185 protein-coding genes, 2 pseudogenes and 1 riboswitch (1 of these 188 cut by a window edge) are annotated in these 230,686 nt (G+C 52.5%); of the genes and pseudogenes, 116 read left to right on the top strand and 71 right to left on the bottom strand.

The window, feature by feature from the left end:
• Window positions 1-566 carry the 5' portion of an ABC transporter permease gene (locus FHW71_RS17105; protein WP_179452443.1) on the bottom strand. 370 nt of this gene lie to the left of the window's left edge, so the window shows 566 of its 936 coding nt (coding positions 1-566); it begins with the start codon at window positions 564-566; the stop codon falls past the left edge of the window.
• A complete protein-coding gene (locus FHW71_RS17100) occupies window positions 566-2,083 on the bottom strand; it encodes an ABC transporter substrate-binding protein (RefSeq protein WP_286176306.1) in 1,518 nt (505 codons plus the stop codon). The genes FHW71_RS17105 and FHW71_RS17100 overlap by 1 nt, the downstream gene beginning before the upstream one ends.
• A 176-nt stretch (window positions 2,084-2,259) precedes the next feature.
• On the opposite strand from FHW71_RS17100, the gene FHW71_RS17095 reads away from it, so the two are divergent.
• A complete protein-coding gene (locus FHW71_RS17095) occupies window positions 2,260-2,445 on the top strand; it encodes a tautomerase family protein (protein ID WP_008109189.1) in 186 nt (61 codons plus the stop codon).
• A 108-nt stretch (window positions 2,446-2,553) separates the two neighbouring features.
• On the opposite strand, the gene FHW71_RS17090 is transcribed toward FHW71_RS17095, so the two are convergent.
• Window positions 2,554-3,660 (bottom strand): glycosyltransferase family 9 protein, encoded by a 1,107-nt coding sequence (locus FHW71_RS17090; RefSeq protein ID WP_179452445.1) that lies wholly within the window; start codon window positions 3,658-3,660, stop codon window positions 2,554-2,556.
• Between the two features lie 141 nt (window positions 3,661-3,801).
• Here FHW71_RS17090 and FHW71_RS17085 point away from each other — a divergent pair, with 141 nt between their 5' ends.
• Window positions 3,802-4,542 carry a GntR family transcriptional regulator gene (locus FHW71_RS17085; RefSeq protein ID WP_179452446.1) on the top strand — a complete coding sequence of 247 codons (741 nt, stop codon included), beginning with the start codon at window positions 3,802-3,804 and terminating at the stop codon, window positions 4,540-4,542.
• Here the strand turns inward: FHW71_RS17085 and FHW71_RS17080 are convergent.
• The 4 genes and pseudogenes from FHW71_RS17080 to FHW71_RS17065 form a co-directional block, all read right to left on the bottom strand.
• Window positions 4,529-5,509, bottom strand: coding sequence for a PfkB family carbohydrate kinase (locus FHW71_RS17080; protein ID WP_179452447.1), 981 nt, complete (start codon window positions 5,507-5,509; stop codon window positions 4,529-4,531). The genes FHW71_RS17085 and FHW71_RS17080 overlap by 14 nt on opposite strands.
• Window positions 5,496-6,518, bottom strand: coding sequence for an ADP-ribosylglycohydrolase family protein (locus FHW71_RS17075; protein WP_179452591.1), 1,023 nt, complete (start codon window positions 6,516-6,518; stop codon window positions 5,496-5,498). The genes FHW71_RS17080 and FHW71_RS17075 overlap by 14 nt, the downstream gene beginning before the upstream one ends.
• Before the next feature lie 17 nt (window positions 6,519-6,535).
• Window positions 6,536-7,811 (bottom strand): annotated as a pseudogene (locus FHW71_RS17070) (nucleoside permease).
• 182 nt (window positions 7,812-7,993) lie between these two features.
• On the bottom strand, window positions 7,994-9,370 hold the full coding sequence (locus FHW71_RS17065) for an aldehyde dehydrogenase family protein (RefSeq protein WP_179452449.1): 1,377 nt from the start codon (window positions 9,368-9,370) through the stop codon (window positions 7,994-7,996).
• 481 nt (window positions 9,371-9,851) lie between these two features.
• Between FHW71_RS17065 and FHW71_RS17060 the strand changes: the two genes are divergently transcribed.
• From FHW71_RS17060 to FHW71_RS17050, 3 genes are all read left to right on the top strand, one after another.
• Window positions 9,852-10,781 (top strand): RepB family plasmid replication initiator protein, encoded by a 930-nt coding sequence (locus FHW71_RS17060; protein WP_007886110.1) that lies wholly within the window; start codon window positions 9,852-9,854, stop codon window positions 10,779-10,781.
• Between the two features lie 1,614 nt (window positions 10,782-12,395).
• On the top strand, window positions 12,396-13,595 hold the full coding sequence (locus FHW71_RS17055; protein WP_008109176.1) for an AAA family ATPase: 1,200 nt from the start codon (window positions 12,396-12,398) through the stop codon (window positions 13,593-13,595).
• Window positions 13,596-13,602: 7 nt separating this feature from the next.
• The gene (locus FHW71_RS17050; RefSeq protein WP_008109175.1) at window positions 13,603-14,574 is read left to right on the top strand and encodes a ParB family protein; all 972 of its coding nucleotides are present in this window, start codon (window positions 13,603-13,605) and stop codon (window positions 14,572-14,574) included.
• Between the two features lie 449 nt (window positions 14,575-15,023).
• Here the strand turns inward: FHW71_RS17050 and FHW71_RS17045 are convergent, their stop codons facing one another.
• Window positions 15,024-16,955, bottom strand: a complete 1,932-nt coding sequence (locus tag FHW71_RS17045; RefSeq protein ID WP_179452450.1) for a sigma-54-dependent Fis family transcriptional regulator — start codon at window positions 16,953-16,955, stop codon at window positions 15,024-15,026.
• 274 nt (window positions 16,956-17,229) lie between these two features.
• Between FHW71_RS17045 and ssuD the strand changes: the two genes are divergently transcribed.
• The 9 genes from ssuD to FHW71_RS17000 all read left to right on the top strand — a co-directional run bounded on the left by ssuD (window position 17,230) and on the right by FHW71_RS17000 (window position 27,221).
• Window positions 17,230-18,402: an FMNH2-dependent alkanesulfonate monooxygenase gene (gene ssuD / locus FHW71_RS17040; RefSeq protein ID WP_179452451.1), complete on the top strand. Its 1,173-nt coding sequence runs from the start codon at window positions 17,230-17,232 to the stop codon at window positions 18,400-18,402.
• A gap of 14 nt (window positions 18,403-18,416) precedes the next feature.
• Window positions 18,417-19,823: an FAD/NAD(P)-binding protein gene (locus FHW71_RS17035; protein WP_179452452.1), complete on the top strand. Its 1,407-nt coding sequence runs from the start codon at window positions 18,417-18,419 to the stop codon at window positions 19,821-19,823.
• 74 nt (window positions 19,824-19,897) lie between these two features.
• The gene (locus tag FHW71_RS17030; RefSeq protein ID WP_061718995.1) at window positions 19,898-21,292 is read left to right on the top strand and encodes an LLM class flavin-dependent oxidoreductase; all 1,395 of its coding nucleotides are present in this window, start codon (window positions 19,898-19,900) and stop codon (window positions 21,290-21,292) included.
• A complete protein-coding gene (locus FHW71_RS17025) occupies window positions 21,289-22,308 on the top strand; it encodes a methionine ABC transporter ATP-binding protein (RefSeq protein ID WP_179452453.1) in 1,020 nt (339 codons plus the stop codon). Before FHW71_RS17030 ends, FHW71_RS17025 begins: the two co-directional genes overlap by 4 nt.
• On the top strand, window positions 22,305-23,003 hold the full coding sequence (locus tag FHW71_RS17020; RefSeq protein ID WP_179452454.1) for a methionine ABC transporter permease: 699 nt from the start codon (window positions 22,305-22,307) through the stop codon (window positions 23,001-23,003). Before FHW71_RS17025 ends, FHW71_RS17020 begins: the two co-directional genes overlap by 4 nt.
• On the top strand, window positions 23,000-23,875 hold the full coding sequence (locus FHW71_RS17015) for a MetQ/NlpA family ABC transporter substrate-binding protein (protein ID WP_179452455.1): 876 nt from the start codon (window positions 23,000-23,002) through the stop codon (window positions 23,873-23,875). Before FHW71_RS17020 ends, FHW71_RS17015 begins: the two co-directional genes overlap by 4 nt.
• A gap of 177 nt (window positions 23,876-24,052) precedes the next feature.
• Window positions 24,053-25,492 (top strand): MFS transporter, encoded by a 1,440-nt coding sequence (locus tag FHW71_RS17010; RefSeq protein ID WP_179452456.1) that lies wholly within the window; start codon window positions 24,053-24,055, stop codon window positions 25,490-25,492.
• Window positions 25,489-26,703: an acyl-CoA dehydrogenase family protein gene (locus FHW71_RS17005; RefSeq protein ID WP_179452457.1), complete on the top strand. Its 1,215-nt coding sequence runs from the start codon at window positions 25,489-25,491 to the stop codon at window positions 26,701-26,703. The genes FHW71_RS17010 and FHW71_RS17005 overlap by 4 nt, the downstream gene beginning before the upstream one ends.
• 317 nt (window positions 26,704-27,020) lie before the next feature.
• Window positions 27,021-27,221: a hypothetical protein gene (locus FHW71_RS17000; RefSeq protein ID WP_286176304.1), complete on the top strand. Its 201-nt coding sequence runs from the start codon at window positions 27,021-27,023 to the stop codon at window positions 27,219-27,221.
• Between the two features lie 37 nt (window positions 27,222-27,258).
• Here FHW71_RS17000 and FHW71_RS16995 read toward each other — a convergent pair whose 3' ends face one another.
• Window positions 27,259-28,206 carry a sulfonate ABC transporter substrate-binding protein gene (locus FHW71_RS16995; protein ID WP_179452458.1) on the bottom strand — a complete coding sequence of 316 codons (948 nt, stop codon included), beginning with the start codon at window positions 28,204-28,206 and terminating at the stop codon, window positions 27,259-27,261.
• A gap of 255 nt (window positions 28,207-28,461) precedes the next feature.
• On the opposite strand from FHW71_RS16995, the gene FHW71_RS16990 reads away from it, so the two are divergent.
• On the top strand, window positions 28,462-30,519 hold the full coding sequence (locus FHW71_RS16990; RefSeq protein WP_179452459.1) for an FUSC family protein: 2,058 nt from the start codon (window positions 28,462-28,464) through the stop codon (window positions 30,517-30,519).
• Window positions 30,520-30,534: 15 nt separating this feature from the next.
• Entirely contained in the window at window positions 30,535-31,224 is a 690-nt protein-coding gene (locus FHW71_RS16985) for an aspartate/glutamate racemase family protein (RefSeq protein WP_179452460.1), read from the top strand.
• Between the two features lie 100 nt (window positions 31,225-31,324).
• On the opposite strand, the gene FHW71_RS16980 is transcribed toward FHW71_RS16985, so the two are convergent.
• The 6 genes and pseudogenes from FHW71_RS16980 to FHW71_RS16955 form a co-directional block, all read right to left on the bottom strand.
• Window positions 31,325-32,596, bottom strand: a complete 1,272-nt coding sequence (locus tag FHW71_RS16980; RefSeq protein ID WP_179452461.1) for an alanine racemase — start codon at window positions 32,594-32,596, stop codon at window positions 31,325-31,327.
• An 11-nt stretch (window positions 32,597-32,607) separates the two neighbouring features.
• A complete protein-coding gene (locus FHW71_RS16975; RefSeq protein WP_008109157.1) occupies window positions 32,608-33,345 on the bottom strand; it encodes an amino acid ABC transporter ATP-binding protein in 738 nt (245 codons plus the stop codon).
• A complete protein-coding gene (locus FHW71_RS16970; protein WP_008109156.1) occupies window positions 33,342-33,986 on the bottom strand; it encodes an amino acid ABC transporter permease in 645 nt (214 codons plus the stop codon). Before FHW71_RS16970 ends, FHW71_RS16975 begins: the two co-directional genes overlap by 4 nt.
• Before the next feature lie 101 nt (window positions 33,987-34,087).
• Window positions 34,088-34,720: pseudogene (locus tag FHW71_RS16965) on the bottom strand (amino acid ABC transporter permease); the annotation flags it as partial.
• 50 nt (window positions 34,721-34,770) lie between these two features.
• Window positions 34,771-35,607 (bottom strand): transporter substrate-binding domain-containing protein, encoded by an 837-nt coding sequence (locus tag FHW71_RS16960; RefSeq protein ID WP_008109152.1) that lies wholly within the window; start codon window positions 35,605-35,607, stop codon window positions 34,771-34,773.
• Between the two features lie 142 nt (window positions 35,608-35,749).
• Window positions 35,750-36,142 (bottom strand): RidA family protein, encoded by a 393-nt coding sequence (locus FHW71_RS16955; RefSeq protein ID WP_008109150.1) that lies wholly within the window; start codon window positions 36,140-36,142, stop codon window positions 35,750-35,752.
• A 391-nt stretch (window positions 36,143-36,533) separates the two neighbouring features.
• On the opposite strand from FHW71_RS16955, the gene FHW71_RS16950 reads away from it, so the two are divergent.
• The 3 genes from FHW71_RS16950 to zigA all read left to right on the top strand — a co-directional run bounded on the left by FHW71_RS16950 (window position 36,534) and on the right by zigA (window position 39,892).
• A complete protein-coding gene (locus tag FHW71_RS16950; protein ID WP_008109148.1) occupies window positions 36,534-37,286 on the top strand; it encodes an IclR family transcriptional regulator in 753 nt (250 codons plus the stop codon).
• A gap of 116 nt (window positions 37,287-37,402) precedes the next feature.
• Window positions 37,403-38,509: an ABC transporter substrate-binding protein gene (locus FHW71_RS16945; protein ID WP_061718983.1), complete on the top strand. Its 1,107-nt coding sequence runs from the start codon at window positions 37,403-37,405 to the stop codon at window positions 38,507-38,509.
• 162 nt (window positions 38,510-38,671) lie between these two features.
• Window positions 38,672-39,892: a zinc metallochaperone GTPase ZigA gene (zigA, locus tag FHW71_RS16940; protein ID WP_179452463.1), complete on the top strand. Its 1,221-nt coding sequence runs from the start codon at window positions 38,672-38,674 to the stop codon at window positions 39,890-39,892.
• Between the two features lie 34 nt (window positions 39,893-39,926).
• Here the strand turns inward: zigA and FHW71_RS16935 are convergent, their stop codons facing one another.
• Complete coding sequence (locus FHW71_RS16935) at window positions 39,927-40,595, bottom strand: O-methyltransferase (protein WP_179452464.1); 669 nt, start codon at window positions 40,593-40,595, stop codon at window positions 39,927-39,929.
• Window positions 40,596-40,686: 91 nt separating this feature from the next.
• Here FHW71_RS16935 and FHW71_RS16930 point away from each other — a divergent pair, with 91 nt between their 5' ends.
• The 6 genes from FHW71_RS16930 to FHW71_RS16905 all read left to right on the top strand — a co-directional run bounded on the left by FHW71_RS16930 (window position 40,687) and on the right by FHW71_RS16905 (window position 46,777).
• The gene (locus tag FHW71_RS16930) at window positions 40,687-41,325 is read left to right on the top strand and encodes a TetR family transcriptional regulator (protein ID WP_179452465.1); all 639 of its coding nucleotides are present in this window, start codon (window positions 40,687-40,689) and stop codon (window positions 41,323-41,325) included.
• A gap of 122 nt (window positions 41,326-41,447) precedes the next feature.
• Window positions 41,448-42,269, top strand: coding sequence for a Cof-type HAD-IIB family hydrolase (locus tag FHW71_RS16925; RefSeq protein WP_179452466.1), 822 nt, complete (start codon window positions 41,448-41,450; stop codon window positions 42,267-42,269).
• Window positions 42,270-42,851: 582 nt separating this feature from the next.
• A complete protein-coding gene (locus FHW71_RS16920) occupies window positions 42,852-43,799 on the top strand; it encodes an EamA family transporter (protein ID WP_179452467.1) in 948 nt (315 codons plus the stop codon).
• On the top strand, window positions 43,756-45,006 hold the full coding sequence (locus tag FHW71_RS16915; RefSeq protein ID WP_179452468.1) for an ATP-grasp domain-containing protein: 1,251 nt from the start codon (window positions 43,756-43,758) through the stop codon (window positions 45,004-45,006). Before FHW71_RS16920 ends, FHW71_RS16915 begins: the two co-directional genes overlap by 44 nt.
• 23 nt (window positions 45,007-45,029) lie before the next feature.
• Complete coding sequence (locus tag FHW71_RS16910; protein WP_008109138.1) at window positions 45,030-45,557, top strand: hypothetical protein; 528 nt, start codon at window positions 45,030-45,032, stop codon at window positions 45,555-45,557.
• 11 nt (window positions 45,558-45,568) lie between these two features.
• Window positions 45,569-46,777 (top strand): DUF6421 family protein, encoded by a 1,209-nt coding sequence (locus tag FHW71_RS16905; RefSeq protein WP_179452469.1) that lies wholly within the window; start codon window positions 45,569-45,571, stop codon window positions 46,775-46,777.
• 90 nt (window positions 46,778-46,867) lie between these two features.
• On the opposite strand, the gene FHW71_RS16900 is transcribed toward FHW71_RS16905, so the two are convergent.
• Complete coding sequence (locus tag FHW71_RS16900; RefSeq protein ID WP_179452470.1) at window positions 46,868-47,755, bottom strand: SDR family oxidoreductase; 888 nt, start codon at window positions 47,753-47,755, stop codon at window positions 46,868-46,870.
• A 103-nt stretch (window positions 47,756-47,858) separates the two neighbouring features.
• On the opposite strand from FHW71_RS16900, the gene FHW71_RS16895 reads away from it, so the two are divergent.
• On the top strand, window positions 47,859-48,683 hold the full coding sequence (locus FHW71_RS16895; protein ID WP_179452471.1) for a helix-turn-helix transcriptional regulator: 825 nt from the start codon (window positions 47,859-47,861) through the stop codon (window positions 48,681-48,683).
• Here FHW71_RS16895 and FHW71_RS16890 read toward each other — a convergent pair.
• Window positions 48,625-49,056 (bottom strand): helix-turn-helix domain-containing protein, encoded by a 432-nt coding sequence (locus tag FHW71_RS16890; RefSeq protein ID WP_179452472.1) that lies wholly within the window; start codon window positions 49,054-49,056, stop codon window positions 48,625-48,627. The genes FHW71_RS16895 and FHW71_RS16890 overlap by 59 nt on opposite strands.
• A gap of 111 nt (window positions 49,057-49,167) precedes the next feature.
• Between FHW71_RS16890 and FHW71_RS16885 the strand changes: the two genes are divergently transcribed.
• Window positions 49,168-50,217 carry an NAD(P)-dependent alcohol dehydrogenase gene (locus FHW71_RS16885; RefSeq protein WP_179452473.1) on the top strand — a complete coding sequence of 350 codons (1,050 nt, stop codon included), beginning with the start codon at window positions 49,168-49,170 and terminating at the stop codon, window positions 50,215-50,217.
• A 303-nt stretch (window positions 50,218-50,520) separates the two neighbouring features.
• Here FHW71_RS16885 and FHW71_RS16880 read toward each other — a convergent pair whose 3' ends face one another.
• Window positions 50,521-50,961, bottom strand: coding sequence for an ester cyclase (locus FHW71_RS16880; RefSeq protein ID WP_179452474.1), 441 nt, complete (start codon window positions 50,959-50,961; stop codon window positions 50,521-50,523).
• Window positions 50,962-51,071: 110 nt separating this feature from the next.
• Between FHW71_RS16880 and FHW71_RS16875 the strand changes: the two genes are divergently transcribed.
• The 3 genes from FHW71_RS16875 (at window position 51,072) to FHW71_RS16865 (ending at window position 55,220) form a co-directional block, all read left to right on the top strand.
• Window positions 51,072-51,989: a LysR family transcriptional regulator gene (locus tag FHW71_RS16875; protein ID WP_179452475.1), complete on the top strand. Its 918-nt coding sequence runs from the start codon at window positions 51,072-51,074 to the stop codon at window positions 51,987-51,989.
• 149 nt (window positions 51,990-52,138) lie between these two features.
• A complete protein-coding gene (locus FHW71_RS16870) occupies window positions 52,139-53,974 on the top strand; it encodes a methyl-accepting chemotaxis protein (RefSeq protein WP_179452476.1) in 1,836 nt (611 codons plus the stop codon).
• A gap of 169 nt (window positions 53,975-54,143) precedes the next feature.
• On the top strand, window positions 54,144-55,220 hold the full coding sequence (locus tag FHW71_RS16865; protein ID WP_061718971.1) for a diguanylate cyclase: 1,077 nt from the start codon (window positions 54,144-54,146) through the stop codon (window positions 55,218-55,220).
• A 1-nt stretch (window position 55,221) separates the two neighbouring features.
• Here the strand turns inward: FHW71_RS16865 and FHW71_RS16860 are convergent, their stop codons facing one another.
• Window positions 55,222-55,683 (bottom strand): OsmC family protein, encoded by a 462-nt coding sequence (locus FHW71_RS16860; protein ID WP_154156670.1) that lies wholly within the window; start codon window positions 55,681-55,683, stop codon window positions 55,222-55,224.
• 314 nt (window positions 55,684-55,997) lie between these two features.
• Between FHW71_RS16860 and FHW71_RS16855 the strand changes: the two genes are divergently transcribed.
• Window positions 55,998-56,534, top strand: coding sequence for a GNAT family N-acetyltransferase (locus FHW71_RS16855; protein ID WP_179452477.1), 537 nt, complete (start codon window positions 55,998-56,000; stop codon window positions 56,532-56,534).
• Window positions 56,535-56,587: 53 nt separating this feature from the next.
• Here the strand turns inward: FHW71_RS16855 and FHW71_RS16850 are convergent, their stop codons facing one another.
• The 6 genes from FHW71_RS16850 to FHW71_RS16825 form a co-directional block, all read right to left on the bottom strand.
• Window positions 56,588-60,358, bottom strand: coding sequence for an AIDA repeat-containing protein (locus FHW71_RS16850; protein ID WP_179452478.1), 3,771 nt, complete (start codon window positions 60,356-60,358; stop codon window positions 56,588-56,590).
• Window positions 60,359-60,432: 74 nt separating this feature from the next.
• Entirely contained in the window at window positions 60,433-61,665 is a 1,233-nt protein-coding gene (locus FHW71_RS16845; protein WP_179452479.1) for an autotransporter strand-loop-strand O-heptosyltransferase, read from the bottom strand.
• 259 nt (window positions 61,666-61,924) lie between these two features.
• Window positions 61,925-63,004, bottom strand: a complete 1,080-nt coding sequence (locus FHW71_RS16840) for a mechanosensitive ion channel family protein (protein ID WP_179452480.1) — start codon at window positions 63,002-63,004, stop codon at window positions 61,925-61,927.
• Between the two features lie 261 nt (window positions 63,005-63,265).
• Window positions 63,266-64,135, bottom strand: coding sequence for an ATP-grasp fold amidoligase family protein (locus tag FHW71_RS16835; RefSeq protein WP_081113248.1), 870 nt, complete (start codon window positions 64,133-64,135; stop codon window positions 63,266-63,268).
• A 5-nt stretch (window positions 64,136-64,140) separates the two neighbouring features.
• Entirely contained in the window at window positions 64,141-65,376 is a 1,236-nt protein-coding gene (locus FHW71_RS16830) for an oligosaccharide flippase family protein (RefSeq protein ID WP_179452481.1), read from the bottom strand.
• 366 nt (window positions 65,377-65,742) lie between these two features.
• Window positions 65,743-66,315 carry a TetR/AcrR family transcriptional regulator gene (locus FHW71_RS16825; RefSeq protein WP_179452482.1) on the bottom strand — a complete coding sequence of 191 codons (573 nt, stop codon included), beginning with the start codon at window positions 66,313-66,315 and terminating at the stop codon, window positions 65,743-65,745.
• A 94-nt stretch (window positions 66,316-66,409) separates the two neighbouring features.
• On the opposite strand from FHW71_RS16825, the gene FHW71_RS16820 reads away from it, so the two are divergent.
• Window positions 66,410-67,303: an ABC transporter six-transmembrane domain-containing protein gene (locus tag FHW71_RS16820; RefSeq protein WP_179452483.1), complete on the top strand. Its 894-nt coding sequence runs from the start codon at window positions 66,410-66,412 to the stop codon at window positions 67,301-67,303.
• 151 nt (window positions 67,304-67,454) lie between these two features.
• Here FHW71_RS16820 and FHW71_RS16815 read toward each other — a convergent pair whose 3' ends face one another.
• Window positions 67,455-68,201, bottom strand: a complete 747-nt coding sequence (locus FHW71_RS16815; RefSeq protein WP_179452484.1) for a FadR/GntR family transcriptional regulator — start codon at window positions 68,199-68,201, stop codon at window positions 67,455-67,457.
• A 195-nt stretch (window positions 68,202-68,396) separates the two neighbouring features.
• Here FHW71_RS16815 and FHW71_RS16810 point away from each other — a divergent pair, with 195 nt between their 5' ends.
• The 10 genes from FHW71_RS16810 (at window position 68,397) to FHW71_RS16765 (ending at window position 77,227) form a co-directional block, all read left to right on the top strand.
• The gene (locus FHW71_RS16810; RefSeq protein WP_179452485.1) at window positions 68,397-69,137 is read left to right on the top strand and encodes an SDR family oxidoreductase; all 741 of its coding nucleotides are present in this window, start codon (window positions 68,397-68,399) and stop codon (window positions 69,135-69,137) included.
• A 13-nt stretch (window positions 69,138-69,150) separates the two neighbouring features.
• Window positions 69,151-69,996 carry a fumarylacetoacetate hydrolase family protein gene (locus FHW71_RS16805; protein WP_179452486.1) on the top strand — a complete coding sequence of 282 codons (846 nt, stop codon included), beginning with the start codon at window positions 69,151-69,153 and terminating at the stop codon, window positions 69,994-69,996.
• Complete coding sequence (locus tag FHW71_RS16800; protein WP_061718960.1) at window positions 69,996-71,282, top strand: L-fuconate dehydratase; 1,287 nt, start codon at window positions 69,996-69,998, stop codon at window positions 71,280-71,282. Before FHW71_RS16805 ends, FHW71_RS16800 begins: the two co-directional genes overlap by 1 nt.
• 1 nt (window position 71,283) lies before the next feature.
• A complete protein-coding gene (locus FHW71_RS16795; RefSeq protein ID WP_179452487.1) occupies window positions 71,284-72,138 on the top strand; it encodes an amidohydrolase family protein in 855 nt (284 codons plus the stop codon).
• Complete coding sequence (locus tag FHW71_RS16790; RefSeq protein WP_179452488.1) at window positions 72,116-72,892, top strand: SDR family oxidoreductase; 777 nt, start codon at window positions 72,116-72,118, stop codon at window positions 72,890-72,892. Before FHW71_RS16795 ends, FHW71_RS16790 begins: the two co-directional genes overlap by 23 nt.
• Window positions 72,889-73,239: an L-rhamnose mutarotase gene (locus tag FHW71_RS16785; protein ID WP_154182695.1), complete on the top strand. Its 351-nt coding sequence runs from the start codon at window positions 72,889-72,891 to the stop codon at window positions 73,237-73,239. Before FHW71_RS16790 ends, FHW71_RS16785 begins: the two co-directional genes overlap by 4 nt.
• A 36-nt stretch (window positions 73,240-73,275) precedes the next feature.
• Entirely contained in the window at window positions 73,276-74,502 is a 1,227-nt protein-coding gene (fucP, locus tag FHW71_RS16780; protein WP_179452489.1) for an L-fucose:H+ symporter permease, read from the top strand.
• Window positions 74,503-74,593: 91 nt separating this feature from the next.
• Complete coding sequence (locus FHW71_RS16775) at window positions 74,594-74,782, top strand: YjfB family protein (RefSeq protein ID WP_008110591.1); 189 nt, start codon at window positions 74,594-74,596, stop codon at window positions 74,780-74,782.
• 327 nt (window positions 74,783-75,109) lie between these two features.
• On the top strand, window positions 75,110-76,405 hold the full coding sequence (locus FHW71_RS16770; RefSeq protein WP_179452490.1) for an MFS transporter: 1,296 nt from the start codon (window positions 75,110-75,112) through the stop codon (window positions 76,403-76,405).
• 15 nt (window positions 76,406-76,420) lie between these two features.
• Window positions 76,421-77,227, top strand: a complete 807-nt coding sequence (locus FHW71_RS16765) for a substrate-binding domain-containing protein (protein ID WP_179452491.1) — start codon at window positions 76,421-76,423, stop codon at window positions 77,225-77,227.
• Here the strand turns inward: FHW71_RS16765 and FHW71_RS16760 are convergent.
• Window positions 77,190-78,101 carry a LysR family transcriptional regulator gene (locus FHW71_RS16760; RefSeq protein WP_179452492.1) on the bottom strand — a complete coding sequence of 304 codons (912 nt, stop codon included), beginning with the start codon at window positions 78,099-78,101 and terminating at the stop codon, window positions 77,190-77,192. The two genes, FHW71_RS16765 and FHW71_RS16760, sit on opposite strands and share 38 nt — an antisense overlap.
• Before the next feature lie 388 nt (window positions 78,102-78,489).
• Here FHW71_RS16760 and FHW71_RS16755 point away from each other — a divergent pair, with 388 nt between their 5' ends.
• The 5 genes from FHW71_RS16755 to FHW71_RS16735 all read left to right on the top strand — a co-directional run bounded on the left by FHW71_RS16755 (window position 78,490) and on the right by FHW71_RS16735 (window position 84,644).
• Window positions 78,490-79,104 (top strand): TetR/AcrR family transcriptional regulator, encoded by a 615-nt coding sequence (locus tag FHW71_RS16755; protein WP_179452493.1) that lies wholly within the window; start codon window positions 78,490-78,492, stop codon window positions 79,102-79,104.
• 73 nt (window positions 79,105-79,177) lie between these two features.
• The gene (locus FHW71_RS16750) at window positions 79,178-80,278 is read left to right on the top strand and encodes an efflux RND transporter periplasmic adaptor subunit (protein ID WP_179452494.1); all 1,101 of its coding nucleotides are present in this window, start codon (window positions 79,178-79,180) and stop codon (window positions 80,276-80,278) included.
• The gene (locus FHW71_RS16745; RefSeq protein WP_179452495.1) at window positions 80,275-83,325 is read left to right on the top strand and encodes an efflux RND transporter permease subunit; all 3,051 of its coding nucleotides are present in this window, start codon (window positions 80,275-80,277) and stop codon (window positions 83,323-83,325) included. The genes FHW71_RS16750 and FHW71_RS16745 overlap by 4 nt, the downstream gene beginning before the upstream one ends.
• Window positions 83,326-84,045: 720 nt before the next feature.
• A complete protein-coding gene (locus FHW71_RS16740) occupies window positions 84,046-84,330 on the top strand; it encodes a hypothetical protein (RefSeq protein WP_179452496.1) in 285 nt (94 codons plus the stop codon).
• A 62-nt stretch (window positions 84,331-84,392) separates the two neighbouring features.
• On the top strand, window positions 84,393-84,644 hold the full coding sequence (locus FHW71_RS16735; RefSeq protein ID WP_179452497.1) for a biofilm development regulator YmgB/AriR family protein: 252 nt from the start codon (window positions 84,393-84,395) through the stop codon (window positions 84,642-84,644).
• Window positions 84,645-84,759: 115 nt separating this feature from the next.
• Here FHW71_RS16735 and FHW71_RS16730 read toward each other — a convergent pair whose 3' ends face one another.
• The 5 genes from FHW71_RS16730 to FHW71_RS16710 all read right to left on the bottom strand — a co-directional run bounded on the left by FHW71_RS16730 (window position 84,760) and on the right by FHW71_RS16710 (window position 88,224).
• A complete protein-coding gene (locus tag FHW71_RS16730) occupies window positions 84,760-85,044 on the bottom strand; it encodes a biofilm development regulator YmgB/AriR family protein (RefSeq protein WP_179452498.1) in 285 nt (94 codons plus the stop codon).
• Between the two features lie 251 nt (window positions 85,045-85,295).
• On the bottom strand, window positions 85,296-85,538 hold the full coding sequence (gene ycgZ, locus FHW71_RS16725) for a regulatory protein YcgZ (protein WP_179452499.1): 243 nt from the start codon (window positions 85,536-85,538) through the stop codon (window positions 85,296-85,298).
• A gap of 334 nt (window positions 85,539-85,872) precedes the next feature.
• Complete coding sequence (locus FHW71_RS16720; protein ID WP_286176302.1) at window positions 85,873-86,220, bottom strand: hypothetical protein; 348 nt, start codon at window positions 86,218-86,220, stop codon at window positions 85,873-85,875.
• Window positions 86,221-86,565: 345 nt separating this feature from the next.
• Window positions 86,566-86,826, bottom strand: coding sequence for a hypothetical protein (locus FHW71_RS16715; protein ID WP_179452500.1), 261 nt, complete (start codon window positions 86,824-86,826; stop codon window positions 86,566-86,568).
• A gap of 390 nt (window positions 86,827-87,216) precedes the next feature.
• Complete coding sequence (locus tag FHW71_RS16710) at window positions 87,217-88,224, bottom strand: NAD(P)-dependent alcohol dehydrogenase (protein WP_179452501.1); 1,008 nt, start codon at window positions 88,222-88,224, stop codon at window positions 87,217-87,219.
• A 94-nt stretch (window positions 88,225-88,318) separates the two neighbouring features.
• Between FHW71_RS16710 and FHW71_RS16705 the strand changes: the two genes are divergently transcribed.
• Window positions 88,319-89,221: a LysR family transcriptional regulator gene (locus FHW71_RS16705; RefSeq protein WP_179452502.1), complete on the top strand. Its 903-nt coding sequence runs from the start codon at window positions 88,319-88,321 to the stop codon at window positions 89,219-89,221.
• 66 nt (window positions 89,222-89,287) lie between these two features.
• Here the strand turns inward: FHW71_RS16705 and FHW71_RS16700 are convergent, their stop codons facing one another.
• From FHW71_RS16700 to FHW71_RS16690, 3 genes are all read right to left on the bottom strand, one after another.
• Window positions 89,288-89,896, bottom strand: a complete 609-nt coding sequence (locus FHW71_RS16700; protein ID WP_179452503.1) for a dTMP kinase — start codon at window positions 89,894-89,896, stop codon at window positions 89,288-89,290.
• Between the two features lie 191 nt (window positions 89,897-90,087).
• Entirely contained in the window at window positions 90,088-90,300 is a 213-nt protein-coding gene (gene cspA, locus FHW71_RS16695; RefSeq protein ID WP_007885867.1) for an RNA chaperone/antiterminator CspA, read from the bottom strand.
• Window positions 90,301-90,561: 261 nt separating this feature from the next.
• Entirely contained in the window at window positions 90,562-92,463 is a 1,902-nt protein-coding gene (locus FHW71_RS16690) for an acyltransferase family protein (protein WP_179452504.1), read from the bottom strand.
• Between the two features lie 652 nt (window positions 92,464-93,115).
• Between FHW71_RS16690 and pagP the strand changes: the two genes are divergently transcribed.
• Window positions 93,116-93,673: a lipid IV(A) palmitoyltransferase PagP gene (pagP, locus tag FHW71_RS16685; protein ID WP_179452505.1), complete on the top strand. Its 558-nt coding sequence runs from the start codon at window positions 93,116-93,118 to the stop codon at window positions 93,671-93,673.
• On the top strand, window positions 93,663-95,180 hold the full coding sequence (locus FHW71_RS16680; protein WP_179452506.1) for an alpha/beta hydrolase: 1,518 nt from the start codon (window positions 93,663-93,665) through the stop codon (window positions 95,178-95,180). The genes pagP and FHW71_RS16680 overlap by 11 nt, the downstream gene beginning before the upstream one ends.
• Here the strand turns inward: FHW71_RS16680 and FHW71_RS16675 are convergent.
• From FHW71_RS16675 to FHW71_RS16665, 3 genes are read right to left on the bottom strand one after another with little or no spacing between them, the layout of a single operon-like run.
• Window positions 95,167-96,132 (bottom strand): acyltransferase family protein, encoded by a 966-nt coding sequence (locus FHW71_RS16675; RefSeq protein ID WP_061720398.1) that lies wholly within the window; start codon window positions 96,130-96,132, stop codon window positions 95,167-95,169. The genes FHW71_RS16680 and FHW71_RS16675 overlap by 14 nt on opposite strands.
• Complete coding sequence (locus FHW71_RS16670; protein ID WP_179452507.1) at window positions 96,129-99,191, bottom strand: efflux RND transporter permease subunit; 3,063 nt, start codon at window positions 99,189-99,191, stop codon at window positions 96,129-96,131. The genes FHW71_RS16675 and FHW71_RS16670 overlap by 4 nt, the downstream gene beginning before the upstream one ends.
• Complete coding sequence (locus FHW71_RS16665) at window positions 99,191-100,276, bottom strand: efflux RND transporter periplasmic adaptor subunit (protein WP_179452508.1); 1,086 nt, start codon at window positions 100,274-100,276, stop codon at window positions 99,191-99,193. The genes FHW71_RS16670 and FHW71_RS16665 overlap by 1 nt, the downstream gene beginning before the upstream one ends.
• A gap of 761 nt (window positions 100,277-101,037) precedes the next feature.
• On the opposite strand from FHW71_RS16665, the gene FHW71_RS16660 reads away from it, so the two are divergent.
• Both FHW71_RS16660 and FHW71_RS16655 read left to right on the top strand, forming a co-directional pair.
• Window positions 101,038-103,725, top strand: a complete 2,688-nt coding sequence (locus FHW71_RS16660; RefSeq protein ID WP_061720401.1) for a cation-transporting P-type ATPase — start codon at window positions 101,038-101,040, stop codon at window positions 103,723-103,725.
• A gap of 125 nt (window positions 103,726-103,850) precedes the next feature.
• Window positions 103,851-104,891, top strand: coding sequence for an AI-2E family transporter (locus FHW71_RS16655; RefSeq protein ID WP_154191602.1), 1,041 nt, complete (start codon window positions 103,851-103,853; stop codon window positions 104,889-104,891).
• A 74-nt stretch (window positions 104,892-104,965) separates the two neighbouring features.
• Here FHW71_RS16655 and FHW71_RS16650 read toward each other — a convergent pair whose 3' ends face one another.
• A complete protein-coding gene (locus tag FHW71_RS16650; RefSeq protein ID WP_179452509.1) occupies window positions 104,966-108,010 on the bottom strand; it encodes an efflux RND transporter permease subunit in 3,045 nt (1,014 codons plus the stop codon).
• Window positions 108,010-109,098: an efflux RND transporter periplasmic adaptor subunit gene (locus FHW71_RS16645; protein ID WP_179452510.1), complete on the bottom strand. Its 1,089-nt coding sequence runs from the start codon at window positions 109,096-109,098 to the stop codon at window positions 108,010-108,012. Before FHW71_RS16645 ends, FHW71_RS16650 begins: the two co-directional genes overlap by 1 nt.
• Before the next feature lie 507 nt (window positions 109,099-109,605).
• Here FHW71_RS16645 and FHW71_RS16640 point away from each other — a divergent pair.
• A complete protein-coding gene (locus FHW71_RS16640) occupies window positions 109,606-112,305 on the top strand; it encodes a cation-transporting P-type ATPase (protein WP_179452511.1) in 2,700 nt (899 codons plus the stop codon).
• A 36-nt stretch (window positions 112,306-112,341) separates the two neighbouring features.
• On the opposite strand, the gene FHW71_RS16635 is transcribed toward FHW71_RS16640, so the two are convergent.
• The 4 genes from FHW71_RS16635 to FHW71_RS16620 form a co-directional block, all read right to left on the bottom strand.
• Window positions 112,342-115,407 (bottom strand): efflux RND transporter permease subunit, encoded by a 3,066-nt coding sequence (locus FHW71_RS16635; RefSeq protein ID WP_179452512.1) that lies wholly within the window; start codon window positions 115,405-115,407, stop codon window positions 112,342-112,344.
• Window positions 115,404-116,549: an efflux RND transporter periplasmic adaptor subunit gene (locus FHW71_RS16630; protein WP_179452513.1), complete on the bottom strand. Its 1,146-nt coding sequence runs from the start codon at window positions 116,547-116,549 to the stop codon at window positions 115,404-115,406. The genes FHW71_RS16635 and FHW71_RS16630 overlap by 4 nt, the downstream gene beginning before the upstream one ends.
• A 79-nt stretch (window positions 116,550-116,628) precedes the next feature.
• Entirely contained in the window at window positions 116,629-117,822 is a 1,194-nt protein-coding gene (locus FHW71_RS16625; RefSeq protein WP_179452514.1) for an ATP-binding protein, read from the bottom strand.
• On the bottom strand, window positions 117,819-118,514 hold the full coding sequence (locus FHW71_RS16620) for a response regulator transcription factor (protein WP_179452515.1): 696 nt from the start codon (window positions 118,512-118,514) through the stop codon (window positions 117,819-117,821). Before FHW71_RS16620 ends, FHW71_RS16625 begins: the two co-directional genes overlap by 4 nt.
• A gap of 124 nt (window positions 118,515-118,638) precedes the next feature.
• Between FHW71_RS16620 and FHW71_RS16615 the strand changes: the two genes are divergently transcribed.
• The 4 genes from FHW71_RS16615 to FHW71_RS16600 all read left to right on the top strand — a co-directional run bounded on the left by FHW71_RS16615 (window position 118,639) and on the right by FHW71_RS16600 (window position 123,163).
• Entirely contained in the window at window positions 118,639-119,424 is a 786-nt protein-coding gene (locus tag FHW71_RS16615) for a MipA/OmpV family protein (protein WP_179452516.1), read from the top strand.
• A 540-nt stretch (window positions 119,425-119,964) separates the two neighbouring features.
• Window positions 119,965-121,260, top strand: a complete 1,296-nt coding sequence (locus tag FHW71_RS16610) for an MFS transporter (protein WP_061720411.1) — start codon at window positions 119,965-119,967, stop codon at window positions 121,258-121,260.
• Between the two features lie 10 nt (window positions 121,261-121,270).
• Window positions 121,271-122,269 carry a 4-hydroxythreonine-4-phosphate dehydrogenase PdxA gene (locus tag FHW71_RS16605; protein ID WP_179452517.1) on the top strand — a complete coding sequence of 333 codons (999 nt, stop codon included), beginning with the start codon at window positions 121,271-121,273 and terminating at the stop codon, window positions 122,267-122,269.
• Between the two features lie 45 nt (window positions 122,270-122,314).
• Entirely contained in the window at window positions 122,315-123,163 is an 849-nt protein-coding gene (locus FHW71_RS16600) for a sugar phosphate isomerase/epimerase family protein (protein ID WP_061720413.1), read from the top strand.
• Between the two features lie 75 nt (window positions 123,164-123,238).
• Here the strand turns inward: FHW71_RS16600 and FHW71_RS16595 are convergent, their stop codons facing one another.
• The 3 genes from FHW71_RS16595 to FHW71_RS16585 all read right to left on the bottom strand — a co-directional run bounded on the left by FHW71_RS16595 (window position 123,239) and on the right by FHW71_RS16585 (window position 124,630).
• Window positions 123,239-123,469, bottom strand: a complete 231-nt coding sequence (locus FHW71_RS16595) for a YgdI/YgdR family lipoprotein (protein WP_179452518.1) — start codon at window positions 123,467-123,469, stop codon at window positions 123,239-123,241.
• Between the two features lie 27 nt (window positions 123,470-123,496).
• Window positions 123,497-123,730 carry a YgdI/YgdR family lipoprotein gene (locus tag FHW71_RS16590; RefSeq protein WP_091004292.1) on the bottom strand — a complete coding sequence of 78 codons (234 nt, stop codon included), beginning with the start codon at window positions 123,728-123,730 and terminating at the stop codon, window positions 123,497-123,499.
• A 129-nt stretch (window positions 123,731-123,859) separates the two neighbouring features.
• Window positions 123,860-124,630 (bottom strand): GntR family transcriptional regulator, encoded by a 771-nt coding sequence (locus FHW71_RS16585; RefSeq protein WP_179452519.1) that lies wholly within the window; start codon window positions 124,628-124,630, stop codon window positions 123,860-123,862.
• Window positions 124,631-124,709: 79 nt separating this feature from the next.
• Between FHW71_RS16585 and FHW71_RS16580 the strand changes: the two genes are divergently transcribed.
• The 8 genes from FHW71_RS16580 to ddpX all read left to right on the top strand — a co-directional run bounded on the left by FHW71_RS16580 (window position 124,710) and on the right by ddpX (window position 134,070).
• Window positions 124,710-125,990: a M20 family metallopeptidase gene (locus FHW71_RS16580; protein WP_179452520.1), complete on the top strand. Its 1,281-nt coding sequence runs from the start codon at window positions 124,710-124,712 to the stop codon at window positions 125,988-125,990.
• Between the two features lie 21 nt (window positions 125,991-126,011).
• A complete protein-coding gene (locus FHW71_RS16575; RefSeq protein ID WP_179452521.1) occupies window positions 126,012-127,610 on the top strand; it encodes an ABC transporter substrate-binding protein in 1,599 nt (532 codons plus the stop codon).
• Window positions 127,611-127,619: 9 nt separating this feature from the next.
• Window positions 127,620-128,567, top strand: a complete 948-nt coding sequence (locus tag FHW71_RS16570; protein WP_007885920.1) for an ABC transporter permease — start codon at window positions 127,620-127,622, stop codon at window positions 128,565-128,567.
• Window positions 128,560-129,387, top strand: coding sequence for an ABC transporter permease (locus FHW71_RS16565; RefSeq protein ID WP_179452522.1), 828 nt, complete (start codon window positions 128,560-128,562; stop codon window positions 129,385-129,387). The genes FHW71_RS16570 and FHW71_RS16565 overlap by 8 nt, the downstream gene beginning before the upstream one ends.
• Window positions 129,387-131,024 carry an ABC transporter ATP-binding protein gene (locus tag FHW71_RS16560; RefSeq protein WP_179452523.1) on the top strand — a complete coding sequence of 546 codons (1,638 nt, stop codon included), beginning with the start codon at window positions 129,387-129,389 and terminating at the stop codon, window positions 131,022-131,024. Before FHW71_RS16565 ends, FHW71_RS16560 begins: the two co-directional genes overlap by 1 nt.
• 10 nt (window positions 131,025-131,034) lie before the next feature.
• Window positions 131,035-132,261, top strand: coding sequence for a M20/M25/M40 family metallo-hydrolase (locus FHW71_RS16555; RefSeq protein WP_179452524.1), 1,227 nt, complete (start codon window positions 131,035-131,037; stop codon window positions 132,259-132,261).
• A complete protein-coding gene (locus tag FHW71_RS16550; protein WP_179452525.1) occupies window positions 132,261-133,373 on the top strand; it encodes a Xaa-Pro peptidase family protein in 1,113 nt (370 codons plus the stop codon). The genes FHW71_RS16555 and FHW71_RS16550 overlap by 1 nt, the downstream gene beginning before the upstream one ends.
• A 136-nt stretch (window positions 133,374-133,509) precedes the next feature.
• Entirely contained in the window at window positions 133,510-134,070 is a 561-nt protein-coding gene (ddpX, locus tag FHW71_RS16545; protein ID WP_179452526.1) for a D-alanyl-D-alanine dipeptidase, read from the top strand.
• Between the two features lie 158 nt (window positions 134,071-134,228).
• Here ddpX and FHW71_RS16540 read toward each other — a convergent pair whose 3' ends face one another.
• A complete protein-coding gene (locus FHW71_RS16540; protein ID WP_179452527.1) occupies window positions 134,229-134,495 on the bottom strand; it encodes a DksA/TraR family C4-type zinc finger protein in 267 nt (88 codons plus the stop codon).
• A 112-nt stretch (window positions 134,496-134,607) separates the two neighbouring features.
• Window positions 134,608-134,735, top strand: a riboswitch (TPP riboswitch).
• 99 nt (window positions 134,736-134,834) lie between these two features.
• On the opposite strand from FHW71_RS16540, the gene FHW71_RS16535 reads away from it, so the two are divergent.
• The 5 genes from FHW71_RS16535 to tssD all read left to right on the top strand — a co-directional run bounded on the left by FHW71_RS16535 (window position 134,835) and on the right by tssD (window position 140,150).
• Window positions 134,835-135,917: a long-chain fatty acid--CoA ligase gene (locus FHW71_RS16535; protein ID WP_179452528.1), complete on the top strand. Its 1,083-nt coding sequence runs from the start codon at window positions 134,835-134,837 to the stop codon at window positions 135,915-135,917.
• A complete protein-coding gene (locus tag FHW71_RS16530; protein ID WP_179452529.1) occupies window positions 135,914-137,362 on the top strand; it encodes an acyl-CoA reductase in 1,449 nt (482 codons plus the stop codon). Before FHW71_RS16535 ends, FHW71_RS16530 begins: the two co-directional genes overlap by 4 nt.
• A gap of 97 nt (window positions 137,363-137,459) precedes the next feature.
• Complete coding sequence (locus FHW71_RS16525; protein WP_179452530.1) at window positions 137,460-138,227, top strand: 3-oxoacyl-ACP reductase; 768 nt, start codon at window positions 137,460-137,462, stop codon at window positions 138,225-138,227.
• Between the two features lie 278 nt (window positions 138,228-138,505).
• Window positions 138,506-139,201 (top strand): hypothetical protein, encoded by a 696-nt coding sequence (locus FHW71_RS16520; protein WP_179452531.1) that lies wholly within the window; start codon window positions 138,506-138,508, stop codon window positions 139,199-139,201.
• A 469-nt stretch (window positions 139,202-139,670) separates the two neighbouring features.
• A complete protein-coding gene (gene tssD, locus FHW71_RS16515) occupies window positions 139,671-140,150 on the top strand; it encodes a type VI secretion system tube protein TssD (RefSeq protein WP_179452532.1) in 480 nt (159 codons plus the stop codon).
• An 823-nt stretch (window positions 140,151-140,973) separates the two neighbouring features.
• On the opposite strand, the gene malG is transcribed toward tssD, so the two are convergent.
• From malG to malE, 3 genes are read right to left on the bottom strand one after another with little or no spacing between them, the layout of a single operon-like run.
• Window positions 140,974-141,864 carry a maltose ABC transporter permease MalG gene (malG, locus tag FHW71_RS16510; RefSeq protein ID WP_179452533.1) on the bottom strand — a complete coding sequence of 297 codons (891 nt, stop codon included), beginning with the start codon at window positions 141,862-141,864 and terminating at the stop codon, window positions 140,974-140,976.
• 9 nt (window positions 141,865-141,873) lie between these two features.
• On the bottom strand, window positions 141,874-143,394 hold the full coding sequence (gene malF, locus FHW71_RS16505) for a maltose ABC transporter permease MalF (protein ID WP_179452534.1): 1,521 nt from the start codon (window positions 143,392-143,394) through the stop codon (window positions 141,874-141,876).
• A 60-nt stretch (window positions 143,395-143,454) separates the two neighbouring features.
• Window positions 143,455-144,645, bottom strand: coding sequence for a maltose/maltodextrin ABC transporter substrate-binding protein MalE (malE, locus tag FHW71_RS16500; protein WP_061719671.1), 1,191 nt, complete (start codon window positions 144,643-144,645; stop codon window positions 143,455-143,457).
• Between the two features lie 363 nt (window positions 144,646-145,008).
• On the opposite strand from malE, the gene malK reads away from it, so the two are divergent.
• From malK to malM, 3 genes are all read left to right on the top strand, one after another.
• Window positions 145,009-146,118: a maltose/maltodextrin ABC transporter ATP-binding protein MalK gene (malK, locus tag FHW71_RS16495; protein ID WP_061719670.1), complete on the top strand. Its 1,110-nt coding sequence runs from the start codon at window positions 145,009-145,011 to the stop codon at window positions 146,116-146,118.
• A 41-nt stretch (window positions 146,119-146,159) separates the two neighbouring features.
• Window positions 146,160-147,461 (top strand): maltoporin, encoded by a 1,302-nt coding sequence (locus FHW71_RS16490; protein WP_179452535.1) that lies wholly within the window; start codon window positions 146,160-146,162, stop codon window positions 147,459-147,461.
• A gap of 97 nt (window positions 147,462-147,558) precedes the next feature.
• Window positions 147,559-148,482, top strand: a complete 924-nt coding sequence (malM, locus tag FHW71_RS16485; protein ID WP_179452536.1) for a maltose operon protein MalM — start codon at window positions 147,559-147,561, stop codon at window positions 148,480-148,482.
• A gap of 134 nt (window positions 148,483-148,616) precedes the next feature.
• Here malM and malQ read toward each other — a convergent pair whose 3' ends face one another.
• Both malQ and malP read right to left on the bottom strand, forming a co-directional pair.
• The gene (gene malQ / locus FHW71_RS16480; protein WP_179452537.1) at window positions 148,617-150,659 is read right to left on the bottom strand and encodes a 4-alpha-glucanotransferase; all 2,043 of its coding nucleotides are present in this window, start codon (window positions 150,657-150,659) and stop codon (window positions 148,617-148,619) included.
• Entirely contained in the window at window positions 150,656-153,049 is a 2,394-nt protein-coding gene (gene malP / locus FHW71_RS16475; protein WP_179452538.1) for a maltodextrin phosphorylase, read from the bottom strand. The genes malQ and malP overlap by 4 nt, the downstream gene beginning before the upstream one ends.
• A gap of 274 nt (window positions 153,050-153,323) precedes the next feature.
• On the opposite strand from malP, the gene malT reads away from it, so the two are divergent.
• On the top strand, window positions 153,324-156,026 hold the full coding sequence (gene malT / locus FHW71_RS16470; protein WP_179452539.1) for an HTH-type transcriptional regulator MalT: 2,703 nt from the start codon (window positions 153,324-153,326) through the stop codon (window positions 156,024-156,026).
• Window positions 156,027-156,541: 515 nt separating this feature from the next.
• Here the strand turns inward: malT and FHW71_RS16465 are convergent.
• Both FHW71_RS16465 and FHW71_RS16460 read right to left on the bottom strand, forming a co-directional pair.
• A complete protein-coding gene (locus tag FHW71_RS16465) occupies window positions 156,542-157,075 on the bottom strand; it encodes a GNAT family N-acetyltransferase (protein ID WP_179452540.1) in 534 nt (177 codons plus the stop codon).
• 44 nt (window positions 157,076-157,119) lie between these two features.
• The gene (locus FHW71_RS16460) at window positions 157,120-157,629 is read right to left on the bottom strand and encodes a GNAT family N-acetyltransferase (protein ID WP_179452592.1); all 510 of its coding nucleotides are present in this window, start codon (window positions 157,627-157,629) and stop codon (window positions 157,120-157,122) included.
• A gap of 63 nt (window positions 157,630-157,692) precedes the next feature.
• Here FHW71_RS16460 and FHW71_RS16455 point away from each other — a divergent pair, with 63 nt between their 5' ends.
• A complete protein-coding gene (locus FHW71_RS16455; RefSeq protein ID WP_179452541.1) occupies window positions 157,693-158,265 on the top strand; it encodes an XRE family transcriptional regulator in 573 nt (190 codons plus the stop codon).
• 60 nt (window positions 158,266-158,325) lie between these two features.
• On the opposite strand, the gene eptB is transcribed toward FHW71_RS16455, so the two are convergent.
• On the bottom strand, window positions 158,326-159,978 hold the full coding sequence (eptB, locus tag FHW71_RS16450; protein ID WP_179452542.1) for a kdo(2)-lipid A phosphoethanolamine 7''-transferase: 1,653 nt from the start codon (window positions 159,976-159,978) through the stop codon (window positions 158,326-158,328).
• 453 nt (window positions 159,979-160,431) lie between these two features.
• Between eptB and FHW71_RS16445 the strand changes: the two genes are divergently transcribed.
• The 13 genes from FHW71_RS16445 (at window position 160,432) to FHW71_RS16385 (ending at window position 182,147) form a co-directional block, all read left to right on the top strand.
• Window positions 160,432-162,096 carry a ShlB/FhaC/HecB family hemolysin secretion/activation protein gene (locus FHW71_RS16445; protein ID WP_179452543.1) on the top strand — a complete coding sequence of 555 codons (1,665 nt, stop codon included), beginning with the start codon at window positions 160,432-160,434 and terminating at the stop codon, window positions 162,094-162,096.
• Between the two features lie 12 nt (window positions 162,097-162,108).
• Window positions 162,109-172,506, top strand: a complete 10,398-nt coding sequence (locus FHW71_RS16440) for a hemagglutinin repeat-containing protein (protein WP_179452544.1) — start codon at window positions 162,109-162,111, stop codon at window positions 172,504-172,506.
• On the top strand, window positions 172,496-173,122 hold the full coding sequence (locus FHW71_RS16435) for a hypothetical protein (RefSeq protein ID WP_179452545.1): 627 nt from the start codon (window positions 172,496-172,498) through the stop codon (window positions 173,120-173,122). Before FHW71_RS16440 ends, FHW71_RS16435 begins: the two co-directional genes overlap by 11 nt.
• A 323-nt stretch (window positions 173,123-173,445) precedes the next feature.
• Window positions 173,446-173,898: a GNAT family N-acetyltransferase gene (locus tag FHW71_RS16430; RefSeq protein WP_179452546.1), complete on the top strand. Its 453-nt coding sequence runs from the start codon at window positions 173,446-173,448 to the stop codon at window positions 173,896-173,898.
• A gap of 62 nt (window positions 173,899-173,960) precedes the next feature.
• Entirely contained in the window at window positions 173,961-174,272 is a 312-nt protein-coding gene (locus FHW71_RS24050; RefSeq protein ID WP_286176290.1) for an NAD(P)H-dependent oxidoreductase, read from the top strand.
• A gap of 433 nt (window positions 174,273-174,705) precedes the next feature.
• Complete coding sequence (locus tag FHW71_RS24160) at window positions 174,706-176,934, top strand: ribonuclease domain-containing protein (protein ID WP_353620996.1); 2,229 nt, start codon at window positions 174,706-174,708, stop codon at window positions 176,932-176,934.
• Window positions 176,931-177,227: a barstar family protein gene (locus tag FHW71_RS16410; RefSeq protein WP_179452547.1), complete on the top strand. Its 297-nt coding sequence runs from the start codon at window positions 176,931-176,933 to the stop codon at window positions 177,225-177,227. The genes FHW71_RS24160 and FHW71_RS16410 overlap by 4 nt, the downstream gene beginning before the upstream one ends.
• Before the next feature lie 130 nt (window positions 177,228-177,357).
• Window positions 177,358-179,964 (top strand): hemagglutinin repeat-containing protein, encoded by a 2,607-nt coding sequence (locus FHW71_RS16405; RefSeq protein WP_353620995.1) that lies wholly within the window; start codon window positions 177,358-177,360, stop codon window positions 179,962-179,964.
• On the top strand, window positions 179,879-180,193 hold the full coding sequence (locus FHW71_RS24035) for an EndoU domain-containing protein (RefSeq protein WP_353620994.1): 315 nt from the start codon (window positions 179,879-179,881) through the stop codon (window positions 180,191-180,193). The genes FHW71_RS16405 and FHW71_RS24035 overlap by 86 nt, the downstream gene beginning before the upstream one ends.
• Window positions 180,194-180,206: 13 nt before the next feature.
• Window positions 180,207-180,461, top strand: a complete 255-nt coding sequence (locus tag FHW71_RS16400) for a MafI family immunity protein (protein ID WP_179452548.1) — start codon at window positions 180,207-180,209, stop codon at window positions 180,459-180,461.
• A gap of 921 nt (window positions 180,462-181,382) precedes the next feature.
• The gene (locus FHW71_RS16395) at window positions 181,383-181,685 is read left to right on the top strand and encodes a hypothetical protein (protein WP_179452294.1); all 303 of its coding nucleotides are present in this window, start codon (window positions 181,383-181,385) and stop codon (window positions 181,683-181,685) included.
• Window positions 181,603-181,854, top strand: a complete 252-nt coding sequence (locus FHW71_RS24155) for an RNase A-like domain-containing protein (protein ID WP_353620998.1) — start codon at window positions 181,603-181,605, stop codon at window positions 181,852-181,854. The genes FHW71_RS16395 and FHW71_RS24155 overlap by 83 nt, the downstream gene beginning before the upstream one ends.
• Window positions 181,851-182,147, top strand: coding sequence for a contact-dependent growth inhibition system immunity protein (locus FHW71_RS16385; RefSeq protein ID WP_353620993.1), 297 nt, complete (start codon window positions 181,851-181,853; stop codon window positions 182,145-182,147). Before FHW71_RS24155 ends, FHW71_RS16385 begins: the two co-directional genes overlap by 4 nt.
• Before the next feature lie 27 nt (window positions 182,148-182,174).
• On the opposite strand, the gene FHW71_RS16380 is transcribed toward FHW71_RS16385, so the two are convergent.
• Complete coding sequence (locus FHW71_RS16380; RefSeq protein WP_179452550.1) at window positions 182,175-182,402, bottom strand: hypothetical protein; 228 nt, start codon at window positions 182,400-182,402, stop codon at window positions 182,175-182,177.
• Window positions 182,403-182,619: 217 nt separating this feature from the next.
• Between FHW71_RS16380 and FHW71_RS16375 the strand changes: the two genes are divergently transcribed.
• The 7 genes from FHW71_RS16375 (at window position 182,620) to FHW71_RS16345 (ending at window position 186,163) form a co-directional block, all read left to right on the top strand.
• Window positions 182,620-182,895: a type II toxin-antitoxin system ParD family antitoxin gene (locus tag FHW71_RS16375; protein ID WP_008105709.1), complete on the top strand. Its 276-nt coding sequence runs from the start codon at window positions 182,620-182,622 to the stop codon at window positions 182,893-182,895.
• Between the two features lie 2 nt (window positions 182,896-182,897).
• Complete coding sequence (locus tag FHW71_RS16370) at window positions 182,898-183,212, top strand: type II toxin-antitoxin system RelE/ParE family toxin (protein WP_179452551.1); 315 nt, start codon at window positions 182,898-182,900, stop codon at window positions 183,210-183,212.
• Between the two features lie 1,083 nt (window positions 183,213-184,295).
• Window positions 184,296-184,643, top strand: a complete 348-nt coding sequence (locus tag FHW71_RS16365) for an immunity 8 family protein (RefSeq protein WP_179452552.1) — start codon at window positions 184,296-184,298, stop codon at window positions 184,641-184,643.
• Between the two features lie 81 nt (window positions 184,644-184,724).
• Window positions 184,725-185,006, top strand: a complete 282-nt coding sequence (locus FHW71_RS16360) for a hypothetical protein (RefSeq protein WP_179452553.1) — start codon at window positions 184,725-184,727, stop codon at window positions 185,004-185,006.
• Between the two features lie 93 nt (window positions 185,007-185,099).
• Window positions 185,100-185,654, top strand: coding sequence for a VENN motif pre-toxin domain-containing protein (locus FHW71_RS16355; protein WP_179452554.1), 555 nt, complete (start codon window positions 185,100-185,102; stop codon window positions 185,652-185,654).
• 3 nt (window positions 185,655-185,657) lie between these two features.
• Window positions 185,658-185,861: a polymorphic toxin type 50 domain-containing protein gene (locus tag FHW71_RS24150; RefSeq protein ID WP_179452555.1), complete on the top strand. Its 204-nt coding sequence runs from the start codon at window positions 185,658-185,660 to the stop codon at window positions 185,859-185,861.
• Window positions 185,862-185,875: 14 nt separating this feature from the next.
• Window positions 185,876-186,163 carry a hypothetical protein gene (locus FHW71_RS16345; RefSeq protein WP_179452556.1) on the top strand — a complete coding sequence of 96 codons (288 nt, stop codon included), beginning with the start codon at window positions 185,876-185,878 and terminating at the stop codon, window positions 186,161-186,163.
• A 47-nt stretch (window positions 186,164-186,210) separates the two neighbouring features.
• On the opposite strand, the gene FHW71_RS24030 is transcribed toward FHW71_RS16345, so the two are convergent.
• Window positions 186,211-186,363: a SymE family type I addiction module toxin gene (locus FHW71_RS24030; RefSeq protein WP_353620997.1), complete on the bottom strand. Its 153-nt coding sequence runs from the start codon at window positions 186,361-186,363 to the stop codon at window positions 186,211-186,213.
• Between the two features lie 24 nt (window positions 186,364-186,387).
• Between FHW71_RS24030 and FHW71_RS16335 the strand changes: the two genes are divergently transcribed.
• From FHW71_RS16335 to FHW71_RS16305, 7 genes are all read left to right on the top strand, one after another.
• Window positions 186,388-186,918: a hypothetical protein gene (locus FHW71_RS16335; RefSeq protein ID WP_179452558.1), complete on the top strand. Its 531-nt coding sequence runs from the start codon at window positions 186,388-186,390 to the stop codon at window positions 186,916-186,918.
• 529 nt (window positions 186,919-187,447) lie between these two features.
• Window positions 187,448-187,705, top strand: a complete 258-nt coding sequence (locus FHW71_RS16330) for a hypothetical protein (protein WP_179452559.1) — start codon at window positions 187,448-187,450, stop codon at window positions 187,703-187,705.
• Between the two features lie 309 nt (window positions 187,706-188,014).
• On the top strand, window positions 188,015-188,416 hold the full coding sequence (locus tag FHW71_RS16325) for a VENN motif pre-toxin domain-containing protein (RefSeq protein ID WP_179452594.1): 402 nt from the start codon (window positions 188,015-188,017) through the stop codon (window positions 188,414-188,416).
• Window positions 188,417-188,718: 302 nt separating this feature from the next.
• The gene (locus FHW71_RS16320; RefSeq protein ID WP_179452560.1) at window positions 188,719-189,195 is read left to right on the top strand and encodes a hypothetical protein; all 477 of its coding nucleotides are present in this window, start codon (window positions 188,719-188,721) and stop codon (window positions 189,193-189,195) included.
• 12 nt (window positions 189,196-189,207) lie between these two features.
• Window positions 189,208-189,393, top strand: a complete 186-nt coding sequence (locus FHW71_RS16315) for a hypothetical protein (RefSeq protein WP_179452561.1) — start codon at window positions 189,208-189,210, stop codon at window positions 189,391-189,393.
• Between the two features lie 108 nt (window positions 189,394-189,501).
• The gene (locus FHW71_RS16310) at window positions 189,502-190,125 is read left to right on the top strand and encodes a hypothetical protein (protein WP_179452562.1); all 624 of its coding nucleotides are present in this window, start codon (window positions 189,502-189,504) and stop codon (window positions 190,123-190,125) included.
• Entirely contained in the window at window positions 190,122-190,619 is a 498-nt protein-coding gene (locus tag FHW71_RS16305) for a surface-adhesin E family protein (protein WP_286176287.1), read from the top strand. The genes FHW71_RS16310 and FHW71_RS16305 overlap by 4 nt, the downstream gene beginning before the upstream one ends.
• 15 nt (window positions 190,620-190,634) lie before the next feature.
• Here the strand turns inward: FHW71_RS16305 and FHW71_RS16300 are convergent, their stop codons facing one another.
• Window positions 190,635-191,555 (bottom strand): LysR family transcriptional regulator, encoded by a 921-nt coding sequence (locus FHW71_RS16300; protein WP_179452563.1) that lies wholly within the window; start codon window positions 191,553-191,555, stop codon window positions 190,635-190,637.
• Between the two features lie 111 nt (window positions 191,556-191,666).
• Between FHW71_RS16300 and FHW71_RS16295 the strand changes: the two genes are divergently transcribed.
• The 5 genes from FHW71_RS16295 (at window position 191,667) to FHW71_RS16275 (ending at window position 200,361) form a co-directional block, all read left to right on the top strand.
• Window positions 191,667-192,809, top strand: coding sequence for a M20 family metallopeptidase (locus tag FHW71_RS16295; protein ID WP_179452564.1), 1,143 nt, complete (start codon window positions 191,667-191,669; stop codon window positions 192,807-192,809).
• The gene (locus FHW71_RS16290) at window positions 192,796-194,196 is read left to right on the top strand and encodes a YfcC family protein (protein ID WP_179452565.1); all 1,401 of its coding nucleotides are present in this window, start codon (window positions 192,796-192,798) and stop codon (window positions 194,194-194,196) included. Before FHW71_RS16295 ends, FHW71_RS16290 begins: the two co-directional genes overlap by 14 nt.
• Window positions 194,197-194,498: 302 nt before the next feature.
• Complete coding sequence (locus FHW71_RS16285) at window positions 194,499-199,058, top strand: autotransporter outer membrane beta-barrel domain-containing protein (protein WP_286176284.1); 4,560 nt, start codon at window positions 194,499-194,501, stop codon at window positions 199,056-199,058.
• 134 nt (window positions 199,059-199,192) lie between these two features.
• Window positions 199,193-199,786 carry an NAD(P)H-dependent oxidoreductase gene (locus FHW71_RS16280; protein ID WP_179452566.1) on the top strand — a complete coding sequence of 198 codons (594 nt, stop codon included), beginning with the start codon at window positions 199,193-199,195 and terminating at the stop codon, window positions 199,784-199,786.
• The gene (locus FHW71_RS16275; RefSeq protein ID WP_179452567.1) at window positions 199,783-200,361 is read left to right on the top strand and encodes a TetR/AcrR family transcriptional regulator; all 579 of its coding nucleotides are present in this window, start codon (window positions 199,783-199,785) and stop codon (window positions 200,359-200,361) included. Before FHW71_RS16280 ends, FHW71_RS16275 begins: the two co-directional genes overlap by 4 nt.
• A gap of 47 nt (window positions 200,362-200,408) precedes the next feature.
• Here the strand turns inward: FHW71_RS16275 and FHW71_RS16270 are convergent, their stop codons facing one another.
• Complete coding sequence (locus FHW71_RS16270; protein ID WP_179452568.1) at window positions 200,409-201,806, bottom strand: hypothetical protein; 1,398 nt, start codon at window positions 201,804-201,806, stop codon at window positions 200,409-200,411.
• A 117-nt stretch (window positions 201,807-201,923) separates the two neighbouring features.
• On the opposite strand from FHW71_RS16270, the gene FHW71_RS16265 reads away from it, so the two are divergent.
• Window positions 201,924-202,484, top strand: a complete 561-nt coding sequence (locus tag FHW71_RS16265) for a pyridoxamine 5'-phosphate oxidase family protein (protein ID WP_061719647.1) — start codon at window positions 201,924-201,926, stop codon at window positions 202,482-202,484.
• Between the two features lies 1 nt (window position 202,485).
• On the opposite strand, the gene FHW71_RS16260 is transcribed toward FHW71_RS16265, so the two are convergent.
• The gene (locus FHW71_RS16260; RefSeq protein WP_179452569.1) at window positions 202,486-203,970 is read right to left on the bottom strand and encodes an MFS transporter; all 1,485 of its coding nucleotides are present in this window, start codon (window positions 203,968-203,970) and stop codon (window positions 202,486-202,488) included.
• 116 nt (window positions 203,971-204,086) lie between these two features.
• Between FHW71_RS16260 and ftrA the strand changes: the two genes are divergently transcribed.
• Window positions 204,087-205,091 carry a transcriptional regulator FtrA gene (gene ftrA / locus FHW71_RS16255; RefSeq protein WP_179452570.1) on the top strand — a complete coding sequence of 335 codons (1,005 nt, stop codon included), beginning with the start codon at window positions 204,087-204,089 and terminating at the stop codon, window positions 205,089-205,091.
• Window positions 205,092-205,160: 69 nt separating this feature from the next.
• Here the strand turns inward: ftrA and uraH are convergent, their stop codons facing one another.
• Window positions 205,161-205,583 carry a hydroxyisourate hydrolase gene (uraH, locus tag FHW71_RS16250; RefSeq protein WP_008105683.1) on the bottom strand — a complete coding sequence of 141 codons (423 nt, stop codon included), beginning with the start codon at window positions 205,581-205,583 and terminating at the stop codon, window positions 205,161-205,163.
• A gap of 765 nt (window positions 205,584-206,348) precedes the next feature.
• A complete protein-coding gene (locus FHW71_RS16245; RefSeq protein WP_008106297.1) occupies window positions 206,349-206,552 on the bottom strand; it encodes a general stress protein in 204 nt (67 codons plus the stop codon).
• A 909-nt stretch (window positions 206,553-207,461) separates the two neighbouring features.
• Between FHW71_RS16245 and FHW71_RS16240 the strand changes: the two genes are divergently transcribed.
• Complete coding sequence (locus tag FHW71_RS16240; protein WP_179452571.1) at window positions 207,462-209,027, top strand: methyl-accepting chemotaxis protein; 1,566 nt, start codon at window positions 207,462-207,464, stop codon at window positions 209,025-209,027.
• Window positions 209,028-209,071: 44 nt separating this feature from the next.
• On the opposite strand, the gene map is transcribed toward FHW71_RS16240, so the two are convergent.
• From map to FHW71_RS16225, 3 genes are all read right to left on the bottom strand, one after another.
• A complete protein-coding gene (map, locus tag FHW71_RS16235) occupies window positions 209,072-209,854 on the bottom strand; it encodes a type I methionyl aminopeptidase (protein WP_154183751.1) in 783 nt (260 codons plus the stop codon).
• On the bottom strand, window positions 209,854-210,096 hold the full coding sequence (locus tag FHW71_RS16230) for a ParD-like family protein (protein ID WP_008106304.1): 243 nt from the start codon (window positions 210,094-210,096) through the stop codon (window positions 209,854-209,856). The genes map and FHW71_RS16230 overlap by 1 nt, the downstream gene beginning before the upstream one ends.
• Window positions 210,097-210,653: 557 nt before the next feature.
• Entirely contained in the window at window positions 210,654-210,839 is a 186-nt protein-coding gene (locus FHW71_RS16225; protein ID WP_008106309.1) for a general stress protein, read from the bottom strand.
• A gap of 247 nt (window positions 210,840-211,086) precedes the next feature.
• Between FHW71_RS16225 and FHW71_RS16220 the strand changes: the two genes are divergently transcribed.
• From FHW71_RS16220 to FHW71_RS16205, 4 genes are all read left to right on the top strand, one after another.
• Window positions 211,087-212,535: a sugar porter family MFS transporter gene (locus FHW71_RS16220; RefSeq protein ID WP_179452572.1), complete on the top strand. Its 1,449-nt coding sequence runs from the start codon at window positions 211,087-211,089 to the stop codon at window positions 212,533-212,535.
• A 64-nt stretch (window positions 212,536-212,599) separates the two neighbouring features.
• Window positions 212,600-213,310: a YoaK family protein gene (locus FHW71_RS16215; protein WP_179452573.1), complete on the top strand. Its 711-nt coding sequence runs from the start codon at window positions 212,600-212,602 to the stop codon at window positions 213,308-213,310.
• Between the two features lie 176 nt (window positions 213,311-213,486).
• Window positions 213,487-214,122, top strand: a complete 636-nt coding sequence (locus tag FHW71_RS16210; protein ID WP_179452574.1) for a response regulator transcription factor — start codon at window positions 213,487-213,489, stop codon at window positions 214,120-214,122.
• Entirely contained in the window at window positions 214,115-217,390 is a 3,276-nt protein-coding gene (locus tag FHW71_RS16205; RefSeq protein WP_179452575.1) for a transporter substrate-binding domain-containing protein, read from the top strand. The genes FHW71_RS16210 and FHW71_RS16205 overlap by 8 nt, the downstream gene beginning before the upstream one ends.
• 101 nt (window positions 217,391-217,491) lie before the next feature.
• Here the strand turns inward: FHW71_RS16205 and FHW71_RS16200 are convergent, their stop codons facing one another.
• Both FHW71_RS16200 and FHW71_RS16195 read right to left on the bottom strand, forming a co-directional pair.
• A complete protein-coding gene (locus tag FHW71_RS16200) occupies window positions 217,492-218,112 on the bottom strand; it encodes a response regulator transcription factor (protein WP_179452576.1) in 621 nt (206 codons plus the stop codon).
• A gap of 100 nt (window positions 218,113-218,212) precedes the next feature.
• Window positions 218,213-221,758 (bottom strand): transporter substrate-binding domain-containing protein, encoded by a 3,546-nt coding sequence (locus tag FHW71_RS16195; protein WP_179452577.1) that lies wholly within the window; start codon window positions 221,756-221,758, stop codon window positions 218,213-218,215.
• Window positions 221,759-222,046: 288 nt separating this feature from the next.
• Between FHW71_RS16195 and FHW71_RS16190 the strand changes: the two genes are divergently transcribed.
• On the top strand, window positions 222,047-222,826 hold the full coding sequence (locus FHW71_RS16190) for a response regulator transcription factor (protein WP_286176282.1): 780 nt from the start codon (window positions 222,047-222,049) through the stop codon (window positions 222,824-222,826).
• Between the two features lie 45 nt (window positions 222,827-222,871).
• Here the strand turns inward: FHW71_RS16190 and FHW71_RS16185 are convergent, their stop codons facing one another.
• Complete coding sequence (locus tag FHW71_RS16185) at window positions 222,872-223,765, bottom strand: hypothetical protein (protein ID WP_179452578.1); 894 nt, start codon at window positions 223,763-223,765, stop codon at window positions 222,872-222,874.
• 169 nt (window positions 223,766-223,934) lie between these two features.
• Window positions 223,935-227,753, bottom strand: a complete 3,819-nt coding sequence (locus FHW71_RS16180; protein ID WP_179452579.1) for an Ig-like domain-containing protein — start codon at window positions 227,751-227,753, stop codon at window positions 223,935-223,937.
• 480 nt (window positions 227,754-228,233) lie between these two features.
• On the opposite strand from FHW71_RS16180, the gene FHW71_RS16175 reads away from it, so the two are divergent.
• On the top strand, window positions 228,234-230,686 hold a 2,453-nt coding region (locus tag FHW71_RS16175; RefSeq protein WP_286176281.1), incomplete at its 3' end, for an Ig-like domain-containing protein.

The raw sequence follows: 230,686 nt of genomic DNA, 5'->3' as shown, positions 1-230,686 counted from the left end.
AAAGGCAATGCCAGCGTTAACGATGGCAACAGAAAATGACGCAGCTCGCCGTGCCCGGCGCTGGGCAGCCAATCGAGCTGCAGCGCCAGTAAGACAATTAGCAGCATGCCAAGCGCAAAATGCGGCACCGATTTCAGCAGCGCGCTCAGCCATAACAACGCGCGGTCAAGTTTGCCATTGGCGTGACATCCCGCCCAAATGCCAAGCGGCAAGGTGAAGAGAATCGTCAGTAGCAGTGATGTTCCTGCCAGCGCCAGCGTTTGACTCAGCTGCCAGCGCAGTTCATCCATCACCGGTTCGCCGGAAACCAGTGAACGACCAAAGTTGAACTGCAGCAGATCAAATAGCCAGTGCAGCAACGCGCTGCCCTGCTGCAACGAGCCGCTCAGTTCCTGCTGTACCAGCGCCACCGCGTTGGCATCCACCCTATCGTAGCCATAACGACCGCTGGCAATGCGCCACGCCATATCGCCGGGCAAGGCCTGCACCAAAAACCAGGTGAGTAAACCGACCGCCAGCACCACGAAAGCCGCCTGTGCTAAGCGCCAGCCTAAAAGCTTGATCATCATTGCTCCCACTGCATCTGGCGCAGACCAAAGTGACGCTCGAACGGATCGAGCGTGACGTTTTTCAACTTGCTGTTGATCGCGGCAGATTGCTGATACCAGGCAATCGGAAGCACCGGCAAATCCTGCTGTAAGGAGGCGGTGATAAGGTTACGCGCCTGCGCACGTTCGGCCGCATCGTTGGATTGCGTTAAGGTGTGCAACGCTGCGCTGAAACCGGCTGGATGCCAGTTCATCGCGCCCCAGTCGCCGCCCTTTTCCGCATAATCCTGCAGTAACGTGCCGGTTGGGTCAGGCGTGAGCGCAAAATTACGAGAAAACAGCGCCAGTTGCAGTCGATTGCTGTGATGCTGCGCTGGAATTTCGCTGGCGTTGGTGGAGTTGATCTTCACCTCAATACCGACTTTACGCAGCTGCTGCTGGATAACCATCGCCATCAGCGGCAGTTCGGGACGATCGGGGAACGTCAGCAGCGTTACACTGAAGCGCTGGCCGTTGCGCGTTAACACGCCGTCCGCGCCTAATTTCCAGCCCGCCGCTTGCAGCTGTTGTGCCGCCAGTTGCGGATTGAACTGTAGCGGTTGCAGTGCGCTGTTGTGCCATTCGCCCATATTCGGCGGGAATAACTGACTGGCCGCGCCCGGATAACGTAGCACCGCCATCGCCAGCGCATTACGGTCAATCGCCATGCTGATGGCAGCACGCACCGGCTGTTCAGCTAACAGCGGATCGCCCGCATTGAGTTTTAACATTAGCGTACGCGGCACCGGAATAGCGGGCAGTTGCAGCGACGGCTTGCGCGCTAAACGCTGACGGCTGGCGGCATCCAGATTGAATACGTAATCCGCGTCGCCGCTTTCCGCCAGCAAGGCGCGGGTTTCGGCGCGTCCGGAAGAGAGATAGCTAGCGGCCGCAATTGCCGGCTTTTCGCCCCAGTAATCGTCAAACCGTTTAACCGCCAAAGATTGCGGCGGCTGGAACGACGTCAGCATAAACGGCCCGCTACCGATGATGCGGGTAATGTTGCCCTGCGCATCCCAACTGGCCAATGCCAGAATCTGGGAACGGCTTTCTGCTAACACCGAAAGTAGCGGCGTAAAAGGTTCGCGCAAGGTGATCGTGACGCGTTGCCCTTCCCCGCTGATAGCGGTGATCGGCGTTTTATCCAGCAAGCCCGCTTTACTGCGCGCGGTGTTAAGTGACTTCACCACCGCAGCCGCATCCAGTGGCGATCCATCATGGAAACGCACGTTGGGACGTAGCTGCAATTGCCATTGCAAACCATCATTAGAAACCTGCCAACTCTGCGCCAGCGCCGGAATGGGCTCGGCGCGTTCGTTCACTTCTACCAGCGTTTCCACTACATCCATACGCAACAGAATGTCGCCGGAGAGCGTTGGGTCGGTACCTTTGATTTCAAACGGCGCCGCAATGCGCACTGGTTTACCCTGATGTTCTGCCGCCATTGAGGCGTAAGAAGCCAGGCCTAACGCCGAAGCGATAAGCAAATTTTTCATTGATTTCATTATGATTTCCGACTGAAACCGCTACATATTAAAAGAGTTAATTACGTTATAACATAACAATACACATTTCAACACAGATTGCCGGTGAAGATGGGTGATTGACGCTGCACGCAGAGCTTTGGCTGCGGTATGCTGAAAACGAACGTTTACTTTAAGGAGCAGCAGAGATGCCAGAAATTGTTGTGTATGCGGCGGAAGGTCGCACGATTGAGCAGAAGAAGAAGTTGTTGAGAGCCGTGACCGCAGCGGTGGCCGATTCGTTTGAGATCGACGCTAATTCAGTGACGGTTTCCATCATCGAAACGCCAAAACATCACAAGTCAAAAGGCGGCGTGCCGTTTGATGAGCGTTAGAATAACGCTAAGTTAGGCGTTACGTTGAAAAGGAATAACAGGCATAGAGCGGAAAGCATTACTGAAAAAATTTGCGAATTTATAATGTTTACTCTATGCCTGATCCCTCTAATTTAGATTGAACTTATCAATAGCGTTTAAAACGTTATCGACCAGTGATACATCTTCCCCAACAACAAAAGTCGACGTGAATATTTGATGACCATTTTTGTAACCTGGCGACCATAATTTATTGTTATCAGGGATATCACGATAAATACCAATTAGCGGTTTGTCATACAAAGCTGCAACATGGACGACAGCCGTATCAGGTGATATAACCAGGTCGGATAAGTTTATCGCTGCCATAGCATGATATAGCGATGGCACATGATATACCTTTGCTCCAATGAAGAAGTCTTTCACGAAAGCTTTTTTATAATCCAGAACGACAATGTCTACATTTTTATTCTTTAATAGAATGCCACTAATTATTTCTTTAGTTTGTTGTGGTGTTAAATTTCTATCATCGTGACTTGCATACATATTGATGACGACTTTTTTATTATCTCCTATAAAAAAATCGATTGCTTTAACTTCGTCTGAAATGGATTGCTTATAATATACCTCATACCTTTGATTCAAAGCATCAGGGAAGCCAAGGTAATTCATAATCGCAGCATAAATCTCTTTAACATGAGATTCATAGTGATTAAATGCAATGTTGACGTCGTAATGCGATAGCCACTTTTGTTTATTGAAACCTAATGAAATTTTAGGTGAGATAGCTTGTATCATCTTCGGCATGTATAAGCCTGTATCCCAGATACCCGTATCAATCATCAAATCATAATTGTTGTTTTTCAATGTGATTATTAGATCATCGGGAATCGCATGGTTATACATATCCCGAGGATCCATTTCATCAGTTAGATAAAGATTTCTGATAAAAGGATTACCTGAGAAGATCATTTCATTTGCTTTTATCGCTAAAACATCAATGTTTATCCCAGCTTCATGCATCGCGCGTAATATGCATGTTGATACTATAGCATCACCAATCTTACCTTCGTTCCTGATCATCAGCGCTGTGCGAACTTTAGATGGTGCAATCTTTTCTGTTGGCATTCGACGCCATTTTTTTGTCGCTTTATATAAAGCAATTTTATACTTCATCTTTTTCTTTAAATAATTTCTTTTTCTATTTAATTCTCTAATTTTTTTTATAAATTTCATGTCAATAATTGGTCCGGGAATTTCAAGTATTGTACTATTTGTTAACTTTAAGATAAAGAGCCCAAAAATGGTTCGCTACCGCTAAAAAGTCAGTATCATAACGCTTTCATCCGCTTACCGGATTATGTGAACCCGACCACTATGACCGACCAAACTGCACTTTTTTCGCGGCTGACTTCTACCCTTGCCGATGACAGCCGCACGCCGCTGTACAAACGCTTTGCCACTGCAATTAAAGATGCGGTGCGCGATGGCGTGTTAGTGCATGAAGAGATCCTGCCGAGTGAGCGTGATTTCAGCCAGTCGCTGAGCATTTCGCGCATCACCGTGCGTAAAGCCATGGATGCGCTGGAAAAAGAGGGCGTGGTATTGCGTTCTCGTGGCTACGGCACGCAGATCTGCAGCCAGTTTGAGTATTCGCTTAAAGAACCGAAAGGCTTGTCGCAACAAGCGGTATTGCGCGGTAAAAAACCTGACACCGTGTGGATTAACAAAAGCAAAATCCATTGCGACGCAGAAATCGCCGAAAAGCTGGGATTGAGTAAAGGCAGCGAGGTGTATTTGCTGAAGCGTATTCGTTATGTCGATCAGCAAGCGGTGTCGGTGGAGGAATCCTGGGTGCCGGCGCGCTATATCGCCGATGCGGATGAGATTGGGATTTCACTGTACGACTATTTCCACCAGCAACAAATTCTGCCGGTGACGTCACAAAGCAGAGTGAGTGCTCGCATGCCTGATGAGGCGCTCCAGCAGCAGATCGCCCTACCCGACAACGTGCCTGTTTTGGTGATCAAGCAGCTGGCGTTAGATGCGCAGGGCAATCCGCTGGAGTACAGCATTAGCTACTGTCGTAGCGATATGTATGTGTTTATTGCGGAATAAGGCGCTGCTGCCAATAAGCCGTTAATGTGGCGCGATCCGGCGCGCAATCGCCGCCCCGTTGTGACACCACATAAGACGCCACCGCATTGCCCAGCGCAACGCTTTCACCCAGCGACCAACCCGACGCCAATCCCGCCAATAATCCTCCCGCGTGGCTGTCGCCTGCTCCGATGGTATCGACCACCGTTGTTGGCAGCGCCGGTATCCAACCTTGCGTATTCGCGTCCACGAAGCCGGCACCTTCGCTATCGAGTCGCACCACCATTGCGCCACCAAAACGCTGCTGCCAGCGCGTCATTAACAGTTGCGCATTAAAGGGTTCTTTTTGATTCAAACGCTCATGCCACAACAGTTCGGCTTCCTGTCTGTTCACTGTAATCAGTGGATGGCACGCCATTATGCGTTCGAACTGCGCATCACCGATATCCGCCAGACGCGGACCGAAATCCACCAGCATCTGATACGGCTGGCTTTGCTGTTCCAGCCAGTCGATCAGCACATCACCGCTTTTACTGGTGAGCTGATAGCCGGAAAGGTAGATCCAGCGATTAGCCAGTTGCGGCAGCGTGTCGAGCAGCGCCGCATCCCACTGATTTTCCACGCCGCTTACTGACAGAAAAGTGCGCTCGCCATCCGGTTCAACTAAGGCTAAACACCAGCCGTTATCGCCTTTCGCGGTTTCCAGCACGCTGTGAATGCCATATTCCGTCAGCTTCTGCCGCACAATGCTCGCCCATGTGCCGTTGCCAAGCGGCAGCGCGTTGATGGACGGGATGCCAAGGCGGTGCAGCGCAATCGCTACATTCAACGCGCAGCCGCCCACGTTGACACCCTGCTGGTGGAGCTCAATATCGCTGCCACGATGTGGTAACGAGTAAGCATCGGCAATCACATCAACCACCGCCGCGCCTATCACGCATACCGGCAGACGGCCTTCAAGTCTCTTCAGATCATCAGGCGTCAGCATAAGCGGCCTCGCGCTGCTGGCGGAAGCGCAGGAATGCGGCGCTGTAGCGGGTGAAATCAAGCGCATTTACCGCATCAAGCTCGGCTTTCAGGGCAACATCAATGCTGTCGATGCCGTGCAGCGCGCCGCAAATGGCTACCGCCATCGCGCCGATGGTATCGGTATCGCCGCCGAGGTTAGCGCAAAGGATCGCGCAGCGATTCGGATCGGTCTCGGCTAATTCAACCATCGCAATCGCCGCCGGTACCGATTCAATGGTGCTGGTGCCGGTGCCGACCAAATCGTAAATCTGCTGCATGGTGGATTCCACGCCCCTGCCCTGCGCGACAACGTTCATCGCCAGTTCAAGGCGTGCCGCCATTGATGCGCTAAAGGTGGTGACACGCTTTTCCTGCGCCGCGCGTGCAATCGCAGGCAGTTCAACGCGGATCGCAGCCCAGCTGGCTCCATCAATAGCGCGCGAAACCGCCCACGCAATTACTGTTGCGCCGGAAACCGCGACATCCGATTTATGCGTCGGGCTTGATGCCAGCGCGACGGCATCAATGAAAGCGGATAAGTCGCGTGCTGGCAGCAGACAACCGAGCGGTGACACACGCATCGCGGCACCGTTGGTCATGCCGTTATTTTCCAGCTGTGACACCGGCGTGCCGGCTTTCATCGCGTTGAGCGCGATTTTTGAAGTCGGTCCGAGCACATTCTTGTTGAAGGCATCAAACGACTCAGCCCAGCGCAAGATATTCGCGCCAATGGTTTCCGCGTTGATCTCGCCATCATGAGAGACGATCGCATCAGCCAATGCCAGCGCCATGGAAGTGTCATCGGTAAACGCCGCCCGGCCAAAGTAGCATGCGGCATTGTTTTCAGCCGGACCGGGCAGGAAGCGATCGATCCAGCCAAAGTGCTGCTTCACGCGCGTTCTTGGCCACAATTCCGATGGCATGCCCATCGCATCGCCCAGCGCCTGGCCGTAAAACGCGCCTAAAATCCGTTTTTCTTGCGTTGTCATCGTCATGGTGAAATCCCTTATTTATGGCTGTCAGCGGTTGCTGAATTATCGAAAGCGGTGAGTTCATCGCTGCGTTTTTTTGCCGTCACGGAACAGGACGATAAAGGCGATGGTGATCATTACGATCATCACGCTGCCAAACATCCACATTCCGGCCCAGTTGAAAGTCTGCCCGTTGCGGGGTTGGTCGTAGGCGAACATTTCCTGCATCAGGTAGCCACCAAGGCGGTAACCGAGCAGGCTGCCGATGCCCTGACAGGCCAGTGTGATCAGCCCTTGCGCGGCATTACGCATCGCCACTGGCGCTTTCTTATCAACGTAGATGTAAGCGGTGATGAAGTAGAAATCGTAGCTGACGCCATGCAGCAGAATGCCCATGAACAGCAAGCCATACGTCAGCATGTTTTGATCGCCGCCGAACACGAAGAACACGTAGCGCAACGCGGCAGTGGTTAATCCCAGCAGCAGCACTTTGCCGATGCCAAAGCGTTTAATGAAGAACGGCAGCGCCAGCAGGAAGAAGATTTCCGAAACCTGGCCAAGTGTCATCCAGCCGGTGGCATGCGGCAAGCCGACTTCCGTCAGGTAGCCTTCGGCAAAGATGTAATAAAACGCCAGCGGCATGCTGAACAGGAAGGAGCAGACGAAGAATACGAGGAAGCTGCGATCCTTTAGCAGATGCAGCGCATCCAGGCCAAGCGCGACGCGCAGGCTGAATTTACCGGTGCTTTTCGGCTCGGTCGCGGGTAACGTCAGGGCAAAAATGCCGAGTAATAGCGAGCTTGCCGCTGTGATCAATAACGGTACGTTGCTGGCAGAAATATCGCCATAGCCCAGCAGCGGCGGCAGGAAACCACAAACGATGCCGGACGCGATCCAGCCAAGTGTGCCCATGACGCGAATGCGCGGGTAATCACGCTCCACATCCGCGACGTGTGAAAACGCGATGCTATTGGTTAAGGCGATGGTTGGCATGTAAGTGAGCGCATACAGCAACAACAGCGGGAAGAAGCCGCCGAAGTGGGTTTGCTGGGCTGCGAAGAACATCAGAATGGATCCGACGATGGTGAGCAGCGACAACACTTTTTGCGCCTGGAAGAAGCGATCGGCCAGCGATCCGACAAGGATCGGCGACAGGATGGCGGCTATTGAAGTACAGGCGTAGCACCAGGCGATCTCAACCGGCGAGAAGCCGTTTTTGCTGAGAAATGCCCAGAGCGGTACAAACCATGCGCCCCAGATAAACCACTCAAGAAACATCATGAACGACAGTTTTGGGATTATTGTTTTCATTTAAAAGGACTCCCCGGTGTAGGTGGGGCCAATCTAACACCAGTAATAATACCTTTATAATACCATTGGTGGATTTTTTGAACTCGTCCACAACATTTTAACCGATGTGCAACGGTTTGAGGCGGGAGGTAACTGGATGCGGGAGATGTGGATGAGGGCGCGCCTAACGCGCCCGGTAATAATTAGCGGCGGTTTTTCCATACCGTCTGAATGTTGCAGAATTCGTGGACACCAAAGCTCGACAACTCACGACCATAGCCGCTCTTCTTAACGCCACCAATCGCGACACGCGGATCGGACGCGCCATTGCCGTTGATAAACACCGCGCCGGTTTCCAGTTTCTCCGCCAGTTCGTTGGCCAGTGCTTCATTGCCGCTCCACACTGTTGCACTGAGGCCGAATTCGCTGTCGTTAGCCAGCTCAAGGGCGTGTTGTGCATCACGAGCGACGGTGATTGCAGCAACTGGACCAAAGATTTCCTGCTGGAAAGCGGTCATGGCTGGTGTGACATCAGCGAGGATCGTTGGGGCGTAATAGTTGCCTGGGCCGTCGATCTTATGGCCGCCTAATACCAGACGTGCGCCTTCCTTGATGGTCTGCTGCACCTGATTATCCAGCTCATCACGCAGATCGTAACGTGCCATTGGGCCGATGTAAGTTTCTTCTGCCAAAGGATCGCCGATCTTCAATGCCTGCACCGCTGCGCTGAAACGCGCCTCAAACGCTTCTGCGACGCTTTCTTCAATGATGAAGCGCTTGGCTGCCATGCAGACCTGTCCGGTGTTCTGGTAGCGTCCTGTGACCGCTGAGGCCACTGCAGCATCAAGGTCTGCATCTGCCAGCACAATGAAAGGATCCGCGCCGCCCAGTTCCAGCACAGTTTTTTTCAATACAGCACCAGCTTGCGCTGCAATTGCACCGCCTGCACGCACGCTGCCGGTTACCGCTACAGCGGCAATACGCGGATCTTTGATTGCTGCCGAAACGCCATCGTTATCGACGTTGATCACGGTAAAGCCGCCTTTAGGCAGGTCTGTAGCATCAAACAGTGACGACATCAGGTTGGCGGATCCCATTACGCTTGGTGCATGTTTCAGTACATAGGTATTACCCGCCAGCAACATGCTGACTGCGCCGCGCAGAACCTGCCAGTAAGGGAAGTTCCATGGCATCACTGCAAGGATCACGCCGAGCGGTCGAAATGACTGCCACGCTTGCTGGTTTTCTACCAGCGTGGGTTTGTCGGCAAGGATCGCTGGGCCGTGTTCTGCATACCAGTCGCAGAGATTTGCGCATTTCAGTACTTCAGCACGTGCCTGAGCGATAGGCTTGCCCATTTCCAGCGTAGCCATAGTAGCCAGCTCATCCTGACGTTGGCGAATCTGTTCAGCCAGTTGACGCAGCACTTTGACCCGTTGCGGCATTGCCGTATAGCGCCACTCTGCGAAGGCATCAGAACTTTGCTGCAATGCGGCTTCCAGCTCAGTTGCGCTCTGTAGTGGATAGGTCGCGAGAATTTCGCCAGTAGTAGGGTTACGGGAAATAACGTTGTCAGTCATGAAAGATGTCCTCGTCATAAGTGATGTGATGTTCAATGGTGCTCACCTTACGCCGGGCAGAGGTTTCTTAAAAATGAATAATAATGAGGAAGTTGTTCATTTATGGAGAATTAGAAGGATCCTGGTCGCACAGAACTGATGATTTGGTGGGATCGAATAGGATGTTATCGCGATGCGGTTGTTTTAAACGTTTTGCGTGTCCAAAGCCGCTTCAGTCCTGGCGTTATTAAGTTATACAGTGAATAGATCTTAAAGAAAGATCATATAGAGATCTTAAAGAGATCCTAAGAGATCCCCGATCGTCGCAGGCCGCACCCCGCAAGGGCTTAGAAGGTGATCGCGTTCACTATAATGAGTAAAGTGTTCACTGGAGTCAGTAGTTTATTCACTATAGAGAGTAGAATGTTCACTATAAACAGTGTTAATGTTCACTGTAATCAGAAAACGACCCTTTTCATCCACAGAATGAAGATCTCAGGCTATGGCAGATAAAGAGAGTGAAAACAAGGCGTTACTCGAGCCTTTTCTGTCGGTGACAAAAAACAGCGGTGAAGTTATTCAACTCCACCCCAATAAAAATAACACCGTACAACCGGTCGCTTTAATGCGCCTGGGTCTGTTTGTTCCTACATTGAAATCCACCGCGCGCGGTAAATCAGGCGCGATGGCATCGACCGATGCTACGAAAGAGCTGAAGAACCTTTCTTTAGTAAAATCGGAAGGTTATGAAAAGATTACCATCACCGGCGCAAGGCTGGATATGGATAATGATTTCAAAACCTGGGCCGGTATTATTCAGTCTTTCTCGCGTTATCCCTCAAAGGGCGACACCGTGACGCTGCCGTTTATCGATTTCGTTAAGATGTGCGGGATCCCTTCGGCAAACTCCTCGGCCGCGTTGCGTAAGCGTTTAGATGCCTCTCTGCGACGCATTGCCACCAATACGTTGTCCTTTGAAGGTAATGGCAAAGCCTATCACACTCACCTTGTGCAATCGGCGTATTACGATCGTGAAAAGGATCTGGTGCGCATTCAGGCCGATCCTAAGTTGTTCGAGCTCTATAATTTCGACCACAAAGTGTTACTGCAGCTGCGGGCCATTTCTCGTTTGAAGCGTAAAGAATCAGCTCAGGCGTTGTATACCTATCTCGAAAGTTTGCCGACCAATCCGGCGCCAATTTCTCTGGCGCGTTTGCGTATGCGTTTAAACCTGGGCTCGAAAACCACCACGCAAAATCACGTGGTTCGACGTGCGATGGAGCAGCTTAAAGAGATCGGCTATCTCGACTATTCGGAAGTGAAACGTGGCCGCTCAGTGTTCTTCATCATCCACAGCAGGACGCCAAAACTCGATGGCATCAGCAACCTCGAAAGTATCGATTCGCTGGAAGATATCGAATTCGAAGAGTGATTTTACCCGTTCACTGTAGTCAGCAAATCCCCTCAAGCCGTGTCACTTTTTGAGCAAAAGTGACACATGCTCTTCTCATAGCATTCACTGTAATCAGACACCCTCAAGCCATTCACTGTAATCAGTAACGTTCACTATAATCAGAAACCTTCTGGCATTAGTATATCTTCTACTGCATCTTGCATGTCATTTTGTCCATTTTAAGCAATCCATCATGATAGTGAGTACTTACAAGGGCGGTTAAGTTGAACAAAAACGCCCTTTTCACTGCGATCCTACTGATCACAGTGAACGTTAGGTTTTTCGTTCTTTTTTACTGATTACAGTGAATGCTAATAGCAGAACGTGTGCTGACTACAGTGAATGATTGAGGTTAAGTTAATGATTTACATGCATTAATAAAGAAGTAGCGCAATGGATTCACTGTAATCAGCGGTTTAACTGTTAATACAGCCAGTAAAAGTGACAGGGTTGGTTACAGTGCTGATTATAGTGAACGCTTGGCCTCCTGTTCTCATTACAGTGAACGGTAGCGAGGAGCATTTGAATTGCCGCTCATATGTCGACTTAAGAGCACGTCACGCTGTCACTGATTACAGTGAACGCTGTCACCACTTCCCCTGCCCCACCGGTTTTGCAGCATGACAATCAATAGCGCAACGCGTCGCTTTTACTGAATACAGTGAACGTTGAGTGACCATGGTTTTGCTGATTACAGTGAACATCAGCATCACTCAGCTGTCATCAAGAAAGCCATTTAACGTGATGCATGTACTGATTACAGTGAATGTCGGAGGGGGCGTTCCGTTGATTTCGGTGAATCGCTTATGGCGATTTCAGCTACATCCATTTGACGGCAAAGTTCGGTTTACTGATTACAGTGAACGCTCGTATCAAAGTACTAAACAAGCTTTGCTGATTACAGTGAACGTTCTTCACCGGGTCATAACTTTTACTGATTACAGTGAATGTTCTGTCGAACTGGCCGATTTGACTTACTGATTACAGTGAACGTTTAATCGAAGCGCGATGAGCATCTACTGACTACAGTGAATCTTTGTCTATGATGAGCACAAGGCTTTCACTGATTACAGTGAATGTTAGGCGTTGAGAAAGAAAAGTCATCAAGTTTTACTGATTACAGTGAACATCCCAACAATGTGAACTTCGTCGTTGCTCGCTTGCCTGCTCCTTTCGTCCACATAGGCTCTACTGATTACAGTGAATCTTTGCCTGCCACTTGCTGATTACAGTGAACCTTTTACTGATTGCAGTGAACATTTGCCCTCTTCGGCTTGCTGACTACAGTGAACGTTCCAGCAATTTCAGCCACAACCACCCTTTTCCTTTCTCTATTTAAAAGCCTACCAAGGAGAAGCCAGCTACTGATTACAGTGAATCTTTGCCCCAATGAGCAAGAATACGGCGGTTCAATATTGTACGAATAATCATGAGGGCTAAATAACGATCACTGATTAAAGTGAATCTTTGCGTTAAACCGCTCTTAATCAAGGTGTTTCCATATAACTGATTCTTCCTGTGCAGAAGAGATATATTTGCCTCGTGTGCTGGATTTATGTATAAAGTCATAAATCCTACATGTGTGGAGCAAGTATGGCTAACGATGAGAAGCAAGTTCTGAAGGTTGCACAACGTTCAGAAAGAATGCTGATGAGCCTGACAGAACAGATTCAGGCGCAGAAAGAAGAGTTGCGGGAAAACACGTTCTATCAGGTTTACGCTAAAGCGGCGTTAGCCAAACTGCCTAAATTGACGCGTGCGAGCGTGGATTACGCTGTAAATGAGATGGAAGAGAACGGTTATCCGTTCGATAAGCGTGCAGCTGGCAGCTCAACCAAATATGCGATGTCGATTCAGAACATCATTGATATCTATCATCATCGCGGCGTGCCTAAATATCGCGATCGCCATCATGAAGCCTTCAGCATCTTTGTCGGCAACCTTAAAGGCGGCGTGTCGAAAACGGTCTCTACCGTTTCGCTGGCACACGCATTGCGCGCCCATCCGCATCTGCTGTTTGAAGATTTGCGTATTCTGGTCATCGATCTGGACCCGCAATCCTCTGCCACCATGTTCCTGAACCACCAACGTTCAGTAGGATTAGTGGAAGCTACCGCTGCGCAGGCGATGCTGCAGAATGTCAGCCGTGAAGAGTTGCTCAACGAATTTATCGTTTCATCGATTATCCCGGGCGTAGATGTGCTGCCGGCGTCAATTGACGACGCCTTTATTGCCTCGCGCTGGGAAGAGCTGTGTGCGGCTCACCTGCCCGATCAAAACATCCACGCGGTGCTGTATGACAATGTGGTGGCCAAGCTGAAGAAAGATTACGACTTTATCTTTATCGATAGCGGCCCGCATCTTGATGCCTTCCTGAAGAACGCCATTGCCGCTTCGGACTTGCTGATGACACCGGTACCTCCCGCGCAGGTGGATTTCCACTCCACGTTGAAGTACTTAACGCGTTTACCAGAGCTGATTGGCATCATTGAAGAATCAGGTGCAGCCTGCCGTTTGCAGGGCAACATTGGCTTTATGTCTAAACTGTCGAATAAAGCAGACCACAAGCTGTGTCACAGCCTGGCGAAAGAGATTTTTGGTGGCGATATGCTCGATGCTGCCTTACCACGCCTGGATGGCTTTGAGCGCTGCGGAGAGTCGTTTGACACGGTTATCTCGGCCAATCCATCAACCTATGTGGGCAGCACCGAAGCCTTAAAGAATGCGCGTTCAGCGGCGGAAGATTTCGCGAAAGCCGTATTTGACCGTATTGAATTCATTCGCCTGAACTGAGGTTACTATGAGCGCAAAAAGAATCACCATTGGCCGAACCTTCAGCCAGACACCATTGCAGACTGAGGAAAGCGCCGATGGCCATTCTCAGACCTTTATCCTGGCGACGGGCAAACGCGCCCTGTTCACGCTGGAACACATCCCTGCGAAAGAAATCGAAGAGAAAACTTTCGTTAAGATGGAAACCAATGGCCGCGATCAGTCCGGCCTGACACCAGAATCGCTGCGCGACATCATTCGTACTATTAAATTGCAGCAATTTTTCCCGGCGATTGGCGTAAAGCGTGACGACCGCATTGAGATTCTCGATGGTTCACGCCGTCGTGCTGCGGCTCTTCACTGCAAAACCGGGCTGGATGTGCTGGTCACTGAAGTGGCTATCTCTGCGGAAGAAGCGCGTCGTTTAGCGCAGGATATTCAGACCGCGCGCGAGCACAACCTGCGTGAAGTGGGCATGCGTTTGCTGGCACTTAAAGATGGCGGATTATCGCAAAAGGAAATTGCGCAAAGCGAAGGACTTTCTCAGGCCAAAGTAACGCGTGCATTGCAAGCCGCAAGCGTGCCGCTTGAGCTGGTGACGCTGTTCCCGAATCATTCTGAGCTGACTTATCCAGACTATAAATCGCTGCTGCAAGCTTACGAGAAGCTGCAGGAAACCGGACAAACGGTTGATGCACTGATCGATACCATCGGCATGGATGTTGATACCGTATGCGCACGCGATGGTTTAGCGGAAGATGAAGTGAAGAACGGCATTCTGCGTTTAGTGCGTAACGGCAGCCAGACGCTGATTCAGTCACCGGCGAAAGACAAAACCGTTGCGACGCCTTTATGGAGCTTCGCCGATAAAGATCGTTTTGCGCGTAAGAAAACGCGCGGACGCATGTTCAGCTACGAGTTTAATCGCCAGTCAAAAGAGTTGCAGGAAGAGCTGGATAGAGTGATTAACGAGACGCTCAACAAGTATCTAAATCAGTAAGCGTAATGCCGCCTTCGGGCGGTTTTTTTATGCCCTTCTCAATGTCTCGCCAGCGCAATTTCAGCGCTAACTGTATGAAATATTGATTGTCGCTGCGGAAATTTCAGGCTGAAATCGCCATCATTTCAACCAGCAGCTAAAAGGCATCCGGTTCTAACTCACCAATACCGATAAACTAACTGCAGCCAATTTAACCAGCTGCCCGCTAAACCGGCAATCGCCAGTGAAGGCATAAAAGCCGAGCAGCAACCGAATGAAATTTCATCCATTCGCCCAAGCGATTTCATCTCTATTACCATGAAAAATATAGCTTTTTAAATAAAATTTCAGGCTGAAATCGCCAAATAAGATTGTAATTTCAGCCATCAACTCAAGACCCTAAGCGAGATTAGCCAGATGATATTCAACGATTTATCCACAGAAAGCGTGGATAACTTTCAAGACTAACCTCACTCAATCAACGCCAGCGCTGATGAAAATTGCCAGACTGCATCGCGTACCCGCACCGGTTTATTAATCAGTCCCAACGCATAAAAGCGATCGGCGATTGTTTGTTGCTCTTTAATCACCTCGAAGGCCATCGCACGCGTTTTGTGGCTGCGGCGAGTCAGTGCGCGTTCTACTGACGCAACTTCCAATCCTAGCTCCTGAGCCAGTAACATTGACGCTTCGTGTCGATGGCTATCAATGAATAAGCCAGTTTGTTGCAAACTTTCCACCAGCTGTCTGAGGATGTCATCGTGTTGTTCAACGTAATCTCGTCGCGCCAGATAGAACTGATGATTGCGTACGCGCCCTTCACCATTAACCAAAACCCGCAACTCGGGATTGCTCTCAGCGGCGCTGAGCAACGGATCCCACATCATCCAGGCATCAACCGAGAGATAATCACTGGCGGTCAGCGGATACTTAGGCGGCGTATACACCACCTTGAGTTCATTTAGACCAATGCCCGCTTCCTCCAGTAACTGCAGCAGTAGCCAGTGAACGTTCGAGCCTTTATTAACCGATATGCGCTTACCGCGCAGATCGCTGATGGTGCGAATATCACTGTCATGCGGCACCACAATGCCAACGCTGCTCGGTGCTGGTGGCTCCCACGCGATATAAGTCACCGCATTGCCGCTTGCCTGGGCAAAGATTGGCGGCACTTCGCCGGTAGTACCAAAGTCGATTTCGTTGTTTTGCAGTGCATACAGCAGCTGTGGCCCAGCAGGAAACTCACTCCATAACACGCTAATGCCTTGCTGAGCGAAGCAGTGTTCGAGGCTTTGACGAGCTTTCAACACGCCGAGATTGCCGAACTTCTGATAGCCAATACGTAACTCACGCTCTTGAGTTCCATGCGCACTGAACGAGGATGGAGTAACAAGCACTTTTCGGCGTCCTTTAATCATTCCCTGATTTGCCAGATGTGTGCGTAAGGTGTGGCGGCTTATACCCAATAGCGCGGCGGCTTGGGTTTGATTCTGATCTGTCATCGATAGCGCATTGCTAATCAGGCTGCTGATAACGCGATCAAACAGCTGTAACGGCTGGCTGGTCAGCTGCTGCTGAAGAAAACTATCGAGCGTTGAATCGTTTGACTCGCTAAAACCATGTTCACTGTAACCAGCAAGTCGCAGCTGTGCGGGCGTCAGCGTCTCTTCGCGGCTCAACAACACGGCGTTGTGGAGCGTGTTTTCCAGTTCACGGATATTGCCCGGCCAGCTGTATTCACGCAGCGCCTCAAGCGCGTCAGGAGACAGACGACGTGCGGGGCGGCCTAAGCGTCGTGCGTAGAGAGCGAGGAAGTGTTGCGCCAGCAGAGGAATGTCTTCACGACGCTGACGCAGCGGCGGCAATGGAACAACCGCAATATTCAACCGATAAAACAGATCTTCGCGGAAGCGTCGTTCGCGAATCGCCTGCGCCAAATCCACATGCGTAGCTGCGATAACCCGCACATCCACCTTGATCGCTTTACGCGATCCCACTCGCGTAATCTCGCGCTCCTGCAACACACGCAACAATTTAACCTGCAGTGAAGGGCTGAGCTCACCAATCTCATCCAGCAGCAAGGTGCCGCCTTGCGCGGATTCAAACCAGCCGGGATGAGACTGCGTCGCGCCGGTAAAAGCCCCTTTCTCATGGCCAAACAACTCGGCTTCAGCCAGGCTTTCCGTTAGTGCGCCGCAGTTAACTGCCAGAAAAGGGCCGTGACGCCGCTGGCTGTGATGATGCAGATAGCGCGCCACCACTTCTTTCCCTGTGCCTGTTTCGCCGACAATCAGCACGGTAGCATCCGTAGGGGCGAATTTATCCAGCAGCGATTGAAACGCCAGAGAGGCGGGATCGACTAAGCTCGGAGAATCGGTGTGATTGTTAAAGGTGGTTAGCATGGCATTGAGTCCGGTAACGAGCATATCGCTACGCTAAATGCTCACGCTGACTATTAACACCATGTAAAAAGCATAAGCAGTTGCATATGCAGCAATAGCTGTTGCGTCAGAGTTGCAATTGCAACTCGATATGCCCTAATCAACAACGTTAACCCTCTGAAATACGGCACTTCACGCTAATCAACAACCTGGCACGCTTTCTGCTAACAGCTATATAACCAAATAAGCAGTTCAAAATGATCATTTTTTAATAAAGTTATATAGGAAAAGCATAATGGCCGATTCCGCGAACGATAAAATTAATGTCTTCTGGTTTTTACCGACACACGGTGATGGACGCTACCTCGGCACCACTGAAGGCGGACGCCCGGTGGATTTACCCTACTTACAGCAAGTGGCACTTGCAGCCGACAATCTTGGCTTCTACGGCGTATTAATTCCCACTGGCAAAAGCTGCGAAGATTCCTGGCTGGTTGCCTCGGCGTTAGCGCCTATCACCAAACGTCTGCGCTATTTAGTGGCGGTGCGCCCTGGCCTGCAGCCGCCAACGCTGGCAGCACGCATGGCGACCACGCTTGATCGTCTGTCCGAAGGACGCTTATTGATTAACGTGGTGACCGGTGGCGATCCCGTTGAGAACAAAGGCGACGGCATTTTCCTCAACCACAGTGAACGTTATGAAGTCACCAAAGAGTTTCTCGATGTTTACAGCCGCCTGATGCGCGGTGAGAAAGTGGATTACGAAGGCAAACATATCCACGTCGAAGGTGCGGAAGTGCTGTTCCCGCCGGTGCAGGAGAATGGTCCGCCGCTCTATTTTGGTGGTTCATCAGAGGCGGCGATTGATGTGGCTGCGGAACAGATCGATACCTATCTCACCTGGGGCGAGCCGCCAGCGCAGGTTGCCGAGAAGCTGGAAGTGGTGCGCGCGCGTGCGCAACAGCGCGGACGTAAACTGGAATACGGCATTCGTTTGCACGTGATTGTGCGCGAGACCGAAGAAGAAGCCAAAGCGGCGGCAGATAAGTTGATTGGTCATCTTGATGAAGAGACTATTGCGCAGGCGCAGAAAATCTTTGCGCGTATGGATTCCGCTGGTCAGGCGCGGATGAGCGCCTTGCACCAAGGTTCGCGCGACAATCTTTATATCTCGCCGAATCTGTGGGCTGGCGTTGGTCTGGTACGCGGTGGAGCGGGCACAGCGCTGGTCGGCAGCCCTGAGCAAGTGGCTGAACGTATCCGTGAATATCAGGCGTTGGGCGTCACCAATTTTATTCTGTCGGGTTATCCGCATCTGGAAGAAGCGCATCGCGTGGCCGAATTGTTGTTGCCGCTGCTCCCGCTGGCGAATGCGCAACAGCAGCGTGAACGCACCATCAATACCGGCCCGTTTGGTGAAACCATTGGTGGCGATAAGCGTCCTTCAAAACAGACGAGCGCCAGCTAATGCAGGAGAAGGCAATGGCAACGACACAGGTAATCATTGTTGGCGGTGGCTTTAGTGGCACAGCGCTGGCGATTCATCTCGCACGAACCTCATCGAGCAGATTACTGATTACAGTGGTCGAACCGCGCGCCAGCCTCGGCGGCGGCGTTGCCTATTCCACACAGGAGCCCGCGCATCGCATCAACGTGCCCGCTTCGCGCATGCAGTTAAACGGTGAAGAGCAGGGCGCGTTTGATCGCTGGTATCGCCAACAGCCGGAATGTTCACTGGATTCAGTAGCGCACTGCGATGACGGAGCGGTTTATCCGCAGCGCAGCCTGTTCGGACGCTATCTGGCAGAACAGTTTGCGGCAGCGGCTCAGGCGCATCCACACGTCACGTTGCGCCATGTGCAGGCTAGCGCCGTGGCCTGGGAAGGCAAGCAGCTGTTACTCAGCAACGGCGAAACGTTGCAGGGTGATGTGCTGGCGTTAGCGATCAGTCATCCGCCGCCTTCGCTGCCGCGTGCGCTGCAACCGTTCTCGGCGCATCCGGCGTTGATTGCTAATCCGTGGCAACACGGCGTACTGGACGCCATCGATCCAGAATCCTCAGTGGCGATTATCGGTACCGGCTTGAGTATGGCGGATGTGGTGGCTTCGCTGGGCACCAGACAGCATCGTGGCCCGTTAATCGCCTTCTCGCGCCGTGGGCAGCTCTCACGCGATAACCTAAGCGGTGAGTGGCCTGAATGGACGTTAGCCCCGCAGGATGCGTCCAGTGCGCGCCTGTGGCTGCGACATATCCGCGCTGAGGTCGCGCGTGCCGCTGAACAGGATTTGCCGTGGCAGCGCGTGCTCGATCAGGTGCGTGTGCAAGGTCAGGATATCTGGCAGTCGCTGCCGCTGCGCGAACAGCAGCGCTTTGTCCGTCATTTGCGCTCGTGGTGGGACGTGCATCGCTATCGTATAGCGCCGCAGGTATCAGCGGTGATCGGTGCACGTCGCCAACAGGGCAGTTTGAAGGTGCTGGCCGCGCGCCTTAGCGACATCTCTAAACTCGGCAATCAGCTGCAAATCACGCTACGCACGCGCGATGGTGCCAGCGAAACCCATCGCCTCGATCATCTGATTGTCACCACCGGTCCAGGCCATGAAGCCTTAACCGCCAGCCAGCCACTGCTGCAATCGCTCAGTCGGCAAGGTTTGATTCGTGCTGACCAGCTCGGTTTTGGTATTGATGTCGACAGCCAGTCGCGCACGCTCAATCTCAGCGGCCAACCCAACGCACGACTGTTTGTTGTCGGTCCCGCTGCGCGTGCGCGCTTCGGTGAACTGATGGGATTGCCGCAGGTTGCCGATCACGCCGCCGCCGTGGCGCAGCATATTTTACAAGAACTGCAAATCGCTCATGCCGAGCGATGTCCCCCTTCAGCGCTTTAATCTCTCAACATCCTAAAAATTAACTGACGAACGCCGGGTCGTAACACGATCACGGCCTCGCTATGGAGATTGCTATGCCATCGCAACGTGAAATTCGCTTGAACGCATTTGATATGAACTGTGTCGGACACCAGTCGCCGGGTTTGTGGGCGCATCCGCGTGACCGTTCCTGGCAATACAAAGATCTGGAGTATTGGGTCGATTTAGCGCGCCTGCTGGAACGCGGCAAATTTGACGGCTTATTTATCGCCGACGTGCTCGGCGTTTACGACGTACTGAACGGCAACGGCGATGCGGCGATCCGCCAGGCGACGCAGGTGCCGGTCAACGATCCGCTGGCGTTGATTACGCCCATGGCGCTGGTCACTGAACATCTCGGCTTTGGTCTCACCGCGTCGCTGTCGTTTGAACATCCCTATCCGTTTGCGCGCCGCTTATCGACGCTCGATCACCTGACCAAAGGCCGCATCGGCTGGAACATCGTTACCTCGTATCTGGAGAGCGGGGCGCGCAACATTGGGCATAAAACCCAGACCGATCACGACAGCCGCTACGATTACGCCGACGAGTATCTGCAAGTGGTGTACAAGCTGCTGGAAGGCAGCTGGGAGCAGGATGCGGTATTGCGTGACCGTGAACGCCGCATCTTCAGCGACCCGCGCAAAATCCATCCCATCAATCATCAGGGCACCTTCTTCAACGTGCCGGGCATTCACCTGTGTGAACCGTCACCACAGCGCACGCCGGTGCTGTATCAGGCAGGCGCATCGAGTCGGGGCAAACAGTTTGCGGCAGAACATGCCGAATGCGTGTTTGTTGCTGCGCCGTCAAAAGTGCTGCTGAAGAAAACCGTCGCCGATATTCGCCGCCGCGCGGCGGAAGCGGGACGCGATCCTTACAGCATCAAAATCTTCAATCTGCAAACCGTGATTGTCGGCGAAACCGATCTGGCGGCGCAGGCGAAGTGGAAAGAGTACACCGGTTGGGTCAGCTACGAAGGCGCGCTAGCGCTGGTGTCGGGCTGGACCGGCATCGACTTCGGCCAGTATCAGCCGGATCAGGTGCTGAAATATATTCACACCAACGCCATCCAATCGGCGGTTGAAACCTTCTCCACCGCCGATCCCGATCGTCAGTGGACGGTAAAAGCGCTGGCGGATTGGGTCGGCATCGGCGGCTTTGGTCCGCTGATTGTCGGCAGTGCGGAAACTGTCGCGGATGAGTTGCAAAGCTGGGTCGAAGAGACCGACGTCGATGGCTTCAACTTCGCCTACGCATTGACGCACGAAACCTTTGAAGATGTGGTGGAGCTGCTGATCCCGGAGCTGCAAAAACGCGGCGTCTACAAAAAAGAGTACGCGCAGGGCACGCTGCGCGAGAAGTTATTCGCCGCCGGTCCGCAGCTGCAGGCACCGCATCCGGGCGCGGGCTATCGCGTTAAATCCTCCACGCTGCAGGAGGTCTCATGATCGAAATAGATAACCTCAGCAAACACTATCGCGCGCCCGACGGCCGCATCACCGAGGTGCTGAAATCCATCAGCCTGCAGGTGCCGCAAGCCAACATTACGGCCGTTGTTGGGCCGAGCGGCGCGGGTAAATCGACTTTGGCGAAGTGCATCAGCCTGCTGGAGCAACCGAGCGCCGGCAGCAACCGCGTTAACGGCAGCGATCTCTCGCGGCTGGATGGCGAAGCGCTGCGTCAGGCGCGTCGTTCTATTGGCACCGTTTTTCAGTCTTCTGCGCTGCTGCAACGCAAAACCGCGTGGGAGAACATCGCCTTGCCGCTGCACTATCTCGGCGTGGTGGATCGCGATATCAACACGCGCGTGGGCGAATTGCTCGACAGTGTCGGCCTCAGCCACAAAGCCAAAGCCTATCCCGGCCAGCTTTCCGGTGGTCAGCGGCAGCGTATTGGCATCGCACGGGCGCTGGCGTTGCGCCCATCGGTGTTGCTGGCGGATGAAGCCACCTCAGGGCTCGATCCCGAAGCCACCGTCACCGTGCTCGACCTGCTGAAAAAACTGCGAGATGACTACAAGCTGGCGATAGTGCTGATCACCCATGAAATGGATGCGGTACGTCAGGCGGCCGACGCGGTAGCGGAAATTCGCGACGGCCAAATCGTGCAGTACGGCGTGGTGAAAGAGTTGCTGGCGCAGCCGGATTCGCTGTTGGGACAGCGCCTGTTCCCACTGGCGGCGCAGGCGGGCGATGCCGAGCTGGTGTTGCAGCTCAGCTATCGCACCGATGTGCCGGTCGCCAGCGACTGGATATCGCGCCTCAGCCAGCAGTTTGGTTTGCGTATTGATCTGCTCGGCGCACACGTTGAGCAGGTGAACGGTCTGCAGGCGGGCCGGCTAAAGGTGGGCATTCACTATCAGCAAGAGCGCGTGCCGCTGGCACGTTTGCTGTCGCAGCTTGAACAACTGGGCTTGGTTGCCAGCGTTTCCGGCAGCGTGTTGCCATTGCGGGAGGCGGTATGAGCGTATCAGTGATGAGTCAGGATACGCCGTGGCCAGAAATCCCGGCGTTGATGCTGCCCGCTCTGGGCGAAACCGCGTTGATGGTGGTGATCGTGATGCTGTTCGTGGTCACCTTCGGCGGCATAGTCGGTGTGGTGCTGTTTAACACCTCATCACGCGGTCTGTTTCCGCATCGCGGTATTAACCGGGTGCTGAGTTGGATTGTGAATATGGGTCGTTCGCTGCCGTTTCTGGTACTGATGGCGGCCATCATTCCGTTCACCTTCTGGCTTACCGGCACCACCATCGGCATTCCTGCCGCCGTTGTGCCGATGATAACCGCCGGCATTCCGTTCTTTGGCCGTCTGGTGGACAACGCGCTGCGTGAGCTGCCCGGCGAAGTCACGGCGGTAGGTTTGGTATGCGGCGGATCGCGCTGGCAGATCATCCGCTCGGCACAACTCAGCGAAGCGCTGCCAGCGATTGTTGCGGCAGTGACGCTCAACCTGATCTCAATGATTGAGTACTCCGCCATTGCCGGCACCATCGGCGCGGGCGGTATTGGCTATCTGGCGGTGGTGTACGGTTATCAGCGCTTCGACAACCACATCATGATCGCCACCATTGTGGTGCTAATCGCCCTCATTCAAACCATCCAATTTCTCGGCGACCGTTTGGTCACCGCATTACGCCATCCTCAGGGGACATCGTTATGACAACACAAGATTTCGAACTGCGTAAAACCCGCCGCTGGCCGTGGCTGCTACTGATTATAGTGGTCGTTGTACTTGCTGCAGGCGGCTGGTTCTGGCGCGGCCAACAGGCGCAGGCGGTGGTATTTGGTACCACGCTGAAGGTGCATTTTGAACCGGCGATGGCCGGTGAGCAGAAGCTGATTGAATACGTTGGTGAGCACATCGCGCCGGATTACGGCCTGAAGCTGGAAGCGGTGGGCGTGCAGGATCCGGTGCAAGCCGACCGCGCGGTAGCGGAAGGGCAGTATGCTGCGACGATATATCAGCACCAATGGTGGCTGAAGCAAGTGGTGGATGCCAACGGCTTTGCGCTGACCTCAACGCTGCCGCTGTTCCAGTGGGCGTTTGGCATTTACTCCGATCGCTACACGTCGGTGGCGGATTTACCGCAGGGCGCGACCATCGTGGTGCCGGATGACGGCGCCAATCAAGGCCAGGCATTATGGTTGCTGGCGCGTCAGGGTTTAATCACGCTCGATCCTAACGTCGAGCCGCGCACGGCCAAACTGAAGAACATTGTCGGCAATCCGCACGGCTTCGTGTTTAAAGAGCTCGATCTGCTGACTATGCCGCGTGCGCTCAATTCGGTGGATGCGGCGATTGGTTACGTCTCGCAATTTGACGCCGGTAAAGTGCCGCGCGAAAAAGGCATTCTCTTCCCGCCTGCGCCGCGAACTTTCGCCTCTAAGCTGGTGATTGGCACGCCTTATCTGGACCAGGAAAACATCGAGAAGCTGAAAAAAGCTTTCTCCGATCCGCGAGTACAACAGTGGTTGAAGACCACCGACGATCCGCTGGTAAAAGGCGTGTTGGTGCCGGTCTCAGCCGACTAATTTTTTGTTGATTGCACACCCGGACGCGTCAGGCGTGTCCGGGTTTTTGTGTTGGCGAAAATTCAATTATCTAATTGATTTTAATGTAAATTAATATCAAGAATTGTTGTTTTGGTACGGCTAAAAAAACGCTTATAACAACCTCACCTGCACTACAAAACAACAACGTGAGGCGTTATGAGTTCTCTTCCTTTAGAAAACACCATCCCGGTTTCCGAACCGGTACGTTCGGTCAGTGACGTGGCAAGACTGATCAACACTCGCACCAAAAATGACAACTACGCGCGCATGATTGTGTTCCTCGCGCTCGGCGGCGTGTTTCTCGACGCCTACGATCTCACCACGCTTTCGTACGGCATCGATGATGTGGTGCGTGAGTTTCAGCTCTCTCCGCTGCTCACCGGTTTAGTCACCTCCTCAATTATGGTTGGCACCATTGTTGGTAATCTGGTGGGCGGCTGGCTGACGGATAAATATGGCCGCTATTCGGTGTTTATGGCCGACATGCTGTTCTTCGTGGTTTCAGCGATTGCGGCGGGCTTAGCACCGAACGTCTGGGTGCTGATTGGCGCGCGCTTCCTGATGGGCGTTGGTGTCGGGATCGATCTACCGGTGGCGATGTCCTATCTGGCGGAGTTCTCCAGATTCGCCGGTAAAGGCAACAAAGCCGCCCGACTCGCGGCCTGGTGCCCGATGTGGTACGCCGCGTCAACGCTGTGCTTCCTGCTGATCTTCGCGCTCTACTTCCTGCTGCCGAAAGAGCATCTTGACTGGCTGTGGCGCGCGTCGCTGCTGTTCGGTGCGGTACCGGCGCTGCTGATCATCGCGGTGCGCAGCAAATTCATGAACGAATCGCCCCTTTGGGCGGCGAATCAGGGCGACCTGAAATCGGCAGTGCGCATCCTGCGTGATTCCTATGGCATTCACGCGCATGAAGCGGAACATGAAGCGCCACCAGCGGCTGCTGCGCCGAAAGTGAGTTTCCGCGTGCTGTTTGAGAAACCGTGGCGCGAACGCACCATCGTCGCGGGTGTGATGAACATCTGTATCTCATTTGAATACACCGCCATTGCTTTCTTCCTGCCATCGATTCTGGCGCAGTTCCTCGGCGCGGGCGTGTTTGAAACCATCTCGGCCTCACTGGGACTCAATGCGCTGTTCGCCTTTACCGGCGGCCTGCTCGGCATGCGGCTGGCGTGGAAATATCCGTCGCGCCACGTCGCCATCGCTGGCTTTGCCCTGCAATTCTTTGCGCTGATCGCGCTGGCGTTGATAGGTCATCCGGAAGCCATCGCCGGAATCGTCTTTGCGGTATTGATGCTCGGTTTGTGGCTGTTTGCTGAAGGCTTCGGCCCGGGCGCGCAGCTGATGGTTTATCCGGCGCTTTCCTATCCAACCTCGATTCGCGCGACCGGCGTGGGCTTTAGCCGCGCGCTTTCCGGCATTGGCAGTGCGTTAGCGCTGTTCATCCTGCCGATTCTGCAAGCTGCACTCGGCACCAACATGTTCTGGGTGGTTTCGCTGGCAGCGATCATCCCGATCTTCTTCCTGCTGGCGGTGCGCCACGAGCCCACGCTGCATGACATCGACGATCTTTCACATCAGGAGTCACCATGAGTTTACTGGCAACAGGTACCGATTATGAGGCGCTGGCAGCGCACTTCCGGCCGATCTTCACGCGCATCGCAGAAGGAACGGTAGCGCGCGAGCGGGAACGTATTTTGCCGCATCAGCCGATTAGCTGGTTGAAAGCGGCGGGATTCGGCACGGTGCGTATTCCAAAAGATAAGGGCGGTTGGGGCGCATCGCTGCCGCAGCTGTTCCAGCTGTTAACCGAACTGGCAGAAGCCGACTCGAATCTGCCGCAGGCGCTGCGCGCCCATTTCGCCTTTGTCGAAGACCGGCTGAACCAATCGGACAGCGCGGAACGCGATCGCTGGTTTGGCCGTTTTATCGATGGCGAGCTGGTGGGCAGCGGCTGGACGGAAATTGGCACGGTAAAACTCGGCGATGTTATTACGCGCGTCACGCCAGGCGAAAGCGGCTGGACGCTGAGCGGCGAGAAGTTTTACAGCACCGGCGCGCTATTCGCCGACTGGATTGACGTCTATGCGCGCCGCAACGATAACCAGGGCGATGTCATCGCTCTGGTAAACACTCAGCAACCCGGCGTGACGCGTGAAGACGACTGGGACGGATTTGGTCAGCGCTTAACCGGTAGCGGCACCACGCGTTTCGCTAATGCCCATGTCGAGCAGGAACACGTCTACGATTTCGCTACTCGGTTCCGTTATCAAACCGCCTTCTATCAGCATGTGTTACTGGCAACGCTGGCGGGAATTGGTCGTGCGGCGGCACGCGATGGCGCACAGGCGGTGGCGGCGCGAAATCGGGTTTACAGCCACGGCAACGGCGGCGTTGCGCGCCAGGATGCGCAGATTCTTCAGGTCATCGGGGAGATCACCAGCCTGGCCTTTGCGGTGGAAGCCACGGTGATCCGCGCGACACATTCACTGCAATCAGCATATGTTGCCCACGTCAGCAGCGATGAAGCGCAAGTTGCCGCAGCGAATGTGCTGGCCGAAGCCGAAGCGGGCCAGGCGCAGGTGATTGCCAGCGAGCTGGTAACGCGCGCCGCTACCGAGTTGTTTAACGCGCTGGGCGCATCCGATACGCGCGTCAGCAAAGCGCTGGATCGTCACTGGCGCAACGCGCGAACCGTATCGTCACATAACCCGGTGGTGTACAAAGCGCGAGATATCGGCGACTGGAAAGTGAATGGCACCCCCCCGACGGAGATTTGGCAGATTGGCAGAGGCGAGGGCTGATAAACCAGGTGCGCATGAATGCGCACCCTACAAAACCTTGAAATGCGCACCCTACGAATCCCTGAATTGTAGGGGCGCCATTTATGGCGACCATAACTCACAAACCTCTCAAATCATCACGTTACATCACAATGTGAATCAGAAACCAATTTAAAACTGTTCAGTTTTAAGCCAGAATTTATATTCTCGATTGCTGATTTATTAATTATGATTGGCCCTGATTTTTTTGAATGGATATCAATAATAGGGAGCAACAGAATGCAATCAGCGCGACGCCTTAGGTTAGGCGCGGACCGTGATTAAAAGGGGGCTGAGACATGACTGAACGCGATATTTTCAGTGAACTAATGACGGGTATGCAGGAGCTGAAAGATCATCAAGACGGAAAAATCACGCTCATGACCTACAAGGTCAGCAAGCGCGCGTCCGTCACCATCGCGGCACAGGAGCTGCGTGATGTAGGCGAAAAACTCAACCTGTCTCAGGCCGTTTTTGTGCGTATTACGAGTAAAAGATAAATCCGGGCCATTTATCAGGCCCGGATTAATTAATAATTTACTTCTTATCCAGCGACCAGGTCGCGCTGCGCACATCCACTTTCACTGGCAACAGACCCACGCGCGTAAAGGTGTCCGCTAACGCCTGCTGCTCATCAAACACCTGCGGTGACATGCGCGATGCGCCATAAGGCAGGCGTTTAATGGTGGTTTGCCAGATGGCTTTATCCAGGCCGGTCGATTTTGACAGAATCGCTGCCGCATCGTCCGGGTTCTTATTCGCCCAATCGCTGAGTTTGCTCAGTTCATCAACCACCTGTTTCGCGGTATCAGGATGCCCTTCCGCAAACGGACGGCTGGCGAGATAGAAGGTGTAATGCGGCACCAATCCTTCTGCGTTGCGAATTTCCCGCGCACCGGCGTTGGCTTCCACTTCTGCCAGGTACGGATCCCAAATCACCCACGCATCAATTGCGCCTTTCTGGAACGCAGCGCGCGCATCGGCAGGCGGCAGATACACCGGCGTCACGTCTTTGTAGTTAAGCCCCGTATCTTCCAGCGCTTTCACCAGCAGATAGTTAACGTCAGAGCCTTTGTTCAGGCCGACGCGTTTGCCTTTCAAATCGGCCACGCTGTTAATTGTGGAGTCTTTCGGCACCACGATGGCTTCCGTTTTTGGGTTAGCCGGGGAATGACCGAGATAGATCAAATCGGCTTTCGCGGCCTGCGCGAAGGCGGGCGGCGCATCGCCGGTAGCCGCCAAATCAATGCTGCCGACGTTTAAGCCCTCCAACATCTGCGGACCAGCTGGGAATTCCACCCAACGGATAGCAATGCCTTCCTTTTTAAAGGTTTCATCCAGCGTGCCGCGATATTTCAGCAAGGCAAAGATGTTGGCTTTCTGATAGCCGATGGTGACGGTTTCTGGGTTGGCGGCGAAGGCGTGTGTGGAGAGCAGGCCAACGCTGAGAGCTAAAGCGCTCAGGACAGGAAATTTTGCTTTCATGATGATTCTCGTGTGGTTTTTTTTGCCACCTTAGCAAAGCCCTTATATAACCAATAAATAACTAATTTCGATCGCTTATAACCGTTTTTTATGTGATCTGGATCATTCACTGTAATCAGCAAACAGGGTTTGGATTTCCATAGATGCCTATATAATTAGCACGGTAATAATTTGTATAACAAATCAAAATGCCATTGCTAAATGCTTCTGTCAGGATAAGCCATTCCGCTGCCTGCATAAGGTCTTAACCGTTCTATGAAGTGGTTTTCACGAAGCGCAGTGCTGTTTTCTGCCAAAACCTGTCTTGCTGCCTTTCTGGCTTTTTACATTGCTCTGGAACTCAATCTCGATAAACCGGCCTGGTCACTGACTACAGTGTACGTTGCCTCGCAGCTCTATTCGGGATCGACGGTATCGAAATCGGTTTTCCGTTTCTTCGGCACCCTGCTGGGCGGGCTGTTTACCTTGCTGATCTATCCCGCCACGGTGCAGGATCCGCTGCTGTTCAGCCTGTGCATCTCACTTTGGGTAGCGGTTTGCCTCTATCTTTCGCTGCACGACCGCACGCCGAAGAGCTACGTATTTATGCTGGCGGGCTACAGCGCAGCGATTATGGGTTTTCCCGATGTGGTGTCGCCCTCGGCCATTACCTACACGGTGATTTCCCGCGTTGAGGAGATCACCGTGGCGATTGTTTGCAGCAGCCTGGTGCATCGCCTGCTGTGGCCGGTCTCGATGCGCAATTTGTTAGAGCAGAGCGTTAACCAGTGGTATCAGAATGCGCGCAAGCTGTGCAGCGAGCTGGTCACGGCGATGCCCGCTGAGAAGTCGGTGGAGCGCGAAGATATCCTGATTCAGATGGCCAACTATCCGCTCAACGTCGAAACGCTCATCACGCATTGTGTGTATGAAGGCGATGCCGCGCGGCGTCTGGTGCGTTTAGTCAGCGTGCAGTATCAGCATCTCTCCTATTTCATCCCAACGCTGACGGCAATCGAATCGCGCCTCAATCTGCTGGCCCAGCAGCAAATCCGTTTTCCCGACTACATCGCTGAGGTCTTCCAGCAATTTTTGCTGTGGCTAAACGGTGAAGATCAGCTGCCGGTGCGCGACAAGCTCAGCCACGCGCAAGAGCAGCTGAAAGAGGCGTGGCAAGAGGGCAGGCTCAACAGTGAAGAGAGCATTCTGCTAATGGGATTGCTGGAACGCTTGCTCAATTTTGTGCGCATCGTTGATGCCTATCAAAGCGTTAGCGAACGCGTCAGTGAATGGACGCCCGCAGTTAAAGCCGGAAAGATGGCGCGTGCACATAAACACGTCGATAAAGGTTTGTTGCTGCTGTCGTCGTTCACCGCCTTTATCGCCACCTTCGTCACCTGCGTATTTTGGATTGGCAGCGGCTGGGTGGATGGTGCCACCGCGCCGATGATGGCGGCGGTGCTGTGCTCCTTCTTCGCCGGCATGGACAGCCCAATTGCGCCGATGAAGCTGTTCCTGAAAGGTGTGCTGATTTCCGTGGTGATCAGCCTGTTGTATATCACCTTGCTGATTCCGCAGGCGGTGACCTTCGAAGCGCTGGTGATCTGCCTTGCGCCAGGCTTGCTGGCGCTGGGATTGGTTATCGCTAATCCGTCGACCAACCTGATTGGCCTGATTGTCGCCACGCAGATTCCTGGCTTGATTGGCATGAGCCACAACTTCAAGCCCGATTTACAGCTTATAGTGAACGCTATCCTTTCGACGCTGGTGGGCATTACCTTCGCGGTGGTGATCACGGCGCTGATTCGCAACAAGCGTCCGTCGTGGACCGCCAAACGTGCGGTGCGCAAAGGTATCCGCGAGCTGCTGCATTTTATCGCCACGGTGCGGCTCAACAGCGTCACGCTGACCGCGCGGCAGCAGTTTGTCTCGCGCACGCTGGATAAGGTCAACATCATCCTGCCGCGTAAACGTGTCGATCCGGTGCCAGAGCTGGTCTCCGGCGGCAATCTGATCGCTGAAGCCTGGCTGGGCGCAAACTGCTACGACTACTACACGCGTCATCGTGAGCTGCTGCTGGCACATCACATCGAAAGCGCGGCGATGTTCCACGAGCTAAGCCAGTTCCTTAAGCGCCGCTTGAAGTCGCTGCAAACCACGCCGCAGCCGGAATTGCTGGCGGAACTGAACACGCTATTGCTGCGACTGGAAGCGGCGGCGCTGCAGGAGAACACGCTGTTTGCGCCCATGTTCCACCTGTTCAATATTCGTTTATCGCTGTTTCCTGCGGCGCGCTGGCCGGAAAACCATTACAGTGCTGAACAGCATGTTTAAAACGGAGTTAAGCAGATGAACATGATCGGTTTGATTGGCGGAATGAGCTGGGAATCCACCGCGCTCTATTACCGTATTATCAATGAGCAGGTGAAGCAGCAGCTAGGCGGTTTACACTCCGCGCGCAGCCTGATGTACAGCGTTGATTTCCATGAAATCGAAAAGCTGCAGGCCGCAGGCGAGTGGCAAAAAGCGGGTGAAATTCTGGCAGAAGCGGCTGTTAGCCTGGAGAAAGGTGGCGCAGATTTTATCGTGCTCTGTACCAATACCATGCACAAAGTCGCACAGCAGATCACCGATGCGGTCAGCATTCCGCTGCTGCATATCGCTGATGCCACCGCACAGCGCATTCGTCAGGCGGGCGTGAAAAAAGTCGGTCTGCTGGCGACGGCATTCACCATGGAGCAGGAGTTCTATAAAGGCCGGCTTAATCAGTCGGAGATTGAGGTGCTGGTGCCCGATGCAGCAGGCCGCAAATTGGTGCACGACATCATCTATCAGGAACTCTGTCTTGGCGTGATCCGCGATGAATCACGCGCGCAATACCGCAAGATTATTGCCGAGCTGGTGGAGCAGGGCGCAGAAGCAATCATTCTCGGCTGCACCGAAATCACCTTGCTGGTGAAAGCCGAAGACGCCAGCGTTCCGCTGTTTGATACCACCTTAATCCACGCAGAAGACGCCGTAAAACTCGCGCTTTTGTAGGGTCGCCATTTATGGCGACCATCCACATTTCATAAAGCACAAATCTATGCGCAATGGGTCGCCATAAATGGCGACCCTACATAAAAGGTACAAAAACTCATCAAAATGCTGTTTCCAGTGAATCTGTGACGCAATAATCATCATCCACCAGCGGCAGATAGCGCCATTTATCAAAGGCAGTACAAGGATGCGAAATACCGCAGCCAACCCAATCGCCCACCTGCAACGGCTCATCTTCCGGCAATAACAGATAAGCGTGCTGATCGTTCACATCACTGATACGCAGATGCGTTGCGGTGCGCGGGGTGCTGCCATCGGCGTGGCGGATCCACAGCGGATTCGGCAGATCCTGATCGAAGGGTACATCGCGGCGACCGAAATCCACAAACGCCAGGCCCGGCTCCGGGCGCGATAACACGCGGCCCCAAATCTCCAGCGCGGCAGCAAAATGATGTGTCGCACCCGGCTGAGCAAAGGGCGCGATGCGCGCATACAATCCGCTGTCGTGCGCCATATAAGCGCCGGAACGGATCAGCGGCGTCATTGGCAGCGGCAGTTTTGCTGCGGTGAAGCACGCTGTCACCACATCAAACCACGCACCGCCACCGGCGCTGAGGATGATGTGATCGCTGCCGAACAGCTGCTTTTCCGCCAGCAATTCAGCGGTTGCGACCATCATTTGGCAGTAATCTTTCACGCGCTGAATGCCGCTCTCATCACGGCCTGCGCCGAGCGCTCCTTCATATCCGGCTACGCCCACCAGCTTGAGCGCGGGGCAGGCGGCGATCGCTTCGGCAATCGCCACTGCGTCCTGCTGAGAACGACAGCCAGTGCGGCCGCCGCTTACTGACATCTCCAGCAGCACCGAAATCTGGCTGTCACCGAGGTTCTGCGCCAAAAGCTTTACGCCTTGCAGCGAATCGACGTAACACAGGAAGCCGTGATCGGGATGCTGCTGCTGCCACTGCGCAATCCAGCGAATGCCCGCCGGATCGACCAGTTGATTGGCGAGAAACACATTGCGGATGCCGAACTGGCGCAGCGCGCGAACCTGCGCAGGCGTAGCGGCACCCAAACCCCACGCGCCGCCTTCGGTAATCGCGCGGCGCAGAATGGCGGGCGACATCGAGGTTTTCCCGTGCGCGGCGAGCATCACGCCGTTTTCACGGCAGAAGTCCGCCAGCTGGCGCAGGTTATTCTCCAGCGCCGACTGCTTCATGATCATCAGCGGCGAGAACACCTGATCGCTGCTGAGTACTGCGGTGCCGATAGCCAGCGGCGCATCACCGGCACCCGCAACCGATTTAAAACGTGGCGCGGTTTGCTGCGCATCCAGTAATCCATCCGCCTGCAGCGGAAAGCGAATCGACATAGATCCTCCTGTTAGTGCTCAAGTACGCGTGATAAGAACTGCTGAGTGCGCGGGTTCTGCGGATTTACGAAGATCTGCTCGGGCGAACCTTGTTCGGCAATCACGCCCTGATCCATAAACACCACGCGGTCAGCGGTTTTACGCGCAAAGCCCATCTCGTGCGTCACCACCACCATGGTCATGCCTTCTCGCGCCAGGCTGCGCATCACTTCCATTACTTCGCCCACCAGTTCTGGATCCAGCGCTGAGGTGGCTTCATCGAAGAACATGATTTTCGGTTCAACCGCCAGCGCACGGGCAATCGCCACGCGCTGCTGCTGACCACCGGAAAGCTGCGCAGGATAGTGATGCGCGCGTTCGGCGAGTCCGACGCGCGTGAGCGCCGCCATGCCGCGTTTATTGGCTTCGGCTTCCGACAGCTTTTGTGCTTTGATCAGCGCCAGCGTGACGTTGCCGAGCGCGGTTTTATGCGGGAACAGGTTGAACTGCTGGAACACCATGCCAACGTGGCCGCAAATTTCACTGGCGCGCTTGCGTTGATGCAGCGGCACGTCGTTGACCCACACTTCACCGCCGTCGGCCACTTCCAGTCCGCTCATGATGCGCAACACGGTACTTTTGCCGGAGCCGGACGCGCCAATCAGCACCAGCACTTCACCCGGTGAAACATCAAGGCTGATCTCTTTCAGCACCTGAGTTGCGCCAAACGATTTTGTTATCCGGCTTAAGGTAATGGCGGATTTGCTCATGAAATTTGGCTCCTGGTTTGATGATGTTGAACCCAACGGGAAAGCGGGAAGCAGACAGCGAAGTAGAGCAGGGCGACCAAGCCGTAAACGATGACCGGCTGACCGATGCGATCGACAATCGCCTGGCCTTGATGCATCAGTTCGGACATGCCGATCATGCTGACGATCGAGGTATCTTTGATCAGGGAAAGATACTGGCCGGCCAGCGGCGGCAGTACGATGCCGCGCGTTTGCGGCAGGATCACGCTCATAAAGGTCTGGCGTTTGGATAGACCCAAAATCCATGACACTTCCCACTGACCTTTCGGCACCGCTTCGATACCGGCGCGGAACACCTCGGCGATATACGCGCCCTGATAGATGCTCAGGCCAAGAATACCGGCGGCAAACAGGTTGATGTCATAGCCGAAATAGGCCACGCCGAAGTAGATGAACATCAGCGTGATCAGCACCGGCGTGCCGCGAAACAGTTCGGTGTAGATCACCGCAATCTGCTTTAAGACCGGCAGACGGCTAGTGCGCAACACCGCCGCCAGCAAGCCCAGCAGCGTGCTGCCAATAATCGCAGCCACCGACAGCAGCAACGTGATACCGAGGCCTTTTAGCAGAATCGGTAACGAACTGATGATTAACTCGTTCATAGCGCGTTCTCCCGCTTCACTGGATTAGTCAGCCATTTTTTTGCCCACCACCAGGCGGACTTTTTTATCGGGGTCACCAGCGGCGGGTGGAACATGCGCCGTCCTGCAATCGTACCCAGCCAGGAGAACAGGTTGCTCAGCACCAGATAAACCAATGCCACTACGCTAAAGGTCTGGATATACAGCAGCGTACGCGCGTTGATCACCGTGGCGGTGCCGGTCAGTTCGGGCAGCGCAATCGCCGACAGCAGCGATGTGCCGAGCAGCAATTGAATCAGATTGTTGATAATGGCGGGCCACACCGCGCGCGCCGCTTGCGGTAGCACCACAGTGAGAAACACCTGACGACGCGTAATGCCCAGCACCCATGCGGCTTCAAGCTGGCCTTTCGGCACCGATTGAATCCCCGCGCGGAAGGTTTCGGAGAGATAGGCACCGACGTTAATCCCCAGCGCCAGCACGCCCGCAGTAAAGGCGTTCATGGTGATGCCGAGCGACGGCAGACCAAAGAAGATGATGAAGATCTGCAGCAGCACCGGCGTGTTGCGGATGAACTCAACGTAGCAGTGACTGATCCAGCGCAGCGGGGCCAGCGGCGCCGCTTTCGCCAGCGCCGAGAGCAAACCGAGCGCCACCGCCAGCGCAAACGCCAGCAACGTCACCTGCAAGGTGAGCCACGCGGCATCAAGAAAAGTGTCGGCGTAGCGCCACAGGGTTAGCCATTGATAACTCATGGTTCTGCTCCTTCGGGCGGCGCAGCATCAGCTGCCGCGCCGCGTGGGGATCAATATTGCGGATTCAGCGGGTAACGCGGTTTGTTGCCAAACCATTTCTGATACAGCTGGGCGTTTTCGCCGGAGGCGTTAATTTCAAACAGGAATTCATTGAGGTAGTTGGTCCAGACCTGATCGCCCTGTTTCACACCGAAGGCGTTGTATTCCAGCGGCACCAGCGCTTCGTTGGTCACGGTCAATGTTGGGTCGAGCTTGGCCTGATAGGCGAGGAAGTTGTTATCCTCGATCATCGCATCGGCCTGGCCCTGTTTCACCGCGAGGATGGCCGCTTGCGATGAGTCGTATTCCTGGATTTTTACGTCGATGCCCAGATTGCGCACTTCATCGCCGTTGGTTGAGCCTTTCACCGTCGCGATGGTTTTGCCGCCCATATCGTGTGCGGACTGAATGCCGCTATTTTTGCGCACCAGCATCGCTTCACTCGCCACCACATACGGATTGGTGAAGCCGATCTCTTTGGCGCGTTCCAGATTGCGGGTGAAGTTGCAGAACACCACATCCACTTTATTAGTTTGCAGGTTAGGAATGCGGTTGGCGCTGGTGGTGTTGACCATTTCCAGCTTCACGCCCATCTCTTTGGCCAGCGCTTTGGCGAGATCAACATCGTAGCCATCCGGGTTGCCGTCTTTATCGTAAAACCCAAACGGCGCAAAGCTCAGGCAGTCACCGACGCGCAGCGTGCCGCGTTGCAACACGGTTTGCAGCGCTGACTGCGGTGCGGCGCCCGCCTCTTTTTTCTCTTCGGTTGGCGTACAGCCCGCCAGCGTCAGTAATACCAGCGCGCCGGCTAGCGCGTTGAGACTCACTTTTAGCGATGTTGTCTTCATTGTTATGCTCTCTTTAGAAATTTTGACGAGACGGCGTAATACCGTTATTTCACAGCAAAATAGAAAGGCATCAATTAATAACAGGCTGTCCTGGTGTGGGCGGAGAAAGTAAACATTTGCCAGCCTGTTTTAACCGTAATATTTATTTACGATCGGCGCGGAAGCATTTCATATCGACTTCGACTTTGCAGTCGACTACTAAATCCTGCACGCTACAAATACGTGCTGGTGGATTTCCGCTGAATATCTCACTGAATACTTTATTAAATGAACTGAAATAACGCGCGTCGGTTAATACCGCCGTAACGTGCACCACATCTTCCACGCGATAACCGGCTTCGCGCATGATGGTGAGACAGTTTTCGAACGCCAGCTGCGTCTGTTCGATGATACCGCCTTCCACCACTTCGCCGTCGCGCATCGGCGTCTGGCCGGAGATGTAAAGCCAGCCATCGGCTTCCACCGCGCGGGCAAACGGCAGTTTCTGACCGCCGGTGCCGGTTCCGCCTTCGACGCCATAACGTTTAATCGTCATCCGTTCCTGCTCCTGTTGCAGCGAAAATCTGCTAACTATGTTGTCTGATATACCAGACTGCTATCTGCAATACTGGATAGGGCAAGATTTGCACAGGAATTTTTCTTTTGCAATATGTGCACCGCTATTTAATTTTTTGTGATGTCGTCCGGATCGCAAAATAAATTTAAGTCGAGTGTGTATTTAAATTGGAGTGTGATCGCTATCGTATTTTTTTAACGGTAAAGTGAGCGTGGTGCGCCATAACGAGGCACCAAAATTGATCGTGATAATAAATGGCGGGTGATTAATATTTATTTAATCCGGGATGGGTAAAAGTTGGTGCGCGGTGTATCATGCCTCTCTTTCATTGCCCATGCCTTTTATAGCCATGCCACCAAGGAGTGAGTTTATGCCGGATGAAAAAACCTCGCGGGCGCGCGGCGTTGACCGGGTTATTGATATCTTTCGGCAGTTGCACAGCGCACGCCAACCGATGTCGATGCGCGCGTTGATCGACGCAACCGGCGCACCGCGTTCCAGCATCTATGAATTAGTCAGCCTGTTGAGTGAAGCCGGTTTGGTGGAATTGGATGCCGAAGGCGCGGTGTTCTTTGGCCGTGAGATGCACTATTACGGTGCGGATTATATGGCGCACAACGATCTGATCCGTCGGGCGCATCAGCTGATGGTGGAGATTGTGGCGCGCCACGGCGAAACCGTGCAGCTCTGCATGCTGGAAGGCAATAAATACACCGTGGTGCTCTCTGAGAGTAATGCGCATCCGTTCAAAATCACCTCGGATATCGGCGTGCGTGTGCCAATTACCTGGACCGCGACCGGCCGCTTGCTGCTGAGTAACTGGTCGGATAGCGCGATTCTGGATCTGATCCCGGAAGAGGATTATCGCCTCGCCAGCGGCCAGATCCTCGATAAGCAGGCGTTTCTTGATGAAATTCATCATGCTGGAAAACTCGGTTATTGCATGACGGAAGGCTTGTCGGAAAGCTTTACCTGCTGCATGGCGGCGCCGATCCGTTCGCGTAGCGGCCAGGCTGTGGCGGCCATCTGCTTTATGGTCAGCCGCGATACGCCGCAGGAACGTCGTCAGATGCTGCTGCAGGAACTGATCACCTCAGGACAAAAACTGTCTGATTTCACCTGACAGCGCTCTCGTAAAACTCCGTTACACCTGATTGAAGTGGCGTTTATTCTCGCCACTTAAGGTTGTGTTAAGGTAATTGATAATAATAACTATTCTTTTTACCACGGAGTTATGGGATGAAAACGCGCCTGTTTTTGGCAATGGGATTACTGGCTTCAACGGCGGCTGCCGCCTCCACTTATCCGCTGACCGTCACCGATATGGACGGCAATACGCAAACTATCAGTAAAGAGCCGCAGCACATCATTCTGCAGGATGGCCGCGACATTTTGACGCTGGCGCTGCTGGATCGCGACGATCCGTTTAAGCGCGTGGTGGCATGGAATAATCTGCCGAAAAAGCAGGATACGCAAACCTGGGATGTGCTGAAAGGCCGCTGGCCGGAAGCGACGAAAATCGTCGATATGGGCTTTAGCGATCAGGGCCAGGTTAACCTTGAAAGCGTGTTGGCGCAGAAACCGGATCTGATGATTGCTCAACTGCGTGCCAAACCGGCGTTGCAGCAATCGGGTGTGCTCACGACCCTGAATAATCTACATATTCCGGTGGTGTTCGTGGATTACGAACTGCATCCGGCGCAGAACACCGCACCGAGCGTGACGCTGCTCGGTAAAGTGCTGAACCGCGAAACCCAGGCCAAGGCTTACACCGATTTTTATCAGCAGAAATTCGCGCGCATTACACAGGGCGTGGCAGAAGTGAAAAATAAGCCAACGGTGTTTATCGAACCGATCGCCGGGAATAGCGACAACTGCTGCTTTACGCACAGCCATAATGGTTGGGGCGGATTGGTGGAAGCGGTGGGCGGTAAAAATATCGGCTCTGAACTGCTGCCAGGCAACGCCGGATTTGTCGCGCTGGAGAAAATCATCGCTATGAAACCGGATGTTTACATCATGACCGGTTCAAAGCGTCCGAACGCTAATGTGCTGCCATTTGGTTATGGCGTGCAACCGCAGGAAGTTAAAGCCACTTTCCAGACGCTGCTGAAGCGCACAGGTTTGGCGCAGATTGAGCCGGTGAAACAGGGCCGAGTTTACGGTGTTTATCACCACTTCTATAACCATCCGTACAACATCATCGGCATGGAAATCCTGGCAAAAGATCTCTATCCGCAACAGTTTGCCGATCTGAAGCCGAACGCGGATTTTCGCACCATCATCAAAAAATTCACTACGTTGCCGGATAACGCCATCAATTTGAGTTACCCGAACAATCAGTAATCGCGGGTTTTTGTTACGCCGTAAGGTCGCCATTTATGGCGACCCATCTGTTCAATCAACATTCCTCGATGACAACGATAATTGTTATGTTATAACATAACTAAAACAGCACTGCGCGTATGCCTATACGCCTTGTGAACGTTGTCATTCAGAGGAGTTGCTATGTCAGCATTAACCCAAAACCAGCATGGTTTTAAAAAACTTCCCGTCACCGTGCTTTCTGGCTTTCTCGGCGCAGGTAAAACCACGCTGCTCAATCATATTCTTAATAACCGCGAAGGCCGTCGCGTTGCGGTGATCGTCAATGATATGTCGGAAGTGAATATCGATGCCGCGCTGGTGCGCGAGGGCGGGGCAGAGCTGTCGCGCACCGACGAAAAGCTGGTGGAAATGAGTAACGGCTGCATCTGCTGCACGCTGCGTGAAGATTTGCTGCTGGAGGTGAATCGGCTGGCAAAAGATGGGCGTTTCGATAACCTGGTGATCGAATCGACCGGTATTTCTGAACCGCTGCCGGTGGCGGAGACCTTCACTTTCGCCGATGAAGACGGGCAAAGTCTGTCTGAAGTCGCCGCGCTTGATACCATGGTGACGGTGGTTGATGGCTTTAACTTCCTACGTGACTATGAATCGAACGAAAGCATTCAGTCGCGCGGAGAATCGTTGGGCGCGGAGGATGAGCGCACGGTGGTGGACTTGCTGGTCGATCAAATTGAGTTCTGCGATGTGCTGATCCTCAACAAAACCGACCTGATTGATGAGACGGAAAAAGCGCGATTAATGGCGATCCTGACGTCGCTCAATCCGCGCGCCAACATCATTACTTCTGAATTCGGCAAAGTGGGGCTGGATCAGGTGCTCAACACCGGTTTGTTTAATTTTGATGCCGCCGCACAGGCGCCGGGTTGGCTGCAGGAGTTGCGCGGCGAACACACGCCAGAAACGGAAGAATATGGCATTCGTAACTTCGTGTTCCGCGCACGTCGCCCGTTCCATCCGATGCGTTTTTTCCAGTTGATTGAAAACGAGATGCGCGGCGTGGTGCGATCTAAAGGCTACTTCTGGCTTGCCAGCCGTCCGCGTCATGCCGGTTCATGGTCGCAGGCGGGCGGCGTGTCGCGTCAGGGTTTAGCCGGGATGTGGTGGGCCAGCGTGCCCAAAGATCGCTGGCCAGAAGATGCGGAAAACCTTGGCTACATTCTAGAGAATTGGGTTGACGGTACCGGCGATGCGCGTCAGGAACTGGTGTTTATCGGCATCGACATGGATGAAACAGCGCTGCGAAACAAACTGCAACAGGCGCTGCTAACCGATGAGGAAATGGCGCTCGGCCCCGATAATTGGGCAGAATTTCCCGATCCCTTCCAGCCATGGTTTAACTGATTGTAGGGTCGCCATTCATGGCGACCTTTTTTAATTACACCTTTCCCAACCACATCGAAACCTCAACCCCATCATTAAACGGCAGCGACATAAACCCTCTACTGCTATGCATCAGCCCCAGATATTCCGGGCTGAAATCGGCATCGTCGGCAACAATTAGCGCGCCAGGACGCAAAAACGGCTGCACCAGCGTCAAGATCTCCGGATAGATCGCTTTTGCGCCGTCCAGCACTAGCATATCGATGGTGGCCGGGAGATCGCAGCTCAATGTCTGCAACGCATCGCCCACGCGCACCTCAATCAAATCGCTGACGCCTGCATCGGCGAAATGGTTACGGGCTAACGCCACTTTCCCCGGCTCAAATTCGCAGGTGATGATGTTGCCGCCGCCATTATCGCGTACCGCCGCCGCCAGATGCAGCGTGGAAATGCCGAACGAAGTACCAAACTCAACGATGGTTTTCGCATGGCTGCTGCGCGCCAGCATATACAGCAACTTGCCGGTTTCACGCGAGACTGCCAGCGGGACTTCCTTCAGATGTCCGTAAAGTTCCAGGTAATCGGTTTTGCTGTGCAGCAGGCGATGTTGTTCGGCATCAGACATGGTTCTGAAAGCATCGTTGGTTGGATGCGCCATATTATCGGCCAGCTCAAACAGGTAATTGAGCAGCGGCGCCAGTGGCGCAGAAGTTAAGGTATTCATATTGTTCTCCGGGCATACAAAGTGGATTTTGCTGTGCCAACAGAATACGATGAATTATTCGCGTTTCACTATTCGTGTTCAGGGGATGATGATGGCTGAGCCACGTAACACTAAGATTTCAGAGCGAAAAAGACCCAAGCAGGCACGCTCCAGCGAGCTGGTTTCCGCCATTTTGCAAGCGGCTACTCAGGTTTTGGAACTGGAAGGGGCCGCGCGTTTCACCACGGCGCGGGTGGCGGAACGCGCGGGCGTGAGTATTGGATCGCTGTATCAATATTTTCCCAATAAGGCGGCTATTCTTTTCAGATTGCAAAGCGAGGAATGGCAGCGCACCGGCAATTTGTTAGGCGCGATTCTGCGAAATACCGCCAACACACCGCGTCAGCGACTCCACGATCTCACGCTGGCGTTTCTACATTCCGAATGCGAAGAAGCGGCGATGCGCACCGCGCTGAATGACGCCGCGCCTCTGTATCGTGATGCACCGGAAGTGCAGGAAGCGCGCGCGGCAGGTGAAAACGTCATCAGTGATTTTCTGCGTGAAGTATTACCGCAGTCAGAGGAGAGCGAACGGGCGCGCGCCGCAGATTTATTGAACAGTACGCTGGGCAATGTTGGGAAACACTTTTCCGAATCGCCGCGCACGCCATTAGAGATTCAGGCATACGCGCAAGAGATGGCGGAGATGTTTTGTGCCTGGATCAGGGAAAAAGGCGCCGATTTACAGTAAAAGATGGACTGGAAATCTCTGAAAGCGGTTAACAAACTCATTATTCACATTCTCAATAATCCACACCGCGAGTAAGCTTAACAAAACCTTTATTGAGCCGAATGAGCAAACGGGAGAGCAAAATGGCAGTGAAGATGATTGCGGTGGATATGGATGGCACTTTTCTCGATGACAACAAACAGTACAACGCGCAGCGCTTTGCGCGTCAGTATGCGTTGCTGAAAGAGAAGGGCATTCGTTTCGTGGTCGCCAGCGGCAATCAGTATTATCAGTTGCTGCGCTATTTTCCTGACATCAAAGATGAGATCGCTTTTGTCGCGGAAAACGGCGCCTGGGTTTCTGACAGCAATGAAGAGATCTTTTGCGGTGAACTGGCGCAGGAACGCGTGCATCAAATTCTCGATATTCTCGCCAAAGAGCCGGACATCAGCACCGTGGTTTGTGGCCGCAACGGCGCATACGTGCATACGTCAATGTCCGACGAAGTGATTGCCATGCTGGCGAATCACTACCATCGTCTGGAAAAGCGCGACAATCTGTACGATATCGACGACACCATCTTTAAGTTCTCGCTGAATCTGGCGCACGAAGGCGTTGATGCCTTGATGGAGCGGTTGCACGCTGAGCTGGGCGCAATTGAAAACATTATGCATCCGGTTTCCAGCGGTTTTGGTTTTGTTGATTTGATCATTCCCGGCTGCCACAAAGCGCACGGCATCGCGCTGCTGCAGGAAAAATGGGGCATCGATGATTGTGAAGTGGTGGCGGTAGGCGACAGCGCCAACGACATCGAAATGCTGCGTCAGGCGTGCTACAGCTTCTCAATGGCGAATGCCGCAACGCCAGTTAGCGCGGTGTCGCGTTACAGAACCGAAAGCAACAATGACGAAGGCGCACTTAACGTGATCGCCCGCATTCTGGCGCGCGAAGTGCCGTTTGGTTGATGTTATTGATGCGGAGCGTCATTGCAGGCAATGACGCTCACTCTGAATGTCAGCTGCTAACTCATATCTCTTACTAATACCCGTCACATAATAAATTGTGGAATTCTTATGACGACATTTGCGCCTAATTTTAAGAACGTGGGCAGCGTTAGAGTCTAATCATTTCTTTTAGTAAGACATATATGTATTTTTAACATTCACACTAAATTTCATTGGTGAAATAAAATCATTGTAATGCAATGGTTTGGACTATTTTTTAAATTCAGCCTATCTTGCAATAATTTCACGTGTCTTATATTGATGTGGGAAATTTCCTTTTCTTTAAATCATTACACTGCCTTTGGAATAAAAGGCAGCTGAAAATAACAAACTATATTTATAAGTCAATTTAATATTCGCTGCGGGATTGGTAATTCAAGTGTTTTTTCTTTTTATTAGTTAGTGATTGAATTATGGCTAGAGTTTTCATTATGCTCTGATAAGCTGGGCTTAAGGATTCGGTTGTCGCTAATAATTCAAGCATTAAAATAATGAGGTTTTAAATTTAACGCATTAATATCTAGCGCAGGGAGCGCTCAAATTATGTTATCCATTTTTAACTTTTTAACGAGAGTTCGCGTTTATTTGTTTTTTATAATACTTTGTTCTATTGGAGGCACTACGTGGGCATTACAAAAACTTGGATTAAATAACAGTCTTCCATTGTGGTCAGCCGGAATGCGGTTTTTTATTGCAAGTGTCATTATTATAATTTATTTGTTGATGAGGAAGAAGCTATGTATTAATTACTCTGTTTCCATTCTAGCTCTGGCGAACGGTCTGTTTTATTTCTCCATACCTTTTGGAACCGTTTACTGGGCATCAACATATATACCTAGTGGATTGGTGGCAGTTTTAGCTTCTGGTATTAGTGTATATGCACTGCTTCTAAACCATTTCTTACGCGTCAAGCCTGCAACTTGTAGGCAATTGATAGGCGTTGTATGCGCCATCATGGGTATCTGTGTGGTTTTTGGTGAAGGGATATCCTTACAAGGTAATGAAAAAAGTTTTATTGCTATGTTAGCAGTGTTAGGCGCTATGGGCAGTTCAGCCGCTATAACGCTAAAAGTACAAAAGCATATTAAAACGCTTCCTCTTCTTAGTTTTGTTGCACTCTCCATGCTTAGTGGCAGTTTTTTTCTCTTGATTACAAGCTTAATGATTGAAAGTGGTAACCGTTTTTTTAATGGGGAAAGTTTAGGTGCGCTTCTTTATTTAGCAGTAATAGGATCAGTGTTAGGTTTTACGCTTAATATAACTCTGCTTAAACATTGGCATATTTCTAAAGCAACATCGCATTTATTCATTTCTCCAGTTATTGCGTTGTATATGGGCTTCGTCATTCTTGATGAAGAAATTACGATAGCGGTAATTATAGGTACGGCAGTAGTTGTCCTCGGAGTAATGTTAATAATCTTACCACAACGTAAAAAGGAAACCCTCAATGTCAACTCAGAAGAAAAACCTGGCCATAATTTGTCAGAATAGAAAACTGCCATTTGTCTTTGATGAAGCTCAAGCGATGGGCGTTGAGATTACGTTTTTTTATAACGAAAATGAGCCGCCGCCGCCCGTGCTTCCCGCTGTAGTCAGAAGCATTGCTTTGCCATTGTTCGACGATGAAGAAGAGGCAATAAATAAAGTAATGCTAGCAAATAGAGAACATCCAATCGATGGTGTTTTAACACTGTTTGAACCGGCGTTAGACTTCGCAGCTAAAGTTGCTCACCAGTTAGGATTACCTTTCTTACCAGAATACGTGGTTGAGCAGTGTAGAAATAAAAACATGACGCGGCGCGTTCTGCATGATAACGGCCTAAATACACCATCCTATATCGAGCTAAAAGAAGGAGAATATCCAAATGTTGATCAAATTAAATTTCCGCTTGTCGTCAAGCCTACCAATGGCTTCTCCAGTCAGGGAGTTACCAGAGCTAATAACCATGATGAATTGAAAAGTGCTATAGATAAAGTATGGGAAATTAATAACACGCAATTGAAAGATTTTAACTACGACAAGGGGGGAGTTTTACTCGAGTCATTTATTGATGGACCAGAGTTCGCTATTGAAACATTTTCTCATTGTGGTGAAGTGATGGTGCTTTCAATCGGTGACAAAGGTAATAGCAAAGGTCCCTACTTTGAAGAGGGAGTTTATATTGCACCTGCTAATATTGATGAAAAACTGCGAGACGAAATTGCAGATGAAGTCAGACGTGCACTTAAGGCTTTGGGAATTAGTGAGGGACCCGCACATGTTGAACTGCGTATTGACCATAAGCAAAAGCCTTTTGTTATTGAAGTTGCACCACGCGTGGGTGGGTCCGGAATATCACATTATATTGTGAAAGCGAGCACAGATATAAACTTTCTCCAATTGGTTATTTGCCAGGCGTTTGGCATGGAGATTCCTATAAAATTGGAGTTAATGGCTAAGTCGATATTTACTGCCGGAAATTATATTATTCCTGTGCAAGGAAGTGGAATCTATATCGAGATTGATGGGTTAGCTAATCTCCGTGAAAAATCTGAGGTGCAATACGTTTTTGAATTTATGGATACTGGGCATAAAGTTCTTCCATACCCTCATTTTTCAGGTTATCCAGGATTTATTTTAACGCGTCACACGGAACATGCAGCTTGTGAAGCTTTTTATTATGATTTGAAAAAAAGTCTAAAAATTAAATATCTATAGATTCTGTGATTATGGAGGGCGGTATGAATCGTAAAATCAAAATTCACACTTTGGGGCCAAAAGGAACCAATTGTGAAAAAGCAGGTTATCTTTGGCTGGAAAGTAAGAAGGTCGATGGTGATGTTGAGCTTTATTCAACACTTGAGGATGCTCTGATTGAAGTCAGGAAGAATACACATGATCTATTATTAGGATGTGCCGTCTATCCAAACTTACATAAAATTGTATTTGAGAACTTGGACTTTTTAGAGATTCAGGATAGTTTTGTAATGCCAACGTGGAACATGGTATTGGCAAAAAATCATAGTAGTTCGTCAAATATGGAAGAACTCACAATTGCTTGCCATCCTGCGCCATCCCATCTTGCGTATACATACAGTCAGGATGTTCGTTTTGTATCAAGTAATGTACAGGCAGCGCTGGAGTGTATCAGTGGAAACGTTACCGCATGTATTACAACGTTAAAGGCTGCACAAGATAATAATTTAAAGATCATGCAAGACTTTGGTGAGATACCAATGTGTTTCACGATCCATGGTCATCGAGACTAAGGAGGATCATTATGGAATGGATTAGGAATAAAGTTATTACTGAATTGTGTCCTCGTATACATGAGTTCAATAAATTTCAAAATGCTACTGGCGCGATAGCACGTAGTTTAGATAAAGCTGAGTATTTGTTAGATGAAATCACTGCTTTGTCTGCTGAGATATTGGATGCTCTAAAACAATCCGATTATGCCGTACAATTGAATAAAGATCTTGGTGAATGGAAAAGAATTGGACTAAATAATGCACCCTGTTTTAAACGGTCATTAGAGAGTTATGTTCCTCCTGTAGATGGCGGCCAAACTTTTTACCTGGCTACAATCATTACGCCTAATAGTCATAAAGAAAAAGGTTATTGGCTGGAATGCTTTTTGGCGCAACGAAAAGAACCCGATGTTTTGTTACCGATTATGGCTGATTTACCACATCCACAAAATGTCAGCCAAACTATGCAACTCATTGCTTCGTCTTCAGGTTTTAGCGTAGGGCATTGTTTAGTTTTCTTTCCGGAAAATGTTAAAACAAGAAATAAGGTCGATAAACAACACTTTGCGATGTTCTTTTTCAATAAATTCCATGCTATCTACCAAAAAGACACATTGCGTAGAGTAGGATCTTTATTTGATTTTCAAGGGAAAACATCACAATTGTTAAGCGCTGAGAATTGCTACGCAGCGCGCACGGTATGGGGATACTTACACGACTATTATCATCACTGCGGACCTCGTCCGTTTAATAAAAACATTCAAGTCAAAATGAATTTTTGGGTTGGTGTTTTGGAAGAAATTAAAGTTGATTGTCTAACCATTCTCAGAGTGCAAAAGCATCATTATACATGGTGGCGAGAAGTAACTGAGTTCATTTTATTCGAAAGATTAGCTCGTTATCCTGCACAACACGATGCGACGAGTAACTTTGATGCTGCAACTGGTGTACTATTATTTTCCTGGCTTAAGCGTCGCGAGCATGGAATTAGCATTTCCAATCATACTGGAAATGTGCTGCTGAATTTGGAGAAGTGTTTGATTGGTTTGAATATTCTTGTACAAGAAATAGAGGAGCTTGAGAGTATTGAGGATAATGCAACGTATAAGCAAGCAGTTGAAATTTATGTGATGCAAGAACTTCAGCCCGGGAATGACAATGAGCGCTACAACATCCCTGATGATTATCTAATCCATAAAAAGAACATGAATGTTAGTGTCCCAGTTCTTTTCTTTTAACTCTATATCCCAATGTGTTATTTGAATCTGTATGCGATGAAAGTAGAAATAAGCGCACCAATCACGGTGCGCTGAAAATACTTATACATTTTATGCAAAATATCCGCTTTCACGCATATCCTGCAGTAATCCCGGCCCACGCGGCTGCCAGTTAAACGTCTCACGCGTCCACGCGCTGGAGGACGAATTATCGGTAGAGGCGAAGAACGCCATCCAGCCTAACCACGCTTTGGCTTCTTCCAGCGTCAGGCTTTTTACCGGCAGCGCTAATCCGGCGCCGATGGTTTCGGCAATCTGACGGAACGGCACTCCTTCCTCCTGCACCGCATGCAGAATTGCACCCGGCTCAGCCTTTTCGGCCGCCAGGCAAAACAGTTCAGCTGCATCATCACGATGTACCGCAGGCCAGCGATTCTCGCCGTCGCCGACATATACCGCCGCACCTTTCTCCTTCGCTATGTTGATGATCATCGGAATAAAACCATGATCGCCCGCGCCATGCACGGTTGGCGGCAAGCGCACCAGCGCCACGCGCACGCCGCTGTCGGCCAGCGCCAGCGCGGCGACGTTAGAATTGGAACGTGGATGCGCGCCCGCTGTCGGTCTGATTTGTTCGGTGGCGAGACGTCCCGGCGACACTAACGCAGTGCCGGTGGTGACAATCAGCGGACGATCTGAACCTGCCAATACTTCACCCATCGCCAGAATCGCGCGTTGATCGACGTCGGCAGCATGATCCATGCGGCTGAAATCGTGGATATATCCGGCGTGGATCACGCCGTCGCTCTGTTCAACTGCCTTGCGCAGACCGACGAGATCTTCAAGATCGCCGCGAATCACCTTAACACCTTGCTGCTGCAGTTTTTCGGCGGACGCCTCGCTACGCGCCAGACCTTGCACCTGATAACCACGTGCCTGCAGTTTTTTCACAATGGCGGAACCGATAAAGCCGCTCGCCCCGGTCACAAAAATTCGCATATTCGTGCTCCACTTTTTCAAAGTTGAAGCACTATCATAAAAGTCTGCGACGCGGCGAAAAGTCGTGAGCTTATACAGGTATACGCACTAACAGGATAAAGGCATGACTCAGCAAGATGACAACGTGCTCGGCAACTATCTGCGCGAACGCCGCCAGCGGCTGGATGCGGCGAAACTCGGTTACACCTTGCTACGCCGCCGCACGCCAGGCCTGCGCCGGGAAGAAGTGGCGGTGCGCGCGTGCGTTAGCACCACGTGGTATACGTGGCTGGAGCAGGGCAGAGGCGGCGCGCCTTCGGAAGAAGTGCTGGAACGTTTAGCTCGCGCATTGGAGCTGAGCGCCGCCGAGCGCGATCACCTGTTTTTGCTGGCGCAAAATCGTCTGCCGGGCGTGACATGGCAAGCGGGCGTGGATGTTTCGCCATCGCTACAGCGCGTACTCGACAGCATGGAGAACACGCCAGCGTTGGTGAAAACCGCAGAGTGGCAAGTGGTGGCGTGGAACCGTGCGGTGACGAAAGTATTTGTTGATTATGCCGAGCTGCCGCCTGCCCAGCGCAATATCCTGCTAATGATGTTCCGTAACGAGGAGATGAAAAAGCGTCTGCCGGACTGGCATAAAGTAACGCGCGGCATGGTGGCCAACTTCCGCGCGGACGTGGCGCGAACCGGCGCCAGCGAGCATGTGCGCGCGCTGGTAGAAGAGCTGTGCGAGATGAGCGACACCTTCCGCCAGCTGTGGCAATCGCAGGAAGTGAGTCAGCATGGCGAAGGCATCAAACAGCTGTGGCTGCCCGACGAAGGTGTGCTCGAGCTGGAATACAGCACCTTCGCGGTTGAAGGCAAACCGGGTTTAAGTCTGGTGGTGTTTAATCCGCGTCAGCAGCACGATCGGGAATGTGTAGCGCGGATGATGGCGCGTCCGTAGCGGCGCGATAGTAGGCTTCCATCTCATCCAGCGCCGCCTGATTCTCCAGCCCCCATTGATACATCTGCTCAATCGGTGCCGCGAACGTCATGCCGAGCGGCGTTAAGCGGTAATCGACTTTCGGCGGCACTACATCATAAACGTGACGTGCAATCAGCCCGCGCTGCTCCAGTTCTTTCAACGTCTGAAACAACATCTTCTTCGAAATTCCCTGCAGGCTGCGCTGCAACTCGCCGGTGCGTGCGCGATGGTTCGGCCAGTGATACAGCGCGTGCAAAACCATGCTGCTCCATTTCACCGAAAACAGATCCATCAGCCGGCGCGGCGGCGAATCCGCATAAAAAAACAGCTTACCGTCAACAATTGCGGGCATCGTTTGCGCCTCCTGTATGGTTACCAAATGGTAACTACTATCAATTTCGCACCATGTTCACTATAGTCTGCCGCCTTCAGCTAGCTAAAGCCAGTTCATTACGGAGGCACTATGAAAATCAATGCATTAGTCGCGCACGACGCGGCTAAACCGCTCTTTTCCAGCCAGATTGCACTGCGCCCGCTGCAGCTGCAGGATGTCAAAATTGAAATTTTGTACTGCGGCGTGTGCCATTCGGATCTGCATATGGCACGTAACGAATGGGCGGTCAGCCGCTATCCGCTGGTGCCAGGACATGAAATCGTCGGACGCGTGGTGGAAACCGGCGCGGACGTAACCAATTTCAAAGCGGGCGATGTGGTGGGCGTGGGCGTGATGGTCGATTCGTGCCGCGAATGCCATTTCTGCCAGCAGAAAGAAGAGCAATATTGTGAATCTGGCTTTGTTGCAACCTACAACGGCATCGATAAATACACTGGCGACAGCACGTGGGGCGGTTACGCACAGAATGTCGTGGTCGATCAGCACTTCGTGGTGTCCGTACCCCAAACCTTGCCATTAGCGGGCGTTGCGCCGCTGTTGTGTGCGGGCGTCACTGTGTGGTCGCCGCTTCGTCACTTTAACGTGAAAGCCGGTGATAAAGTTGGCGTGGTCGGCTTGGGCGGATTAGGTCATATGGCGGTTAAACTGGCGAGTGCAATGGGCGCGGAAGTCACGCTGTTCACCACTTCACCGGCCAAAGGTGAAGATGCGCTGCGTTTAGGCGCTGCGCGCGTAGTGGTTTCACGTGATGCGGAGCAGATGGCGGCGGCACAAACTTCACTCGATTTCATCGTGGATTGCGTCTCAGCGCCGCACGATCTCGATCCTTACCTTGCCACGCTGAAAACCAACGGTCGTTTAGTGCTGGTCGGCATTCCCGAGCAGCCGCACCAGTCTCCAAACGTCACGCCGATGGTGAATCGTCGTTTGAGCATCAGCGGCTCATCGATTGGCAGCATTCAGGAAACTCAGGAGATGTTGGATTTCTGCGGCCAGCACAATATCACTGCCGATATCGAACTGATAGCCGGTGAAGAGATCGAAACCGCTTTTGCACGCATGTTGAAGGGTGATGTGAAGTACCGCTTCGTTATCGATATGCAAGCGACGCGCTGGTAAATGTTATTCGCCTGCACATGGTTGCAGGCAATTTCACCCTGAAATCGCCAAAGCCTGGCGCGATAAGATGCTGATGACGCTGAACTTTACCCGTCATTGTGGATTGAAATTCGCCGCTGCCCCAATGTTACACGATATAGTTACAACATACTTTAATGATTTCCCCCGTAAATTCCGGCCCTGCTGCTGTGGTTTGGTTAATCAGGCAACTAAGTTGGCTATAGCGACCTGTAATCACAGTTAAAATTTTATATATAAACTGGGGCAGATTAGGGGCAAATTCCGTACGGAGAAGCCATAGTGTTAAGCCGGTGGAAACTGACCCAACTGCTGGAACATTGCGAGCCAATCTTCCATATGCCAGGTTGTGGTAACGCGTTCACCATCCAGCAGATGAAACTCATGAAGACGCACGCGAATCCCGCAACCGGTTGGTGCGATACCCATAAACTCGCCGTGATGCGTGCCGGTGATTTCGGCGCGCACCGCGATTTTCCCCGGCTCTTGCACTATATTGTGCACGGTGATGTTGATATCAGGAAACGCTTTAATAAAACCCGCCAGCAACGGTTTAAAGCCTTCGGGTCCCGGACCTTGTCCCGGGCCTAAAGGAATGTCATTCCAATCTTTAGTTACGGCTAAATCCAGTAAATCCGGGTTTTTATCACTAAAGGCGCGGTACAGCATTTCTACCGCTTCACGCTCTACTTTAAGGCGTTGGTTTAATTCGGTTGTGACATTCATAAGGGTTCCTTTGCATCAAGTTTAAGGGTGTGTCTAACCGGCTTGAGCAGTATTCCTGAATCTGTCACTATCAATCCAACAAATGGTTAATATACAGCATTATATAAAATATGAATTTTGATGGATTCGACCTCAACCTGCTGGTGGCGTTTAATGCGTTGATGCTGGAACGTAATGTCACTAAAGCCGCCGCCATTGCGGGCGTAAGCCAACCGGCGATGAGTGCAGCATTATCTCGCTTACGGCGCGTATTTAACGATCCGCTATTTATTCGTAGTTCCGAAGGCTTGCTGCCGACAGCCAAAGCACAAGAGATCGCCGTGCCGGTTGCTGAAGCGTTAGGGCAGGTGAGAAACCTGATGAATCCAACTCACATTTTCGATCCTGCCACAAAAGCGCGCAGCTTCACGTTGGGATTGACGGAATATCCACTCCACGTACTTTTGCCTTCTTTAACGCAGAAACTGGCTTTATTAGCGCCGAATTGCAGTATTCACGTGCGCTATTTTACCGATCGTGATGAAACGGTGCCCTTATTAGATGCCGGGAAAATTGATATAGCGATTGGCGTGCCACCGACTAAGGCTGAAAACCGGATACTTTCTCATCCGTTATTAACCGATGATTTTGTCACTATGATTGGACGCCACCATGACGTCGCAGAAAAAGGAATCGACCTGAAATCTTTTGTTGCGATGCGTCATATTCTGGTGTCGCCGGAAGGCAATCATTATGGATTGGTGGATCAAAAGTTGCGTGAACTCAACCTGGTACGCGATATCGGCCTGACGCTACCCACGATGTTTTCCGTTCCGGCGTTGTTACCTGGCACCGATTTTATCGCCACCGTGCTAAGTCGTGTGGCAACTCACACAGCAAATCAAACGCTTATCAACGTGTTCACGCCACCCATTGAACTGCCAACCATAACTTTTCATTTATTGTGGCATCGTCGCACTCAGGACAATCCGGCTCATCAATGGTTGCGACAAGTGATCAACGATGTTGCTGCTGCCTGCCAAACCTGACAATTTATTGTGCACATCACCACCACATTTCCGGCGACGCGTCACATCCTGCAATCACTTTTTGCACAATCCTGAATAAACATTTCCCGCACTGCTCCGATAACTCCCTTACAAACTTTACAAAAACAACAATCGCAGGAGCAGGGAACATGGGGCTGGTATCCCGATTACGTAATGTGCGCATCACGCGTAAACTGTCGGCAGGATTCGGCATCGTGCTGTTGTTAGTGGCACTGGCAACCGGATTGAGCGTGCAGCGCTTCAACGCTATCCATGACATCTATCAGAAAACTAATCTGATTTATGACATCAACATTGAAGTGTTCCAGGCCAAAATTAATCGCCTTAAATATCTGTATGGCGATGACAAATCCGGCCAGGTGATGGCGAACTACGTTACGCATGCGCAGCAGCTTACCAGCGATGCGAAACAGCTTTCATGGTCGGATGGCGCCAAAGCGCGGGTGGATGAACTGGCTACTCACCTCGCCAGTTTCCAGAACAGCATTGGCGCCATGACGCAAGCCACGCAGCAACTCAATAGCCTGCGCTCGCAGCTTGATGCCTTAAGCCAGCAAGACATGACCTCGCGCTACACCCAACTGATTCGCACTCCGGTTACTAATCCTGAACTCACCAACCAAATCTACGAACAGCTGTTCGCCATTAGCAATGTGCGTGAAGAAGCCTGGGCGCTGCGTTTTAACGTTAGTGATGCGCTGCGTAAAACACTGGAGAACCATTTCCAGCAGGCGGATCAGGGCATGAAAGCGCTGCTGGCGCAGTTGCCGCCGGAACAGCAGGGCGAGTTCACTGCGTTGTGGCAGGATACCGAGAAATTTAAAAGCCTCAGCCTGCAAGCAGCGGATGCCTACGGTCAGCTGCGCTCGGCGGAAGATACCGTCAAAGTGGCTGGCGATAAAAGCAGTGCGGCGATCAAACAGATCATCACCATCGTCAAAGCGCGTAATGATGAACTGGCCAACGGCTCGGCGGCGATCTCACTGCTGATTGGTGGTCTGGCGATTCTGTTCGGCGTGCTGGTGGCGTGGTACATCATTCGTCAAATCACGCGTCCGGTATTCCATAACCTGGAACTGGCGGAGCGCATCGCCAACGGCGATCTCAGCTCGCAATTTGCCACCGATCGCCATGATGAACTCGGCAAGCTGACGTCGGCGATGGGACGCATGAATGAACGGCTGCGCAGCATGATCGGCGATGTGCTGAGCAGCGTTAGCAGTGTGTCACAGGCGGCCAGTGCGATTAATCAGGGCAACCTCGATTTATCTTCGCGCACTGAACAACAAGCGGCGGCGGTGGTGGAAACCGCTGCCAGCATGGAGCAGCTTACTGCCACGGTGAAGAACAATGCCGCCAATGCGCGTCAGGCGAGTCAGATTGCGGCGGAAGCGTCACACAACGCCAACAAAGGCGGCATCGCGGTGCGTGATGTGGTGAACACCATGGGCGAAATTTCTGACAGCTCGAAAAAGATCGCCGATATCACCGCCGTAATTAACAGCATCGCCTTCCAGACTAATATCCTCGCGCTGAACGCGGCGGTGGAAGCGGCGCGTGCCGGTGAGCAGGGACGTGGTTTCGCCGTGGTCGCCAGTGAAGTGCGCAATCTGGCACAGCGCAGTGCCGGTGCGGCGAAAGACATCGAACGGTTGATCAGTGAATCGGTGGGACGCATCAGCAATGGTCACCAGCAGGTGGCGCGCGCCGGTGAAACCATGGATCAAATCCTCGGCAGCATTGCGCGCGTGAATGAAATCATGGAAGAGATTTCAGCAGCATCGGATGAACAGAGCCGCGGCATTGAGCAAATTGCTCGTGCGGTGGGCGAGCTGGATACCACCACGCAGCAGAACGCCACGCTGGTTAGCGCCTCTTCGCACTCAGCGAATTCGCTGGAAGAGCAGGCGCTGATGCTGGAACGATTGGTGGCGCAATTCCGCTTGCAGGGTGCTGTACGCTAAAATTACAGTGGAAGTCGGTCAGATTGACTTCCACTGTTTCTCTTTTGAGCTACACGCGACTTTTTTGTGCGGTTGCAGAAGTGCAAGGTAAATATTCTTAAAATATTCCGCTCCACTGATAACTTTTCCCGTTAAACTGCAATTCTTGTCGTCCTGATACTTCCCGTGCATGAACTACTACTCACCTGACGATAGTCACTTGAAGCGGCGTTCCCAACGCTTCGTCCGTCGCATGTTTATCATGCGTCAGCTCGGCACGATTTTATGTTTTTTCCCGATCCTTTCGGTACTGATGGAGATGGATCGTGGCCTGGCGTTTAGCGCCCTGTTATTTGTGAATGCGTTTCTCTGGCCGTGGCTGGCGTATCGCCGCGCGTTGCGGGCCGAAGATTCCACCACCACCGAGAGGCACAATTTAACTCTCGACGCCGCCTTTGGGGGTATTTGGGTGGCGCTAATGGCGCTGAGTCCGCTGCCTTCATTTGTCATCATGGCGGTGCTGGCCTCAGATCGTTATGCCGCCGGCGGTGCCGCGCAGTTGATCGCAGCGATGCAGGCATTTCTTTGCGGTTTTGTCATGGTATGGCTATTGGATGGCGCTGGCGTAAACCTTACGTTCAGCACACAAACCGTTTGGCTGACCTTGCCGCTCGCGACTTGCTACATGCTGGTGCTCAGCGTCACGTCCTACAATCTTACCTGGCAATTGCGTAAGCGTAACCGCGAGCTGGAGCGCATTGCGCTGATGGATCCCGGCCTGGAAATTCCCAATCGTCGCCTGTTTGAACGCCGTTTGGAGAGCGAATTTCTCAGCACACGCCGTGGAGACAGCGCCGGTTATTTGCTGCTGATGGATCTCGATTATTTTAAAACGGTAAACGATACCTGGGGCCATGAAGCGGGGGATTTCCTGCTGGCCGAAATCTCGGCTTTGCTGCGCAATCATGTGGGATTGCAGGATATTCCGGCGCGTTTTGGCGGCGATGAGCTGGGCGTGATTGTGCATCACGCCAGCGACGAATCGGTGGTGGCGCTGGCCCAACGTTTGCAGGAAAAGATCGCCCAGGTGCGCTTACCGGCGTCGGCAGAGTTTCGTTGTTCGGTGAGTATTGGTATTGCATCGGCAGCACATGCGGAGTCGATTCGTCACTGGCTGCGGCATGCCGATGAAGCGCTGTATGAGGTGAAACGCGCCGGACGCAACGGCGTGCGCTTGTGGCAACCGTCGCTGGCAGGCGCGGCCTAAGTCACACGAATTCGGGTTCGCAGTTCACCGGGAAGTTAAGCGAGTTAGCAATGAAACAGGCTTCATGAGCCTGATGATGTAATTCACGTGCGCGGTCCGCATCAGCCGGATCGCGTAGCGCAATACGCGGTTTCAACGTGATATTGGTAAACCGGCCGCGCGTGCCCTCAATCATTGTTCCTTCCGCTGCATCTTCGTAGGCTTCCACCACAATTCCGGCGTCAGAACAGAGGTGCAAATACCACAATTTGTGGCAAGCCGAGGCTGAAGCCAGCAGTAACTCTTCTGGATTCCAGCGCGCCGCATCACCGCGAAACGCCGGATCGGCGCTCAGCGCTACCGTCTCTTTGCCAGCGGCAATCAGCTCCGCGTTGCGGTCATAAGCGGTATAAGATGCGGTGCCTTTGCCACGGTTGCCGGTCCAGCGTACCGTGACCTGATAATGGTGTTCCTTTGCTGCCATGTTTAAGCTCCTTTTTAAATCGTAGGGCCGCCATTTATGGCGACCCTCTCAATGTACGCTCGAAACTGGAAAACGCCAGTCACGGTGATTTTTGGTCACCATAAATGGCGACCCTACGAAAATCCCGCCAAACCATTGTAGGGTCGCCATTCATGGCGACCAATTTAAGCATTAGATACAAGCATTACTCACTAATTGGCATCGTTGAAGTGTATGTGCTCCGAGTCATCAATTTCCATCAATGGATAGGATCTTTTCGAGACGCTATTAGGTAAACTAAGGGAATCGTTAGCGTTTGTCAGGGTGAGTTTTAAATGTTAGAGACAGACCGCCTGATCCTCAGACAATGGCAGGAAAAGGACTTACAACCCTTTGCCGAACTCAACGCCGATCCTGAGATAATGAACTACTTCCCGAAAGCGTTGAGTCGCCAGGAAAGCGACAACGTCGTTTCAAGATTCATAGAAATGATTGTTTCAAACCAAGGTTGGGGTTTCTGGGCCGTTGAGATGAAAGCCACCGGCGAATTTGTCGGTAGCGTGGGTTTAGCACATCAGCCAGAGCGCTTTGACTTTTCTCCCTGCACGGAAATTGGCTGGCGTATCAATAAAAAATTCTGGGGACAAGGGATTGCCAAAGAAGCAGCCGAAGCATCGCTGGTTTATGCCTTTGATGTTTTGCATCTTTGTGAGGTCGTTTCCTTTACCAGCATTCATAACACGCCATCTGAGAATTTAATGACGCGATTGGGGATGCAGAGACAAACAACATTTCTCCATCCCGCGTTACCTGCCGACCACCATCTTGCTGAGCACGTGCTGTACAAGATTTTCAACCAACAGCTAAGTTAAGAACCTTGTTTCACTTAATGCCGGGCAATAATGCCCGGCATGTGACGTTGCAATTACCGGAACGACACGCCCAGTCTGACCATACCGTAGTAACCCTCAGATTCTCCGCCATGCAGAGATTCAGACCAGCCGCCCTGTACGCCTAACGTGACGTTTTCACGGATGTTCGCATCCACGCCGCCGTTTAATCCTACGCCAGTACCCGACAGCTTGCTCCGGAACGACGCATCCGAGCCTGATACGCCTTCGACTGACGCTTTGACCTCACTGTGGCCGCCATATGTCTGTGTCACGGACGGCGTCACCCACCAGGAAAGTCTGGTTTTAGCGTCCTGGAACGCGCTCAGTTTTAAACCTGCGCGAACCGACTGGCGGTGGCTGTCAGACCAGTTGATCGAGGCTGCTTCATCCTGTCCATCATCCAGACTTAAGCCCTGCACTGTGTACTGCAACTGCGGTTCCAGAGCCAGGGTTGAATTTATACTGAAAGCCTGTCCGACTTCTGCAGAAGCCAACCAGCCGGTGCCGCTGGTCTTCAGCCGCGTACTATCATTAGACGCAACAGAGAGGCTGTGATGGCTCGCCTGCAGCAGGCCGTCAATGTGCAGACCTGCATTGCTGCGGCCCGACAGGTAAGCGCCGCCAGTGTAAACCGTGTCGCGATCGGTACCCGCCGCGCCGGTGCCGCCGTCACGCCAGACGTCACTGCGCACCAGGCCGATGCCGCCGTAGAGGCCCGCGCGCCAGTTGGCATTCACGCCATCCAGCTGCCAAAGATCGCCACCCAGCTGCAGGAAACTGTACTCGCCGCTGCTTTCCGGCACGCTGCCTGAGGTTAGGCTGCCGCGATCAGGATGACCGAGCTGTCCCGCTGCGAGGCGGCCCCAGACCCGGCTGTCAGGCGCATACTGGAATCGTGTGTCTGCCGTTCCTGCCATCAGGCGGTCATAGTCGAGTGACTGTGACGGAAGGGCCGCATAACTCCACATTCCATCGCGGTAGTTTACTGGACCGGTTGCCACTACGTCAGGCGTGCTGCTGTTATCCGTACTCGGTTGTTGCGTCTGCTGCGAAGTCAGATACCAGCTTTGATCCGCGTTACGGTAGAGGCTATAGGCGTAAGCACCCGCGACCAGTGGCTGATTCATGCTGAACGCGCCAGCTTCGGTCGTGGCACCGTTGATGGCCTGAATCACCGCAATGCCACTGCCGGTAGTCTGTGCGCCGAGTCCGCTGCGGTTTAGGATCCGTAGCCCAGTGCTGCCCGTGGCCTGTCCACCATCAACGATCACTTTATCAATCGGTGAACTGCTGTCGCCAGCCACGGTATTGAGTGTGATGGTGCCGCCGTTGCCTGCAAGGTTTGTCACGGTCAGCGTATGCGGCGTAAATGCCCCCTGCGACGGCACAAAAACAATGCTGCCTGCATTGGTCAGCGTATCAACCAGCGAATCGCCGGTGATATTCCAGCTACTGCTTTGGTCGATGTTGACGTCTGTCGGGTCAATGATACCCGTCAGGATTGTGCTGTTAGTCAGTGACAGGGACGTACCGGACAGCGCCACGATATTAGTGGTTGCCTGCAGGCCGTCCATAATCAGCGCACCAGCGTTAAGATTGACCTGCGACTGGCTGAAGGTGCCTCCCAACGTTAGCGTACCAGCACCGCTCTTGGTGAGTTGTCCGCTGCCGGATACGCTGGAGTATAAGGATGCATTAGTGCTGGTGTCATAAGTGGTGACACCATCGTTGATAAAGTTGCTGTTTGCCAGCGTTAAAACGCCGCCATCGGCAATGTTCAGCAAGCCGCCGGTTGCAACGGTGGTGTCAGTGGCAACGCCTCCGCTGGCGACTGACAAGAGGCCACCCTGATTGATGATCGATCTTGAGGCAATGCCGCCGTTGAAGACAGTCAGCATACCGCCGTCGTTGACGGTGGTGGCAATAGCGCTGCCCTCAACGTACTCCCGACCACCGGAGTTTACGAGAGTGCCTGTGGCGGTTCCGCCCGCTTTTACGGACTGCAGACCGCCAGCGTTAACCGTGGTGCCGCTGGCGCTGCCGCTAACGGATTCCCGTCCAGCTGAGTTTAGGATCGTGCCGCTTGAAGCGTCACCGGCTTCGACATCCAGAAAACCGTTATTTTCCAGCAATACATTTTTCGCCTGGCCACCGCTGATGGAAAAGGCCCCCAGCGCGTTGTTACCGTTCAGAGTGGCACCCGTTCGGGTGTTGAGCACCGCGCCGGATGCCAACGTCAGGCCGGTGGCGGTGGCACCATCATTGGTATAAAGCGTCCCGCCACTTTTGACTACAGCACCCGATGCCGAACCACCGCTTTGAACATTCATGTAGCCGTTATTAGTGACAGTGGTCCAGTTTGCGCTGCCTCCGTCATACACGTATTGTGCGCCGCCTGCGGCCACCGTGGCTGAGTTTGCCGTACCGCCGACACCTTGCGCCGCGTTATTGCCGATCAACGTACCGTTCGCGATACCATCCGCATAGACGTACTGGGCGCCGCCTGAGTTCAGCATCGTTGAGGTTGCCATGCCCAGAACCTGTTGCGTGCCACCCGTTACCGATGCCGAGATGGCTTCACCGCCCGCATAAACCGTCTGGTAACTGCCTGAATTGAGCTGAGCGGCGGTGCTTAATCCGCCTGAGTTAAGGTATTCGATACCACCAGAATTAATGGTGGTAGACACCGTTGAGGCACCACTGTTAACGAAGACTTTACCGTTATCATTGATCGTGGCTGAGGTAACCGTTCCAAAGTTGTTTATCTGGCCGCCAGAGTTAACCACAGTGCCTGCGGCTACGCCGCCTGCGCTCACATTCTGTTGCCCATTGTTGTTCACTGTGGTGTCCGTGGCTGTCCCGGAGACCACTTCCTGGCCACCATTAATCACAGAAAAGAGGGCAGAGCCGCCGCTATAAATTGTCTGATTGCCGCCGTCTAACACGGTGGTAGCGATAGCCGTTCCGCCACTCTCTACCACAGCCAGGCCCGCTGATGCGACAGTGGTATTGGTCGCGCTGGTTGCAGACAAGACGCTGAGTATGCCGTTATTCTCCATCAGCAGACTTTGTGCCTGCCCGCCGCTAATGGAGAACGCACCCAATCTATTGATACCCATCAGCGTGGTGCTGGTGTCGGCGTTCAGCGTGCCACCTGCCTGCTGGTTAATATTCATCCCCACTGCGCCATTCAGGATGCTCAGGGTCCCGCCTGAATTGATGAGTATTGTATTGGCAGAACCGCCAGCAATATTCGCGCGTCCACCAGAATTAATCGTGATACCGGACGCATTGGCATTCGGATTCAGCCCAATACTGCCGCCGTTACTCAATGTGGTTAAGGTAACGGAACCGCCAGCATAGACATACTGTGTTGCTTTATTGTCGACCAGAGTGCCTGTTGCCACGCCACCACTCTGAACATACTGGTATGATCCTTTGTCACTCAACACGCTGGATGTTGCCAGGCCGCCGGCATAAATCGTTTGGTCGGCACTGCTGGTGACTTGGGTGCCCGTAGCTGTTGCGCCGCTGTTTACATACTGTTTTGCATGATTCGAAACGGTTACAGCAGATGAGGTATCACCACTATTCAGTGTTTGTGTGTTCCCGGCACCCGTCACAACCGTTCCATTGTAATTCTGTGCCGAGGCTGGCAAAGAAGTCATGCCACCCAGCAGCAGAAGGGCAACTGCTGCTTTCTTCACCGCCATTGGTGGGCGACCACCGTTTCCGGCACGCTCAGAAGCCACTACCCATGCCTGACGCGCCGCGCTCCAGACGATTCTGTACGCTCTATTCATTTCCCTATCTCTCTTTTTTTATTGTATTCAGGTGAATAATTCACCTTGCTGTATGTCATTACGTAGTTGGGGTGTTACTTGTCCTGAAGCTGTGCATGGAGACGATCCATTACGCCGCATACCTGCTTGCCGGTGATAAGGCGGGTGCACTCGTACTGCCGGTCGGTTCCTTTGTGACGGGGACACCAGAAATAGTCCCGGTGATCGAAAGTCTCTTGCAGGCTATCCCAGCAGCCACTGCATCCATGGCTGCTGAATACCCGCCATGGCGTGTAAAACTCCGCGCCGGGCAGACTGAAACCACTAATGAGGACGACCGGTATCTGCGCTGCCCACGCAAGCCATGACAAGCCACTGGCAAGACCGATGAAAAAGCTGGCATGCCGAAGCAGATCTACACGCTCTTGCAGCGGCAGATTGCCAGTGAAGTCTTCGGCTCCGTATGGGATGTGGTTCCAGACAAAGCCCTGGCCGGTGCGGGGATCACGGTCAATGCACAGCACTCGGTAACCGAGTTTTTTCAGATGCATGACGACTTCAGCCCAACCATGGCCGTTGTTCCAGAACTTGGCCTGACAGGTTGACTGGACGCCGATGCAGACGTATGGCTCGGTTATGGTGCGCGATGCATTGAGATTCAGACGCGGCGCTTCCTCCCTGACGTCAACGCCAAGGATGTGCCCAGCAATGCGGTGAAACCCAGCCTGGCGAAAATCAATCGGCTGGTGCGTAGTGTTGCCGCCAAAAAACAGACCGACCCGATAAGTTGCGTAGGGAGTACGATGCTGGATTGCATCCGGTATCGAGAACCGTATCTCGGGATACTGCCCTTCAAGCAAAGTGATGATGTTTTGCGCCATAGCACATTCAAGGCGGCACTCGTGGAGCAGGCGAAAACGCTCCGCATACTGGAACCAGCCCAGCAAGTCACCCAGCGTGCCGGTAGGAAAGGAGATCAGTACATCTCGATCTTTAAGGGATAGGGTTTCATCCAATAAGGGGATCGCTTCGTCGCCACGCCAGACTTGAATGCGAAAACGGACAAAATATTTTTTAGCCGACGTGACCCAGCCCGCGCCAGATTCACAATGGAACAGGATGTTGCCTGAATCGTCGTCCAGCAGCGCCACGCGCCAGCGTCCTTGCGGAAGCAACACCCTGGCACCGTCATTAAAGTCGTACAGAATCCCTTCAGGCCCCTGAATCGTAGGTTGCGCCGGCGCACAAACAAATGGATAAGGATGAGATTCTTCCGCGATAACCGACGCTACGGCGATGTTGTCGGCGATGGGGATTATTCCCGTCATGGCCGGCCTCTACGACGTGTTGCCAGCAACGAACGCGCATGCCAAATCTGCTGGCTAATGATGATCATCACAGCGACTCCCTGATGCTTAAAAGATAAGCACGGCTTACATTGAAAAAGCGATATCAGGGGTTATCGGAGGAGAGAGAAGTTTCAATAGAGGGCGATATGAAAAAAATTGTAGTGGGTTTCATTCATAACGAGGATGTTAAGACGCCATTATAATCGTAGGGTCGCCATTCATGGCGACCGATTTACACTTAACTATTCGTCTCTCGAATCCCGGCATCTGTTAATGTCGCGCGCACCTGAGGAAGACTCTGTGGATAATTTTGCTGAATAAACTCAATCATCTTTTCCCGCACGTAACAGCGTAAATCCCAGGCGGTGGGGGAGTTTTGTGCCGTCATCAACATACGGATCGTCATGGTTTTGTCCGTCGTATCCGTAACCTGAAGCACCTGAGTTTGCTGATCCCAAAGTTTAGTTTCGCTGAGCACTTTTTCAAAATGCCTGCGCAGCGGTTCTAACGGCATGGAGTAATCGAGGTAAAGAAACACCGAGCCTAATATTTGGGCGTTATTGCGCGTCCAGTTCTGGAAGGCATTTTCAGTAAAGTAGGTAATGGGCAGAACCAAACGGCGCAGATCCCAGATACGCACAACAACATAAGTCAGGTTGATCTCTTCAATCCAGCCCCATTCATTTTCCACCACCACGGCATCATCTATTTTTATTGGTTGCGTAAAGGCAATCTGAATGCCGGCAAACAAGTTGACCAGCGACTTCTGCAGCGCAAAGCCAATGATGATACCGGCAACGCCAGCACCGGCGAGGATGGTGGTACCGAATTTTCGCACGCCAGGAAAACTGAGCAGAATCAGTGATAGGCACAACGTCACCAATATGACGATCGCGACTTTTTTCACATACATTATCTGCGTGCGAATTTTTCGCGCGCGAAGGTTATTCGAGAGATTGATATCATAGCGAATGAACAGCATATCCTGCGCCACATTAATCAATCGAATTAGTACAGAGCAGAAGGATAGAATAATAAATATATTAACAGTGGTGGTAATAAAACTCAGAGATCCCGGTTGGATGTTAACATAATTAAGCCCTACACTGATTAACAGTAAAGGAATAAACAGAAACATCGATCCACGCAGGTGCTTTTCCAGTGATTTGAACAGTTTTCTGTCACGATTCTGCCAGTAGCGGATGAACCTGAGCAGGATAAATCGCGCCAGAAAACCCACTGCGAGTGAGAGCGTGACAAGTAACACAGCAGGCACCCAAGTTGGCGCACCCGATAACTCATCAAATAATAATGGCATTACTTTCCCTTTTATTAAGCCAACAACCTGGGTTGTCAGATAAGTTAAAAAATCAGTAACCATTCTTTTATCGGTTATCTGCAGATTAGTTCTTTACGTATATCAGTATAGACGCTGTGGCTGGCTTGATCGTTAGGGGGAAAGATGGTGGGTGCATCGGTCGCCATTAATGGCGACCCTACGATGGATTGGCGCGTTTTTCGTAGGGTGCGCATTCATGCGCACCTATTGTGGAAACTGGCAAATCAGTCACTTTCGACGCTATAACTTTAGCTGACTGCCTAAAATTGCATCGGCTTCCTGCAATGTAACATCGAGCCCAGCAGAAGGCGTGAAGGTTAATTCGCCAAAAATAACGTTACCATTGAGAAGATAAAAATCAGCACGGACAAATTTAAAATCCGAAGCCAGTTTAACCGCATACTCCTTCATTTTATGAAAACCTTCGGGCATTTTCGGATAGCTGTTGGCATTGATTAATTCAACAGTATCTTCAAAGGGAAGCGGGTTCCAGCTCATATCAAAATAATAGAACTTAGGTTTGCCTTTTTCTCGCTCCATGCAAACCATCACCGCATAAGGTTTTCCATTGAAACAGTAGAATTTGTAATCTTCTGGAAAACCACCGCGCTCATTTTCAATGTATTTTTCGCATAAGATTTTGCGGTCTATTCTCTTATACTGGGGTTCAATAAAATGGCTTGAGAAATCCTGTTTTAACCATTTATTGAGTTGCTTATTGGTTTGTTCAATGTCCAGTGAAGCTTTGTTGTCGCAGATGATGTTATAGCCTGCGCCATGGTTACACTTGAGGGCAAACTTATTGGGTAATGCGCGGTAGTCTATTTCCTGCGGATCATCATACACGCCGTAGAGTTGGTTAAGTATTTCACCACATCCTTTCGATTTAACATACTCCCGCACCTTATACTTATCTGCGCACAATGTATAAATGTCACCATTTAGCTCATTGAATTTAAGCCACTGAATTTTTTCATTGAAATTGATCGGGTTGGTTAAGTTAAGCTTTTTCTTGAACTTAATGTAGTAGTGAGTTTTTGCGCAAAATTCCGGGTACATGTGAGCGCTGATTTTTAATGCGGATTTGACTGTGTGTTTTATCATTTTCATTAAAATTATCTCAGTTTGAAAATGTTAAGATGCATTTTGATGATTGTTTTGTTTCTGAAAAAGTAATTGAGTAAAGTGCAAGACAAAATCTCAACGATCAAAAAACAGTATGCAGCCCCATTAATCCCGTAAGAATTAATCATTAGCCAGGATAGCGGTATGGTTAAGACACAACATAAAAACATCTTTTTAGCCAGGTAACTGTATCCGGACTCTTTTATCATATAGCGATAGCAAATTGTGCCTAATGCAGAGAACATCGTACCAATGATAATAATGGGAATGATATTTACCGAATCCATATACTTATCGCCATACAGTAAATGGATAAAGTAATCACCAAAAATATAGAATCCACCTAATGCAATAAGCGAAAACAAGATGACAATGCGATTGATTTTAATCAGCAGCATTTCAACGGTGATTTGATCTTTTTCGCTGTAGATCTTTGAGAAGAAGCTTGTTATTAATGCCAGCACGATAAATGACCAGGCACCTCCTATGGTCAACGCGACGCTATAAACGCCCAGGTTTGAGTAAGAAATAATTTTTGCCAGAAAAATACTCGATATCTGTGTGTAGATGTCCGCAGATAAACTCGATAAAATCAGCGCTCCTCCGGTAAACAGCATATGCCGGTTATACATACCGGCGCCCTTACGATTCTCATTTATTTTTGTCGTATATTTAAAATAGATGAAACGCAGGATGTAAGGTATCAGCGGAATGAGAATAATCGGAATGGTGAAGTAGTAGACCGGCAGTTTAAAGTGTGAGATATAGAACCGAATTACCAGAGCAACAGATAAACCAATCACATTAGTGATGGTGTTGATTTTTGATTTTAATTGGGTGTTGTTGTAGATGGAAAAGAAGTCCATCACGATATAGTAGGTGGCAATACCGTTGGCCACACCAAATAAAAAAACAATGATGTCTGTAAAAAAATAGAGATAGATCAACACTGAGCTTGATGACAGCAGGAAGAAAATACGCCGTTGATTTTGCGTGTGCATCGCTAACGCAATTCCTGACTTAGTATTTTCACTCATGCGCTTAAACAGGATGTTCTGACCACCAAACCACGACAGCGTTTGCACAAATATAAATAGAGAAGTTGAAATGTTGATCTTACCAAAGTCTTCAGGGCCAATGTATTTTGCCATCAGTGCATTAATATAGATGAGCCCGATGATATTGACCGACTTTTCTAACATGATCCATATTGAGTTAGAGTACATTGCTCGTTTCTCATATCCATAGCAGTATTGATGATGTTCAGCGCGTGTAATGAATCATCAGCAATATGAAACTTTTTTGCTATATGCGTTAATGTTATGTTTTATTGCAGCATGCTCATATATGAGCAGCGATCAATGTCATACTATTTATTTATACTTGATTAATTTGGTTGACAGTGTGGCTGCTGAAATAGAATTAGTGAAGGGTTTTTTGATTAATCAGAATAGTGACAGGGTTTTATAAATATTGAGTCCATTATTTAGTGTTGTTTGTAGTAAATAATATGATGAGAAATGAGCTGATAAGTCAGAGCGGCAGGTACCAGACATATAGCTAACCTGCCAATCCACTCACCTAAAAACACCTCAAAGCGTAAGCCGAATAAACGCCTGAATATCCTCAACAGCTTCACGATGTTTTGCCGGAGTAGGGCTGATCATCAGGCTGTCGGCATAGCCGTTAAGCAGGGCGCCGAGCTGGCGTGTAAAACGCGCGCTTTCAACAGGACGGTAAAACCCTTGAGCAATCCCTTCATCAACGATGGCGGTGATGAATTGGGTCCACTTGTTAATAAACAATTCTGCCAGCTCAGCAAAGGCTTTGTCGCGGCCCGCCATCTGCCAGAGTGAACCATAAAGCTGCCAGACGGCGTCCGGTGCATCCGGCAAATAGTTTTCAATGGCAGTATTCAGTTTGTCAGCAGGTAACGTTGATTCAATGGATCGTGAAAAATCATCCAGTTCGTTCTGCAAATACCTTGTCAGTGCTTCGATGCATAGCGTCTGCCAGTCGCTGAAATAATAGTAAATATGGCTACGGGAGATTGAGAGCCTTTCAGTGAGTTCGCGCGTTGCAACGTTCTCGATACCTTTCTCTATGAATAGCGCGGCAGCGCCATCCAATATGCGTGCTTTCAGCGCTTCCCTGGTTTCTTTCATGTTGCGGCTCCGTTGACTTTGAGCAGTTGCTCAAATAGACTTCTCATCAGAATTTGAGCATTCGCTCAAATTAATATTAACAGAAATTGATCCTATGCAAACGCATGAAATTATTGAACCGGTCAACGTCACCGGCAGCGCGGTTCATACCCTTAAAAACATTGGACACCGTCATTACAGAAAGCTTTTCTTTACCTTATTGCTGGTTATTGCCGAAAACGTGACCTATCTGCTTTATCCATTGCTGGCTGGTTTTGCCATCAATGCCATCGTCGCGGGCAAGGCATGGCATGCCGTATTTTATGCCCTGATGGTTTTTACCATGTGGGTGATTGGTGCCGCCAGGCGCAGCCTTGATACACGCACCTTCGCGAGAATTTATGCTGAACTGGCTGTGCCGGTTATTGTTGCCCAGCGTCGGGAAAATCATAGTCACTCAACCATCGCCGCCCGTGTTGCACTTTCAAGGGAGTTCGTCGACTTCTTTGAAAAACATCTGCCGGTATTGATTACTTCCCTGGCTTCTATCACCGGGGCGGCGTTAATGCTGCTGGCGATTGAATTCTGGTCGGGCATCGCCTGCCTAGCCGTTTTAGTGTTCTTTTCATTTTTTCTGCCAGGTTACACCAATAAAAATGAGGCCCTATTTTTCCGGCTTAATGGTCGACTTGAAAAAGAGGTGGGCTTTGTCAGCAGTGCACCAGTTGCATCTTTGAGCAGACATTATCGGGTGTTGGCGGGGCTGCGTATCCGCCTGTCCGATCGCGAAGCGATGGGATATCTTTCGATTGGCGCGGTCACCGCTATATTGTTTGCCATGACTATTTTCACCATGGCTTTACGTGGTGGGACCGATGCCGGCCATATTTATTCTGTCATGACTTATCTCTGGATGTTCGCGATGAGCCTGGATGATGCGCCCCAACTGCTGGAGAAATATTCCCAGCTGAAGGATATAGGGAAAAGGGTGAAGACTGATCCTATCTGAAGTCCGCGATGGCCGCTGTAAGGACGGCAACCGCTCAATCCCGTCGCCATTTATGACGACCAGGTGCGCATGAATGCGCACCCTACAAAAACCGCACCAATCCTTTGTAGGGGCGCCATTCATGGCGACCTGGTGCGCATAAATGCGCACCCTACGAACGCTCAAAGGTCGCGATCACCCGATCAATATGCTTCTTCATCGCGCTCCTCGCTGCTTTGGCATCGCGTTTCTCCAGCGCGGAAAGAATCGCCATATGTTCGGACTCCGAGACGACCGGCATATCGCTAGGCGTGTAATGCGCCTGCAACATGCGGAACATGCTGCCATAGCGATGGCCGAGCAGGTGGCCGATGATAAATCCATAGGCAGGATTACCGCTCGCCTGGGCAATGCGGATATGGAACAGGCGGTCGCCGGGATGGGTGCGCGACTGCGCGCGGTTATCCTCGCAGTTTTGTTGATAAGCCGCGCGAATCAGCGCCAGTTCCTGCTCGCTGGCATGCACCGCAGCAAGCGCAGCGGCTTCCGGCTCAATCAGACGGCGGGCTTGCAACAGCGAGAAGGGCGGCAGCTCGGTGGAAAAATCGAGGTTGATACCCAGCTCATCATCCGGCTCATTCCACTGATCGCGTCCGGCCTGCATCATCACCGGTTCCTGCGTGCTGGAACGCGCTTTCACAATCACGCCATTGCCGACCTTCACATCCACCAGACCAATCACCTCAAGCGCGATCAGCGCTTCACGCACCGATGCACGACTGACCTGCAGTTGCTCAGCCAACTCACGCTCCGCTGGCAGGCGGCTGCCGGGTGGAAATTCGTTATTGTCGATAAGCGCAATCAATTGGTCTGCTATTTGTCTGTAAAGTCTGGGGTTTTCCATCTTTTTGATCGGCATTGCGCTGCTCCCTGTCTAAATAAATTAAGTGATCAGTTGCACAAATAATCGTCAGGACACTTGTCAATGTTACGCAATTGTCAATAAAACGTAATGCGTAAGCGAAAAAGTAGCCAGCGATATTTTGCTCCCCCGCTGGGAAGAAATCTACTTTCAATGGCCTGACCATTAGATCTTTGGACCAGAGGAAATGCAATGAATTTACATGGAAAACGCGTGCTGATCACCGCTGCCGGACAAGGCATCGGTTTAGCCAGTGCGCGCTACTTTGCTCAGCAAGGCGCAGACGTGATTGCCAGCGATATCAACATTGCTGCGCTGCATGATTTACCAGGCATTCGCGCTTATCAGCTGGATGTCACCGACCGCGAGGCGATTAGCGCGGCGGCGCAGGAGCTCGGTACGCTGGATGTGCTGTTCAACTGCGCCGGCGTGGTTCACAGCGGCAGCCTGCTGGAATGCAGCGAGAAAGAGTGGCAGTTCGCGCTCGACCTCAACGTCACGGCGATGTTTCGTATGATCCAGGCGTTTCTGCCCGCGATGCTGCAGCAGCAGAAAGGGTCGATCATCAACATGTCATCGGTGGCATCGAGTGTGAAAGGCGTGGTCAATCGCTTCGCCTACAGCGCCACCAAGGCGGCGGTGATTGGTCTGACGCGTTCGGTGGCGGCGGATTACATTGGCGAAGGCATCCGCTGCAACGCCATTTGCCCAGGCACCATTGATTCACCGTCGCTGCGTCAGCGCATTGCCGCGCAGGCGCAGGCAGAAGGGCGCAGCGAAACCGAGGTCTACAACGCCTTTGTCGCGCGTCAACCGATTGGCCGTATCGGCACCACAGAAGAGATCGCTTATCTGGCGGCCTATCTGGCTTCCGATGCCAGCGCCTATACCACCGGCACCGCACAGATAATCGATGGCGGCTGGAGTAACTAACAGGAGTGGAAGAATGAAATTATTACGCGTCGGCGAACCGGGCAAAGAGCGTCCGGCAATGCTGGATGAGCAGGGCGAATTGCGCGACTTGTCGCACTTTATCGATGATTTGGCGGGCGATGCGCTGCTGCCCTCCGCGCTGGACAGATTGCGCCAGTTGCCGCTTAGCGAACTGCCGAAAATCAGCGGCCAGCCGCGCATTGGTGCCTGCGTCGGACAGATTGGCAAATTCATCTGCATCGGCCTGAACTATGCCGATCACGCCGCCGAAACCGGCGCCGACATCCCGCTGGAGCCTGTGGTGTTTGGCAAATGGACCAGCGCGGTAGTCGGGCCAAATGACGCGGTGCGCATTCCGCGCGGCTCGGTGAAAACCGACTGGGAAGTGGAACTGGGCGTGGTGATTGGCAAAGGCGGCAGCTACATCGCCGAAGAGGATGCGCTGTCGCATGTCGCGGGCTATTGCGTAGTTAACGACGTCTCAGAGCGTGAATATCAGATCGAACGCGGCGGCACCTGGGATAAAGGCAAAGGCTGCGACACCTTTGGCCCGATCGGCCCCTGGCTGGTGACCGCCGATGAGATTGCCGATCCGCAGCAGCTCGATCTGTGGCTGGAGGTTGACGGCAAGCGCTATCAAAACGGTAACACCCGCACCATGATTTTTTCGGTCGCGCACATCATCAGCTACCTCAGCCGTTTTATGAGTTTGCAGCCAGGCGACATCATCTCCACCGGCACACCGCCGGGCGTCGGCATGGGACAGAAACCGCCGGTCTACTTGCGTGCAGGGCAGGTTATCCGATTGGGCATCGCCGGGCTGGGCGAGCAGCGTCAAATCACCGAGGGCAGCGAATAATGACCAAACTTACTGCACTGCGCGTGGAAGATATCCGTTTTCCCACTTCCCAGCATCTCGACGGTTCGGATGCGATGAATCCTGACCCGGATTATTCCGCCGCTTACGTCATTATCGAGACGGATAACGCGGCGATCAGCGGTCACGGTTTGACCTTTACCATCGGGCGCGGCAATGAAATTTGCTGTGCCGCAATACGTGCGCTTGAGCACTTGATCGTCGGCCGTCAACTGGAGTCGATCGTCGCCGATATGGGGCAATTCTGGCGCGATATCACCAGCGACAGCCAGCTACGCTGGATCGGACCGGACAAAGGTGCAATTCATCTGGCGACCGGCGCGGTGGTCAACGCGGTATGGGATCTGTGGGCGAAATCAGAAGAGAAGCCGCTGTGGCGGCTGGTGGCCGATATGTCGCCGCAGGAACTGGTACGCTGCATCGATTTCCGTTATCTCACCGACTGCATCACGCCAGACGAAGCACTGGCTTTGCTGACGGCGCAGCAGGCAGGCAAAGCGGAGCGCATCCGCCAGCTCGAGCAGCACGGATATCCTTGCTACACCACGTCGGCAGGCTGGCTTGGTTATGACGACGAGAAACTGCGCCGTCTGTGCCAGCAGGCGGTCGATGCCGGGTTCTCCCACATCAAGCTGAAAGTCGGACGCGACCTCGAAGATGATATTCGCCGCGTGCGCATTGCGCGCGAAGTGCTCGGGCCGGATCGTCAGCTGATGATCGATGCTAACCAGGTTTGGGAAGTGAATGACGCGGTGGATTGGGTGCAACAGCTGGCGTTCGCGCGTCCGTGGTTTATCGAAGAACCCACCAGCCCAGACGATATCGAAGGACATCGCAAAATTCGTCAGGGCGTCGCGCCGGTAAAAGTGGCAACCGGCGAAATGTGCCAGAACCGCATCATCTTTAAACAGCTGATTATGCGCGAGGCGATTGATGTGGTGCAGATTGATGCCTGTCGTCTCGGCGGCGTGAATGAAGTGCTGGCGGTGATGCTGATGGCAGCGAAATACCAGCTGCCGGTGTGTCCGCATGCGGGCGGCGTTGGCCTGTGCGAATACGTTCAGCATCTGTCGATGATCGACTTTGTTTGTATTGCCGGCAGCCATGAAGGTCGGGTCATCGAGTACGTCGATCATCTGCACGAACATTTCCTCTATCCGTGCGAGATCCGCGGCGCGGCTTATATGCCGCCGACTGCGCCTGGCTTCTCAATCGAAATGTATCCCGCTTCGCGTGAGCAATACCGCTATCGCGCGCAGGGAGGCTGACGTGCGAATCGACGCTCATCAGCACTTCTGGCGCTACGACGCGGCGGACTTTCCGTGGATCACGGATTCCATGGCGCGGCTGCAACAGGATTATCTGCCGGACGATCTTGCGCCGCTGCTGGCGCATTGTGAGTTGCAGGGTTCGATTGCGGTGCAGGCGCGGCAGTGCGTGGCAGAGACGCAGCAACTGTTGCAGTGGGCGCAGCAGCAACCGGCAACGCAGGTGGTTGGCTGGATCGACGTCACCGCTACAAATCTGGTGGAGCAGTTGACGGCATTGCAACATCCGTTGCTGCGCGGTTTTCGTCATCAGGTGCAGGATGAACAGGATCCCGCCGCATGGTTGCAGCAACCGCGCGTGACAACCGGCATCATTCAGATTCAGCGGCGCGATTACGTGTGGGAAATGCTGGTGACCTGGCGACATCTGGCCGATGCCACCCACTTTGCCGCGCAGCACGATCGCCACTGGCTGGTGCTCGATCACCTGGGAAAACCAGATATTGCGCGCGGCGCTAAGGCGTGGGGCGAGCAGGTTGCAGAACTGGCCGCGATGCCGCACGTGGTGTGCAAATTGTCCGGACTGGTCACCGAAGCGCCGCACGGCCAGTGGAGCAGCGCGCAGCTGCGGCCCTTTATTGATGAGGCGCTGGCGCGTTTTGGTCCACATCGCCTGATGTTTGGTTCAGACTGGCCAGTTTGCCTGCTGGCAGCGGAATATCACGCCGTGGCGCAGCTGATTGACGACGCGTTAGCGGAGCTGTCCGCCGATGAACAGGCCGCTATTTGGGGCAACACGGCCGCGCAGGTTTACAGCCTGACAGGAGAGAAGAATGAATCTGTTTTTGCAGGATAAAGTGATTATCGTCACTGGCGGCGGATCGGGCATTGGTGCCGCCATCTCACGCCTGCTGGCGGAAGAGGGCGCGATTCCCGTCATCGTCAGCAACGCACAGCCCGAAGAGATGTGGCTGGCCGCGCTGCGCGAATTGCAGCCACAAACTGAAGTGCTGCTCGCCGATCTCTGTGATGAGCAGAACTGCCAGCAAGCGGTGGAAGCCGTGCAGCAGCAGTTTGGACGCATCGACGGTTTGGTGAATAACGCTGGCGTCAATGATGGCGTTGGGCTGGAAGCGGGACGCAGCGCGTTTGTCTCCTCGCTGGAAAAGAACCTCATCCACTATTACCAGATGACGCATTTCTGCCAGCAAGCGCTGGAAAACAGCCGTGGATCGATCGTCAATATTGCGTCCAAAACCGCGCTGAGCGGGCAAGGTGGTACCAGCGGTTACTGCGCGGCGAAAGGGGCGATTCTTTCACTGACGCGCGAGTGGGCGGTATCACTGCGACACAGCGGCGTGCGGGTCAACGCCGTGGTTCCCGCCGAAGTGATGACGCCGCTGTATGAACGCTGGATCGGTACCTTTGCCGATCCGCAAAGCGAACTGGAGAAAATCACCCAGCGTATTCCGCTCGGCCAACGCATGACCACGCCGCAAGAGATCGCTAACACGGTGGTGTTTTTGCTGTCGTCTCGCGCTTCGCACACCACCGGCGAGTGGCTAAGCGTCGATGGCGGCTATCTGCATCTCGATCGGGCGCTGTTATGAGTGGCGCAACCGGGCGTTATTGTCTGGCGCTGGATCTGGTGGACGAGGCGGAAAAGATCGCCGAATACCAGCGCCTGCATCAGCGCATCTGGCCGGAAGTGGCGCAGCATTTGCGCCAGCACGGCATCGAAAATATGGAGATTTACCGGCTTGGCACCCGACTTTTTATGCTGATGGAGGTGAACGATCGCTTTAACACGCAGGATTTTGCTCAGGCATCTGAGCAGGATCCGCATATTCAGCGCTGGGAAGCGCTGATGTGGCAGTTCCAACAGCCAACGCCCTGGACGCCCGAAGGGGAAAAATGGGTGGCGATGGCGCGAATATTCTCTTTGCAGGACCAATAACAACACTTACCGACTGTACCCTACGAGGATATAACCATGTCTACACAACGCGTCGAGACGCCTGAAAATATGGGCGTCAGGGGAACTATTAGCCTGCGCTGGGCGTTCATGCTAATTACCACCCTGTTTTTTATGTGGGGCGTGTCATACGGCCTGCTGGATGTGCTGAATAAACACTTTCAGGAAACGTTAAACGTCACCAAAGCACAATCGGGATTATTACAGGCGGCTTATTTCGGTGCCTATTTTATTGTCGCGCTGCCGGCCGGTTATTTTATGCAGCGTCACGGTTATAAAGCCGGAATATTGGCGGGATTATCGTTGTATGCGATTGGCGCGCTGCTGTTTGTGCCGGCGGCGATGGTCAATGATTTCTCGGTATTCCTGTTTGCGTTGTTCGTGCTGGCGTGCGGACTGGGCTGCCTTGAAACTGCCGCTAACCCATATGCCACGGTGCTGGGCGATCCTAACGGGGCGGAACGTCGTCTCAATCTGGCGCAATCCTTTAACGGGTTAGGACAGTTTGTTGGACCGATGATTGGCGGCTCGCTGTTCTTTACTCAAGCCAGCCAGGATGCGGCGCAGGACAGCGTAAAAATCACCTATGTAGTAATTGCATGCGTAGTTATTGCCATCGCGCTGCTATTTAAACGCACCGCGTTGCCCGATATTCGTGAATCCGCCAGCCAACATATTCAGCAGCCTGGCGCGACTTTATGGCAGCAAAAACATTTTGTCGGCGGCGTGATCGCGCAGTTCTTCTATGTTGCCGCGCAGGTTGGCGTTGGCGCCTTCTTTATTAACTACGCTACCGAGCACTGGCACGGCGTCACCAACCAAAGCGCGGCATATATGCTTTCGGTTGCGATGATCTGCTTTATGCTCGGACGTTTCTTCTCAACCTGGCTATTGGGACGAGTGAAACCGGCAGCGATGCTGGCGGCTTACGCGCTCATCAATATAGTGTTGTGTGCGGTTGTGATGCTGGGCGTGGGGGATGTTTCTGTGGTTGCGTTGATCGCCATCTTCTTCTTTATGTCCACCATGTTCCCAACCATCTTTGCCATGGGCGTTAAAAATCTCGGCGAATCAACCAAACAGGCCAGCTCATTTATGATCATGGCGATTGTCGGCGGCGCGATCATGCCCTATTTCATGGGGCTGATCTCTGACCACGTCAGTACCGCCGTGGCGTACAGCTTGCCGCTGCTGTGCTTTGTGGTGGTGCTGGCCTATGCGTTGAGGCAGCGCAAGCATTCGTGAGGGATGCCGCATATAAAGCTTTTCGCCAAACTGCCGATAACTGTTTCTGGCTTTTTAGGTAATCAATAATCGTATTAATCAGGAGAGCAAGATGGATGTATCACAAATTACATCACTGGCTACCGGCCTTGATAACATGGAACTGGCGAATAAAATCAGCACGCTGGTATTGAAGAAGACGTTGGATAATCAGCAAACGATGGCGGCAGGTATTCTGGATTCAATTCCTCAGTTGCCGGCAAATCCGGCAATTGGGCGCAATATTAATACTACTGCCTGAAATCAGCATTAACGGTTATACGGAGTGATGTCGATCTGGCATCGCTCCACCCATAATTCCTCATTGCCCACCGCTCTATTTTTTTACCCCGCGCTCGTTATGAACCTTGTCACAAAATCGATATAACGTTTTTAAGCTTCATTGAACAAAGTGATGAAAGGAGATGCTGTTAATACCCCGTTACAGCTTGTTAATGAAATTTCTAGCTTTAATTAATGCATCAAACGCATCAACTCATGAGTTTATTGCGCTTATATAGTTTGATTTGCTCATCCAGTCTGCAGCAGCAGGCGCTGTAAAAGCGCCAATGACAAACTGGAGATAAACATGCATTCCTCTAACCTACCCATGACCACTCGAACCCGATGCAGCGCGATACTACGGGTGACTTCTGGTAATTTTCTGGAACAATTCGATTTCTTTCTGTTCGGATTCTATGCCACTTACATCGCCCATACTTTTTTTCCGGCCAGCAGTGAATTTGCCTCGCTGATGATGACCTTCGCGGTGTTTGGCGCGGGGTTTTTAATGCGTCCGGTCGGTGCAATCGTACTGGGCGCTTACATTGATAAAGTTGGCAGACGTAAAGGGCTCATTGTTACCTTGTCGATCATGGCGGCGGGGACCTTCCTGATTGTTCTGATTCCGTCTTATCAAACGATTGGGCTCTGGGCACCATTATTAGTGCTGTGTGGTCGTTTATTACAAGGCTTCTCCGCAGGTGCAGAGTTAGGCGGCGTATCCGTTTATCTGGCCGAAATTGCCACACCAGGCCGTAAGGGCTTTTATACCAGCTGGCAATCTGGCAGCCAGCAAGTGGCCATTATGGTTGCAGCGGCCATGGGCTTCGCACTGAATGCGGTCATGGAAGAGAGCACCCTGCGCGAGTGGGGATGGCGTCTGCCTTTCCTGTTTGGCTGTTTGATAGTTCCTTTCATCTTTGTTCTGCGCCGTAAACTTGAAGAGACCGAAGAGTTCACCGCCCGCCGCAGTCATCTGGCGATGCGTGACGTGTTTAAAACGCTGTTAGCAAACTGGCAGGTTGTTGTCGCCGGTATGTTGATGGTCGCCATGACCACCACTGCGTTTTATCTGATCACCGTATATGCCCCCACTTTTGGTAAAAAGGTGTTGATGCTGAGCGCTTCTGACAGCCTGCTCGTGACTCTATTGGTTGCGATATCAAACTTTATCTGGCTACCGGTTGGGGGGGCTCTGTCAGACCGTTTTGGCCGCAAGTCCGTTCTGGTGACCATGGCAGTGCTGGCTCTGATCACTGCCTATCCGGCGCTAAGCCTGCTTGCTGAAGCGCCCAGCTTTTCCATGATGCTGACAGTGCTGTTATGGCTGTCCTTGCTTTACGGACTTTACAACGGCGCCATGATCCCAGCGTTAACAGAGATTATGCCGGTGGAAGTGCGGGTTGCGGGGTTCTCTCTGGCCTACAGTCTGGCAACCGCTATTTTTGGTGGATTTACGCCGGTTATTTCAACCGCATTGATTGAGTACACCGGCGATAAGGCCTCGCCCGGCTACTGGATGAGCTTTGCTGCCGTGTGTGCACTGCTCGCAACCTTTTATTTATACCGTCGCAGCGCGTTATCACTTCAAACCGCTGGTTAGCTCAGGAATGACATCATGCAAAAAATACATCGTTCGATTGTCTTCACGCTGTTGCTTATTTCCTTTAGTTTTTCAGTGGCTGCCAAAGACGTCACCGTCATGATTTCGGGTGGATTCAAAGCGGCGCTGGAAAAACTGGCCCCACAATTTGAAGCCAAAAGCGGCAACAAGATTATTTTGATATCCGGTCCCTCAATGGGGAAGACGCCTCAGGCGATTCCGGCGCGCCTGGCGCGCGGTGAGAATGCGGATGTGGTGATTATGGTGGGTGATGCGTTAAACAACCTGGAAAAGGATAATTGGCTTCAGCCGGGTTCGCGCGTGGAGTTAGCCGACTCTTCAATTGGTATGGTCGTCAAACAAGGTGAGCCAAAACCGACTATCAAAACGGATGCAGGTCTACGCAATACTCTCTTGCAAGCCAAATCAATTGCTTATTCTGACAGTGCCAGCGGCCGTTATGTCAGCAGTCATCTATTTAAAAAACTGGGCATTGAAGACAAGGTGGAATCAAAAGCGCATATGATAGAGCGCATTCCGGTCGCGTCCGAAGTGGCTAAAGGCCACTATGCTATCGGTTTCCAGCAAGTGAGTGAATTGCTGCCTGTGCCGGGCGTCACCTTCATTGGTGAACTGCCAGAAGATGTGCAATACGTTACCCGTTTTGCCGGTGCGGTGACCGCCAAAGCAAAAAACGGGCAGGAGGGCAAAGCGTTACTGAGTTTCCTCTCTTCAGCAGAGGCGCAAAATACCCTTCGCGCCACCGGGTTGCGGTCTGTGACGGCTAAACTGCAGGTAAAACAACATGATACTGTTCAGTAATCAACTTCTCTAACTCAGCTGCAACATAGGACTGCATACGGCCACTGCGCCTGATCAGGCCAACCGTACGCTTTACCACCGGCTCAGTCAGTGCAACCTGCGTTAACACTGAATGCTCTGACATCGGCATCGACATAGCGGGCACGGCAGCAATGCCGATACCCGCTTCAACCATACCCAGCATGGTGGTCACATGACGGGTTTCGCAGATACTGGGGCGCTCAGGAATGATGTGTTCCAGCAGCTTATCTAGCAGATTGCGATTCCCTGAGGTCTTATCCAGCTCAATATAATCCTGCTGATAAAACTCTCGCCAGGTCAGGTTTTTTTTATTGGCTAGTGGATGATCATGCCTGCAGGCCGCCACGTAGACATCGCCAGTTAAGGGTAGAAATTCGATATTGGCTTGCAGATCTCTTGCAAAACAGATGCCGAAGTCTGCCTGACCACTGGCTACCGCTTCAATGACATTACCTGCGCTGCTATCAATAATTTTCACGCGTACCCGTGGATAGCGTGTCTGAAAACGGCGGATGACACCGGGCATGAAATAGTAGGCTGCCGAGGGCACCGTAGCAACCGTGACCAGTCCCACCCGATCCTGACTGACCTTATTGATATCCGCTAAAACCATTTCAACATTCGCCAGTAGCTGATCTGAGCGTTCAGCAAAAGTCTGACCATAAAGTGTTAGCGTGACACGCCGGGTTGTTCTGTCGAATAACTTGATACCTAACGCCGATTCCAGCTTTTCAATTCTGCGGCTTAATGCTGACTGAGAAAGGCAGATGGACTCTGCCGCAAGCCGAAAATTGCTGTATTCAACCAGCGCACGGAAGGCATAAAGATCGTTGAGGTCAAAGTTTACAGGCATAGCAGCAGTCAGTCCTTTAGAGCCAGCAATGATTCAAAGGAGAAATGATAGCCACATAATCGATAACGGCAACCTACTGTAACCACGTATTGCGCTGTCAGAAACACGCCGCAAATAAGCCGATGATGATGCTAAGCTCGGTAAACATTCAAAAAAGAATGAAATGAGTCAGCTTTCCTAAGTGCAATAATCTATCCGAAAGCAGGCTAAACGCGGTGTGCACCAGTCAAAGCCGTGATGCCGGGCCAGAATCCAAAGAAAGCGATTTATCCCTGGATTCCGCTAAGTTGTCATGAAATAAATCAGGCCTTGAAGCAATGTAAATTTGTGACCAAAATAATAACTGGTCACTCATCATTTACATTAGCTCACCGAGCAAAGTTGAAATATGACAGAGAAAAGAAATGCCGCCGCCATCCGTGGGCCATCGGATCACACCATCCGCGATCAGATTGTGGCTGCTGCAATGGAATACTTTAGCCATTATGGCTTCGAGAAAACCACCGTATCCGACCTCGCACGATCCATAGGCTTCTCCAAAGCCTATATTTATAAGTTTTTCGGTTCTAAGCAGGAAATTGGTGAAGTCATCTGCGCCAGTTGCCTTGCAGATATTACTGAACGGCTAAACGCTGCGCTGGAGAAATCGCCTTCGGCTACGGAAAAAATAAGGCAATTGTTTCAGACGCTTGCTGTGGCGGGCTGTGAACTGTTCTTCCACGAGCGTCGACTGTATGACATTGCCGCCGCCTCATCACGTGAGCACTGGCCTGCTGCTATGCAATATGAAGCTGCATTGCGTGAAATGGTGCTCGCCATTTTGCTTGAAGGACGCACGGCGGGGGAATTTGAGCGGAAAACACCGCTTGATGAAACCGCGATGGCCGTATATCTGGTACTCAGACCTCTTGCCGATCCATTACAGCTGCAAATCTCACTTGATACTGCCGGAGAAGATGCAAATCAATTAGCTGCATTGGTGCTTAGAAGTCTCGCCCCGTGATTTGTGACCATTGACATAATTAGTCACTAGTCAGAGAATGGCGTTCTCATACTTTTCTTGAGTAAGGTAACCCATGCTCCGGCATCTTCCGTTGTTGTCAGTCGTCTGTCTGCTGCCGGTCATTCTGACTGGCTGCGGCGAACCTTCATCAGCCGCTGACGATCCGCGCTCGCGGCCGCCACTCATCAGAACGGCTAAAGTCGAGCCTGCTGCGGGGCAATCGCGCGTTTTTACCGGCATCGTGGCAGCACGTTTTCAGAGCGACCTGGGTTTTCGCGTGTCGGGCAAGGTGCTTGAGCGGCTAATCGATAAGGGGCAAAGCGTAAAACGCGGCCAAGTGCTGATGAGGCTTGATCCCGCCGATCTCGCGTTGCAGGTCCGTGCAGCAGAGGCAGCGGTAAACGCTGCTCAGGCACGGGCGCGCCAGACCGGTGATGATGAGAAACGTTATCGCGGATTGGTGGGTTCTGGCGCGGTCTCTGCATCGTCTTATAGTCAAATTCGCGCTGCCGCAGATGCCGCGCGTGCCGAACTGAGTGCGGCGCAGGCGCAGGCACGCGTGGCGTTAAATGCCTCGCAATATGCCGTGCTGAGCGCTGATGCAGATGGCGTGGTGGTGGATACGCTGGCCGATCCCGGCCAGGTGGTTAGCGCCGGCCAGACTGTGGTACGCCTCGCCCGCGCCGGTCAGCGTGAAGCGATGGTCAGTCTGCCGGAGACGTTGCGACCGCAGGTCGGATCATCCGCTACGGCGATCCTCTACGGCAGTGGGATCGAGAACGACGCATGTCTACGTGAATTATCTGACTCGGCTGATGCGGCAACCCGTACCTACGAAGCACGCTATGTGCTGAGCGGTCCCGCCGCCGGTGCTCCGCTGGGTTCAACCGTTACCCTGCGTATTCCGGAATCTGCGGCGGCGCAAGAATCATGGTCAGTACCGCTCAGTGCGGTGTGGGATGCGGGACGCGGTGCTGGCGTCTGGCTGGTGGAAGGTAAGCCCGCCAAAGTCAGCTGGCGTGCCGTGACGCTACTCGGCATCAGCGACGACAGTGCGCGCGTGTCGGGTCAGCTGCAGAGCGGGGAACAGGTGGCTGCGCTAGGCGCGCATCTGCTGCATGAAGGCGAAGTCGTGCGCACTGCAATGCCTGGGTCGCAAGGAGCCACGCCATGAGTCGCAACCGCTTAAATCTATCGGCTTTAGCGGTGCGAGAACGATCGATTACTCTGTTCCTGATCATTCTCATTACGGTCGCAGGCGTAGTGGCCTTCCTCGGATTGGGACGCGCGGAAGATCCCCCGTTTACCGTTAAGCAACTGACGGTAATCACCGCCTGGCCCGGCGCCACCGCGCAGGAGATGCAGGATCAGGTTGCCGAGCCGCTGGAGAAACGGCTGCAGGAACTGAAGTGGTATGATCGTACTGAGACCTTTACTCGTCCCGGAATGGCCTACACCATGCTTTCCCTGCAGGACAGCACGCCGCCATCTGAAGTGCAGGATCAGTTTTACCAGGCGCGCAAAAAAATAAGCGATGAGGCCCGCAACCTGCCGGCGGGTGTGATCGGGCCGATGGTGAACGATGAATTCTCGGATGTGGTTTTTGCCCTTTATGCATTGAAAGCAAAGGGTGAACCGCAGCGATATCTGGTCCGCGATGCCGAAAAACTCCGTCAGCAGTTGCTGCACGTTGCGGGCGTAAAAAAAGTGACCATTACAGGTGAACAGGCAGAACGTATTTATGTCTCCTTTTCCAGCGATCGCCTCGCTACGTTAGGCATTACGCCGGAACAGATATTTAACGCCCTAAACGGGCAGAATGCCCTGGCACCTGCCGGCTCGATTCAAACACGTGGGCCTGAGGTGTTTATCCGTCTTGACGGCGCGCTGGATACGCTCGAAAAAATCCGCAATACGCCGATCGTCTCCGGTAATCACACGCTGCGGCTTGTCGACGTGGCGAAGGTAGAACGTGGCTATGTCGATCCACCCGATTTCCTCATCCGTAACGAGGGCGAACCTGCGCTGATGCTGAGCGTGGTGATGAGGGAAGGCTGGAACGGTCTTGATCTGGGTAAGGCGCTGGAAAAAGAAGTCAGTAATATAAATAGCGACATGCCGCTGGGCATGACACTGACCAATGTTTCCGATCAGGCGGTTAACATAAGTTCGGCTGTCGATGAGTTCATGATCAAGTTCTTCGTGGCACTGCTGGTGGTGATGGTGGTGTGCTTTGTGAGCATGGGCTGGCGCGTGGGTATCGTGGTGGCTGCTGCGGTTCCGCTGACGCTTGCCGTGGTGTTTGTGGTGATGGCCGCCACGGGAAAAAACTTTGACCGCATCACGCTGGGTTCACTCATCCTCGCACTGGGCTTACTGGTTGATGACGCCATCATTGCGATAGAGATGATGGTGGTGAAGATGGAAGAGGGCTATGACCGCATCAAAGCATCGGCTTACGCCTGGAGCCATACGGCCGCGCCGATGCTCGCCGGCACGCTGGTTACCGCGATTGGCTTCATGCCCAACGGCTTCGCACAGTCCACCGCAGGTGAATACACCAGCAATATGTTCTGGATCGTGGGGATTGCCCTGATTGCCTCGTGGGTGGTTGCCGTGCTGTTTACGCCTTATCTTGGCGTGAAAATGCTGCCGGATATCAAGCCGGTGGCGGGTGGCCATGCGGCAATCTACAACACTCGCCACTACAATCGCTTCAGATGGCTACTGACAAAAGCCATCGCGCATAAATGGTGGGTAGCAGGCGCGGTGATTGGCTGCTTTGTGCTGGCCATCGTGGGTATGGGGCTGGTCAAAAAACAGTTCTTCCCAACGTCCGATCGTCCCGAGGTGCTGGTTGAAGTACAAATGCCTTACGGTACCTCTATCGAGCAGACCAGCCAGATTACGGCGCGGATTGAGCTCTGGCTGAAAAAGCAAAAAGAAACCCGCACGGTAACCGCCTATATCGGGCAGGGCGCACCGCGTTTCTATCTGGCGATGGCCCCGGAGCTGCCGGATCCCTCATTTGCCAAAATCGTGGTACTGACCAACGGCGAGCACGACCGCGATGCGCTAAAACAGCGTCTGCGAGAAGCAGCGGCAGATGGGCTCGCGCCAGAAGCGCAGGTGCGCGTCACGCAGCTGGTTTTCGGTCCCTATTCGCCTTATCCGGTCGCTTATCGGGTGATGGGGCCCGATTCAGACGTGCTGCGTCAGCTGGCCGCGAAGGTGAAAGTGCTGATGCAGACCAGCCCGATGATGCGTACCGTCAACACCGACTGGGGTTCACGTGTGCCGGTAATGCATTTCAGGCTGGATCAGGATCGACTGCAGGCCATGGGGCTGACGCCTGCTGATGCGGCTCGCCAGCTGCAGTTCCTGCTGAGCGGTGCACCTATTACGGCGATTCGTGAAGATATCCGCTCAGTGGAAGTGACCGGCCGGGCAGCGGGAGACGTGCGCCTCGATCCTGCGCGTCTTGACGCTCTGACGCTGGCCGGGGCCGATGGGCAGCGTATTCCGCTATCGCAACTTGGTGAAACCGAAATCCGCATGGAAGATCCGCTGCTGCGCCGCCGCGATAGGACGCCAACGATAACAGTGCGCGGGGATATTGCCGACGGATTGCAGCCACCGGATGTCTCTGCCGCGTTGAGCCGGGAACTCCAGCCACTAATCGCATCACTGCCGCCAGGATACCGCATTGAACAGGCGGGCTCGATTGAGGAGTCGGGTAAAGCGACCAAAGCGATGCTACCGTTGTTCCCGATCATGATTGCCCTGACGCTGTTAATCATCATCCTGCAGGTGCGGTCAATGGCAGCCATGATCATGGTATTTTTGACCGCACCGCTGGGGCTGGTTGGTGTTGTGCCCATGCTGCTGCTGTTCCAGCAGCCCTTTGGCATCAATGCGCTGGTCGGGCTGATCGCGCTGTCAGGAATTCTTATGCGCAACACGCTGATTCTGATTGGACAAATACATCAGAATCAGCGGGAAGGCCACGATCCCTTCACTGCTATCGTCGAGGCAACGGTGCAGCGTGCCCGGCCAGTTCTCCTGACAGCGCTAGCAGCGATTCTGGCATTTATTCCCCTCACGCACTCTGTGTTCTGGGGCACGCTGGCTTACACACTCATTGGTGGGACGTTGGGTGGCACCATCATGACGCTGGTGTTTTTACCGGCGATGTATGCTATCTGGTTCCGTATCAGGTAGGGTATGACTGTAAAAAAAGCCCCGCCCGGAGCGGGGTAGGAAAAATGAACAAGGGGAAAGGCTCTCGCACGCTGAGCGTGCTGTGTGCAACTTCGTACAAAGTAGGAAGCGAAAAAAGAGTAGTCGCTGTATTTTACTGTTGCAAGTCGGGTCCACGCATAAAATGAAAGCGTCGGTACAACAAGTGGTATTCCTCAGCTGACAATCTTATTTTACTAAAATATCTATGATTCAATGGTACTTCCCGAAACGCTAATTAAATTAGTTTTTAAGTGATCAATTTCATAAATAACCGAAGCGGTTTCATTTTTATAAAGATGTAATTTAAATGATTGTAATGGGTAAAAAATTAAAAAATATAACCCGTGCATTTTTTTTATTCTCCTATAAATTGACCCAGCGGTACTCTCCGCACGTAACGAATGATGCTTTGCATCGCCTCTGAAAGCGTTAAGGATTTCCACTTTCAGAGGTCATTTTTTCCTGCCATAAAACCCGTTTTATTTAATTAGCCTATCTCATAATAATTATTCATAAATTCACGCCAATAAAGCTGTACAAACTTTGGATCCTTGTATAACTTTAGTATCATGATGAGTTGATTGAATTATGAACACGTGAGGTTTCTTTGCAACAGAACCTGGGTACATCCTATTCAGTAATCGTTAATGCTGAGTATTTCAGTCGCGCCTCACTTTCCTATCAGCAGTAAAGGTTGATATGAAAAATCACGGTGAAGAAAAGCTGTGTGACCTGCTCATCGGCGAGGCAGTATTAGCTTTGCTGCACGAAAAAGTGGGAATTTCGCGACGAGCGCTCCTTTCTAAGCTTCAGTTCATGCTTGAAGCTGAAGAGGATGAAGAACGTGTGCACGCCATAAAACTCGCTATACAGGACGTGAAGGGTGAAATCGCAAAAAGTGAATCACTTAAGGCCGGAGACAGGGATCAAATGGCGAATTTCGAAATAGGCAAATTTGGTAATGACGACTCGACTCGACATTAACGCTAGTACAGGGCTTATGGGCGTGGAAGAGACAAAAATGCGTAACCTATTAAGGACATTTTATGCAGCAGAATACAATCGAGTTAGACTTTCAAACTTATTTACAAAGCACTGGTGACCAGTATGCACAGGAAAAAGAAGTCATTGGTATCATCGTGAAATCTTTGATCGCAGAGAGAGGACGTGTGACGAATAAGGCTATTATTATGAGCCTGATAGCGGAGCTGGAGAGTGCCACCGACATCGAGCAACTCGATGTCCTGCGCAACTGCCTTGAAATTGTTGTGGGCCATACGCCTAATGAAGACGACTAATAAAGACTCTCTATCCTATCCGCCTTTCAGCGGGGAGTGCTGTATTTATTCCCCGCGTTCCTGACCTATTCATCCATATTGAAATTATTGAATCCTCAATTCCCTGAACCTTCACTCACCAATAGAAATATGCCCAACGTTCTTCCTCATCGGGTGTAAAGCCCACCACAACTTTCAACGCGTTAAGTAACGCGTCAAGTTGCCGAGGATCAGTAGTATTTTCAATTTCCGAGATGAGGTGCAAAATGAGCGCGCTATTGGTGACACTCTTACCCTGGCTCATTAACTTTTGTACGGCAGAATCAATCAGGGCCGTCTCCGCAGAATGTTTATCACCTGCTTTCTGGAGATGGTAATTAATGTCTATTTCGCGGGACGTTTGCTGTGTGCTTTGTTGCATTTTCTCTCCTTGTTAGCAGATATCTCTGCGGCTACGTTTAAAGGATTTTTTAAGCTATTTCGCTTTAGATCCTGGCAAGGCCGGGCTCAAAATTTCTGTGCCAATCACCTAGGCAAAACACATCCAGAACTAAATTTAGCGCATATTTTTTTAATGGCACGTCTTAAATGGATGTAACCAGCCAATGGTTGGTTTTAATCCAAAATGCGTTCGGCATGTTCATGTCAAAGTCACCCCATAACACATACAATTTAGCGATCAAAAAGCATTCCAATCAAGGTCTGATAGTGGCGCTCTTCCTCCAACGTGGCAGCGACCTCAAGACGTCTTAACAGCTTAGTACAGATAGCCTTACGATTAAGATTTTTGCCAGCACGCAGGATTTCGACAACAATTTGCCCCAGCGTTTCTTGCTGAGTTGGAGCGGTCGCCTTGCTGAAATAATGTGCAATATCGCTGGCCGTATCGGGGAATTTTGAGACACTCTGACGCATGCGAACCTCATAGTAGATTGCTATATAGTTGATTCAGTCTGAACTTAAAGTTAGACAATATTTTCAAAATTGTACAGGTTTTACTAACTTGTACAGCTTTCATTTTTAGCGAAAGATGCTTACTGATTTTATTCAGATGGTTATTTTTTATTTCGAAACAAACGATTGGGCTTTGATAGTTCAGAACACAGGAGAATGGATATAGCAAATAGGAGGACGATTTACTGGTAGGTAACATCATTAAAGAAGGGGATGCGCTACATTCAGTCAGTTATCAACAAACTGCGGAGCGCCCTTAGGCGCATCCTTCAACAGAATCAGCGGTAGCGACTGATTAGCTCTCTCTCCGAGTAAGGCCCAAGTGGCTGGATGCCGAAAGCCAGCGTAGCTCTTCGCGATTTCGAGGCGACGTTTCTGCATATGCTTTCAGCCAACGTCTGGCGTCGGCTATCTGTGCCAGCCTGCTATCGCTAGCATCGCCTTCCGCCATGGTGCCCAGTTCAATAATGAGAGAATTAATGTTGATTTCTTTGTGACTCACAGCAAGATTAATCACTGCCTCGCCAATAATGATGTGGCCTTGTTCTTCATCATGAAATAACACTGCGTTTCCTCCAATATTTTGGTTACCGATGATATTAGTGTAGTAAAAAAATGGATTAAGGTCTTCGAGATCGACCAAAGACTTCTAATTATCAAGTAGAAAATGTGAGAGTAGCTACCCAACTGTCTGATAATTATCTTAAATAAAGATAAATGTAAACACATTGCTTAGTTATAAAGAAAAGTCTCAAATTGTAGATAATCTAAATGAAATCGATTTCAAGAAAGCGCATGCCTAAATTAATGAAGATTTTGATATGTGAACCAGAATGGGAAATGAATATTGCCAAATAAAAGGGCGTTGATTAATAGTGTGGAGAGTGTCGTCCCTGACATTTTCTCCGGCCGGTACACGTTTAGACGCGACCGTTGAGGTCATCCTCGTTGTCGTCTTCCGGCCAGAGCCGGACTACGTCCTTAGGCGTCAGATCGTTTCGTCGTTCAAGCCTGCAAGCGTCTGCAGGTAAGGCACATTTCGCACAGCGCGATCGGGCTCTTCAAAACTCTTCAACCAATTTGTGGCTTCAGAAATATCAGATAATCTTGCATTGCTGCCGCCTGCATTTGCCATATATTCCAGTTCGTCAATCAGCGAATGAACGCTCACAGCTCTCTGTCCAAAGGCAATGCTTAGTGCCGCTTCGCCAATAATGACGTAGCCTTTCCCGTCGTGTTGAAAAGACATATTACATCCTCCATTTCACGTTTATGACAACCTCAATTTCAACTGTAGGTGCCATGAAGGATTTTGCTTAAGGTTAATTCCTAAAAGTCATGAAATATAGTACTTAATCTATTTTTCATGGTTACTATAAACTCTGGTTATTAGGCGCTGGCGACTGGTTTCATTATATAAAAGTTAGGACCAAAGTGACTTTTGTTAGTGATGGTCTTAAGTTGGTAACGTATATTGTTATTAATCATGTCAGATATTGATAATGAGTCATGAAAAGAGATATTACTATTAATCGAAGAGCGGTCCGAGATCAGGAATATTAGTATGAAAGCTAATGGAATTATTTGAGCGGCTTGCTGCCGCACTTTTGAAATTTAAGTGCTATCTAAATGCTTAGCACTAATTACCCAAATCAATCACCACTTTCCCGACATGCCCGGCGGATTGCAGGTAACGATACGCTTCCTGAGTGTCAGCAAAGGCAAAAACACGGTCAATTTCTGGTTGGATCTCGCTGGTCTCAATCGCCCGGACTGCCGCGCGCAGCTCGGACGTCGAGCCGGTATTATTACCCACGATATTCAACATTTTCTGCATAATCGGCAGCACCGGCACGTTAAGCTCTTCACCGCCAATAAAGCCAATCACAAATAGTGTTCCGTTGTAGGCGGCGGCATTAATTGATTTGGCAAAGGTCGAGGCGCCCACCGATTCCAGCACCAGATCTGCGCCATGATTATTCGTTAACTTGAGCACCTGTCGATCCCAATCGGGCTGTTCGCGATAGTTAATCCCTTCATCCGCGCCAAGAGCTTTCACTCTGGCCAGTTTCTCGTTGGAAGAGGAAAGGATTATTACTCGTGCGCCCGCTGCTTTGGCGTATTGCAGCGCAAACAGACTCACGCCTCCGGTGCCGAGCAGCAAAACCGTGCTGCCGGGCTGAATTTTAGTGCGTACGATGGCGTTCCAGGCCGTCGTGGCGGCGATAGGTAACGTGGCTGCCTGCTGCCAGCTAAGAAAGTCAGGGATACGCACCAGCGACTCGGCGGGGACAGCGGCATATTCCGCCAGCCCGCCATTAGCCGTAACGCCGCGCAATGCGTGATGGTGCTCGGAGCGTAACGCACCAGCATGCCAGTTATACATCATGCCTGGCACCACGCGATCGCCGATTTGCCAACTGCTCACGCCCGCACCCAACTCGACAATCTTTCCAGCGCTGTCTGCACCCGGAATAAGCGGCTGTGCAATGGCGCCGAACTTACCTGTAGCCAGTGCCAAATCAAGGTAGTTTAGGCTGACGGCATGTTGCCGAATCACCACCTCACCATAGTTAGGTTGTGGGCACGGTAATTCGCAGATATTTAGGCTGTCGATAGAAGGGGCAGTTAACTGAATAGCTTGCATAACATTCTCCTGTTTACTAAGTGCAGTCAGTGTGCGGTAAAACAGGCGCTATAATGGATGCCAAAACCAAATGACCGTTGCGTAGGGTGCAATAATGCAAGATGACGATTTTCGCCAGCGCGAAGCCTTTTTGGCGGTAGTGCGTGCGGGCAGTTTTAGCGCGGGTGCCCGTGTGTTGGGACGCGATGTCTCGGTAATTTCCCGTCGTATCGCTGCGTTAGAGAAACGGTTAGGGATTCGCCTGATTGAACGCACTACGCGTCGCATTCGACCGACGGAAGAGGGCCGGCGCTATCGACAAAAAATTGAACTGGCAGACGAACTGCTGCGTGAAGCGGAAGAGGAAGCCCGCGCTTTGGCAGCACGTCCGGCGGGGACGATTCGCTTAACGGTGCCAGCATCTTTTGGGCGGCGCTGGGTCGCCCAGGCGCTGCCGGGCTTTTTAAAGGCTTATCCGGATATTCGCATTGTGCTGCACTGCAGCGATCGTTACGTCGATTTACTCGGTGACAATTTCGATATGGCGATCCGCATTGGTGTTCTCACGGATAGCCGGCTTATTGCGCGAAAGCTGGCGGATACCAGCCGCATATTGTGCGTTGCGCCGTCATATCTGGATCACCATCCAGCGCTCACGCATCCACAGGACCTGCGTAAGCACGATTGTCTGGGATTCACACCGATGCACAGTTGGCCTGAGTGGCGATTGGAAAAAGAGGGCCAGCAGATAGCGGTGCCAGTGCAAACGCGTTATGAAAGTGATGAGATGGATGCGTTGATACTGGCCGCTCAATCTGGCATGGGCGTAGCGCTGGCTGCCAACTGGCTGGTGCAAAAAGAACTGGCAGAAGGCACGTTAGTGCCGGTGCTAACGGATTGGCAGGCGATAGGGGAAGACGGCGTCTGGTTGATGAAACCTTCCAGCCAGTTGCAGTCAGCGAAGATTAGCGCGTTAACGGAGTGGCTGGTTGAGTGGTTTGCTGTTCCACGCTGGTAGTTCGTTCCCACCAAGAGATTGCTGTAATTACTGGCGGGATCCAGCAGAACTGATGCCTAAAGGGCATCAAGGCAATCTGTAAATCTCAGTAACAACCTGCTTCGTTGCCTGTTCGATTTTTCCTTCATTACGGCATAAAACCCAGCCGTGTTCTGCAACGGCTCGCTCGAATGCCTGGGTACAAGCAACATGTTCTTCCAACTGATGAATCACCGTACTACTTAACCCACGCGTTCTGGCCGCGGCCCTTGCCCATGAAATCTCAGGCGCAGTAACAACCCCAACATGCAGGTCCGGCGCTTGCACGTTTCGTTCAATGTTGAGCTGTAAAATCTCTGCAAAGGGAACCATCTGGCGAAACGCGGCTTCCGACGGGTACCAGCGATCCATCAAAATTATGCTGTCCGGTGGCTGTTTAGTCAGCACATGCTGGGAAATCCACGCACGGCTATCAGCAAAGCGCTGACAAACTTCCAACTCTAAATCCCGGGATGGATTTCTGGCGAGCCGGTTCACAAGGGCCATTGTTTCTTTTCTGAAGGGATCGCTTTTTTTCTCGCTAAGTCGGATCACTTTGATGTTTTCGGCCCTGAGTTCTTTCGTAATGGCTTCCAACAGTGTGGTTTTACCGACGCCCTTAGGCCCATCCAGTGAAACAAACAACGGACGACTCATAATTGAAATGACGGTTGATCTACCCTAAGTGTAAAAATCAAATCTGGTATGAGCATGTTATTTCCTTCTGATTTAAATTTTCGACAACAAAAAACCCGCACTAAGCGGGTTTCTTTTATTATCAGCGGTTCTTATCTGCTCAGACTATTGTCTTCATCGCTATTGTAAGCGTCGCGGATAATGAGCGCGGCTTACAGCGGAGTAACGTTGCCCGCTGCTGGGCCTTTGGCGCCATTTTCAATGGTGAAGGAAACTTGCTGACCTTCATCAAGAGTTTTGTAGTTGTCGCTCTGGATAGCAGAGAAGTGGACGAAAACATCCTTGCTGCCATCGTTTGGAGTGATAAAGCCAAAACCTTTATCAGAGTTAAACCATTTTACTAAACCAGTCATTTTGTTAGACATAGATAATTCCTTATTTGATGAGCCACTAAATTGCGGCAAATTTGGCCTGAAGTGAAAGATTTACTTATTGGGCACTTAGGAGGAGGCTCTCGAAGAAGGATATCTGTGGATAACACTTGAACTGAGGACTGCTTTACTAAAACTGCTTTCATAAGGTCTGTGTTCCAAACCGGTGATGCATTAAGACATAGCGATAATAATTTAGCAACGAATAAGTTTAATTATTTTAACCGTTTAAAGACCTGGATGGCTGAACGGCTGCTAAATCCTGTCGATCATTTTCCACATGCCACCAAACACACCATTCAGATTTTTATTCCCCACTTCGGAAAGATGATTATCGTCGCGATATAGCGGCACATCATCTTTGGCACCGTAGCAGAAGTCGTTGTCGCAAAATCCCTGGGTCGCATCGAGCAGGGCGACATTTGGCGATTGAGCCGCGATGTTGTTGAGCATCGCCAGCGTCTCCTGATTGTGAGATTGATATTCTGCACGCGTCTGCTGAATCGCCAGCGCTTTGCCGCGCATGGCATCGCGCGACATGCGATAGATCACGTCGTAACCGAACTCAGGAACCGGCGTCATGATAAACACCCGACGATGCGTGGCGAGCTGCTTCACCGCCGCACCGAAATGCTGCTGATAGGCGGCGATGGAGCTGCCGTCATTGATAAATGAGTATTTAGGCGTATTGCTGCCGCTGCCATAATCGCCATGTAGATAGAAGGATAAGCGGTTAATAATCAGCACCGACGCATGGGGATATTTCCGTTCGATATCCGCGATGGCATTCTTCACAAAGCCGCCGCAATCAGGGCTGGCACTGCGATGGATATCCGGTACAGATGGGCATCCGGACTGCGCGATAAACACCACTGAATCCTCCGCTCTGGCGCTGCCGACAATCGAAGACAACATCGCGGCGGCGTGGCTATCGCCTAATACCACCAGATTAACCTGGCTGGCATTGCCGAAAACGCATTGCGGAGACGTGGTGCCACTGAACACAAAGCAGTTTTCGCCGCGCACAAATCGCTCCAGTGAATACTGTTTGATGGTGGTGACCACTTGCGGCGCGCGCGAGGGAAATCCTGCTTTTGCCACGATCAATACTCCAAACAGCAGCACCAGCGCGGTTTGTCCCAGCGTCACGTAGGTTCTGCCACTTAACCAGCCGTGTTTGTTCTCTACCAGCACGTATGAAGCCCAACCTGCGGCGAGTGACAGCAGAATCAGCATCGCCTGGCTAATCAGCGTGATGGGCCAATCGGCCAGATGCCAGAACACCCACAGCGGCCAATGCCACAGATAGATCGAATACGAGGTTTTACCGATGTGCTGCACAATTCGGTTGTTAAACCAGATGCTGTTTTGCACGTTGGCATGGATGATCAGCGCGGTCAGCAACACTGGAATCAGCGTCATGATGCCCGGCCAGGCGGTGCTTTCATCAAACCACAGCGCACAGACAATCAGCCCAATAAGGCCCAGCAGCGGAACCGCGCGTTGACCGCTAAGCGCGGTTTTTGGTGCCAGATAGACCAATCCGCCTGCCAGCATCTCCCACGCACGGGTTGGCAACAGATAATAAGTCGCGGTGAGATGGAAATTGGTTGCCACCATTGCCAGCACCAGCCCAAATGAAAGCAGCGCGGCGATGCCCATCGCCCAGGCAAACTGCTGGCGCAGGAAACGTGCCGTGAACATCAACGCCAGCGGTAACAGCAAATAGAACTGCCACTCAACGCTTAATGACCAGGTATGCAGCAACCATTTATACACCGAGCCGGTTTCAAAATAGCCGCCTTGCTTGAAATAGACCACGTTGGAAATAAAGCTCAGGCTGGATACGGCATGCTCCGCCATTTTCTTATATTCATCCGGCGGCATCAGGAAATAGCCCACCAGCATTAATATCAGGCACAGCACCATCAACGGCGGGATAATGCGGCGGCAGCGCGCAGCATAAAATCCCAATAAAGAGAAGTTCTGCTTATTTAAACGCGTCAGAATAATCCCCGTCATTAAATATCCGGAGATGACAAAGAACACATCCACACCGAGGAAACCCCCGCTGACGCTGGAAAACCCAAAGTGATAAAGGATAACCAGCATCACAGCATAGGCGCGTAGACCATTAATGTCGGTGCGAAAATTCATGAGGCGTTATCCACGCAGAAGAATATAAGAAACAATGTAAGGATTGTGAAAATTTGAATCAACAGATGTGAAAGCCATCACTTTCGGTTGGTTTCATAAGAATGGAACTGTCTGCTAGCTCATTAATCTTATTTTAGAATAAGTGACATAACTATTTCAGCGGCTTATCAATATACTCTTTTTTAAACAGCTTATTTTTGAAATCAGAAACCACACTTAATATTCAGAATAGGCCGCACGCTTCTGTTTCTAAAGAAGCAGTAAAAAACGGGCTCAGCAGTTGCCAAAGGTAAGGCCGCTCAGTTAAGCATTAATTTGCATATGTATGAAGGTGCGCATGAATGCGCACCCTACGAAAAACGCGCCAGTCCTTTGTAGGGTCGCCATTTATGGTGACCGACAGACTTAACTGACGAGCATTAGGCGATTAAGTGGGTACCGTTCTGATAAAAAACTAACAACTCCATATCGGGCTTCTTAGTCTCATCCGACATGTTTAAAAAAAGTGCGATGCATCATTAGCCCTTCCAGGTCATTTCCTATAGCAATAACAAGCAACTATAATCTAACCGGTTAAGTGGCTTGATCTGCCTTTTGAGCACATCAGCTTTTCCACTCCTTTTCGTGGCGGTGAATTTCAGAGGCATACATTATGCGAACTCTTCAGGCGGCCTGGTTGCTTACTCTGGCCCTGTTTGTCTGTCCCGCCTCGGCGGCCAACTCGCTCAGCGATGGCTGGGAATGGCTCAAGCAGGACGTTTCACAAACCTGGCAGGAACCGCAGTATTACGATCTCTATCTGCCTTTCATCAGCTGGCATGCCCGCTTCGCCTACGATAAAGAAAAAACCGATAACTACAATGAAACGCCGTGGGGCGGCGGGTTTGGCGTCTCTCGTATTAACGAAGATGGCAACTGGAGCGCGCTCTATGCCATGGCGTTTAAAGATTCCCATAACAAATGGCAACCTATTGTCGGATACGGCTGGGAGAAAGGCTGGTATCTGGATCAGTCGCAAGATTTCCGTCTCGGTCTTGGGCTAACCGCCGGGATTACCGCGCGCGATGACTTCGCCAATTACGTGCCGCTGCCGATTGTTTTGCCGCTGTTCTCCGCCGGTTACAAACGTTTTAACGTGCAGTTCACCTACATTCCTGGCACGTACAACAACGGTAACGTGCTGTTCGCTTGGGTACGCTATGCCTTCTGATTCCGCCAACGCGTTGCACAAAGACCGCATCAGCAAAGTCCTTAAGCGCATTGCTTTAGGTTTGCTGGTTTTGCTGGTGATGTTCCTGGTGATCCGCGGTTATCAATCCGAGCAGGGGCCGCCACTGCATCGCTGGCATACGTGGTCGGCGGATGAAATGTCGGTGGATGAGATCGATCGCGCCAGCTTTGCGGATTATCTGACGCGTGAAGCGGCCATTTTCCACGACATGAAAATCAACGTGACCGATCAACTCAGTGACGATGAGAGAACGGCACTCAATCGCTTCAACGCGCAAAGCCCAGTTTATCCGGCGCGATTTGATACCGACTGGAACCGCTCTTATATCCTCGAACCCGAGGGCGAAGTGAAAGGCGCGGTGGTGCTGCTGCATGGATTAACCGATTCGCCCTACAGCATGCGCTATCTGGCGCAGGCGTATCAGCAAAAGGGTTTTGTGGCGGTAGTGCCGCGCCTGCCTGGACACGGCACGGCGCCCGGTTCGCTCACCAAAGTTGACTGGCAAATGTGGATGGCGGCAACCCGCCTAGCGGTGCGGGAAGCGACGCGTCTGGCGGGGACCAGGGTGCCTTTGCATCTGGTTGGATACTCGAACGGCGGCGCGCTGGCGGTGAAATACAGCCTCGATACGCTGCAGAATAACGCGCTGCGTAAGCCGCAACAGTTGGTATTGCTGTCGCCGATGATTGGCGTCACCGCTTATGCGCGTTTTGCCGGATTAGCTGGCTGGCCCGCCATCATTCCTGGCTTCGCCAAAGCGGCGTGGCTGAGCATCATCCCGGAATACAATCCCTTTAAATACAACTCGTTTCCGGTGCGCGCGGCGCGTCAATCGTGGCTGCTCACTCAGGCGATGCAGGATCAGCTGCTGCATGTGATTCGCGGTGGCAGCATGACGGCGTTTCCGCCAGTGCTGACTTTCCAGTCGGTGCTGGATTCCACCGTCAGCACCCGCGCGGTAGTCAATGCGTTCTATCGCTATCTGCCGGATAACGGCAGTGAACTGGTGATGTTCGACGTCAATCAGGCCGCTAACTTACGCGCGCTGTTCAGGCCAGCGCTCTATTCAGCGGTCAATGATTTGTTGCCACCTTCGCCGCGTCGCTACGCTTCAACGGTGATCACCAACGCATCACCGACCACTTATCAAACCGTGGCCCGCATGACCCCGGCGGATCAGACGCAAGAGATAGTGCGTTCGATGCATGAAGCCTGGCCGCAGGATACCTATTCGTTATCGCACATTGCCGTGCCGTTCCCGCTCAGCGATTCGCTGTATGGCCGCGAGCCAACGGAGAAGAATCGCTATGGCATTAGCTTCGGTACCATCTCGCTGCGCGGTGAAACCGCCAGCCTGATCGTTGGGTTGGATACGCTGATGCGCAACACTTCCAATCCGTTTTTTGATTACATGATGCTGAAAATTAAGGGGCGCATTGATTGCAGCAGCCAGCCCAATCTGCCGACTTGCTTTAAAGCGTTATAACTTTTTTCAGCCAGCCGCTGGCGAGGATCAATTTGGAGAGCAGCACCGAAGCGGCGAAGGTCACGGCAATCAGCGTTAGCTTGGTGGCCAGCGAGGTGATTGGAATCAGCGCGGTGAGCAGATGAAAAACCGAGTAGTGCAGGATATAAACGCCGGTCATGGTTTTGCTGATGGTCGCCAGAATGGTCTCTTTGACCACCGCATTGCGGCGAAAGCGCACCTGACTGGCGGCGATTACCAGCACCACCACCAGCAGATAGATCTGCGAGCCGGTGAGAATAAAGGCGTTGCGATCGGCTTTAAATAGCGCAAAGAAGAAGTGCTGCTCATAAAACCAGGTAAACAGGTAGATAAAGGGCAGGGCGATCACCGCGCCGCGCGCCACCTTTTTACGCTCCATCCAGTCATTAATCAGCGGATCGCACAGCAGCTGGCCGGTTAAATAAAACAGCAGCCAGGTCCAAAGCCGATATTGCGGCTCAAGCCGGAACAGCGGATCGTCCGGATGCAGCACCGCCAGCAAATCATAGCCATACGAAAAAGCTAACAGCGCAAATACCAGCCCAATAAATGCGCGCCGATGCTGGCTGAGCCACAGCATTAGCGGGTGAAAGCTATAGATGATAATGAACGAAAAGACGAACCACGGCTGAATCAGGTAACCGCGCTGATAGGGTTCCCATAGATAATAGACCGTCATCCAGAACAGAAACACGATCACCAGATTACGAATCTTGCCCATCTGCCAGTTAACATCCTGCTCGGAACGGGCATCCATAATCCCGGCGACGACAAAAAACAGCGGCGTAGCGATGGTGGAGATAAAGGTCAGAAACGCCAGAATCCAGTGATAATCGTAATCGTAGCGATCCCAGGTGTTATACACGGTAAAAAACGTCACCGCCGTCATACATCCCAGCGTTTTAATCACGTTGAGGCCGGTCACATTCATGATGCAGTCGCCACCTGTTGACGATGGAAGCAGGCGTAAATCACCGGCAGCACCAGCAGCGTCAGCACCGTGGCAAAGCCTAGGCCAAACATGATCACCACCGCCATGCTCTGGAAGAACACATCACGCAATAGCGGTGCCAGCCCGAGCACGGTGGTAAAGGCGGTGAGCAGAATAGGGCGCAGACGTGAAGTGGCGGCGTAGATGATCGCTTCAGCCTGCGGCTTCAACAGCTTCTGCTGTTCAATCTCTTCGACCAGCACGATGCCATTACGAATCAGCATGCCGCTGAGACTCAGCAGGCCGATTAGCGCCATAAAGCCGAACGGAATCCCGGTGATCAAAAAGCCCGGCGTCACGCCAATCAGCGCCAGCGGCACCGTCAGCCAGATGGCGACGGCATTTTTCAGCGAGCTAAACATCAGCACGGTGATCACGAACATCACCAGATAACCCAGCGGCAGCGAGGTAAACACGCCTTGCTGCGCTTCACTGGAACTCTCCGCATCGCCGCCCCATTCAATGCTGTAGCCGTGCGGAAGTTGTATTTGCTCAATCTGCGGCTTCACGCGCGCCACAATATCGCCGGACGTATCGTTACTGAGCGGATTCGGGTCGGTTTGCACGGTCAGCACGCGGCTGCGATCGCGGCGCAGAATCAGCGGATCTTCCCATTGCAGCGTAAAGCCGCTTACCACGTTGCTGAGCGGGATGTACTGCTGCTGGCTCTGGCTCCACACCAGCACGTTATTGAGATGATTAGCGTCCTGCCTTTCGCTGGCCGGTGGCCGCACGATCACCGGCAGCAGGTCAGCGCCTTCACGGTATAGCCCGACGCGGCTGCCGGTGAAATTCATCTCCAGTGCGTTATCCACGTCCTGTTTGTCGACGCCCAGTTCGCGGCCCAGCGCCAGATTGAACTGCGGACGAATCACCTTGCTGCGGTTTTGCCAGTCATTGCGCACGGTGTCAGTGGCGGGATCGGCGGTGAGGATGTCGCCAACCTGGCTGGCGATCAGGCGCATTATGTCGGGATCGGGACCTTTAATCCGCACCTCAATTGCGCTGCCGCCCGAAGGGCCAAACATCACGCGTTTAGTGCTGGCGTTGACCTGCGGATACTGGCGCGCAATGTAGGCATCAATACGGTGTGACAGCGCGGCGATATTGCGCTGATCGTCCATGCGCACCATGATCTGCGCGTAGTTGCTGTACTGACGCTGCCCGTTGTAGGTGAGGATAAAGCGCATACTGCCCTGGCCGATGGTGGTAACGGTGGACACCACGCCTTGCTGCCCGGTGATCGATTTTTCAATGTCGCTAGCCATCTGCTCAGTGGCGTTGATGTCGGTGCCGTACGGCAGCCAGAGATCGACGAAGAAGATCGGCGTATTGGCCGAAGGGAAAAAGTTTTGCCGTACCGATCCAAAGCCCCAAATCGCCAGCGCCAGTAGCACTGCCATCAGCGCAAGCGTGACAGTTTTTTGCCTGAGCAACACCTTGAGCATGCGCTGATAGAGTCGATAAAAACCGCCGCCGTAAGGTGAAACCTCTGTTGCCGCTTTGGTCGGTGCCTGCGCTTTAAACAACCACCATTTGATCAGCACCGGCGTGATGGTCAGCGCCGAGAACCAGCTCAGCAGCAGGGAAATCAGCAATACCTGGAACAGCGACTTACAGTATTCGCCGGTGGAATCCTGCGATAGACCAATCGGCGCAAACGCCAGAATGGCGATAATGGTCGCGCCCAGCAGCGGGAAGGCGGTGCGGCGAATGACAAAGTTGATGGTGGTCATCAGCGGCGAATTTTGCTGACGCGCAATCAGCACGCCTTCCACAATCACAATCGCATTATCCACCAGCATGCTAAGCGCAATAATCAGCGCACCCAGCGAGATGCGCTGCAACTCAATACCGCACAAATACATGATCAGCAGCGTGCCCAGCACATTTAACGCCAGCGACAGCGCAATGATAATGCCGCTGCGCACGCCCATAAAAATCAGCAATACGCCAACCACAATCGCCAGCGCCATCAGGAAGTTAGCAATAAAGCCGTTAACCGAGTGCGCCACCTCCGCTGCCTGATCGTAGAACACGTTGATCTGGATGCCCGCCGGTTTTTCTGCAGACATCTGCTGCAGTTTGGCCTCCAGCGCGCGCCCGACATCAATCACATTCACGCCGGGAATAAACGAAATGCCCATGGTGACCGCTGGACGTCCGCTGGCGTGGTAAATGCTGGCGGGCGATTCACTCAGCCCGCGCGACAGCGTAGCAATATCGCGCAAGCGGGTGGTGGCGTGATCGCCCGGCGCGCTGACCAGCAAATCGCTTAACTCCTCGATGTTCTGAAACTCGCCGGTCGGATGCAGACGGATCGATTCCGTGCCGGCTTTGATGTCGCCCGCATTGGAGACCACGTTGAGGCGGCTCAGCACGCTGGCGAGTTGCGGCAACGAAATGCCGCGCGCGGCCATCATCGTCAGGGAGACATCAATATTAATTTGCTGCGGGATCACGCCGCCCAGCGTGACTTTACCGACGCCCGGCACCAGCACCAGTTCACGACGCAACTGTTCTGCGTATTGCACCAGTTCCGGATTGCTGAAGTTGTCGCCCGAAATGGCGAAGAAGAAACCAAACACATCGCCAAAATCATCGTTAACGAACGGTGCGGCCACGCCGGGCGGAAAGAAGCGCGCTGCGTCGCCGACTCTGCGCCGCAGTTCATCCCAGATTTGCGGCAACTGGTTGGAGTGGTAACGCGAGTCAATATTCACTGTAATCTGCGACAGGCCGTTGGAGGAGATGGAGCTGACATTGTCGAGATAAGGCAACTGCTGCAGCGCATTTTCCAGTGGTAAAGTGACTTCCTCTTCCACCTGCTGAGCAGACGCGCCGGGATAGTGGGTGACAACCACCGCCGTTTTAATGGTAAACGCCGGATCTTCCAGACGACCAATATTGAGCAGAGCAAAAATGCCGCCGACGCCCAGTAACAGAATCGCCAGCCAGACGCGGACCGGATTATCGATAAACTGCCGGGAGATATCCATTACAGCCCCCGCTCACGCGTCCAGATGCGAACCGGTTGTTGAGCATGCAACTCGTTGACGCCAGCGGCGACCACGCGCTCACCGGCATGCAGCCCGGCGGTGATCACCACGCCGCGATCCGTCACTTCACCGACGCTGACTTTACGATCCTCTAACGTCAGCTGATCGCCGCTGCCTTGCACCACCCAAACATGCGGTTCATTGCGCTGGCTGTTATCGGGATTGAATACCGCTTCCACCGGCACCACCAGCGATTCGCGGTTCATGTTGGCGGGCAGATTGGCGAGGTTAATCGTCACCGTGCCACTGACGCCGCCCACCGCCGGGAAATCGTCCGGACGCGGCATGGTTAAAATGATCTGCCAGGTCAGCGAGTTGGTGTTACTGCTGTTGGTGTGCTCTTTGTAATCGGCCTGGAATTCGCGGTCCGGCAGCGAGTTGATGCGCACCACCGGGCGATAGCTCAGATTGCGCATATCCAGCGCGGTAAACAGGTTTTCCGGCACGCTGAACACCACGTCGAGCAGGTCGTTGCGGGTCAACGTGGCGATGGTCTGTCCGGCGGCGACCACCTGATGGTTGCGAACGTTGACGACGGCGGCCACGCCAGTGAACGGCGCAGTCAGCGTCATTTGGCTTAACTCTTCACGGGCAATTTGTAGCGCAGCATTCGCCGCATCGCGGTTGGCACGCTGCACGTCCATTTCGGCCTTTGAAATCGCCTGACGACCGGAGAGCGTCTGGAAGCGGTCAAATTGCCGTTGGGCGAGAGTGGCGGCGGTTTGGCGTTCATTGACGCGCTGCTGTGCTTCACGCGCCGTTAACCTGGCGATGAGCTGGCCCTGCTCAATGCGATTGCCCTGACGAATATCCAGCGATTCAATCTGCCCAGCACGTTTAAACGACAAATCGGTGGAATCGCCGGACTCAATGCGTGCCGGGAAGATGCGTTGTTGAGATTCGCCGGAAGCCATAACCTCAACGACTTTAACCATGCGCGGCGGTGGCGTGACTTCCTGTGTTTTTTGATCGCAACCAGTTGTTATAAATATAACAATGGCAACCAGCGTAATATAACGAGTCACTGTTTTATCCTCAGCAACAACGAATCCATTGTTGGCATTATTTTGAGTGGATAATTTAATTACCAAGCATAGAAACAACCGCGTAAGTGAATAGTCCTACGGCGGAGCAGGTAACGATTGCAATGACAACATAAAGACTCAGACGGAGCAGGCTATAACCATACATCGTTGCCTCCATTAACCATGACCACAGAAAAACTGCGCCATCGCCTTAAAAGGTGAGAAGTATTAACGGGATGTTTTTGTTATCGATGAGCATAGACGCAGATGTCAAAAAAAGTAAAGGCAGATAGCTTGTAATATTTTTGACGAAATAAACAATATTTAACTTCATGTAATTTCAATTATCAGGAATTAAAATCCGCATTAGCAGGATAAAATACTTACGCAAAGTAACCTCATTAATTGCTTAAAAACGCCCAGCCTTATGAATTATCACACTATATTTTTATTATACTCCGTGATCGGATTAGTCTGATGAGATAAATGGGTTTCGCCTCGCGACTTTTATTGAGAAATGAATGTGTTGAATATCCCTGTGCTACGTTTATAGCGTTCATTTTTCAAAATACTTTCAATTTCGTATAGATAATACGGCTGCTCCACTGCCGCTGAGCAGTCATTAATTACATATATTTCAATCTGAAACGGACCACTTCTCCAGCTGAGTAAGTCAGGTCTGATCTTTTCGTTCAATGGCGACTTGTTAATCACGGGATATCACCGCCTTGATTTCCGAAACAGGATTTGAGGAGAAAGCGATGAATACTGCTAAACCGGAAAGTACCTATTATCAACTTTCTGTCGATGAAACGCTGGCCAGTACGCAAAGTTCCAGCGAGGGAATCAGTAGTGCTGAAGCGGCGGCGCGCTTAACACAGTACGGGGAAAATGCTCTGCCACAGAAACCCGGCAAGCCGGTTTGGCTGCGTTTTCTCGCCCACTTTAACGATGTTCTCATCTATGTTCTGCTCGCCGCCGCGCTGCTGACTGCCGTAATGGGACACTGGGTCGATACGCTGGTGATCCTTGGTGTCGCGGTGGTGAATGCCCTGATTGGACATATTCAGGAGAGCAACGCGGAAAAATCTCTGCAAAGTATTCGCAATATGCTCTCCAGCGAAACGGTGGTGATTCGCGGCGGAAATCACGAAACGCTGCCGACCACCGCGCTGGTGCCGGGTGATGTGGTGGTGATCCGCGCCGGTGACCGCATTCCGGCGGATTTGCGCGTGATTGAGGCGCATAACCTGCGCGTTGAAGAAGCGATTCTGACCGGCGAATCCACCGTGGTCGAGAAGGGCACGGACGCGTTGACCGGCGAGCTGCCGCTCGGCGACCGCACCAATCTGCTGTTCTCAGGAACCACCGTGAGTTCGGGCGGCGGTAAAGGGCTGGTGATCGCCACCGGCGGCGCCACGGAACTTGGCCACATCAACCAGATGATGTCCGACATCGAAAAGCACCGCACGCCGCTATTGGTGCAGATGGATAAACTCGGCAAAGCGATTTTCCTGATCATCCTAGCGATGATGGCCGCACTGTTTGTCTTCAGTTTGCTGTTCCGCGATATGCCGGTTTCTGAACTGATGCTGTCACTGATCAGCCTCGCCGTGGCATCGGTTCCTGAGGGGTTACCGGCGATTATCTCGATCATTCTGTCGCTTGGTGTGCAAACCATGGCGAAGCAGCAGGCGATCATCCGCAAACTGCCGACCGTGGAAACGCTGGGCGCGATGACGGTGATCTGCTCGGATAAAACCGGCACGCTGACCATGAATGAAATGACGGTGAAAGCGATTATCACCGCCGATCAAATCTACCGCGTTGATGGCGTCAGCTATGAACCGGTCGGCGCCATCCATAAAGCCGATGACGCCGTGCCGGTGAAAGTGGCGCAGGGTTCGATACTGGAGCGCTATCTGCGCACCATCGATCTGTGTAACGACAGCCAGCTGATCAAAGATGAAAACGGCCTGTGGAAAATCACCGGCGGTCCAACGGAAGGTGCGCTCAAGGTGCTGGCCGCCAAAGGACATCTGCCTTCAGTCACCACCGAACTGCGCAATAAAATCCCCTTTGATTCGCAATACAAATACATGTCGACGCACTATCTGATCGGCGATGAAGAGTGCGTGCTGCTGACCGGCGCGCCGGACGTGTTGTTCAGACATTGTCAGCAGCAGCAAACGGAAGCCGGGCTGCAACCGATCGATCTGGCGTGGTGGGAAGCCAAAATTGAAGAGTATGCGCGCGAGGGATTACGCATGGTGGCGGCGGCCTGGAAACCGGCCACGCCAGGGCAAAGTGAACTGACGCATCAGGATCTGCAGCAGGGCATGATATTGCTCGGCATCGCCGGGATGATGGATCCACCGCGACCCGAAGCTATCACCGCGATTGGCGACTGCTTACAAGCCGGGATTCGCGTGAAAATGATCACCGGCGACCATCCGCAAACTGCGATGAGTATTGGGCAGATGCTAGGGATCGGTAACGCCAGCACCGCCATTACCGGACGCGAATTGGAAGTAATGGATGATCATCAACTCGGCGAGGCGGCGCAGGCTTACGACATCTTTGCCCGTACCAGCCCGGAAGATAAGTTCCGTTTGGTGCAGGCGCTACAGAGCAAAAAAGAAGTGGTCGGGATGACCGGCGATGGCGTTAACGATGCGCCTGCGTTGAAGCAGGCCGATGTTGGTATCGCCATGGGGATCAAAGGCACCGAAGTGACCAAAGAAGCGGCTGATATGGTGCTGACGGACGATAACTTCGCCACCATTGCCAGCGCGGTGCGGGAAGGGCGGCGAGTGTATGACAACCTGAAAAAGACCATTTTGTTCATCATGCCAACCAACCTCGCGCAGGGCTTGCTGATCATCATTGCCTTGCTGGCGGGTAACTTAATTCCACTGACGCCGGTGTTGATTCTGTGGATGAACATGGCTACCTCCGCCACGCTCTCTTTCGGCCTGGCGTTTGAAGCAGGTGAACCCAACATCATGCGTCGTCCGCCTCGCGATCCCAAACTGCATGTGATGGATGGTTTCGCCATCTGGCGCGTGATTTTTGTTGGTTCGATGATTGCCATCAGCGCCTTCGTGCTGGAAGCCTGGCTGCAACCGCGCGGCTATTCGCCGGAATTTATCCGTACCGTGTTATTACAAACGCTGGTGACGGCGCAGTGGTTCTATATGCTGAACTGCCGTGTGTCTGACGGCTTCTCACTCAGCAAAGGCTTGCTGATGAATAAAGGCATCTGGATTGTTAGCGGCGTGCTGCTGGTCCTGCAATTGCTGATTATTTACGCGCCCTTTATGCAGCTGCTGTTTGGTACCACCGCGCTACCGTTACGTTACTGGATTATTACTCTGATCATTGGCTTCGTGATGTTTTTAATTGTCGAAATCGAAAAACCATTAACGCGGAGATTCAGAATCAATTAATAGCGCGTGACATTCAGGCCGGAATAATCACGGCCTGAATGTTTTTCGTCACTTGACCTCAAACAAGGCCCAGCGCACAGGTTTTTCTCTATAATACATTTTGTATAGGATGAAGGATCTTAATGATGGGATTGAACGAGTTTCCTTTATGGTCAAGACTTTTGCGCGTATTGCTAATTCTCGCCACGCTGACCATAATTCTCACCGGTATTTATCTGGCATCAGCGTTAATTAATCAGGTGATGCTGTCGCTGTTTCTGGCGATAATGCTCGACCCATTAATCAGTCGGCTGGAAAGAAAACGCGTTCCGCGTTTACTGTCATCCCTACTGGTGATTGTGCTGCTGTTACTGGTGATTGTGTTCACCATTATCAAACTCACAGTATTAACCCCCGATTTAATCCAGCTGAGCCGCCAGGCACCACAGCTACTGGCCGAACGCTTCGAACCGGTGACGCAGACGTTTAGTCATCTGGGCATTGTGTTGACGCCCAACGACATGCTGGCGTTTGTGGATGCAGGTGCGGTGGTGCGTTTTGTCACCGGTTTCCTCACGCAAATTCCGAGCATTCTTTCCTGGTGGCTGATGGTGTTTCTGATGCTGTTTTTCATGCTGTATGAAATGAAAAATTTGAAAACCCTGTTACGCAAACAGGCCGAAGGGAAATATCAGCGCTATTACGTGGCGCTCGAAGAGGGCGTGCAAAGTGTGATCGTTTATGCCCAGGTAAAAACCCTGACCAGTATTGTCGGCGGCATTATTGTCTGGGCTGGCGCGCATCTTCTTGGTCTGAAATTCGCCTTTTTCTGGGGCGTATTGATGTTTGTCTTCAACTATATTCCGGTGCTGGGTTCATTTATGGCGGCGATCCCGCCGGTGCTGCAAAGTTATATGCTGTACGATATCCAAACCGCGTTGGTGGTCGCGCTGTTCTTTGTGGCGCTGAATTTAATCCTGAGTTCAGTGATTGAGCCTTTATTATTGGGCAAGCGGTTGAATATGGCGCTCACTACACAACTGCTAGCGTTTCTTATCTGGCAGTCGCTGTTGGGCATCATTGGCGCAATTCTGGCGATTCCGCTGACGTTTATGTTGAAAAAGATATTGCTGGCAAGCGCTGGGAATGAAACGCAGGGAGAGCATTTTTCAAAAAGGTCGCCATAAATGGCGACCCTACGAACACAGATCTCGCTTTTGTAGGGTCGCCATTTATGGCGACCTCAACATACCCCAAAGCATCAAACCTTCTTACCTGGATAAAAACTCTGATACAGCACCGGCAACACCAGCAGCGTCAGCACCGTAGCGAAGCCTAAACCGAAAATGATCACGACCGCCATGCTCTGGAAAAACACATCGCGCAGCAGCGGTAGCAGGCCGAGCACGGTGGTGAAGGCGGTGAGCAGAATCGGGCGCAGACGCGAGGTTGCGGCATCAAGAATCGCTTGCTGCAACGGCTGATGCCGCGCTAGCTGGCGCGTTTCCTCAACCAGCACGATACCGTTACGAATCAACATCCCCGACAAACTCAGCAAACCAATCAACGCCATAAAACCAAACGGAATGCCGGTGAGCAGGAAGCCGCAGGTGACGCCAATCAGTGCCAGCGGCACGGTAATCCAGATTGCCAGCGCATCACGCAGTGAATTAAACATCAGCACGGTAATCACAAACATCGCGAGGAAACCTAACGGCAGCGATCCGAGCAGGCCGCTCTGGGCATCACGCGAACTCTCCAGCTCGCCGCCCCATTCCAGATGATAGCCAGCGGGCAAGTTCAGTTTCTCGATTGCCGGCTGCACGCGCGCCACAATCTCTGCAGCGGTGCGACCGCTGGCGGGATCGGGATCGGTTTGCACCGTTAATACGCGCATGCGGTCGCGACGCATAATCAGCGGATCTTCCCATTCCAGCTGGAAATCACTTACCAGATTGGCCAGCGGCACATAGCGCTGCTGCGCCTGACTCCACACCTGAATATTGCCAAGGTGATCGATATTCTGCCGCTCCTGCTCGGCGGTTTGCAGCATGATCGGCATCAACCGCGAGCCTTCGCGCAGCAAGCCGACGCTATCGCCGCTGAAGTTGATACGCAGCGCTCGGTCGATATCGCGCTTGTCCACGCCCAGCTCCTGACCGCGCAGTGGCGAATACTGCGGACGGATCACTTTACTGCGCGCCTGCCAGTCATTACGCGGCGGAAACGCGCTGCCTTCGGCGAGGAAAATGTCGTCTATCTGGCTGGCAATCTGGCGCAGCGTAATGGGATCGGGGCCGGTTATGCGCAACGCAATCGCGCTGTCGCTGGCACTGCCGAAATTGATGCGTTTGATGCGCTCCGTCACCTGCGGGAAATGATCGCGGATGTGCTGCTCGGTCTGCTGCGCCAGCGTTTCCAGTTGCTTCGCGTCCTGCACGCGCACCATAATCTGTCCGTAATTACTGTACTGACGTGTCGCGTCGTAGGTCAGCGTAAACCGCATTGCGCCCTGACCAATGGTGGTCACGGTGCTGGTGACGCCCGGCTGCTGGCTGATCCAGCCTTCAATCTCGCGCGCGGTTTGCGCGGTGTAATTGATGTCGGTGCCATACGGCAGCCACAGATCGGTGAAGAAAATCGGCGTATTGGAGGCAGGGAAGAAGTTCTGCTTCACGTAGCCGAAGCCATAGATCGAGGTTGCCAGACACGCGGCCATCAGCAGCAAGGTGGTAATGCGGAAGCGCAGCAGCGTGGTGAGCACACGGCGATACAGGCGGAATACCACGCCCTGATACGGCTGCGTGGTGTCCTTGCTGATCGCCTGACCACCATCCATCCACTGCACGAATACCGGCGTCAGCGTCAGCGCGGTGATCCAACTCAGCAGCAGAGAAATCAGCAGCACCTGGAACAGCGATTTACAGTATTCGCCGGTGGAATCCTGCGATAAACCAATCGGTGCGAAGGCAATGATGGCGATCACCGTGGCGCCGAGCAGCGGCAGCGCGCTGCGTTTCACCATCTGCATCATCGCCTGTTGCAACGGTTTGCCGCGCTGGCGATCGACTTTGATGCCTTCCACCACCACGATGGCGTTATCTACCAGCATGCTAAGTGAGATAATCAGCGCACCCAGCGACACGCGCTGCAGCTCAAGCTTAAACAGATACATGATCAGCAGCGTGCCCAGCACATTGAGCGCCAGCGAGGCGGCGATCACCATGCCGCTGCGGACACCCATAAACAGCAGCAGCGTTCCCACCACAATCGCCAGCGCCATCAGGAAGTTATTGATGAAGCCATCCACCGACTGCTTCACTTCCTGCGCCTGGTTATAAAACACCTTCAGATCGATGCCGAGCGGTTTGGCCTGCTGATGTTGCTGAATTTTGGCACTTAACGCATCGCCAACGTCGATGACGTTGACGCCAGGCGCAAAGGAAACGCCCATCGCCAGCGCGGCGTTGCCGTTAGCGTGATAGAGATTTCCCGGCTGATCGGTCACGCCATAGCTGAGCGTGGCGATATCGCGCAGCAACACTTGCTGGCTGCTGCCGGGCGCAGAGATCGGCAGCGCGCCGATCTCGTCCAGCGACTGAAATTCGCCGGTGGGATGGAAGCGAATCGCTTCATTGCCGAGGCGAATCTGGCCCGCATCGGAGACGGCATTAACGCTATTGAGCAGGGCGGCCACGCGCTGCGGCGTCACACCCAGCGCCGCCATCTTCTGGCCGGAGAGCGTGATATTGACCTGCTCCTGCTCGATACCGGCAATTGCCACTTTCGCCACGCCAGGCACCAGATTCAGCTCACGCCGCAGCTGATCGGCATAGGTGCGCAGCTCGCTGTTGGTGAAGTGCTCGCCGGAAAGGGTAAAGAAGTAACCGTAGACATCGCCAAAGTCATCATTCACCAGCGGCGCGCTGACGCCGGGGGGAAACTGGCGCGTGGCATCGTCAACGCGGCGACGCAGTTCATCCCATACCTGCGGCAAATCGTCGGCGCGATAGTGGCTGTGAATCGTAACGGTGATCTGCGATAAACCGTTGCTGGAGATCGAACTGACGTTGTCGAGCGATGGCAAACGCTGCAAGGCGTTCTCCAGCGGCAGCGTGACTTCCTCTTCCACCTGCTGCGCCGACGCGCCGGGATAGTGCGTCACGATCACCGCCGATTTGATGGTGAAAAGCGGATCTTCCAGGCGGCCAATGTTGAGCAGCGCAAAAATGCCACCCACGCCGAGCAGCAGGATCACCAGCCAGCTGCGAATCGGGTATTTGAGAAACTGTTCCAGCAGGCGCATCACAGACCTCGCTCGCGTGTCCACAGGCGCACCGCCTGACCATCACGCAGATCGCTGACGCCCGCCACCACAATGCGATCGCCCACTTTTAAGCCGGAGAGAATTTCGATGCCCTGCGCATTGAGTTTTCCCACCACTACCGGCTGCTGCTGGACGTTAAGTGCATCGCCTTCACCGCTCACCAGCCACACGTAAGGCTGATTCGGCAGGCTATGATCCGGGTTAAACACCGCGTTGGCTGGCACGCGCAGCAGCGGCGTGCCATCGGAAGTGGGCAGGTTATGCATCTGCACTTTCACCGTGCCGCTCAAGCCGCTGACCTGCGGTAAATCCGTCGGGCGCGGCATCGTCAGCACCACTTGCCAGGTTAGCGTGGCGGCATCAGCTTCTGCGCGATGCTCTTTATATGCTGCGCGAAATGTCCGGCCCGGCAGCGCATTCAGGCTGATCTCTGGCTGATAACTCAGGTTCTGCACGTCGAGGCTGGTGAACAGGTTTTCCGGCACGCTGAAAATCACATCCAGCACATCGTTGCGGCTGATCACCGCCACCGTTTGTCCGGCGGCGACCACCTGATGATTTTGGGATGCTACGCTGGTGACGATGCCATCAAAGGGTGCGCGCAAGGTGTGATAATCCAGCTCCTCTTTGGCGATGTTGAGCGCCACGGCAGCGGAGTCGCGGTTCGCCTTTTGCACATCCATATCTGCCTGCGAAACCGCACTGCGCGTGGCCAGCGCGCTAAAGCGTTGATACTGGCGATCTGCCAGCAGGAATCTGTTTTGCTGATCGTTGACCCGCAGCTGCGCATCGGTATCGATCAGTCGGCCAATTACCTCACCAGCCTTAACATGGCTGCCTTCACGCACCTGCAACTGCGCCAGCCGGCCGGTACGCTTAAAGGCCAGTTCGGTGTAATCGCCCGCTGATATACGCGCCGGGAATATCCTGACTTTTTCTGTGGTATTTTCCGTCAGCGTTAACGCTTTAATTACGCGCGGTGCGCTGATTTCGTCACCGCTTTTATTGTCACAACCGATCAAAACTAAACAAATTAGAAGTGCGCCCAGTACTGGCCAATTATTCATGCCCCAGCCTCAATAAGAGAGAAAGGGCGGGAATATGCCATTGGTTGAAGAGGTGAATAATGACCCTTCGCAAAATAAGGGCCATTAGAGGAAATGAATTTTGTGTGTTTAACCTTGGTTTAATTTAGCTGTGTATGGCGAAATCAATTATGCCACCATGCGCGAAACCACATGGTAAGAGAGTAAACCGATGGCGGTAGCTGATGATACTGCAATGATAATAAAGGAAATAATCATCGGTATTGTCAGGTTATGTATTTTATTCATAATAATTCTCCTCATGAATAATAGATTCCGAGATGAAATTAAAATTAATATGCGTTACGCACTCTTTCTATTTGCATTTAAATAATAACGCTACGCAATCAGTGCTATCACTATTAGCATCACACTTCTGAATCGGTAAAAACATGACCACGGTCAGTATGCGTCGGGAAAATATAATTAAAATGTGTTTTTTATTTTCGCACGCTTTTTTATTTTCAATTCAATAGCACGGGGTTAATTATGACTGTTATTCCTATTCAGCCAAAACGTCCGGAGGCATCCGCGCGGCCCTATTATCAGCAGGATAACGCCGCGGTATTTAACGCAATAAACAGCTCACCAGCGGGGTTGAGCACCACCGATGCCCAGCAACGACTCGACGCCAACGGGCCGAACGTGCTGCCGCAGAAAGCGGAAAAATCATTGCTGATGCGTTTTCTGGCGCATTTCAAAGATGTGCTGATTTATATCCTGCTGGCTGCGGCGGTGATCACGGCGGTAATGGGCCACTGGGTGGATACCTTTGTGATTCTCGGCGTGGCGGTGATTAACGCCATGATTGGCTTCATTCAGGAGAGCAACGCCGAAAAGTCGCTAAAAAGCATCCAGAACATGATGTCGAGCGATGCCATGGTGCTGCGCGACGGCCAGCAGATCACCGTCGCCACGCAGGATCTGGTGGTGGGCGATGTGGTGATGTTGCGCCCAGGCGATAAGATCCCGGCGGATTTGCGTCTGTTCGAGGTGCACAACCTGCGCGTCGAAGAGGCAATACTGACCGGCGAATCAACGGTGGTTTCAAAAAACACCGTGGCGCTTGAAGGCGAAAAAGCGCTTGGCGATCGCCTGAATCTGGCCTATTCCGGCACCACCGTCAGTTCGGGTACCGCGCTGGGCGTGGTGATTGCTACCGGCGGCGATACTGAGCTGGGCCACATCAATGCGATGATCTCCTCGATTGAAGAGGCGAAAACCCCGCTGCTGGTTCAGATCGACAAACTCGGCAAAGCCATTTTCGGCATCATCATGCTGATGATGTTTGCGCTGTTCGTGTTTGGTTATCTGCTGCGCGACATCGCGGTGACGGAGCTGCTGCTGTCGGTGATCAGCCTCGCGGTGGCGGCGGTGCCGGAAGGTTTACCGGCGATTATCTCGATCATTCTGTCGCTTGGCGTGCAGTCAATGGCGCGTAATCACGCCATCATTCGTAAGTTGCCGACGGTCGAAACGCTTGGTGCCATGACGGTGATCTGCTCGGATAAAACCGGCACGCTGACCATGAACGAGATGACGGTGAAAGCGGTGGTGCTGGCAAACAGCCAGTGGCGCATCAGCGGCAACAGTTATGAACCCAAAGGCGAGTTTACCCTTGAAGCGGGTCAGCGGAGCGATGCGCTGATGCAGGGCTTCTTGCAGGTGGTGGATATCTGTAATGAAAGCCAGCTGCGTCAGGACGTCAACGGCAACTGGGGCATTGTTGGTGGACCAACCGAAGGCGCGTTGAAAGTGCTGGCTGCCAAGGCGGGCATTCAGAGTGACAAGGTGCAGATTCTGAGCAAGTTGCCGTTCGATTCGGCCTACAAATACATGGCGGTGAGCTGCCTGATTGATGGCAAACCGTGCCTGCTGATGACCGGCGCGCCCGATGTGTTGCTGTCGCTGTGTCAGCAGCAGCAGGGCGCAACTGAAGCGGAAGTGATAGATCGCGGCTACTGGGAAGCGGCGATCACCACGTACGCCAGCGAAGGGTTGCGCACTGTTGCCGCCGCGTGGCGCTGGCTGCCGGAAGCGCAGCATCATATCGATCACGACGATTTACGCAACGGCATGAAGATGCTGGGCCTGGCCTGCATGATGGATCCGCCGCGTCCGGAAGCTATCACCGCGATTCGCGACTGCCAGCAGGCAGGAATTCGCGTGAAGATGATCACCGGCGACCACCCAGAAACCGCGATGGCGATTGGCCAGATGCTGGGCATTGGTAACAGCGATTCTGCGATTACCGGCTATCAGTTGGAGCACATGGATGATGCCGAGTTGGGCGTGGCGGCGCGTGAGTATGACATCTTTGCCCGTACCAGCCCCGAGCATAAGCTGCGTCTGGTGAAAGCGCTGGAGAGCAGCGGTGAGATCGTCGGTATGACCGGTGATGGCGTCAATGATGCGCCTGCGCTGAAGCAGGCCAATGTCGGTATCGCGATGGGCATCAAAGGCACCGAAGTGACTAAAGAGGCGGCGGATATGATCCTCGCCGATGACAACTTCGCCACCATCGCGGCAGCGGTAAAAGAGGGCCGACGCGTCTACGATAACCTGAAGAAAACCATTCTGTTTATCATGCCGACTAACCTGGCGCAGGGATTGCTGATCATCATTGCGATTTTGATGGGCAACCTGCTGCCGCTAACGCCGGTGCAGATTCTGTGGATGAACATGGCGACCTCGGCAACGCTGTCGTTTGGTCTGGCATTCGAACCGGCAGAGCGCAACATCATGCGCCGTCCGCCGCGTAACGCACGCAGCCCGGTGATGGATGGTTACGCCATCTGGCGCGTGATTTTCGTCGGCCTGCTGATTTCGATTAGCGCCTTCGTGCTGGAAGCCTGGCTTCAGCCGCGCGGCTATACGCCGGAGTTCATCCGTACCGTGCTGCTGCAGATGCTGGTAACCGCGCAGTGGGTTTACATGCTGAACTGCCGCAACAGTAATGGATTCTCGCTGGATGCCGGCTTACTGAAAAACCGTGGAATCTGGCTGGTCACCGTGGTGCTTATCGCGCTGCAGGCGATGATTATCTATGTACCATTGATGAACACGCTGTTTGGCACCGCGCCGCTGCCGTTTAAATACTGGCTGATTTCGCTGGCGGTGAGTGTGGGGATCTTTGTGCTGGTGGAGATAGAAAAGCGCCTGACACGCGGCTGGCGTCTGGCACGTTAAGTCATGTTGGCTGGCGCAATGCCAGCCAACACTTTGTCATTTAGCTGAAGACGTTGATTCACGCTGCATCACCAAACTGAGCGCAGCGGGCAACACCGTCAGCGTCATCATTGTTCCCACCAGTAACCCACCAATGATGGCGTAGGCCATCGGCCCCCAAAACACCTGATGAGAAATTGGAATCATGCCTAAAATCGCGGCGCATGCGGTGAGAAGAATCGGGCGGGCACGATGCTCTGCCGCTTTGCTTACCGCATCGTTGCGCGACATGCCAGCACGCAGATTGCTATCGGCTTCCATGATCAGGATAACGGCGTTGCGGATGATCATGCCGGCCAGCGCAATCATCCCGAGCAGGGCGACAAATCCCATCGGCGTACCGCTGGGCAGCATCGCCAGAACAATGCCAGGCAGTCCAAAGGGCGCCATCGCCAATGCCAGCAACATGCGCGATATTCGTTGCAGCTGCACCATCAGCAGAATCAACATGACAAACAACGTCACCGGTAATACGGCAAACACTGAACCGTTACCTTTATCCGATTCGGCAACCGTGCCCTCTTCATCAAGGGTGTAACCCGGCGCTAATTTAACGCGCAGCTGCTGAACAGCCGTACTAAGCTGCGCGGATGTGGCTTCCGCCTGCATGCCTGCTGCCACATCCGTTTGTACCACCACATAGGGAAAACCCTGTCGACGCCACATCACCGGATCCTGCAATCCCCACTGCAGCGTCGCCACCTGGCCGATGGCGATCTTCGTGCCTGCCGCGGTGGTCAGTTTGAGCGCAGCGAGGCTACTCAAATCCAGCCGGTCAGCATCGTTGGCGCGCAACACCACATCAACCAGCCGGTTATGATCTCTCACGGTAGTCACGCTTTGACCGGACCACACGCGGTTCAGCAGCTGCGCGATATCCTGTGAAGAGACGCCAGCCGCGCGGGCTGCGGTCTGGTTCACCGCAAAGGTGATGACGCGTTCGGCCTCGCCCGCCGTCAGGTTTACACTGCGCGTCGCGCGGGATTGCCCGAGGATGCCGGCCAGCTTTTCTGCATACTGTTTCACCACATCGTAATGCGGCCCGCTGATGCGATAGCGGATCGGCCAGCCAACCGGCGGACCCAGTTCCAGCGGCGATACGCGCGTCACCACATCGCTGAATTCACCTGCCAGCAGGCGGTCGAGTTGGGCTTTCAACCGATCTCTCGCCGCCAGATTTTTGGCTACCACTACCAGCTGGGCGATGTTTTCATCATCGTTCAGCACGTCCATCGGTAGATAAAAACGCACGGCGCCGCTGCCGCTGTAGGAGGATAAATGGTCAATGTTCGCGTTGCCGCTGAGTTTCGCTTCGAGCTGTTCCACCACACTTAGCGTGCGCGCCTGCGATGCGTTTGCGGGCAGCGTGAGGCTGACCAGCAGCTCCGGGCGGTCGGAGGCGGGGAAAAACTCGCCCTGCATATGGCTCATGCCCCAGATGGCGACCATCAGCGAAGCACCCGCCAGACCGAGCGTGAAACCTCGATGGCGCAGGACCTGTGAAATCAGATGGCGATAGAAACGCAGCAATAAACCGGGTTTGGCGTGCGATTTACCTGGCCTTGATGACAAAATCCAACTGCCGGTCAACGGAGAGAACAGCACCGCGACAACCCAGGAACTGAGTAGCGAGATCAGCACTACCACAAACAGCGAGTAGCAATATTCTCCCGCGCCTGATGCAGCGAAGCCAACGGGAATGAAACCGGCAATCATCACCAGCGTACCGGTTAGCATCGGAAATGCGGTGGTTTCAAAGGCCACCGTGGCGGCGCGCCAGCGGGAATCACCGGCTTCAAGTCTAGCGACCATGGTTTCCACCGCGATCATCGCGTCATCAACCAACAAGCCCAGCGCAATGATCAGCGCGCCAAGGGAAATACGTTGCAGCCCAATGCCCGCCAGCATCATGCCGGTAAACGTCATCGCCAGCACTAATGGAATTGCCGCTGCCACCACTAAACCGGCGCGCAGCCCGAGCGACACGAAAGAGACGGCCAGCACAATAACGATAGCTTCGCCGAGAACCCGCACAAATCCGCTGACCGCATTGCTGACCACTCGCGACTGATCGGCCACTTTTGTAACCTCAATGCCGTGCGGCAATTGGCGGGCAATTTGCGATATCTTAGCCGTCAACGCGTTGCCAAAGTCCAGCATATTGCCGGTCGGCGACATGGAGATCGCCAGCCCAATCGCGGGCTTACCGTTGACGCGATAAAGCGGCGTTGGCGGTTCCGCTGCAACACGCGACAGCGTGACAATATCGGTCAGGGGAATGTAGCGATCGTTGATATGCAGCGTAACGGCGCGCAGGCTTTGTTCCGAGTTGAAGGCACCGCTGACGCGCAGCGAGATGTTATCGCTGTCGGTGCGAATGACGCCTGCGGGTGATAAGGCATTCTGTGCCTGCAAGGCATCGGTGACCTGCTGCAGGCTCAGGCCCAGACCTGCGAGTTTGCGCGGAGAAAAGCTGGCAACAATCTGCTCCTCCTGCACACCGAGCAACGCAATTTTGCCGATGTCTGGCACGCTCATCAGCCGATCGCGAATGGATTCGACGCGATCGCGCAATTCACGTGCACTGAATCCTTCAGCGGTAAAACCGTAAATCGTGCCAAAGGTATCGTCAAAATCGTCATTGACCGCCGGGCCCGCAACGCCTGCAGGCAGCGTGCTGCTGACATCCTGCATTTTCTTGCGCACCTGATACCAGATGTCCTGCACTTTGGCGGGCGGCGTGCTATCGCGCAGATTCACAAAGATAACGGTTTTGCCGGGATGTGTTTCGCTCTGCACGTAATCCAGATACGGCACTTCCTGCAGCTTCTTCTCCAGCGGCTCAGTCAATAGTTGCACCGTATCGTTGAGATCGGCGCCGGGCCACTGCGCCGAGACCACGGCGGTTTTGATAGTAAAAGCAGGATCTTCGTTACGCGGCAGCGCCTGATAGCTGAGCACGCCCGCGCCAATGATCATCAGCATCAGAAAAGCCATCAGCTGTTGATGAGTTAGCGCCCAGGCGGAAAGGTTGAATTTAGCGCGAGCTGAATGTTCATTCATGGCTGCTCATCTCCCAGCGAAACCGCTTCGCCATCGCGCAATGTGCTCACGCCTGCCGTGACCACGCTTTCGCCTGCTGTGAGACCACTCGCGATATAGACTTCACTGACGGTGAAGCGGGAAATCACCACTATGCGGCGCGTTACCTTGCCGCGCTGCGCATCCAGCACAAACACCGCCGGCTTGCCTGCCAGTCGAGTGAGCACGGATGCAGGAAGGATGAAGGTTCGCGGATCGCTTTCTGGCAGCGCAACGCTGACGCTTGCGCCCAGCAGCATCGCTGGCGGCGGATCGTCCAACGTTAATCGAACCCGCCAGGTGCGCGTCTGTGGATCAGCCTGCGGGCTGATATCGCGCAGATGCGCCTGCGCGGTGATCGCCGGTGAAGAGAGCAGAGTTACGAGAAAGGCGTCGCCGGGGAGCGAGGAAAATGCTGCCGGGAAGGGCACGTCGAGAACCACATCCCGCTGTGCACCGCTTGCCAGCGACATCACCGTTTGACCGGCGCTCACTACCTGTCCGGCAGATGCGCTGACGGCGGTGATCACACCGCTGGAAGGGGCCGTTAGCTGCGTCCAGCGCAGATTTTCTTTCGCGTTATTAAGTGTGGCTTCGCTGCTTTGCAGGCGCGCTGCGGCGGATTGCCATTCTGATTGCGCGCTGTCGAGTTGCGCCCGCGCAATCGCGCCGGAAGGCATCAACTGTTTCATGCGGTGCAGATTCAGCGCCGCGACGCGTTCCGTTGCCCGTGCGCTGTCGGTGTCAGCCATCGCACTCTGTAACGCGTTTTTGGTCGTGCTGCTTTCTAATGTGGCCAGCACCTGACCAGCGTTGACGCGGTCGCCCACTTCGGCAGATCGCGCCAGAATCCGCCCATCCAGCCTGAAACCCAGCGATGTTTCGTCATGGGCGTGAATATCGCCGGTCATCTGCACCTGCCTCCCTTGCGTGGCGGGCTTCACGATGATGAATTTTACCGGACGGGGAGGCGCAGGGGGTAAGGGATCGCGTGGCCCGCAGGCGGTGAGCGACAAGGCGATGACCACCATGCAGGGCAACAACGGCAGCAACGCTATTAAGCGTGGTGCATCGATAAGATGATCGGCGGCCTGTTTGACCAGGCCGGTGAAAGAGTCTGTCATGGCGCCTCTCCGTACAAGGATTTGGCGCCATTAAAACGGCTTACTGTCGAGATTCTTTGTACGGCGAGTCAAGATCCTGTCAAGAGCGCGACAACGGCTCCGTACTGACGTTAGGCAAAAAAATTGCCAGGCTGAGGCCACCCTCTTTAGGTAGTTTGGCGCTAATCCTGCCGCCGTGCGCCACGCAGATGGCGCGGGCGATCGACAGGCCAAGTCCGCTGCCGCCTGAGTGTCGCGCGCGTGAGGATTCGCCGCGCGTGAAGCGTTCAAACATCTCTGGCAGAAACGCCGGTGCGACGCCGGGGCCATCATCCCTGAATTCAATACTGCAGCCTCCCGGCACCGCCCGGGCGATAATCTGCAACTGGCCCGCAGGTTTGCCATAGCGCAAGGCGTTTTCAATCAACACGCTAAAAACCTGACCCAACCGGAAGGGATCGGCGCGGCAGGTGAGCGTGCTGTCTGCTGCCACGCTGATGATCATGCCGCTGGCTTCGGCTTGCGGTCGTACCCAGGCCACACGCTCTCGTGCCAGTTCTCCCGGATTTATCACATGCAGATCCAGCTTAAGTTGCCCGGCGTCGGCCAGCGACAGCAGGTGAAGCTCATCAATGAGTCGGCTCATGTGACGCAACTGTTTCATGACCATTTCCAGCTGCTGCGGTTCGGGCTGAAACACACCATCCAGCAGACCTTGCATTCGACCAATGGCGGCCGTCAGCGGCGAGCGTAGTTCGTGTGCCAGCGCCACGTGCGAGGCGCGCAGTTCACGATCGTAGAGCGCCAGTTGCTGGCTCATGCGATTAAAGTCGTGCGCGAAGTGCAACAGCTCCGCCGGGGCGCTTTTTACCATGGTGGCGGATGAACCAAACTGCCCTTCGGATACTCGATCAGCGGTTTTTTTCAGGTGGCTGAATTGCAGCGCTAGCGGACGGGCGTAGCGCAGAACGGTGAAAGCAACAAACGGCGTAATGATGAAAATCAGGATGATCACCATCAGCCAGTCAGCGGCACCGACCGAAGGATCGGAGTAGCGCACACCCCAGCGTTCATCAACGATCTCGTGGAAGCGCGGCAGATTGGTTTGCGGATGCGCGCGCAGTGTCAGAAATTCCTGGCGCATGTCCGGCGGCATATGGTGGATGATCCACAGGTTTTGCAGCGCAAAGCGCAGGAACATAATCCCGGCGACGGCAATAACCGTGACGATGGCCAGCGTCAAAATACGCACGCAGATCCAGCGCCACAGCGTTTGAGGAGGTGACTTTTTCATGGCTGTCTGAACCTGTAACCCACGCCGCGCACGTTGAGTAATATCTCTGACAACCCGGCGATTTCGAGCTTCTTACGCAGGTTGTAGACGTGGGTATCGATCACCCTTTCCAGCGCCTCACTTTCAGGCATACAGGTTTCGATCAGATATTGACGGCTAAGCGCGCGCACTGGCGCTCGCATCAGCGTCACCAGCAGAGAAAATTCGGTTGGCGTGAGGTCAATCCGGGTTGGATGCTGCTCTGGCTGCGCGACGACGGCGGTCATTGCCGCAGTATTAACTTCAAGCGCTTGCCAGCGTAGCACTTCATCCTCGGCAACTGCCGCACGGCTGCGGCGCAGCACGGCCTGCACGCGCGCAACCACTTCACCCGGATGATAGGGTTTCACCACGTAGTCATCCGCGCCTAAGCGCAGCGCGCCGATTCTGTCGGGCGTGTCCGTCATCGCGGTAATCATAATCACCGGCGTGTCAGCGCGGCGTCGCACGGCAGCCAGCACCTCGGTGCCGTTCATGCCGGGTAACATGATGTCGAGCAGAATGAGATCGGGTTTCCACTTCTCAACGCGCTCAAGTCCGCTAAGCCCATTACCGGCAATCTCTACGGCATATCCTTCGCGCAGCAGATAGGCTTCCAGCACGTCTGCCGCGTCTGCATCATCCTCAATAACCAATACTCGTCTGTTGTTCATGGCTCACCTTGACAGTTTCTTCATAAATCCCTGGCACTTAATTGACATTGCTTCGGGATACTCCGACCTGTGACGCAACGCCCGGGCAAGGGGCTAAAAACAGATGGGTAACTGAGGTGACACGATGATAACCAGAAAAAAGGCGCTGTACAGTGGCTGTTTGTTACTGGTCAGTTTCAGTGCCAGCACGCGCGCCGATGATAGCGCAGCGCAGGATGGCGTGATGATGGGCGTAGGCGCGCAGACCACGCCGAAATATAGCGGCGCAAATAAGCAACGCTGGCAGGTGGTGCCGATGGTGCAGGCCCGAAAGGGCGCATTTTTTATCGATTCGCAAAAGGGTGTCGGCTACGATTTGCAAAGTGACAGCGGCCTGTATCTGGAACATACATTGGGATATGGCCTGGGCAGGGCGGACAAGGATTCCGACTGGCGCGATGGTTCTGACAAGCTTCGTGGCATGGGCACAATCAATGCCACGCTCAACACCGGAATTGCTGCCGGTTGGGCGATCTCGCCATGGCTGATTCTTGAAGCGAAAGCCGTACTGCCGCTGACAGCCAGCCAGGGCGTAAATTATCGCACTTCGTTAACCTTGATTCCGCTGCAAAGCCAGGAAGATAACCTTTCCTTGCAGACCTCCGCGCTGTTTGGGGATGCGCGCTACATGCAAACCTGGTACGGCGTTAATGCACGTCAAAGCGTCAAGAGTGGCTATACGACTTACTCAGCAGCAGCAGGATTTTATGGGGTAGAAACTGATCTGACATGGAGTCATCAGTTTACTCAGCACTGGGGCGGCGCACTGAGCACGGGTTACACGTGGCTGGACGATCACGCGGCGGACAGTCCCATTGTATTCAGGCAGAACCAGCTGACCGCAACAGCGGCGGTGACGTATACGTTCTAGGGACTCTACGCGTTGAATCCTGGCAAAGGCGTACTGACATTGCTGATGGTTATTAGCGTTTGCGCTATTGTACATCTGGCTGTCTATCTTATCTACATCGCTTAAGAAAGTGTTTAGACGAAAAGCGACACGCACTGTAGCGGCACATTAAATTGTCTATTTATCCAGGTGCGCATGAATGCGCACCCTACAAAAACCACGCCAAACAACGGTAGGGTCGCCATTTATGGCGACCAATAAACCACCTCCACTCCGCATTATTCACTGCGCATATGTACGCATCAGGAACAGATCGTAACGCTTATCCCATGAGCTTTTGTTTATGGCTTAGTGATTGATTGTGCATATGTTCATCATCAGCTGGCAATGCTGAGATGACGATCACACCTTGAACGCTGAAAACTACTTAGCAGGCTTATTGTGATGGTGCTCACAATGAGCAGGCGAAAAATAAGCGATAAAATATAACAAATGAACAGCAAGCGTTCATTTGAGCAAGGTGCAGCCCACAACCTCTGACCTAACCCAAAAGGTTCATCCATGAAAAACCGATACAGTACGAAAGTACTGGCGCTTTTCTGCGCCCTGTCATTTCTGATGTACGTCGATCGCGTCAACCTTTCAACTGCGGCGGGGCTGATAAAGCAGGATCTTGGCCTCAATAATACCGATCTGGGCCTGATTTTTTCTGCCTTCGCTTACACCTACTTAGTGTTTCAGATTATCGGTGGCTGGTTTGTTGACCGCTTCGGCGCACGCAAAACCATTATCATCTGCGGCAGCATCTGGGTGGTCGCGACCATTTGTACCGGTTTCGCGGGTGGTTTCGCTTCGTTGTTCCTGTCACGCATGCTGCTTGGGGTAGGCGAAGGCGCGGCATTGCCGTCACAAGCGCGCGCCATGACATTCTGGTTCTCCAGCGAGAAGCGTGGCTTTGTGCAGGGTGTTACTCACTCATTTTCCCGCTTCGGCAATGCCGTCACGCCATCGCTGGTGGCGCTGTTAGTACTGATGCACTCCTGGCGCTTCTCATTTATCGCATTGGGCGTTATTACCGCCGTGTGGCTCGGTTTCTGGATTGCAGGCTTCCGCGATAACCCGCATCACATTGCCGATATGAGCGAAGAAGAACGCAAGATTTTGCCAAAACTTGATGCCTACATGACGGACAAAGTGAAAGCCCCCACGCCATGGAAAGCGCTGCTCAAACGTATTGGGCCAACCATGGGCGTCTATTTTTGCTACGGCTGGACAGGCTGGCTGTTTTTCACCTGGCTACCCACTTTCTTTATGAACGGTCGCGGCATGGACCTGAAATCGTCCGCACTTTTCACTTCTGCAGTGTTTCTCTCGGGTGTGGTGGGGAATACCGTCGGCGGCATCGTGAGTGACAAAATCCTGAAACGCACCGGCAATGTAGTGGCGGCGCGACGTAACGTCATTATCTTTAGCTTTCTGAGCGCCGGTTTGCTGCTCATTCCGGTGATTAGCTCCACCAACATGACGGTGATTACCGCCTGTCTTGGTCTGGCCTTCTTCTGCCTGGAACTGACCATTGGGCCTATCTGGGCGGTTCCGATGGAGATCACGCCCAAGTACGTTGGCGTCGCCAGCGGCCTGGTGAATGCCGGCTCAGCGGTGGCGGGCATCATTTCGCCGATTCTGTTTGGCATCATCATTGATAGAACCGGCAACTGGAGCTTGCCATTTTATGGCTCGGTTGTGCTGCTGATGGTGGGCATCGTGCTTACCTTCTTTATGCGCCCGGACATTCCGTTGTCTGAAGATTCCCCTTCTCGCGGTGAAGTACAGCCCGCAAATAATGCTTATCACTGAGGAAATCCTGATGAAAAAACCTTCTGTTGCACTGGTGCTGGGCGATCCAGCAGGTATTGGTCCAGAGCTGGTGGCCAAAGTATTGTCGCAGCCGGCGCTACGTGAGTTGGCTAACGTGATTATCATTGCCGACCGCCAGGAGCTGGAAAAAGGCATGACCATTGCCGATCAACGTTTCGACTATGGCGAAATTACTGACACCGCAGATATCAGATTCACGTCGGGTAAACCGTTGCTGCTCAATCATGACTGGTCTTCACGCACACCTTTTGATTATGGCAATGCTAGCGAGCAGAGCGGCGTGTATATCCTTGAAACGCTGGCGCGTGCGGTCGAATTGACACAGCAGGGCATTACGCAAGGCGTCTGTTTTGCGCCGCTGAATAAGCAAGCGATGCATATGGGAGGGCTGCAGCATCGCGATGAATTGCACTGGTTCGCCGAACTACTGAAGTGGGATAGCTTCTGCTGTGAGGTGAATGTGGTGGATGACCTCTGGGCTGGACGCGCCACTTCGCATATTCCCTTCCGCGATATTGTGAAGAACCTCAGTGTCGAAGGCGTAGTCGATACCATTGCGCTGATGGATCGCACGCTGCGTCAGGCGGGCATCGCTAAGCCGAAAATTGCCGTGCAGGCCCTGAATCCACATGGTGGTGAGAATGGTTTGTTTGGTGATGAGGAACAAACCATCATTAAACCGGCGATGGCAAAAGCCAAATATCAAGGTATTGATGTCTATGGCCCATATCCAGCCGATACCACCTACAAAGCCGTAGATACGCAGCATCTGGATGCCGTGGTTTCGATGTACCACGATCAGTTCGCCACCGCGTTAAAAATGCTTGGCTTCGAACGCGGTATTACCGTACAGGGCGGACTGCCGATTCCAATCGCGACCGCCAATCACGGCACCGCATACAACTTATATGGGCAAAATCTTGCAACGCCATCGGCGTTTGAGAACGCTTTCCGCTTGCTGGTGCGTATGGCAGCCAGCGCGATTTGATTCCCAGTTATCGTTCGATATCCGATTATCAGGAGAATCTTCGCTATGCCAAATTCGCTTAAACTCGGTGTTAACACCTCGATTTTCGATGGGCACGACATGGATGTCGCCTTCGGAATCATTAGCCAGTTAGGTTATGAGTACGTTGAGGTCGCTTATAACCAAGGTTATGTCGGTGACCTGGATGACAGCCTGTATAGCCCGGCCAATGCGCAACGCATACGGACACTGCTGGACAAGCATCAGCTGAAAACGTTGGCGCTCGGTTGCACCTTTAATCTGGCGCGACCCGAAGCGGTTGCGTACCTGCAAACACGCATCGGTTTTGCTCAGGCGATAGGCGTCAAGCTGCTCAATGCCTGTACGGCAAAGCGTGAGGATTATGCGGCGCTGGTGAGTAATTTACGTCAGATCGCGCCATATCTTGAGCAGGCCGATTGTTGCTTACTGATCGAAAATGGTGGCGACCATAACTATGATGCTTTTGCGCTGGCAGCCGAGGGTGAACAGTTGCTGAGAGAGGTGGGCAGTACAGCTGTAGCGTTTAATGGCGACGCTGGCAATATGGTGTCGTTGCGACCTCAGGCGGATGCGATACAACAGATAATGCAGCTGTTGCCACAGATGCGGCATTGTCACATTAAAGATGTATATAAGCAGGGCACAGAGTTTCACTTTCCGCCCATCGGGAAGGGCATATTAGCGTATCAGCCGCTCATCAAGTCACTGGCAATGCACGATATTCCCTGCACGCTGGAAATCCCGCTGCGCATGCATCGACTGGCTGACAGCACGCCGGTACGCAGTGATACGCCAGTGGAACTGGAACGGATTGTTGAAGTGCTGAGGGAGAGTAAAAAGTATATCGATGGATTGCAGAGCGACTTCGGTTGAAGCAAGCACATCAGGTCATTAAAAACGCCCGCTATGGCGAAAATCCACTATAGCGGGCGGCTTCAGGCAGAAAAGTTATTTCTTCGGAACTTCAGAGATCTCTTTCACGTCACTTTTATTGATTTGCTGCTTAACGCCATTGGCATCGACATAACCCAGCAGGCCGGTTTCGGCATCCTGTGGTTTGCCATCGGTCACGATGGTGCGTCCATCATTGGTGTGGATGGCGTACGAGGTCCGTGTACAACCGGTCAGAGCGGACAGGGCAATAAGCGCAGTAACAGAAAGCAAAATTGATTTTTTCATTAGTCTCTCCAGGCTAGTAAAAGGATATTAATTATCCAGTTCGCTCATGTTGGTAATCTTGTCGCGATTGATCTGCTCAGTTTTACCGGTTTGCGCATCCTTGTAAGAAACAAGGCCTGTATCGCTGTCGATTTGCGGCTTACCAGACGTCACGATAGTGCGTCCGTCGTTGGTTTTAATCGCCTGATTAGAAGAGCAAGCGGTCAATGTCATTGCCATGAAAGTGCCAAGAAATGCCGTTGCCAGTACTGTTTTATTCATCATGATGAGTTCCTTTCAGTGGAATACGTTTAACTACCTTTAAAGCGTAGAACATTTTCCCGAAACTTCCAGAAACCCGGCGCATCTGCGCTGTTTAACCTGACTCAAACGGCGGTTCATGCCGCGCGATCAGCGAATCTCATTCACGTACATAAAGTGTTCGGTGCTAAAGCGGTGGTGCGCCAGAATCACCGGAAGAGCACTTTGATCAAACGACACTTCATCAATCACCATCACGGCGTGCGGCAAACTCAGCTCCAGCAACGCCGCATCCTCTTCATTCGCCAGCGTAGCGGTGATTTGCTCGCGCACGGCAGCGACGCGCAGATCGTAGCGTTCAAACAGATAGCGATAGAGCAGCGGCGGCAACTGATCGGCGGGTGGGAAATCGGCCAAACGCGCCGAGGGCAACACCAGCGTCTCGTGCATCGCAGCGATTCCCTTCACGCGCCGCAATCGCTTCAGCCGGATCACCTCATCGCCCTGCGAAATTTGCAGTTTCTCCGCTTCATCGGCGCTGGCATGGCTGAGCTGATAATCGAGTAGTCGGGTATCGGATTGCAGCAATCCGCCGGTTTTATCGTGCAGCCGGAAATACTGGAAGAAATGGCTGAGATTGTGCAGCGGCGCCCAGCCGGTCACCACGGTGCCGGTTTTGCGACGGCGCATCAGCATGCCTTCTGTGGTCAGCGCGGCCAGCGCTTTGCGCACCGTGCCAACCGACACACCAAACTTCGCCGCCAGGCTATTTTCACTTGGCAAAATCGTGCCTGCGGGCAGTTCACCTTGCAGGATCGATTCGCTGATATGGCGCTTGACCACTTCATACAGCGGCGCACCTTCACCTTCGCTGAGTCTGGCGAAAGGTTGAGCATCGTTCGCGTCATAGTTTTTTTGCATGTTTCCGATTACCGATTGACCGCAGTGGTTGAATTGCATTATCTATAAACTATATAGAAATACAACAGACGATAATCCTATGATGCAAAATTCACGTTTTAACAGTGCATTAGCGATGATTGCTAACGACGGCGCGCAAATGACGGATGACCTCAAACAGATGCTCGAGGTCGATACCTGCTTCCCGCCGGGCAACGGTTACGGTGCTTTTGCTGACGTGATGACGCATCTGTTGGATCCGCTGGATTTCAGCTTTGCGCGTGTCTCGGTGCCGGAACATTTATGGCAGGCACCGGACGGCAGCGCGTACGGTGAACGCGTCAATCTGCTGGCGTCACTCGATGCCGGTGCAGCTGAAAACTGCAATCTCTATTTCCATACCGATACCGTGCCCGCCGGTGATGGCTGGCGCTTTCCGGCGCTGACGCTGACTGCAGCGGAAGGCAAGCTTTTTGGGCGCGGCGCGGCAGACATGAAAGGCACCATTGTTGCCGCGATGGCGGCGGTGCGCGCGGCGCAGGCGGCGGCGGTTCCGCTGCGTTTTAATCCGGTATTTCTTCTTTGCACTGATGAAGAGGGCGGCTTGTATCCCGGCATCCGTTACCTGGCGGAACAACAGCTTTTCTCCGGTCACCTGCTCAGCTTCAACGGCGGCGCGGTGCCGCGCATTTGGGCCGGCTGCTTTGGCAGCATCGATCTCAAGGTAATTATCACCGGACGTTCGGCGCACTCTGGCGATCCGGTTAACGGCATCAATGCTATCGAAGCGGCGCTGCCGCTGATGAACGCGCTTTACCAGTTGAAGCTCGAGGTGGAACAACGCACCTCGGCGATGCCTTCCCCGCCGCATTATCTCGGCAAACCGCTGACATCACTGTTAACGCTGGCCGCCGCGCAGGGCGGTAGCAAAGGCTCGACTATTCCGGAACGTTTTGAGCTGTTGATTAATCGCCGTTACGCGCCGGAAGAGCGCTTTGACGCGGTGTGGCAGGAGCTAACGCATTGTGTGGAAAGTGCGATGCGCGACAGCCCCGCGCTCGACGTCACGCTGCAAATGATTGGTCATCTCGCGCCGGTCGCTAATCCTGACGGCCCGCACTGGCCGCGCTGGCAGGCGGCGCTGAGTCAGGGATTTGGCTTCCAACCCAGCGAGTTCAAACCCTGGGGATCGTCCACCAGTTCCGATATGGGCTGGGTCCAGCAAGCCGGGATTCAGGAGATTTTACTCGGCGGCCTCGCCCGTCCGGACAATCGCATTCATGCCGCCGATGAATACACCACGCTGGCAGATTTGATCGCACTTTCGCAGTCCATTCTGGCGTATCTCGCCGATGATTTTCAGCCAACCCAGGGTAGTTAACTAATTAACGAGGAAGAGAAGATGTGCGCAATGAAAGGGTTAAACCGCAGACAGTTTATCGCCAGTTCTACCGCTCTGACGGGCGCAGCGATGCTGCCCTGGTCGTTCTCGGCCCATGCCGCGCAGGTGGCGAGCGCTACGCCGGGCGGCACCGCGCGTAAAGGCGGCGTGTTGCGCATCAGCGTTGACCAGGCCGTCAGCGTGCTGAATCCGCATCAGGTTCGCGTCAACCCGGAATATCTGGTGGCGGAACTGTTGTACAGCGGCTTAACGCGTCTGACGCAGGAGATGAAAGCCGAAGCCGATTTGGCGCAATCCTGGCAGGCGAGCGCCGATCTCAAGCAGTGGACATTTACCCTGCGCCCAAACCTGAAGTTCAGCGACGGTTCGGCGTTAACCTCAGCCGATGTGCTCGCCAGCCTGCAGGCGCTGCTCGATCCGAAAAATGCCTCACCGGCGCTGCATAACATTGGGCCGATTAAAGCCGTCAGCGCGCCAGACACCAATACGGTATTGATTGAAACCGACGCGCCTTACGCCGATTTGCCGGTGATGCTGGCTTATCCGGATGCGAAAATCATCCCGGCCAGCATCGCGCAAGGCCAGTATGACAAGCTGAGCAAAGCCTCATTCGGCGCCGGTCCTTTCCAGCTGGTTTCCTACGATCCGGAACGCAAAATTGTGGTGAAGCGCAATCCGCATTACTACGATCCGGCGCGCCCTTATCTGGATGGCGTGGAAGTGGTGGTTTATCCCGATGGCATCGCGGAGAGTTCTGCGCTGATCTCCGGTGACACCGATCTGATGCTGAGCGCGCAGTCGAGCGAGTTCGCGCGCCTGTCCAAATCTTCCGGCGTGCTGCCGCTGCGCGTGGCATCCGGCCAGTTCCTCAATGTGAACATGGGCTGCGATCAAAAACCCTTCAACGATGTGCGAGTGCGTCAGGCGCTGGCACTGTGCGTTGATCGTCAGGCGTCAGTGGATTTCGTGGCGGATGGCTTGGGTTCACCGGGTAACGACACGCCGATCAACGGCGCGTATCCGTTCTTCGCCGACCTGGCGAAAAAAGCGGTGGATTACAGCAAAGCCAAGGCGCTGCTGGCGGATGCCGGTTATCCCAACGGTCTGGATTTAACGCTCATCGCCTCCGACAAACCAGCCACCCGCACCCAGCTAGGCATCGCGCTGCGCGAAATGGCGAAACAGGGCGGTTTCCGCATCAACGTGCAGACCATGGCGCACAGCACCTATCTCGATCAGGTGTGGAAGAAGGGCAATTTCTACGTCGGCTTCTATAACATGCAGCCGACGCCGGACGCGGTGTTTTCACTGCTCTACACCTCAACCGCATCGTGGAATGAAACGCGCTGGAATAACGCGGAGTTTGATAAAGCGGTCGGCGCAGCGCGTGAAACCCGCGATGAAACCCAGCGCGCCACGTTGTATGGCAAAGCGCAGCAGCTGATGCATGACGAAGTGCCATCGGTGATCCCAACCTTCTTCGATCTGCTTGCCGCCAGCCGCGATTATGTCGGCGGATATCACCTGCATCCGCGCGGTGCGGTGTTCCGTCTTGACCATATCTGGTTGACCGACAAAGCGCCGAAGCGCGCAGTGTAAGGAGCGAACGTGACAGCAAGTTATCTGCTTAAACGCCTTCTGCTGATGGTTTACACCTTGTTAGTGGTGTCGCTGCTGGTCTTTGGCATTACTCAACTGCTACCGGCCGATGCGGCTGTCACTTTGCTGGGACAAAACGCCACGCCGGAAGCGTTGGCGGCGGTGCGTGAACGTCTGGGGCTGGATGCCCCGGCGTGGTTGCAATACTGGCACTGGCTGACGCAGGCGCTGCAAGGCAACTTTGGCGTATCAATGCGCAATGGCCTCGAAGTGGCGCCGACGCTGCTGACGGCGTTGTCGCGATCGCTGCTGCTGGCGGTGTGCGCCCTGATCCTGATGCTGATTATCGCCATTCCCCTCGGCATCTGGGCGGCGGTGCGTCGCGGCAAAACCGCCGACGTGCTGGTGAGCGTCATCTCCTACATCGGCATCTCGTTTCCGGAATTCGTCACCGCCACGCTGGTGCTGCTGCTGTTTGCCGATGTCTGGCAGATTTTGCCCGCCACCGGTTATGTGCCGCTCAGTGAGAACTTTGTCAGCGGCATTCAGCACCTGATTTTGCCGTCGGTGACCGTGGCGCTGATTCTGGTGGCGCACGTCTCGCGCATGGTGCGCTCAGAAATGGTCGATGTGCTGCATACCGATTACATCCGCGCCGCGTGGCTGAAAGGCTTATCGCGTCGCCGCATTCTCTGGCGACATGCGCTGCGCAACGGCTTGTTGCCGACCATCACCATCGTGGCGCTGGATGTCGGTTATCTGCTGGGCGGCATTGTGGTGGTGGAGGAGATTTTCGCCATTCCCGGTATTGGCCGCGAACTGATTGTCGCCGTGCAGGCGCGCGATCTGCCCACCATTCAGGCTGGCGTGATGATCCTCGCCGCGACCTATTCAGTGGTGAACTTCCTGGCTGATTTGGCCTACGTCACTCTCGATAAGCGGATCTCCTATGCCTGATATTTTGAAACGTTTGCTGCGTTCACCGCAGGGCGCCGCTGGCGTGCTGATTATCTTGCTGGCGCTGCTGATGGTGGTGGGCGGCGCGCACGTTGCGCCTTTTGATCCTGAATCGATCTCCGTCCTGACGCGCTATAAGCCGCCCAGCGCGGAACACTGGTTTGGTACCGATCAGATGGGCCGCGACATTTTTAGCCGCGTGATGGTGGGCGCGCGCTCAACCATTTTACTGTCGCTGCTGGCTACCGCGCTGGCGATGGTGATCGGTTCGGTGCTCGGCACCGCCAGCGCCTATCTGGGCGGCAAATTTGATGAGTTCATGATGCGCACTATGGATGCGGTGATGGCGATTCCCAGCCTGCTGTTTGCGTTGCTGATTGTCAGCACGCTCGGGCAGAGCAGCATGAACGCGGTGCTGGCGATCACCATCGCCTTTGTGCCGGGCATGGTGCGCATCTCGCGCAGCGTGGCGTTGGCCGCCCGCCAGCAGGATTACATCAACGCCGCCATCGCGCGCGGCGAAGCCGGGCACTACATCATTCTGCGTGAAATGCTGCCGAATATTCTGGCGCCGATCATCGTGGAAGCCACCATTCGCGTCGCCTTCGCCATCATGCTGTTTGCCACCCTGAGTTTCCTGGGTTTGGGCGCACAGCCGCCAGAGCCAGAATGGGGATTGATGGTCTCGGAAGCGCGCGCCTACTTCTTCAATGCGCCGTGGATGATGATGATTCCGGGCCTCGCCATCGCGCTGGTCGCCATTGGTTTTAATTTACTGGGTGACGGGCTGCGTGATGTGCTCAACCCAAGGAGCCACTGATGAGTGACAAGCTTGCACCGGTGCTGTCGGTAGAAAATTACAGCCTCGATTACGCGTTAGCCAAAGGACATGCGCTGCCGGTGCTGCGCGACATCAACCTGCAAGTGATGCCCGGCGAAGTGCTGGGGCTGGTGGGCGAATCGGGTTCCGGCAAAACCACGCTCGGGTGGGCGATTATGCGCTGGCTGGCGGGCAATGCGCGCGAGCTGCAAGGCGATATCCGCCTGAACGGCGACAGCCTGCTGACCTTGCCAGCGGCCAAACTGACGGCGCTGCGCGGGGCCAAACTGGGGATGATTTTTCAGGATCCCAGCGCCTCGCTCAATCCCACGCTGACGTTGGGTGAGCAGGTCACTGAAGTGTTGCGCCGCCATCGCGGTTTGTCCGCGCGTGAAGCGCAGGATCTGGGCGAATCATTGCTGCATGACGTTGAACTCAAAAATCCGGCGCGCATGATGCTTCGCTATCCGCATCAGGTTTCGGGCGGCGAGAAGCAGCGCATCCTGATCGCCACCGCGTTTGCCTGCCAGCCGGACTGCATGATTTTTGATGAGCCAACCACCGCGCTGGATGTGATCAGCTCAGCGCAAATCCTCGACCTTTACGAGCGTTTGCGTGAAGAGACCGGCGTCGCGTCGCTGTACATCTCGCACGATCTGGCGTTAGTCGCCAAAGTGGCCAACCGCGTCTGTGTGCTGGAGCAAGGGCGCATTGTCGAACAGGCCGACACGCGCAGCCTGTTTAACGCGCCGCAAAATGCCTACACGCGCAAGCTGATTGAGGCGGTGCCCAATCCGCAGCATCGGCTGGTGCAGGACGCGCCAGGCAATCAGCCGTTACTCGGCCTGAAGCAACTGACTATCGATTACGGCAAACAAGGTTTGCTCGACCGCCTGTTGAAGCGTGAAGCCAATACCACGCGCGCTGCCAATGCGGTTTCGCTCACTGTGCATCAGGGCGAAATTCTCGGCGTGGTCGGTGAATCCGGTTCCGGTAAATCCTCGCTGGGTAAAGCTATCACTGGACTGGTGCCGTTCAGCGGCGAGCTCGATTTTTGTGGCTACACGCTGCATGGCCGCGCGCAGATGGATAAAGAGTATCGCCGCCGCGTGCAGATGATTTTCCAGCATCCCGATGCCTCGCTGAATCCGCGTATGACCATCGGCGAGATCATCGCGCGGCCGCTGCGCTTGTACGGTTTGCCGCCGGGTGAAACCGAAGCACAGGCGGTGGCGCGCCTGCTGCAGGAAGTGCGTTTGCCGCCGGAGTTTGCGCAGCGTTATCCGCATGCGCTATCGGGCGGCCAGAAGCAGCGCGTCGCCATCGCCCGCGCCTTTGCCAATCCACCGGATCTGGTGATTTGTGACGAGATCACCGCCGCGCTCGACGTCTCGGTGCAGGCCACCATTATCGAATTGCTACTGGAACTGCGCCGCCGCTACGGCACCGCGTATCTGTTTATTACCCACGATCTCAACCTGATTCGCCAAATCGCCCATCGCGTGGCGGTGATGTATCGCGGTGACGTGGTGGAAGTGCTGCCGGGCGACAACATGACGGCGCTGGCGCAGCATCCTTATACCCGTGCATTGCTTGATGCGGTGCATATTCCCGACTTATCCAAGTCCGTTGCATGACGAGAAAAACATGAATCCTGAACAGTTAATTCATCATATCGATCGCGAATTTTGCCTCTCTTTCCTGGCAAAAATGGTGCAGCACAAAAGCTACAGCGCCACCGATGGCGAGCGTGAACTGGCGAAATACATGGCCGCGCAGATGGCGCAGCTGGGCCTGGAAACCGAACTGCAGAACGTGCCTGGCGACAGGCTGAACGCCATCGGACGATTGGCGGGCAGCGGCGGCGGCAAAAGCCTGCTGTTCAACGGACATCTGGATACCAATCCTGTCACCGAAGGCTGGACCGTCGATCCCTGGGCAGGAAAAATTGACGAGCAGTTCATCTACGGCATTGGCGTGTCGAACATGAAAGCGGGTGATGCGGCCTACTTTTGCGCCTTGAAAACGCTGATTGATGCCGGTGTAAAGCTGAAAGGCGATGTGATTCTGACCTACGTGGTGGGCGAGTTGCAGGGCGGCATTGGCACGCTGGCGGCGATTGAGCAAGGTGTGCGCGCCGACTACTTCATCAATGCGGAACCCACCGACCTGCAAGCGCTGACCATGCACGCCGGTTCACTGATGTTTACCATTGAACTCACCGGCGATACGCGTCATTTGTCGAAACGTGAAGAAGCGGTCGATGCGATCAGCGCCGCTGTCGAGCTGATTCCGCAGATTAACGGTATGACCTTTAGCGGTGCTAAAACCGCTGAACATCGCAAGATTAACCGTGGACATATCGGTACCGTGCATGGTGCGTTGGGCCGCGATTTGGAAGAGTGGCGACCGCCGCAGGTGGCTGATTTTGTGCGCTTAAAAGGCTCGGCACGCTTCGCGCCAGGGCAAACGGTGGAAGGCGTGCTCGCCGATCTTCAGGCATTGCTGAACACCTTGTGCCAGCGCTACCCGGGCCTGAAAGCCGAGCTTTATGATGATGGCATTCGCGATAAACCCACCATGTTGCCGTTCGAAGTGTCACCGGAATCGGCCATCGTTAAAGCGGTGAATCGCGGCTGGAAAACCGTGCGCGGCACCGAGCAGCCGACCGGCGTGATCACGCCTCCGGCATTCTTTGGCACTGACGCGGCGCATCTCTATCAGCATGCGGGCATGGAAGGGATCGTCTGTGGGCCGGGCGGCAAATACAACACCATGCCGGATGAACGGGTTGAAATCAGTGAATTCCTCGATATGGTGCGCATCTATTTGCTGGCCATTCTGGAGATTTGCCAGCCGGTTGAGGCCGCGTAATGCATGCCGAGGCGCTGATGCGTCTGCGTGCCGCCATGCAGCAGAACGCAGTTGATATCATGCTGGTGGATCACGGTGAGCTGCTGGCGTGGCTCACCGGCTTTACCGTCTCCGAAACCTTGTATCGTGCCTGCCTGGTGCCGCTCAACGGCGAACCCTGGATGGTGCTGCGTCAGCTGGATGAAGCGCCATGCCGCACGCAATCGCCAACGCTGGAAGTGGAAAGCTATTGCGATGATCAGGATGCCTGGCACGCGGTGGCGCAAAGTCTGATAGGTCGCGGATATCAACAGGCGCGCATCGGCGCGGACTTTTACTCCTACGGCATGACGGTACACAGCTGGCAGCAGCTTTCGCGCTATCTGCCAGACGTGACGTGGCATGATTTAACCGGGCTGAGCGACCGGCTGCGCAGCGTCAAATTCCCGACGGAAATCGCCGTGTTGCGTCAGGCTGCTGCCATCGCGGATGCCACAATGATGGCGATAGGCGCGGAAGTGGAAGGCGGCTGGCGCGTGCGCGATGTCGCCGCGCTGGCTGCCGGACAGTTTTTACAGCTGGGTGCGGATACCGGCGAAACCGGGCCGATTGTGATCGCCAGCGGTGATAATGGTTTTCTGCATGCCAGCGGCCATGAGCAGCGGCTGGAAAAAGGCGATGTGCTGCACGTCGAGCTGATCCCAAAAGTGAAACATTACAGCGCACGCCTGATGCGGCCTTATATCGTCGGGGAGATTTCGGCGCAGCGTGCCGAATTGGCAGCACAGCTGATTGCGATTCAGGATCAGCAATTTGCCGCCATGAAACCGGGCATGGTGGCGCACGACGTGGATGCCATCGTGCGCGATGCGGTGCTAAGTAGAGGATTGCGCGCGGATTATCCCAATATCACCGGTTATGCATTGAGACTTTACACGCGCACGCCACGACCAAGTGATTTTTCCTGCAGTTTCCACCCTAACGCGCAGTGGCTGCTTGAAGAGAATATGGTGTTCCACATGTATGTTTCCGCGCAAGGTCTGGCGTTCAGCGAAACGGTGCGCGTTACGCCTGCAGGCGCAGAACGGCTGACAAATCTACCGCGTCAGTTATTATCATTGCCGGACCAGTAAATCAGATTGCACATTCTGTAGCGGCGCAATTTATTGCGCAATGCCCGGATGGACGCGGTGCCGCTATGGATACGCGCGATAAATCGCGCCGCTACGGTATGTGCGGTTATTAATTTGATAGCTAACAGGATTTAGTATGACGCAGGACGTTGAACTGATTGATTTAGCCGTAACCTTTCCCGCTTTACGTTTCGATCTGAAATATGCCACGGCGGATAACATCGCGGGCTATGCCATTTACCAGGAGGCCAAAGCGCTGCTGCATCCAGCCGCCGCCGATGCACTGGCAAAAAGCATTGAGATCGCCCGGCTGGCGGGATTCAACTTGTTGATACTCGATGCCTATCGGCCGCAGCAAGCGCAGTGGCATTTATGGGATGCCTGTCCGGATAAAGATTATGTGGTGCCGCCCGCGCAGGGTTCGAATCACAGTCGCGGCGTGGCAATTGACCTTACGTTACTTGATGCGCAAGGCCAGCCGCTGGATATGGGCACCGCCTTTGATGCGATGGAAGTGGAATCACATCCCTATCATCCGAATGTCCCCGCCGAAGCGCAACGTAATCGCCTGCTGCTGAACGCAATTATGTTTGGCGGCGGTTTTGTCGCTATGCCAACCGAATGGTGGCACTTCGAGTTGCCTGACGCGAAAAATTATCCATTACTTGATGAGCAGTTTGGCTGCGTTGCGCGTTGAATTATTTCGTTTAGCCGATGGTACAAAACCCTGATTAATATTCAGCTGTAATCACGCCAAAGCAACGTAGGGTCGCCATTCATGGCGACCCTACAAAGGATTGGTGCGTTTTTGGTAGGGTGCGCATTCTGGTGTTACTGAATCATTAATATAAATAACTACCGCAACTGACTATCTTTACTTCCACGGCGGTTATAACCGCCGATCGCCGCCTGTTTTTTATCAATCTTGCTCTGGCAATTCACGCAGTAACGCACGCCAGCTAATGCCGCGCGACGCGCTTCCGGGATTGGTTCGCCGCACTCGTCGCAAAACTCGGCGCTGGCACCGTGGCCGAGATTCTCTCGCGCGCGCGCCACCGCGTCATCGACCGTGGCATCAATTTGTTTATGCACTGCACCGTCTTCTGACCAACCGCCAGCCATACTTCACCTCCAAAAATACTAATGCCCAAAGTATAAGACATGGCGTAATGAATGTCGGACAGGCCAGAATTTAACAAGGTTGACACATCATCGCGCGCCATCCTAGACTGCGGCTTGTTCCAAGGGGTGCTCTGTTAAGGGGCTGAGATTCTACCGGCTGGCATGTATGCGCTGGCAACGTAGTGACCCTCCGAACCTGATCCGGCTAATACCGGCGTAGGGATGCGGAACCGCAGGGCGATATTGCGCCCTGATTCCCTCTTTGTGCTTTGTAGCGGACAGTTCGCGCTCTTCAGGCGTTGCCTGAGAGTCTCTGCGCAATCGCAAAGGTGGCGACACATGAACGAAACACACATCATCCAGGCTCTGCTGACATTCCTGCAGCGCGAAGAGGCTTCAGACGGCGATTTCAAGCAGTTGGCCCTCGAAATCTTCGCTTATCAGTTCGCACACAACCAACCTTATCGCCGCTTCGCCATCCAGCGCGGACGCACGCCGCTGACGGTGAAAAACTGGCGCAACATTCCCGCCATCCCAATTAATGCCTTCAAAGATCTGACGCTCAGCTGCCGTCCCACTGACCAGATTGCCGAAATCTTCATGACCAGCGGCACCACCGGAACGGTTAAAGGGCGCAGCTACCATCCGACGCTGGACGTGTGGAAGAAATCGATGTTACTCAACTTCCGCCGTCGCTTTATGGCGGGCAGCGAACGCATCCGCATGGGCATTTTGTTCCCGGATAAAGTGGCGATGCCGAACTCCTCGCTGGCGACCTATCTCGATTTGGCGATGCAGGAGTGCGGCACGCCAGACAGCGAAGTAATGGTGGGCGAGCATGGCCTCGATATCGATCGCCTGTTTAGTGCGCTCGAGCAGGCCGAAGCCAGCGGCGAACCTTATGCGCTGCTGGGTGCCAGCTACAGCTTTGTCCATCTGCTAGATGAAATGCAGCGCCAGCAACGCCGCTTCGCGCTGCCTGCCGGCAGCCGCATTCTCGATACCGGCGGTTTCAAAGGCCAGTCGCGCGAGATTGGCGCGGATGAATTCTACGCTTCGCTCTCTCACGCCTTCGGTATCCCGCGCTCACACTGCATCAACATGTACGGCATGACGGAAATCAGCACGCAGTTTTACGATGCGGGCAATGAGCGCTGCCCGCCGGTGAAATCCGGGCCGCACTGGATCCGCACGCGTGTGGTCAATCCGCTTACCGGCGATGATGTGCCGGATGGCGAGGTAGGCGTGCTGGTGCATCACGATCTGGCGCATTTCAACTCAGTTTCCGCCCTGTTAACGGAAGATGCGGGCGTGATGGTGCATGGCGGATTCCATCTGCTGGGACGTGTGACCGGCGCTGATGCCAAAGGCTGTTCGTTGACCATGGAAGCGTTTCTCGCCAGCGCGCAGGCACCGCTGTGAAGGAAGTTGCCGGACATCTGCCGGGCTTTTCCGCTGACGAAGTGCAGTGGCAAACGCTGAGTTTCAATCATCATGGCGAAAGCCTCGAAGTTAGCGTTCCGCAACTTAATGACGAGCAGATAACGGCGCTCGCGGCGCGCATTCGCAGCAACGCCCGCGCTTATCTCCGCCAGCTAAGCGTATCGCAGATCATCTCCATCATTGATGAAGCGGTAGCGCGACTGCTCGATCGTCATCACCCGCTACGCATCAAAGCCGAAAAGCTGCTGCCTATCGTCACCGGTTACGATGCCGAAATGGTAAGACTTGGCCTCACCGGCTACCTGAAAACCTTTCGTCAGCCGCAGCTTAAGCGCTTTCTGGCTGAAGATTTCGACGATCCGCAGATGCTCGACGATTTTCAGCCGCGCCCTAAAGGCGGCTTCGCGCGTGCGTTTGGCCCGCAACTGTTGATGCATATCTGGGCGGGCAACGTGCCGGGCTTACCGCTGTGGAGTTTGATCTGTGGTCTGCTGGTCAAGGCGGGCACCATCGGCAAACTGCCGGGTAATGAGCCGCTGATGGCAAGCTGGTTCGCGCAGTTGCTGGCGGAAATCGACCCAAAACTCGGCGAGTGCATCGCGGTGGTGTGGTGGAAAGGCGGCGATGCGCAAACCGAGCCAACCTGGCTGCGCCAACCCGATGTGCTGGTGGCTTATGGCGGCAACCCAACGCTGGCGGCGATCCAACAGCGTTTGCCGGTTACCACACGCTTTTTGCCGCACGGCCACAAAATCAGTTTCGGGCTGGTGGCGCGTTCGGCGTTGAATGCTCGGCAGGGCGCGGAACTGGCGCGCCGCGTGGCCTATGACGTGATGCGTTACGATCAGGCAGGCTGCTACTCGCCGCAAATGCTATTTGTCGAGCGCGGCGGCAAGGTGTCGCCGGATGAGTTCGCCAGTTATATCGCCCATGAACTCGCCGCGCTGGCGTACAAACATCCGCGCCGTCCGCTGGCTAATGATGAGATGAACAGCATTGCCGCGTGGCGTAATGGCGAGGAGATCCGTGCGCTGAGCGGCGATCGTAGGCTTTACGGCGAGGCGGCAGACAGTTGGGCGGTGGTGAGCGTTGAGCATGCAGAGCCTTTATCGCCTGCTGCGCTGGGCCGCACCTTGAAAGTGGTGTGCGTGGATGCGCTGGAGGATGTGGTCGATTTGGTGGCGCAGCAGCGGCATTTCCTGCAAACCGCAGGCGTGGCGGCCGCGCCGCAGGAATTGTTCCGCATTTCCGCTTTGCTCGGGCAAGTTGGCGTCACCCGCATCGCCGCGTTCGGCCACATGACCTCGCCGGAAGCGGGCTGGCATCACGACGGGCGTTTTAGTTTGCTGGATTTGGTGACCATCACGGAGATCGAGCAGGGCGCAGAAGCCTCTGCCGAAAGTTACGCACCGTATACGGACTGACGCGGTCGCCATACGCCGCATTTATGCATATGGGGTTTTGTAGGGTGCGCATTAATGCGCACCTGGCTGAATCACACTCCATCCCTAAGGAGCAACAATGAAATTCTCCAACCAAACCGTTCTGGTAACCGGCGCAAGTCGCGGCATTGGTGCAGCAATCGCTAAAGCCTTCGCCGCTGAAGGCGCATTTGTGGTGGTGAACTATCTGCGCAATGAAGCTGCTGCAGCGAGCGTAGTTGCAGAGTGCCGTGCATTGGGCGGCGACGCGCTGGCGATTGCCGCAGATGTTACATCTGAGCAGCAGGTCAACGCGATGATGGAGCAAATCCTCAACGCCACCGGCCGCCTCGATGCGGTGATCAACAACGCCTTCGCACCTTACGTTTTCGACACCGAAAATCGTTCACGCTTTTGGGAAACGCCATGGTCGGGATATCAGTCGCAGTTCGATGGCGCGGTTAAAGCTGCCTATAACGTCTGCCAGGCGGCGCTGCCTTTAATGCGCGCGCGCGTACGCGGCAGCATCGTCAATCTCACCAGCGATCTGGTGGCACGTCCATCTGTGCCGTATCACGATTACATCACCGCGAAAGCCGCATTGACCGGCTTCAGCCGCACGCTGGCAACCGAACTTGGCCCGCTGGGGATTCGCGTTAACTGCGTCGCGCCCGGTTTGGTGTATCCCACCGACGCCAGCCAGGCCACTCGCGAAGAGGTGCGCGATTTTCTCACCGCGCAAACCCCGCTACGGCGTATCGCACGACCGGAAGATGTCACCGGCCCGGTGCTGTTTCTGGCCTCCGAGTGGAGTGAATTTGTCACCGGGCAAACCTTATACGTCGATGGCGGATTAGTAATGAATTAACCCGTAGGGTCGCCATTCATGGCGACCGTTTCGCATTAATCTGCTTAAGACGAATGACATATATCTGTACTCAATTACGTATTAAATAATTGATATTTCATACACTAACGCACCTCATTATTTTCTTTACTGAAACGAGTAAAACACACAATTAAGTGAGAATTTACACATCCTTATTTTTATGAATAAGGATCACATCTGGTTAAAATTTATCTTCACGGAGTTATATCATTACCCTATAGTTTGAATGGTTAACGGAATTAACTATAGGGATATATATGTACCACAGTGATGCGGTCATAAAGCAGCTTCAGGCGCAAAGGATTCTGGCAGAAAAGCTCAATAACGCCGTTTCCGGCGTTATTGAGGCAGTATCCGATCAAGTTAGTAAGATCAATAAAGGGGCAACCCGACTTTCATTTTATGCGTCGTGCTTTACTGATGAATACATAGACGTCTGTAAAAATCAGATGCTGGAAGATAATCGTTTTAGAAAAGCGGTCATACGGTTAATCAAAGATAGAGATATTATTTATTCACTGGTGCAAACTTACATTGACTATCAGCTTGAGCACAGATCATACAGGCAGCTTGAAGTAATTAAAATACATCTGATGCGAGCCAACATTCACATTGCAGCCAGCACACTGACTACTCGCGCATTTGGTGCTGGTGCGACTATGGCTGTCGTTCTGGGGATGAATATAACGCTTCCTGTTGGGCGTAATGTTGGTACTGCAGTTGGCGCGGCAGCGTCATTATTGGGAATTTATGCCATAGTTCAAAACGCAGCAGACAGCGCAAAGCGCTTGCAAATAATGCACCCTCCTTTTTATAACGCATTGTATATGCGAGAACTCGAAATGATGTATTTCCTTATTGAACCTTCATTCATGCGGGCTGGTGCGCTAAGAAATCAATGGCTGTCAGATTACGAAGTCGCTGAAGTATTGGTGAAGTTAGTGAGGAAGTGATGAAGAAATTTTTAAAGCAATGGTTAATATCAGAATCGAAATTTCTGATCTGCACTTACGTACCGATAGTATCAACAATACTTTTTGCGCTGCTACAAATCTACTTTTTTCCAGATAGCAGTATGTTAGGTGTAGGGATATTTTACTTGTGCTCTCTATCATTTGTTATCTACAAATGTCGTTAAATTTAAGGATGAAATAGAGCATGTTTAGCGTGCTGAAACATAATGCTCTTCAAGTTTGCATACGAGTAGGTTGAAGTGAAATATGATGAGGTTTTTGAAGAGATGGTTAGTAGAACAATTGAAATTTTTGTTATGCATCTATGTTCCGGTTTTATGTGCTCTCGTGTTTGGTGTGCTTAAAGTTTATTTCTATCCCGAGAGTGGAATGATGAGCGTGGGCATTGTATATCTTCTCACGCTAATGATCTCTGTTTATAAATTTCGTTAAATTCAAAGGAATTAATATGTCAACTCCAGCACATCTCTGGTTAGAAGATGAAAGTGGTTCTCCGATTGTAGGTTCGTGCATGATGCCGACCAGACTCGGTTCGATAGAGCTCAACTCAGTCATGCACAATATTACGATCCCGGTAGATTTGCATACAGGCAGGCTAACAGCCACAAGGATTCATGCCCCGATATCCGTTCAAAAAGAGTTTGATAGAACAACACCGGTATTGTTTCGTGCATTGTGCCAGGCCCGTACGCTGAAATCAGCGAACATCAAGATGTACCGAATTAACGAAGCGGGCATGGAGGTTGAGTATTTTAATATTCTGTTGGAGAACGTCAAAATCTCCAGCATCTCTCCGGCTTTGCTGCCAAACGGCCAGACCAGCACGCATCTGGAAAATATTGAGTTACGATATGAAACGATTACATGGAAATACGTGGACGGTAATATTGTATTTAAGGATGGATGGAATGAGAGGATGATTGCTTAGTTTCTGGCGTTGTTGATGAAGTTTCCAATTAAGTCAGTAAGATCGCTTAAAAACACATGGATTTCAGGACATAAACTCGTTCAGGTGCTCGCTAAACTGATGGGAAGGGCATGAAACGTTTCTTAAGGCAGTGGCTGAGATCACAATCCAAAATGCTGCTGCGTATCTACGTACCAGTTATTATTACTGTGCTGTACGGCATGTTGCAATTTTACCTTTTCCCTGACAGCGGCATGTTGAGCGAGGGGATCGTTTACTTGTGTGCGTATATTTTTGTTGTTTATAAATGTCGAAAACTTTAAAGGATTAAATATGCCTGTTCCAGCGCATTTATGGTTAGAAGATGAAAATGGTTCCCCGATTGTGGTTTCCTGTACGATGCCAACCCGCCTCGGTTCGATAGAACTGAACACGGTGATGCACAACATCACAATCCCGGTAGAACAGCTCACGGGAAGGCTAACAGCCACAGGGATTCATGTCCCGATATCCGTTCAAAAGAGTTTGATAGAACAAAACTGGTACTGTTAAGGAATTTACGCCGCGCCAATCAACATTCATTTTTGTCATCCCCATAAAGCTGGATTTACAATAATTTCATCACTATTAAAAAGTCTTTTAACTGGTATCCAAGTTATTAAAGATCTCTTTAATACCATTAGCGATACGAGATCAATGCAGGTATGAAGCCGCACCAACTAACCCTATGTCACAATCCTGCGCCACGACCAATAACTCCCCATACTCCCATAAAAAAAGCGGCCCTAAGGCCGCCAAAACCCTCAATTGCAGTGAACATTGAGGAAGGAGGATAATAAACGGGTTAGCCTTTCACGCCGCCGGCAGTCAGGCCGCTGATCAGCCAGCGTTGTGCCAGCAGGAACACTAGCGTAATTGGAATCGCAGAGAGCACCGCCGCCGCCGCAAAGTCGCCCCACAGATAGTTTTGCGGGTTCAGATATTGCTGCATGCCGACTGCCAGCGTGTAGCTGTTCACATCGCGCAGCAGCAGCGACGCGACCGGCACTTCAGTAACCGCAGCGATAAACGCCAGAATAAATACCACCGCCAGAATCGGCACCGAGAGCGGCAACAGCACCAGCCGGAACGCCTGCCACGGCGTGGCGCCATCCAGCGCCGCGGCTTCTTCCAGCGAACCGTCGATGGTTTCGAAATAGCCTTTAATAGTCCAGACGTGCAGGGCGATGCCGCCGAGATAGGCAAAGATCACGCCGCCATGCGTATTCAGGCCGATAAATGGCAGATATTGTCCCAGACGATCAAACAGCGCATACAGTGCGACCAGCGACAGCACGGCCGGGAACATCTGGAAAATCAGCATGCCTTTTAACAGCGTGGCGCGCCCGGCAAAACGCATACGCGCAAAGGCATACGCGCAGGTGGTGGAAAGCGCCACAATGCCAATCGCGCTGATGGCGGCGATTTTCACCGAGTTCCACAGCCAGAGCAGCACCGGGAAGGGCGGTGGCGTCACGCGGCCATCGGCGTGCTCGACGCTGAAACCTAACGCCAGCTGCCAGTGTTCCCAGGAAATCTGCTCCGGGATCAGCGAGCCGGTGGCGAAGTTACCGGCGCGCAGCGAGATGGCGAAAACCATCAGCAGCGGAAACAGAATTCCCGCAATAAATATCAGCAGCAGCAGATGCGTCATCAACAGACGCAGCTTTTGCGACTTGGGTTGCACCATAGCCATAACGCCTCCTTAATCGAATTTCATCCGCACGGCTTTAAGATTGATCACCGCCAGCGCGCCCACCAGCAGGAAGATCAGCGTGGCAATCGCCGCCGCCAGACCAAAGTCCTGTCCGCCGCCACCTTCAAACGCAATGCGCCAGGTGTAATTGACCAGCAAATCGGTGTAACCGGCTGGCGTGGTGGTGCCGATTCGATCCGGTCCGCCGTTGGTCAGCAGCTGCACCAGCACAAAGTTATTAAAGTTAAAGGCAAAACTGGCGATCATCAGCGGCATCAGTGGCTTCAACAGCAGCGGCAAAGTAATCAGGAAGAAGTTCTGCAGCGGCCCGGCACCGTCCATTGCTGAAGCTTCATAAAGATCGTCCGGAATCGCTTTCAGCAGCCCCATGCAGAGAATCATCATGTAGGGATAACCGAGCCAGGTATTCACAATAATCAGCATGGTGCGCGCCAGCGTTGGATCACTGAACCACGCGGGCTGGAAGCCAAACAGTGCTTTAAGCATCACGTTGATTTCACCGAAGCTCTGGTTGAACAAGCCTTTGAAAATCAGTATCGAGATAAAGGCGGGCACGGCGTAGGGCAAAATCAGCATCACGCGATACACCGCTTTGCCTTTCAGCGCTTCCCACTGCACCAGACACGCCAGCACCATGCCGACCGCCACGGTGAGAATCACCGTCACGAAAGAAAACAGCAGCGTCCAGCCAAAGATCGCCAGAAACGGTTTCTGAATCCCTTCATCGGTAAACACGCGAATGAAATTCTTCCAGCCGGTATTCACCGTAAAGCCCGGACTCAGCGCTTCACCGCTGCTGTTCTGATAGAAACCACTCTCACGATTGGCCTGATACAGCGCGCCGCTTTGTTGATTTTTCAGATCGCCGTTGGCTTGCAGCACATACAACGGGCGCGTGCCGGAGAACTGGCGCAGAGAGCTCATCACCACCAAACGACCATCCGGCAGTTCGGCCTGAATCTGGTTCAGCGCCTGGCGATTAGTGGTGACGATGCGCAGCGTGGCGCGTTCGCCCGGCGGTGGCGGGGCGCTGGTCAGTTTCAGCTTTTGCGCTCCGCCAAAAGCAAACGCAGTCGAGACGAAGGTTTGCCCGTTGGCCGCTTCGGTCAGCACCAGCTGCCAGCGATTGCCCGCCGGAATCAATGAGAAGTTCAGCGCCGAACCATCCTGATATTGACGGCTCAGCAACACTTGTTGCGCGCGTTCCAGCGTCAGCTGGTTGGTGCTGCTGTAGTTGGTAAAGGCAATCGCCACGGTGCAGGCGAGGGGAAACAGTACGAACAGCGCCATGCCGGCGAGGCCGGGATAGACATAACGCCAGGCATAGGCGCGACGATTGGCATAAATCCAGATGCCGACGGCGCTGATAATCAGCGTCACCAGCGCAAACAGATATTCACCTTTTGCATACATCAGCACGAGCAGATAGCCGACCAGCAGACAGCAGATACCGATAAAAAGAGCCTTCAGCACGGCGCTGAACCGTGCTGTTTTCGGTTTTCCTGACATGATGCGGTTTTCCTTAACAGCCAGTAACGAGCCGGATTGCGCCGGCTCTGGTAGAGAGGATTACTTGTTGAGTCGTGCCTGCGCATCTTTCAACGCCGCATCGACGCTTTGACGTCCACTCAACGCGTTCAGCGTGGCGGTGCGCATCGCGTACCAGAAGGCGGCCATCTGCGGAATGTTCGGCATGATGTCGCCGTTGCGCGCGTTGGTCATGGTGGCGGCGATACGCTCATCTTTCTCCAGCGTCTGCTGGAACGACTTCAGTGCGACCGCGCCGAGCGGTTTGTCTTTGTTGACCGCATCAAGACCGGCATCGGTCAGCAGGTAATTTTCCAGGAACTCTTTGGCCAGCTCTTTGTTCGGGCTGGCGGCATTGATCCCAGCACTCAGCACGCCAACGAAGGTTTTGGAATTTTTGCCGTTCAGCGTTGGCAGCAGCGTGACGCCGTAATTGATTTTGCTCTTGTCGATGTTGCTCCACGCCCACGGCCCGTTGATGGTCATGGCGGTTTGCCCCTTGTTAAAGGCGGCTTCGGCGATGGAGTAATCGGTATCGGCATTCAGCGTTTTGGCCTTCACCTGATCGACAAGGAATTTCATGCCCGCTTTGGCACCGGCATTATCCACGCCGGTATCTTTCACATCGTAGCGGCCATCGTTGAGCTTAAAGGCATAGGCGCCGCCCGCCGCCAGCAGCGGCCAGGTGAAGTACGGCTCCTGCAGGTTAAACATCATGGCGCTCTTGCCCTGCGCGCGCATTTTCTTATCGATGGCGGCGATCTCTTCCCAGCTTTTTGGCGGCTCAGGCAGCAGATCTTTGTTGTAGATGAGGGATAAGGATTCCACCGAAATCGGATAACCGATCAGCTTGCCGTTGAAGCGCACCGCGTCCCAGGTAAACGGGAAGATTTTCTCCTGGAAGCGCGCGTCCGGGGAGATCTCCGCTAACAAGCCTGACTGCGCATAACCGCCGAAGCGATCGTGCGCCCAGAAGATGATGTCCGGGCCATCGCCGGTGGCGGCAACCTGCGGATACTTCTCTTCCATTTTGTCCGGATGCTCAACCGTCACCTTGATGCCGGTCTCCTGCTCAAACTTTTTACCCACTTCAGCCAGGCCGTTGTAGCCCTTGTCGCCGTTGATCCAGATGACCAGCTTTCCCTCTTCAATCTTTGCAACGGCAGAAGCTGAAAACAGCACGGCCGTCAGGGCGGAAAGGGCAAGAATGCGTGCACCGGTTTTCATTGTCATAACTCCATCCTGTTAGCGGAAACGGAAATCGTTTTACCTGCCACATTGTGAGTATCTGCCGCCGCTTCTCATCCTCCCCGGCTCTACGCCTGCATTTCATCTGATGTGATCTGTGTTGCAAAACCACCCGGTTATCACGGACTGGCGCACACAATCGTCGCTCTGCTCTGCGTCATAGCTCACAAAAATGGTTGCCTGCCGCGTTTTATCAGACGCGACTGCACGATCTCCTCCTCCCGTCTCCTCCCCCACGCTGACGCGCTGCGGTGGAGGATGTCGGCCTTGATGTCCTTGCCCATAGTGGTCGCCGGGGTCTGTCCGCCGATTTGCGGACAAGGAATAGCAAGCTGAGAGGAAAGCATCATGTCGAGCGTTACGTTGCGCAGTGTCTCCAAGGTGTGGGGCGAAACTGAGGTGTCGAAAAACATCAGCCTTGAGATCGCCGAAGGAGAGTTCGTGGTTTTTGTCGGACCTTCAGGCTGCGGCAAATCGACGCTGCTGCGCATGATTGCCGGGCTGGAAACCATCACCAGCGGCGATCTGTTTATTGGCGACAAACGCATGAATGAGGTGCCGCCCGCCGAGCGCGGCATCGGCATGGTGTTTCAGTCCTATGCGCTGTATCCCCATCTTTCGGTGGCTGAGAACATGTCGTTCGGCCTGAAGCTGGCTGGCACGCGCAAAGCGGAAATCCAGCAGCGCGTCAATCAGGTAGCGGAAGTGCTGCAGCTGGCGCATCTGCTGGAGCGACGTCCGAAAGCGCTGTCGGGCGGGCAGCGTCAGCGCGTGGCGATTGGCCGTACGCTGGTGGCAGAACCGCGCGTGTTTTTACTCGATGAGCCGCTCTCTAACCTTGACGCCGCGTTGCGCGTACAGATGCGCATTGAGATCTCACGCCTGCATAAGCGCTTGAAGCGCACCATGATTTACGTCACCCACGATCAGACCGAAGCGATGACGCTGGCGGACAAGATCGTGGTGCTGGATGGCGGCCACGTTGCCCAGGTCGGCAAGCCGCTCGAGCTTTATCACTATCCCGCCAATCGTTTCGTCGCCGGTTTTATCGGCTCACCGCGCATGAATTTCTTACCGGTAAAAGTTACCGCCACCGCCATCGATCAGGTGCAGGTGCGTTTACCGAATACCCAACTGGTGTGGCTGCCGGTCGACAGCGCGGGTGTGCAGGTGGGCAGCAACATGTCGTTAGGCATTCGTCCCGAACATCTGCTCTCCAGCGATATCGCTGACGTCACCCTTGAAGGCGAGGTGACGGTGGTCGAGCAGTTGGGACACGAAACGCAAATTCACATCCAGATTCCCGCCATTCGTCAAAGCCTGGTTTATCGCCAGGAGGACGTCGTGCTGGTAGAAGAGGGCGCCCTGATGGGCATCGGCCTGCCGCCGGAGCGTTGCCATCTTTTCCGTGAAGATGGCAGCGCCTGTCGCAGGTTGCATCAGGAGCCCGGTGTTTAGCCCTGCAAAACAATAAAAGCAATGACCTCAGGAGATAGAAAATGTTAACTCTGCGCAAACTCCCTATCGCGGTTGCTATCGCGGCAGGTACGCTCGCTGCCCCGTCGATGGCAGTCGATTTTACCGGCTATGCCCGTTCCGGCATCGGCTGGACCGGCAGCGGCGGGGAACAGCAATGTTTTCAGGCCACCGGCGCACAAAGTAAATACCGTCTGGGCAACGAATGTGAAACCTACGCTGAGCTGAAGCTGGGCCAGGAAGTGTGGAAAGAGGGCGATAAGAGCTTCTATTTCGATACCAACGTCGCCTATTCGGTTTCCCAGCAGAATGACTGGGAAGCGACATCCCCGGCGTTCCGCGAAGCCAACGTGAAGGGCAAAAACCTGATTGATGCGCTGCCGGGTTCCACCATCTGGGCCGGTAAGCGTTTCTACCAGCGTCATGACGTACATATGATCGACTTCTACTACTGGGATATTTCCGGTCCCGGTGCCGGTCTGGAAGATGTGGATCTCGGCTTCGGCAAACTCTCTTTTGCCGCCACGCGCTCCTCGGAAGCGGGCGGTTCTTACACCTTCTCCAGCGATCAGATTCGTGATTACGCTACCAGCACCGCCAACGACGTGTTTGATGTGCGTTTAGCGGGCCTCGAAACCAACCCGAACGGCGTGCTGGAACTGGGCGTTGATTATGGCCGCGCCAACGCGCGTGACGGTTATCGCCTCGAAGATAACGCCTCCAAAGATGGCTGGATGTTCACCGCCGAACATACGCAGAGCATGATGAAGGGCTACAACAAGTTCGTGCTGCAGTACGCCACCGATGCGTTGACTTCACAAGGCAAAGGCTTGCCGCAGGGCACCAACATCAACAACAGCGGCAGCATGTATCGCGTACTCGATCACGGTGCAATCAACCTCGCCGATCGCTGGGATCTGATGTACGTCGCCATGTATCAGAACACCGATCTGGATAACAACCGTGGTACCGAGTGGTACACCGTGGGCGTGCGCCCGATGTACAAGTGGACGCCGATCATGAGCACGCTGCTTGAAGTGGGCTACGACAACGTGAAATCGCAGCAGGTTAACGAGCGCAACGGTCAGTACAAAGTGACGCTGGCACAACAGTGGCAGGCGGGCGACAGCATCTGGTCGCGTCCGGCGCTGCGTCTGTTCGCTACCTATGCCAAGTGGGATGAGAAATGGGGCTACAGCAAAGACAGCTCAGGTGATTTGACCTCCTTTGCCTCTAACGACAGCAGCGGCAACGGCATTCTGACCAACAGCCGTGGCAACAACGACGAAGTGACATTCGGGGCGCAGATGGAGATTTGGTGGTAATGCTCCCGCTTGTGGCTTAACTGAGACCCTCTCTTTTTGGCGCGGCGCGCCATTGCCTGGTTCGCGCCGCAGCCTGACAGTTTTTTGAGGTTATACAATGAGAATGAAAAAAACGGTTTTTGCGCTCTGCCTGAGCACCGCGTTGCTGGCCGGTCAAAGTTTACCGGCGCTGGCTGATGTCAATCTGGTACCACAGGATCTCTCTGCAGCACCCACATTCCCTGCCGCCAGCCTGCAAACGCTGAGCTGGTTGCCGGTAGATACCTCCCGCACGCAGGTCACCACGCTGAGTGAAAACCACGCAAATCTTAACGCTGCGGGCGTGACGGGTTCGGTGGCCGCTTATAGCCTGCCAGCGAATATCGGTGAACTCACCATTACGCTCAGCAGTGAAGTAAAACAAAATCAGGTATTTGCGCCGAATGTGCTGGTGCTGGATGAGAATATGCGTCCAGCAGCCTGGTTCCCGGCGCGCTTTTTCACCTATCAGCAGCCGGGCGTGATGGCAGCGGATCGGCTGGAAGGCGTGATGAAACTGACGCCGGCGCTGGGTCAGCAAAAGATCTATCTGCTGGTGTTCACTACCGAGAAGGATTTGACCGAAACCACCACCTTACTGGACCCGGCGAAAGCCTACGCCCGTGGCACCGGCAATGCGGTGCCGGATATCCCCGATCCGATTGCTCAGCATAGCCGCGATGGAACGCTGAAACTCAAAGTGAAGACCAGTTCAGGTTCATCAATTCTGGTTGGGCCGCTGTTTGGATCATCGGGTCCTGCGCCGGTTACCGTCGGTAATACGCAGCCAGTTGCGCCTGCTACCTATCGTGCTGCCCCGGTTTCGGACGCAAAACCTAAACCGATCATGACGGATACCGAAGGTTACTTTAATCAGAACATCCGTGAAGCAGTTGAGAAGGGCAATATCGATAAGGCGTTGCAGCTGCTGGATGAGGCCGAGCGTTTAGGTTCCACCTCCGCCAGACACGTGTTTATCAGCAGTGTTAAAGGCAAGGGGTAATCCGCCCCGGCAGTGCTGATTTGTCCCATCTGGTGCGCTTCGGCGCACCTTTTTTTGCCAGGTGCGCATAAATGCGCACCCTACGATCCTGTAGGGTCGCCATTTATGGCGACCAGGTACATATAAATGCCCAATCAAACCCGCTTCCGCCGTTGATCAATATCCTCTAACAATGCGTTTATCTCCGCGTCAGCAAACATCTCCTCCAGCGAGGCGCTGAGTTTGCGCCGCCAGTTGGGATATTGGTTGGTGGTGCCGGGGATATTCACTGGGGAAGCCATATCCAGCCACTCTTCGGGTTGCAGGCCCAGCAGCGCGCTGTTGCTCTCCGCCAGATAGCGCTGCATCGCCGCACTTAACGCGCGATCCATCACCTGCGGTTCGGCCTGTTCGGGTAAGCAATTGCTGCGTTGCAGGCTCTTAAACAGCGCGCGTCGTGCGGCCAAACGCGACTTGTTTAGCCCGGCAAGGATCTGTTTATCGGGATACAGCCCCAACTCGCTGCCCAGCCGTAAATCATCGCTTTGCCACCAGCCGCGCAGGGTTGGCATATCGTGGGTGGTGGCGACCGCCATCGCCTGACGTGGCCAGCGGGCAGGGGCGCGAAAGGCCACTTTTGACGTCTGCTCAAAATAGAGCACTTTGTAGGAGTAGACGCCCGCCTGCTGCAGCTTGCCGATAATCTTTTCCGGCACCGTACCCAAATCCTCACCAATCACCATGCAGTGATGGCGCTGACTCTCCAGCGCCAGAATCGCCAGCAGATCGTCGATGGGATAATGGACATAGGCACCTTCCGCCGCGCTTTCGCCCTGCGGGATCCACCACAACCGCAGCAGCGCCATCACGTGATCGATGCGCAGTGCGCCGCAGTCGTGCATGTTGGCGCGCAGCAGCGCAATCCACGGCTCGTAGGCGCGCGCCTGCATAATCTGTGGATCCATCGGCGGCAATCCCCAGTTTTGGCCGAGCGGGCCGAGAATATCGGGCGGCGCGCCGACGCTGGCCTGCAAGCAGTAAAGCTCGCGATCGCTCCAGGTTTCTGCGCCGCCCTGCGCCACGCCCACCGCCAAATCGCGATATAAGCCAATCGGCATCGCCTGCTGCTGGCACACCGCCCAGCAGTCAGCGAATTGGCGCGCGGCCAGCCATTGCAGCCACAGATAAAAGCGCACTTCATAGGTGTGTTCGATGCGGAATGCGCGCACCGCTGCGCTGTCAGGCGACTGCAACGCCGCAGGCCAGGTTGTCCAGTCGTAGCGCTGAGGATCTTCGGCGATCTGAGCAGCGTGCAGCGCATCGAAAACGCCCTGATGCAGCAAACTTTCGCCGCCTTGCTGCATAAAACCTTCAAAGGCGGCAACCAGGCCATCATCCGCGCCGCGCTTCCTGAACTGCTGCCAGGCAAAGCGCAGCGCCTGCAGTTTGAGCGCGGTTACCGCTGAATAATCGACCCAATCAGCATCCCGCGCCGCCTGTAATGCCAGTTGCGTGCTGGCTGCTTGCCACCAGCGTTGCGCTTCTTCACTCAGCATAAAATCCTCAACGGCGGCGACGTCGATATACAGCATATTGAGCCAGCGCCGCGACGACGGGCTGTACGGACTGGCGCTCTCCGGCATTGCCGGGAACAGCGCATGCAGCGGGTTCAGCCCAATGCAGGCACCGCCGCGTTGCGCGACCTCGACCAGCATCTGCTTTAAGTCGCTGAAGTCGCCGATTCCCCAATTGGTGGCCGATCGCAAGGTATAAAGCTGAATGCAGGCGCCCCACAGCGATTGCCCTTGCTGGATGGCTGGCGGCTCGTAACAGCGAACCGGCGCGACAATAATCCGGCAGTGAAAGGTCTGCGGATGCGCTGTGTAGCTGAGCTGGTGATAACCCAAAGGCAGCGCAGGCAAAGCGATCGGCTGGTTGGCGATAGCGCGCCCTTGCCAGCTTTCGCCCTGTTCCGCGATCAGCTGCCACTCGCCTGCCATGCCGGGCGCAGGCAGCACAATCTCCGCGTGTTCTCCCTGCACGATCAGCACCGGCGGCAGCGGCGAAGCGTGCGGTTTCGCGGGATGCATCGCCGCCAGCAAACGCTGGCGGGTAACGGCAGAGACCGATTGCAGCTGACCGTGCGCGTCGATGTATTCACTGGCGATTTCGACGGTTGGTGTGATAGTGCTGTTCATCGCGCGGCCTGCCAGATGCGTTGCTGATAGTCGCGGATGGCGCGGTCGGCGCTGAACATGCCGCAGCGCGCGGTGTTGAGAATGGCGGCGCGCGTCCAGCCGTGCTGATCGGCCCACAAGGTTTCAGCCTGCGCCTGCGCATTGAGGTAGTGACGAAAATCGGCCAGCACCAGATAAGGATCGCCGCCTTTAGCGCTCAGGCTATGCAGCAGCGGCTCGAACGCGGTGACGTCGCCGTCGCTAAAGGTGCCGTCTTCTAACGCTTTCAATACCCGATCCAGCTGCGCATCTTTTTTGCGCCATGCGTCAGGCGAATAGCCTTCCGCTTTCAACGCGCTGACCTGATCGACGGTATGACCAAAGATAAAGATATTATCGGACCCAACCTGCTCGGCGATCTCCACATTAGCGCCATCCAGCGTGCCGATGGTCAAGGCACCGTTCAGCGCCAGCTTCATGTTGCCGGTGCCGGATGCCTCTTTGCCGGCGGTAGAAATCTGCTCGGAGATATCCGCCGCCGGGATCAGCCGCTCGGCAACCGAAACGTTGTAATCAGGCACAAACACTACTTTCAGGCGATCGCCAATGCGCGGATCGTTGTTGATGGTGGCCGCCACTTTATTAATCGCGTAGATGATGTTTTTGGCCAGCACATAACCCGGTGCGGCCTTGGCACCAAATAGAACCACGCGCGGCGTCAGGTTGGCCTGCGGATCGCTCACCAGCGTTTGCCACAGCGCGATAATGTGCAGCAGCGCCAGATGCTGACGCTTGTACTCGTGCAGGCGCTTAATTTGCACATCAAACATCGCCTCGGGATTCACCTTGATGCCGGTGCGTTCTGCGATCCATTGCGTGAGTTCCACCTTGTTCTGCTGCTTGATGGCGCGATACTGCGCCTGGAATGCGGCGTGATCGGCGTAGGTTTCTAACGCTTTCAGCTGATCGAGATCGGTAAGCCACGGCTGATCGAGAGTTTTAGTGATCAACGCCGCCAGCGCCGGATTGCATTGATTAATCCAGCGGCGCGGCGTGATGCCGTTGGTGACGTTATGGAATTTTTCTGGCCACAGCGCGTGATATTCCGGGAACAGGTCTTTCACCACCAGCTGCGAGTGCAGCGCCGCCACGCCGTTCACCGCAAAGCCGCTGGTGACGCAGAGATTGGCCATGCGCAGCTGATTGTTGTGCACCAGCGCCAGTTTCGCCCAGGTCGCTTCGTCGCCCGGCCATTGCGCTTCCACCTGCTTTTTCAGCTGCGAATTGAGTTGGTTAACGATCAGCATATGGCGCGGCAGCAGGGCGCGCACCATGCGTACATCCCAGCACTCCAGCGCTTCAGGCATCAAGGTGTGATTAGTATAGGCAAAGGTGCGCTGGGTGATGTGCCACGCCTCATCCCAGCTCAGCGCGTGTTCATCCAGCAGCAGACGCATCAACTCGGGGATCGCCAGCGTGGGATGGGTGTCGTTAAGTTGAATTACCTCATAATCCGGCAAGGATTCGATGCTGCGCCCGGCGCGCTGGTGACGGCGCAGAATGTCCGCCAACGAACAGGCGCACTGGAAATATTGCTGCATCAGGCGCAGCTTTTTGCCGTTGTCGTGATTGTCGTTGGGATAGAGCACTTTAGTGAGTTTTTCGGCCTCAATGCCCGGCTGCTCGGCGCGCAGGAAATCCCCGTTATTGAAGCGCTGCAGATTAAACGGCTGCGCATGTTTCGCCTGCCACAGACGCAGCGGCTGGGTGACGCCATTCTGATAACCCACCACCGGCAAATCCCAGGCTTCGCCGAGAATTTGCACCGCAGGCTGCCAGCGCACAACGCCATTTTGCGTGATGACTTTGCCGCCGAGATGCACCGGCACGGTTAGCGCCGCGTTGTGGTTAAACCACGGATAGCTATCGCGCTGCCAGTTATCCGGCATCTCCTGCTGTGCGCCATCAACGAAGTGCTGGCGGAACAGGCCATATTGATAATTGAGTCCGTAGCCGGTGGCGGGTTGTCCGACCGTCGCCATCGAATCGAGAAAACAGGCAGCGAGCCGGCCCAAACCGCCGTTGCCCAGCGCCGGATCGGTTTCACACTCCTCCACGTCGCTAAGCGTAATATTCCACTCGGCCAGCGCCGCGTTGACCTCGTCATACCAGCCGAGGTTGAGCAAATTGTTTCCGGTTAATCGGCCAATCAAAAACTCCATCGAGATGTAGTTAACGTGGCGTTGCGGTGTGGCTGATGGCGTCGCAGGCATCTCCGCCAGCATGTCGGCCAGTGCGCCACTCAGCGCCTGCCACCATTGGTTGGGCGTCATCTCTTGCGCATCGTGCAGACCAAAACGTTGCCATTGGCGGGTTAGCGCGTGTTTGAAACGGGTGCGATCAAATTTCATAATCAGTCCTGTAAGGGCGGAGGTGAATGTGCTTCATTCTGCGCGTCAGCCATTACGTGCTCCTCCTCCCGCACCAAATTCAGCGGGGAGGATGAGCGGGGAGGAGAGGCTGAGGGAAATCTTAAAGTGTGACAGGAATGTGATAACCGTCGCTTTTGTTAAGACTGCTTAATGGGTTCGCTTGCAATAGGTAAATGAATGTCTGAACGTATGTGACTATTAATTACGAAGCGTAAAATAATGATGCGCCACGTTTAGGGAGAAGCGTTCACCGATGTTAATACCCTCCAAACTTAGCCGACCCGTCCGCCTTGAGAACACCGTTGCGCGCGAGCGCCTGATGCAAAAATTGGGCGCGGCGGGCAATTACCGTTTGGTGTTGGTGACCAGTCCGGCGGGATATGGCAAAACCACGCTGATCTCACAATGGGCGGCGGGTAAAGCCAATCTGGGCTGGTATTCACTGGATGAGGGCGATAATCAACCTGAACGCTTCGTCGATTACCTAATCGCCGCTCTGCAACAGGCCACGCAGGGCGGCTGCGCCTCCAGCGAAGCGCTGGCGCAGAAACGGCAGTACATCAACTTAAATGCGCTGTTCGCTCAACTGTTCAGTGAGCTGGCGGCATGGCAGCAGCCGATTTGGCTGATCATTGATGATTACCATCACATCACCAATCCCGCGATTCACGACGCGATGCGCTTCTTTCTCCGCAACCAGCCGGAAAATGTGACGCTGATTTTGCTGTCACGTAATTTGCCGCAGCTCGGCATTGCCAACCTGCGCGTGCGTGAACAGCTGATTGAGTTGGGCAGCCAGCAGCTGGCGTTTACCCATCATGAAGCCAAACAGTTTTTTGATTGCCGCCTGACGACGCCGCTGGAATCGGAAGAGAGCGGGCGTTTGTGCGATGACGTGGCGGGTTGGGCGACGGCGTTGCAACTGATCGCGCTCTCGACGCGTCAGGGCGCCAGCTCTGCCCAGGATTCCGCGCGCCGCCTGTCCGGCATTAACGCCAGCCATCTGGCGGATTATCTGGTTGAGGAAGTGCTGAATAACGTCGATAGCGCCACGCGACAGTTCTTGCTGAAAAGCGCGCTGCTGCGATCGATGAACGACACGCTGATCGCCTGCGTAACCGGTGAAGAGCAAGGGCAGATGCGGCTGGAAGAGATTGAGCGTCAGGGCCTGTTTTTGCAGCGCATGGATAACTCGGGCGAGTGGTTTAGCTATCATCCGCTGTTTGGCAGTTTCTTGCGTCAGCGCTGTCAGTGGGAACTGGCGGCGGAACTGCCTGCGCTGCATCGCGCGGCGGCTGAAAGCTGGATGCGCCTCGGTTTTCCGGGCGAAGCGATCCATCATGCGCTGGCTGCCGGTGATGCGCTAATGCTGCGCGACGTGCTGCTGCAATACGCCTGGACGTTGTTTAATCAGAGCGAACTCACGCTGCTGGAAAATTCTCTCAAGGCGCTGCCGTGGGAGATTCTGCTGGAAAATCCAAAACTGCTGCTGTTGCAGGCGTGGTTGATGCAAAGCCAGCACCGTTTTTCCGAGGTGAGCAGTTTGCTGACGCGCTTTGAGCACTCCTGCAGCGAAGAGATTGATGATGTGCTGCGCGGCGAATTTAACGCGCTGCTGGCGCAGGTTTCTATCAACGACGGTAACGCCGAGGAAGCCGAGCGGCTGGCGTTGCTGGCGCTCGACGCGCTACCGGAAAGCCGTCAATACAGCTGCATTGTGGCCACTTCGGTATTGGGCGAAGTGATGCATTGCAAAGGCGAGCTCAGCAGTTCGCTGAAGCTGATGCGCCAAACCGAGCAGATGGCGCGTCGCGAAGAAGCGTGGAATTACGCGCTGTGGAGCCTAATCCAGCAGAGTGAAATTCTGTTCGCGCAGGGATTTTTACAGTCCGCTTATGAGATGCAGGATCGGGCGTTTGTATTGGTCAAAGAACAGCATCTGACACAGTTTCCGATGCATGAATTCCTGCTGCGTATTCGCGCGCAACTGTTATGGGCGTGGGGCCGACTCGACGAAGCGGAACAGGCGGCGCGTGAAGGGATAAAAGTGCTGAAAGGTTATCAGCCGCAGCAGCAGATTCAGTGCCTCGGCTTGTTAGTGCAGTGTTCGCTGGCGCGCGGCAATCTTGATAACGCGCGCAGTCACCTTAGTCGGCTTGAGAATCTACTCAACAACGGATCGCTGCACAGCGACTGGATCGCCAATGCCGATAAAGTGCGGGTGATTTTCTGGCAGATGACCGGCGACAGTCAAAGCGCCAGCAGCTGGATGCGCCAGACGGCAAAACCGGAGTTCGCCAATAATCACTTCCTGCAAGGGCAGTGGCGCAACGTGGCGCGCGCGCAGATCTTGCTGGGAAATATGAGCCAGGCCGAAGTGGTGTTGGACGAGTTGAATGATAACGCCCGCGCGCTCAACCTAATGAGCGACATGAATCGCAATCTGCTGCTGTTAAATCAGATCTACTGGCAAACCCAGCGCAAAGCGGAAGCGCAGCAGGCGCTGACCGAAGCGCTGAAACTGGCGCGCAGCACCGGTTTCGTCAGCCATTTTGTGATTGAAGGTGAAGCGATGGCGCAGCAGCTGCGTCAGCTTATTCAGCTCAACACGCTGGATGAGCTTGATAACCATCGCGCCAGACGCATTCTCAGTGAGATAAATAAATATCATCGCCATAAGTTTGCCCATTTTGACGAAGGTTTTGTTAGCCGCCTGATTAATCATCCCGATGTGCCGGAGCTGATCCGCACCAGCCCGTTAACTCAACGCGAATGGCAGGTTTTGGGGCTGATTTATTCGGGATACAGCAACGACCAGATCGCTGGCGAGCTGGATGTTGCTGCCACCACCATCAAAACGCATATCCGCAATCTGTACCAAAAACTGGGCGTGACGCACCGCGCGGAAGCGATGAATCAGGCGCAGTCGATGCTGCGGATGATGGGGTATGTGTAACAAATCGGTCGCCATAAATGGCGTAATGCCGCTCAGTTAAGCGCAGAGCGACTTTCGTTCGCTATCTGCTGAGGCAGTTGCAGTACTCTGGTGCGGCGACCGAGCAGAGGACGCCTGGCCGCGCCCTCTGCACTCCCGGGCCCTGCGCCAGCCCAACCCGCCGCTGCGCGGTACCTTCACTCCTTCACGATTCCTGACGGACCGGTGTCGATTCGCTCCTGCTCAGCGCCACCTCTCGCCGCATCCATGCGGCTCGCCCTGGAATCCCTCATTCGTTCAGCGGTTTAGGATGTCGCCTCAACCCCCGCGCTGCAGCAACTATGCATTTTCCTGATTTACCATCGCTACAAACCCCGTAGGGTCGCCATTCATGGCGACCTGGTGCGCATGAATACGTTCCCAACGAAAAACCGCGCCAATCCTCTGTAGGGTCGCCATTTATGGCGACCGAAAGACACCGAACTGACGAGCATTAAGATATAAACGGGCGGACCTACGTTGATTTGGCTGATTTTTTATGTGAGCCACTCTTCGCGGGTTAACTCCCATAATTCGTAATCGAGAACACCCGCCACATACTCTTTTTTACCGGTTTCTATCAGACGCATGCCAGAGTTACGTGAGATCATCACCGAGCCGGTATTCACCGCCGCTTTTGGCACGCGTAATACTTTGCGGCCCAGCGTTTTAAACCAGAAATCATTAACGGCGTTGCAGGCTTCACTCATGAATCCACGTTGCTGCCACTCAGGTACCAGCCAGAATCCGCGGTTATCATTTTCTCCATCACGCAGTTCGATCAGCCCAATTAATTCCTCAGGCCTCTCCTGGCGTCTGATACTCCAGCACCAGCATCGACCTTCCTTGACGGCGGGCAACACCACGTTATCGACATAATCCTGCGCGGCACCTTCAGGATAAGGCCAGGGTACATTGGCATTGAGATAACGCACGATCTCCCAGCGCGGGAAGGCGATTTGCATCGCCTGCCCATCGCGGCTTTCCAGCGGCTTCAGGATTAATCGTTCCGTTTTGATTTCTGGCGTCATATGTCCTCCATTTTGGGCTTTTGCTCCAGCCAGGTCATCGTCAATTAAGGTTTGTCCCTGTTATCTAGCCGTAGTTGCATAAATGTAAGATCCAGCCAGCGGCCAAATTTCGTTCCAACCTGTTTATTCTGTCCGGCATCGGTAAATCCTAGCTTGAGATGTAACGCGATTGAAGGTGTGTTTTCAGACTCAATGCCCGCCACCATCACGTGTTTACCTTGCGCGGTCGCATGCGTGATAAGTGACCGCATTAATGCTAATCCAATACCTTTTCCCTGTGCGGCGTTATGGACATAAACCGAATGTTCAATCGTATAGCGGTATCCATCCCACGGACGCCAGTCACCATAGGAAGCGTAACCGAGCGCAATATCATGCTCATCAACGGCGACCAGAACCGGAAATCCTGCCGATTGCCGATCTGACAACCATTTGATTCGGTTAGCAATATCGACCGTTTTATCGTTCCATATGGCTGTGCTGTTCTGCACGGCATGGTTATAAATATCCGTGATTACCGCTGCATCTTTTTCAACTGCCGGACGTATGTTCACCATAGACACCTCGCTGCTATGCCACTAAAGTAGACGCTTCGTACACTATCTTATATATCTACTATGTCAGACGAAAAATCCACTAAAGAAGATGATTTAAACGCGCGAATTGGCAAAAAAGTGAAGGCTGAAAGAGAAAAACGCAGCTGGTCGCTGACCGAATTGGCTGAGCAGTCAGGCGTATCACGGGCGATGATCCATAAAATTGAGCGGGGAGAAAGCAGTCCTACAGCAACGTTGCTGGCACGTTTGGCGGGTTCGTTTGATATGAGCATGTCGCAACTGATCGCGTTGAGCGAAGTGCAGACGGGCACATTATTGAAACAGCACCAGCAACCGGTTTGGCAGGATCCTGAAACGGGATATATCCGACGACATGTGTCGCCGGGGCAGATACCGCTCGATCTTGTCAGCATAGAATTGCCGCCCGGCGTTAGCGTGCCGATGCCGGTCATTTCCTATGTGTCGCGCCGTCAGCTTATCTGGGTTCTAGAGGGTGAATTACGTTTTCAAGAAGGCGATAAAATCTTCGAAATGCAGACGGGCGATTGTCTTGAATTGGGCGATCCTGCTGACTGTATTTTCAGGAATGACTCGGAACAACGTTGTCGTTATGCGGTAATCGTACTCAAATAAAAGCAGCAGCAGTTAAACATCCATTATTAATGGACGTAAAACTGCCGCCTGGATTGTACCTTAATGCGCACACCAGTTCCTGAGCGAATTAATTCCGCCATCCGGTGAGGTAAAACCTGAGCAACCTAATATTGAGTCGAATAACTTCTCGTGGAATACCGGCGTTTTGTCATTCTGCAGTTGCTGAAGTTTGGCAAAAGACGCTTTGTTATTACTGTCACTTAAAAACTTATCCGATGCCCAAACCATAATCGGCACCGTGCGTTGCGCCATTGGTGCATGATCGCGTGGCGTGCCGTGGAAATGCAGATTATCGGAAATCGATTCCCCATGATCAGAGGCATAAAACACGATGGCATTTTTATCTTTCAGGCTATCGAAAGTCTGCTTGAGAAAATAATCGGTATACAAAAGGCTATTGTCGTAGGAATTGATCATCTCCTGCGTGCTACAGGCATCGTCAATGCCCTGACACTCCGGTGTATAACGTGCAAACGCGCGTGGATAGCGTTCGGTATACATATAATGTGAGCCTTTGGTGTGAAGAATCACAATATGTTTCCCCTGCGGATGACGCTGAATTGAGTCCTGCAATTCATTAATTAACGCCATATCATCCACCGGCTTACCGACATTGCGCTTCTCCGCCTGAATAGATTCACGCATCGAATAACTGTCGGCCATGACTTTGTTATAGAACCAGGCTTCGCTCTGCATGGAATAGAGATCTTCAGAGAAGCCTTGCTTCTTCATCACCGTGAAGACATTCATCTCTTTCAGCGTGCGCTGCGGGGCTTCTGAAGCGCCACCTTCTCTGACAAACATACAGCGCAGCGAGAGCTTGGTGGAGGTATCGCAGGAATAGCCCTGCAAGTGAACCAGGTTTTTTTCGTGATCGAGATAAGGCGTGTTATCGCGATCGTAACCGTATAAACCCATATGATCGCGGCGGGCACTTTCACCAATCACAAACACGATATACAAGTTATCCGCATTTTTCGGTGGAACGTATTTAAAGTGTTCAGCGGGATCGTAAAGATTACGATTATCTTCAGCCTGGCTGAACGAACTATAAGCCAGCAAGCCAACGCCCGATAACCAGTTAGACGGTGAATAGGTACCCGCAACAATGCCGCCGTAGCTGGCCATCATGCGATTATTCTTCTTATCCTGTTCATCCTGCACCTTGCCCATTAGCGTTAGCGGCAACCAGCAACCTAATGCGGCGATAACAATGGCGATAGTTTTATAGGACCAGTAACGCTTTTTACTGATATTTGTTACTGGATTAATGCGCATTCCGCGCCAGATTAGCCAAAGCGGGACGATATTAATGATCACCATCCACAGCATAAAGTGCCAACCCACCGATTCCTTAGAAAGGTCTAATGAATCGGTGGCTAAAACTGCGGCTATAATTCCATAACCAATATCAATATTAAAGAAAATCATGTAATAACTGGCAGCGCTGGAGAATATCGCCAGCATGGTCATTAATACGCGCGACAGATATTTTCCGGTTAATGTTGTTAACAACGTTAACAGCATCACCAAACAAAATGCAGCGATGACCTCAGTCACTAATGAAAGGGTATTATCAAACTGCAGTTGCGTATAGCGACGGATGAAAATCGGAATATTAAGAAGTACGCCGATATAGAGCGAAATAAACGCCGGTATATAAAACTGCTTAACCCAACCCTTTTTAAACATGTATTCCCCGTTATTATAATGAACAACTAAATCACTTGCCTGTAAATTGACAGCCCTAGGTAAGAGGATGGATTTGGGGATCAGTTCAACCATTGCTGGGCCTAAAGTATGTTATAATGTAACAACCAAAGGTAGGCGCTTATGCCTCGATTAGGGCTCGCTACCACCACATTCCCCTCAGACTGCTAATCAATGCAGTGAAGATCCTCATTCTGTATATGCATTTCTCTCATCATTTCATTCAGCATGCATGACCATGAAAGTAAACATTGTCGGTAAAAATGATGGAATGACTGACTATTTGCGTTAAGGGGAAACTTCATGATTTATAAAATTGAATAAACAGGAAATTAAAGTTTTTATAAGGAGCCAGGAACTTTCTGATTGTTAAGGTGATATTCTGCACAAAAGTGCTTACACAAAACTTACAATCAATTTCCCTTAAGTCTTATTATGATGGCAAAAACATGGATGTCACTGGCGCTGTGCGTCGGTATGATCACAACTTCTGCATTTGCGGCACCGTTAAATCCTGGCGACCGTGATTATATTCAGAACCAGCAACAGCAACGTTTGCAAAATGACCAGCAGCAGCGTGACGCATTGTGGCGTGCTACCGCGCCGCAGAGCACGCCAGCAGCGGATTCCGGCCAGGCGGGTCCCTGCTTCCCGGTGCAGCATATCGCTATTCGCAACGCCACGCTAATTTCTGCCGGCCAGCAGCAATCGCTGGCCGCATCTTATATTCATCGCTGCCTGAACTTAACCGAAATTAATTCGCTGGTGCATGCCATTTCTGACTGGTATATGCAGCGCGGCTATATCACCAGTCGGGCATTTTTAATTGAACAGGATTTATCGCAGGGTGAGTTAATTATTCCGGTGCTGGAAGGGAAGCTGGACGCCATTCGTCTCGACGGCCAGCATCCGCGTTCATTACAGATGGCGTTTCCCGGTCTGGAAGGCAAGGTGCTTAACCTGCGCGATATTGAGCAGGGCATGGAGCAGATTAACCGCGTGCGCACCACGCCGGTGCAGATTGAAATACAGCCGTCGCCTAAAACCGGTTATTCGGTCGTCAATCTAACGGCCAAACCGGAATTTCCGATCAGCGCATCATTAGGTTTCGATAATAGCGGACAGAAAAGCACCGGCGTTGGTCAGCTCAACGCGTCGCTGACGGGAAACAATCTGCTGGGACTGGCCGACCGCTGGTTTATCAGCGGCGGACGCAGCAGCGCCTTCAGCGACTGGCGTGATGCGCAAAACCTGCAGGCGGGCGTCAGCGTGCCCTACGGCTACGGCCTGCTCGACTACAGCTACAGCTGGAGCAACTATCACAGCAGCTTCGTCAACAACGGCTTTACCTGGCTGAGCAACGGCGACAACGTGTCGCACCGGCTTAACGGTTCGTGGGTGCTGTTTCGTAACGGCGATATCAAAACCGGCGTCCAGCTCGGCCTGAATCACTACTCCAGCCACAACTATCTCAACCATACCCTGTTGCAGAGCAGCAGCCGCAAAATCTCCAGCGCGCAGCTGGGACTCAATCATACGCAGAAAATCCTCGGCGGCGTCGCTACGCTCAATCCAACGTTCAGCCGCGGCATGCCGTGGTTTGATGCCGAAGATGACGCGGGAAAAACCGGCGATCTGCCCAAAGCACAGTTCCGCAAGTGGAGCATCAGCGGCAGCTTCCAGCGCCCGCTGGCTGACAAACTGTGGCTGCTGAGCAGCATTTACGGCCAGTGGTCGGCGGATCGACTGTACGGCAGCGAACGCCTGACGCTGGGTGGCGAAAGCTCGGTGCGCGGCTTTAAGGAGCAGTATCTCTCCGGAGATGCCGGTGGCTATCTGCGCAACGAGCTTAGCTACAGCCTGTTTACGCTGCCCGTTTTAGGCGACGTCAGCGCGCTGGCCGCCATCGACGGCGGCTGGTTAAAGAGCGACGCGCAGAACCGCGAGTCTACCGGCACCTTGTGGGGCAGCGCGCTAGGTCTCAGCACGCGTGGCCGCAACTTCTACACCCAGTACACCGTCGGCATTCCGCTTAGCTATCCCGGCCATCTCCAGCCGGATCACGTCAGCATTTACGCCCGCGTCGGGCTGGTTTTCTAAGAGGCAAAGATTATGGACGATCGTCAACCCGTTTCCCTCGCCCGTCGCGCGCTGAGTTACCTGATTTGCTATCTGGTGGCGGTCCAGCCGATGCTGCCTGCTGTCGCCGCGCAAATTACGCCGGTAACACCGGGCACAAAAATGGATGCCGCCGGCAACGGCGTGCCGGTGGTGAATATCGCCACGCCCAACGGCGCCGGGATTTCGCATAACCAGTACCAGCAGTACAACGTTGGCAAAGAAGGTTTAATCCTCAATAACGCCACCGGCCAGCTTACCCAGACGCAGCTTGGCGGCCTGGTCCAGAACAACCCCAACCTTAAAGCCGGGCACGAAGCGCAGGCGATCATCAACGAAGTGGTTGGCGCTAACCGCTCGCAGTTGCAGGGCTACACCGAAGTGGCGGGTAAAGCCGCTAACGTGATGGTGGCCAACCCGTACGGCATTACCTGTAACGGCTGCGGCTTTATTAACACACCGAACGTCACGCTGACCACCGGTAAACCGCAGCTGGATGCCAACGGCAATCTGGCTGCGCTGGAGGTGACGAAAGGATCGGTGATCGTCGAAGGTCAGGGACTGGACGGCAGCAGCGCCGATGCGGTGTCGATCGTCGCGCGCGCAACGGAGATCAACGCCGGGATCCATGCGAAAGATCTGTCTGTTACGGTCGGGGCAAACCGCGTGGGTGCGGATGGTTCCGTCACGCCGATTGCTGGTGAAGGTGCGGCGCCGTCGGTGGCGGTGGATACCGGCGCGCTCGGCGGCATGTATGCCAATCGCATTCATCTGGTGTCGAGCGAAAAGGGCGTTGGGGTTAACCTCGGTAACCTGGTGGCGAAGCAGGGGGATATTCAGCTCGATGCCAGCGGGAAACTGACGCTCAACAACAGCCTGAGCAGCGGCGCGCTGATGGCGAATGCTGAATCAGTGACGCTTGGTGGGGAAAACAAAGCGTCCGGACAGGTCACGCTCAGTGCACAGCAGGATGCAACGCTCAACAAAGGCACGCTGGTCAGCGACGCCGGAGTCAGCGTCACGGCGAAAGGAAATCTCACCGCCAATGGCACCAGCATCACGGCAGGACGTGATATTCAGCTTGGTGGCACAACCGTTGTCATGGACAGCAATGCCGTCGCGAAAGCCGGTAACGATATCCGATTGCAGGCGCAGGATCGGCTCAGCAACAGCGGCCAGCTGACGGCCGGAAAAAATCTCAATATAACCGCAAAACAACTCGATAATCGCGGCATGCTGGCCGGTAACACCACCGGCATTAACACCCGTAGCCTGCAGAATGGTAAGGGCGCGGCCATCTCCGGCGCAGAGAATCTCACCCTCAGCAGCGACAGCCTGCTGAATCAGGGCGTATTGTCAGCACCGGTGCTCTCACTCAGCAGCGTGCAAACCGATAACAGTGGGCTGATTCAGGGCAGCAAGGCGCTGACCTACAGCGGCAACCGCCTGAATAATCTGGCGGGCGGCACCCTGAGTTCGGATAACAGCTTTGCACTCAATCTGCCGCAACTGATTAACAGCGGGCTCATCACCAGCAAGGCTGGGCTGACGCTGAGTGGCGACGCGCTGACCAACAGCGGTGAGATCAACGCTGCCAGCCTGTTTGCCTCGAATGCGCAGCTGAACAATCAGCAGGGCGGCCTGCTGCTCGCGGATAACAACCTCAGTCTTCAAAACGCTGCGCTGACCAATGACGGTCAAATCGCCGCAGCGACAACCACTGTTGATGCCAGTACGCTGAACAACAGCGGCACGTTGCAGGGCAAACAATCGCTGCAGGCCAGCGGCAAGGTGATAACCAGCAGCGGTACGTTACTGAGTGACGGCAAATTAACCATCGCAGCAGACACGCTCACTAACCGGGGCCAGCTGCAAGGACAACAGCTGGCGGTGACGGCGGGCAACTGGCATAACAGCGGCAATGCGTTGAGTGCGGGTGATGGCGTACTCAACGCCGCAACGCTTGATAACAGTGGCAAAATTCTTGGTCAGCAGAACCTACAGCTCAAAGCAGATTCGGTTGATAACAGCGGCTGGCTGCTGGCGCAGGCGCTCAGGCTTCAGGGCGATTTGGTTAACAGCGGGCTGATTCAGGGCAGTGATGCACTGACCGTGATGGGCGATAAGCTCAGTAATAAAACCGGCGGCCAGTTATTGAGTGCCGGCACGCTGACTGCTCAGGCTGGAAGCCTGGATAATCAGGGCAGCATTCAGGCCGACATGCTTGATATGCGGCTGCAAAGCTGGCAGAACGCCGGCAGTGCTCAGGCGACCACGCAGTTCCTTGGTACGCTGAGCGGCGCGCTGGATAACAGAGGCACGCTGCTGAGCCAGAACGATTTTGCCCTCATCAGCGATAAAATTACTAATAGCGGTACGTTGGCGGCTAACCGACTCAGCATCACGGCACCTCAGCTGACCAACGCCGGACTGCTGCAGGGTAACAACTCGCTCTTACTGAACAGCGCGAATATCACCAACGCCTCCAGCGGTCAGCTTATTAGCGGCGGTTCGCTTACGCTTTCACCTGAGCAACTAACCAATGCGGGCCTGTTACAGGTGGCGGATGACTTCAGCATCAACGGTCGTGACCTCACCAACAGCGGACGCATCACCGCTACTAACCTAAAAGCAGACCTGAGCGGCACGCTGAACAACAGCGGGCAGGGTGTTCTGCTTGCACAGCGCCAGGCGGATATTCAGACGAGCACGCTGAACAACAGCGGTTCGATTGCGGCACAGCAGTTGAACGCTTCAGGTGATGTGCTGAAGAATCAAAGCCTGCTACAGGGTGACAGCGGACTCAGCGCGGATTTCAGGCAGTTCAGCAACCTGAGCGCGGGGCAGCTACTGAGCAACGGTATTCTTGCAATTAAGGGCGCAATCGCTGACAACGCCGGTATGCTGCAGGGCAACAGCATTGACTATCAGTTTGGTTCTCTGATCAACAGTGGCACGGTTTACGGTATTGACGCACTTAAAGGTCAGTCCGACGGGCTGCTGGATAACCGTGGCAGCCTGACTGCGGGCGGCAATGCCAGCCTGACGGCGCGCAACCTGCAAAACAGCGGTAAGGTGCTGGCCGGTAATCTGGTACTGCGCGGAAATAACCTTAGCAACAGTGGCTTATGGCAGGGAACATCCTCGCTGGATGCGCAATCGCGCGGCGCTTTAACACAGGCGGCTGGCAGCAAAACGCTGACCGGCGGCGACCTGCTGCTGAACGCTTCCGACCTCAACACGGCGGGCACAATCCAGGGTGACAATGCGCAAATCAGCGCAGGACGCTGGCAGAATCAGGGCTCGCTGCTGGGCACCGCAGGCGTGTCTGCGGACGTTAAGGGTGAGCTGCGCAACAGCGGTGAAATATTGTCGCAGGGCACGGCACAGGTCAGCGCGCAGAACCTGAATAACAGCGGCTCGCTGCTGGCGGATAAAGCGATGACGCTGAGTGGCGATGCGCTGAATAACAGCGGCAGCGTGCAGGGCGAAAAGCTGGCTATTACCCCGGCCAGCGTGACCAATCAGGGCAGTCTGATTGGCCTGCAATCACTGACTATCGGTCCGGCGCAGACCCGTGGTTTCCGCATGCTGGCGGTACAGTCGCAGCCCGCACGTGAATTAATCAACAATGCTGGCGGTCAGCTGCTGACGCAGGGCGCGCTGAACATCACCGGTGATGTCATCACCAACAACGGCAGCTGGCAGGGACAGCAAATCCTGCTGAACGGCACCCGCCTGGCTAACAACGGCGCGATTCAGAGCGCGGGCGATCTGACGCTCAACCTCAGCGATGCGCTGACGTCCGCCACGGGCAGCAAAATCACCGCCAACGGCAACGCCGCGCTCAACGCCCTCAGCCTCACCAATCAGGGACAATGGATTGCCGGAAACCTGACATTAAAAGGCACTACGCTAAGCAACGGCGGAGAAATCTCCGGCGTTAACGGACTGACGGCAGTACTTGGCGGCACGCTGACGCAGCAGCAAAACGGCGCGCTGTTATCAGGTGGCAAACTGGATCTTCAGGCGGCGACGGCTAGCAATGATGGCCGCATTCAGGGCGGTGATCTGACGATCACCACTGGAACACTGACTAACAACGGACGGTTGCAGGGTGATAAGAGCCTGTTGCTGACCACCAGTGGCCGCATCACCAACAACAATAGCGGGACGCTGATAAGCCAGAGCGGTCTGACGCTGACCACGCCTGAGCTGTATAACTACGGCCTGATTCAGGGGACAACTAATCGCATCACCGCCAGCAGCAGCGCGACCAACAGTGGCAAAATGCTGTCTGCGGGTGAGCTCACGCTCAACACGCCTCAACTCGTCAATAGCGGCTGGTTGCAGGCAGCGCAGCTGACGCTGAATGCTGCCAACGCCAGCAACAGCGGCACCTTGCTGGCCGATCAGCAGGGAACTTTAACCGGCTCGCAACTGCTGAATCAGGGAACTGCGCAGGGTGGCACGCTGGCGGTCAATTATGGCCAGCTCAATAACAGTGGCACGCTGCTGGGTGTCAATCAGCTGAACGTGAAGGCCAGCCAGGTCACGCAACAGGCAGCAGGAAAGCTGTTGAGCGGTGGCAATCTGCTGCTGGAAAGTACGGGATTCGATCAGCTGGGCCAGGTGGTGGCGCTGGGCGATGCGACGCTGAAACTCATCAACAGTTTTACCGCACGCAATACGCTGGCCGCAGGTAATCGCCTGACTATCAGCAGTAACGGTGCGATTGAGAACCAGGGCACGTTACAGGGGCAGGCGCTGACGTTGAGTGCAGGCGGCGATCTGACGAACAACGGCCAGCTCACAACCGGAACCGGCGACAGCAGCCTGAGCGGTAACCGCATCAATATGAACAGCGCTGGCTCGCTGCAGGGTGGTGGCAACATTGCGCTGGCCAGCCGCAGCGACGTAGCACTCAATGGCTTCACCGGCACGCGTGGCAGCCTCACCATTTCCTCGCCAGGCAGCATTGTGAATACGGCATTACTTTACGCCGGACAGAATCTCTACCTGTACGCTAACAGCATTCAAAATCAGCGTGGCGATATGCTGGCAGGCAACAGTCTGTGGATGCAGCGCGACGCGGTGGGGAATGCCAATGGTGAGGTGATCAATACTTCGGGAACCATTGAGTCTCAGAATGGTGATATCACGATTAGGACCGGGCATCTGCTGAATACGCGTGAGGGCTTGATCACCAGTGAAGAGGTAACCCAGCTTGCTACCCCGTCATGGGCAAATGGACCGAATGTTAGGATCCCGTTCTCGTGGTTTAAACCCGGCGATTACTATAAATACGTCAGTGGAACTCAACAACATCACGGACATGGTGATGACTGGGAAACCCATACATACAGCTATGCACCGAATGCTGATGTCCAGGTGCAAAAGGTTGCATATCAGTCCATAGCAGTGACCGCTAATGCAAGCGGAGGAGCAGGTCGTATTGCAGCGGGCCGAGACCTGAATGTGCAAGCGGCGCAGCTTGATAATTCTGCCTCCTCTTTGCTTGCTAGTAACAATATGGCGCTGTCAGGGACGGAATTGAATAACCAAAGCTGGACTGATGGCACAACCACGGCTTATCAGATTTACCGTTATAGTGGTGGCGCTACGTCGAATTCATTTGGATACACGCTTGATGACAGTCCGGCGTATGAAACTACCGGTAGCGGCAACGTATATCGCAGCGTCATTCAGGCAGGCGGCAACGTTAACGCCAGCTTCAGCGGTGATATCAGCAATACCTCCACCACTTCCAACGCCGGCTGGACAGGCACCACTGTCAATGCGCCTGTATTAAATCAGCTCGCCGCAATCGGCCAGGTGGCAGTTCAGCAGCGCCAGCAACTCGCCGCCACAGATAAGGTGGCGATCAACTCTCCCGAATGGCGCGACCAACTGCAAAATGCCCTGCAGCAGGTCAACGGTGGCACATCGCTGCAAAATGCACAGCCTGAAACCGTTGGGCTCTCAAATCACAATGGCAAACAACAGGGCAACGCGAACCTTGGTAAGGCCGCTGAACTGGCGTCAGGCAGCGCAGTAAAACCATCGGCTCTGGGCAGCTATGGTGCTTCAGCGGTGGATACCAGCGCCTATCCGCTCCCCACCAGTGACAATGGCTACTTCGTCCCGGGCGACAGCAGCAGTACCTATCTCATCACCGTAAACCCGAAATTAAACGGTCTGGGACAGCTGGACGCCAGCTTGTTTGGTGACCTCAATCAGTTGCTGGGTAAACAGCCTGGCAGCGCGCCACAGGAAAGCCGTCAGCAGTATACCGACGTGAATACTTTCCTCGGCTCGTCCTATCTGCTGGACAGGCTGAACCTCAAGCCTGACAACGATTACCGCTTCCTTGGCGATGCGGCATTTGATACCCGTTACGTCAGCAACACCGTTCTTAACCAGACCGGCAGCCGCTATCTGAATGGCGTGGGTTCCGATCTGGACCAGATGCGTTACCTGATGGATAACGCCGCCGCGTCACAGCAGGCTTTAGGCCTGCAGTTTGGCGTGTCGCTTACTGCGGATCAGGTTGCTTCACTGGATAAGAGCATCATCTGGTGGGAAGCCACCTCGGTGAATGGTCAGACGGTGATGGTGCCGAAAGTGTACCTGTCCGAAAAAGATGCGGCGATGAACAACGGCAGCGTGATTGCCGGGAACAACGTGACGCTTTCTGGCGGTAACATCACCAACAGCGCCAGCAGCATTGTGGCGCAGAACGCTGTCAGCGCCGACAGCCAGAACAATATCGCCAACCTTAAAGCCGGGCTGATTAAAGCCGGAGGCGAGCTGAATCTCAGCGCGCTGAATAGCATCAACAACGTCAGCTCGACAATCAGCGGTAAAAAGGTGGCGCTGGAAAGCGTCAACGGTGACATCAACAACACTACCATCAGCTCACAATGGACGATCGGCGGCAACGTGCCAGTGCAGGCAAGCAAGACACTGCTTGGCCAGACGGCGGCGATTACGTCACTGGATGCGCTCAGCCTGAAATCCGGCAACGATATCAACATCACCGGTGCCTCACTGAACGCAGGCGGCGATTTGCTGCTCAATGCCTGGCACGACCTCAGTCTCAACAGCATCGAGACCAGCGAAAGCCGTAAAACGGGTAACAAGGAAACGCATAGCTCCGGAGCTGAACGCACGACCGTTTCCAGCGGCGGCAACCTGACGCTGGTAGCCGGGCAGGATATTACCAGCCAGGCGGCAGCGCTGGCAGCCGAAGGCGATATTGGTCTGCATGCGGGCCGCGATATCAATCTGAATTCCGTAGAAAACCGTTCAGGCGACAGCGAGCGCGGCAGTAAAAAAACGGTTATCAACGAAGCAGTGCGTCAGCAGGGCACTGAAATTGTCAGTGGTGGCAGCACGACGATGCTTGCCGGGAACGACATCACCACTCAGGCCGCTAGCATCACCGCAAACAAAGATATTGGATTACAGGCCGGCCACGACGTAAATATCACCACGGCGACGGAAAGTGATTATGCCTACAAGGAAGAAACTAAAACCAAAAAAGGCCTGTTCAGCAAGAAAACGACTCACACCATCAGCGAAGACAGCTCAACCACTGGAAAAGCTTCTCAGCTAAATGGCGACCAGATTTCAATCGTCGCGGGTAATGACCTGACTCTAAAAGGCTCCACTGTTGTCGGTGAAAACAATGTTGGTCTTAAAGCTGGCAACGATCTCACTATTACGGCGGCAACCGATACCCAGAGCAGCTATCGGCTGAGTGAAACCAAGAAGAGCGGCATGTTTAGCGGTGGCGGGATTGGGGTCACTTTTGGCAGCGCATCCTCGAAACAGCAGCTTAAGCAGGACGGCACTACAGAAAGTCAGAGTGCCAGTACCGTTGGCAGCACGGGTGGCAACGTAACGCTGGTTGCGGGTCATGACGCGCACGTAGCGGGATCGGATGTGATTGCTAAGCAGGACATCAGCCTGGTCGGCGGCTCGGTCACTATCGATCCGGGCAACGACACGTTAACGCGCCGTCAGAGCTTTGAGCAGAAACAAAGTGGTCTGACCTTAAGGCTAACCAGCCCGATTACTGACGCGTTACTGAGTTTGGGGTCTCAGGCTAAAGAGGCCGGACAGGCAGGAGACGATCGTCTTAAAGCGCTTAACGCGGTAAAAATGCTGGAGAGTGGCTGGGCAATGTCAGGCGCGGCAGGACAGTCTGCGGCAGCCCTGGCGAAGGGTGATTTAAATAATGCCGGCATTAAGATTGAGCTGAGCGTCGGTGCCAGCAAAAGCAAGTCTTCTTCAGAATACAACGCCAATACGATTAGCGGCAGTTCGCTTAACGGCGGTGGTAATGTCACTGTGGTTGCCACGGGTGCAAACGGTGCCAGTGGTGACCTGAATTTGACTGGCAGCGGTATCACTGGAGGTAACGTCACTCTTGCCGCAGCGCATGACCTCAACCTGATCGCCGCCAGCAACAATAGCGATCAGAAGAGTAGCAATAAGTCATCTGGCTGGAGTGCGGGCGTACATATTGCTATTGGTCAGGAAACCGGTATTGGAGTGCAGGCCAGCGGGTTCATGGCCAGCGGCTCGGAGAATGGCAACACAACGTCTTACGTTAATAGCCGCGTCAACGCGAAAGATAATCTGACGTTGAGCAGTGGGAACGATACGCTACTCTCCGGAGCTCAGGCGCTGGGTAACCGTATCACCGTTGATGCAGGTAACAACCTCACACTGACCAGCCTGCAGGATATCGACAACTACCAAAGTAAGCAGCAGAGCGCCAGCGGTGGCTTCAGTTTCACCTTTGGCAGTATGACTGGCTCGGCTGGGCTGAGTATTAGCAAGAGCAAAGTTAAGAGTGAATACGCAAGCGTTGGGGATCAGAGCGGTTTGTTTGCGGGTGACGGTGGCTATGACATTTACGTTGGCAATCATACACAGCTGAATGGTGCTGTAATCGCCTCAACCGCCCAAGCGGCAGACAACCACCTGTCTACCGGCACACTGGGCTGGGGAAGCATAGATAATCATGCTTCTTACAGCGCCAGCAGTGCGGCAATGGGTATCAGTGGAGGATATAACAGCAACAATAAACCGGGAGAGCAATATGCAGGCTCCGCGCTGCCGGCTTTAGTGAATTTGAATGGAAGTGCATCCGGCACAACACAATCTGCGATCTCAGCTGGCACCATTACGGTTCGGGATGAACGGAACCAGAAGCAGGATGTAGCGGATCTAAGCCGCGATACCGATAACGCGAACGGCAGTATTGGTAAGATTTTCGATAAGGAAAAAGTCGAAAACCAGATGGCTTTTGCACAAGGCGTACAGGAACTGGCGGGCAAGGTTGTCAGTGATGTCAAAGCTTACAAGCTGGATGAAGCTGCAAAAGAGACCTCAGACCGCCTCCTTAAGGAACATCCTGAATACGCCAGTTTATCTAATGAAGATTTCAACACATTGGTTCGCAACGATTCTGGATATAAGGACGTGGCGGATAAGTGGGGTACTGGTGGAACTTATTCGATGGTTGCCAGTGCAGTCGCGGGTGCGCTTGGCGGCTTGAGTGCCAACAACATGGGCGCGGCAGCCAGCGGCGCAATGGCACCATATATTGCTAATGCTATAAAGAAAGCCACTACATCATACAACGCTGACGGCACAGAAAAGACTAATCTGGTAGCAAATACCATGGCGCACGCCGTGGCAGGTGCGATTCTGGCAGAGATTAGCGGTGGAGATGGCGCAGCCGGTGCTGCTGGAGCCGCAGGCGGTGAGCTGATAGCCCGGGCGATAGTGTCGGGAATGTATCCTGGCGTTAAGGCCAGTGACCTTACAGAAAGCCAGAAGCAGACCGTGAGTGCGCTGAGCCAGTTGGCAGCAGGCCTTGCGGGGAGCCTTGCCTCGAATTCATCAGCCGGGATCTCAGCTGGTGCGAGGGCGGGTAAGAATGCCGCAGAGAATAATGCCATGGGTTGCATGGGTTCTAATGAACCGATGTGCATCGGCAAGCCTGATGAAATGCTCTTTACAGGAGGTGGTGGGCGTGGGGGTGCTTCCGCTGTTTCTAAAGAAATTAGTGGTAAAGCGACTCGACCACCTAACATGTCTCCTGAAGGTGCAGGAAGAAATGGTGCATTTAGAGAGGCAAAGCGGCAAGCAGGAATTCCTGTTGGGCAAAATCCAAGTAATGTTTATCCTAATGTTGATAAACGTGGTAATTCTCAACCAGGGTTAATATATGAATTTGATGTGCCAAAGTCAGGCGGCGGTACTGCAAAGGTCTATATAAGAGATGATGCTGGGGGCCATAGTTTTGGCAGTGACAATCCTCAAAATCGGGGTGCACATTTTAATGATCCTAAAGGAAATCATTATGATTACTGATGTGATAGTTAGGCATGCAACAGATATTCAAGAGAAAAACGAAATAGCTAATTTTAGTACTCGGTATAATGTTTTTTTAAAAAATACTTCTGCTATAAGCTGGGAGCTATTAGAGTTTACAAGAAGCAAAGGTGCCGAGGTCTTACTCAAGGAGATGGTTTCTAAGTTAATGAATTTTCACCTTAATAGTTTACTGGTGTTTGTTGAATTTTCTGCACCGCAACCTAAAAATGCGGTTGTTAAACATAAAAAAACTTGGGGGCTGCTGGAGGAAAGGGGAGTGAATAGTACCATGATCAAAAACAAAAAAAACTATTCATTTGATTTTGAAGGTGGACTAAAACTAATTGGTTTTGGCGAAATTGATATTCAAAATAATAATGTCATAGAAAGCCTGATAAAATCGAATGAGGACGTTTTTTTTGCACTTGCAAATAAAAAATCGACTTTACTTCAAGGAGATATTGATTATGATATTAACAAGTCTAAATGGATGGAGGAAATTATTGAGCGCGATGGCATAATATTTTTCCCACTAGGATATAATGATGACACATCTTGTGAGATTGTTGCGCTAGGTAAGAGTAAAAACATTCATCCTTTGAGCAAAAAATGAAAGTTTGGAATGCTGGCCATCATTCTTCAATTCAGATGATGGCCAGTGATGAAATCATTAGAGAATATTTGGGGATGTTACATGGATAAGTAGGCGACACATACGCCATCTTAAATTCGTGGGTTAACACCTGATAATATTCCGTCTTGACATCTTTTTAGACGTTCGTGATAGAAGGTCTTGTTATTTCGGGTGAACAGTACGTTCCTTGCAAAGGGTGGCATTTGACCTAAGTGAATAGCGTCGAGTGCGCGTTTAGGTACCCAATTCAACATAATAAGCATACAGCGTCCCAGCCCCTCAATCAGGAATCAAAACCCTCCATGAACATCAAAATCCAGCAAACCGATCCCCTCTCATCAGAATCCCAGTTACTGGTTGAGAAACTATCAGCCGAACTCGCCAACATTACAGGCGACAACGGCAAAAGTCATTTCAACGCCCAGGAACTCAACAATGAGTGTTCTTTGTGGGTGCTAGCCAGAAATGAAGCCGGCAATGCCGTGGGTTGCGGGGCGTTGCGGTCGCTTGGGAACAATACCGCCGAAGTAAAACGCATGTACTCCGATCGTAGTGTGCCGGGCGTTGGCGCAGCGCTATTGGAGTATCTGGAAACGCGGGCCAAAAGTATGGGATACCGCGAAATTCGGCTATCGACCCGCGTTATCAATAGCCGTGCCGTGGCGTTTTATCACCGTTCCGGCTACGCGCAAATCCAGAGCTATGAACCTTACATCGGCAGAAACGAATCGATCTGTTTTGCTAAAACGCTGTGAGTTTGACAACCTACCAATGGTAAGTTGCTACTAGTAGCTTACCCATGACGGAGGTTGTCGCTATGCATGCTCTGATCGTTACTGCTCATCCGGACCAACATTCACACACGCACCACATCGTTTCGCAGGTGGCACAAGGTATTGCTGCTTGCGGCCACAGCTATGAAATTGCCGATCTGGCGGCGGAGCAGTTCGATCCGCGCTTCAATCAAGCCGATTTTGAACAGTTCAAAAGTGTCGCACCGTCGCCCACCGACGCCGTAGCGGAGCAGCAGCGGCTGGATCGAACAGATGCGCTGGTGCTGGTCTACCTGATTTACTGGTGGTCGTTTCCGGGGCAGCTCAAAGGCTGGATCGATCGCGTATTTACCTAAGGTTGGGCGTAGATGTTGACGGCCAAACCGTGGTGAAAAAGCTCGGCTATTTGCAGGTGCATTTGCTGGCGCTGGGCGCGGCGAGTCATCGCACCTATGTGCGTCGCGGCTATTTTCAGCAGCATGCGCACGCAGTTCGATGAGGGGATTTTTGGCTACTGCAGCGCGCCGGTGGTGACCAGCGAATAACTGCTGCCAACCGATGAAAATTATCCCGACGCACACTTCGCGCTGGCACATCAACACGGACAGCGACTTTTCAACGTGAAAGAACCGGCATGAATCAACCCACTCGGCAGCGCATGACGCATCAGGCACGTCGTCAACAACTGATAGGCGTGGGGTGGAATCCTGGTGCGCGAGCAGGGAAGCGATGCGCTGACGTTAGGACGCGTGGCGGAAGAAGCGAGCGTCAGTAAACACCGGCATCGGCGTGCAGGCCAGCGGCTCGGAGAACGGCAACAGAACAGAATACGTGAACAGCCGCGTCAATGATAAAGATAACCTGACGCTGACCAGCCAGCAGGATCGCGCCAGCTACGACAGCAAGCAAAGTTCCACGGGTTTCAGCGCCAGCATCTGCGTGCCACCTATCTGTGCCGGCGTACCGGTGCAGGGCAGCGCCAGCATGAGCGGCAGCAAAATCTATAACGATTACGCCTCCGTGCAGCAGCAGAGCGGTATCACTGCGGGTGACAATGGCTACAACATTTTTGTCGGCAACCACACACAGCTGGACGGCGCGATCATCGCTTCATCCGCAACGCCGGACAAAAACCACCTCAGCACCGGGACGCTCGGCTGGACCAATATTGAAAACCACGCCAACTGGGGCGGCAATGGCTACAGCATGGCGGTCAGTGGCAGCATGGGCGCTCCTACTACGCCGGAATCCGGTAGCTTTATTTCAAAATTACCGAACGGTGGGCTGTCGCAGCAGTCGGGTAACAATCCTATGCCTGTAGCGACACTGGAGCAGACTAAAGATCGCGCGAGTTCAACCACCTACAGCGCCATCTCGCCGGGGACGATTGAGATCCGTAATCCTGATGCTCAAAAGCAGGATGTGTCGCAAATCAGCCGTGATACCGCCTCTGCGGAGAATGCGCTGAAGGATAAGTTTGATGCGCAAAAGGCCGAGGACAGTATGGCCGTGCAGCGTGAAATGGCCGTGCTGGGTCAGCAGGTCATTCAGCAGACGTTCGACTACCTCAAGCTTCAGGCGAAGCAGCAGGAGCGCGACAAGCTAAAGAACGGTAAAGCGTTCAATGAAATGACGACACTGGAGCAGGAGAAATATCTCAGCGAGCGTGACAAAGAGGTCGAAAAACAATATGGCATCGGTTCGGACCTGCAGATAGCGGCGCAGGCCATCAGCGGCGTGTTTGCCGGTCTCGCGGGTGGAAACGTCAGCGGCGCAGTAGCGGCCGGGGCAGCACCGTTGCTGGCGAAGATGGTGAAAGTGGTGTCTGAAGGCAATGAGCCTATGCGCGTGATTCTGCACACTCTCGCATCAGGTTTAATTGCCAAAGCGCAGGGCGGCAGCGCAATAGGTGGAGCTGCCGGAGGCTTAGCCGCCGGTGTAATGAGTTCAAGTGACAAGCTGAGCCAGATGTTCTTTGGCAAATCTGTTTCTGAACTCTCTGAAGATGAAAAAATGCTGGTCGCCAACATCGTTACTCTGGCGGGTGCAGTGGCTGGAGGCGCGGTTGATGGGCGGGTTGATGTTGTAAGTGGTGCATCAGCGGGTAGGACGGAAGTTGAGAATAACTATCTTAGCGACAAACAAAAGACTCAGAGGGAGAAAGAACTTGAAGAGTGCCAGGGCCAAATTTGCCTTGTTCAGGTTGGAGTAAAATGGACTGCTATTAGTTTAGGTCAGGATGGAAGCTTTGCTGCTGGGATGATAGCCGGTGTCCCTGTGAGTTTATATGACACTATAAAGAGTGTTGTTAAAACGGCTAGTAGCCCAGTTGAAACCTACGAGGCACTAAAAACGCTATTTAATAGCGATGATCTGCTAGGTAACATCGCGGATGCTGTCAAGCAGTCCTATATTGAACGCATTGACCAATTGGTAATGGAATATCAAAAAGCTGGAGCTAGCGGTTCGTTTAATGCGGGAGTTGAAGGTGGTAAGCTAGTTGCGGATATAGCCGGGCTGCTTGCTGGCGGTGGTGGTATCGCTAAAGTCACTGGCAGTGTAACGGAAAAAATCGTAGCGAAAGTAGCCGGCCATGCTGAGTTGATTGCAGCGAAAGCTAGCAATGAAGCTCACAATGCGGCGAAATATGCTGCTCTAAAGCTAGATTTAAAAACGACTGAAGCAGCGAATGATCTTGTGGATAGTTTACGAAACACAGGAAAACTACCTGATAATTATGTAAACAAATCTCAAGCTATTGAAAATGGCTGGAAGGCAGGTAAAGCTTTAAATAACACATCCCCCGGGAAGCAGATTGGAGGGGATATATTTGAAAACTCGAACAATTTATTACCTTCTGTACAGGGAAGAGTATGGCGCGAAGCAGATATTGGCATAGATAATACGATGTCAAGAGGCAATCAAGCAGGGACAAGATTGTTGTATTCAGACGACGGGTTGCTATACATCACGACAGACCATTATGAAACAGCCACATCTATAGGTAAGTGGAAATGAGTAAAAACGATGTAGTTTTAGATGGGTTAAAGATATTTAGCGAATCAGATGTACACCGGTATTTAGCCGATTTACTGGACTTCGGTCCTTATTATGGTTCAAATTTAGACGCTTTATGGGATCGTTTAAGTACAGATGTGGAAAGACCAGTAAAAATAACATGGGTGCATTCGGAATTATCAAAGCAACGTCTTGGGGATAGATTTGATAAAATCATCCAAATATTCGAGCGGACAAAAAAACAAGACATTGATTTTTCATGGGATGATAAGTTTGATTACGTGCTGGAGTAATTATTGATCTCAGCCTTATGGCTGATATTTAATGGGGGCAATCGAGGATATCCTGCGTTAAATCGAAGATTAACAAACTGACATTACTAACCGATCGCTGTACCCGATACTAGGTGCAGGTAATCGGGACGTGACGACTTCGCTGGACAGCAGTAAAGCCAGCAGCGACAGCAAATCCACCCAGTACGGCGTGACGGTGCAAATGTCAGGCTATGGCGTGAGCCTCGCACAGGCAGCAGATAAGGTTGTGGATTCGCACAAGAACAGCAGCGATCCGCGCCTGCAGGCAATTTATGCAGCGCAGGCGGCGATGACCGCGCTTTCGGCATACACGCAGAGCAGTGCGGCGGTAAAAGTCACCGTCAGCGCCACGGCCGGCAGCAGTCACCAGTCGATGGAGCAGAACAGCAGCGAACAAAGCTGCACCGTTCTTAAGTCCGGCGGTGATACTTCTCTGACTGCAAAGCAGGATATTACCGGCCAGGGTGCAAAAATCAGTGGCGACAATGTCTCACTCAGCGCAGGCCGCGATATCGCACTAAGCAGCAGTGAGGACAACAACAGCCAGAAATCCAGCAGCGGTGGCAGCCACTACGGCGTAGGCGTCGGGTTTGGTCTCGGCGGCAGCCAGAACGGCTTCTCAATTGAGCTGGCCGCCAGCCAGAGCAGCGCTAAAGGCAACGGCAGCAGCGTTACCCACCATAACAGCGAAGTGACGGCAGCGGGCGACCTGACGGTAAAAGCGGGTCAGGACGTCACACTCAACGGTGCCAACCTGAACGGCAACCACGTGGACCTGGATGCAGGCCGTAACCTTGAGATTGCCAGCCAGCAGGATCGCGCCAGCTACGACAGCAAGCAAAGTTCCACGGGATTCAGCGCCAGCATCTGCGTGCCGCCTATCTGTGCCGGCGTACCGGTGCAGGGCAGCGCCGGCATGAGCGGCAGCAAAATCTATAACGATTACGCCTCCGTGCAGCAGCAGAGCGGTATCACTGCGGGTGACAATGGCTACAACATTTTTGTCGGCAACCACACACAGCTGGACGGCGCAATCATCGCTTCATCCGCAACGCCGGACAAAAACCACCTCAGCACCGGGACGCTCGGCTGGACCAATATTGAAAACCACGCCAACTCGGGCGGCAATGGCTACAGCATGGCGGTCAGTGGCAGCGTGGGCGCTCCTACTGCGCCGGAATCCGGTAGCTTTATTTCAAAATTACCGAACGGTGGGCTGTCGCAGCAGTTGGGTAACAATCCTATGCCTGTAGCGACACTGGAGCAGACTAAAGATCGCGCGAGTTCAACCACCTACAGCGCCATCTCGGCAGGGACGATTGAGATCCGTAATCCTGATGCTCAAAAGCAGGATGTGTCGCAAATCAGCCGTGATACCGCCTCTGCGGAGAATGCGCTGAAGGATAAGTTTGATGCGCAAAAGGCCGAGGACAGTATGGCCGTGCAGCGTGAAATGGCCGTGCTGGGTCAGCAGGTCATTCAGCAGACGTTCGACTACCTCAAGCTCCAGGCGAAGCAGCAGGAGCGCGACAAGCTTAAGAACGATAAAGCGTTCAATGAAATGACGACACTGGAGCAGGAGAAATATCTCAGCGAGCGTGACAAAGAGGTCGAAAAACAATATGGCATCGGTTCGGACCTGCAAATAGCGGCGCAGGCCATCAGCGGCGTGTTTGCCGGTCTCGCGGGTGGAAACGTCAGCGGCGCAGTAGCGGCCGGGGCAGCACCGTTGCTGGCGAAGATGGTGAAAGTGGTGTCTGAAGGCAATGAGCCAATGCGCGTGATTCTGCACACTCTCGCATCAGGTTTAATTGCCAAAGCACAGGGCGGCAGCGCAACAGGCGGAGCTGCCGGAGGATTAGTCGCCGGTGTAATGAGTTCAAGTGACAAGCTGAGCCAGATGTTCTTTGGCAAATCTGTTTCTGAACTCTCTGAAGATGAAAAAATGCTGGTCGCCAACATCGTTACTCTGGCGGGAGCAGCGGCTGGAGGCGCGGTTGATGGGCGGGTTGGTGTTGTAAGTGGAGCATCGGCGGGTAGAACGGAAGTTGAAAATAACTATCTGAGTGTGTCGGAAAAATCAGAACTTGAAATAGCGAAGCAAAAACTTAAAAACAGCCGAGACCCGGCAGAGCGTGAGCAAGCTGAGAAAGATATTACCCGATTAGCGGAACTCAATTTTTCAAGGGATGAGAACGTGATAGCGGTTTGTAGCAATGGTCAGGCGGCAAGTGCGGGTTGTGCTAGCGCTAGGTTGAAGGCTTATGCTGTGAAGGTTGAGTACGAAAGCACCGGCAACTATAACTCGAAAGCCAGCCAGATGTATGCCGATGCTTACGGCGAGATAGTAAACCTGCTGAACATCACCAGCGTTGATGCGCAAAATCAGCAGCAGGTGAAAGATGCTATGGTGAACTATGTCATGGGGTATCTCCATACTGATAAAGCCGCGGCATCTGCATACATTGAAACCTATGATGGGATGAAGCTAGTTATTGCATCTGTCGCGCCAGTGCTGGGTGCTGCTGCTGCCGGAAAACTAAACGGATTAATCGCTGAAAGTTCAATCAACCTGGCAAATCAGAAATATGTTGATATCCTTTCGCCTGAAGCTAAGCAGCATATTTTATATGGAGATGGGCCGACTAGCGGGGGGCATTTATACCCCCGGAAATCCAGGAAAAACAGTATTTCCACAAGATTGGACAGCCGATAAGGTTGTACATGAAATAGGTGATATTGCTACTTCACCGGACACTGTCTGGTATGCCCAAACTGGTACTGGTGGTAAATATACCAGTAAAGGGGACCCTGCTAAGTGGGTTGCATACGAAGAGCGAGATGGAGTACGTATTCGTGTCGTCTACCAACCCGCTAATGGTAAAATAATAACTGCATTCCCAGATAGTAACCCAATGCCACCATACAAACCGGCAAAACAATAGAGGTAAATTAGGGATGTTTGCTGATCGAATAACTAACTTTGGACGCAAGCTTGATGACAAGTTAGACCAGGAGCTTTTAAAAGGTGCTTTGGATTATATAAATTTTAATGAGGAGCCCTTGGCTTTGGAGATTCTCTGTGATCATATATGTGAGTATGACGTAGCACTCAATCAAGCAGAGTATGACGAAGTGATAGCGCTTGCAAAAGACATGGGGTTAGATGTGAATGATGTTCCATTTAGGCATATGAAACAGTTGGTTGTATGATAAAAACCCCGGTCACCAAACCGGGGTTTTACCTTATCACCCAGCAGTTGTCAGCTAAGTGTTCATCTCTACCAACCTCGGGATCTCCACGATTTTTCGGCCAACCTGAACCCATGTGCCATCATTCAGTGCACCTCCGGAGGATGGCCCGTTACGTTGTGGTTCCCCTGCTTTCGAACATAATGCACGGTTTAAAGTCGGTGGTAGGTCGCAGGCGCGTTAACTCCTGTCTTACCAAACGCTGAGCTATCGCAAGCTGCAGGATAATATTCCTTTATTTGTGGCAACGCTGAGGCAGAGTAAAGGTTGAACAGTTTCGATACTAAGATCAAAGCCACCGTATGCTTTTAATGTTGACTAACTGTAGACTTAAGTTCTTAGTTTTGAGCGTAATTATCCATGAAGTCGACCATAGCGCCGGAATGAGCGTCAACATGCCGGATATATCGCATTACCGTTTCTGGTTTCTTCCACGTACCTTCCTGCATAATTTGCGCAGTGCTATATTTTTTGTGGCCATATCGACCGCAGCGCCCACGCGAGTGCTGTGGCCTGACCATCCCCGATACCGATAACGATTTTTATTTGGCGGCGCATCCTGCCCGGAGCCAGCTTCACGCCATGCGCGGGCAAAAATATCCTCCATCGTGCGGGTAGACAAAGGCTTTAGAGTTAGGGCTGTCGCACAATTAGTTCGATGAACAGGACCGAAGATAAATGCATCAGGATTAGCAATCAGCCCTGATTTGTTTATCCACTAGGTCAACCTATGCAATAACAGATCTCCCAGCGCCTTTATCAGGCCTCCGGTCATCACAAGTTTTTGGTCCCGGCCACATCTAGAAAGATTCGGCCATCTTGCGTGAGAGAGATGCCGCACACGCAGATGTCCAAGTTCACTGACACGCAGCAACGTGGTATATGCCACATGCAGAAATGCCAAATCGCGGCTCTGCTCCATCTTGTTGGAGCCTGACCAGCAGCAGTCCCTATCTCATCACCGTAAACCCGAAATTAAACGGTCTGGGGCAGTTGGACGCCAGCCTGTTTGGTGACCTCAATCAGTTGCTGGGTAAACAGCCTGGCAGCGCACCACAGGAAAGCCGTCAGCAGTATACCGACGTGAATACTTTCCTTGGCGATGCGGCATTTGATACGCGTTACGTTAGCAACACCGTTCTTAACCAGACCGGCAGCCGCTATCCAAAGCTATCTATCTGGTAATCAAAAGGGATATTTGACACTTAACTACCAATCTTCCTCTGCGATTGGTATTAGTGTTACAAATGGCTCAACAAGTGCAGTTCAGGCAACAAATGCAAAAGTTGTTATTGGAAGAGATTATTCTATGCCTAATGGGTATAAAATTATTACAGGATATCCAACACCGTGAATATTGAAGAAAAGTATCCATCATTGAATTATTTTTTAACAAGTTATTTTCATCAGGATTTTGATGTGCTGTTCGGTAGCGCTGATGAAACCATAGCAGCTTATCGAGTGACGGAAACAGCAGAAGAGCAGTCGAAGATGAAAACTGAAATAGAAAATCTGATTGTACTTGCTCTGCCAGAGGACAAATTGCAGGACATATTGCTTAATAAAATGGATTGTAACTATTACTACCCTAATGCATGGGACTCATCAGAATCGTGGCTGCAACACATTGCAGATCAGTTAAGCTAAAAAAATCCCGGCCACCGAGCCGGGATTTTACATTATCAGCCAGCTATCGCCAGCCGGATGATCATCTCTTCCGGTTGCGTGATCACCTCGATCTTCTGCCCGGTCTAAAACCCCAGCGCCGCCATCCAGTACCCCTTCAGGGTGATGGCCGTTGGCTGCGTTAAGTTTCGGTAATCTCGCACATAACCTGCGTTGTAAAACCGGTGACAGCTTGCGGGCGTATGACACCTCTGACTTCTGATGCAGTTCAGCCATAGTAACTCGCTCCTCTAGTCGTTGTGGCTAGCGGGTTGTCGACGTCTTACCACGTTCAGTCCGCGCCAAAAATTCTCTCTGTCAGCTGCCTGTCTCCTGCTGCTGCGCTTAAGCACGTTGTGCCTGACTAAAATCGAAGAAAACGAGGTAAAGATACTGACAATGCCGAAAAAAGAAAGTAGGATTTAATCCTACTTAGCGGAGTGAAGGTGTTCCAATGAGAACAACACAGCAGATGAGTATCACGCTGCCGAATGAAATGGCGGCACAGGTGAAAGCACGCGTTGCCAGTGGCGAATATGCCTCAGAGAGTGAAGTTATCCGGGAAGGTCTGCGGGCGCTGATGGCTCGTGATAATGCGGTGGAACAATGGCTGCGGGAGAAGGTAGTACCGGCCTGGGAAGCACTGCAACGCGGTGAAACAGAAAGCCTCAGTGGTAACGATATCAGGGACAGACTGAAAGCCGAGCACAGGAAGGCAACCGGAGAGTAAAAATGGACTACAGGGTAGTATTCGCACCGGAAGCGGAAGAACAACTGGCGGAACTGTATCGATACATCGCAACGGCGGCGACACCGGAAACGGCTTTGAGCTATACGGAAAGCGTTATCAGTTACTGTGAGTCTCTGGAGCGCTTTCCGCATCGGGGAAATCGCCGGGACGATATCCTGCCAGGGCTGAGAGTTACGAACTATCGCAAGAGAACAATCATCGCCTTTATGGTCCGAGATAAGACAGTGAGTGTTCTGGGGGTATGGCACGGCGGGCAGGATTACGAAAATGATCTGCTTAGCGATGAAGCGGACTGAGTACCAGGGGCGCAGTAATGGGTTCGTCGGCTCTTTATAAGCATGCTGTGTTCTATCCTGGGGTAGAGAGCCTTTGCATTGAGTGAGCAATCGTCTATTGCCAGGCGAATTATCATCTGCCCGGTTCGGTTTTGGTCAGGGTGAGCAAACACAAAATCGGTAACGGGTGCATCAGGTGAAGGGCAGCAGCAATCACAGCGGCAGCACTGATGTAATGCACGGCGGCCGATTATTCATAACATTGGCAAAAAGCGCATCGGGGCAAAAAACTCTGCTCCCGGAAACGCACCGACAAAAATGCGCTGCAAACTGCTGACTGCACAGGGAAAAGCGGTGAACGTCGGCTGACTCCGCAACGGAAGATATTGTTGTTGAGAATAATACGCTGACTCTTAAGCAGAACCAGTCACGCGCTCACGAAATGACACAGTGCAGGGGCAATTCTGACTGTGAAAAGAACGTGATTGAAAAGTATAAAAAGCTAAATGCAGAGCAGCATCAGAGTGTTATTGGATGCACAGGCGCTCTGGATTGTGTCAACAAAGCTAATGAAGTTAGCCAATTAATGACGGATTATGCCAATCGCATAAACGAGTTAATGGCAAGCTAAGTGCAGAAGAACAGTACGAACTTTCAATCCTTCAGGTTACTTCAATTCAGCTGGAAGCGGATAGGTTGGCTGCTATTCACAATGCATTGATGTCGGGGGACTCTCCAGAAGCGAAGCAGCTTGCTATAAACTCTCAAAGTGTTATCTGACTCTGTTGTTGTAGGATGTAAGGGGACTGTTGTTATGGTATATACAGACCCAACACTGGGCTATTAAGTAGAGTTTATGGATGCGAATGGTGAAACGTTATATGTTTTAACCGTGTATCCAGATGACATCCAATTGTTGGAGTAATATTATACTTTTATAAAGTAAATCCCGGCCAACTAAATGGGATTTATTTTAAGAACGAGTTTCTACAGCTTAACGTCATTTTAACTTGAGCACACTTGAGCTTGTTGTAATTAGACCCGACGACTGGAGATAGGAGTAAGATTGGTAATGGTCATCTTGATATAGAATAGGAAATAAAAATGAAGGCTATTTTGAAAAGTATTTCAAATGACGATTTTGAATTGGATAATTTTCATCCGGAAAATGAGCAGTGTTTTTCTCTCCGGTTGTTATTGCGTATTGGAGGTGAAGATAGCTCTGGGGCAGACAACTTTGATCTCCGTATATGCACCCCGGAATGGCTCTGCAAGCACCTCTGGCTTCCGGAACTGATACGGCATACGCTTCTGGTACGTAAATACGATCTGGATGAAATTAAAAAAAACATCACAGGCTACATCGATCGGTGTGAAGGCAATGACTGGATGGAGATAGCACAAAAGCTCTCTCACTTTTTTGCTTGGGAATATGAAGACTATCAGTCTTAAATAAAATATCTCGAGGAATCGCGTCAAGATCGTTTTACCAGCCACTTACTCATTAGTAAACCGGATGCTCAAAAGCAGGACGTGTCGCAAATCAGCCGTGATACCGCCTCTGCGGAGAATGCGCTGAAGGATAAGTTTGATGCGGAAAAGGCCGAGGACAGTACAGCCGTACAGCGTGAAATGGCCGTGCTGGGACAGCAGGTCATTCAGCAGACGTTCGACTACCTTAAGCTCCAGGCGAAGCAGCAGGAGCGCGACAAGCTTAAGAACGATAAAACGTTCAATGAAATGACCGCACAGGAGCAAGAGAAATATCTCAGCGATCGTGACAAAGAGGTCGAAAAGCAATACGGCATCGGTTAGGACCTGCAGATAGCGGCGCAGGCCATCAGCGGCGTATTTGCCGGTCTCGCGGGTGGAAACTTCAGCGGCGCAGCAGCGGCCGGGGCAGCGCCGTTGCTGGCGAAAATGGTGAAAGTGGTGTCTGAAGGCAATGAGCCTATGCGCGTGATTCTGCACACTCTCGCATCAGGTTTAATTGCCAAAGCGCAGGGCGGCAGCGCAACAGGCGGAGCTGCCGGAGGATTAGTCGCCGGTGTAATGAATTCAAGTGACAAGCTGAGCCAGATGTTCTTTGGCAAATCTGTTTCTGAACTCTCTGAAGATGAAAAAATGCTGGTCGTCAACATCGTTACTCTGGCGGGAGCAGCGGCTGGAGGCGCAGTTGATGGACGGGTTGGTGTTGTAAGTGGCGCGTCTGCGGGTAGGACGGAAGTGGAGAATAATGCACTGAGTGATGGCAAGAAACCCTCTGTGAATATTTACTCGATCAACCCGATGAGACCGAATGTGCTTGACGGAGACGGAGATCCACTTAAGGCTGGAGGCGGTGGAATAGCCAAAACATCCATCCACAAAGGGCAGCAAAAGAAGCATGTTCCCGGCACAAATGAATATAAAATCGCATCTGAAGCAGGGTTGAATAAAAGTATAATTACTGTTCCCGCATAGTCATTGCTTCCAAAGTTAGGAATAGGGCAGCAAGTTAGCAATCTCCCTGTAGGGAGTCCGGGTTCAAAGGAAAGAATTAATTATGGGCAGAATATTGGTAATTATATCGATCCACAGACAGGTGTGTCGGCTCCAAAGACTAATGAAATAGTCCATTATGGAAAGAATGGTGTTCATATTTTTCCAGCAAGACCAGCAGAAAAGTAATGAAGGGTTAGTATATGAAAAGTAATGATTATTTTAAGTTATCTATTCAAAGGGCTTTACTTGGAAATATAACTAAAAATATCAGAGCAATATCGGCATTATTGGAAGGTGATAGCATTACTTTAAAATTTTTTTATGATGGAATAATTAGTGAAGATGATGAAGAAAATGCTTCTATAGTACAAACCGAAATTATTGCTGATCTTGATGATAGTTCAGTTGTTCATACAGTTGTCACAAGGCTGGATTATCCTGAGCCAATAAAATCCAGCGGCTTTTTACTTTATCTTAGAAAAGAATAAAAAAGTAATCCCGGCCACCGTGCCGGGATTATTTTTTTATCAGTCAGTTACCCTTCAGTCGCCAGCCGGATGATCAGTTGCCCCGGCTTTGTGATCACCTCGATCTTCTGCCCGGTCTCAAACCCCAGATCTCCCATCCAGTGCCCCTTAAGGGTGATGGATGGTGACGGCGTAAACTTCCTCGCTGTAAACCCGGTAATGACAGACAGAACGGTGTTGTTAAAATGCGCGTCGGGTCAAAAAGTTACGGTACTGAAAACGCGTCAGGAAAAACCACCTCTAACCCACGGAAAGCACAGGGAAAAAAGGTTGTACGTCGGTTAACTCTGCACCGGATAAAGTTGTTGTTGAGAATAACCATCTTAGCGACAAACAAAAGACTCAAACTTGAAGAGTGCCAGGGCCAAATTTGCCTTGTTCAGGTTGGAGTAAAATGGACTGCTATTAGTTTAGGTCAGGATGGAAGCTTTGCTGCTGGAATGATAGCCGGTGTCCCAGTGAGTTTATACGACACTATTGACGGTATAGTGAAAACCGCGAGCAGCCCGATTGAAACCTACGAAGCACTGAAAACTCTTTTTAACAACGGTGATGTACTGGGCGATGTTTCAGAAGTCGTTAAACAGTCCTATATTGACCGTATTAATCTAATGGAAGCCGAGTATCAAAAAGCCGGAACAAGTGGCTCATTTAAAGGGAGGAAAACTTGTTTCAGACATAGTCGGCCTGCTAACGGGCGGTTTGGGTTCGACTAAATTGGCGGCTGGAATAACTGATAAAGTTGTTACAACCGTAGCGGGAAAGCTGGCTATTAATGCTGGGAAATCGCTAAATCTTGATTTCCCAGTTAAAATTTTAGGTGAATACTCAACCGTAAAACCGGGTCCTCTATCAAATGACTTATCTGAGATCTTTAGCGGCGGCAAATATAAAGAAATTGTGTTACAAAAGGATACCATCCTGTATCGTGCGGGAGTAGCAGATAAACCCTATGGGCAGTTTTTCAGTTCGAATCACCTCAGGGAGTACTGCAGACACGAATTGATAAAGCAGTGTTACCTCAGTGGCCTGGGGGGCTACCTCCCCAATTGATTCATCAATTGCGATAAAAATTCCTGCTGGCACTAAGGTATATCTAGGTGAAGTTGGTACACAAAATGGATTTTACGTGGGTGGAACTCGGCAAATTGTCGTACCTAAGCCGTGGTCTATAACAGGCACCGAAATCATAGAGATAAATCCACTAAAATGACGTCTGAAGATAAGTCCAGGATAATAGAAAAAATGAATCGTATGGACGCACTGCTGCAATTAGGTGGCTATAATGATTGGTCGGCAAGCATTAGAAGTCTTGCTAATGATTTCGAATACTCCTCCGAACGAGTCCGTTCAGATTTTTTGAATTTATATGGTGGAATGGGGTCGCTAAATGATTTATTGATTTATATAAATGGAAAGATCAGCATCGATGAAAATGAAGAGTTCGATAAAATCAGATCTGAGTTATATGATGATTTAAAATGGATTAATAATATTCTCTAAGTATAAGATATGGACGTCGTAAAAATCGTTTAGCCTTGGTGCTCTGATGTTCTTCAAAGGAATTATCATGCGTCATAAATGATTAAAAAATCATGTAAATGGGCGTTGTTACTTCAAGGAGTTAACCTAAGCAATATGCGATTCTTTAAGGATCCGATCCTTGTATAACTGAAAATTCATTAGACAGAATTAGCAAAAATCACCTACTTGAGTGTAAATATCCAGTCAGTATGTGCCGGATTTAGACAAATTTGGCGTTTGGTTCTTTACCAAAGCGCCCGTCAAGATTGTTTGGAAAATTCTTATTCGATGGTGGCCAGTGCAGTCGCGGGTGCGCTTGGCGGCTTAAGTGCTAACAACATGGGCGCGGCAGCCAGCGGCGCGATGGCATCATATATTGCTAATGCTATAAAGAAAGCCACCACATCATACAACGCTGACGGCACAGAAAAGACTAATCTGGTAGCAAACACCATGGCTCACGCCGTGGCAGGTGCGATTCTGGCAGAGATTAGCGGTGGAGATGCTGCGGCCGGTGCTGCTGGAGCCGCAGGCGGTGAGCTGATAGCCCGGGCGATAGTGTCGGTAATGTATCCTGGCGTTAAGGCCAGTGACCTTACAGAAAGCCAGAAGCAGACAGTGAGTGCGTTGAGCCAGTTGGCAGCAGGCTTAGCAGGGGGCCTTGCCTGCACTGAACCCCAAAACCTGTAGACATTCCCTGTCCTCACGACGAGACCTTTTCGAAGGCCTCTGAACTGACGCCTCCCAAGTGGCTGTGGCGTCGGGTCCGGTTGTAGAATTAATCAATGATATAGGGAAAATCCAGACGAAGTAATTCCTGAAAGGTTCGCTGGCCAAAGTATAGGATCTGGGGCAAGCCGTAGAGATGTGTTTTTCAGGATAAAAAGAAATGACGCAGTGGTGACAAAACCTGATGGAAGCTTTGTCACAATTCTTAACGACGGTGTAAATGAAAACACCTAAGTGATAAATTCTTTAAAAGGAGATGCAAGGTGAACAGCTCATTGGAAAACATGAAAATATGGGCCAAAAAATTCTTTGATAAAGAGATAGAGGCTATATATGGTCTTATCTATTTCCTTGATAGCCCTGATTTAGATGCTCCTCAAAGATTGCAAATAAAATTCTCAGGCAGCAATGAGGAATATCAATTTTCATGCGGTAGGGATGGAACCACTCTTGCTTTAGAGCGTGCTTGGTTAATTAATCGAGACTTAGGCGAGTATGGAAAGGAAATAGTTATGGATATTTCGGGTGCAGAGCCTTATTCACGTTATATTGGGCTAAGCCCTAATAATTTTCACTCTATTCTTTCACAGGATGACAATGCTATAGTTGGAATGAAATTATCATTCAGTAACAATCCTGATATTTTCTTAATTAATGCAGGTGATGAGTTGCTGTTTACGAACCTTAACCCTTTCGAGTCGTCTGATTATAATATTTCATTTATTGATCTTTTGAGCTAAACAGTGGGTTTTATGCCTGGCTTCAGCAACCGTATTCACAGCGAGATTAGGCAAACCCAACATATTGAAAAAGGAATGGCATCCGACATCGAAGCGCTATCCATCGCGACGGCAACTGGATTAATTGAATCGTTAGTCCCTGCATCAGATAAAAATGAAGATGTGTGGCAAGAAATGGAGGCTTTTCTGTTAGCTTAATCTAAGCAACACGCACTCGCCTGGCGAAATTTCGGTCAATGATAAAAAACCTAAAGTTTCATCTCAGCATGCCGATAAAAAAGATGTTTTTTATTATAAGGATATTCAATGCGTAATATTATCTGCACTTTTGGTTTGATTCTGGGAATGACAGGTATAACGACATCTGCTCAAGCCAACACATTGACGCAAAGTCTAACGCGCTGCGACGCTTCGTTCTTCAGTGAAATTTATCATCAGCGTACTTCAATTAGCCGTGTGGCTCCATTAACACTCGATCAGCAACATCATGCCTGGTTCAAAACACCGCCAGAAGGAAATGGCAAAGTCTGGTTCGCTCAGCCTCTGCAAGAGTTAAAACTAACGCTGACTGGCTATCATCTGCAAACCAGCGACTTAAGTGAAATGAACTACGGTAAATATTATTACTGGGGATTGATTATCAAAGAATCACCTGAAGCGGTGATGTCCGCGCTTAACCAGCTAAGCTGGAATAAGGCTGGCGATGATTACGTTGCTCAAGCGATGATCAAGGCGGATAAAAACAGTGCATGGGAAATAAATAACCAGGCAGTGTCCGGCATTGCGCCAGAAAAAGGTAGCACTGAAAAACTGTTGATGCTTAGCCAAAGCAATGAAGAAACATTATTGCTCTGTTCAGTTCAGGGCAATGTCACGCCTGACATGCTTAAGTCATTACGCCCTGATTTAACCAGCGGGGCAGTAAAATGAAAAAGCTGACAGGATTAGCATTATTGATGCTCACGGGTTGTGCCATGAATAATAAACCCCAGCCGCAAACACCTGAGAAGGCACCACCGGGTTTTGTGAAAATTCTTCAGGATGACAAAATCACCTCCTATATCGATTTCCGAGTGATTTCAACTTATCAAGGTAATAGTCATTTACGGCGGTATTATTTCATCAATAACTATGCGCAGCAGACGAAGATCATTGATAACCCACCGTTGTATATTGCCAGTTCACGGGCAATATATGTTATTAACTGTGATAAAAATCAGCGTGCCGTGATGGGAAGATCTTTCTTTTCCAAACCTTTTGCCGAAGGTGAACTTGTTCATGCGAGTGTCGAAATAGGACAGTGGGAATCATTCCCGGATAACTCTCTTATAGGCATAACTGCTGGGATGATGTGCCGAATTCCAGTTGAGAAACTCAAACCGGAACCCGCAAAAGAGAGCCGCAAGCCATTATTAGATTTGTAATCAAATAAGCAGCGATTAAACCGCTCCCGCCGTACCTTCAAAAAACGCCACCAGCAATTGCCACAAATGTTGCGCTGCGGGCGTGAAGCGATGATCGGCGCTGCGTAATAAGTGGCATTGGCTTTCACGAGCGATGCGATGCTGAATCGGCACGGTGACTAAGTTCTTAGCAATGAGGTCGTCTTCAACCACTTTGGCGGTCATAAACGCGATGCCCATTCCGGCCTGGCTCAAGGCGATGGCGCTGGAAAATAGATTACAGCTATAAGCCGGGCTGAATATAAATCCTTCCTGACTGAACATGGCATTCATATAACTTTGAATGCCAAAATTTTTGTCCATACCAATCAACGAATAATTAACCAGTTCGGCCACTTCAATTTGCGGGAAATCCGCGATGGGATGTTGGCTGTGCACCACCGCACAGATTGGTCCGCGGTGAAAACTCAAACACTTCAGGCCGGGAGGGCCAATCGGGCCAAAACCCACCGCCATATCAACGTCGCCTTTGGCAATCAGCGACACGGTGGTTTGCATATCGCCCGACAGGATATCGATAAACACGTCGGGATAAGTTCGCGAAAACGGCTGCAATACATGCCTGACGACTTCATCCACCATGCCCTGACCGACGCGTAATTTGATCGAGCCACCGCGCTTATGGCGCAGATCTTTTAACTGACGATCCAACTGGCTGCGGCGCTGATGGGTGTGCGCATAATCTTCAGCCAGCAACTTTCCAGCTTCGGTCAGCACCACATTCCGTCCACGTCGCTCCAGCAGCGGCAACTGCATCTCCCGCGCCAGTTGCGATAACTGACGGCTGATGGCGGCGGGATCAACATCCAAGGCTTCCGCCGCCCGACGAATACCGCCGTAATTGCCCACTTCATACAGATACCTTATGGATTTTTCTGGATAGAGCAGCATCGCCATAGGTTTTTCCTATCTGTTGATCTGAGGTCAACAATAATAGCCTTTTATCTCCATTTTTTAAGCGCATTTTTATCTCCATACTCGAAGATTCACTATGCGAGGGCAGTACAAATGAAAACTATAAAAAATTACCTGCAACAATATGCCGATGAAATTCTTCTGGATATCAAGGAATTGGTCGCAGCGGAATCTCCATCAATGAACAAAGCCGCCGTGGATCGTTGTGGCGAGGTCTTACAAGCGCTGTTTGCCAAACGTTTGGGCGTGACAGCAGAGATTGATGAGCAGCCGCACTTCGGCAATCACATGAAATTCACGCTGGGAACGGGTGACGAGCAAACCGTGTTACTCGGACATTTCGATACCGTCTGGGATGAAGGCGAGTTGGTAATGCGTGAAGAAGAGGGCAAGCTTTACGGTCCTGGCGTGCTGGATATGAAGGCCGGTCTGGTGCAAGCCATCTGGGCGGTACGCGCGTTGCAACAGCACGATTTACTGGCGGGCAAACGCATCGTGTTTCTCTGCGGCAGCGATGAGGAAGTGGGTAGCCCAAGCTCCAGCGCCTGGTTATCGCAGCACGCCTTAGGGTCGGCGCAAGTGCTGGTGGTTGAGCCTGCGGTGGCGGGATCGGGCGCACTGAAAACAGCGCGTAAAGGTACCGGACAATATGAAATCACCATTAACGGATTAGCAGCGCACGCCGGGAACAACCCTGAAGAGGGCATCAGCGCGGTACAAGAAATGGCGCATCAGATCATGTTCTTGCACAGCTTAAATGCGCCGGAGCGCGGCACCACCGTCAATGTGGGAATCGCGCGTGGCGGCAACCGCATCAATGTGGTGGCGGATAAAGCGGTGTTAGGCATTGATACGCGCGTTACCAGCGAAGCAGAAGCCGAGCGCATTCACGCCGAAATCAGCCAGATCACGCCACATTTAGCTGGCATCATGCTGGATATTAGCGGCGCACAATCACGTCCGCCAATGCGTCAAACACCGGAATCGTTGGTGTTGATGGAGCGTGCGCAGCAAGTTGCCGAACAGTTAGGCTTTACCGTGGAGGGCAAGGCGGTTGGCGGTGGCAGCGACGGCAATTTCACTGCTGCGTTGGGCATTCCAACGTTGGATGGTTTGGGTGCAACCGGCGCAGGTATTCATGCACGCCATGAACATATCATTATTGCCGATATTGCTCCGCGCGCGGCGCTGGTGGCGGGTTTGATCCTCGGAGGTGATGCGCATGTCTCAGGTTAATGTGGAGAAAAATACGCTGCGCCAACCGCCAGCAGCAAAAACCGAGCAAAGTCCTTATCTGCTGCTGTTTATTATTTTGGTGCTGGCGGCAGTGGCGACCTGGATTATTCCGGCGGGCAAGTTTGATCATGAAACCCGTAATGGCATTACTTTCGCCATCAAGGGAAGTTTGCATGAAGTCTCGCGTTCGGGCGTATATCCCGGCGAAATTTTTATGGCGATTGTACAAGGGATGATCAAAGCCGCGCCGATCATTTTCCTGATTCTGTTTACCGGCGGGTTATTAGCGGTGATCGAATCGACCGGTGCTATTGCTACGGCGCTTAATTCTCTGTCGCGCAGTACCAAAATTAGCGATACGCGTATTATCATTATTTTTGGTGTGATATTCGCCATTCTCGGAACGACAGGCGTGGTGCAGAACTCAGTAGTAGCGTTTGTGCCGATTGGTTTACTGGTGGCGCGTTCGTTGGGTTTATCGCCAATGATTGGTATGGCGCTGGTGTATTTAACCTGTGCCGCCGGTTTTAACGTTGCGGTATTAGGTCCAGCCACCACTGGATTAACCCAACATCTGGCGCAGTTACCGCTGTTCTCTGGCATGTTGTTGCGCGGCATTACCTGTTTATTGTTCGTGTTAACGGTGATGACCTATTTGATTATCTCGGTGAAACGCGCGCGCAATAATGGTGAAGTGCGAATAGAACAAACTGCGCAGAATGACGATTCACTGGCGATAACCGGTCGGCATAAACTGATTCTGATCACCTGCGCTGCAACGCTGATTGTATTTATGATTGGTACGGTGCAATTTCATTGGGCCACCAATGAAATGTCGGCGATGTTTATTATTCTGTCGATTATGGTCGGCATGATTGGTCGCATGTCGGGTTCTGCCATTGCCAACACCTTCCTTACGGGTTGCTCGCAATTGGTAAAAGGCGGCTTCATTGTCGGTATGGCTGGCGCGATTTCCGTGGTGCTGCAACAGGGCAATATTCTTGATCCGATTGTTGGCTTCCTGTCTGATTTACTGGCACCGGTTCATCCCGCCATTGCGGCGGTGGGCATGTTTATCAGCGCGGCGTTGATGCATTTCGGTATTTCATCCGGTTCCGGTGAATCCGCTTTGCTGATCCCGATCTTCTCGCCGCTCGGCGATAACCTCGGTTTAACCCGTCAGGTGACGGTGCAAACGGTGTTGCTGGGTGAAGGTATCGTCAACTCCATCAGCCCAACGTCTGGCGTGTTAATGGCAGCTTTGGCCACCGCCAATATCTCTTTCGGCAAATGGATTAAATTCGTTGCGCCGGTAGTGGCGATTTGGTTTGCCATTTGTGTTGTCACCTTATTAATTGGTGTGGCGATCAACTGGGGACCATTCTAATAAATCGTAAGAAGCCACTTAATGGTGGCTTCTTATTTTTATATTGTTGTTAACAGGATCAACATCCTTTCCGCTATTTCAGTCCCACGATTAATTGTATTCAATCCCCGGCCTTTTCTTAAAGTTACCTAATCATCGCTATTTGGCTTAAGTCGCGCTGGAACTGTCTCGCGTAAAGTGATGTTATTGCCGCGTCGCAGAGTTTCCTTACGTTCAATTACACAAATTAATAGTAGCCAAACCCATTGCTGGCGATGTCTTTACGCATCGCGGCAGCGTTGCACGCTTCTCTGGAGTGAACGATGATGTTTCGATTGCATCCGCTGTTTATTAGCCTTATTACCGCTTACGGTGTGTTTAATCCGGCTTCGCCAGTTTGGGCGGCGACGCTTCAGCCTTTTACGCCGGAATTAAATGACAATCGCGCCGGGGTGTTTTGTATTTGTAATGGCTCGACTCAAACATTAAGTGGTAATCAGCGGTTTGCGCCCGGTCAGGACGGCGGTGGCACCATATCCATCGGACAATTGCTCAGCAGCGGCAGAATTATTTCGTATTCCTGGCAAGATTCAGGTCGCGTCGATCTGGGCGCGCAGAATTATGTGATTAACGTGCCGGACGCAACTGGCAGCGGCAATAATAGCGTGCAGGTATATAACTCCGCCGCGATTAGCGCCATTGAAACCAATACCTTGCCGAATTTTTATAACGTTAATAATGGGCAATATATCAACGCGCGCGTGGCGCAGGTCAGCAATGGCACCATCAATGTTGATATCGGGCAGAAGGGCGCAGCCACCACCGCCAGCACCAACGGTTGGTCGATGGCGGCGAAACAGAGCGAATTGTTTACCGCCAGCGGCAACGGCACCATGAACTGGAACTCCGCTAATCGCATCTCCTTTTTTGGTTCCTACACGCCCTATACCTATCAACTGGGGCAATGGTTCGACAATGTGGTCTCGTGGCGCGGCGCGTTTAGCGTCACCACGCTGGATAACGCCACCACTTCATTCAACGTGTCCAACGTCAGCAGTTTGCAGAGCTACAACAATTGGCTGATTGAGCAATTGCAAAACGGCAATCTGGCCGCCGACAGCTACAGTAGCGAGTTTAATAAAGCACTCTCCTTGCGTAGCGATGTCATCGCCTATGTGATCGATGCCGACGAATACTACGACGAAGTGACGCAGCCGATTGGCGAGCGCATTGTGTTAAGCGCCGATGGCCCCAACGCCAGGGCAACCATTGGCAGCAGCGGCATTCTGGAAGTGGTAAATGCCAGCAGCGCGGCGATGCGTGCCAGCAACGGCGCGACGGCGGTGATTGACGGCAAGCTGGCCAGCGTTGGCAGCAACGCACTGGAATTGCTGAACGGTAGCAGCGGCATTAACAACGGCGTCATCAACAGCGGTTTTTTCAATAATGCCGATGGCAGCGGCGTTGATGCCTCGACGGTTGGCGCGGGCGGCACCGGCGTGTATGCCAACGGTGGCAGCCGCTTCATCAACAATGGCGTGATCAATACCGCGATAAACAGCATCGGTATCCGGCTCGAGGATGCCAGCGGTGAGAATAACGGCACCATCAATGTCAAAGGCAAAGGCGCGACGGGCGTTGCAGTTTCGGGCAGCCAGGCCAATTTTGCCCAAAACGGCACAATCAATCTGTATGGCGAAAACGCGGTTGGCGTTGATGTGCGGGATGACGCCAGATTAACCATCAGCGATGCCAGTTCACTGCATTTCTACGCGCCGAATCAAACCGGTTATCAAGCCACCAACTATGCGCACATCGATAGCAACGGCGGCAGTTATGATGTCGCCACGCCAGGTTCGGCACTGTATCGGCTGAATGACGGCGTGATCTTCAATCCGGTGGTGGCTGCTGATGTGACGTTGAGCGGTGCCAACACACGCGGCATAGTCGCGTCAGGTGCCGGTTCACGACTTTACGGTACCACCTTGTACGGCACCGACAGCTATCACGTTAACGGCGAAGGGGCGATTGCGGTTCAGAGCTCGGAGGGTGCAGACGTGACCATCACCAACCCGATTGAGCTGAACGGCAACAATACCATTGCGGGCACCGGGCAAGGCGGATTCTTCGCCAACGTGGCGCCGATTACCGGCAACGGAGCCAACGCTACGGCCTTTGATATCAGCGATGGTGTGATCTATGAATCAACGCCGCGTGGCACCATCAATCTCACCGGGCCAAACAGCATCGGTGTGCGTATTCGCGGCGGCGGAAATATCTTCGATGGATCCAGCACCAACATAGCCTCGGGCGTCGCGCTGGATACCGCTGAAGGTAAGACCGTTTACTGGACCGATCACAGCGGATTGAGTGCGGGCGGCATCGCCGCAGTGCGCGTAGGCAATAACGGCGGGCTAACGATTAATGGTGATACCGCCGGGCCGAATTTTTACTACAGCACCATCAACGCCAATACAGGTGCAGACACCATTTTGCTGGATAAAGGCGCAGCGTCGTTAACCGCCAGCAACATCGGACTCTACAATTCTGGCGGCGGCACTGTGCTGAATAACCGCGCGGAAACCAGCAATATTTCCCTGCAAGATGTCGGGATGAACACCGATGGCGGCACGTTAATTCGTTCCGCGACTTCATTTGATCCCAACGGTTATATGCTGGGTACGGTGAGCGGTGCAGGCGCGACGGGCTACGTGTTCAGCAAAGAAGATGGTTCTACCACCAGCAACGATTTGATCATCCCACAAGGTTACAGCTTCTTTGTCTATGGCCCGGCAACTGGCGTGCGCGCCAACACCTCCGGGCGGGTGATCGCCAACGGTAATATCATCGTTAACAGTTCTGATGGCGGCTCGGCGATTGTCACCAGCACCGCCAGCGAGGTGATCAACCGTGGCACCATCGTTTCGCTCAGCCTGGTTTCGCCAATTATCGATCTGCGTGGCGGCAACTCGGTATTTATCAACGAAGGCAACGTCACCGCGCCTTACCCGGAAACGGTCGTGGTTGCGGGTGGCGCTACCAATGACCAAATTGCGCTGGTCGATGGCAACGTGAAGGGCGATGTGAACACCGGCAACGGCACCGACGTGGTTGAACTCACCGGCGGAACCATTGACGGCAGCGTGACGATGGGAACCGGCAGCAACAATGTGGCGACGATTGCTAACGTCAGCCTGGCAAACACGCGTCACATCACCACCGCAGGCGGCAGTGGCAGCACGCTGAACTTTAGCGAAATCAACGCGCGCGGGGGGTCGTTCAGCAACGATGATCTGGCGCGCGGCGTCAACCTCGGCGCGGGCTGGAGTACCATCAACTTCTATAACACGCAATTTACCCTCACCGACAATCTCAAGCTGGCGCACAGCACCATCAATGTAGATAGCGGCTCAACGCTGTTTGTCGGCGATCAGGTCAATCCGGTGTTGTCGGGCGAGACTGACGATTCGCTGGTGGTGAACAACGCCGGTACGTTGGATCTCACCAACGGCGCGGCGGGCAACACATTGACCATCAACGGTGATTTGGCGTCGGCGGGCGGCAAGCTGGCGTTGCGGACGCAGGGCACGCAAAGCGACACTTTACGCGTTAACGGCAACGTTACCGGCACTACCTTTATCAACGATGCGCTGAGTGCTGCCACGCTGGCGGATAGCAATCGAGATGGCGTGATCTCCCCCAATGAAGGCGTTTCTCTGGTGCAGGTTGCTGGTAGCGCCAGCGCCAATAGCTTTGCGCTGCAACGGGGTTATGTCGCCGCAGGGCCGTGGCAATACGGGCTTTACAGCTTTGCCCCCGAGAATGGCAATACAACCTGGGATTATCGTCTGGCCAATAACTACGTTTGTGAAGAGGGTGCCGTTTGCCAGCCGCAGACAGCAGGCAGCGGCGCGGTGCGCCCGGCGGTCATTCCACAGCTTCCTTCGTACATTTCGGCGCCGGTCGGATTGGCGTATTACACCCTGGCAACCATTGGTGATTTGCATCAACGCCTGGGCGAATTGCGGCAGAATCCAGAAGGATCAGCGGAAATGTTCATCCGTTATTCCGGCTCCAACCAGAAGTACAAAACTAACCTTGATACGGCGCATTACGGTTACGACTTTGACCTCGATTACAGCGCGGTGCAGTTCGGCGGCAACTTACTGCGGTTGGACGGCGAGCAAGATAGTCTGCGCGGCGGTCTGGCTTACACGCGCGGCAATGCACGCATCCGACCGAATGCAGCGGATGGTTACAGCTCAACCGATTTCGACAGCGACAGCCTGGCGATTTACGGCACCTGGCAGCGCGAAAGTGGCTTCTATTTAGATGGCGCGCTTTCACTCGATTGGCATCGTGGCGACACCGATATTGCGCGACAGAAAGAGGTGGCGAAGCTGAAAGGCAAAGGCTGGACCGCATCGCTGGAGAGTGGTTATCCGTTCCAGCTGGCGAACGGCATTCGTCTTGAGCCGCAAGCACAACTGCTGCATCTGCATTTGAAGATGGATGACTTCACAGACGACGATCAAACCAAAGTCTCTTATGACGATTATGACCAAACCATTGGCCGCGTCGGCGCGCGTCTGGCGCGTACCTGGCAGGACAGCGGCAGCGGGCAATATACGCCGTATCTGCGCACTAACTACTATCGCGGTTGGGGCGGCACGGCGAAAGTGAATGTCGGTGCCAGCAACAGCGACGTCAGCGAGAGCTTCAACAGCGGCAAGTTCGGCCAGATGTGGGATGCCGGCATTGGCGGCAATGCGGCTTTCACCAACAATGTCTCGCTGTATGCCGAAGCCAATTATCGCAAAGAGATCGACGGCAACGGCGTGCAAGGCTGGAATTACAACGCGGGCGTACGCTGGGTGTTTTGATAAAACGGTTACCCTCACAAGCTCGCCGGTTTAGTTGACGGCGGGCTTTTTTACATGTTGCGAGCGCGGTAAAATTGACAACCTACCAATGGTAAGTTACTACTAGTAGCTTATTCATGACGGAGATTGTCGCTATGCATGCTCTGATTGTTACTGCTCATCCAGATCCCAACTCCTATACTCATCACCTTGTTTCTCAGGTGGCACAAGGCATTGCGGCTGGCGGCCACAGCTATGAAATTGCCGATCTGGCGGCGGAGCAGTTTGATCCGCGCTTCAATCAGGCCGATGTTGATCAGTTCAAAAGTGTTGCTCCGTCGCCTGCCGACGTTGTGGCTGAACAGCAGCGGTTGGATCGCGCGGATGCGCTGGTGCTGGTTTATCCGATTTATTGGTGGTCGTTCCCGGCGCAGCTGAAAGGCTGGATCGATCGCGTTTTCACCCAAGGTTGGGCGTACGATGATGACGGCCAAACCGTGGTGAAAAAGCTCGGCCATTTGCAGGTGCATTTGCTGGCGCTGGGCGCGGCGAGCCAGCGCACCTATGTGCGTCGTGGCTATTTCAGCAGCATGCGTAGACAAATCGACGAAGGGATATTTGGCTACTGCGGCGCGCCGGTGGTGACCAGTGAATTGCTGCTGCCAACCGATGAAAATTATCCCGACGCGCATTACACGCAGGCACACCAACTTGGGCAGCGACTTTTTAACGTGAAGGAATCGGCATGAATCAACCCACTCGCCTGCGCATGTCGCATAAGGCACGTCGTCAGCAACTGATTAGCGTGGCGTGGAATCTGGTGCGCGAGCAGGGCAGCGATGCGCTGACGTTAGGGCGCGTGGCAGAAGAAGCGGGCGTCAGTAAACCGGTGGTCTACGATCATTTTGGTACGCGCCACGGTCTGCTCGCGGCGCTGTATGAAGATTTCGACCTGCGCCAGAACGCGATTATCGAGGCGGCAATGAATGCCGCCGGTGCCAGCCTTGTTGAGCGGGCTAACGTGGTGGCGTCGAGTTACGTTGATTGCGTGTTGACGCAGGGACGTGAAATCCCCGATGTGCTGTCGGCGCTTGATAGCTCGCCGGAGCTGGCGGAAGTGAAGCGCAAATACCAGCTCGATTTTATTGAAAAATTCCGTGGATGGTTTGCCGAGGCAACGCTGTCGCAAGCCAGCATGTGGGGAATGTTAGGCGCTGCCGATGCGATTTCTAATGCGGTGGTATGTGGCGATATCAGCCAGCAGCAAGGATTAGCGGAACTTCAGGCGCTGATTCTGGCGCTGGTGGAGCGCCATCGTATTTAACCTTAAGCGGGAAAATTCTGTGGTGCGAGCTCTCAGAAGCTATTACATCATTGCCAGTTTAAATTTTTTTTCTGCCAATAAGGCATGATCACCTGCAGAATGAGAAGTTTCAGGCCATCATCTTCGGACAAAAGGCTTATTATTCTATTAACGTTTGTATTTTTGCCAGAAAGGTATTCTGTTAACGCTAAACCCAAAACGTTCTTACTCTGAACAAATAATTTAAACGATTCTTCAGATAATCCCATTTCTCTGGTGTAATCCCGCACCAGGTAACTTTCCTCACTCTTTCTCTTAACAGAGAGGATGCATAGTAGTTCTGGTTCAAATTCAGCAAAGAAAATTTTGTCTGCATGAGTCAATAAGTTGTACACTCCTTGAGCTTCCTGTTCGATAAACTGATTAATGACAGCACTATCGCGAGTGTAATTTTTAATCAGATTTCGTATTTTTGGACGCAAAATATAATGTTCAATTCGCCGTTGAAATGCAGCAACTCTTTGCGCAGCACTTTGATTGCTAATCATAACGCTGAGATTTTCAACTGAATGAATGATGTGACTTATATCACCCTTTAAATGCGTTTTAATTAAATCCGCCGGTGCTTTTTCGGCAAGCGGATCGATATCAATGCGGATAATATGGTCATCAACAATGGGGGATTTTAGCTTTCCTAGTGATACTAAAAAGTTAAATGTTGAGAATAGTGAAATCCAGACATGTACCGTTTGATCGTCGGCAGAGACGCAGATTAAAAAGGTATGACCAAATTCAAAGGCGTTTTCTGTTACCACTTGCTTGAATTCACGTGCATCCCACTGACAATGCGCTGGTTGTCCTTCAAAATCAAATAGCTCGGATGATAAAGCTGAAATATCTGTGTAATGAATCAATTCTGGGCAATATTGCGCATAAAAGCTGAGTCCTATGTAGGAGATTGCCTTCATGAACTCTGGCCCGCCAAAACTTAGCCTCAATGGAATGGCATCATGAAGCACATTAATCGGTTCTTGCTGGTCAACAATATGAATATCATTGCCTTGTGCTTGCTGCCGGATAATCCAGGCATCACAGTCTTCCTGGCTTGAGAAGGAAACATTGATCGCTTTGCCATATGCAAAGTCGGGTATATCTGTGACATCAGCAGGAATGATATTTATATTACCTTCAGTGAAGCGGTATTTTACGCCATCTCGACCTTGTTGAAGACTCTCCACGGTGGTTTTCTTTCGATCTGGCCTAACGCCCAAAAGCGAATTGAAGAGTGAAAGTTGATTGTTAAGAACAACAACGTACTTTCCCAATTTCTCGTTGTGAGTGTGACAGTATATTTTCTTTGATGTCCTTCTGCCACCTAATTGGGCGGGGAAAATATGCTCATGTGAACCTGATTTCTCATCACAAAGTATACATTTAAACTTATTTTCACTTCCTTTTGCTGTCATGATTCGTCCTGCAATGACATTAAATGTTATTTAAAGGCTTTTGAGTTTACGTCAGCCGCGAAGTGCCAAAATTTTACAACGACTTTGTACCCATAACCAAGCGGATGGAAAAGATTGATGGAGAAATTACTAGAGGATATTGATATCAATGCATGGACGAAACTGAAGAACGCCGTTCTCACCACAGATTCAGGATTTCATTTTTTAACGCTGGGTTCGGTGGATGAACAGGGTTTGCCGCAGATCAGAATCGTGGTGTTACGTGGCGTTGATCTGCTTGAGCGCGTGCTTGAATTCCATACTGATATCCGCAGTCCGAAATGGCGCGAATTCGGCAACAATCCGCATGCTACGGTGCTGGGTTACTGCCCGCAAACGCGGTTACAATTACGTCTTCAAGGTTCGATTGTGATGTACGACGCAAGCAGTGAAATCGCCGAACACGCGTGGGATAAATTATCGTCCCGCACGCAGCAAACCTATGCAGTTGCTGCGCCGGGCAGTGATGTTGTTAATGAGGCGAAAGCGACCAACAACGGCAAAGCCAGTTTTGGCGTGCTGCTATTTAAGGCAGATTCGCTTGATTGGTGTCAGCTCGCCCGAGAAGGTAATCAACGAGCCATGTTGCGTTATCGCCCCGAAGGCAAGCTCGCCAGCGCCAAATGGGTGAATGCGTAATTCAAGACGCACACTCTTTATTCTTAAAATCGGGATCGGCAGATTGGGTCTTAGCATTGAACAGCAGATAACTCGCCAACGCCAATCCCCACACGCCTGCCGCGCCATACAACAACACGCCGGAAAAACCGTCGGTCAGCACCTGCGCGGCAATATCGTGGGTAAGTGAAACCTCGCCGCCGCCGGCGATGTGCTCGGCCAGCGCATATACATCACTTTGTCCCGGCATAATGCGTTGCAGACTCGCCGCGATGCCTGCCACCAGCAAGCTGCCCATTAGCGCGATATTGATGGCAAGCGTAATCAGGCGCGCGCTGATATCGATGCCAGACGCCATGCCAACGCGATTTCCCGGCACCGACCCGGTTGTGGTGTTGGTGACCGGCGTGTTGGTCAGTCCGAGCGCGATGCCCGAGAGCAGCGCGCCCGGCAGTAAACTCATCTGCTGCGCGGCGGCAAACTTCATCAGCATAAAGCCCGCGCCAATGGTGAATAATCCCAGCGGGATCATGCGCGCTGCGCCAAAGCGCACCACCAATTTCTCGCCAAGCGGCGGCATCAGCAAGGTCGGTAAAGTGTAAGCCAGCAGCGCCAAACCGGTTGCCATGCTGCTGTAGCCAAGGCCGCTCTGATAATAGACCGGCAGATAAATCATCAGCGGCCAGAAGCTGAAATTCATGCCAATCGAACCCATCAGCGCCCCGGAAAAGGCGCGAATGCGGAACACCGAGAAGTCAAACATCGGGTGTGGATGGCGCTTCTCAACCCATACAAACAGCAGCGCACTGAGTAGCGTAACCAGCAAAATAAGCTGTGCCGCCAGGCTGCTCCAGCCGAGGCTGCTGCCCTGTGTGATGAGATAGGTTGCGCCGACCACGCTAATCGACAAAGTGATCAGGCCGCCAAGATCGAGCTTTTTGGCTTCAGAGTCACGTGATTCCACCACATTTTTCAGCGCGAGGATCAGCGTCAGCAACGCGATAAAGCCGTGCACCAAAAACACCCATTGCCAGCTAAACCAGGCGACCAGCATGCCGCCGATGATTGGCCCGAATCCCAGTCCAAAGCCAAAGGTAATGCCCCACGCGGCGAACGCTCGACTACGCGCTTTTCCCTGTGGAAACTGGAATGACAAAATGGCGATCAGGCAGGTTAACATCGCGCCACCGCTTAATCCTTGCAGCAAGCGTCCGACGATCAGCCACCACGCATTTCCTGCCAGCCCGCACATCACCGACGTCAAGCCGAAGGCGATAATGCTGATGATAAAGATACGCTTGCGTCCATAAGTGTCTGCCAGCGTGCCGGTTGCCATTAACACCGCAGTGCAAGCCAGCGTATAGGCGTTCATGATCCACTGCAGTTCGCGAAAACTGGCGTGCATCTCCTTTTCCAGCACCGGCAAAATCACCGGTACGCTCGAAATCTCCAGTCCCGACATCAATGCGGCCAGACAAACCGCCATCAGCGCCAACATGTTCTTCATACTCAATCCCTGCGATACGTTAAGAGCGTGCCAGCATGAAAGATTGGCGTGACAGTGGAAATCTGCCGGCATGCCATATATCGTCAAGATCGTGCCAATTTCTCCGGTGACCTTTAATGCAAATGATTGCTCCTTTACATGCCCGTTCGCCTGCACCCTTCAACCGTCGCATGGTTCTGCTGGCGTATGAATGTCTGTGTACCTTTGAATTCGGCACGGCGGTTGAGGCCTTTGGGCGCATCGACGACGAGTTCGGCCAGCCTTTATATGATTTGAGCGTGGCGTCGGTAGAAGAGGGTGTTTTCGGCGCGCAAGGCGGCGTGCGATTGGTGGTCGACGGCGGACTTGAGCTGCTGGAAGAGGCGGGCACCATCGTGATTCCCGGCTGGCGCAGCGTGCATGAACCGGCATCGGATGCGCTTATCGCCGCATTACAAAAAGCACACCGCAACGGCACACGTATCGTTTCGATCTGCGCAGGCAGTTTCGTATTGGGCGCAGCCGGATTGCTGGATGGTAAACGCGCTACCGCGCACTGGAACAGCACCGAGATTCTGGCGCAGCGCTTCCCACAGGTGCAGGTTGAACACGGCATGATTTATGTCGATGAGGGCAGCATCATTACGTCAGCGGGTGGCGCAGCGGGCGTGGATTTGTGTCTGCATCTGATTCGTCGCGATTATGGCATCGAAGTGGCAAACCGCACCGCGCGCCGCATGGTGACGCCGCCGTTGCGTGAAGGGAACCAGGCGCAGCTGATTCAGCAGCCGGTGCCGCAACGGGCGACAAAAAATCTCTCGCCGCTGCTCGATGATTTACGTAATCACCTCAATACGCCGCTGGTGATTGATCAGCTCGCCAGGCAAGCCGGTATGAGCCGCCGCACTTTTTTGCGCCGCTTCCATGACGCCACCGGTACAACGCCGGGAGAATGGATGTTGAGCGTGCGGCTGGAAAAAGCCTGCGCACTGCTGGAGAGCGGCAAGCTGAGCATTGATCAGGTTGCCGAGCAGGCGGGATTTGGATCGCCGGAAACCTTGCGGCATCACTTCAGACAGCGGTTGAATACCACGCCAACGCATTGGCGCAAGGCATTTAATGAAAGAGGGATAACGCTTTAATTCAGCCAGGTGCGCATAAATGCGCACCCTACGAAAACCTGTCGCCATTCATGGCGACCGTTTTAAAATTTAATTCCCGCGATAAGTCGAATAACCAAACGGACTCAACAGCAGCGGAATATGGTAGTGCTCACCGTTGCTTTCCATATTGAACTCCACCGGAATTTCCGGGAAGAAGGTTTTCTGGTTGTTCATTTTGTAATAGTCACCGGTTTTGAACACCACGCGATAGCTACCGGCGCTGGCGGTTTTATCTTCCGGGAACAGCGCACTGATTCTGCCGTTGCTGTCGGTTTTGCCGCTGGCTAATTTCACCCAGTTATTGTTCTGTTTCTGATCGAGTTCAACCTCAATACCCGCTGTCGGTGAGCCTGTCTGCAGGTTCAATACATGTACGCTGAGCGGATTTTTTGCTGCTGCCGGTTGTGCTGCTCCCGCTGACAGGCTGGTAGCAATCAGGATAGCGCTGGCTGAGGTAAAGAGAGTTTTCATTAAAATATCCATTTTTAGCAGGTGAATGTGCTGCAATCCTAGGTTCTTCAACAACAAAATAACAATCGATAAGACTAAATGTGAAATTTCTGAGATCAAGCAATGAGTCAAGCGTGTGCCGTCATCGAAAGGGGCGCATTCATGCGCAGTTGGTCACCATAAATGGCGACCCTACAAAAGATAGGCGCGTTTTTCGTAGGGTGCGCATTCATGCGCAACTGGTCACCATAAATGGCGGCCCTACAAAAGATAGGCGCGTTTTTCGTAGGGTGCGCATTCATGCGCAACTGGTCACCATAAATGGCGACCCTACAAAGGATTGGCGCGTTTTTCGTAGGGTGCGCATTCATGCGCACCTGGTCACCATAAATAGCGACCCTACGAGTTCCGGATCGATTGTGTGTTTCGGTTTCCTGTTTTAGCGCTTCGATAACTATTCATGATTATTCTTAGTGGCCCGTAAGAATAATCCTTCGAAAGTTGTACCAGCCTTGAGACGGTGTACAAATAGAACGTTAAGTCCGCAATTTATTATTAGCCTGCAAATATAGTTTTCTGATTAATAAGCGAAGGGTAAAACCAGGATAAGCGAAGCGGTAAATAAGGTGAGATTGATCAAGAAATGATCAGCGATTCGGATTTTTCGCTAGGAATAACTCTCCTGACATCGTTGAATCTGTATTTAAGCGAAGCGTAAACACGGAGTCAGGAGAGTTTTGTGCAGAAGTAAAACGCCGTTAGATGGTTATTCTTGTGCGAAGAATGTTATTTGCGTCGACTAATCTTTCCTCCTTTCCGTCCTGCTTCAATGGCGCGCTCCGGGTCGTTCTTGAAGTTGCCGCCGCTCGCCTGACCACCCTTGCGCCCAGCCTCAGCTGCGCGTTCCTTATTCTCTGCGAAGTTGCCAGCACCACCACGACGTTGCGTCTTTTTTTCTTCCTCATCGGGTTGCTTCTTAGCGTCCGTCATTGGTTCTCCTCTCTCTTAAATACCAACTTGATGCAAAATAAATGTAGTGCCATTTTTACCAGTTTCAAGCCTGGACTAATCTTAAGTCTTAATTCTAAGAGGCTTGCTTGTATTACTTCCAGTTAAATTTTCGATTGTCTCTAAATGTAACTAGCATGAGTTATGGCTTGGGGTTTTTTAACGTCAAGAAGAAAGTGGTGCAGGCCGGATAATAAGCGAAGCGGCAAGCGTGTTTGCTTGTAAACTTAATCGCAATTTCCGTTAGTATTACCTTGCCTTCATGCTTGCCTGCTATGTTTAATTAATCTGCTCATGTCGTATTAATTAACGCTTCGCTTATTCTAATTTATTACTCCGGATAAGTTGATGTTTAACCCACCTGCCCGCTGACACTGAAACCGCCTCTTCGCGGTTCTTCTCACGAACAGTGCAAGCATTTGTGTCTCTGGCCTGGCGACTTCATCAACTGCCGGGCGCGGCGATCGAAGGCAGTTCGTCGTGTGCTAAAGCGGCGGTCATGCATCTGCTGGTCGCAGCATTTGACGCTGATTTTTAAGTATGCGATTAGATAAACTATTTCCTTTGAGTCAAATTGCGTTAAATGGCAAAAAAAAGATCATTCTTTCGCTATTCGTAAGGTCCACATAATCATTTGTTTTAAATTAAGCAAAAAAACCAGCTTGCTGCTTTTATATTACTCGCTATCAATAAATGAAACTGATCAATGAAATCGTTTTCAAAAATGATCATCTGCATAGGGTCTATTTGATGTACCTGCGTCTCTAATGTTAATGAAATAGCTGACGATAACAGCAGGGATGCTGCCGATTAACTTCCGGAGCCTCTTCCATTTTTAAAATAACACCGTTGTCTTCACACCTTTTCAATCAAAATCATTGAGGTTTCTAAATGGACGTAGTTCAAAGATTTTCGCGTAATGTAAAGTTGCGAACCAAACTTACAATATCCTCTGTGTTGAATATCGCGATGCTACTGTTAGTGGCGTTGCTCGGATTAAATTCGCTTTTCTTAGCGGAAACCGGCGTCAATGGCATGATGAAGGATGATTACCCGACCATCGCATTGGGCAACCAGTTGATTGATGAAATCAACGTAACGGTGCAGCAGCAGGCGTTGCTGCTGAGCCCCATTGATGCGCAGCGCAGAGTGACCATTCAAAACAATCTTCAGGAAGCATCGAAAAATATCAGCGAAACCTATAAGCAATTAGGCGCGCTGGCAACGGATGAGGAATCCATTGCCTTTCTCAAACGCGTTGAATTGAAGCGTGCTGACTTTCTAAAGGAGCGAAACGCTTTCTTCGAGTTAGTGAATAGTGATGTGACAAAAGCGGTGGATTTCTATTTTTCTACCCTTGCCTCAGCGCAAAGAAATTACATCAATGAGGTTGAGAGTTTCATTAATCTGCAAGAGCAGCAAATGAATGGCTCTTACGATAATTTCATGGCGTCATACAGTAAAACTAAAATCTCCATGCTGATTATTTTTGTGGTGGCTATTTTAGTATCCGCATTAATTGGCTGGATTATTATCCGCTCGATTACTGTGCCATTAAAACACGTGATCGCATTCCTTGGCCGCGTGGCGGATGGCGACCTCAGCTCTGATTTTTATGAGCAACGTAAAGATGAAATGGGTCAGTTAATTAATGCCATTCAGCAGATGCAGGAGAAGATGTCGGATATTGTCAGCCATATTCGCATTAGCGCTGAACAGATATCCGGCGGCGCGAGCGAAATAATGTCGGGCACCAACGATCTCGCCGCCCGCACGGAAGAGCAGGCCAGCTCGGTGGAACAAACGGCGGCCTCGGTGGAGGAGTTCAGCGCCACCATCAGCAACACGCGAAATAACACCCACGTTGCCGCCGATCTCTCCGCCAAAGCGGAAAGCACGGTGGGACGTAATGCCAGCATGATGGACAACGTCGCCACTAAAATGGCCGAGATCAATGATTCTGCCAGCCGTATGGCGGACATCATCAATCTGATCGATTCGATTGCTTTCCAGACCAATATTCTGGCGCTGAATGCTGCGGTAGAAGCCGCACGCGCCGGTGAACACGGTCGTGGTTTTGCCGTGGTGGCACAGGAAGTACGCGCGCTGGCACAGAAAACCGCAACCTCATCGCATGAGATCCGCAATTTAATCGAGGAGTCTTCCACGCGCATTGCCGATGGTCGCGATATGGTCACCGACGCCAATAAGTTGATGAACGGCATGATGTCGAATGTGGCCGAGATGAAAGAGCTGCTGGTGCAGATCAATCAGGCCAGCACCGAGCAGGCCGACGGCATCAGCCAGATCAACACTGCAATTAGCCAAATTGATATCACCACACAGCAGAATGCGTCGCTGGTGGAGCAATCGCTGGCGGCATCCGCGATGTTGAGTGAGCAGGCGGCAAATATGGTGAATAGTGTGAGTGTATTTACGCTGCGTCAAACCGCTTAAGGCGATGTGGATCCAGAACGGTCTACGCGTTCTGGATCTTTTCGTTAGATAGCCTGATATTCGCCGGTGCCTTCTGGCCACGGCGTCAGCAAATCAAAGCCGGTTTCGGTCACTGCGATGGTGTGTTCCCACTGCGCCGACAGCGAACGGTCTTTAGTGACCACCGTCCAGCCATCGGAGAGCACGCTGGTGCCAGCTTTGCCCGCGTTGATCATCGGTTCGATGGTGAAAATCATACCCGCTTGCAATTCCAATCCCGCGCCCGGCGTGCCGTAGTGCAGAATCTGCGGATCGCCGTGATACACCTCGCCGACGCCGTGACCGCAATACTCGCGCACTACGGAAAAACCGGCTTTTTCCGCCACCTGCTGAATTGCCGCACCGATATCCCCTAAGGTCGCGCCCGGTTTTACTACTTTGATACCTGCAACCATTGATTCGTAAGTGATATCCACCAGACGTTTGGCGCGCACCGAAGGCTGACCGACGTAATACATGCGGCTGGTGTCGCCGTACCAGCCATCTTTGATGATGCCGACGTCAATATTAACGATGTCTCCATCCTTAAGCTTTTTCTCGCCTGGAATGCCGTGGCACACCACATGGTTCACAGAGGTACAGGTGGTTTTGCTGTAACCGTGGTAGCCAATATTCGCAGGCACCACTTTCAACACGTTTACCACGTAATCATGACAAATCGCATCCAGTTCATCGGTGGTGACGCCCGGTTTAACGTACGGCGTGATGATTTCGAGTACTTTAGCGGCGGCATGTCCGGCGGCACGCGCCAGTTCGATCTCTTCAGCGGTGTGCAGTTTGATGCTCATTACGCGATTCCCTGCGAGGTAAATAAAGGATGGTCGAGCAGTTGCGCTAAATCCGCGCCGCTGTCGCGTTCAACGCGCATCAGCAAGCGCGTCAATTCCTGATGATTGAGTGACGGATAAATCTCGGCCAGCATGCCGATCTTCATCCAGTGTTCTGCCTGCGCATTGATGGAACGGCTCATCGCCGTGCTGGCGATGCGCAGATTCTCATGCATCAGGTCGGAGATTTTTACGATGCCCATGATGAAACCTATATATGAAATGTATGCGATATGTATATAGGCTACTCAGTAATTAGCGGATTTGCAAAGGGGAAATTTTTAGAGGGAAAGCGGCGGCTTTTCCCTCTGACAACGCGGTTCATTGATAGGTTAGCGAAAATGTCGCCGAGGCATTGGCCTTTCCGCCCGCATCTTCGCTTCGGTAATAGCGTGCGATGAGGGTCACCATAAATGGCGACCCTACAAAGGACTGACGCGTTTTTCGTAGGGTGCGCATTCATGCGCACCGGCTTAAATTTTAGTGATTTGCTTATGTGCGCGTAATTAAGCTTGCGGCTGCCCAACCGGTCCTTTACTCATGGGGCCGCCGGGAATCGGTTGTTCGGTTTGCACATTAGGGCGACCATCGGGGCCAATAGGGCGGTCAGAGTGATAGCAGCCTGATAACGTTATCAGGACGGAAAAGATAATAAGCCCACCTAAAAATCGCTTCATATAAACACGTCCTATTGAAGGGTGTAAGAAACAAACGATCAAGCAGTGAAGCCAATCCATGGCATAAAAAATCCTAAGGCGCCTTACTCAGACTTCGTTGGAGGACGACGGCTAATCTTGCCTCCTTTCCGTCCCGCTTCAACGGCTCTTTCAGGATCGTTTCTGAAATTACCTCCACTGGCTTTGCCTCCCGCTCTTCCAGCTTCTTTCGCACGTTCTGGATCGTTGGCAAAATTCCCTGCGCCGCCTCTGTAGCTCTGTTGTTTCATAGGAAGACCTCTTATCAATGTTCCGTGAGATTTGAGGACTAGCTAGTCACGCTGAAATTTTAGTATGCCGTTGAGGTAAAGCCAGGGCGCAGATGACGATCGTTGAAACGGATCATGAAAAAGTTTTTTTAAATGTTTATCGATTTAACAGTGACCTCCGTCACATTTTACAATTCCTGACTATACTTCTGCCTTTTGGGTTTCAACCTTTGCGCTCCAGAGCGCGTTCAATATGCAGGGAACAGGAATGGACACATCGCAGCAAAACAGTGACGACGATTCAGCGCTAAGTAATCTCACCGTCAAACAGCGCATCTTCTTTGTGGTACTCGTTGCAACCATGGGCGCGCTAGCTTTTGGTTATGACACCGGGATTATCTCGGGTGCCTTACCGTTTATGACTTTGCCGCTCGATCAAGGCGGCCTCAATCTCACCCCATTCACCGAAGGTTTAGTCACTTCATCACTGATCTTTGGTGCCGCGCTGGGTGCTTTTCTCAGTGGTTACTTCTCCGATCGTTTTGGTCGCCGTATCACGCTGCGCTCTCTGGCGCTAATTTTTGTACTTGGCGCGATTGGTACCGCGTTAGCACCGAACCTGCACGTGATGGTGGCGATGCGTTTTCTGCTCGGAATTGCGGTGGGCGGCGGCTCCTCAACTGTGCCAGTGTTTATTGCCGAAATTGCCGGACCCAAACGTCGTGCTCCGTTGGTAAGCCGCAACGAGCTGATGATTGTTTCCGGTCAGTTGCTGGCGTATGTGGTCAGCGCGGTGATGAGTTTCACGCTCAACGATCCGCATCTGTGGCGTTATATGCTGGCGATGGCGATGATTCCGGGCGCGTTGCTGTTCATCGGCACCTTCTTTGTGCCGGCTTCGCCGCACTGGATGGTGGCGGAAGGGCGCATCAAAGAAGCGAGCCGTATCCTGCACAAACTGCGTGAAACACCGCGCGAGGTGAAAAAGGAGATGACGGAGATGCGTCAGCACGCCAAGGCGGCGCGTCAGGGGCTTTCCGCGCGTGAACTGCTGCAAGAGAAATGGATTCTTCGCTTATTGCTGGTGGGTGCGGGGCTGGGCATTGTTATCCAGTTCACCGGCGTGAACGCCTTTATGTATTACACGCCAGTGATTCTGAAAACCACCGGCATGGGCACCAACGCGTCGATTGCGGCAACCATCGGTAACGGCATTGTCTCGGTGCTGGCGACCATGGTGGGCATCAAAGCGGTGGGACGTTTTGGACGTCGCACCATGCTGATGACCGGTTTGACAGTGGTAATCGCCATGCAGCTGGTGCTCGGCTGCGTACTGCTGCTGATGCCACAAGACATGACGCAAAGTATCTTCGCGCTGGCGGCAATTCTGGTGTTCCTGTTCTTTATGCAGATGTGCATTTCGCCGGTGTATTGGCTGCTGATGTCCGAGCTGTTCCCGATGAAAGTGCGTGGCGTGCTAACCGGCGCTGCGGTTTCATTCCAGTGGATCTGTAACGCGGCGGTGGCGTTTGCTTTCCCGCCGCTGCTGTCTGCGACCGGCAATGGCGCATTCTTTATCTTTGCGGCCATCAACGTCGGCTCGCTGATCTTCGTGATCACCATGCTGCCTGAGACCAAAGGCAAATCACTTGAGCAGATCGAAAACGAAATGCGTGAGCGGTTTAGTGAGCAGGAGCAGGATCAACAGACCGCCTAACGGCGCTTGAGAATTCCTGGTCACGGGAGGAAGATACGCATCTTTCACCGGGCCAGGATTTCCCATGCTGATCACCGCCGAGAACACGCGCACCTTCAATACCGACATTCGGCTGGCCTGCACGCTGGCCGCCGTTGCCGGCGCACTCAACACCGCAGCGTTTGAAACCGTCGGTTTCTTCTCGGCAAACATGACCGGCAATGTCTCCTCACTTTCCGACCATCTGGCCAAAGCCAATCTGCACGTCGGCCTGTTTTTTCTGCTCATTGTGTTGCTGTTTATCGCTGGATCGTCGGTATCAACGCTGATTATTAACTCAGGCAGACGACGCCAGATTCGCGGTATCTACGCCATTAATATCCTGATTGAAGGCATCGCGTTACTGGTGCTGGGTGTGATTGAAAGCTGGTTCCGCTTTAACGGCTCTGGCGTGCTGCTGGTGCTTAGCCTGAGTTTTTTGATGGGATTGCAAAACGCCGTCGTGACGCGCATCTCTAACGCCCGCGTGCGTACCACGCACGTTTCCGGCACCGCGACGGATATCGGTATTGAGCTGGCGATGCTGTTTGATGTGCTGCGCCGCAAAGAATCACCCAAAGATGCGCCGCTCTATATTGAGCGGCTAAAGCTGCATTTTTACACCGTGTTGGCGTTTTTGGGCGGCGGCGTGTTGGGGATTTGGCTACTGCAGTGGATGAGTTATCTGCTGCTGATGGTGATTGGTGCGCTGCTTAGCGTGCTGGCTTTATACGCGCTCAAACGCAGCGCCTCCTGAGTATAATAACGCAACGTTATCAGCATGAAATTTTCAAACATCATGCGGCCATACAATACTTAATAAACGTCGAGCTTAGTCTTGGTTTTAACCTCAGCACCATTTTCTTAATCTCAGAAGCAATAAATACGGGTATTGTTCATCTATTTCTCGTTGCCAGAAATCAGGAACGCACTATGCTGAAAATTTTAATTGTTGATGACCATCCGATTATTCGTTTTGCGGTGCGCACAATACTTGAGAAAGTGGGTCATAAGATTGTTGGCGAAACTGAGAATGGCTTTGATGCAATTCGTCTTACACAAGAAATACAGCCCGATATTATCTTGCTGGATATCGGGTTACCTGGACTGAACGGGTTCGAAGTGATAGAACATTTACGTAATCTCTCGGACCCGCCAAAGATCCTGGTTATCACTTCTCAGGTTTCGAAAAACATCGTGATGCGTTGCCAAAAAGCGGGCATCAATGGTTTTGTGGCTAAAACAGAGGATCTTCCCGGATTAATTGAAGCGATTAGAGTGGTAGGGCGAGGCTATAGTTATTTTCCACGGCCAGATTATATGGAAAAATGGCCCTCCGGTGAATCTGCTCCAGTTGATGCCAACAGATTAATTTCACAGCTTTCAACACGTGAAATCAGTGTACTAACCGGCCTGGTTAGTGGTTTGAGTAACAAAGAGATCAGTATTCAGTTGTCTCTGAGTGAAAAGACGATTAGCACTTACAAACAACGGCTTAAAGCTAAGCTTAACGCACGATCGATTATTGATCTCATTGACTTTGCTCGTAGGAACCAGCTGATTGAATAAACGTCTATGCTCTACGCTTTTGATCTTACAGTTTCTTTTCCCTTTTTCTATTCCGTTGGTTCAGGCGGAAACTTGGGGGTTATTGACTCACGCCCCTTTAGCTGATGTGAAGCAACTGCCAGTTTCTGCTGAGCAGCGGCTCTGGCTAAAGCGTAAACAGGTTTTGAGGATGGGCATTCTTGCCTATGATTCACCACCTTACGGCTTACGCACGCTCACTAAAGAATATGAAGGACTGAACGCAGAGTACATCGGTTTGGTGGCCGCACAACTTGGATTGCAGGTTAAGCTCGTGCAATTTGATAATAGCGAGCAGCTCTGGCGCGCCCTTAGTAATGGTGAGATCGATGTCATTCCAAACGTTACCGTCGCGCAGATTAATAAGCGTTTTACCATGTCGGTTCCTTACTATCATGAAAATCTGATACTTGCGGTTAAAACTTCGGATCGCGAAGTGCTACCCGCCGATCTGGCCGCTATAACAGTGGCGATGGTCGAAGGGTACGTTTCGTTAAAGGATGTACAGCAACAATATCCACGGGCACAGATTCAGGTATTTGATAACTATCAGGAAGCGTTAAGTGCTGTCGCTTTTGGTTCTGCAAGAGTGTTTCTCGGTAATCGTTATCCCATAGGTCGAAACTTCCTTAACAATATTCGCATAGAACGATTTGCTTCATTGCCAGAAAGGCAGGTGAGTTTTGCCCTGCGCCAATCAACGTCGCCATTAGAGACGTTGTTAAATAGCGCTTTATTAGCCATTACAGCGGAAAAAAGATTCGAAATTCAGCAGCCCTGGCAATCGGATTTAGATAGTGGTTTGAGCCAGTCATTAAAATTAACGATGGCTGAGCAACACTGGATTAGCGAACATCAGGAAATAAAAGTATTGCTCTACGGTGACGACAACACGGCACCGGCGGCTTTTATTGATGATAACGGCGCGGTCCGTGGCATCTCTACAGATGTTCTGGCATTGATGACCTTGAAAACCGGTGTGAAATTCACCTTTCACACCGTGCAATCACTTGATGAAATGACGCGTGAACTCCTTTCGGGTGATGCTAATATGGTTGCGGCATTGGCACCCAGTTCAGGGCGCCGTCAACAAATGCTGTTTAGTAATCCCTTTATTCGCACCGCATTTGCTTTAGTCACAGCGAAAGATAATAACAGAGTCATGCGCTTGACCGATTTGCGTGGAAAAAAGCTCGCACTGGTTAAGCATGCTGCACTTTCCGAGAATATTGCCACACGCTATCCCGAAATTCAGCAGGTTAGCTTCGACAATGATGACGAAATGTTTAACGCTGTAGCCAGTGGCAAGGTTGATGCGGCGGTTGTCCTACTGATGACTGCGGATTATCGGATAAGTAATCGTTACCCCGATAAAATTAAAATAGTTAACACCGTTGGTGATATTACTGCACATGTCGCATTTGCCGTAAGTAAAGACGATCCAGAATTACGCGATATTTTGAATAAAGTCTTAGATACCTTACCACCGGATGAACTGGAATTACTGGCTAACCGTTGGCGACCCAATAATATGGTGGTTGTGAATAATTTTTGGGGTGAGCATCGTAGGTCATTACTTATCATCGCCCTTGCTGCACTTTGCGTTTTACTACTGGCCATTGCACGTGCGTTTTGGCTGCGTCGCGAAGTGTCTAATGCGGCTAATCAGGTTAAGATTTTACAAAAACTGTTAGATGGGATGCCTTTCCCAATCACGTTACGTGATTTAGACGGACGATTAACCTACTGTAACCAGTACTATTTAAAACTGGTTAATGTGCCTTATGATGAAATCATTGGTAAAAAACTGACTGACTTACCACGCAATATTACTTTCGAACAGGCAAAATACTTCCAGCAAAAAGCCGATGAAATTATTCTTTCAGGTGAACCGTACATTGAAGATATTACTATTACCTTGATTAATGAAGAAGATAATGATGAGACAATATGTACCATCAATATCTGGATGTTACCCTGGTACGATCACAATGGACGAATAGTGGGTGTAGTCGCGGGTTCCTGGGATATTTCTGAGCGCTCTGTTTTGCTGCAACAGCTTTCAGAAATTTCCGATCGTGCTGAAGCGTCTAATCGTGCGAAATCCACTTTCCTCTCGACCATGAGTCATGAAATCCGTACGCCAATGAATGCCATTATCGGCATGCTGGATATGGCGATTAAAAGCGGGCGACAGGGCGAGCATGATTTGCAGGCGCTTGAAGTCGCTCAGCAATCAGCCGAAGGGCTAGTAGGTCTCATCGGCGATATTCTTGATATTTCCCGGATTGAGGAGGGACATTTAGAGTTCCATCCCATGCAAATGAATTTGGGTGCATTGATTAACCAGCTGCTGGTTATCTTCAATGGTCTGGCGATAGATAAAAACATTTTCCTTAAAAAAATCCTGCCAGTAGAAAACATTGTTGACGTGATCGGCGATCCGCTGCGCATCAAGCAGATACTGTCCAATTTGCTAGGTAATGCGATTAAATTCACTGACCACGGCGGAGTAACGCTTGAATTGCGTCAGGAAACAGATCTCAACCCGGGTCAGGTGCGATATGTGATTGACGTGATAGATAGTGGTGTCGGCATCGACGAAACTCAGCAGACCGCACTGTTCCAGCCCTTTGCCCAGGCGGATAATCGCCGGGCGGGAACCGGACTGGGACTCTACATAAGTCGGAATTTGTGTGAATCGATGGGTGGTAGCCTGACGCTCAGTAGTGTGGTACATCAAGGCACGCGTGTTCGAGCTGAGTTTACCTTGCCGATTGCGCAGAGCAGGGCTGAGCCTCAGAAAGTGGCAGAAACGGTAGTCAGGAAGGGTGAACCGCTTAACGTATTGGTGGTTGATGACAATGCGGCTAACCGCATGCTAATGGCAAAGCAGTTGGCTTGGTTGGGGCATCATGCACATGTTGCTGTCGATGGATTGGAAGGTATTGCGTTGTGGCAAAAGCACAAATTTAATGTGATTGTTACGGACTGCAATATGCCACAAATGAACGGCTATCAATTTACTCAACATATTCGTGAACATGAAGCCTGCACAGGGCAACCGGCTGTATATATCCTTGGTTTTACCGCAAATGCTATGCATGAAATCATTGAGCGTTGTCTAGCTGCAGGCATGAATGGATGTCTGTTTAAACCCTGCTCGATTAGTAGTCTTGCTGAGGCATTAAATCGTTTCGATAGCACTTTTACTGAACCTGTTAATTTAAAACCTTCAGCAGGAAATTGAATGCTGGTTGGCCCAAGGTGATTGATAAATAGCAATATTAATGAGAGCGGAACAGGCATTTCCCTGGTCATTGAGTTTGGCGAATGCCTCCGCTCAGTTAATTAAAAACCATGACGTCGCGCGATATCAACGACGTCACGCACGTCATTGGTGTGAAACTTATCCATGATATTACGTTTATAAGTGCTGATGGTTTTGTTACTGAGGCGTAACTCATCGGCAATCTCCTTATTGGTTTTACCTGCCCCAATTTCACGTAGTACCTGCATCTCTCTGCCAGTCAGACTGCGCAAAGATGACAATGCTTGTACAGAGACATCATCATGAGGCGACACCGTTTGTATATCCATTAACAGCGGACGACTATGCTTCGGCAGGTGCAGAATGCTATAGAGTGCTTCTAGAGGCTGGCTCTTGCTTAAATAAGCCATCCAGTTGAGCTGATATCCGCGTAATATGTGATAAACACTTTCAGAACCGGCATAAATGACAATGTTCAAATTATTTGACATTTTCTTTAGGTCACATAGCCGGGAAAGATACTCTTCCTTCAGTGAGGCAGGATCAAGAATAATAAAGTCTGGCTTTAATAATATGACGTGTCGGAACAACTCGTCAGGACGAGTTGTGCTTCCGATAATGTTAAAGCCTTGCTGTGATAAAAAATAATTTAGCCCAGCAATTACTAGCGGGTTGTTATCATAAATAACGATTTTTTTCATCGTTGGTTTCTCCTTGTGTTGATTCTCTAATACTCCATCACATTTGGAATGAAATAAATACAAGACCCATCCTTGTAGGTTAAGTTTAATTTAAAGGTTTTTATTCTGCCGCGTTCAATGTTTCGATGTTAACTTGATCTAAAATAAGATAAACACGCTCTGCCAGATTTTTTATTTCATCGATTGTTGCGCGTGTTTCACAGGCCAATTCCAGATCCTTACAAGCATTATACAAATCGGTTGCCTGTAGCAGAGACGCAGCACCACGTAGTCGATGTGCCAGGTGGCCACAAGCGATGACATCACTGTCGCTAAGAGCCTGACGTAATTTTTCTTTATCCTGCTTATTTAGCTCAATTATTTCCAATTGAAGCGCGTGGTTTTTCTGTGCTGAAACTGGAGCATTTTTTTTCACTGAATTCAAATCAGGAAAGTATCGTTGCATTACAGTCTGCAACGCTACCGGTGAAAGGGGTTTAACCAAACATTCGTTCATCCCAGCAGCCAGACAACGCGTTGCTGTTTCAAAACCGGTCATCGCTGTCAGGCCGAAAATAGGCAGGGCGGGAAGTTCGCGCTGTGCTTCTTCCTCCCGAATCATTCTGGTCAGACTAAAACCATCGATAATCGGCATGGTGCAGTCGGTAATCATTAGATCGAAAGTTGAACTTTGCTTCTGCCATAATCGCAGCGCCTGTTCCCCATCATTGGCCTGTTCGGTGTGATGTCCCCAAACTTCAAGCTGTTGTTGTAACGCCCGGCGCCCTGGAGGATAGTCGTCAACAATCAGTATCTTGAGTTCACGGTTAGCAATAATCTGTTTTACTGGGGTATTTTCTGCAGAAGGCTTCGCACTGAAATGGAGGCAGATCGTAGTACCATCTTCAGGGTCGCTCTCAATAGTTAGCTCGGCACCATTGGCAATGGCCATTTGCTGGCAAGCGGACAAGCTGATCCCTGTTTCCTGCCAGATGCCATTCGCAGTATCAGCCATTTCATTTACAAGAATCTTTTCGTCGATTACGCCACTGTTTGCGACTTCAATTACCAAAGGAAAACGTGGGTCGTCACCTTCCTGGCGTCCCTGATACAGCGCTACCGAAATGGCTTTCCCACTACTGTGTTTAATTGCGTTACGCAGCAGACTTGAAAAAATGCGAATTATCAGCAGTGAATCAGCATCAAAACGCGGTGTGTTCAGCGCCGTTTCGATATCGAGCGTCATTCCTTTCTCTTCAAGCTGCTGGCGATAAAGTGCAACGGTGCTCTCTATTAATTGTGGTAGATGTACACTGCGAACTGTGCCACGCAAGGCAAGATTGTCCGCGCGGAAAATATCGAAGACATCACCAATTAAGGAAAGCAAATTGCAGGCAGATTCCCAAATCAAAGGCATATTTTCGCTGGTTTGAGCGCTCTCTTGTTGGCTCTGCAATTCAAACTCTAATAAGCCAATAATAGCGTTTAACGGAGTACGAACTTCATGCCCCATACTTTGCATAAAAGAGGCTTTGCTGGTGTTAGCTTGCTCCAGATCCGCATGCGCTTGCTGAAGGCGGATAATTAAAGCCTGTTTTTCCGTAATATCCAGCCAACCCCCGATTAATCCCCCGACTTCGCCACGGTTATCACGCCACGGGACTGTCCAGCCCTCCAGATAATGTTGTTGACCATTAAACAGGAAAGGGCCAGACCACTGTATGGGTTCACCCAGCTTAATTGCTAGCTTATATTGCGCCGCCAGTTGATCCTTAATGTCTGACTGCATGCTTTCAATATCGGTAATTGCACGCCCTTTTAGTTTCTCACCATCCTCATCAACGGTTTCGCTCCAGCGCTGGTTGTAATCCAGCAAGTGCCCTTCGCGATCGCGAGCATAAAGCGCGATGGGCGCGTTATCGATCAATACTCGGGTAAAGTTGAGCTGATTGGATAAGGCTTCCTGTGATTGTTGGCCTTTCTTTAGCGCGGCACGCAGGCGACGAATCCATATGCTACTAATAAAAGTGATCATGACGACCACGCCAGCCCAAACTAATGACTGCAACAAATTTCTGTCGCTGAGCCCGGGCACTACGGAACTCTTGTGCTGATGCCACGGTCGCGCAAGCTCAATGACATTTTCCGGCGGCAAATCTGTCAATGCCTTGCTAACAATATCCAACGGAAGTGAGGGCGAGTTACTGGCGCTCATAACCAGATGCGGGGAGGCTGAAGGTACGGTAATGGCGATGTGATTGGCTTTGTTATCAGTACTTTCCACCAGATAGCGAGCAACGAATTGTGGGGCAATAATGCCGCGAACGTTTTTATTTTTCAGTTGTTCTAAAGCCAGATATAGATCATCAGTCAACGTCAACTCAATCGCCGGATACCATGTTGTTAGCCAGGGAATCAGTGGGTTATCACGATTAATGGCCAGGCGTTCGCCCTTCAAATCACTAAATTCTGCCGGTGTTGTCACCGACTTCTGCATGATGACCACCATTGGAGAGGTGAGTAGCGTCGAACCTGACGCCGCTGTTATATCATCATCCGTAATGTTTTCAAGACGCCAGCTATTTGCCAGCAGCGCGTCGGGGTGATCGTGTTGCAAACTCTGAACTGACGTCTTTTCATCAGCCAACAGCAGAGTGAAGTTCAAGCCATAACGCTCGGTTAGCGCATCGAGCATATCGACAACAAAACCTGCAGGGACACCATTTTGGACGAAACTGATCGGCGGACGACGACCATCAATGATGACGGGAATTTGCTTGAAGGTGTGCAGCCATTGTTCCTCCTTTGAGTTCAGGCCAAGAGGATTGCGGGTAATCACGGCTTCACGGGTTAGCCCCCAGCCAATAGCAATACGCATACGTGATGCCAGCGGCATCTGTTGCAAGGTACTGTCAATAGCCGCGCGCAACTCTGGGAGTTGGCGATCAATACCAAAACTGAGATTCAGATTAGGTAAAGCTGAGCTGGGTATGGATTTTAATCCACTGATTTGCTGATAACGCTTCAAATAATCGGCAGTGGCGCGATTGATCCACAACGCATTAATTTGGCCATAAGCCACGGCGTTCATTGCCTGGTCGAATTCAGGGAAATAGCGTAACAGGCTACCAGGATACTCTTCACGAATTGGTGCTGGGCCGATATCGTCAGGCACCACGCCGAGAGTCAGATCGTCCAGCGAAGCCGGCGCATCATCCTGACTCTCGCGCATCATCAATACGGATTTGTCTAACAACCACGGCGAGGTTGCCTGCGCGGCCTTGCTTGGCCAACGGGCCGGATTCCACATCGCTACCATCTGAATTTCATGTTGACTGAGTGCTGCGAGTGCATCACTGCTGTCTTCATAATAGTGCAGACGAAATTTCACCTGCAGGCTGCCTTCCAGCATTGCCAGATAATCAGCCGCGATCCCCTGGAATTGGCCATAGGCCATTCCTTCGCCAAGCGGCGGATGAGAAGGGCCCCACACGCCAACACTGATTTCATCGTTATTGGCCAGCCAGGCCTGCACATCGGCGCTTAAGTTGACATGAGGCGCATTGACTTGAATGCGGGGTTGCAACTGCAATTCCGCTGCGCAAAGCCATTCGCTAAACAGCAGAGGAGCGATAAACATAACGTATTTAACGAGCGAAAAGCGCATGGTCGAGCTATATTCCTGGTAAGAAATCGAGCGATATGGCCTGAGTGACCGATGAAAAACACCGAACAAAAAAGACTTTCCATAGCATAGCGGAAAAAAGATATTAGATACGCATCAGCTCATGTTGTCTTTACATTACAACATTTCAGCTGACTATTATTTCTGACTAAAATAATCAAAGCGCCAGGCGGCGTCCTGGATAGCAGTGTTTTCCTGCTTAATAGCTTGATCATTGAGCGGAGGAAGAGGGAAAGGAAGGCAACCAAGACCTGGCTGGTAGGAAATGTCTTGTTAACAGGCGAAACTACTTTCATCAAATTGACCGCACGTTCGTTTCGTGCCGACACCGTTCAGAGGCAAATTATGTCACTTTTTGACCATAAAAAGATCCGCATTGCACTGCTTGATGATCATCCCATAACCCGACGCTCATTAGAAGTTGTGGCGGCCTCTGAACCCGACATTGAGGTGGTTGGCAGTTTTGGCCATAGTCGTGAATTAAACGCTTTCTTACGCAACGAATCGGTAGATGTACTGGTGCTGGATTACATTTTAAATCCTGATGAACTCGATGGCTTGTCATTGATAAAGCAATTAAAAGCACACTATCCTCAGTTGAAAATCCTACTGGCTTCGTCGATTGAGAGTATCGCGGTGATTCGCGCGGCCTTTATGGCAGGCGTAAAAGGGTATATTGGCAAGCGTGAAGAGGCACCGGTTTATTTCAACGCAATTCGTACCGTTGCCAACGGACAGCGTTTTATGCCAGTGGATATTTCAACAGCACTGGCCATGGTTCCAACCCGGAAACGTGACGAAGGATTATTAGATGGCGACGAGCAAGTGGAAGGCCGTAAGGCACCCATTTCAGAGCTGAGTAATTTGTTAACGCAGCGTGAGGCAGAAGTGATTCGCTGCTTCCTGGATGGTATGGAAATCATTGAGATTGCCGCCAAACTAAAACGCAGTCGTAAAACCATCAGCGGCCATAAACAGACCGGCATGAAGAAATTAGGATTAAGCTCAGACCTTGAGTTATTTAAGTACCGCGATGATTTGTTCCGTTAATAATAATGAATAAAAAAGGCCTGTCATTTATCGACAGGCCTTTTTTTAATTGAGCATATTGTCCATCTCAATTCTATCCGTACTCATGATTGGCGAGATCTCGGTTAACACCGTTGGCGCGAACTCAATGAAATCTTCCGAAAAGTGATTCCACATTTGTGGTTGTGTAGCATCAGCAAGGGTTTCCATATCGAATTCCATAGCCGGTTCGGATTGGATGGTGGAGGATGCGGCAAACAGTTCAGGTTCAGCACTATTCAGCACCATCGCAACGTTCAGCGATGATCCCAGGGGTTGTTCAGTCTCATATGAAATGGCGGAAATCTGGCTAAGTCCAAACATCGCTTCAGGCGGCATCGCTGCCAACTCGAATGATATTTCCTGACGGGCTTGCGTTGGCGTAGCAGGCTCATCAATGAAATCATCTAACCCGATATCTTGTTCGAGAGAAGCAACATCAAGCGGAATCATCGGCATGCCCGCTTGGTCTGCATGGCTGGCAAACAGTGCCTTTAACTCGACATGGCGTGAAGGTTCGATTTCCGACTTAAATGCTGCGGTGGCGACTGAAGACGGCGCGTCAATCGTTGTCGACGAAGAAGGCAAGGGATCGATGGCTTGTGCGTTAAATTCTGTCACCGGAATGTCTGAGGCACTGGCTGTGGGCTCAGCATGAATCTGGGGGATTATTATCGGTTCTTGCAGCACAGGTAGAGAAAAATCATTAGTAAAATCGACAATATGTAACGTTTGAGCACAGCCACTAAGATGGTGACGCAGATGATATTGTGCACCGTGTCGCTCTTTGGCCTCGTTCGTGTCTAGCGAATCTAGCGAAGTTTGTTCAGTGAGCTGGAATGAAACACGTGAGTCGTCTTTCTCCATATTCGTTGTTGATTCACCGCTGGTGGCTAGAGCGTGCTGGATTAGATGTTTCATTTTTTCCTTCTAACGATAAATACAGGAAATCACTTCCCGCAAACATTGAAAATTGCACTTAAGGTAAGTGCTGAGTCCGTCAGGCTCAGTCTTGGTTGGCGGCTGCGGGCAACAATGAAATATAAATAACCGCCAGTGAAGGCGGGTTGAATATTCACAAAGTTTAGTCTCAGTGGTTATCAAGATTTACTGTCACATTCTGCTGCACCAGCAGGTCTGCATCGAGGCCGGAGTGCTGGTAAACCTGGTATTCAATACCGCCGATAGTGACGATGCCACTATTATTCCAGTCACCGACGTCAGCACCGTCTGGCAGCATATCCGACAGATTAACCACATCACCGGTGTTACCGGTGATCATCATCTGTTTCGCGCCATCTGCCATGAACAGATCTTGCTGGCCCAATACCAGAATATCGCCCAGCGAAATATTCAGCGTATTATTTCCGTGGTCCTCAAGTGAAACCTGATGAATTTCATGTGCTCCGCCAATTAGTTTTGAAAGATCCAGATGTGAATATTCATCGCTCAGGACCAGGGAATAATTATCCAAATGAAACTCATCTGTAACCTGGTTTATTACTGCATTTGCAGTAATCCCACTACCCGAACCGCTAGCACGTAAAGAAAGATTATCAATGTTGAAGTCATTTCCAATTGAGTCATTGTTAGCATTCACGATGGCGATAGTTACTGTGCCACTGCTTTGTGCAACAAACTCACCGCTAACGATGTTGCCTGATGTGGTCAACGTTGTATAACCGGAACTAATGTTCGAACCATCCACTTCAATCCCTAATTGTGCCGGAGATGGGGATGTTGTTGCGGTTCCCTCAAAACTAAACAGATAGGTTTGCCCCGCAATAACATCCACTGTTTTATAAATGACTTGCCCGGCAAAATCATAACCATCTGACGTTCCTGCATGGAATTTGCCCGTATTCCAGGTGGTGAGGCCATCTTTAAGATAATCGCCCGCAGCTTGCCAGCCCTGTGCGCCATCATCCAGATCCCAATGTGTGGTACTGACCTTATAATCGATGGATGCACTCGCCGGGCTAATGTTCCCAGCATTATCGACAACCACCACATTTAGCGCATAATTTCCGTCAGGCAGTTTGGTATCACCTGTCCAACGCCAGCTCCCGTTTCTTTCCGCGATGACACTGCCGACTGCTTTGCCGTCAATCTGAATAATCACGGTCGTACCCGGTTCAGCGCTGTTTGCAGCTCCGCTTAACGTTGGCGAGCCATCTTCTAAGCGGATACCGTTCGCGGCCTCCGGTGGAACGGTATCAATATTCAGATCGAAAATATCGCTACCGTTCTGCTGGTTACCGGCAGGGTCCACAACATCAAGACGTAATGACTGGGCACCCTCTTCGAAGGCGGGGTCTGGCGTAATCTCCCAATTGCCGTTCTCATCAACAATGGCGGAGCCTAATCGGTTGCCGTTGCTATCATCCACCAGATAGACGATGTCACCATGCGTCCCGGTTCCACGGAATATCGGCTGGTTATCGTTGCTATAACCATTGTCACTCAGCGTGGTGCCATCACCTTTACTCACGGTGCCAAAAGTGATGGCATCCGGTGGTGTGATATCGTAACCCACGCTGACGGCATCCGAGCTCTCACTGATATTACCCGCTTTATCAACCACTTCACTGCGGAAGTTATATTCACGCTCATCGGTCATTTCATAATTAAACTGCCAGATGCCGGCTTCATCGGCCACACTGCTACCCAAGCAAATGTTGCCTTCATAAATCATCACCAGCATGCCCGGTGTTGCCTGGCCGTTCAGGATGATGTCGGATTGATTAATTAACGGATCTGTCACTGCAGTCCCGTCTGGCAGCGAGATGCCTGGCGTTGTCGATGCATCGGGTGGCGTAACGTCATAGCTGAACTCCATCGGTTCAGAAAGCCCACTGCTGTTTCCAGCCTCATCTCGCACCTCAGTGCGGAAGCTATAGGCACGTTCTTCGCTTATGTCAGCTGGCAATTGCCAGTTGCCACTGTCATCCACACGGACTGAACCAACAACGGTATCGCCTTCCCACAAGTAGACGATGGTGCCTGCTTCGGCATTACCAGAGAAGATCAGCTCACTGGTATTAAAATCATCACCGCTTTCCAGCACCCGGCCGTTGCCGTCGGTAATGCTAACGTCTGCCGCCTCCGGTGCGGTTACATCGACGTCCACATCAAAGCTGTCGGATTTTTCACTGACGTTGCCAGCGCGATCTTCAATTTCGGTACGGAACTGATGGCTCCCTTCCAGCAAGTCGGATACCGGGATTGACCAGCTTCCGCCTGGGCCCACGCGCACCGAACCAATCAGCTCATCGCCGTCGTACAGACGAACGATATCGCCTTCTTCAGCGGTGCCGCTGAAGATGATGTCGCGGGTACTAATGATATCGTCGGCGTTTAGCGGGTTGCCTTGAGCGTCGGTCACGGAGATGTCTTCGATCGCCGGGGTTTCAGGCGCGGTGATATCAAAGTCAAAGTGGAAGTCATCAGAACGGCCCAGCTCCTCGCCTTCCGGCGTGGAGATGATAAAGCCGATATCATGCGGTCCTTCCTGATCGTCAGCCAACGGCAGCTCGGACTGCCACTTGCCGTTTTCATCAATCACCACGGTATCGACGACTTCGCCGTCGCGGACGATGGAGACGATATCGCCGGGCTTGCCGCTGCCACCCATCTTCAGTGGGCCAGCGTTAAGCGCATCACCCGACTGCAGCGGGTTGTCATGGCTGTCGCGGATGTAGCCAAAGGCTGGCACGTCAACCAGTTGGTCATCCACAAACACCGGACCAACGTTAACCGGTAAACCTTTGTTGCCCGCCGGGTCAACCACGATCACCGAGAAGTTGTGCTCGCCGTTTTCCAGCAAAGGCGAAGGGGTGAACGACCAACTGCCGTCAGGCCCGACCAGCGCGGTACCGATTAGCTCGCCGTTGTCGCGGATTTCTACCGTTGCGCCGGGTTCTGTCTTGCCGGAAAACACCGGGGCCCGGTCGTTGATGGTCTCACCGGGCAATAGCGGGCCGGTTGAAGCGCCGACATTATCTGCGATAACCAGTTCGGTAACGCGTGCTGGTGCGGTGAGGTCGAGCTCAAAGCCGATACTGTCGGAGCGTTCGCTTTCAACGCCTTCTCGGTTCATCTCGGAGAAGCTAATGTCGTGGTTGCCGCCAGGTAGGTTGCTCTCTGGCTGCCACTGCCAGCGGCCGTCATCGCCAATTACGGCGCTGCCAATTAATTGCCCGTTGTCATAGATACGGATGGTGTTGCCTGGCGTGCCACTGCCGGTGAATACCGGACGGGCATCATCGGTAACGCTGCCGTTGCCGATTGGGCCGGTCTGACTGCCGGCACTATCGGTGATACTCAGGTCGCTGAGATTGACTGGCTGCGGAGCCGGTGCAGGTGCAGGTGTTGAGTCACCATCACCGCCACCACCACCACCACCTGCTGCTGCGGCAATGCCGCCGATAGCCAGCAGACCGCCGATGGCACCCGCCACCAGCCAGCCGGTAGAGAGGCCGCCGGCTACTGCACCGGCTGAGGCTGAGAGCCCAGTGAGACCGGCGGTGGTCTGGCTGCCCATCAGCAGCGGCATGGTGCTGCCGTCGGCCATCATCTCGAAGGCTTGTGCATTGCCGCTTTCCGCGAGGAAGGTATGATATTTGCCGTCATTGCCCATGCCGGCCAATTCGCCCGGATGATCGTAATAGTCTTCGATAATCAGCTCAGGCTGGTCGTCGCCTTCGTTGAGAAACAGCTGCAGATTTTTACCGCTGCGTTTAATGATGATGTGTTCATTCACCGCACCGTCTTTGCCGGTGGTAAACAGGTATTTGGCACCTTTAACCGCTTTGAGTCTGGCAGGTACAGCATTGGCCTGCAGCGGAAGTTCGACGCTGCGGGTGATATTTTTTCCTTCAACGATGATGACGTTAACTGGCGTAGTCATATGTGATCTCATTAAATATAAAAAGAACTGACGGATATGTGGGTAAATTCCCACAAATTAGCTGGCGGGAATTGTGCGTAAAATCTGAGGATAAAAAGCCAGGCTGGGTCTTGGATGGAAATATGAAGATGTAAATATGATGTGACGTTAATTCAGGACGCGTTGATTTAAACGGGCTAGGTGCACCTAATTTGAAATCAACCCATTTATTGAAGAGCTTTTTTTGAAAATATATCAATTAAAACAATAAATTATCGTTTATCGCGCAAAGGCCGTGCCGAATGAAACTGCTTAGTGAATGTTTCGATGAAACTCAGCAGTTGCGAACATGATAGGTACGCCCGAACTCAACCAAGACCGCGCTCGTATTTAACCTTAGGACTCGTCTGTAAATTTTGACGTTATCTGGGCCAGGAACAACTCACCCAGGCATTCACCCGTTTTGACGGGATTGGGTTAAATACAGTGTAAAGGGTCTTTATGAGTCTCAATAACGTTAACATTGCGATGGTGGAGAACAACACCATTGTTAAAACCGATGTACTGCGTGCTGAAAAAGCCGGGACAGCGGTAAAAATTAAAGCGGTCAAAGGTGCCAAATATATTCTTGCCGAGGGCGAGAAAGGCTATGCACCCGAGAACATTACCGTTAAACGTGTAGGTAAAGACCTGCATGTGATGCTGGAAGGCACCGACGAGAACCAACCACAGTTGATCATTGAAGACTTCTTTACTAATCCAGGTGAACTGGTGGGTAAAGCAGAAGACGGCCAGTGGCACGAATTTATCTCTTCTGATGGCGATAGCGACCACGAAGCTGCGTTTCTGATGGATGGTGAATCCTCGGCATTGGTGCTGGGTGCGGGTGCGATTGGCGCACTTGATGGCCTGGCGGTGGCACCTTTTGCGCTTTCACCTGCGCTGCTGGCGCTGGGCGCATTGGCAGGTATTCTTGCCGCTGCTGGCCTTGCAACCGCTATTGCGCACAACCGCGATAATGGCGGCGATCACGGTGGCAGAGATGGTGGAGACGGCGGTGGCGGTGGGATTGGCCCGGTTATTAAAGCACCTGTTTGGTCAGAAGTGGTTGATGATCATGGTGACTTCCAGGGACCGATTCAGAATGGCGGCCTGACCGATGACAACACACCAACCTTTGGCGGTACCGGTACGCCGGGCAACACCATTATTATTCGCGACAAAGGCGAAGTGATTGGTTCAACTATTGTTGGTGAAGACGGTAGCTGGACCTGGACACCAGAAAATCCTCTGCCAGATGGTGAGCATAACATCACTCCGGTAGAGCGTGATGAGCACGGCAACGAAAGTGTGCCTGGTGAGGAGTTTGTCGTCATCATTGACACCGATCCACCGGCTCGTCCAGAAATTGGCCAGGTCTTTGACGACGTTGAGCCGAAAATGGGGCCTGTCGCTAATGGCGGTTACACTAACGATGACACTCCAACGTTCAGTGGCGAAGGCCAGATACCGGGCGACACCATCATAATCATTGATAATGGTAAAGAGATCGGTTCAGTTATTGTCGGTGAAGATGGCTCATGGTCATTTACCCCTGATGAGCCGTTAAAAGATGGGGATCACAGTATTGAAGTCGTTGCCCGTGACCCCGCAGGTAACCGCTCTGAGCCCTCAGATCCTTGGTTAGTCATTGTTGATACTGAAATCCCGGGCAAACCTGGCACAGGCACCACGGGTGGCCTTGACGACATCATTGATGATGTTGGTCCTGTCACCGGTTCTATAGCTAAAGGCGGCGTCACTGACGATACTACGCCAACTCTTGAAGGCTCATATCAACGCCCGGGTACCATCGTTACCATCATCGATAATGGTGAGGTAATTGGTAGTACCGTGGCCGATGCCAATGGCGGCTGGCGTTTTACCCCAGCAGAATTGCCACAAGGCGATCATAACTTCTCAATCATTATTGAGACGCCAACCGGTTATGTCTCTCCTGAATCTGATCCATGGTTAGTCGTTATCGATTTGGACGCACCTGAAGCGCCGGTGATCAAGGAGATCATCGACGACCAGGGCGCGGTCACCGGCCCGATCAACAACGGCGACGTCACCGACGACGCGCAGCCGAAAATCAGCGGTACTGCAGAAGCGGGCAGCACGGTCATCGTCTACGACAAGGGCGTGGAAATCGGCCGCACCGAGGCGGATGCCGCGGGCAACTGGGAGTTCACCCCGGTTCCGCCGCTGCTGAACGGCGACCATGAGATCAGCGCGAAGGCGCAGGACAAGGCCGGCAACATCGGCGACGCGTCCAACAGCATCGGCTTTGAGCTGATCGCCGGCGGCAACGCCACCGCGCCGTCCATCGTGGGCGCGTGGGACGACGTTGAAGCCTTTACCGGCCTGCTGCAGAGCGGCGCGAAGACCAACGACGCATCGCCTGAGCTGCGCGGCACCGCGCCGGCGGGGGAAACCGTCACCATCATCATGGACGGCAAGGTGCAGGGCACCGTGATCGCCGACGGCCAGGGCAACTGGAGCTGGACGCCTGCCGCAGATATCCCGGACGGCACGCACAACTTCCGTGCAGAGACCCACGACGACGCGGGCAACCCGGCGGCGACCGGCAACTTCCAGCTGGTGATCGACACCGACGCGCCTGACGCGGCGACGGGCATCGTGGCCGACGACAACGTCGGTCCGATCGTCGGCCCGATCGGCGACGGCGACACCACCGACGACAGCACCCCGACCATCGGCGGCGAAGGCGAACCGGGCGGCACCGTGATCATTAAGGACGGCGACGACGTTATCGGCTCCACCATCGTCGGCGACGACGGCCACTGGGAGTTCACTCCGGAAACCCCGCTGCCGGACGGCGAGCACGAAATCATCGTGGTGATCCGCGACGAGGCGGGCAACGAAAGCGCGCCGAGCGATCCGATCCATCT

This window comes from Enterobacter sp. Sphag1F, from assembly GCF_014193275.1.
Lineage (GTDB): Bacteria > Pseudomonadota > Gammaproteobacteria > Enterobacterales > Enterobacteriaceae > Pantoea > Pantoea symbiotica.
This window is presented reverse-complemented; position numbering and strand designations above follow the sequence as displayed.

Excerpts from the sequence above, each read along its gene's own strand:
- FHW71_RS16585 (WP_179452519.1), bottom strand. The coding sequence starts at position 124,630 with ATGCAAAAAAACTATGACGCGAACGATGCTCAACCTTTCGCCAGACTC.
- FHW71_RS16760 (WP_179452492.1), bottom strand. The coding sequence starts at position 78,101 with ATGCCTGTAAACTTTGACCTCAACGATCTTTATGCCTTCCGTGCGCTG.
- FHW71_RS17090 (WP_179452445.1), bottom strand. The coding sequence starts at position 3,660 with ATGAAATTTATAAAAAAAATTAGAGAATTAAATAGAAAAAGAAATTAT.
- FHW71_RS16900 (WP_179452470.1), bottom strand. The coding sequence starts at position 47,755 with ATGCGAATTTTTGTGACCGGGGCGAGCGGCTTTATCGGTTCCGCCATT.
- FHW71_RS17045 (WP_179452450.1), bottom strand. The coding sequence starts at position 16,955 with ATGCTAACCACCTTTAACAATCACACCGATTCTCCGAGCTTAGTCGAT.
- FHW71_RS16280 (WP_179452566.1), top strand. The coding sequence starts at position 199,193 with ATGCATGCTCTGATTGTTACTGCTCATCCAGATCCCAACTCCTATACT.
- malE (WP_061719671.1), bottom strand. The coding sequence starts at position 144,645 with ATGACAATGAAAACCGGTGCACGCATTCTTGCCCTTTCCGCCCTGACG.
- FHW71_RS16365 (WP_179452552.1), top strand. The coding sequence starts at position 184,296 with ATGAAGGCTATTTTGAAAAGTATTTCAAATGACGATTTTGAATTGGAT.
- FHW71_RS17000 (WP_286176304.1), top strand. The coding sequence starts at position 27,021 with ATGACTGAACGCGATATTTTCAGTGAACTAATGACGGGTATGCAGGAG.
- FHW71_RS16540 (WP_179452527.1), bottom strand. The coding sequence starts at position 134,495 with ATGGCTGGCGGTTGGTCAGAAGACGGTGCAGTGCATAAACAAATTGAT.
- FHW71_RS16410 (WP_179452547.1), top strand. The coding sequence starts at position 176,931 with ATGAGTAAAAACGATGTAGTTTTAGATGGGTTAAAGATATTTAGCGAA.
- uraH (WP_008105683.1), bottom strand. The coding sequence starts at position 205,583 with ATGAAAACTCTCTTTACCTCAGCCAGCGCTATCCTGATTGCTACCAGC.
- FHW71_RS16750 (WP_179452494.1), top strand. The coding sequence starts at position 79,178 with ATGCTCCGGCATCTTCCGTTGTTGTCAGTCGTCTGTCTGCTGCCGGTC.
- FHW71_RS16830 (WP_179452481.1), bottom strand. The coding sequence starts at position 65,376 with ATGTACTCTAACTCAATATGGATCATGTTAGAAAAGTCGGTCAATATC.
- FHW71_RS24155 (WP_353620998.1), top strand. The coding sequence starts at position 181,603 with ATGCGGCATTTGATACGCGTTACGTTAGCAACACCGTTCTTAACCAGA.
- eptB (WP_179452542.1), bottom strand. The coding sequence starts at position 159,978 with ATGTTTAAAAAGGGTTGGGTTAAGCAGTTTTATATACCGGCGTTTATT.
- FHW71_RS16670 (WP_179452507.1), bottom strand. The coding sequence starts at position 99,191 with ATGGATATCTCCCGGCAGTTTATCGATAATCCGGTCCGCGTCTGGCTG.
- FHW71_RS16370 (WP_179452551.1), top strand. The coding sequence starts at position 182,898 with ATGGACTACAGGGTAGTATTCGCACCGGAAGCGGAAGAACAACTGGCG.
- FHW71_RS16275 (WP_179452567.1), top strand. The coding sequence starts at position 199,783 with ATGAATCAACCCACTCGCCTGCGCATGTCGCATAAGGCACGTCGTCAG.
- FHW71_RS16890 (WP_179452472.1), bottom strand. The coding sequence starts at position 49,056 with ATGCCCGCAATTGTTGACGGTAAGCTGTTTTTTTATGCGGATTCGCCG.
- FHW71_RS16980 (WP_179452461.1), bottom strand. The coding sequence starts at position 32,596 with ATGTCGATTCGCTTTCCGCTGCAGGCGGATGGATTACTGGATGCGCAG.
- FHW71_RS16655 (WP_154191602.1), top strand. The coding sequence starts at position 103,851 with ATGGGATTGAACGAGTTTCCTTTATGGTCAAGACTTTTGCGCGTATTG.
- FHW71_RS16230 (WP_008106304.1), bottom strand. The coding sequence starts at position 210,096 with ATGGGCATCGTAAAAATCTCCGACCTGATGCATGAGAATCTGCGCATC.
- FHW71_RS16765 (WP_179452491.1), top strand. The coding sequence starts at position 76,421 with ATGCAAAAAATACATCGTTCGATTGTCTTCACGCTGTTGCTTATTTCC.
- malQ (WP_179452537.1), bottom strand. The coding sequence starts at position 150,659 with ATGAACAGCACTATCACACCAACCGTCGAAATCGCCAGTGAATACATC.
- FHW71_RS16735 (WP_179452497.1), top strand. The coding sequence starts at position 84,393 with ATGCAGCAGAATACAATCGAGTTAGACTTTCAAACTTATTTACAAAGC.
- FHW71_RS16825 (WP_179452482.1), bottom strand. The coding sequence starts at position 66,315 with ATGAAAGAAACCAGGGAAGCGCTGAAAGCACGCATATTGGATGGCGCT.
- FHW71_RS16625 (WP_179452514.1), bottom strand. The coding sequence starts at position 117,822 with ATGAAAAAGTCACCTCCTCAAACGCTGTGGCGCTGGATCTGCGTGCGT.
- FHW71_RS16330 (WP_179452559.1), top strand. The coding sequence starts at position 187,448 with ATGAATCGTATGGACGCACTGCTGCAATTAGGTGGCTATAATGATTGG.
- map (WP_154183751.1), bottom strand. The coding sequence starts at position 209,854 with ATGAGCATCAAACTGCACACCGCTGAAGAGATCGAACTGGCGCGTGCC.
- FHW71_RS16785 (WP_154182695.1), top strand. The coding sequence starts at position 72,889 with ATGAGTGGCGCAACCGGGCGTTATTGTCTGGCGCTGGATCTGGTGGAC.
- FHW71_RS16840 (WP_179452480.1), bottom strand. The coding sequence starts at position 63,004 with ATGCCATTATTATTTGATGAGTTATCGGGTGCGCCAACTTGGGTGCCT.
- FHW71_RS16375 (WP_008105709.1), top strand. The coding sequence starts at position 182,620 with ATGAGAACAACACAGCAGATGAGTATCACGCTGCCGAATGAAATGGCG.
- FHW71_RS16440 (WP_179452544.1), top strand. The coding sequence starts at position 162,109 with ATGGACGATCGTCAACCCGTTTCCCTCGCCCGTCGCGCGCTGAGTTAC.
- FHW71_RS17100 (WP_286176306.1), bottom strand. The coding sequence starts at position 2,083 with ATGAAAAATTTGCTTATCGCTTCGGCGTTAGGCCTGGCTTCTTACGCC.
- FHW71_RS16805 (WP_179452486.1), top strand. The coding sequence starts at position 69,151 with ATGAAATTATTACGCGTCGGCGAACCGGGCAAAGAGCGTCCGGCAATG.
- FHW71_RS16395 (WP_179452294.1), top strand. The coding sequence starts at position 181,383 with ATGCCACATGCAGAAATGCCAAATCGCGGCTCTGCTCCATCTTGTTGG.
- malM (WP_179452536.1), top strand. The coding sequence starts at position 147,559 with ATGAGAATGAAAAAAACGGTTTTTGCGCTCTGCCTGAGCACCGCGTTG.
- FHW71_RS16185 (WP_179452578.1), bottom strand. The coding sequence starts at position 223,765 with ATGAAACATCTAATCCAGCACGCTCTAGCCACCAGCGGTGAATCAACA.
- FHW71_RS16995 (WP_179452458.1), bottom strand. The coding sequence starts at position 28,206 with ATGAAAGCAAAATTTCCTGTCCTGAGCGCTTTAGCTCTCAGCGTTGGC.
- FHW71_RS16200 (WP_179452576.1), bottom strand. The coding sequence starts at position 218,112 with ATGAAAAAAATCGTTATTTATGATAACAACCCGCTAGTAATTGCTGGG.
- FHW71_RS16855 (WP_179452477.1), top strand. The coding sequence starts at position 55,998 with ATGTTAGAGACAGACCGCCTGATCCTCAGACAATGGCAGGAAAAGGAC.
- FHW71_RS16730 (WP_179452498.1), bottom strand. The coding sequence starts at position 85,044 with ATGCAACAAAGCACACAGCAAACGTCCCGCGAAATAGACATTAATTAC.
- FHW71_RS16845 (WP_179452479.1), bottom strand. The coding sequence starts at position 61,665 with ATGACGGGAATAATCCCCATCGCCGACAACATCGCCGTAGCGTCGGTT.
- FHW71_RS16740 (WP_179452496.1), top strand. The coding sequence starts at position 84,046 with ATGAAAAATCACGGTGAAGAAAAGCTGTGTGACCTGCTCATCGGCGAG.
- FHW71_RS17030 (WP_061718995.1), top strand. The coding sequence starts at position 19,898 with ATGCCATCGCAACGTGAAATTCGCTTGAACGCATTTGATATGAACTGT.
- FHW71_RS16675 (WP_061720398.1), bottom strand. The coding sequence starts at position 96,132 with ATGAATGTGACCGGCCTCAACGTGATTAAAACGCTGGGATGTATGACG.
- FHW71_RS16490 (WP_179452535.1), top strand. The coding sequence starts at position 146,160 with ATGTTAACTCTGCGCAAACTCCCTATCGCGGTTGCTATCGCGGCAGGT.
- FHW71_RS16745 (WP_179452495.1), top strand. The coding sequence starts at position 80,275 with ATGAGTCGCAACCGCTTAAATCTATCGGCTTTAGCGGTGCGAGAACGA.
- FHW71_RS16705 (WP_179452502.1), top strand. The coding sequence starts at position 88,319 with ATGCAAGATGACGATTTTCGCCAGCGCGAAGCCTTTTTGGCGGTAGTG.
- FHW71_RS16905 (WP_179452469.1), top strand. The coding sequence starts at position 45,569 with ATGGAATGGATTAGGAATAAAGTTATTACTGAATTGTGTCCTCGTATA.
- FHW71_RS17015 (WP_179452455.1), top strand. The coding sequence starts at position 23,000 with ATGACAACACAAGATTTCGAACTGCGTAAAACCCGCCGCTGGCCGTGG.
- FHW71_RS16885 (WP_179452473.1), top strand. The coding sequence starts at position 49,168 with ATGAAAATCAATGCATTAGTCGCGCACGACGCGGCTAAACCGCTCTTT.
- FHW71_RS16660 (WP_061720401.1), top strand. The coding sequence starts at position 101,038 with ATGAATACTGCTAAACCGGAAAGTACCTATTATCAACTTTCTGTCGAT.
- ssuD (WP_179452451.1), top strand. The coding sequence starts at position 17,230 with ATGGCCGATTCCGCGAACGATAAAATTAATGTCTTCTGGTTTTTACCG.
- FHW71_RS16870 (WP_179452476.1), top strand. The coding sequence starts at position 52,139 with ATGGGGCTGGTATCCCGATTACGTAATGTGCGCATCACGCGTAAACTG.
- FHW71_RS16920 (WP_179452467.1), top strand. The coding sequence starts at position 42,852 with ATGTTATCCATTTTTAACTTTTTAACGAGAGTTCGCGTTTATTTGTTT.
- FHW71_RS16600 (WP_061720413.1), top strand. The coding sequence starts at position 122,315 with ATGCCAAATTCGCTTAAACTCGGTGTTAACACCTCGATTTTCGATGGG.
- FHW71_RS16800 (WP_061718960.1), top strand. The coding sequence starts at position 69,996 with ATGACCAAACTTACTGCACTGCGCGTGGAAGATATCCGTTTTCCCACT.
- FHW71_RS16550 (WP_179452525.1), top strand. The coding sequence starts at position 132,261 with ATGCATGCCGAGGCGCTGATGCGTCTGCGTGCCGCCATGCAGCAGAAC.
- FHW71_RS17085 (WP_179452446.1), top strand. The coding sequence starts at position 3,802 with ATGACCGACCAAACTGCACTTTTTTCGCGGCTGACTTCTACCCTTGCC.
- cspA (WP_007885867.1), bottom strand. The coding sequence starts at position 90,300 with ATGTCTAACAAAATGACTGGTTTAGTAAAATGGTTTAACTCTGATAAA.
- FHW71_RS16435 (WP_179452545.1), top strand. The coding sequence starts at position 172,496 with ATGATTACTGATGTGATAGTTAGGCATGCAACAGATATTCAAGAGAAA.
- FHW71_RS16935 (WP_179452464.1), bottom strand. The coding sequence starts at position 40,595 with ATGAATACCTTAACTTCTGCGCCACTGGCGCCGCTGCTCAATTACCTG.
- FHW71_RS17005 (WP_179452457.1), top strand. The coding sequence starts at position 25,489 with ATGAGTTTACTGGCAACAGGTACCGATTATGAGGCGCTGGCAGCGCAC.
- FHW71_RS16285 (WP_286176284.1), top strand. The coding sequence starts at position 194,499 with ATGATGTTTCGATTGCATCCGCTGTTTATTAGCCTTATTACCGCTTAC.
- FHW71_RS16820 (WP_179452483.1), top strand. The coding sequence starts at position 66,410 with ATGCAAACGCATGAAATTATTGAACCGGTCAACGTCACCGGCAGCGCG.
- FHW71_RS16465 (WP_179452540.1), bottom strand. The coding sequence starts at position 157,075 with ATGACGCCAGAAATCAAAACGGAACGATTAATCCTGAAGCCGCTGGAA.
- FHW71_RS16700 (WP_179452503.1), bottom strand. The coding sequence starts at position 89,896 with ATGAGTCGTCCGTTGTTTGTTTCACTGGATGGGCCTAAGGGCGTCGGT.
- FHW71_RS16315 (WP_179452561.1), top strand. The coding sequence starts at position 189,208 with ATGCCTGGCTTCAGCAACCGTATTCACAGCGAGATTAGGCAAACCCAA.
- FHW71_RS16560 (WP_179452523.1), top strand. The coding sequence starts at position 129,387 with ATGAGTGACAAGCTTGCACCGGTGCTGTCGGTAGAAAATTACAGCCTC.
- FHW71_RS16950 (WP_008109148.1), top strand. The coding sequence starts at position 36,534 with ATGCCGGATGAAAAAACCTCGCGGGCGCGCGGCGTTGACCGGGTTATT.
- FHW71_RS16775 (WP_008110591.1), top strand. The coding sequence starts at position 74,594 with ATGGATGTATCACAAATTACATCACTGGCTACCGGCCTTGATAACATG.
- FHW71_RS16955 (WP_008109150.1), bottom strand. The coding sequence starts at position 36,142 with ATGACGATTAAACGTTATGGCGTCGAAGGCGGAACCGGCACCGGCGGT.
- FHW71_RS16400 (WP_179452548.1), top strand. The coding sequence starts at position 180,207 with ATGTTTGCTGATCGAATAACTAACTTTGGACGCAAGCTTGATGACAAG.
- FHW71_RS16290 (WP_179452565.1), top strand. The coding sequence starts at position 192,796 with ATGTCTCAGGTTAATGTGGAGAAAAATACGCTGCGCCAACCGCCAGCA.
- FHW71_RS17025 (WP_179452453.1), top strand. The coding sequence starts at position 21,289 with ATGATCGAAATAGATAACCTCAGCAAACACTATCGCGCGCCCGACGGC.
- FHW71_RS16630 (WP_179452513.1), bottom strand. The coding sequence starts at position 116,549 with ATGACAGACTCTTTCACCGGCCTGGTCAAACAGGCCGCCGATCATCTT.
- FHW71_RS17075 (WP_179452591.1), bottom strand. The coding sequence starts at position 6,518 with ATGACAACGCAAGAAAAACGGATTTTAGGCGCGTTTTACGGCCAGGCG.
- FHW71_RS17065 (WP_179452449.1), bottom strand. The coding sequence starts at position 9,370 with ATGACTGACAACGTTATTTCCCGTAACCCTACTACTGGCGAAATTCTC.
- FHW71_RS16620 (WP_179452515.1), bottom strand. The coding sequence starts at position 118,514 with ATGAACAACAGACGAGTATTGGTTATTGAGGATGATGCAGACGCGGCA.
- FHW71_RS16690 (WP_179452504.1), bottom strand. The coding sequence starts at position 92,463 with ATGAATTTTCGCACCGACATTAATGGTCTACGCGCCTATGCTGTGATG.
- FHW71_RS16810 (WP_179452485.1), top strand. The coding sequence starts at position 68,397 with ATGAATTTACATGGAAAACGCGTGCTGATCACCGCTGCCGGACAAGGC.
- FHW71_RS16605 (WP_179452517.1), top strand. The coding sequence starts at position 121,271 with ATGAAAAAACCTTCTGTTGCACTGGTGCTGGGCGATCCAGCAGGTATT.
- FHW71_RS16865 (WP_061718971.1), top strand. The coding sequence starts at position 54,144 with ATGAACTACTACTCACCTGACGATAGTCACTTGAAGCGGCGTTCCCAA.
- FHW71_RS16815 (WP_179452484.1), bottom strand. The coding sequence starts at position 68,201 with ATGCCGATCAAAAAGATGGAAAACCCCAGACTTTACAGACAAATAGCA.
- FHW71_RS16755 (WP_179452493.1), top strand. The coding sequence starts at position 78,490 with ATGACAGAGAAAAGAAATGCCGCCGCCATCCGTGGGCCATCGGATCAC.
- FHW71_RS16850 (WP_179452478.1), bottom strand. The coding sequence starts at position 60,358 with ATGAATAGAGCGTACAGAATCGTCTGGAGCGCGGCGCGTCAGGCATGG.
- malG (WP_179452533.1), bottom strand. The coding sequence starts at position 141,864 with ATGGCTATGGTGCAACCCAAGTCGCAAAAGCTGCGTCTGTTGATGACG.
- FHW71_RS17010 (WP_179452456.1), top strand. The coding sequence starts at position 24,053 with ATGAGTTCTCTTCCTTTAGAAAACACCATCCCGGTTTCCGAACCGGTA.
- tssD (WP_179452532.1), top strand. The coding sequence starts at position 139,671 with ATGTCAACTCCAGCACATCTCTGGTTAGAAGATGAAAGTGGTTCTCCG.
- FHW71_RS16215 (WP_179452573.1), top strand. The coding sequence starts at position 212,600 with ATGCTGATCACCGCCGAGAACACGCGCACCTTCAATACCGACATTCGG.
- FHW71_RS16555 (WP_179452524.1), top strand. The coding sequence starts at position 131,035 with ATGAATCCTGAACAGTTAATTCATCATATCGATCGCGAATTTTGCCTC.
- FHW71_RS16310 (WP_179452562.1), top strand. The coding sequence starts at position 189,502 with ATGCGTAATATTATCTGCACTTTTGGTTTGATTCTGGGAATGACAGGT.
- FHW71_RS16910 (WP_008109138.1), top strand. The coding sequence starts at position 45,030 with ATGAATCGTAAAATCAAAATTCACACTTTGGGGCCAAAAGGAACCAAT.
- FHW71_RS16220 (WP_179452572.1), top strand. The coding sequence starts at position 211,087 with ATGGACACATCGCAGCAAAACAGTGACGACGATTCAGCGCTAAGTAAT.
- FHW71_RS17095 (WP_008109189.1), top strand. The coding sequence starts at position 2,260 with ATGCCAGAAATTGTTGTGTATGCGGCGGAAGGTCGCACGATTGAGCAG.
- FHW71_RS16270 (WP_179452568.1), bottom strand. The coding sequence starts at position 201,806 with ATGACAGCAAAAGGAAGTGAAAATAAGTTTAAATGTATACTTTGTGAT.
- FHW71_RS16645 (WP_179452510.1), bottom strand. The coding sequence starts at position 109,098 with ATGAATAATTGGCCAGTACTGGGCGCACTTCTAATTTGTTTAGTTTTG.
- FHW71_RS17080 (WP_179452447.1), bottom strand. The coding sequence starts at position 5,509 with ATGCTGACGCCTGATGATCTGAAGAGACTTGAAGGCCGTCTGCCGGTA.
- FHW71_RS16455 (WP_179452541.1), top strand. The coding sequence starts at position 157,693 with ATGTCAGACGAAAAATCCACTAAAGAAGATGATTTAAACGCGCGAATT.
- FHW71_RS16835 (WP_081113248.1), bottom strand. The coding sequence starts at position 64,135 with ATGAAAATGATAAAACACACAGTCAAATCCGCATTAAAAATCAGCGCT.
- FHW71_RS16590 (WP_091004292.1), bottom strand. The coding sequence starts at position 123,730 with ATGAATAAAACAGTACTGGCAACGGCATTTCTTGGCACTTTCATGGCA.
- FHW71_RS17060 (WP_007886110.1), top strand. The coding sequence starts at position 9,852 with ATGGCAGATAAAGAGAGTGAAAACAAGGCGTTACTCGAGCCTTTTCTG.
- FHW71_RS16295 (WP_179452564.1), top strand. The coding sequence starts at position 191,667 with ATGAAAACTATAAAAAATTACCTGCAACAATATGCCGATGAAATTCTT.
- ftrA (WP_179452570.1), top strand. The coding sequence starts at position 204,087 with ATGCAAATGATTGCTCCTTTACATGCCCGTTCGCCTGCACCCTTCAAC.
- malT (WP_179452539.1), top strand. The coding sequence starts at position 153,324 with ATGTTAATACCCTCCAAACTTAGCCGACCCGTCCGCCTTGAGAACACC.
- FHW71_RS16245 (WP_008106297.1), bottom strand. The coding sequence starts at position 206,552 with ATGACGGACGCTAAGAAGCAACCCGATGAGGAAGAAAAAAAGACGCAA.
- FHW71_RS16380 (WP_179452550.1), bottom strand. The coding sequence starts at position 182,402 with ATGGCTGAACTGCATCAGAAGTCAGAGGTGTCATACGCCCGCAAGCTG.
- FHW71_RS16305 (WP_286176287.1), top strand. The coding sequence starts at position 190,122 with ATGAAAAAGCTGACAGGATTAGCATTATTGATGCTCACGGGTTGTGCC.
- FHW71_RS16240 (WP_179452571.1), top strand. The coding sequence starts at position 207,462 with ATGGACGTAGTTCAAAGATTTTCGCGTAATGTAAAGTTGCGAACCAAA.
- FHW71_RS16325 (WP_179452594.1), top strand. The coding sequence starts at position 188,015 with ATGGTGGCCAGTGCAGTCGCGGGTGCGCTTGGCGGCTTAAGTGCTAAC.
- FHW71_RS16610 (WP_061720411.1), top strand. The coding sequence starts at position 119,965 with ATGAAAAACCGATACAGTACGAAAGTACTGGCGCTTTTCTGCGCCCTG.
- FHW71_RS17035 (WP_179452452.1), top strand. The coding sequence starts at position 18,417 with ATGGCAACGACACAGGTAATCATTGTTGGCGGTGGCTTTAGTGGCACA.
- FHW71_RS16770 (WP_179452490.1), top strand. The coding sequence starts at position 75,110 with ATGCATTCCTCTAACCTACCCATGACCACTCGAACCCGATGCAGCGCG.
- FHW71_RS24050 (WP_286176290.1), top strand. The coding sequence starts at position 173,961 with ATGCATGCTCTGATCGTTACTGCTCATCCGGACCAACATTCACACACG.
- fucP (WP_179452489.1), top strand. The coding sequence starts at position 73,276 with ATGTCTACACAACGCGTCGAGACGCCTGAAAATATGGGCGTCAGGGGA.
- FHW71_RS16180 (WP_179452579.1), bottom strand. The coding sequence starts at position 227,753 with ATGACTACGCCAGTTAACGTCATCATCGTTGAAGGAAAAAATATCACC.
- FHW71_RS16990 (WP_179452459.1), top strand. The coding sequence starts at position 28,462 with ATGAAGTGGTTTTCACGAAGCGCAGTGCTGTTTTCTGCCAAAACCTGT.
- FHW71_RS16575 (WP_179452521.1), top strand. The coding sequence starts at position 126,012 with ATGTGCGCAATGAAAGGGTTAAACCGCAGACAGTTTATCGCCAGTTCT.
- FHW71_RS16565 (WP_179452522.1), top strand. The coding sequence starts at position 128,560 with ATGCCTGATATTTTGAAACGTTTGCTGCGTTCACCGCAGGGCGCCGCT.
- FHW71_RS16710 (WP_179452501.1), bottom strand. The coding sequence starts at position 88,224 with ATGCAAGCTATTCAGTTAACTGCCCCTTCTATCGACAGCCTAAATATC.
- FHW71_RS16680 (WP_179452506.1), top strand. The coding sequence starts at position 93,663 with ATGCCTTCTGATTCCGCCAACGCGTTGCACAAAGACCGCATCAGCAAA.
- FHW71_RS16265 (WP_061719647.1), top strand. The coding sequence starts at position 201,924 with ATGGAGAAATTACTAGAGGATATTGATATCAATGCATGGACGAAACTG.
- FHW71_RS16930 (WP_179452465.1), top strand. The coding sequence starts at position 40,687 with ATGGCTGAGCCACGTAACACTAAGATTTCAGAGCGAAAAAGACCCAAG.
- FHW71_RS16860 (WP_154156670.1), bottom strand. The coding sequence starts at position 55,683 with ATGGCAGCAAAGGAACACCATTATCAGGTCACGGTACGCTGGACCGGC.
- FHW71_RS16520 (WP_179452531.1), top strand. The coding sequence starts at position 138,506 with ATGTACCACAGTGATGCGGTCATAAAGCAGCTTCAGGCGCAAAGGATT.
- pagP (WP_179452505.1), top strand. The coding sequence starts at position 93,116 with ATGCGAACTCTTCAGGCGGCCTGGTTGCTTACTCTGGCCCTGTTTGTC.
- FHW71_RS16580 (WP_179452520.1), top strand. The coding sequence starts at position 124,710 with ATGATGCAAAATTCACGTTTTAACAGTGCATTAGCGATGATTGCTAAC.
- FHW71_RS16640 (WP_179452511.1), top strand. The coding sequence starts at position 109,606 with ATGACTGTTATTCCTATTCAGCCAAAACGTCCGGAGGCATCCGCGCGG.
- FHW71_RS16875 (WP_179452475.1), top strand. The coding sequence starts at position 51,072 with ATGAATTTTGATGGATTCGACCTCAACCTGCTGGTGGCGTTTAATGCG.
- FHW71_RS16915 (WP_179452468.1), top strand. The coding sequence starts at position 43,756 with ATGTCAACTCAGAAGAAAAACCTGGCCATAATTTGTCAGAATAGAAAA.
- zigA (WP_179452463.1), top strand. The coding sequence starts at position 38,672 with ATGTCAGCATTAACCCAAAACCAGCATGGTTTTAAAAAACTTCCCGTC.
- malK (WP_061719670.1), top strand. The coding sequence starts at position 145,009 with ATGTCGAGCGTTACGTTGCGCAGTGTCTCCAAGGTGTGGGGCGAAACT.
- FHW71_RS16985 (WP_179452460.1), top strand. The coding sequence starts at position 30,535 with ATGAACATGATCGGTTTGATTGGCGGAATGAGCTGGGAATCCACCGCG.
- FHW71_RS16345 (WP_179452556.1), top strand. The coding sequence starts at position 185,876 with ATGAAAAGTAATGATTATTTTAAGTTATCTATTCAAAGGGCTTTACTT.
- FHW71_RS16880 (WP_179452474.1), bottom strand. The coding sequence starts at position 50,961 with ATGAATGTCACAACCGAATTAAACCAACGCCTTAAAGTAGAGCGTGAA.
- FHW71_RS16300 (WP_179452563.1), bottom strand. The coding sequence starts at position 191,555 with ATGGCGATGCTGCTCTATCCAGAAAAATCCATAAGGTATCTGTATGAA.
- FHW71_RS16895 (WP_179452471.1), top strand. The coding sequence starts at position 47,859 with ATGACTCAGCAAGATGACAACGTGCTCGGCAACTATCTGCGCGAACGC.
- FHW71_RS17050 (WP_008109175.1), top strand. The coding sequence starts at position 13,603 with ATGAGCGCAAAAAGAATCACCATTGGCCGAACCTTCAGCCAGACACCA.
- malF (WP_179452534.1), bottom strand. The coding sequence starts at position 143,394 with ATGTCAGGAAAACCGAAAACAGCACGGTTCAGCGCCGTGCTGAAGGCT.
- FHW71_RS16335 (WP_179452558.1), top strand. The coding sequence starts at position 186,388 with ATGCGCGTCGGGTCAAAAAGTTACGGTACTGAAAACGCGTCAGGAAAA.
- FHW71_RS16210 (WP_179452574.1), top strand. The coding sequence starts at position 213,487 with ATGCTGAAAATTTTAATTGTTGATGACCATCCGATTATTCGTTTTGCG.
- FHW71_RS16790 (WP_179452488.1), top strand. The coding sequence starts at position 72,116 with ATGAATCTGTTTTTGCAGGATAAAGTGATTATCGTCACTGGCGGCGGA.
- FHW71_RS17055 (WP_008109176.1), top strand. The coding sequence starts at position 12,396 with ATGGCTAACGATGAGAAGCAAGTTCTGAAGGTTGCACAACGTTCAGAA.
- FHW71_RS16260 (WP_179452569.1), bottom strand. The coding sequence starts at position 203,970 with ATGAAGAACATGTTGGCGCTGATGGCGGTTTGTCTGGCCGCATTGATG.
- FHW71_RS16430 (WP_179452546.1), top strand. The coding sequence starts at position 173,446 with ATGAACATCAAAATCCAGCAAACCGATCCCCTCTCATCAGAATCCCAG.
- FHW71_RS17020 (WP_179452454.1), top strand. The coding sequence starts at position 22,305 with ATGAGCGTATCAGTGATGAGTCAGGATACGCCGTGGCCAGAAATCCCG.
- FHW71_RS16225 (WP_008106309.1), bottom strand. The coding sequence starts at position 210,839 with ATGAAACAACAGAGCTACAGAGGCGGCGCAGGGAATTTTGCCAACGAT.
- FHW71_RS16650 (WP_179452509.1), bottom strand. The coding sequence starts at position 108,010 with ATGCGCCTGCTGGAACAGTTTCTCAAATACCCGATTCGCAGCTGGCTG.
- ddpX (WP_179452526.1), top strand. The coding sequence starts at position 133,510 with ATGACGCAGGACGTTGAACTGATTGATTTAGCCGTAACCTTTCCCGCT.
- FHW71_RS16595 (WP_179452518.1), bottom strand. The coding sequence starts at position 123,469 with ATGAAAAAATCAATTTTGCTTTCTGTTACTGCGCTTATTGCCCTGTCC.
- FHW71_RS16945 (WP_061718983.1), top strand. The coding sequence starts at position 37,403 with ATGAAAACGCGCCTGTTTTTGGCAATGGGATTACTGGCTTCAACGGCG.
- FHW71_RS16195 (WP_179452577.1), bottom strand. The coding sequence starts at position 221,758 with ATGCGCTTTTCGCTCGTTAAATACGTTATGTTTATCGCTCCTCTGCTG.
- FHW71_RS24035 (WP_353620994.1), top strand. The coding sequence starts at position 179,879 with ATGGAGATGGGCCGACTAGCGGGGGGCATTTATACCCCCGGAAATCCA.
- FHW71_RS16970 (WP_008109156.1), bottom strand. The coding sequence starts at position 33,986 with ATGAACGAGTTAATCATCAGTTCGTTACCGATTCTGCTAAAAGGCCTC.
- malP (WP_179452538.1), bottom strand. The coding sequence starts at position 153,049 with ATGAAATTTGATCGCACCCGTTTCAAACACGCGCTAACCCGCCAATGG.
- FHW71_RS16975 (WP_008109157.1), bottom strand. The coding sequence starts at position 33,345 with ATGAGCAAATCCGCCATTACCTTAAGCCGGATAACAAAATCGTTTGGC.
- FHW71_RS16960 (WP_008109152.1), bottom strand. The coding sequence starts at position 35,607 with ATGAAGACAACATCGCTAAAAGTGAGTCTCAACGCGCTAGCCGGCGCG.
- FHW71_RS16615 (WP_179452516.1), top strand. The coding sequence starts at position 118,639 with ATGATAACCAGAAAAAAGGCGCTGTACAGTGGCTGTTTGTTACTGGTC.
- FHW71_RS16445 (WP_179452543.1), top strand. The coding sequence starts at position 160,432 with ATGATGGCAAAAACATGGATGTCACTGGCGCTGTGCGTCGGTATGATC.
- FHW71_RS16525 (WP_179452530.1), top strand. The coding sequence starts at position 137,460 with ATGAAATTCTCCAACCAAACCGTTCTGGTAACCGGCGCAAGTCGCGGC.
- FHW71_RS16925 (WP_179452466.1), top strand. The coding sequence starts at position 41,448 with ATGGCAGTGAAGATGATTGCGGTGGATATGGATGGCACTTTTCTCGAT.
- FHW71_RS16635 (WP_179452512.1), bottom strand. The coding sequence starts at position 115,407 with ATGAATGAACATTCAGCTCGCGCTAAATTCAACCTTTCCGCCTGGGCG.
- FHW71_RS16535 (WP_179452528.1), top strand. The coding sequence starts at position 134,835 with ATGAACGAAACACACATCATCCAGGCTCTGCTGACATTCCTGCAGCGC.
- FHW71_RS16715 (WP_179452500.1), bottom strand. The coding sequence starts at position 86,826 with ATGTCTTTTCAACACGACGGGAAAGGCTACGTCATTATTGGCGAAGCG.
- ycgZ (WP_179452499.1), bottom strand. The coding sequence starts at position 85,538 with ATGCGTCAGAGTGTCTCAAAATTCCCCGATACGGCCAGCGATATTGCA.